This window comes from Pseudomonas paraversuta (assembly GCF_904063065.1).
GTDB lineage: Bacteria > Pseudomonadota > Gammaproteobacteria > Pseudomonadales > Pseudomonadaceae > Aquipseudomonas > Aquipseudomonas paraversuta.
This window is the reverse complement of the sequence record NZ_CAJFCL010000005.1, coordinates 170,109-377,937: the sequence shown is the minus strand read 5'-3', so window position 1 is coordinate 377,937 and position 207,829 is coordinate 170,109. Positions and strand designations below refer to the sequence as shown.

220 protein-coding genes, 3 tRNA genes and 1 pseudogene (1 of these 224 running past the window's edge) are annotated in these 207,829 nt (G+C 56.9%); 105 read left to right on the top strand and 119 right to left on the bottom strand.

Annotated elements, in window-relative coordinates; all coding sequences use genetic code 11:
- Positions 1–1,180 precede the first annotated feature (1,180 nt).
- The 6 genes from JQ845_RS13215 (at position 1,181) to JQ845_RS13190 (ending at position 7,634) form a co-directional block, all read left to right on the top strand.
- Complete coding sequence (locus JQ845_RS13215; protein ID WP_010656326.1) at positions 1,181–1,990, top strand: helix-turn-helix transcriptional regulator; 810 nt, start codon at positions 1,181–1,183, stop codon at positions 1,988–1,990.
- A 104-nt stretch (positions 1,991–2,094) separates the two neighbouring features.
- Positions 2,095–3,210 (top strand): ABC transporter ATP-binding protein, encoded by a 1,116-nt coding sequence (locus JQ845_RS13210; protein ID WP_003442368.1) that lies wholly within the window; start codon positions 2,095–2,097, stop codon positions 3,208–3,210.
- Positions 3,211–3,249: 39 nt separating this feature from the next.
- Positions 3,250–4,392, top strand: a complete 1,143-nt coding sequence (locus tag JQ845_RS13205) for an ABC transporter substrate-binding protein (protein ID WP_003442367.1) — start codon at positions 3,250–3,252, stop codon at positions 4,390–4,392.
- A 30-nt stretch (positions 4,393–4,422) separates the two neighbouring features.
- Complete coding sequence (locus JQ845_RS13200; RefSeq protein WP_003442359.1) at positions 4,423–5,340, top strand: ABC transporter permease; 918 nt, start codon at positions 4,423–4,425, stop codon at positions 5,338–5,340.
- A gap of 1 nt (position 5,341) precedes the next feature.
- A complete protein-coding gene (locus JQ845_RS13195) occupies positions 5,342–6,169 on the top strand; it encodes an ABC transporter permease (protein WP_003442357.1) in 828 nt (275 codons plus the stop codon).
- Complete coding sequence (locus JQ845_RS13190; protein ID WP_161718994.1) at positions 6,162–7,634, top strand: aldehyde dehydrogenase family protein; 1,473 nt, start codon at positions 6,162–6,164, stop codon at positions 7,632–7,634. The genes JQ845_RS13195 and JQ845_RS13190 overlap by 8 nt, the downstream gene beginning before the upstream one ends.
- A gap of 43 nt (positions 7,635–7,677) precedes the next feature.
- Here JQ845_RS13190 and JQ845_RS13185 read toward each other — a convergent pair whose 3' ends face one another.
- Positions 7,678–8,505 carry an aminoglycoside phosphotransferase family protein gene (locus JQ845_RS13185; protein ID WP_203009128.1) on the bottom strand — a complete coding sequence of 276 codons (828 nt, stop codon included), beginning with the start codon at positions 8,503–8,505 and terminating at the stop codon, positions 7,678–7,680.
- 15 nt (positions 8,506–8,520) lie between these two features.
- Positions 8,521–9,210 (bottom strand): HAD-IA family hydrolase, encoded by a 690-nt coding sequence (locus JQ845_RS13180; protein ID WP_003442351.1) that lies wholly within the window; start codon positions 9,208–9,210, stop codon positions 8,521–8,523.
- A gap of 170 nt (positions 9,211–9,380) precedes the next feature.
- Between JQ845_RS13180 and JQ845_RS13175 the strand changes: the two genes are divergently transcribed.
- A complete protein-coding gene (locus JQ845_RS13175; RefSeq protein ID WP_232286852.1) occupies positions 9,381–9,734 on the top strand; it encodes a hypothetical protein in 354 nt (117 codons plus the stop codon).
- A 153-nt stretch (positions 9,735–9,887) separates the two neighbouring features.
- On the opposite strand, the gene JQ845_RS13170 is transcribed toward JQ845_RS13175, so the two are convergent.
- From JQ845_RS13170 to JQ845_RS13155, 4 genes are all read right to left on the bottom strand, one after another.
- On the bottom strand, positions 9,888–10,673 hold the full coding sequence (locus JQ845_RS13170) for an enoyl-CoA hydratase (RefSeq protein ID WP_010656331.1): 786 nt from the start codon (positions 10,671–10,673) through the stop codon (positions 9,888–9,890).
- Positions 10,674–11,068: 395 nt separating this feature from the next.
- Entirely contained in the window at positions 11,069–11,998 is a 930-nt protein-coding gene (catA, locus tag JQ845_RS13165; RefSeq protein WP_003442346.1) for a catechol 1,2-dioxygenase, read from the bottom strand.
- 51 nt (positions 11,999–12,049) lie between these two features.
- Positions 12,050–12,340 (bottom strand): muconolactone Delta-isomerase, encoded by a 291-nt coding sequence (gene catC, locus JQ845_RS13160; protein ID WP_003442344.1) that lies wholly within the window; start codon positions 12,338–12,340, stop codon positions 12,050–12,052.
- Positions 12,341–12,350: 10 nt separating this feature from the next.
- Positions 12,351–13,499: a muconate cycloisomerase family protein gene (locus tag JQ845_RS13155; RefSeq protein WP_003442342.1), complete on the bottom strand. Its 1,149-nt coding sequence runs from the start codon at positions 13,497–13,499 to the stop codon at positions 12,351–12,353.
- A 122-nt stretch (positions 13,500–13,621) separates the two neighbouring features.
- Between JQ845_RS13155 and JQ845_RS13150 the strand changes: the two genes are divergently transcribed.
- A complete protein-coding gene (locus JQ845_RS13150) occupies positions 13,622–14,506 on the top strand; it encodes a LysR family transcriptional regulator (RefSeq protein ID WP_003442340.1) in 885 nt (294 codons plus the stop codon).
- Positions 14,507–14,695: 189 nt separating this feature from the next.
- The gene (locus JQ845_RS13145; RefSeq protein ID WP_203009127.1) at positions 14,696–14,932 is read left to right on the top strand and encodes a hypothetical protein; all 237 of its coding nucleotides are present in this window, start codon (positions 14,696–14,698) and stop codon (positions 14,930–14,932) included.
- Between the two features lie 85 nt (positions 14,933–15,017).
- Here the strand turns inward: JQ845_RS13145 and JQ845_RS13140 are convergent, their stop codons facing one another.
- Complete coding sequence (locus JQ845_RS13140; protein ID WP_003442337.1) at positions 15,018–15,590, bottom strand: chorismate mutase; 573 nt, start codon at positions 15,588–15,590, stop codon at positions 15,018–15,020.
- A gap of 280 nt (positions 15,591–15,870) precedes the next feature.
- On the opposite strand from JQ845_RS13140, the gene JQ845_RS13135 reads away from it, so the two are divergent.
- Both JQ845_RS13135 and JQ845_RS13130 read left to right on the top strand, forming a co-directional pair.
- The gene (locus JQ845_RS13135) at positions 15,871–16,416 is read left to right on the top strand and encodes a DUF4410 domain-containing protein (protein ID WP_203009126.1); all 546 of its coding nucleotides are present in this window, start codon (positions 15,871–15,873) and stop codon (positions 16,414–16,416) included.
- Between the two features lie 293 nt (positions 16,417–16,709).
- The gene (locus JQ845_RS13130; RefSeq protein ID WP_203009125.1) at positions 16,710–17,342 is read left to right on the top strand and encodes a hypothetical protein; all 633 of its coding nucleotides are present in this window, start codon (positions 16,710–16,712) and stop codon (positions 17,340–17,342) included.
- 249 nt (positions 17,343–17,591) lie between these two features.
- Here JQ845_RS13130 and rclC read toward each other — a convergent pair whose 3' ends face one another.
- Both rclC and JQ845_RS13120 read right to left on the bottom strand, forming a co-directional pair.
- A complete protein-coding gene (gene rclC, locus JQ845_RS13125; RefSeq protein ID WP_203009124.1) occupies positions 17,592–18,167 on the bottom strand; it encodes a reactive chlorine resistance membrane protein RclC in 576 nt (191 codons plus the stop codon).
- Between the two features lie 178 nt (positions 18,168–18,345).
- Positions 18,346–18,687 carry a carboxymuconolactone decarboxylase family protein gene (locus tag JQ845_RS13120; RefSeq protein ID WP_003442331.1) on the bottom strand — a complete coding sequence of 114 codons (342 nt, stop codon included), beginning with the start codon at positions 18,685–18,687 and terminating at the stop codon, positions 18,346–18,348.
- A 109-nt stretch (positions 18,688–18,796) separates the two neighbouring features.
- On the opposite strand from JQ845_RS13120, the gene JQ845_RS13115 reads away from it, so the two are divergent.
- On the top strand, positions 18,797–19,702 hold the full coding sequence (locus tag JQ845_RS13115; protein ID WP_010656336.1) for an AraC family transcriptional regulator: 906 nt from the start codon (positions 18,797–18,799) through the stop codon (positions 19,700–19,702).
- 174 nt (positions 19,703–19,876) lie between these two features.
- Here JQ845_RS13115 and JQ845_RS13110 read toward each other — a convergent pair whose 3' ends face one another.
- On the bottom strand, positions 19,877–20,464 hold the full coding sequence (locus JQ845_RS13110; RefSeq protein WP_177412979.1) for a TetR/AcrR family transcriptional regulator: 588 nt from the start codon (positions 20,462–20,464) through the stop codon (positions 19,877–19,879).
- A 149-nt stretch (positions 20,465–20,613) separates the two neighbouring features.
- On the opposite strand from JQ845_RS13110, the gene JQ845_RS13105 reads away from it, so the two are divergent.
- From JQ845_RS13105 to JQ845_RS13085, 5 genes are all read left to right on the top strand, one after another.
- The gene (locus JQ845_RS13105) at positions 20,614–21,714 is read left to right on the top strand and encodes an alkene reductase (RefSeq protein ID WP_203009123.1); all 1,101 of its coding nucleotides are present in this window, start codon (positions 20,614–20,616) and stop codon (positions 21,712–21,714) included.
- Positions 21,715–21,753: 39 nt separating this feature from the next.
- The gene (locus JQ845_RS13100) at positions 21,754–22,542 is read left to right on the top strand and encodes an SDR family NAD(P)-dependent oxidoreductase (RefSeq protein ID WP_010656339.1); all 789 of its coding nucleotides are present in this window, start codon (positions 21,754–21,756) and stop codon (positions 22,540–22,542) included.
- Between the two features lie 82 nt (positions 22,543–22,624).
- On the top strand, positions 22,625–23,494 hold the full coding sequence (locus JQ845_RS13095; RefSeq protein ID WP_203009122.1) for an alpha/beta fold hydrolase: 870 nt from the start codon (positions 22,625–22,627) through the stop codon (positions 23,492–23,494).
- Between the two features lie 46 nt (positions 23,495–23,540).
- Entirely contained in the window at positions 23,541–24,539 is a 999-nt protein-coding gene (locus JQ845_RS13090) for an NADP-dependent oxidoreductase (RefSeq protein ID WP_010656341.1), read from the top strand.
- A 274-nt stretch (positions 24,540–24,813) separates the two neighbouring features.
- A complete protein-coding gene (locus JQ845_RS13085) occupies positions 24,814–25,713 on the top strand; it encodes an alpha/beta fold hydrolase (RefSeq protein WP_203009121.1) in 900 nt (299 codons plus the stop codon).
- Between the two features lie 224 nt (positions 25,714–25,937).
- Here JQ845_RS13085 and JQ845_RS13080 read toward each other — a convergent pair whose 3' ends face one another.
- The gene (locus JQ845_RS13080; protein ID WP_203009120.1) at positions 25,938–26,312 is read right to left on the bottom strand and encodes a tautomerase family protein; all 375 of its coding nucleotides are present in this window, start codon (positions 26,310–26,312) and stop codon (positions 25,938–25,940) included.
- 6 nt (positions 26,313–26,318) lie between these two features.
- Complete coding sequence (locus JQ845_RS13075; RefSeq protein ID WP_003442314.1) at positions 26,319–26,654, bottom strand: carboxymuconolactone decarboxylase family protein; 336 nt, start codon at positions 26,652–26,654, stop codon at positions 26,319–26,321.
- Positions 26,655–26,762: 108 nt separating this feature from the next.
- On the opposite strand from JQ845_RS13075, the gene JQ845_RS13070 reads away from it, so the two are divergent.
- Positions 26,763–27,647 (top strand): LysR substrate-binding domain-containing protein, encoded by an 885-nt coding sequence (locus JQ845_RS13070; protein ID WP_203009119.1) that lies wholly within the window; start codon positions 26,763–26,765, stop codon positions 27,645–27,647.
- A 105-nt stretch (positions 27,648–27,752) separates the two neighbouring features.
- On the opposite strand, the gene JQ845_RS13065 is transcribed toward JQ845_RS13070, so the two are convergent.
- Together JQ845_RS13065 and JQ845_RS13060 are read right to left on the bottom strand one after the other, a co-directional pair.
- A complete protein-coding gene (locus JQ845_RS13065) occupies positions 27,753–29,384 on the bottom strand; it encodes a sensor domain-containing diguanylate cyclase (protein ID WP_203009118.1) in 1,632 nt (543 codons plus the stop codon).
- A gap of 358 nt (positions 29,385–29,742) precedes the next feature.
- Entirely contained in the window at positions 29,743–32,142 is a 2,400-nt protein-coding gene (locus JQ845_RS13060; protein ID WP_203009117.1) for a membrane-bound PQQ-dependent dehydrogenase, glucose/quinate/shikimate family, read from the bottom strand.
- Positions 32,143–33,012: 870 nt separating this feature from the next.
- Here JQ845_RS13060 and JQ845_RS13055 point away from each other — a divergent pair.
- Entirely contained in the window at positions 33,013–34,305 is a 1,293-nt protein-coding gene (locus JQ845_RS13055) for a carbohydrate porin (RefSeq protein WP_010656347.1), read from the top strand.
- A 330-nt stretch (positions 34,306–34,635) separates the two neighbouring features.
- Here JQ845_RS13055 and JQ845_RS13050 read toward each other — a convergent pair whose 3' ends face one another.
- A complete protein-coding gene (locus tag JQ845_RS13050) occupies positions 34,636–35,679 on the bottom strand; it encodes a GlxA family transcriptional regulator (protein WP_236010211.1) in 1,044 nt (347 codons plus the stop codon).
- A gap of 432 nt (positions 35,680–36,111) precedes the next feature.
- Here JQ845_RS13050 and JQ845_RS13045 point away from each other — a divergent pair, with 432 nt between their 5' ends.
- Genes JQ845_RS13045 through JQ845_RS13030 form a run of 4 tightly spaced genes read left to right on the top strand, consistent with a single transcriptional unit; the run spans position 36,112 to position 42,124 of the window.
- The gene (locus tag JQ845_RS13045) at positions 36,112–37,941 is read left to right on the top strand and encodes a DUF1302 domain-containing protein (protein ID WP_232286853.1); all 1,830 of its coding nucleotides are present in this window, start codon (positions 36,112–36,114) and stop codon (positions 37,939–37,941) included.
- Between the two features lie 28 nt (positions 37,942–37,969).
- Entirely contained in the window at positions 37,970–39,274 is a 1,305-nt protein-coding gene (locus JQ845_RS13040; protein ID WP_203009116.1) for an MFS transporter, read from the top strand.
- 55 nt (positions 39,275–39,329) lie between these two features.
- On the top strand, positions 39,330–40,427 hold the full coding sequence (locus JQ845_RS13035) for a M14 family metallopeptidase (RefSeq protein ID WP_010656350.1): 1,098 nt from the start codon (positions 39,330–39,332) through the stop codon (positions 40,425–40,427).
- Positions 40,428–40,474: 47 nt separating this feature from the next.
- Positions 40,475–42,124, top strand: coding sequence for a CapA family protein (locus tag JQ845_RS13030; RefSeq protein ID WP_203009115.1), 1,650 nt, complete (start codon positions 40,475–40,477; stop codon positions 42,122–42,124).
- Positions 42,125–42,343: 219 nt separating this feature from the next.
- Here JQ845_RS13030 and JQ845_RS13025 read toward each other — a convergent pair whose 3' ends face one another.
- The gene (locus tag JQ845_RS13025) at positions 42,344–43,741 is read right to left on the bottom strand and encodes a glutamate decarboxylase (RefSeq protein WP_203009114.1); all 1,398 of its coding nucleotides are present in this window, start codon (positions 43,739–43,741) and stop codon (positions 42,344–42,346) included.
- A 163-nt stretch (positions 43,742–43,904) separates the two neighbouring features.
- Between JQ845_RS13025 and glsA the strand changes: the two genes are divergently transcribed.
- From glsA to JQ845_RS13010, 3 genes are all read left to right on the top strand, one after another.
- Complete coding sequence (gene glsA / locus JQ845_RS13020) at positions 43,905–44,858, top strand: glutaminase A (protein WP_203009113.1); 954 nt, start codon at positions 43,905–43,907, stop codon at positions 44,856–44,858.
- A gap of 14 nt (positions 44,859–44,872) precedes the next feature.
- The gene (locus JQ845_RS13015; protein WP_127196320.1) at positions 44,873–46,450 is read left to right on the top strand and encodes an amino acid permease; all 1,578 of its coding nucleotides are present in this window, start codon (positions 44,873–44,875) and stop codon (positions 46,448–46,450) included.
- Between the two features lie 471 nt (positions 46,451–46,921).
- Positions 46,922–47,545, top strand: a complete 624-nt coding sequence (locus tag JQ845_RS13010) for a flagellar biosynthesis protein (protein WP_127196369.1) — start codon at positions 46,922–46,924, stop codon at positions 47,543–47,545.
- Between the two features lie 149 nt (positions 47,546–47,694).
- Here JQ845_RS13010 and JQ845_RS13005 read toward each other — a convergent pair whose 3' ends face one another.
- The 5 genes from JQ845_RS13005 to JQ845_RS12985 all read right to left on the bottom strand — a co-directional run bounded on the left by JQ845_RS13005 (position 47,695) and on the right by JQ845_RS12985 (position 55,185).
- The gene (locus JQ845_RS13005) at positions 47,695–48,918 is read right to left on the bottom strand and encodes a multidrug effflux MFS transporter (protein WP_236010210.1); all 1,224 of its coding nucleotides are present in this window, start codon (positions 48,916–48,918) and stop codon (positions 47,695–47,697) included.
- A gap of 17 nt (positions 48,919–48,935) precedes the next feature.
- On the bottom strand, positions 48,936–50,228 hold the full coding sequence (fabF, locus tag JQ845_RS13000) for a beta-ketoacyl-ACP synthase II (RefSeq protein WP_161718963.1): 1,293 nt from the start codon (positions 50,226–50,228) through the stop codon (positions 48,936–48,938).
- Between the two features lie 66 nt (positions 50,229–50,294).
- Positions 50,295–53,387 carry an efflux RND transporter permease subunit gene (locus JQ845_RS12995; protein ID WP_203009111.1) on the bottom strand — a complete coding sequence of 1,031 codons (3,093 nt, stop codon included), beginning with the start codon at positions 53,385–53,387 and terminating at the stop codon, positions 50,295–50,297.
- Positions 53,384–54,490, bottom strand: coding sequence for an efflux RND transporter periplasmic adaptor subunit (locus JQ845_RS12990; RefSeq protein ID WP_203009110.1), 1,107 nt, complete (start codon positions 54,488–54,490; stop codon positions 53,384–53,386). The genes JQ845_RS12995 and JQ845_RS12990 overlap by 4 nt, the downstream gene beginning before the upstream one ends.
- A gap of 80 nt (positions 54,491–54,570) precedes the next feature.
- A complete protein-coding gene (locus tag JQ845_RS12985; RefSeq protein WP_003442276.1) occupies positions 54,571–55,185 on the bottom strand; it encodes a TetR/AcrR family transcriptional regulator in 615 nt (204 codons plus the stop codon).
- Positions 55,186–55,275: 90 nt separating this feature from the next.
- On the opposite strand from JQ845_RS12985, the gene JQ845_RS12980 reads away from it, so the two are divergent.
- Positions 55,276–56,724, top strand: a complete 1,449-nt coding sequence (locus JQ845_RS12980; RefSeq protein WP_203009109.1) for an efflux transporter outer membrane subunit — start codon at positions 55,276–55,278, stop codon at positions 56,722–56,724.
- 170 nt (positions 56,725–56,894) lie between these two features.
- Here JQ845_RS12980 and JQ845_RS12975 read toward each other — a convergent pair whose 3' ends face one another.
- Positions 56,895–57,833: a LysR family transcriptional regulator gene (locus tag JQ845_RS12975; protein ID WP_010656357.1), complete on the bottom strand. Its 939-nt coding sequence runs from the start codon at positions 57,831–57,833 to the stop codon at positions 56,895–56,897.
- A 121-nt stretch (positions 57,834–57,954) separates the two neighbouring features.
- Between JQ845_RS12975 and JQ845_RS12970 the strand changes: the two genes are divergently transcribed.
- The 3 genes from JQ845_RS12970 (at position 57,955) to JQ845_RS12960 (ending at position 60,167) form a co-directional block, all read left to right on the top strand.
- The gene (locus JQ845_RS12970; RefSeq protein WP_010656358.1) at positions 57,955–58,881 is read left to right on the top strand and encodes an alpha/beta hydrolase; all 927 of its coding nucleotides are present in this window, start codon (positions 57,955–57,957) and stop codon (positions 58,879–58,881) included.
- A gap of 582 nt (positions 58,882–59,463) precedes the next feature.
- The gene (locus JQ845_RS12965; RefSeq protein WP_003442264.1) at positions 59,464–59,658 is read left to right on the top strand and encodes a hypothetical protein; all 195 of its coding nucleotides are present in this window, start codon (positions 59,464–59,466) and stop codon (positions 59,656–59,658) included.
- 344 nt (positions 59,659–60,002) lie between these two features.
- Positions 60,003–60,167, top strand: coding sequence for a hypothetical protein (locus JQ845_RS12960; protein WP_203009108.1), 165 nt, complete (start codon positions 60,003–60,005; stop codon positions 60,165–60,167).
- 114 nt (positions 60,168–60,281) lie between these two features.
- Here the strand turns inward: JQ845_RS12960 and JQ845_RS12955 are convergent, their stop codons facing one another.
- The gene (locus JQ845_RS12955; RefSeq protein ID WP_161718952.1) at positions 60,282–60,749 is read right to left on the bottom strand and encodes an anti-virulence regulator CigR family protein; all 468 of its coding nucleotides are present in this window, start codon (positions 60,747–60,749) and stop codon (positions 60,282–60,284) included.
- Positions 60,750–60,858: 109 nt separating this feature from the next.
- Between JQ845_RS12955 and JQ845_RS23075 the strand changes: the two are divergent.
- A pseudogene (locus JQ845_RS23075) lies at positions 60,859–61,346 on the top strand (site-specific integrase); the annotation flags it as partial.
- 78 nt (positions 61,347–61,424) lie between these two features.
- Here the strand turns inward: JQ845_RS23075 and JQ845_RS12950 are convergent.
- Together JQ845_RS12950 and JQ845_RS12945 are read right to left on the bottom strand one after the other, a co-directional pair.
- Positions 61,425–61,493: transfer RNA gene (locus tag JQ845_RS12950), tRNA-OTHER, on the bottom strand.
- Between the two features lie 217 nt (positions 61,494–61,710).
- Positions 61,711–61,923: a hypothetical protein gene (locus JQ845_RS12945; RefSeq protein ID WP_203009107.1), complete on the bottom strand. Its 213-nt coding sequence runs from the start codon at positions 61,921–61,923 to the stop codon at positions 61,711–61,713.
- A gap of 781 nt (positions 61,924–62,704) precedes the next feature.
- On the opposite strand from JQ845_RS12945, the gene JQ845_RS12940 reads away from it, so the two are divergent.
- Both JQ845_RS12940 and JQ845_RS12935 read left to right on the top strand, forming a co-directional pair.
- The gene (locus JQ845_RS12940; RefSeq protein WP_203009106.1) at positions 62,705–63,769 is read left to right on the top strand and encodes a hypothetical protein; all 1,065 of its coding nucleotides are present in this window, start codon (positions 62,705–62,707) and stop codon (positions 63,767–63,769) included.
- A 1-nt stretch (position 63,770) separates the two neighbouring features.
- The gene (locus tag JQ845_RS12935; protein WP_203009105.1) at positions 63,771–64,295 is read left to right on the top strand and encodes a hypothetical protein; all 525 of its coding nucleotides are present in this window, start codon (positions 63,771–63,773) and stop codon (positions 64,293–64,295) included.
- Positions 64,296–64,381: 86 nt separating this feature from the next.
- Here the strand turns inward: JQ845_RS12935 and JQ845_RS12930 are convergent, their stop codons facing one another.
- From JQ845_RS12930 to JQ845_RS12765, 35 genes are all read right to left on the bottom strand, one after another.
- Complete coding sequence (locus JQ845_RS12930) at positions 64,382–64,876, bottom strand: DUF2514 family protein (protein WP_203009104.1); 495 nt, start codon at positions 64,874–64,876, stop codon at positions 64,382–64,384.
- Entirely contained in the window at positions 64,873–65,406 is a 534-nt protein-coding gene (locus JQ845_RS12925) for a glycoside hydrolase family 19 protein (protein ID WP_203009103.1), read from the bottom strand. Before JQ845_RS12925 ends, JQ845_RS12930 begins: the two co-directional genes overlap by 4 nt.
- A gap of 92 nt (positions 65,407–65,498) precedes the next feature.
- Positions 65,499–66,320 carry a hypothetical protein gene (locus JQ845_RS12920; RefSeq protein WP_203009102.1) on the bottom strand — a complete coding sequence of 274 codons (822 nt, stop codon included), beginning with the start codon at positions 66,318–66,320 and terminating at the stop codon, positions 65,499–65,501.
- A 7-nt stretch (positions 66,321–66,327) separates the two neighbouring features.
- Complete coding sequence (locus JQ845_RS12915; RefSeq protein WP_203009101.1) at positions 66,328–68,286, bottom strand: sialate O-acetylesterase; 1,959 nt, start codon at positions 68,284–68,286, stop codon at positions 66,328–66,330.
- A 73-nt stretch (positions 68,287–68,359) separates the two neighbouring features.
- Positions 68,360–68,836, bottom strand: coding sequence for a hypothetical protein (locus JQ845_RS12910; RefSeq protein ID WP_203009100.1), 477 nt, complete (start codon positions 68,834–68,836; stop codon positions 68,360–68,362).
- The gene (locus JQ845_RS12905) at positions 68,836–71,904 is read right to left on the bottom strand and encodes a host specificity factor TipJ family phage tail protein (protein WP_203009099.1); all 3,069 of its coding nucleotides are present in this window, start codon (positions 71,902–71,904) and stop codon (positions 68,836–68,838) included. Before JQ845_RS12905 ends, JQ845_RS12910 begins: the two co-directional genes overlap by 1 nt.
- Positions 71,843–72,277, bottom strand: a complete 435-nt coding sequence (locus JQ845_RS23200; protein WP_328823172.1) for a hypothetical protein — start codon at positions 72,275–72,277, stop codon at positions 71,843–71,845. Before JQ845_RS23200 ends, JQ845_RS12905 begins: the two co-directional genes overlap by 62 nt.
- A gap of 2 nt (positions 72,278–72,279) precedes the next feature.
- Positions 72,280–72,759 (bottom strand): DUF1833 family protein, encoded by a 480-nt coding sequence (locus tag JQ845_RS12900; protein ID WP_203009098.1) that lies wholly within the window; start codon positions 72,757–72,759, stop codon positions 72,280–72,282.
- Between the two features lie 10 nt (positions 72,760–72,769).
- A complete protein-coding gene (locus tag JQ845_RS12895) occupies positions 72,770–76,291 on the bottom strand; it encodes a phage tail tape measure protein (RefSeq protein WP_203009097.1) in 3,522 nt (1,173 codons plus the stop codon).
- A gap of 62 nt (positions 76,292–76,353) precedes the next feature.
- A complete protein-coding gene (locus tag JQ845_RS12890; protein WP_203009096.1) occupies positions 76,354–76,752 on the bottom strand; it encodes a hypothetical protein in 399 nt (132 codons plus the stop codon).
- A 167-nt stretch (positions 76,753–76,919) separates the two neighbouring features.
- On the bottom strand, positions 76,920–77,177 hold the full coding sequence (locus JQ845_RS12885) for a phage tail assembly protein T (RefSeq protein ID WP_236010209.1): 258 nt from the start codon (positions 77,175–77,177) through the stop codon (positions 76,920–76,922).
- Between the two features lie 29 nt (positions 77,178–77,206).
- A complete protein-coding gene (locus JQ845_RS12880; protein WP_203009095.1) occupies positions 77,207–77,557 on the bottom strand; it encodes a phage tail assembly chaperone family protein, TAC in 351 nt (116 codons plus the stop codon).
- 9 nt (positions 77,558–77,566) lie between these two features.
- Positions 77,567–78,058 (bottom strand): phage tail tube protein, encoded by a 492-nt coding sequence (locus JQ845_RS12875; protein ID WP_203009094.1) that lies wholly within the window; start codon positions 78,056–78,058, stop codon positions 77,567–77,569.
- 57 nt (positions 78,059–78,115) lie between these two features.
- Positions 78,116–78,481, bottom strand: a complete 366-nt coding sequence (locus tag JQ845_RS12870; protein WP_203009093.1) for a DUF3168 domain-containing protein — start codon at positions 78,479–78,481, stop codon at positions 78,116–78,118.
- Positions 78,481–78,954: an HK97-gp10 family putative phage morphogenesis protein gene (locus tag JQ845_RS12865; RefSeq protein ID WP_203009092.1), complete on the bottom strand. Its 474-nt coding sequence runs from the start codon at positions 78,952–78,954 to the stop codon at positions 78,481–78,483. Before JQ845_RS12865 ends, JQ845_RS12870 begins: the two co-directional genes overlap by 1 nt.
- On the bottom strand, positions 78,947–79,282 hold the full coding sequence (locus JQ845_RS12860; RefSeq protein WP_203009091.1) for a phage head closure protein: 336 nt from the start codon (positions 79,280–79,282) through the stop codon (positions 78,947–78,949). The genes JQ845_RS12865 and JQ845_RS12860 overlap by 8 nt, the downstream gene beginning before the upstream one ends.
- Positions 79,279–79,611, bottom strand: coding sequence for a head-tail connector protein (locus tag JQ845_RS12855; protein ID WP_203009090.1), 333 nt, complete (start codon positions 79,609–79,611; stop codon positions 79,279–79,281). Before JQ845_RS12855 ends, JQ845_RS12860 begins: the two co-directional genes overlap by 4 nt.
- A complete protein-coding gene (locus tag JQ845_RS12850) occupies positions 79,608–79,862 on the bottom strand; it encodes a hypothetical protein (RefSeq protein ID WP_203009089.1) in 255 nt (84 codons plus the stop codon). The genes JQ845_RS12855 and JQ845_RS12850 overlap by 4 nt, the downstream gene beginning before the upstream one ends.
- Before the next feature lie 37 nt (positions 79,863–79,899).
- A complete protein-coding gene (locus JQ845_RS12845; RefSeq protein ID WP_203009088.1) occupies positions 79,900–81,069 on the bottom strand; it encodes a phage major capsid protein in 1,170 nt (389 codons plus the stop codon).
- 3 nt (positions 81,070–81,072) lie between these two features.
- Positions 81,073–81,735 carry an HK97 family phage prohead protease gene (locus tag JQ845_RS12840; RefSeq protein WP_203009087.1) on the bottom strand — a complete coding sequence of 221 codons (663 nt, stop codon included), beginning with the start codon at positions 81,733–81,735 and terminating at the stop codon, positions 81,073–81,075.
- Between the two features lie 17 nt (positions 81,736–81,752).
- The gene (locus JQ845_RS12835) at positions 81,753–83,024 is read right to left on the bottom strand and encodes a phage portal protein (RefSeq protein WP_203009086.1); all 1,272 of its coding nucleotides are present in this window, start codon (positions 83,022–83,024) and stop codon (positions 81,753–81,755) included.
- Positions 83,024–84,697 (bottom strand): terminase large subunit, encoded by a 1,674-nt coding sequence (locus tag JQ845_RS12830; protein ID WP_203009085.1) that lies wholly within the window; start codon positions 84,695–84,697, stop codon positions 83,024–83,026. Before JQ845_RS12830 ends, JQ845_RS12835 begins: the two co-directional genes overlap by 1 nt.
- Entirely contained in the window at positions 84,698–85,192 is a 495-nt protein-coding gene (locus JQ845_RS12825) for a terminase small subunit (RefSeq protein ID WP_203009132.1), read from the bottom strand.
- Positions 85,193–85,434: 242 nt separating this feature from the next.
- Positions 85,435–85,764: an HNH endonuclease gene (locus JQ845_RS12820; protein ID WP_203009084.1), complete on the bottom strand. Its 330-nt coding sequence runs from the start codon at positions 85,762–85,764 to the stop codon at positions 85,435–85,437.
- On the bottom strand, positions 85,761–85,958 hold the full coding sequence (locus tag JQ845_RS12815) for a hypothetical protein (protein WP_203009083.1): 198 nt from the start codon (positions 85,956–85,958) through the stop codon (positions 85,761–85,763). Before JQ845_RS12815 ends, JQ845_RS12820 begins: the two co-directional genes overlap by 4 nt.
- The gene (locus JQ845_RS12810) at positions 85,955–86,245 is read right to left on the bottom strand and encodes a hypothetical protein (RefSeq protein WP_203009082.1); all 291 of its coding nucleotides are present in this window, start codon (positions 86,243–86,245) and stop codon (positions 85,955–85,957) included. The genes JQ845_RS12815 and JQ845_RS12810 overlap by 4 nt, the downstream gene beginning before the upstream one ends.
- Positions 86,246–86,305: 60 nt before the next feature.
- Positions 86,306–86,635, bottom strand: a complete 330-nt coding sequence (locus JQ845_RS12805) for a phage holin, lambda family (RefSeq protein WP_203009081.1) — start codon at positions 86,633–86,635, stop codon at positions 86,306–86,308.
- 175 nt (positions 86,636–86,810) lie between these two features.
- A complete protein-coding gene (locus tag JQ845_RS12800) occupies positions 86,811–87,062 on the bottom strand; it encodes a hypothetical protein (protein WP_203009080.1) in 252 nt (83 codons plus the stop codon).
- A gap of 151 nt (positions 87,063–87,213) precedes the next feature.
- The gene (locus JQ845_RS12795; protein ID WP_203009079.1) at positions 87,214–87,777 is read right to left on the bottom strand and encodes a hypothetical protein; all 564 of its coding nucleotides are present in this window, start codon (positions 87,775–87,777) and stop codon (positions 87,214–87,216) included.
- Complete coding sequence (locus JQ845_RS12790; RefSeq protein ID WP_203009078.1) at positions 87,777–87,980, bottom strand: hypothetical protein; 204 nt, start codon at positions 87,978–87,980, stop codon at positions 87,777–87,779. Before JQ845_RS12790 ends, JQ845_RS12795 begins: the two co-directional genes overlap by 1 nt.
- 2 nt (positions 87,981–87,982) lie before the next feature.
- Positions 87,983–89,278, bottom strand: coding sequence for a tyrosine-type recombinase/integrase (locus JQ845_RS12785; protein ID WP_203009077.1), 1,296 nt, complete (start codon positions 89,276–89,278; stop codon positions 87,983–87,985).
- Positions 89,275–89,484 carry a hypothetical protein gene (locus JQ845_RS12780; RefSeq protein WP_203009076.1) on the bottom strand — a complete coding sequence of 70 codons (210 nt, stop codon included), beginning with the start codon at positions 89,482–89,484 and terminating at the stop codon, positions 89,275–89,277. The genes JQ845_RS12785 and JQ845_RS12780 overlap by 4 nt, the downstream gene beginning before the upstream one ends.
- Positions 89,477–90,172, bottom strand: a complete 696-nt coding sequence (locus tag JQ845_RS12775) for a replication protein P (RefSeq protein ID WP_203009075.1) — start codon at positions 90,170–90,172, stop codon at positions 89,477–89,479. The genes JQ845_RS12780 and JQ845_RS12775 overlap by 8 nt, the downstream gene beginning before the upstream one ends.
- Positions 90,169–90,942, bottom strand: coding sequence for a DnaT-like ssDNA-binding domain-containing protein (locus JQ845_RS12770; RefSeq protein WP_203009074.1), 774 nt, complete (start codon positions 90,940–90,942; stop codon positions 90,169–90,171). Before JQ845_RS12770 ends, JQ845_RS12775 begins: the two co-directional genes overlap by 4 nt.
- A 257-nt stretch (positions 90,943–91,199) precedes the next feature.
- Entirely contained in the window at positions 91,200–91,409 is a 210-nt protein-coding gene (locus tag JQ845_RS12765) for a hypothetical protein (RefSeq protein WP_203009073.1), read from the bottom strand.
- An 89-nt stretch (positions 91,410–91,498) separates the two neighbouring features.
- Between JQ845_RS12765 and JQ845_RS12760 the strand changes: the two genes are divergently transcribed.
- From JQ845_RS12760 to JQ845_RS12700, 13 genes are all read left to right on the top strand, one after another.
- Positions 91,499–92,176, top strand: coding sequence for a S24 family peptidase (locus JQ845_RS12760; RefSeq protein WP_203009072.1), 678 nt, complete (start codon positions 91,499–91,501; stop codon positions 92,174–92,176).
- 50 nt (positions 92,177–92,226) lie between these two features.
- The gene (locus tag JQ845_RS12755) at positions 92,227–92,538 is read left to right on the top strand and encodes a hypothetical protein (RefSeq protein ID WP_203009071.1); all 312 of its coding nucleotides are present in this window, start codon (positions 92,227–92,229) and stop codon (positions 92,536–92,538) included.
- Between the two features lie 171 nt (positions 92,539–92,709).
- Complete coding sequence (locus JQ845_RS12750) at positions 92,710–93,327, top strand: type VI secretion system-associated protein TagO (protein ID WP_203009070.1); 618 nt, start codon at positions 92,710–92,712, stop codon at positions 93,325–93,327.
- A gap of 325 nt (positions 93,328–93,652) precedes the next feature.
- Complete coding sequence (locus tag JQ845_RS12745) at positions 93,653–94,177, top strand: hypothetical protein (protein WP_203009069.1); 525 nt, start codon at positions 93,653–93,655, stop codon at positions 94,175–94,177.
- Positions 94,178–94,397: 220 nt separating this feature from the next.
- Entirely contained in the window at positions 94,398–94,781 is a 384-nt protein-coding gene (locus tag JQ845_RS12740) for a LuxR C-terminal-related transcriptional regulator (protein WP_203009068.1), read from the top strand.
- A 478-nt stretch (positions 94,782–95,259) separates the two neighbouring features.
- On the top strand, positions 95,260–95,607 hold the full coding sequence (locus JQ845_RS12735; protein WP_203009067.1) for a hypothetical protein: 348 nt from the start codon (positions 95,260–95,262) through the stop codon (positions 95,605–95,607).
- Positions 95,608–95,688: 81 nt separating this feature from the next.
- Entirely contained in the window at positions 95,689–95,937 is a 249-nt protein-coding gene (locus JQ845_RS12730; protein ID WP_203009066.1) for a hypothetical protein, read from the top strand.
- Positions 95,938–96,012: 75 nt separating this feature from the next.
- Positions 96,013–96,624, top strand: coding sequence for an Lcl C-terminal domain-containing protein (locus JQ845_RS12725; RefSeq protein WP_203009065.1), 612 nt, complete (start codon positions 96,013–96,015; stop codon positions 96,622–96,624).
- Positions 96,625–96,702: 78 nt separating this feature from the next.
- A complete protein-coding gene (locus JQ845_RS12720) occupies positions 96,703–97,320 on the top strand; it encodes an Lcl C-terminal domain-containing protein (RefSeq protein ID WP_203009064.1) in 618 nt (205 codons plus the stop codon).
- Between the two features lie 54 nt (positions 97,321–97,374).
- On the top strand, positions 97,375–97,731 hold the full coding sequence (locus tag JQ845_RS12715) for a four helix bundle protein (protein WP_153433731.1): 357 nt from the start codon (positions 97,375–97,377) through the stop codon (positions 97,729–97,731).
- Positions 97,732–97,943: 212 nt separating this feature from the next.
- On the top strand, positions 97,944–99,110 hold the full coding sequence (locus JQ845_RS12710) for an RNA-directed DNA polymerase (RefSeq protein WP_203009063.1): 1,167 nt from the start codon (positions 97,944–97,946) through the stop codon (positions 99,108–99,110).
- A gap of 349 nt (positions 99,111–99,459) precedes the next feature.
- The gene (locus tag JQ845_RS12705; RefSeq protein ID WP_203009062.1) at positions 99,460–99,672 is read left to right on the top strand and encodes a hypothetical protein; all 213 of its coding nucleotides are present in this window, start codon (positions 99,460–99,462) and stop codon (positions 99,670–99,672) included.
- A 15-nt stretch (positions 99,673–99,687) separates the two neighbouring features.
- Positions 99,688–99,993 (top strand): hypothetical protein, encoded by a 306-nt coding sequence (locus JQ845_RS12700; RefSeq protein ID WP_203009061.1) that lies wholly within the window; start codon positions 99,688–99,690, stop codon positions 99,991–99,993.
- Positions 99,994–100,178: 185 nt separating this feature from the next.
- Here JQ845_RS12700 and JQ845_RS12695 read toward each other — a convergent pair whose 3' ends face one another.
- Positions 100,179–100,421, bottom strand: coding sequence for a hypothetical protein (locus tag JQ845_RS12695; RefSeq protein ID WP_203009060.1), 243 nt, complete (start codon positions 100,419–100,421; stop codon positions 100,179–100,181).
- 129 nt (positions 100,422–100,550) lie between these two features.
- Here JQ845_RS12695 and JQ845_RS12690 point away from each other — a divergent pair, with 129 nt between their 5' ends.
- The 4 genes from JQ845_RS12690 (at position 100,551) to JQ845_RS12680 (ending at position 102,768) form a co-directional block, all read left to right on the top strand.
- Entirely contained in the window at positions 100,551–100,865 is a 315-nt protein-coding gene (locus JQ845_RS12690) for a hypothetical protein (protein WP_203009059.1), read from the top strand.
- Positions 100,862–101,101: a hypothetical protein gene (locus JQ845_RS12685; RefSeq protein WP_203009058.1), complete on the top strand. Its 240-nt coding sequence runs from the start codon at positions 100,862–100,864 to the stop codon at positions 101,099–101,101. The genes JQ845_RS12690 and JQ845_RS12685 overlap by 4 nt, the downstream gene beginning before the upstream one ends.
- A gap of 198 nt (positions 101,102–101,299) precedes the next feature.
- Complete coding sequence (locus JQ845_RS23295) at positions 101,300–101,716, top strand: hypothetical protein (protein ID WP_236010208.1); 417 nt, start codon at positions 101,300–101,302, stop codon at positions 101,714–101,716.
- The gene (locus JQ845_RS12680) at positions 101,617–102,768 is read left to right on the top strand and encodes a tyrosine-type recombinase/integrase (RefSeq protein WP_236010212.1); all 1,152 of its coding nucleotides are present in this window, start codon (positions 101,617–101,619) and stop codon (positions 102,766–102,768) included. The genes JQ845_RS23295 and JQ845_RS12680 overlap by 100 nt, the downstream gene beginning before the upstream one ends.
- Before the next feature lie 82 nt (positions 102,769–102,850).
- On the opposite strand, the gene JQ845_RS12675 is transcribed toward JQ845_RS12680, so the two are convergent.
- The 9 genes from JQ845_RS12675 to thrS all read right to left on the bottom strand — a co-directional run bounded on the left by JQ845_RS12675 (position 102,851) and on the right by thrS (position 110,292).
- Positions 102,851–102,927, bottom strand: a tRNA-Pro gene (locus tag JQ845_RS12675).
- A gap of 78 nt (positions 102,928–103,005) precedes the next feature.
- On the bottom strand, positions 103,006–103,362 hold the full coding sequence (locus tag JQ845_RS12670; protein WP_003442193.1) for a MerR family transcriptional regulator: 357 nt from the start codon (positions 103,360–103,362) through the stop codon (positions 103,006–103,008).
- Positions 103,343–103,645, bottom strand: a complete 303-nt coding sequence (gene ihfA / locus JQ845_RS12665; protein ID WP_002553164.1) for an integration host factor subunit alpha — start codon at positions 103,643–103,645, stop codon at positions 103,343–103,345. The genes JQ845_RS12670 and ihfA overlap by 20 nt, the downstream gene beginning before the upstream one ends.
- Positions 103,646–103,648: 3 nt before the next feature.
- Positions 103,649–106,027 carry a phenylalanine--tRNA ligase subunit beta gene (gene pheT / locus JQ845_RS12660; protein WP_003442190.1) on the bottom strand — a complete coding sequence of 793 codons (2,379 nt, stop codon included), beginning with the start codon at positions 106,025–106,027 and terminating at the stop codon, positions 103,649–103,651.
- A 26-nt stretch (positions 106,028–106,053) separates the two neighbouring features.
- On the bottom strand, positions 106,054–107,070 hold the full coding sequence (gene pheS, locus JQ845_RS12655) for a phenylalanine--tRNA ligase subunit alpha (protein WP_003442187.1): 1,017 nt from the start codon (positions 107,068–107,070) through the stop codon (positions 106,054–106,056).
- A gap of 109 nt (positions 107,071–107,179) precedes the next feature.
- The gene (gene rplT, locus JQ845_RS12650; RefSeq protein ID WP_003442184.1) at positions 107,180–107,536 is read right to left on the bottom strand and encodes a 50S ribosomal protein L20; all 357 of its coding nucleotides are present in this window, start codon (positions 107,534–107,536) and stop codon (positions 107,180–107,182) included.
- Between the two features lie 28 nt (positions 107,537–107,564).
- Positions 107,565–107,759: a 50S ribosomal protein L35 gene (rpmI, locus tag JQ845_RS12645; protein WP_003442181.1), complete on the bottom strand. Its 195-nt coding sequence runs from the start codon at positions 107,757–107,759 to the stop codon at positions 107,565–107,567.
- Positions 107,760–107,818: 59 nt separating this feature from the next.
- Entirely contained in the window at positions 107,819–108,370 is a 552-nt protein-coding gene (infC, locus tag JQ845_RS12640; protein WP_171970586.1) for a translation initiation factor IF-3, read from the bottom strand.
- The gene (thrS, locus tag JQ845_RS12635; protein WP_010656382.1) at positions 108,370–110,292 is read right to left on the bottom strand and encodes a threonine--tRNA ligase; all 1,923 of its coding nucleotides are present in this window, start codon (positions 110,290–110,292) and stop codon (positions 108,370–108,372) included. The genes infC and thrS overlap by 1 nt, the downstream gene beginning before the upstream one ends.
- A gap of 363 nt (positions 110,293–110,655) precedes the next feature.
- On the opposite strand from thrS, the gene JQ845_RS12630 reads away from it, so the two are divergent.
- Positions 110,656–110,958, top strand: coding sequence for a hypothetical protein (locus JQ845_RS12630; protein ID WP_003442172.1), 303 nt, complete (start codon positions 110,656–110,658; stop codon positions 110,956–110,958).
- 292 nt (positions 110,959–111,250) lie between these two features.
- Positions 111,251–111,463 carry a cold-shock protein gene (locus JQ845_RS12625; protein ID WP_003179963.1) on the top strand — a complete coding sequence of 71 codons (213 nt, stop codon included), beginning with the start codon at positions 111,251–111,253 and terminating at the stop codon, positions 111,461–111,463.
- Between the two features lie 70 nt (positions 111,464–111,533).
- Here JQ845_RS12625 and JQ845_RS12620 read toward each other — a convergent pair whose 3' ends face one another.
- Together JQ845_RS12620 and JQ845_RS12615 are read right to left on the bottom strand one after the other, a co-directional pair.
- Positions 111,534–111,842, bottom strand: coding sequence for an I78 family peptidase inhibitor (locus tag JQ845_RS12620; protein WP_003442169.1), 309 nt, complete (start codon positions 111,840–111,842; stop codon positions 111,534–111,536).
- Between the two features lie 160 nt (positions 111,843–112,002).
- Positions 112,003–112,308: a hypothetical protein gene (locus JQ845_RS12615; RefSeq protein ID WP_003442167.1), complete on the bottom strand. Its 306-nt coding sequence runs from the start codon at positions 112,306–112,308 to the stop codon at positions 112,003–112,005.
- A 162-nt stretch (positions 112,309–112,470) separates the two neighbouring features.
- On the opposite strand from JQ845_RS12615, the gene JQ845_RS12610 reads away from it, so the two are divergent.
- Positions 112,471–112,671 (top strand): hypothetical protein, encoded by a 201-nt coding sequence (locus tag JQ845_RS12610; RefSeq protein ID WP_003442163.1) that lies wholly within the window; start codon positions 112,471–112,473, stop codon positions 112,669–112,671.
- Positions 112,672–112,688: 17 nt separating this feature from the next.
- On the opposite strand, the gene JQ845_RS12605 is transcribed toward JQ845_RS12610, so the two are convergent.
- The 7 genes from JQ845_RS12605 to JQ845_RS12575 are packed head-to-tail and all read right to left on the bottom strand — an operon-like array spanning position 112,689 to position 119,646.
- Positions 112,689–113,717 carry a nucleoside hydrolase gene (locus tag JQ845_RS12605; RefSeq protein WP_010656383.1) on the bottom strand — a complete coding sequence of 343 codons (1,029 nt, stop codon included), beginning with the start codon at positions 113,715–113,717 and terminating at the stop codon, positions 112,689–112,691.
- Positions 113,718–113,739: 22 nt separating this feature from the next.
- The gene (rbsD, locus tag JQ845_RS12600) at positions 113,740–114,144 is read right to left on the bottom strand and encodes a D-ribose pyranase (protein WP_003442157.1); all 405 of its coding nucleotides are present in this window, start codon (positions 114,142–114,144) and stop codon (positions 113,740–113,742) included.
- Positions 114,141–115,061, bottom strand: coding sequence for a ribokinase (gene rbsK, locus JQ845_RS12595; protein WP_161718934.1), 921 nt, complete (start codon positions 115,059–115,061; stop codon positions 114,141–114,143). Before rbsK ends, rbsD begins: the two co-directional genes overlap by 4 nt.
- 10 nt (positions 115,062–115,071) lie before the next feature.
- On the bottom strand, positions 115,072–116,106 hold the full coding sequence (locus JQ845_RS12590) for a LacI family DNA-binding transcriptional regulator (protein ID WP_003442131.1): 1,035 nt from the start codon (positions 116,104–116,106) through the stop codon (positions 115,072–115,074).
- 3 nt (positions 116,107–116,109) lie between these two features.
- Positions 116,110–117,087, bottom strand: a complete 978-nt coding sequence (locus JQ845_RS12585) for an ABC transporter permease (protein ID WP_003442129.1) — start codon at positions 117,085–117,087, stop codon at positions 116,110–116,112.
- Positions 117,084–118,637, bottom strand: coding sequence for a sugar ABC transporter ATP-binding protein (locus JQ845_RS12580; RefSeq protein ID WP_003442127.1), 1,554 nt, complete (start codon positions 118,635–118,637; stop codon positions 117,084–117,086). Before JQ845_RS12580 ends, JQ845_RS12585 begins: the two co-directional genes overlap by 4 nt.
- Before the next feature lie 55 nt (positions 118,638–118,692).
- Positions 118,693–119,646 carry a sugar ABC transporter substrate-binding protein gene (locus JQ845_RS12575; RefSeq protein ID WP_003442126.1) on the bottom strand — a complete coding sequence of 318 codons (954 nt, stop codon included), beginning with the start codon at positions 119,644–119,646 and terminating at the stop codon, positions 118,693–118,695.
- 416 nt (positions 119,647–120,062) lie between these two features.
- Here JQ845_RS12575 and JQ845_RS12570 point away from each other — a divergent pair, with 416 nt between their 5' ends.
- From JQ845_RS12570 to lpxO, 5 genes are all read left to right on the top strand, one after another.
- Complete coding sequence (locus tag JQ845_RS12570; RefSeq protein WP_003442123.1) at positions 120,063–121,139, top strand: asparaginase; 1,077 nt, start codon at positions 120,063–120,065, stop codon at positions 121,137–121,139.
- 204 nt (positions 121,140–121,343) lie between these two features.
- Positions 121,344–121,595 carry a DUF1654 domain-containing protein gene (locus JQ845_RS12565; protein WP_003442121.1) on the top strand — a complete coding sequence of 84 codons (252 nt, stop codon included), beginning with the start codon at positions 121,344–121,346 and terminating at the stop codon, positions 121,593–121,595.
- A 4-nt stretch (positions 121,596–121,599) separates the two neighbouring features.
- Positions 121,600–122,289: an endonuclease gene (locus JQ845_RS12560; RefSeq protein ID WP_003442120.1), complete on the top strand. Its 690-nt coding sequence runs from the start codon at positions 121,600–121,602 to the stop codon at positions 122,287–122,289.
- A 130-nt stretch (positions 122,290–122,419) separates the two neighbouring features.
- Complete coding sequence (locus JQ845_RS12555) at positions 122,420–123,142, top strand: GntR family transcriptional regulator (RefSeq protein WP_127196302.1); 723 nt, start codon at positions 122,420–122,422, stop codon at positions 123,140–123,142.
- Between the two features lie 230 nt (positions 123,143–123,372).
- Positions 123,373–124,272, top strand: coding sequence for a lipid A hydroxylase LpxO (gene lpxO / locus JQ845_RS12550; RefSeq protein ID WP_003442116.1), 900 nt, complete (start codon positions 123,373–123,375; stop codon positions 124,270–124,272).
- A 112-nt stretch (positions 124,273–124,384) separates the two neighbouring features.
- Here lpxO and copD read toward each other — a convergent pair whose 3' ends face one another.
- Positions 124,385–125,236 (bottom strand): copper homeostasis membrane protein CopD, encoded by an 852-nt coding sequence (copD, locus tag JQ845_RS12545; RefSeq protein WP_203009131.1) that lies wholly within the window; start codon positions 125,234–125,236, stop codon positions 124,385–124,387.
- 4 nt (positions 125,237–125,240) lie between these two features.
- Positions 125,241–125,615 (bottom strand): copper homeostasis periplasmic binding protein CopC, encoded by a 375-nt coding sequence (copC, locus tag JQ845_RS12540; RefSeq protein ID WP_003442112.1) that lies wholly within the window; start codon positions 125,613–125,615, stop codon positions 125,241–125,243.
- A 135-nt stretch (positions 125,616–125,750) separates the two neighbouring features.
- On the opposite strand from copC, the gene JQ845_RS12535 reads away from it, so the two are divergent.
- Positions 125,751–126,296 carry a histidine phosphatase family protein gene (locus JQ845_RS12535; RefSeq protein WP_003442110.1) on the top strand — a complete coding sequence of 182 codons (546 nt, stop codon included), beginning with the start codon at positions 125,751–125,753 and terminating at the stop codon, positions 126,294–126,296.
- 1 nt (position 126,297) lies between these two features.
- Here the strand turns inward: JQ845_RS12535 and bkdR are convergent, their stop codons facing one another.
- On the bottom strand, positions 126,298–126,786 hold the full coding sequence (bkdR, locus tag JQ845_RS12530) for a Bkd operon transcriptional regulator BkdR (protein WP_003442107.1): 489 nt from the start codon (positions 126,784–126,786) through the stop codon (positions 126,298–126,300).
- 206 nt (positions 126,787–126,992) lie between these two features.
- Between bkdR and JQ845_RS12525 the strand changes: the two genes are divergently transcribed.
- The 4 genes from JQ845_RS12525 to lpdA are packed head-to-tail and all read left to right on the top strand — an operon-like array spanning position 126,993 to position 131,957.
- Positions 126,993–128,225, top strand: a complete 1,233-nt coding sequence (locus tag JQ845_RS12525) for a 3-methyl-2-oxobutanoate dehydrogenase (2-methylpropanoyl-transferring) subunit alpha (RefSeq protein WP_203009056.1) — start codon at positions 126,993–126,995, stop codon at positions 128,223–128,225.
- Between the two features lie 4 nt (positions 128,226–128,229).
- Positions 128,230–129,285 (top strand): alpha-ketoacid dehydrogenase subunit beta, encoded by a 1,056-nt coding sequence (locus JQ845_RS12520; RefSeq protein ID WP_003442104.1) that lies wholly within the window; start codon positions 128,230–128,232, stop codon positions 129,283–129,285.
- Positions 129,286–130,566: a dihydrolipoamide acetyltransferase family protein gene (locus tag JQ845_RS12515; RefSeq protein WP_203009055.1), complete on the top strand. Its 1,281-nt coding sequence runs from the start codon at positions 129,286–129,288 to the stop codon at positions 130,564–130,566. It abuts the gene before it with no gap.
- A gap of 2 nt (positions 130,567–130,568) precedes the next feature.
- Positions 130,569–131,957 (top strand): dihydrolipoyl dehydrogenase, encoded by a 1,389-nt coding sequence (gene lpdA / locus JQ845_RS12510; RefSeq protein ID WP_010656392.1) that lies wholly within the window; start codon positions 130,569–130,571, stop codon positions 131,955–131,957.
- A 98-nt stretch (positions 131,958–132,055) separates the two neighbouring features.
- Here lpdA and JQ845_RS12505 read toward each other — a convergent pair whose 3' ends face one another.
- Positions 132,056–133,696 carry an ABC1 kinase family protein gene (locus JQ845_RS12505; RefSeq protein WP_203009054.1) on the bottom strand — a complete coding sequence of 547 codons (1,641 nt, stop codon included), beginning with the start codon at positions 133,694–133,696 and terminating at the stop codon, positions 132,056–132,058.
- 173 nt (positions 133,697–133,869) lie between these two features.
- Between JQ845_RS12505 and JQ845_RS12500 the strand changes: the two genes are divergently transcribed.
- Positions 133,870–135,246, top strand: coding sequence for a nucleobase:cation symporter-2 family protein (locus tag JQ845_RS12500; protein WP_003442097.1), 1,377 nt, complete (start codon positions 133,870–133,872; stop codon positions 135,244–135,246).
- 106 nt (positions 135,247–135,352) lie between these two features.
- Positions 135,353–135,676, top strand: a complete 324-nt coding sequence (locus JQ845_RS12495) for a DUF6388 family protein (RefSeq protein ID WP_003442095.1) — start codon at positions 135,353–135,355, stop codon at positions 135,674–135,676.
- Between the two features lie 42 nt (positions 135,677–135,718).
- Here the strand turns inward: JQ845_RS12495 and JQ845_RS12490 are convergent, their stop codons facing one another.
- From JQ845_RS12490 to JQ845_RS12470, 5 genes are read right to left on the bottom strand one after another with little or no spacing between them, the layout of a single operon-like run.
- Positions 135,719–136,318 carry an ATP-binding cassette domain-containing protein gene (locus JQ845_RS12490; protein WP_003442093.1) on the bottom strand — a complete coding sequence of 200 codons (600 nt, stop codon included), beginning with the start codon at positions 136,316–136,318 and terminating at the stop codon, positions 135,719–135,721.
- Complete coding sequence (locus tag JQ845_RS12485) at positions 136,311–137,117, bottom strand: ATP-binding cassette domain-containing protein (protein WP_203009053.1); 807 nt, start codon at positions 137,115–137,117, stop codon at positions 136,311–136,313. The genes JQ845_RS12490 and JQ845_RS12485 overlap by 8 nt, the downstream gene beginning before the upstream one ends.
- Positions 137,117–137,923: an ABC transporter permease gene (locus tag JQ845_RS12480; protein WP_003442088.1), complete on the bottom strand. Its 807-nt coding sequence runs from the start codon at positions 137,921–137,923 to the stop codon at positions 137,117–137,119. Before JQ845_RS12480 ends, JQ845_RS12485 begins: the two co-directional genes overlap by 1 nt.
- Positions 137,920–138,891 (bottom strand): ABC transporter permease, encoded by a 972-nt coding sequence (locus JQ845_RS12475; protein ID WP_236010207.1) that lies wholly within the window; start codon positions 138,889–138,891, stop codon positions 137,920–137,922. Before JQ845_RS12475 ends, JQ845_RS12480 begins: the two co-directional genes overlap by 4 nt.
- A complete protein-coding gene (locus tag JQ845_RS12470) occupies positions 138,888–140,468 on the bottom strand; it encodes an ABC transporter substrate-binding protein (RefSeq protein WP_160628060.1) in 1,581 nt (526 codons plus the stop codon). Before JQ845_RS12470 ends, JQ845_RS12475 begins: the two co-directional genes overlap by 4 nt.
- Before the next feature lie 285 nt (positions 140,469–140,753).
- Here JQ845_RS12470 and JQ845_RS12465 point away from each other — a divergent pair, with 285 nt between their 5' ends.
- Positions 140,754–141,245, top strand: coding sequence for a hypothetical protein (locus JQ845_RS12465; RefSeq protein ID WP_127196298.1), 492 nt, complete (start codon positions 140,754–140,756; stop codon positions 141,243–141,245).
- 172 nt (positions 141,246–141,417) lie between these two features.
- Here JQ845_RS12465 and JQ845_RS12460 read toward each other — a convergent pair whose 3' ends face one another.
- On the bottom strand, positions 141,418–142,749 hold the full coding sequence (locus JQ845_RS12460) for an aminotransferase-like domain-containing protein (protein ID WP_203009051.1): 1,332 nt from the start codon (positions 142,747–142,749) through the stop codon (positions 141,418–141,420).
- A 98-nt stretch (positions 142,750–142,847) separates the two neighbouring features.
- On the opposite strand from JQ845_RS12460, the gene JQ845_RS12455 reads away from it, so the two are divergent.
- Positions 142,848–143,744, top strand: a complete 897-nt coding sequence (locus tag JQ845_RS12455; protein WP_203009050.1) for a DMT family transporter — start codon at positions 142,848–142,850, stop codon at positions 143,742–143,744.
- 11 nt (positions 143,745–143,755) lie between these two features.
- On the opposite strand, the gene JQ845_RS12450 is transcribed toward JQ845_RS12455, so the two are convergent.
- The 6 genes from JQ845_RS12450 to JQ845_RS12425 all read right to left on the bottom strand — a co-directional run bounded on the left by JQ845_RS12450 (position 143,756) and on the right by JQ845_RS12425 (position 149,702).
- On the bottom strand, positions 143,756–145,087 hold the full coding sequence (locus JQ845_RS12450) for an LLM class flavin-dependent oxidoreductase (RefSeq protein ID WP_010656401.1): 1,332 nt from the start codon (positions 145,085–145,087) through the stop codon (positions 143,756–143,758).
- 83 nt (positions 145,088–145,170) lie between these two features.
- Positions 145,171–145,935: an ABC transporter ATP-binding protein gene (locus tag JQ845_RS12445; protein WP_010656402.1), complete on the bottom strand. Its 765-nt coding sequence runs from the start codon at positions 145,933–145,935 to the stop codon at positions 145,171–145,173.
- 25 nt (positions 145,936–145,960) lie between these two features.
- Complete coding sequence (locus JQ845_RS12440) at positions 145,961–146,746, bottom strand: ABC transporter permease (RefSeq protein WP_003442072.1); 786 nt, start codon at positions 146,744–146,746, stop codon at positions 145,961–145,963.
- Positions 146,743–147,648: an ABC transporter permease gene (locus tag JQ845_RS12435; protein WP_203009049.1), complete on the bottom strand. Its 906-nt coding sequence runs from the start codon at positions 147,646–147,648 to the stop codon at positions 146,743–146,745. Before JQ845_RS12435 ends, JQ845_RS12440 begins: the two co-directional genes overlap by 4 nt.
- 32 nt (positions 147,649–147,680) lie before the next feature.
- Positions 147,681–148,754, bottom strand: a complete 1,074-nt coding sequence (locus JQ845_RS12430; protein WP_236010206.1) for an ABC transporter substrate-binding protein — start codon at positions 148,752–148,754, stop codon at positions 147,681–147,683.
- A 36-nt stretch (positions 148,755–148,790) separates the two neighbouring features.
- Positions 148,791–149,702 carry a TauD/TfdA dioxygenase family protein gene (locus JQ845_RS12425; protein ID WP_003442065.1) on the bottom strand — a complete coding sequence of 304 codons (912 nt, stop codon included), beginning with the start codon at positions 149,700–149,702 and terminating at the stop codon, positions 148,791–148,793.
- Positions 149,703–150,184: 482 nt separating this feature from the next.
- Here JQ845_RS12425 and JQ845_RS12420 point away from each other — a divergent pair, with 482 nt between their 5' ends.
- Together JQ845_RS12420 and JQ845_RS12415 are read left to right on the top strand one after the other, a co-directional pair.
- A complete protein-coding gene (locus JQ845_RS12420; RefSeq protein ID WP_003442063.1) occupies positions 150,185–151,240 on the top strand; it encodes a fatty acid desaturase in 1,056 nt (351 codons plus the stop codon).
- A 79-nt stretch (positions 151,241–151,319) separates the two neighbouring features.
- Positions 151,320–152,465 carry an EstA family serine hydrolase gene (locus tag JQ845_RS12415; protein WP_003442062.1) on the top strand — a complete coding sequence of 382 codons (1,146 nt, stop codon included), beginning with the start codon at positions 151,320–151,322 and terminating at the stop codon, positions 152,463–152,465.
- A gap of 893 nt (positions 152,466–153,358) precedes the next feature.
- Here the strand turns inward: JQ845_RS12415 and JQ845_RS12410 are convergent.
- Genes JQ845_RS12410 through JQ845_RS12390 form a run of 5 tightly spaced genes read right to left on the bottom strand, consistent with a single transcriptional unit; the run spans position 153,359 to position 160,761 of the window.
- Positions 153,359–154,378: a hypothetical protein gene (locus tag JQ845_RS12410; RefSeq protein WP_203009048.1), complete on the bottom strand. Its 1,020-nt coding sequence runs from the start codon at positions 154,376–154,378 to the stop codon at positions 153,359–153,361.
- Between the two features lie 6 nt (positions 154,379–154,384).
- A complete protein-coding gene (locus tag JQ845_RS12405; protein WP_203009047.1) occupies positions 154,385–155,284 on the bottom strand; it encodes a hypothetical protein in 900 nt (299 codons plus the stop codon).
- Positions 155,281–157,128 carry a hypothetical protein gene (locus tag JQ845_RS12400; RefSeq protein ID WP_203009046.1) on the bottom strand — a complete coding sequence of 616 codons (1,848 nt, stop codon included), beginning with the start codon at positions 157,126–157,128 and terminating at the stop codon, positions 155,281–155,283. Before JQ845_RS12400 ends, JQ845_RS12405 begins: the two co-directional genes overlap by 4 nt.
- Entirely contained in the window at positions 157,119–158,117 is a 999-nt protein-coding gene (locus JQ845_RS12395) for a PD-(D/E)XK motif protein (protein WP_203009045.1), read from the bottom strand. Before JQ845_RS12395 ends, JQ845_RS12400 begins: the two co-directional genes overlap by 10 nt.
- A gap of 10 nt (positions 158,118–158,127) precedes the next feature.
- Positions 158,128–160,761: a Z1 domain-containing protein gene (locus JQ845_RS12390; protein ID WP_203009044.1), complete on the bottom strand. Its 2,634-nt coding sequence runs from the start codon at positions 160,759–160,761 to the stop codon at positions 158,128–158,130.
- An 802-nt stretch (positions 160,762–161,563) separates the two neighbouring features.
- On the opposite strand from JQ845_RS12390, the gene dcm reads away from it, so the two are divergent.
- The 4 genes from dcm to JQ845_RS12370 all read left to right on the top strand — a co-directional run bounded on the left by dcm (position 161,564) and on the right by JQ845_RS12370 (position 165,719).
- Positions 161,564–162,967 carry a DNA (cytosine-5-)-methyltransferase gene (gene dcm / locus JQ845_RS12385; RefSeq protein WP_203009043.1) on the top strand — a complete coding sequence of 468 codons (1,404 nt, stop codon included), beginning with the start codon at positions 161,564–161,566 and terminating at the stop codon, positions 162,965–162,967.
- A 62-nt stretch (positions 162,968–163,029) separates the two neighbouring features.
- Entirely contained in the window at positions 163,030–163,533 is a 504-nt protein-coding gene (locus tag JQ845_RS12380) for a very short patch repair endonuclease (protein WP_203009042.1), read from the top strand.
- Entirely contained in the window at positions 163,494–164,762 is a 1,269-nt protein-coding gene (locus tag JQ845_RS12375) for a type II restriction endonuclease (RefSeq protein ID WP_203009041.1), read from the top strand. The genes JQ845_RS12380 and JQ845_RS12375 overlap by 40 nt, the downstream gene beginning before the upstream one ends.
- A gap of 21 nt (positions 164,763–164,783) precedes the next feature.
- The gene (locus JQ845_RS12370) at positions 164,784–165,719 is read left to right on the top strand and encodes a hypothetical protein (protein ID WP_203009040.1); all 936 of its coding nucleotides are present in this window, start codon (positions 164,784–164,786) and stop codon (positions 165,717–165,719) included.
- A 129-nt stretch (positions 165,720–165,848) separates the two neighbouring features.
- Here the strand turns inward: JQ845_RS12370 and JQ845_RS12365 are convergent, their stop codons facing one another.
- Positions 165,849–166,451, bottom strand: a complete 603-nt coding sequence (locus JQ845_RS12365) for a hypothetical protein (protein ID WP_203009039.1) — start codon at positions 166,449–166,451, stop codon at positions 165,849–165,851.
- 217 nt (positions 166,452–166,668) lie between these two features.
- Between JQ845_RS12365 and JQ845_RS12360 the strand changes: the two genes are divergently transcribed.
- The gene (locus JQ845_RS12360; protein ID WP_203009038.1) at positions 166,669–167,496 is read left to right on the top strand and encodes a tyrosine-type recombinase/integrase; all 828 of its coding nucleotides are present in this window, start codon (positions 166,669–166,671) and stop codon (positions 167,494–167,496) included.
- A gap of 110 nt (positions 167,497–167,606) precedes the next feature.
- Here JQ845_RS12360 and JQ845_RS12355 read toward each other — a convergent pair whose 3' ends face one another.
- The 3 genes from JQ845_RS12355 to JQ845_RS12345 all read right to left on the bottom strand — a co-directional run bounded on the left by JQ845_RS12355 (position 167,607) and on the right by JQ845_RS12345 (position 169,908).
- A complete protein-coding gene (locus JQ845_RS12355) occupies positions 167,607–168,179 on the bottom strand; it encodes a hypothetical protein (RefSeq protein ID WP_203009037.1) in 573 nt (190 codons plus the stop codon).
- A 10-nt stretch (positions 168,180–168,189) separates the two neighbouring features.
- Positions 168,190–169,491 (bottom strand): hypothetical protein, encoded by a 1,302-nt coding sequence (locus JQ845_RS12350; RefSeq protein ID WP_203009036.1) that lies wholly within the window; start codon positions 169,489–169,491, stop codon positions 168,190–168,192.
- A gap of 329 nt (positions 169,492–169,820) precedes the next feature.
- Positions 169,821–169,908, bottom strand: a tRNA-Ser gene (locus tag JQ845_RS12345).
- 123 nt (positions 169,909–170,031) lie between these two features.
- On the opposite strand from JQ845_RS12345, the gene JQ845_RS12340 reads away from it, so the two are divergent.
- The 8 genes from JQ845_RS12340 to JQ845_RS12305 all read left to right on the top strand — a co-directional run bounded on the left by JQ845_RS12340 (position 170,032) and on the right by JQ845_RS12305 (position 174,564).
- On the top strand, positions 170,032–170,703 hold the full coding sequence (locus JQ845_RS12340) for a Bax inhibitor-1/YccA family protein (RefSeq protein ID WP_003442061.1): 672 nt from the start codon (positions 170,032–170,034) through the stop codon (positions 170,701–170,703).
- 110 nt (positions 170,704–170,813) lie between these two features.
- Positions 170,814–171,206, top strand: a complete 393-nt coding sequence (tusD, locus tag JQ845_RS12335) for a sulfurtransferase complex subunit TusD (protein WP_003442060.1) — start codon at positions 170,814–170,816, stop codon at positions 171,204–171,206.
- Between the two features lies 1 nt (position 171,207).
- On the top strand, positions 171,208–171,570 hold the full coding sequence (tusC, locus tag JQ845_RS12330) for a sulfurtransferase complex subunit TusC (protein ID WP_010656406.1): 363 nt from the start codon (positions 171,208–171,210) through the stop codon (positions 171,568–171,570).
- On the top strand, positions 171,570–171,848 hold the full coding sequence (gene tusB, locus JQ845_RS12325) for a sulfurtransferase complex subunit TusB (protein WP_003442058.1): 279 nt from the start codon (positions 171,570–171,572) through the stop codon (positions 171,846–171,848). The genes tusC and tusB overlap by 1 nt, the downstream gene beginning before the upstream one ends.
- Complete coding sequence (locus JQ845_RS12320) at positions 171,845–172,180, top strand: TusE/DsrC/DsvC family sulfur relay protein (protein WP_160628072.1); 336 nt, start codon at positions 171,845–171,847, stop codon at positions 172,178–172,180. The genes tusB and JQ845_RS12320 overlap by 4 nt, the downstream gene beginning before the upstream one ends.
- Positions 172,177–173,178: a glycosyl transferase family protein gene (locus tag JQ845_RS12315; protein ID WP_203009035.1), complete on the top strand. Its 1,002-nt coding sequence runs from the start codon at positions 172,177–172,179 to the stop codon at positions 173,176–173,178. The genes JQ845_RS12320 and JQ845_RS12315 overlap by 4 nt, the downstream gene beginning before the upstream one ends.
- An 88-nt stretch (positions 173,179–173,266) precedes the next feature.
- The gene (locus JQ845_RS12310) at positions 173,267–174,265 is read left to right on the top strand and encodes a glutathione S-transferase family protein (protein WP_203009034.1); all 999 of its coding nucleotides are present in this window, start codon (positions 173,267–173,269) and stop codon (positions 174,263–174,265) included.
- A 71-nt stretch (positions 174,266–174,336) separates the two neighbouring features.
- The gene (locus JQ845_RS12305) at positions 174,337–174,564 is read left to right on the top strand and encodes a YheU family protein (protein WP_003442050.1); all 228 of its coding nucleotides are present in this window, start codon (positions 174,337–174,339) and stop codon (positions 174,562–174,564) included.
- Between the two features lie 18 nt (positions 174,565–174,582).
- Here JQ845_RS12305 and JQ845_RS12300 read toward each other — a convergent pair whose 3' ends face one another.
- Positions 174,583–174,915 carry a YnfA family protein gene (locus JQ845_RS12300; RefSeq protein WP_003442048.1) on the bottom strand — a complete coding sequence of 111 codons (333 nt, stop codon included), beginning with the start codon at positions 174,913–174,915 and terminating at the stop codon, positions 174,583–174,585.
- Between the two features lie 201 nt (positions 174,916–175,116).
- On the opposite strand from JQ845_RS12300, the gene JQ845_RS12295 reads away from it, so the two are divergent.
- Complete coding sequence (locus tag JQ845_RS12295; RefSeq protein WP_177412975.1) at positions 175,117–175,275, top strand: DUF3309 family protein; 159 nt, start codon at positions 175,117–175,119, stop codon at positions 175,273–175,275.
- A 71-nt stretch (positions 175,276–175,346) separates the two neighbouring features.
- On the opposite strand, the gene JQ845_RS12290 is transcribed toward JQ845_RS12295, so the two are convergent.
- The 4 genes from JQ845_RS12290 to JQ845_RS12275 form a co-directional block, all read right to left on the bottom strand.
- Positions 175,347–177,425, bottom strand: coding sequence for an LTA synthase family protein (locus JQ845_RS12290; RefSeq protein ID WP_203009033.1), 2,079 nt, complete (start codon positions 177,423–177,425; stop codon positions 175,347–175,349).
- A 565-nt stretch (positions 177,426–177,990) separates the two neighbouring features.
- Positions 177,991–178,182: a PLDc N-terminal domain-containing protein gene (locus JQ845_RS12285; RefSeq protein ID WP_003442042.1), complete on the bottom strand. Its 192-nt coding sequence runs from the start codon at positions 178,180–178,182 to the stop codon at positions 177,991–177,993.
- Positions 178,183–178,267: 85 nt separating this feature from the next.
- On the bottom strand, positions 178,268–178,798 hold the full coding sequence (locus tag JQ845_RS12280; RefSeq protein WP_010656408.1) for a hypothetical protein: 531 nt from the start codon (positions 178,796–178,798) through the stop codon (positions 178,268–178,270).
- Positions 178,799–178,868: 70 nt separating this feature from the next.
- Positions 178,869–179,402, bottom strand: a complete 534-nt coding sequence (locus JQ845_RS12275; protein WP_003442036.1) for an ankyrin repeat domain-containing protein — start codon at positions 179,400–179,402, stop codon at positions 178,869–178,871.
- Positions 179,403–179,715: 313 nt separating this feature from the next.
- On the opposite strand from JQ845_RS12275, the gene JQ845_RS12270 reads away from it, so the two are divergent.
- Positions 179,716–179,994 carry a DUF3509 domain-containing protein gene (locus JQ845_RS12270; protein ID WP_003442035.1) on the top strand — a complete coding sequence of 93 codons (279 nt, stop codon included), beginning with the start codon at positions 179,716–179,718 and terminating at the stop codon, positions 179,992–179,994.
- A gap of 110 nt (positions 179,995–180,104) precedes the next feature.
- Here JQ845_RS12270 and JQ845_RS12265 read toward each other — a convergent pair whose 3' ends face one another.
- The 3 genes from JQ845_RS12265 to aroC form a co-directional block, all read right to left on the bottom strand.
- Positions 180,105–180,650: a 1,2-dihydroxy-3-keto-5-methylthiopentene dioxygenase gene (locus tag JQ845_RS12265; RefSeq protein WP_003442034.1), complete on the bottom strand. Its 546-nt coding sequence runs from the start codon at positions 180,648–180,650 to the stop codon at positions 180,105–180,107.
- A gap of 91 nt (positions 180,651–180,741) precedes the next feature.
- Positions 180,742–181,896 (bottom strand): MFS transporter, encoded by a 1,155-nt coding sequence (locus JQ845_RS12260; protein WP_202210890.1) that lies wholly within the window; start codon positions 181,894–181,896, stop codon positions 180,742–180,744.
- A 34-nt stretch (positions 181,897–181,930) separates the two neighbouring features.
- Entirely contained in the window at positions 181,931–183,022 is a 1,092-nt protein-coding gene (gene aroC, locus JQ845_RS12255) for a chorismate synthase (protein ID WP_003442032.1), read from the bottom strand.
- 143 nt (positions 183,023–183,165) lie between these two features.
- Here aroC and JQ845_RS12250 point away from each other — a divergent pair, with 143 nt between their 5' ends.
- Together JQ845_RS12250 and JQ845_RS12245 are read left to right on the top strand one after the other, a co-directional pair.
- Complete coding sequence (locus JQ845_RS12250; protein WP_003442029.1) at positions 183,166–184,164, top strand: alpha/beta hydrolase; 999 nt, start codon at positions 183,166–183,168, stop codon at positions 184,162–184,164.
- A gap of 59 nt (positions 184,165–184,223) precedes the next feature.
- Positions 184,224–185,015, top strand: coding sequence for a hypothetical protein (locus tag JQ845_RS12245; protein WP_003442026.1), 792 nt, complete (start codon positions 184,224–184,226; stop codon positions 185,013–185,015).
- Positions 185,016–185,060: 45 nt separating this feature from the next.
- Here JQ845_RS12245 and prmB read toward each other — a convergent pair whose 3' ends face one another.
- A complete protein-coding gene (gene prmB, locus JQ845_RS12240) occupies positions 185,061–185,969 on the bottom strand; it encodes a 50S ribosomal protein L3 N(5)-glutamine methyltransferase (protein ID WP_003442023.1) in 909 nt (302 codons plus the stop codon).
- A 273-nt stretch (positions 185,970–186,242) separates the two neighbouring features.
- Between prmB and JQ845_RS12235 the strand changes: the two genes are divergently transcribed.
- From JQ845_RS12235 to JQ845_RS12210, 6 genes are all read left to right on the top strand, one after another.
- Positions 186,243–186,833, top strand: coding sequence for a cysteine hydrolase family protein (locus tag JQ845_RS12235; protein ID WP_003442020.1), 591 nt, complete (start codon positions 186,243–186,245; stop codon positions 186,831–186,833).
- Positions 186,834–186,976: 143 nt separating this feature from the next.
- On the top strand, positions 186,977–187,297 hold the full coding sequence (locus JQ845_RS12230) for a hypothetical protein (RefSeq protein ID WP_003442017.1): 321 nt from the start codon (positions 186,977–186,979) through the stop codon (positions 187,295–187,297).
- 63 nt (positions 187,298–187,360) lie between these two features.
- Positions 187,361–187,918, top strand: coding sequence for a Smr/MutS family protein (locus tag JQ845_RS12225; RefSeq protein WP_003442014.1), 558 nt, complete (start codon positions 187,361–187,363; stop codon positions 187,916–187,918).
- A 77-nt stretch (positions 187,919–187,995) separates the two neighbouring features.
- Positions 187,996–188,541 (top strand): GTP cyclohydrolase I FolE, encoded by a 546-nt coding sequence (gene folE / locus JQ845_RS12220; protein WP_003442011.1) that lies wholly within the window; start codon positions 187,996–187,998, stop codon positions 188,539–188,541.
- A 100-nt stretch (positions 188,542–188,641) separates the two neighbouring features.
- Positions 188,642–189,013 carry a glutathione S-transferase N-terminal domain-containing protein gene (locus JQ845_RS12215; protein ID WP_003442008.1) on the top strand — a complete coding sequence of 124 codons (372 nt, stop codon included), beginning with the start codon at positions 188,642–188,644 and terminating at the stop codon, positions 189,011–189,013.
- Positions 189,014–189,168: 155 nt separating this feature from the next.
- Positions 189,169–189,900, top strand: a complete 732-nt coding sequence (locus JQ845_RS12210; RefSeq protein WP_203009032.1) for a hypothetical protein — start codon at positions 189,169–189,171, stop codon at positions 189,898–189,900.
- A 120-nt stretch (positions 189,901–190,020) separates the two neighbouring features.
- Here the strand turns inward: JQ845_RS12210 and JQ845_RS12205 are convergent, their stop codons facing one another.
- The gene (locus tag JQ845_RS12205; protein ID WP_003442001.1) at positions 190,021–190,623 is read right to left on the bottom strand and encodes a glutathione S-transferase family protein; all 603 of its coding nucleotides are present in this window, start codon (positions 190,621–190,623) and stop codon (positions 190,021–190,023) included.
- 11 nt (positions 190,624–190,634) lie between these two features.
- Positions 190,635–191,801, bottom strand: coding sequence for an aminotransferase-like domain-containing protein (locus JQ845_RS12200; RefSeq protein WP_003441999.1), 1,167 nt, complete (start codon positions 191,799–191,801; stop codon positions 190,635–190,637).
- An 82-nt stretch (positions 191,802–191,883) separates the two neighbouring features.
- Between JQ845_RS12200 and JQ845_RS12195 the strand changes: the two genes are divergently transcribed.
- The 3 genes from JQ845_RS12195 to JQ845_RS12185 all read left to right on the top strand — a co-directional run bounded on the left by JQ845_RS12195 (position 191,884) and on the right by JQ845_RS12185 (position 194,627).
- Entirely contained in the window at positions 191,884–192,324 is a 441-nt protein-coding gene (locus JQ845_RS12195) for a MarR family winged helix-turn-helix transcriptional regulator (RefSeq protein ID WP_003441996.1), read from the top strand.
- A 258-nt stretch (positions 192,325–192,582) separates the two neighbouring features.
- The gene (locus JQ845_RS12190) at positions 192,583–193,932 is read left to right on the top strand and encodes an NCS2 family permease (RefSeq protein WP_003441995.1); all 1,350 of its coding nucleotides are present in this window, start codon (positions 192,583–192,585) and stop codon (positions 193,930–193,932) included.
- 68 nt (positions 193,933–194,000) lie between these two features.
- Positions 194,001–194,627, top strand: a complete 627-nt coding sequence (locus JQ845_RS12185; RefSeq protein WP_003441992.1) for a LysE family translocator — start codon at positions 194,001–194,003, stop codon at positions 194,625–194,627.
- A 127-nt stretch (positions 194,628–194,754) separates the two neighbouring features.
- On the opposite strand, the gene uraH is transcribed toward JQ845_RS12185, so the two are convergent.
- On the bottom strand, positions 194,755–195,108 hold the full coding sequence (uraH, locus tag JQ845_RS12180) for a hydroxyisourate hydrolase (protein ID WP_003441977.1): 354 nt from the start codon (positions 195,106–195,108) through the stop codon (positions 194,755–194,757).
- A gap of 372 nt (positions 195,109–195,480) precedes the next feature.
- On the opposite strand from uraH, the gene puuE reads away from it, so the two are divergent.
- From puuE to JQ845_RS12140, 8 genes are all read left to right on the top strand, one after another.
- Positions 195,481–196,410 carry an allantoinase PuuE gene (gene puuE, locus JQ845_RS12175; RefSeq protein WP_003441974.1) on the top strand — a complete coding sequence of 310 codons (930 nt, stop codon included), beginning with the start codon at positions 195,481–195,483 and terminating at the stop codon, positions 196,408–196,410.
- Positions 196,407–196,922: a 2-oxo-4-hydroxy-4-carboxy-5-ureidoimidazoline decarboxylase gene (gene uraD / locus JQ845_RS12170; RefSeq protein WP_003441971.1), complete on the top strand. Its 516-nt coding sequence runs from the start codon at positions 196,407–196,409 to the stop codon at positions 196,920–196,922. The genes puuE and uraD overlap by 4 nt, the downstream gene beginning before the upstream one ends.
- Before the next feature lie 61 nt (positions 196,923–196,983).
- Complete coding sequence (gene alc, locus JQ845_RS12165; RefSeq protein ID WP_003441968.1) at positions 196,984–197,979, top strand: allantoicase; 996 nt, start codon at positions 196,984–196,986, stop codon at positions 197,977–197,979.
- 115 nt (positions 197,980–198,094) lie between these two features.
- Complete coding sequence (locus JQ845_RS12160) at positions 198,095–198,598, top strand: ureidoglycolate lyase (protein WP_003441966.1); 504 nt, start codon at positions 198,095–198,097, stop codon at positions 198,596–198,598.
- A 49-nt stretch (positions 198,599–198,647) separates the two neighbouring features.
- Entirely contained in the window at positions 198,648–199,937 is a 1,290-nt protein-coding gene (locus JQ845_RS12155) for a urate hydroxylase PuuD (protein ID WP_010656415.1), read from the top strand.
- 84 nt (positions 199,938–200,021) lie between these two features.
- The gene (locus JQ845_RS12150) at positions 200,022–201,386 is read left to right on the top strand and encodes a nucleobase:cation symporter-2 family protein (RefSeq protein WP_003441961.1); all 1,365 of its coding nucleotides are present in this window, start codon (positions 200,022–200,024) and stop codon (positions 201,384–201,386) included.
- A gap of 122 nt (positions 201,387–201,508) precedes the next feature.
- Complete coding sequence (locus JQ845_RS12145) at positions 201,509–202,294, top strand: outer membrane protein OmpK (RefSeq protein ID WP_003441959.1); 786 nt, start codon at positions 201,509–201,511, stop codon at positions 202,292–202,294.
- Between the two features lie 358 nt (positions 202,295–202,652).
- The gene (locus JQ845_RS12140; protein ID WP_003441958.1) at positions 202,653–203,438 is read left to right on the top strand and encodes an outer membrane protein OmpK; all 786 of its coding nucleotides are present in this window, start codon (positions 202,653–202,655) and stop codon (positions 203,436–203,438) included.
- A 19-nt stretch (positions 203,439–203,457) separates the two neighbouring features.
- Here JQ845_RS12140 and JQ845_RS12135 read toward each other — a convergent pair whose 3' ends face one another.
- Positions 203,458–204,060 (bottom strand): TetR/AcrR family transcriptional regulator, encoded by a 603-nt coding sequence (locus tag JQ845_RS12135; protein ID WP_003441956.1) that lies wholly within the window; start codon positions 204,058–204,060, stop codon positions 203,458–203,460.
- 116 nt (positions 204,061–204,176) lie between these two features.
- On the opposite strand from JQ845_RS12135, the gene JQ845_RS12130 reads away from it, so the two are divergent.
- A complete protein-coding gene (locus JQ845_RS12130; protein WP_003441954.1) occupies positions 204,177–205,376 on the top strand; it encodes an MFS transporter in 1,200 nt (399 codons plus the stop codon).
- On the opposite strand, the gene JQ845_RS12125 is transcribed toward JQ845_RS12130, so the two are convergent.
- Positions 205,366–206,307 carry a DUF808 domain-containing protein gene (locus JQ845_RS12125; RefSeq protein ID WP_203009031.1) on the bottom strand — a complete coding sequence of 314 codons (942 nt, stop codon included), beginning with the start codon at positions 206,305–206,307 and terminating at the stop codon, positions 205,366–205,368. The two genes, JQ845_RS12130 and JQ845_RS12125, sit on opposite strands and share 11 nt — an antisense overlap.
- A gap of 133 nt (positions 206,308–206,440) precedes the next feature.
- Here JQ845_RS12125 and JQ845_RS12120 point away from each other — a divergent pair, with 133 nt between their 5' ends.
- Positions 206,441–207,046, top strand: coding sequence for a TetR/AcrR family transcriptional regulator (locus tag JQ845_RS12120; RefSeq protein WP_003441950.1), 606 nt, complete (start codon positions 206,441–206,443; stop codon positions 207,044–207,046).
- A 392-nt stretch (positions 207,047–207,438) separates the two neighbouring features.
- Here JQ845_RS12120 and JQ845_RS12115 read toward each other — a convergent pair whose 3' ends face one another.
- A protein-coding gene (locus tag JQ845_RS12115) for a GlcG/HbpS family heme-binding protein (protein ID WP_003441948.1) crosses the window boundary here: on the bottom strand, positions 207,439–207,829 show its 3' portion. Its footprint extends 50 nt past the window's final position; the window shows 391 of its 441 coding nt (coding positions 51–441); its start codon lies beyond the right edge, outside the window; the stop codon is at positions 207,439–207,441.

The window sequence follows — 207,829 nt, the reverse complement described above, 5'->3', positions numbered from 1 at the left end:
CCGCGACCTTGAGTGTGGTGTCGCTGGCAGCGGATGTGGCCTCGATAGCCTTGCTGGCCACCGGCAATGAAAACGCCGGGCGGATTCTGGGCTGGGTGGGCATGGCAACCGGGCTGGCCTCGGCGGCCCCGTCTATGGCCGGGGCTGCGGCCAAGGGAGTGAAGAGTGCAGGCAAGTTCGTAGGCAGCTGGCAGCACAAACTGCAACATGCAGGGGGGGCTACGAGAGGCCGCCGTGCATTACCCGGGGGAACCCAGCGAGTGACACCCATGCGCGACATGGATCTGTCCTATTTGCTGGAACAAACACCGATCCGGAATAGCTTTTTGCCGCACTTGTCCCGTAGTGATTTGCAAAGTTTAGGGCAAACCAATTCGGCTAACAGGCGCGCCGTTTATAGCAGGCCCCTGGAACTTCCGTCTGCAGCTCCCGTGAGCGTAATCTCTGACGGGAACCTCTATCTGGCTAACGGAGGGTTTCTAGATCACAACCCGGCCTACATCAGAGAAGTCAGACAAATCGTATCCGGCACTCATCCCCACTATTACCCCTGGCAGCTGGGGGAAGCCGGAATCAGCAACCCAAGTGCCTTGAGGATCGTCAGCAGAAGGGAATTAGACCGCTATACGGACCATATAGCCCGACATGGTCGACCAAGGCTGATGAGCCCACTGCAGGAATTGGCCGAAGCTGATTATCAATGGCTTCATTCTCGCACGGCGCAGCGGCCTGCCTCGCCTCCCCAGGAGGCCACGATAAGGCAGAGAACCCAGAGGTGCCGGATTCTGTAGTGCTGTACCTGAGTTAACTCCAGCAGAGTGACTCAGGTCTGTTTCGGCTCTATCTCGACTGCCATTGCGAAACTTTTATGGCGCCCCTGATGGGCTGCTAATTAAACCGCCGGGGCCAGGATCAAACCTGGTTCCGGCGTTTAGCCACTCACCTGAAGTCTTGTTCGAAGCAGCACTTCAATAACCCCTGCCAGTAACCGGTCGGCCTCCTCCTGGCGCTGATCATCCGACAGCGCCTGCGGGCTATTGTGTAGCGCTCAGTAACACCCCTGCCCTTTTACTGTGCGCCCATGCCTGGCCCATTCCTCCCGCCCCCCTGCCCGGCAAGGTCCGGCTCCCCGTGGCGTAATTCGTGCATTCAAATTCGACCCTTCTTGCCTGAATCCGCCATGCGCCCCAAGGAACTGAAACTCTGGACCACCGGTGTCGCCCATCTGCTGGCCTTGCCTGCCGGGCACGGGCGACTGGCGGGCTTGAGCCACTGGCTAAGGCAGGTCTGCCCGATCGATCACTTTGTTCTGTTCGTCTACGAAGGCAATCACCGGCCGCTGGCCCTGTTCGATACCTTCTCGGCGGACAAGCGTGCGGTGTATGTCGATGACTATCAGTGCGGGCCTTACTTGCTGGACCCTTTCTACCTGGCCTGCACCCGCGCGCAACCACCGGGGCTATGGCGCCTGCGCCAGTTTGCACCCGACCATTTCTATCTCGGCGAGTACTACCTGACCTACTACCAGCAAACCGGACTGGCCGAGGAAGTGGCCTTTTTCGTCGACCTGGGCGCAGGCGCCATGGCCGTGCTGTCACTGATGCGCAGCACCGCCAGTTGCGCCTTCAGTCGCGATGAAATGCAGTTGATCGAGTGCGCACAAGCGGTGGTCGAGCAGGTGATCAATGAAGCCTGGCGCTTGCGCCAGACCGAGCAGCCGCGCCCGGCCCAGGATCTGGACTTCAAGATCCGCGAGGTCTTCGATCACTTTGGCGCCCACATCCTCACCGTGCGCGAGCAGGAAATCGTGCAACTGCTGCTGCGCGGCCATTCCAGCGCCTCGGTGGCCGAGCAACTGGGCATCAGCCCCGGCACGGTGAAGATTCACCGCAAGAACATCTACGCCAAACTGGGCATAGGCAGCCAGTCGGAATTGCTCGGGCTGTTTATCCGCGACCTCACCGGCCAGGAGCTGGTTGTCGAGCCCTGACACCTGATAACGACTCTATCCCCCAAGGGATATATACAGCGCAAAACCCCGATTGCTAGTTTGGCCCCCGACGCGCTGATTCATCACTGCAAGGGAGCCGGACCGTGAACGACAACCCGCCAAGCGACATCGAATTCTGCAATGTGGTCAAACGCTACGGCGAGGTATCAGCCGTTAACGGGCTGAACTTCGCCGTGCGCCGTGGCTCATTTCATTCTTTCCTCGGCGGCTCCGGCTGCGGCAAAACCACCACCCTGCGCATGATCGCCGGCTTCGAACAACCCAGCAGCGGCGAAGTGTTGCTGGCGGGCAAAAACGTGGCCGGCGTGCCTGCATTCGAACGACCGGTGAATATGGTGTTTCAGCATTACGCACTGTTCCCGCATTTGACCGTGGCGCAAAACATCGCCTACGGCCTGCGCTACCGCAACCCGCGGCCGGACAAAAAAACCCAGCTGCGCATGGCCGACGAGGCCCTGGAGATGGTGCGCCTGAGCGGCTTCGGCCAGCGCAAGCCCAGCGAGCTGTCCGGCGGCCAGCAACAGCGCGTGGCCCTGGCCCGGGCGCTGGTCAACAAACCCACGGTATTGCTGCTGGATGAGCCGCTGGCAGCCCTGGATCGCAAGTTGCGCAAGGAGATGCAGTCCGAGTTGCTGCGCCTGCAACGGGAGGTCGGCATCACCTTCGTACTGGTCACCCATGACCAGGAAGAAGCCTTGTCGATGAGTGACAGCATCAGCGTGATGCACAACGGCTCGATCATTCAGACCGCCACCCCGGAGCAACTCTACGAAGCCCCGGCCAGCCGCTACGTGGCCGATTTCATTGGCGAGTCCAACCTGTTCAACGGCACGGTGCGCCAGCTGCAGGGCAACTCGGTGGTGCTGCGCACCGAGCAGGGGCTGGAGCTTGAAAGCCCGCTGACCCCCACCGGCAAAACCTTGAGCGCCGATGCCCCGGGATGCATCGCCGTGCGCCCGGAGCTGATCAGCATTGCCGGCGCCAACGCCGACATGCTTCGCGAAGTGAAGCTGCCAGGCCGCGTGGAAGACCGCATCTATCTGGGCAACTGCACCGAATATCGCGTGCGCACCCAGGCCTTCGGGGTGATTTGCGTGCGTGTCCCACGCCAGCAGGATCACCCGGCCAATGCCTTCGAACACGGCGCAGCCGTGAGTGTCGGCTGGGATCACGCCAACGGCCTGGCCATGGCGTTGTAAATCAACGATTCGTTTCAACAACCGAATGTGGAGCGCGTTATGGACCAGAAGACATTTATCAAAAACCTGCGCAGCTGGCAGAACGGCTCGATCAGCCGGCGCGACTTCCTGGGACGCACCGGCCTGGGGGTTGCCGCGGCCGTGGTCGCCAGCAACATGCCCGGCCTGCTGATGTCCAGCGCCCAGGCGGGCGAGCAAAAACTGTCGAGCGATCGCCTGGCACTGGCCACCTGGCCGAACTATCACAGCCAGGAAAATCTTGACGACTTCGGCAAAACCAGCGGCGCACGGGTGTCCATGAGCGTGTTCGGATCCAACGAAGAAATGCTCGCCAAGCTGCAAGCCGGCGGCAGTGGCTGGGACGTACTGGTGCCCACCAACTACACCATCAGCACCTACGTCGGCCTGGGCCTGATCGAACCTCTGGACCTGGCGCGCCTGCCCAATTTCGATGCCTCGGCCTTCCAGCAAAAGTTCATGGCCCAGGGCACGGTGGACGGCAAGGTTTACGCGGTGCCGAAAAACTGGGGCACCACCGGGATGCTCTACGACAGCGAAAAACTCAAGGACGGCCCCGCCAGCTGGAAAGCGTTCTGGGCCGCCGCCCAGGGTCCCGCCAGCGGCCGCACCATGGTCCACGACTACCAACTGACCGCCATTGGCAACGCCCTCAAAAGCTTCGGCTACAGCTTCAACTCTCTGGACCCGAAAGAGCTGGCAGATGCCGAGAAACTGCTGATCGAAGTCAAGCCGCACCTGTTTGCCATCAACTCCGATATCCAGCCATCGATGCGCAGCGGCGATGCCTGGCTGGCGATGTCCTGGACCGGTGACGCCTCGCAGCTGCATCGCGACCTGCCGCAGATGCAATACGAGCTGGGCAAGGAAGGAGGCGAACTGTGGAGCGACTTCTTCGCGATCCCCAAAAGCTCCGAGCACAAGGACGCTGCCTACGCCTTTATCAACTACCTGCTCGACCCTCAGCACAACAAGCTCGAAGTCTTGAGCCACGGCTACCCCAGTGGTGACAAGCGGGTCGACGCCCTGCTGCCGGTGGCCCTGCTTGAAGACCCGATCATGTACCCGGCCGCCGAAGCCCTGAGCCCGCTGGAGTTCGGTGCCGCCGCCACACTCACCAGTCCGGCACGGGCTGAACTGATGGCCCGTTTCAAGTCCGCCTGATGCTTTGCCATGGCCATTGAGGAGCCCCCCATGAACGCCGCCGCCCACCCGCAATCGGTACAGCCGGGCACAGCCCTGTCAGTCGGGGCACGCCAGCGGCGCAGCCTCGGCCGGCGGATGACGCTGCTCATGCTGTTGCCATCGACCCTGTGGTTCCTGCTGTTGCTGCTGATGCCGCTGCTGATCATTCTGGTCTACAGCTTCGGCGAACGCAGTGCCGTGGGCGGCTATGCCGCCGGCTTCACCCTGGACAACTACCTGAACCTCGGTTCGCGGGCCGCCGCGTTCAGCAACACCTTGATCCTGGCGCCACTGGGCACTCTGGTGTGCCTGGTGGCGGCCTACCCGCTGGCGTACTTTCTGGCGCTCAAGGTGAGCAAGAACCGTTCGCTGCTGCTGACCCTGGTGATAGTGCCGTTCTGGACCAGTTTCCTGATCCGCACCTATGCCTGGATCTTCCTCCTCAGCGGCAAAGGCATTCCGGCGCTGCTGGCCAGTTTCGGCCTGGAAGACGTACGCCTGATCAACACCCCGTGGGCAGTGCTGATCGGCATCGTTTACGGCTACTTGCCGCTCATGGTGTTTCCGATCTATGTCAGCCTGGAAAAACTCGACAAGCGCCTGCTGGAAGCCTCCGCCGACCTGGGTGCCAGTGCCTTTGAAAGCTTTCGGCGCATCACCCTGCCACTGAGCGCACCGGGGGTGATTACCGGGGTGATGCTGGTGTTTATCCTGCTGATGGGCGAGTTCCTGATCCCGGCCATTCTCGGCGGCGGCAAAGTGTTCTTTCTCGGCAACGCGCTGGTCGACCTGTTCCTGCAATCGCGCAACTGGCCATTTGGCAGTGCGCTGGCAATGACTCTGGTGGCGATGATGCTGGTGATCATCGGTGTGTATCTGAAACTGGTGGCGCGCTATGGCGGCCGTCCTGTCGACTCGGGGGTGTGACATGTGGCTGCGCAGCTATTCGACATCGTTGTATCTGTTTCTCTACGCGCCGATTGCCCTGATCGTACTGTTCAGCTTTAACGCCGGGCGCAGCGGCCTGGCATTCGAATGCTGCTCGGTGCAATGGTTCGGTCGCGCCTTCGGCAACCCGTTCATCATGGAGGCGCTGGCCCATAGCGCATTCATTGCCTTGACCAGCGCGGTAATAGCCACCCTGTTCGGTACCCTGGCGGTATTCGGCCTGCAACGGGCCGGGCCCAGGGTGCGGCTGATGTTCGATGCCCTGACCTATTGCGCGATCATCGTTCCCGGGATCGTCATCGGCATCTCGACCCTGATTGCCTTCATCAGCCTGTTCGACTTCATCAACCCGTTGCTGGCCAGCTGGATACCTGCCGCGCCGCGCCTGAACATGGGCTTTGCCACGGTCATTGCGGCGCACTCATTGTTCACCATGGCGCTGGTCATGGTGATTGTGCGCAGTCGCGTCGACTCCCTGGACAAAGCCTTGCTGGAGGCCTCGGCCGACCTGTATGCGCCGCCGATGCAGACGTTCTGGCGGGTCACGCTGCCGCAGATCAGCCCGGCGATCATGGCCGGGTTCCTGCTGGCATTCACCTTCAGCTTCGACGATTTCATCATCGCCTTCTTTGTCGCCGGCTCCGAAACCACCTTGCCGATTTACATCTTTTCCTCCATTCGCCGCGGCGTGACGCCGGAGATCAACGCTGTCTCGACCGTCATTATTTGCCTGTCACTGTTGCTGCTGTTCACTTCCCGTCATCTGCAAAGCCGCCGTACCAACAGCCAGGAGTCTCAGCATGCGTGATCAGCTTTATATCAACGGCGAATGGGTGGGTGCGGACCTGGGGGGCTTGCTCGACGTCATCGATCCGGCCACCGGCCAGGTTTTTCACCGGGTCGCGGCCGGCACTGAAGAAGACATTGATCATGCCGTGCGCGCAGCCCGCCGCGCGTTCGACAGTGACTGGGGCAAAACCAGCGGCGCCGAGCGCGGGCAATGGCTCGACGCCCTGGCCGATGAACTGCAGCACCACCAGCAGGGACTTGCCGAGCTGGAAGTGCGCGATAACGGCAAGCCGCTGCCCGAAGCCCAGTGGGATGTTGGCGATGCGATTGGCTGCTTTCGCTATTACGCGGGGCTGGCCCGGGAACTGGATCAGCAACAGGATCAACCGCTGCCATTGCCCGACCCGCGTTTTCGCTGCCGGATCCGCCATGAACCGATTGGCGTGGCCGGGCAAATCATCCCGTGGAACTACCCGTTGCTGATGGCGGCATGGAAGGTGGCCCCGGCGTTGGCCGCCGGCGCCACCCTGGTGCTCAAGCCCTCGGAACTGACTCCGCTCACGGCCCTTGAACTGGCCGCTGCCGCAGACCGTATCGGCCTGCCGGCCGGGGTCCTGAACATTGTGACCGGGCTTGGCACTGACGCCGGCAGCCCCCTCACCGAGCACCCGGCAGTGGACAAACTGGCCTTCACCGGCAGCGTGCCCACCGGCTCGAAAATCATGACGGCGGCGGCCCGTAGCATCAAAAACATCAGCCTCGAGCTCGGCGGTAAATCGGCCTTTATTGTGTTCGATGATGCCGATATCGATGCCGCCGTGGAATGGATTCTGTTCGGTATTTTCTGGAATCAGGGTCAGGTGTGCAGCGCCACCTCACGCCTGCTGGTGCAGGAAAGCATCGCTGCGCGGTTAATCGAGCGGCTGGTGGAGGAAACCCGAAAAATCACCATCGGCCCCGGTCTGCAACCCGGGGTGTTGCTCGGCCCCCTGGTGAGTCAGGGCCAATACGACAAGGTCCTGGGCTACATCGATCAGGGGCTCGCCAGCGGCGCTCGTCTGCTCACTGGCGGTCAGCGCCCCGGGCATCTGCAAGAGGGCTATTTCATCCAGCCGGCAATCTTCGACGAACCGGGGCATAACAGTATTCTGTGGCGTGAAGAAGTGTTCGGGCCGGTGTTATGTATCAAGCGCTTCAAGACCGAAGAGCAAGCCGTGCAAATGGCCAATGCCAGCCGCTTCGGCCTCGCCGCTGCCGTGATGAGTGCCGACCTGCACCGCACCAGCCGGGTGGCCAACCAGTTACGGGCGGGCATAGTCTGGGTCAACTGCTCGCAACCGACCTTTGTCGAAGCGCCGTGGGGCGGCATGAAACACAGCGGCATTGGCCGCGAACTCGGCCAGTGGGGGCTGAACAATTATCTGGAAACCAAGCAGGTGACCGAGTACATCGATGACCGGCCGTGGGGCTGGTATCTGAAATAACCGCCGTGGGCGCCCTGCCTGTTACAGGCAGGGTGCCCACGGCTCACTCGATCAGGCCCAATGCCGATCCCGCCAGTTTCGCCACTTGCATCACGCCACCCGGATCTTCATGGTCTTCAAGCATCCAGCTCGCGGACAGCCCTGCCCAGGCAAGGACCCAGCGCAACAATCTGCTGCGATCAATACCGCTGGCGGCTGCCACGATTTCCAGACGCCGGGCAAAGCGGCCTGGGGCCAGCGCACTGTGGTGATCGGGGTTGCAGAAAATGTTGGCGTAATCGAATCCGCGTTCTCCGTAGAGCCCCTTGGGGTCGATGGCCAGCCAGCCGGCCGCGCCGAAATCGAGCACGTTGCCATGGTGGACATCGCCGTGCAGCACCCCGACGTCCCGGGGACTGGCCAGCAGTTCGCGGGCACTGGCGGCGCAAAGCTGCAGAATGCCGCCGTGGGCCGCCGCTGCGCCCCATAGCGACTCGAAACGCTGTTGCAGCGGGACCAGAGCCGGAAGCGGCTTTAGCGACGGTTTATGCAAACGGCCGATAACCCTGCACAGAATGTGCGTGGCCTGATCATCGGCGCCTTCTGCGACCATCCCCGCAAGCGTGGCGCGGCCCTGGGCACGCTGCAACAGCAACGCCTCATGGTCATGGGCCAGCACCGGAGCCGCTCCCTCCCCCGCCCACCAGGCCATAAGCTGAGCACCGGCCTGCTCTTCGGGCTCTTGCGAGACTTTAAGCATGGCCGGCTGCCCGCCCTGGCTGACAGGCAACAAATAACCATTGCGCGAAGCAAAGGCCTCACCCTCGATGGTCAGTTGCCATTGCTCCAGCCAGGGCGTGAACAGGTCGTGATTCAATTCTGGATTATTCACCCGGGCTCCTGATTCTCAGCGCAATGGCGGCAAACCATAGGCGGCCAGATCAACATCCGCCAGCTTGCGCAAAATCTGGTCGGCGTGCTGGTATTTGCTGTCGGCCATGGCCTCGTCGGGCACCGCAATAGCGGCCATGTTGGCGGCCTTGGCGGCGGTCACGCCAAAGGGCGAATCCTCGAACACCAGGCAATCCTCGGGTGCCACGCCCAGACGCCGGGCAGCCGTCAGAAAGATGTCGGGCGCAGGTTTGGCGGCGCCGACTTCAGGGTCGTCAGCGGTAACAATGGTGTCGAACAAGTCAAACCATTCGCGGTGCAAGGTCGTCTTGTGCGCAAGGGAATGGCGCGACGAACTGGTGCCCACGGCAATCGGGATGTTATGCGCCTGCAAGTGCCGCACCAGCGCTTCGGCCCCCGGCATGCCCAAGGCCTTGGGGAAACGCTCGCTCAACAGCGGTTCGCGCACGAGCAGAAACTCGTCCACCGTGAGCGGCAACTCCAGGGCCTTGACCAGAATGGCCGCCAGGTCCCGGGCACCGCGACCGATGATTTGCTGCTTGATCTCCCAGCCATAGGTGCGCCCGTAGCGCGCGGCGATAATCTGTGTCACTTCGCTGTAGATACCCTCGGTATCCAGCAACAAACCGTCCATATCAAAAATTACGGCCTTGATCGGGCCCACAGCAGTACGCGGTGCGTTCATCACAACAGATCCATGCAAGGGACTAAAAGGATTCAGCACAATAACGGTCCGGCTTGCCTGAATGCCAGCGGCAACAGAAATAAGTCGCGGCTTCCATCGCTGGCAAGTCAGCTCCCACCAGGACTGGCTGCTCCAGCGAACCTAATTCCCCGGCTACAGTCAGATAGTGCATGCATCTACAGTCAACCGGGGCGCATTTCATGGACACCTTCAAGCACTTGCTCAACAACTGGGAAGCAAAAGCCAGACAGACCGGCGAACGGGTGGAATACACCCTGACCCTGGATAAACATGACCTGATCAAAATCAAGGCGCTGGCCCAGGCCTATGGCCTGGATGAAGCGACCATCACTGAGGGGCTACTGCACTCAGCAGTCATGGAAGCAGAGAAATCCATGCCCTATGTACAGGGCTCGGAAGTGATCCGGGTTGAAGACGGTGAAGAGGTCTATGCCGATGCCGGCAAGACGCCGGCATTCGTGGCAGCGGAACAGACATTATCCAAAAGCATGGGCAGTAGCTGATAACGGCAGCACTGCAAAGGGCAGTTGATTGCGACTGCCTGCCGGGCAACACGGCTCAAACCCTCATTTAGTCATGCCGGGCTGTACTGTTGTGCAGCAGACCGGAGTGCGAAACGGCCTGGTACGCATTTCTGTTGGTGTGGAAGGCGTCCCTCACTCGCCGATAAAGTTGGCTTTACGCTTTTCCAGAAAAGCGTGGGCGCCCTCTTTTTGATCCTTTGAATCAAACAACAGCTGGAACGCCTTGCGCTCCAGGATCAATGCGCTGTCCAGCGACATGTCAGCGCCCGCCAGCATCACTTCCTTGATCTGCGCCACCGCCAGTGGCGGCAATGCGGCGATTTCTGCGGCCAGTTCAAGGGCCCGGGGCACTGTTTGAGCGTCGCTCACCACCTCGCTGACCATGCCTATGGCAAGCGCTTGCGGCGCAGGCACCAGGCAGCCCGTGAGCGCGATGCGCATGGCCTGTACCTTGCCGACCGCACGGATCAGGCGCTGGGTACCACCGGCACCCGGCATCAGGCCCAGCTTGACCTCTGGCTGACCGAAGCGCGCCGACTCACCGGCCACGATGATGTCGCAATGCATCGCCAGCTCACAACCACCGCCCAGGGCAAAACCGTTGACGGCAGCGATGATCGGCTTCGGACAACGACTGATGGCCTCCCAAAGGTATTCGGTGTGCCTGAGGTAGATCTCGATGGCGCTGGCGTGGGCGAACTCGCGGATGTCGGCCCCGGCAACAAAGCACTGCTCACCACCGGTCAGGACGATGGCGCGCACCCGCACATCGCTGGCCAGCGCACGAAAATGCACGGCCAATTGCTCGCGCACGGCACTGTTGAGAGCGTTCTTCGCTTCAGGACGGGAGATCTGCACCACTGCCACGCCATCATTGCGGACTTCCAGGGTAACGACCGGTTCTTGTCGGGAGTTCATTATTGTTTTCCTCTCGATGCTGTTTCGTTATACGAAACTGGATACCAAAAAAGTCGCTCATCATAAGTAAGCTCTCAAACCGCTGTAAACCAACAGGTGGGCCGCCGGCCAGGCGAGTGTGTGTGCCCTGGCCAACAGGCATGGCCATGGGTGCATGTTTTCTGTGGCAGCCTTTGCGCAGTGCCGAAAATCGCCTGTGGGAGCCTGGCTTGCCAGCGTCGGGGTGGTGGCGCGATTGTCTTCGACGATGGGCCTGTACCTGGCAGCGGATTACAACACCAACACCCTGGAGGGTGTCGGTGCTAACGCGGGGGGTTCGCCTGGGCTGGTAAAGGGCAGAACCGGGTTCAGGGTTCTGCGAGATGCTGAACAGAGTCAGGGGACTTTTGAGGTGATCAGTCCTCTAGCGCGCGAACCCGCTCCTGACGCTGCTGCTCCTGGGGCTGAGCAGAGGACTGCAGGGTGAAATCGAATTCGATTTCGGCAAACTTGCCGCTCACTCCATGTTCGGCTGCGCGCTGCTGGTCATCGCTGAAGCTGATTTTGGCGATCAGTTCATCGCGTGTGGCGTAGGCAAAGTCGTCATGCAGGTACTGGTCGCCATCGAGGTTGATCTGGGTCGTGAGGTGACGATGATCCGCAGCAGAAATAAAGAAGTGGATATGCGCCGGGCGCTGCCCGTGACGGCCCAGTTGATCGAGCAGTTGCTGGGTCGGACCGTCCGGCGGGCAGCCATAGCCTGACGGCACGATGCTGCGAAAACGGTAGCGGCCTTCGGCATCGGTGACGATTCGCCGACGCAGGTTGAACTCCGACTGACTGGCATCGAAATAGGAATAGGTGCCGCCCGTGTTGGCATGCCACACATCGACCACCGCACCGGCAAGGGGCTCGCCAGCGGTGTTTTTCACCTGGCCCTGCATGAATAGCTGAACACCCGGGTCGACGCCGTCATCCAGTCGCGCCTCGAAGTTGGACAGTGGCGCGCCCGCTACATACAGCGGGCCTTCGATGGTGCGCGGGGTGCCGCCGGACTTGCCGGCCTGCTCGTCTTCGGCGTCCATCAACAGGTCCAGGTAATGCTCCAGCCCCAGGCCTGCCACCAACAGCCCGGCTTCCTGACGCGAGCCCAGGACGTTCAGGTAGTTCACGGCTTTCCAGAACTCTTCCGGGGTCACGGCGAGGTCTTCGATGATGTTCACTGAGTCACGCAGGATGCGGCTGATCAGGGCTTTGACCCGCGGGTCGCCCCCATCGTTGTGCAGACCGCTGGCCTCGTCGAGAAATTTACGGGCGCTGGCAGTATGGGAAATCTTGGCGTTCATGGTGGTTCCTCATCTTGTAATTATTGGCGTAACTGACCGGGTTCCCAGGACTCAGCGGTCGTCCTCACGGATGGACGAAGGATGGCGACACATTGCAGTGACTTCGATAGCCATGTACGGGTACAGCGGCAACTGCATCAGCAGGTCGTGCAACTCCTGGACGCTGTCGACATCGAACACGCTGTAGTTGGCATAGAGCCCGGCAATGCGCCACAGGTGACGCCACTTGCCCTGATCTTGCAGGCGCTGGGCCAGAGCCTTCTCGTCCGCCTTGAGCCGGGCAGCCACCTCGGGGTTGATGTCCAGCGGCAGGTTCACGGTCATTTTTACGTGGAACAACATAAGGCTCTCCTTAGACTTGAGAAACGGCGGTGGCGGTTTTGTCGCGACGGAAAAACGCCAGGCGCTCTTCATCGAGGGTCAGGCCCAGGCCCGGGGTTTGCGGAACGTGAAGCTCAAAGTCGCGATACAGCAGCGGCTCACTGAGAATATCTTCGGTCAGCAACAACGGCCCGAACAGTTCGGTGTCCCAGGCCAGCTTGTTGAGGGTAATAAAGGCATGGGCCGAGGCCAGGGTGCCGATGCCGCCTTCCAGCATGGTGCCACCGTACAGGCTGATCCCCGCCGCCTCGGCAATGCTTGCGGTGCGCAGGACGGCACGGGGGCCGCCGTTCTTGGCGATTTTCAGGGCGAAAATCGAAGCAGCACCTTCCCGCGCCAGGTTGAACGCATCTTCCACGCTTTCGATGGATTCGTCGGCCATGATCGGCGCCGGGCTCATGCTGTTAAGGCGCACCATACCCGAGCGGTTGTTGCGCGAGATGGGCTGCTCGATCAGGTCGATGCCATTGCTCCCCAGAATTGTGCAGGCGCGCAACGCCACAGATTCGTCCCAGGCCTGATTGACATCGACCCGCACACTGGCGCGATCGCCCAGGGCCTGTTTGATGGCAATCACGTGGGCCAGATCGCGGTTGACTTCACCGGCGCCGATTTTCAGTTTGAAGATGCGGTGGCGCCGCAGGTCGAGCATTTTTTCGGCTTCGGCAATATCTTTGCCGGTGTCGCCGCTGGCCAGGGTCCATGCCACCGGCAGTGAATTGCGCACCCGTCCGCCCAGCAGTTCGCTGACCGGCAGGCCCAGACGTTTGCCCTGGGCATCGAGCAGTGCCGTTTCAATACCTGATTTGGCAAAGGTGTTGCCGCGTATGCTGCGTTCCAGCCTCAGCATGGCAGCATTGATGTTGCTGCTGTCCTGACCCAGCAGCAACGGCGTGAAATGCCGGTCGATGTTGGTTTTGATGCTGTCCGGGCTTTCGTTGCCGTAGGCCAGGCCACCGATGGTGGTGGACTCGCCAATACCCTCGATGCCATCGGCGCAGCGCACACGAATCAGCACCAGAGTCTGGTTCTGCATGGTGTGCATCGCCAGTTTGTGCGGGCGTATGGTCGGCAAATCGACAATTACCGTCTCGATCGATTCAATGGCTGTTGCAAGCATGTCTATACCCGTCAGATTCTTGAAATTCCGGGACTGATTCTGGTACGGCTTTTTTCCCGATACCAATATAGAATTGGTCTGACTTGATACCTTTAAGGTATGGGACCTGCTCTGGAGTTTCTATGGAACTGCGTCATCTGCGGTATTTCCAGGTACTGGCTCAAACGCTCAACTTCACCCGCGCCGCCGAGCTGCTGCATATTGCCCAACCGCCCCTGAGCCGGCAGATCCAGCAGCTGGAAGAAGAGTTGGGGGTGTTATTGCTGGAGCGTGGCCGACCGCTGAAGCTGACCGCTGCCGGGCGTTTTTTTTACGAGCACAGCACGGCCCTGCTGGAACAGTTGAGCAAGGTCTGTGACAACACTCAACGCATCGGCTCCGGGGAAAAAACCTGGCTGGGTATCGGCTTTGCGCCATCGACCCTGTATGGCGTGCTACCGGAACTGATTCGGCGCCTGCGCGGCGGCAAGTCGGTGGAGCTCGAACTGGGGCTTTCGGAAATGACCACCCTGCAGCAGGTACAGGCACTCAAGGCCGGCCGGATAGACATCGGCTTCGGACGTATCCACATCGAGGATCCGGCCATCGTCCAGAGCATACTCACCGAAGACCGCCTGGTGGCTGCCCTCCCCGCCGGGCACAGACTGCTGGCAGGGCCCATCAGTCTGCGCCAGCTGGCAGCCGAGCCGTTTGTGCTGTACCCGGTCAATCCGCGGCCAAGCTACGCCGACCACGTGATTGCCCTCTTCGATTCCTACGGCGTGAACATCCATGTCGCGCAATGGACCAACGAACTGCAAACCGCCATCGGCCTGGTGGGCGCGGGAATCGGCGTAACCCTGGTACCGGCCTCGGTGCAATTGTTGCACCGCGACGATATTGGTTTTACCCCGCTGCTGGAGGCCAACGCGACTTCACCGATCATCCTCAGCCGGCGCGTGGGCGACGTATCCCCCGGGCTCAATCATTGTTTGCAGGTGATTGAGGAACTGCTGCCGCAGCCTTGATCCGGCTGCCGGTTGCCCCTGTCACTTGCGACTAATGCCAAAGCACGAATTGTGCCGAGGCCCGGTAACGGGTATTGAATCCACAGTGGCAAACGATCAGGGATTATCAGCGGACAAGGGCTTGTCCAGTGCCAGGCAGCGGTTCATTGCCTGGGGCCTGATCCCGGAACCAACACCCAAGGACGCGTCATGGACAAGACAAGGATTGTACGAACAGATCTGTTCGAAGCCAGAAGCAGTACCGGCCGTATATACGAGATAGAGGAACTGACCACCCAAACCATGACCACCGGCGCGGATGGCGCAAACGCCGGGTGTACGCAGAGCAGCAGGCATTACCAGGTCAGCAGTGGCGGCCACGCCCACAAACTCAGCCATACCGAGTTTCATATTCTGGCGTCAGGGGAAGAGGCTGTACGCATTTGAGTCGTGCTGGCCAACTTCGCGCAACCGGGCGCTACCCGACACCGCCCCTCCCCGGCTGTATCGCCAGCCCCCGGTCACCCTGGTGTCATTTACCAGCGGTGCACAGATCCCCGGTTGCCCGAATCAGTGCCAGTTCATGCAATTGATCCTTGGCCAGGCCTTTGCGCGCCTGAGCAACCCAGCGGCTGCAGTCCGGGGCATTGCGATACGCGGAGAAGGCACTGTAGTGCTGCAACAGCCGGGTTTGCAGTTGATCCAGCTGTGCCCGGATCTGCGTCGAGAGATCAGCCCGCGGGACGTCCGGAGCCTTGCCGGCAGCTTGCCATTCGGCCAGCAACCCATACTGCACCAGCTTGTTGCCTTCGATCTGGGCAGCCAGCAGCTCGGCCACAGCATCCGGGTCCAATTGCCTGGCCGTGGCCAGTACCCGGGCGTTACCAATGACTTGCGCTTCGCGCGCACCGTCCTGCACCGGCTTGCCACTGTCCCACTTACTCAGGGCAACCTGGTCTGCGATGTTCAATCGCTCATTCATGCTTGCCAGCAACAACGGCAACGACTCGGGAGGCGCTGAAGCCGTGCTGGCCTGGGCGCTACCGATAAACAGACTGAGGGCAGTAATGCCGAGCAGATGAAAAAAACCTGGGCGGTTAGACATGCAACTGATCCTTTTCGCTGAATAGTCAAAACTGCAGAACAATACCTCGCCACGCCAGAACATGCTGTGTTGTTGATTTAAACCCTGGGCCGTCAGCAGACACCATCGTCCAGGGTATGGTCAGATTGGGTGATGGCGGTATGATGGCGGTATGATGGCGGTATGATGGCCAGCGAATACTCTGTCTGATGAAAAAACAACCAACACCGCACTTTGGGCCGGGTGATCTGGCTCGGCGCAACCATTAGCTTTTTACTTTTTTTGTGAAGATGGAAGTTCAATGAACCTGACTAAACTCTCGCTTGCCCTGTCCTGCTGCGTAGCCATTTCCATGCTGGGCGGCTGCGCTGCCACTGTAAAAAGCAGCGGCACTGACACATTGGCAATCCGCGAAGCAGCCAAGCGCAACATCATCCTCGAGCTCCAGGGCAACACCAGGGTTGAGCAAAACAAGGACTGGCCGCGGTTGAAGGAAGAATGGAGCCAGGCCCTGCACGTTGAAGCGACCCAGGCCGGCTATGGCCTTGCCGAACCCCAGCCAATGAACCCTGTGGAAAAAGACGGTATCGGGCTCAGGATCAACGTGACCAACTTTCGCTACCTGACACCCGGTGCGCGTTATAGCGCCGGCGTCATGGTCGGTAATGCCTGGATCAACTCATCGGCAGACTTTACAGACTTGAAGTCAGGCCAGTTGATCGGGTCCCGGACCTACGACACTTCATCTTCAGCCTGGGAAGGCGTCATGTCGGCCATGACCGAAGAGCAGGTACAGGCTATCGCGCGGCAAATCATAAGTGACATCAAGCGTGCCAAGGCCGAGTGACCTGAACAGGCCCGGATCAACGCGCAGAGGTGGCGCAAAAGTCACACCCATGAAAAAGCCCGACTCGCGGAAGTTGGACCTGATCATTGAAAAACATGCTCTGGACCGAGTGATTTGAACACTCGGGCCCTGGCACCCAATGCCCTCGCACACGCTCATAAGTCATTGGATGTTTATAAAAAGCGAGGTCATTCAATTGATGATGTTGATGTGTCCATTAGATAAATCTACACCTCTATCACGCACCGATTAAAATAAATAAAAATTTAAAAAACCCTGCCTCAGGTGAACCCATGAAAAATAGTGTGATTGCATCTATCCTGTTCGGCTCCGCGCTTTCTTTAAAGGTTTTGGCGAGCGGACTGGAAGTCGAGCACAGACTAATTGAGCAGCGCTGGTACACGTTCGAAGACGTGATAGAAAAGAGAAAGACCTATAACAGGGTCGATATTTCGCGAGGGTACATCGAATACTATTTCGAGGGTGATAAATATACCCCCCAGTATCCCGAAGAGAAATTGTCGCCGCTACAAAAATTCTATTCCAATCATGGCAGCGTTGGAACATATGCGGCGGCTGATTATGAAACCGCGCTAGACAAGGCGTGCATAGATGTTGTCTCTGGTTCTTTAGGCACATTTATTGGCGACTATCAAACCTCCAAAAGACCTGACAGGCAGCAATATAAACGCATCGTAGTCGGCATAAGGTCTTTAACGTACAAAGGCCCCGAGTACAACTTCAAGAGCCTATCATCCTGGTCGCCTGTCGCGTTACCCAAGCACAACAGAAGCCTTCTTTGTGACATTTATGAAGTCAGTAGCAAAGAGAGTGATATGAAATACATTGTTTATGCTGCTTCCGTGACAAGCGCCATGTTTGACGAAATTCATGGGGCCCCACCGCCAGATAATAAGGACGAGTAATTATAAGTCTTCGCTCTCATGCTGCGGCCCCCATTGCTGCGGCATTGGCTGGGTCAACCTTGAGGCGGTGAACTGAATCATGGGTTTTGAGCAATTGGCTCAGCTACGTGACCGACTTCGGGCTGGGAAGGAGCAAGTGCTGTCTGGCACGAAGAGCGGCAATTGTCCGGAAGCGGCCCTCGTGACAGGCTGCTTACGGCCAGAGCAGCCGCTCAAGGGTGCCTGGGAAAACCGGGGCGATTCAGAAAATCAGGAGCGCCTCTCTTGCAACAACTGGCGAGCGGAATCAGCCATTACCGGTAGAGCGCCGGCCAGCATCAAGACGTCTTTGAGCACCAGACGTCCTGCACCAGACAGAAAGGGAAAGCCGTGTTCAGCATCACCGAGATCCGGCACCCAGGCTTCAGGTGTAGTGAGCAGGAAGGTCAAGGTCACCAGCGGCGTACCGAACGCCAGTGCCCCTCCAAGCAGACCGGCGCATCGCGAGATCGGGTTGGAAAGCACAAGCAGACCGATCAGAATTTCTACAAAACCCAGTCCGGTGGAAAAGACGTAGGTGTTATTTGCGGTCTGCCAAACGCGCTTGTCCGCATTCAGTTCACCCTCGTGCGTGAGGTGTGCCTTGTAATCCTCGGGATGTTCGTAAAAAAACGACATGAACGGGCTGTTGGCGACAAATGGGGTAATACTGTCGGCCTCGTAAGGCGCGAATTTGAGTGCCCCGATCCACAAGAAAACCATGGCGATCGCCAGTCTCATGAGGTGTGTGCCGAGGGTGTCGAGCTTGCTGATAAATTGCAGCCATGTAGTGAATGAAGCGGGCATCAGACTTATCCGAATATGTGGAATGTGGAGCCAGTCTGAGGCTTAGCCTCGAGACGCTTTTGTGCGTCATGCTCAAGTTATTGTTAGATCGTCTCAACAAGTTGCTGACGTCCGGAGGTATACAAGTAAGCCCCGGCACGTTGAAGTGTCCGGGGCCGGTGGAGTTATGGCGTGTGCACTATTTTTTCAAGGTGTCGTACGCTTCAAGCGCGCGCAGTGAAAAAATGTAAGCGGCGCCTGCGTTCAACGAGATCGCAGTGGCCAATGTCGCGGCCACTTCCTCGCGGCTCGCACCAGCCTTGATCGCCGCATCAGTGTGAGCGGCAATACAGCCGTCGCAGCGTGTAGTGACGGCGACTGCGATGGAGATCAGCTCGCGGGTCTTGGCGTCGAGCACATCGTTTTCGGCAGAGGCATCACCGAGGGCCATGTAGGCTTTGACCATCTTGGGATTACTTTTGCCCAGCGCGCCGAAAGCTTTCTGGATGGAGGGCAACAAGTCGGACCAGTTATTGAACATCGCATTAACTCCTGAGGAGGTTGGGTGTAGTGTTTAGCCTCGTTTAGTGTATGCACTGGTCCGATTTTGATTAGTTCGATACGCTCTGTTTTTTATGCGATGCGCTCAAATGAATTCAATCGACAAGCTCATCAGCCTTGCCAATGTTCGTGGCAGTCTGGATTTACGTTGCCAATTTCAGGGTGACTGGGCTCTGGAGCATGAGCAGGAAGCGCTGGGTAAAGCGCCATACCACGTTGTGCTGTCGGGTGAGTGTCGGGTGGAGCTTCCAGACGGTCAGCGTCTTTCTATGCGCGCCGGCGACGTTCTATTGCTGCCCAGTGGTGCTGCGCACGTGCTGCATAGTCCGGGGAAAGATGTTGCGCCAACACCGCCAAAGCGCATCAGCGCTGGCGTATTGCCGATCCATCGCATTGGCGGCATGAGTGCGGATCTGGACATGCTCTGCGGCTGCTTTCACTTCAATCGGACTTCGCTGCTGTTTGCTTCATTGCCTGAGTACCTGTTGATTCCCAGCGGCGTGTTCCCGGCAGATGGGCCATTACCGTCGCTGGTCGATATGCTACGAGGGGAAGCAGACGGTGATCAGATTGGAGCAAGATTTTTGCTCGATGCTCTTTCTCAAGGGTTATTCACCCTGATCCTTCGCGCCTATCTAGTAAGCCATGGCCAAGACATCGGTACACTTGCCTTGCTCAGCGATAAACGTCTGGGACCCGCTTGGCAGGCGATGTTGGCTAATCCTGCGCACGAGTGGACCATCCAGAACCTGGCCGAGATCGCGTGCATGTCCCGTGCATCTTTCATGCGCACGTTCGTTCGTGTGGCTGGTGTGTCGCCGTGGGTATTGCTTACGCAAGTCCGTATGGAATTGGCGTTCAGTCTGCTGAGTCATTCGCATCTGGGTTTGAAAGATATAGCGTTGCAGGTTGGTTACCAATCGCAGGCGGCATTCAGTAAAAAATTCAAGGAGGTTTATGGGGCGCCGCCAGGGAGAGTGCGCCGCGAAATTTAGAGCTTAAACATAGACTGGAAAGACCGAAGATGGCCGATAGCAGCCTGTTACGCAGGGCTGATTCCGGCCAAAAGCTGTCATTCGCGCCCCATGGTTTGGGACTCAAATTGACTTTCTGCTCCAAGCAAAAACATCGCACTTCTACTGAAGCTACTCTTTCAATGAGCGCCGTCTCTACACCGGCTCCACGTCATCGACCGGCAATGAAGCAATCATTTCTGCCCGGCACACCTCAAGTATTTCATCAGCAAGTGCGGAGTCATCCGGGCAGGCGCGCGACAAAATAATCGCGCCGACGGCACGTGAAAGCAGGTCGATCATTTTCTTTCTGCCCTCACCCGGCTCAGGATCCGTTCCTGTCGGGTATTTAGCTTCTAGCGTCTGCAGAATGTGTTCTATGCCTTCGGCAAACGTCGCTTTCACATCGTCCGCCTGACGCGCCGCGTCACCACACAGCGCAGCCATCGTGCAACCACTGCCGCGTCCGTCGCGATGCTCTCTAGTCACGTAGACGTTGATGAAGCCCGGAACATCCAGCGCTTGGGCGGCGGTCAGCGATTTGGCCAGACTGCACGCCGAGGCTTCGGCCATCAGGTCTGCTTTCGACCCGAAATGTTTGTAGAAACCACCATGGGTGAAACCAGCGGCCGCCATGAGATCAGCAACGCCGACGCCGTCAAAGCCCCGCTCACGGAACTGCTGTGAGGCGGTTTCAACGATGTGCTCTCGATTTGCCTGCGCCTGGGCCTTGGTTACTCTCACTTGCAATACCTCGTGTTTCCCGGGAAATCCTGAGTCCGATGATACATAGATGTTACCCATAATCAAAATTGTTGACAGTTTAGATTTCGATCATCATCCTAATTGCCTGCACCACTGATCTTCATCAACGGGCACGGAAGATTCATCAAATGACCAAGCGGACTCTGTTCACTCCTTACACCCTAGGCAGCCTCTCGCTATCGAACCGCGTCGTTCTCGCGCCGCTGACACGCAACCGCGCCGGTCAAGGCTTGGTCCCTAGCGAATTCGCGGCGACCTATTACAGCCAGCGCGCCAGCGCCGGCTTGCTGATCAGCGAAGCCACGCAGATTTCCCGGCAGGGCCAGGGTTATCAAGACACACCGGGAATCTACACTCCGGCACAGATCGACGGCTGGCACGCCGTGACTGATGCCGTGCATGCCAAGGGAGGAAAAATCTTTCTGCAATTGTGGCATGTCGGCCGCGTCTCGCACGTCGACCTGCAGGAAAACGGCGCTGCCCCCGTGTCCCCTTCCGCGCTGCGCGCCGCCACCAAAGTGTTCGTCAACAACCGCTTCGAAGACGTCTCCGAGCCTCGCGCACTGGACATCAGCGAACTCCCGGGAGTCGTCAGCGACTTCCGGCAGGCGGCGGCCAATGCGATCGCCGCTGGCTTCGATGGCGTGGAAATTCACGGTGCCAACGGCTACCTGCTCGATCAATTCCTCAAGGACAACGCCAATCTGCGCACCGATGCTTACGGCGGCTCGATTGAAAATCGTGCGCGTCTGTTGCTCGAAGTGACGGAGGCTGTGGTTAGTGAGATCGGTGCCGACCGCACCGGCGTACGCCTGTCACCAGTGTCGCCGGCCAATGGCGTATCCAGCAGCGATCCGCAGGCGCAATTCGATTACGTCGTAGAACAACTCGACGCCCTCGGCGTGGTTTACCTGCACGTGGTCGAAGGCGCGACCGGCGGCCCGCGTGACGTGGCGCCCTTCGATTTCGCCGCCCTGCGCCAGCGCTTCAAAAACACCTACATCGCCAACAACGGCTATGACCTCGATCTGGCCACCTCGCGGCTCGCTGAAGACCAGGCCGACCTGATCGCCTTCGGTCGCCCCTTCATTGGCAACCCGGATCTGGTGGAACGCCTGAAACGTGGCGCGCCGTTGTCCGCGTTCAATCCCGCCACCCTCTATGGCGGCGGTGCGGCAGGCTACATCGATTACCCGACACTGGCTGAATCGAGCGTCAGCGCAAGCTGAGCCCGTTCTGTTTCTCATATCCTGAAAGAGAGATACCCCATGAGCACTCGCCCAACTGTTTTGATCACTGGCGCCTCCACCGGGATTGGCGCCGTCTACGCCGAACGCTTTGCACAACGCGGCCACGATCTGGTGGTAGTTGCCCGTGATCAGGCGCGCCTGGATGCACTGGCCGCACGCTTGCGCAGCGAACACAACGTCACCGTCGATGTGATCCCGGCGGACCTGACTCAACCCGGCGATCTGAGCAACGTTGAAAACCGTCTGCGCGACGACGCCCGCATCGGGATCCTCGTCAATAACGCCGGCGCTGCACTGTCCGGGCATTTCGTCGAGCAAAGCACCGATAAAGTGGCGCAACTGGTCGCCCTCAACACTACGGCGCTGGTGCGGCTCGCCAGCGCCATCGCTCCACGCCTGGCCAAGGCCGGTGAAGGCGCGATCATCAACATCGGTTCGGTTGTAGGCCTCGCACCGGAATTCGGCATGACGGTCTACGGTGCGACCAAGGCCTTTGTGCTTTTCCTGTCCCAGGGTTTGAGCCTGGAACTGTCGCCTCAAGGCGTCTACGTGCAGGCCGTGCTGCCGGCCGCAACGCGCACGGAAATATGGGATCGTTCCGGCGTCGACATCAACACCCTGAGTGAAATCATGGAAGTGGGCGATCTGGTGGATGCCGCTCTCGTCGGCTTCGATCGTCGCGAACCCGTGACCATTCCGCCGCTGCACGAAGCGCAGCGTTGGGATGCCCTGCAGGGCGCACGTCTGGGCCTGATCGGGCAAATCCGTCAGTCCGCGGTTGCTCAGCGTTACCAGACTCCAGAGTGATCTTCAGGCAGTGAGCATTTGGGGCGGATTCGATGCAAGCGCAAGGCGCTGCATCGAACCCGTCCAGAAATCGGGAGGCGTAATGAATTCAACCCAGAAACATCCCCCTTCGGGTTCGCCAACGTCATTCATCAACGCTGCGAACCAATCGATCAGGGTCAACGGTATTCCATTCGCCTACCGCGATATCGGCCCCACTACCGGCGTGCCCCTTGTAATGTTCAATCATTGGGGCGCGGTGCTCGATAACTTCGATCCCGCAATCATCGATGGCCTGGCGCAAACCCGACGCGTCATCACCACCGACTATCGTGGCATCGGCGGCTCGGGTGGAACCGCGCCACTGACCGTCGGCGAGATGGCCGACGATGCCATTCAGTTGATCCGCGCCCTGGGGCTGGAAACCGTTGATGTGCTCGGATTCTCGCTCGGCGGCTTCGTCGCTCAGGACATCGCTCTGAAGGCGCCTGATCGGGTGCGGCGGTTGATTCTGACCGGCACCGGGCCGGCCGGCGGCAGCGGTATCGACAAGGTTGGCGCGGTGTCGTGGCCATTGATTGTCAAAGGCCTGCTGACCCTGCGCGATCCGAAATTCTACCTGTTCTTCACGTCTACGGCCCACGGCCGTCGATCTGCCGCGCAGTATTTGCAGCGCCTGCAAGCCCGCAAGAACAATCGCGACCAAGGCCCGACGCCCCGTGCTTTCCTGCGTCAATTGAAAGCGATCACCGCGTGGGGCAAACAACCGCCGCAAGACCTTGAACGCTTGCAGGCACCAGCACTGGTCGTTAACGGCGACACCGATATCATGGTGCCGAGCATCAATTCGTTTGAACTGGCCAAGCGTATCCCCAACGCAGAGCTGGTGATTTATCAGGATGCCGGTCACGGCGGGATTTTCCAGTACCACGTTGAATTTGTGGCCAGGGCGCAGGCGTTCCTCGATGCCTGACCACACACCGGCTACCCTCCCTACAACCGACAAGAGCCGTACCTCGATGAAAGCATTTCTTATTGATCGCTACGGCAAGCAACCCGGACGCCTCGGCGAAGCGTCAGCCCCTGAAGTGGGTGCCCACGACGTCTTGATCGAGGTCCATGCCAGCAGTGTCAACGTGCTGGACTCGAAGATCAGCACAGGCGAATTCAAGCTGATCCTGCCCTACTCGTTTCCGCTCATTCTGGGCAACGACCTGGCGGGGGTCGTGGTGACGGTCGGCTCGCAAGTGACACGCTTCAAACCAGGTGACGAAGTGTACGCTCGCCCGCCGCAAGCACGGATCGGCACGTTCGCCGAAAGGATTGCCGTGGACGAGAACGCGATCGCCCTGAAACCGGCCAATACCAGCATGGCGCAAGCCGCGTCCCTGCCTTTGGTGGCACTGACTGCCTGGCAAGTGCTGGTCGACACCGCCCGGCTGCAAAAGGGCCAGAAGGTGTTGATTCACGCAGGCTCCGGCGGCGTCGGCAGCATTGCCATCCAGCTTGCCAAACACCTGGGTGCCTTTGTCGCCACAACCACCAGCACCGCGAATGTCGAATGGGTCAAGATGCTGGGGGCTGACGTGGTCATCGACTACAAAAAGCAGAATTTCGAAAATGTCTTGCACGGCTACGACCTGGTGTTGAACAGCCTCGGCACCGATGTCCTGGACAAGTCACTCGCGGTCCTCAAACCCGGCGGCCAACTGATTTCCATCTCAGGGCCGCCCACTGCGCTGTTCGCACAGGAGCAAGGGTTATCCTGGCCATTGCAGCAGGTTATGCGCCTGCTGAGCTTCGGCATTCGGCGCAGGGCACGCAAGCAGGACATCAGGTACAGGTTCGTGTTCATGCGCGCCAACGGCGCCCAACTGCAACAAATCAGCGCGCTGGTTGAGGCGGGCATCATCAATCCGGTGATTGATCGAACGTTTTCCTTTGAATCAACGGCAGAGGCTCTGAAATACGTCGAACAGGGACGAGCCAAAGGCAAGGTCGTCGTTACGATCAAATGACTAGCCGCCTATCAATGACAACTGTGCCCGAGCAATTTCAGCAGTAGAAATCGGGTTGCATGAGAGGCTTGCAAGTATGGCTAGCTCGGTATATCGCTGACGCCAAGGATCGCCGGTAGGGAGAGTTTCCTGATGCCTTTGTGCGCCGTTATAGTGGCCATACTTTTTCGGTCAAAGGAATGGCTATGAACCCGCCAAGCAGCCTGCCCGCCGGTGTAATCGGCGACCGCGACACTGTAAATGTCACGTCGCATTGCGCGAAAAGGGGAACGCCATGCGTGCAGGCGTGATCCTTGCCGGGATTGGCACCACGCTGGCGCTGTTGTCTGCATCGCCAGCCCAGCCTGCACCCCTGCCGCCAGTCACTGTCAACCAGGGTGGTATCTCAGTGCTGGTACAAGGCTCGGGAACAGATATCATCTTAATTCCAGGATTTGCGTCGTCCTACGAAGTCTGGGCTGATTTGGCCTCCAGATTACGGCACAGCCACCGTCTCCATCTCGTTCAGGTAGCTGGCTTTGCCGGCTCGCCTGCCGTATCCAGTCCAGACGGGAGAGTCGTCGCGCCGACGGCCGAGGCGATCGCTGAATACATCCGCAGCCAGCGCATCGAGGCGCCGGTCATCATCGGTCATTCGTTGGGTGGTGAGGTGGCACTGATGGTGGGTGCGCGTCATCCCGATCAAGTGGCACGCCTGATGATTGTCGATGCGATGCCCTTCTATACGTTGCTCTTTGACCCCCGCGCGACCAGTGAAACGGCAACCCCGCAGGCTGCTGCGATGCGCGATGCAATGTTGGCGGCAACGCCTGAGCAGGCGCACTCCATGCAGCAGGCCGCCATCGCCCGTCTCGCTAAAACTGAAGCAGTCAGGCCAGGCCTGGTCGCAGCGGGGATGAACTCCGACCGAAAAACGATGGCCGATGCCATGTATGAACTGATGGTCACCGACCTCCGGCCTGAGCTTGAACGCATCAAGGTGCCTGTCGAGGTCGTCTATGCCTACGACCTGCTTTACGGCGTAGAGGCATCCCAGATTGATGCAATGTTCCATAACGCCTATGCCTCGACCCCAAACATCAGCTTCAGGCGCATTGACGGCAGTTTTCACTTCATCATGCTTGATCAGCCAGAACTGTTCGCCAGTGCTGTCATCAAGTTCCTGAACCGGTGAGCGACGGCGGGGTAGCTGGAGCGATGAATCACCGTTAAAGGGCACAGGATTCGTTGCCGTGCTTGCAGGTCACCGATCGTCCGCTCCTGGCCGATGGCAGTTTTCGTGACAGGCAGCAATCGGCGTGGGCGATCCCGGGCAATTTTCCGCCCTTTGCTGGAATCACGGAATCCCCGGGGAATTCAAAAATCTTCGTTCGCTCGCAGATCCCGTGATTGTTCCCGCTAGTTACCTCGCCCTCCTCCAAACGACCACTCATCGCCGGCCGTCGTGGTGATTATCACCATGACATCCTCTGCGTTCAGGCCCGTCGCCCGCCCCAACTTCTCGACCAGATCGCGGTAAAAACGCTGTTTGATCTCAACACTTCGAGGACGGCCTGCGGTAATCGCGATGAGCACAAAGTCATGGCTGCGCGGCCCGCCCTGGTAGTGGGGATCAAAGATCAGCTCGCCGACCTCATGTTGGTGAATGGCTTGGAAGCGATCCGTCCTCGGTACTTCGAAGCTCTCGACCAAGGCATCGTGCAAACCCGCAGACAACGCCTGTAAATACTCGGCCGATTTCCCGCGGTGCAGTGAAACTCGTGTAAACGGCATCAACGGTTACTCTTGATGTTCTGGAAGGCAAGCCTGACGCTCACTGAGCAACTTCAGCGCCGAGGCGGCTGTCGGCCAACCGGAATAAAACGCCAGGTGGGTGATGACTTCGGCCAGCTCTTCGACACTCAGGCCGTTGTCCAGTGCACGCTGCAAATGGAACGGCAATTGCTCAAGTCGGTACATCGCCACCAATGCGGCCACCGTCGCCAGACTGCGATCACGGGGCTTCAATTGTGGACGCGTCCACATGTCACCAAACAAGACATTGTCGGTCAGTTCGGCAAACTTCTGCGGGTAGTTACCCTGCTGTTCCCGCCCCGTGACAATAGATGCGCTCATGATGTTTTCCCCCTGATGTCTCAATTGATGGAGGAAAACTATCAAGTCGCAACACTTCCGAATATCAGATTTAATAGCACCCATCATCCCGAATTAGTGGACTATTAAATGCGCCGACCAACCTTCGACCTCGACGTATTGCGCACCTTCGTCACTGGCGTGGAATTCAACAGTTTTGCCAAAGCGGCGGATCGTCTCGGTCGATCGACGTCTGCCGTCAGCGCTCAATTGAAAAAACTCGAGGAGCAGGTCGGTACGCCGGTCCTGGCCAAGTCCGGTCGCGGTTTGGTCTTGACCCCCACGGGAGAAACGCTGCTCAGCCATGCCCGCCGCCTGCTGGAGCTGAACGACGGCATTTTCCAGACTCTGTATGAAAGCCAGACAGCCGGGACCATCCGACTCGGACTTCAAGAGGACTTCGGGGAGCACTTTCTGAGCGATATTCTGCGGCGTTTCGTCCAGGCTTACCCGAGGGTAAATCTCGAAGTCCGGATCGCCCGTAACGCCGAATTGCTTGCACGGGTCGAAAGCGCTGATCTTGACCTGGCCCTGACCTGGGACACCGGGCACCTGTCGCCTTACGCCACTCGCCTGGGTGAAGCACAGATGCACTGGATCGGAGCCCGCGATACGCCATTGCCGACGGACCTTCATCGCTCACCGTTGCCATTGATCCTGTTCGACTCGCCTTGCGTAATGCGCAGCGCCGCCACCCAGGCGCTGGATGCTGCGCAAATACCCTGGCGGATCGCCTTGACCAGTCCCAGCGTCGGCGGTATCTGGGCGGCCGTCGCCGCCGGATTGGGCCTGACGCTGCGGACCCGTATCGGGCTGCCGGGCCATCTAGCTGTAGTTTCTGGCTTACCCCCAGTGCCAAGCCTTTGCTATGTGCTTCACAGCGGTGGCGATGCCCCTGCACCGGCCACCCAACAATTGGCCGTATTGATCAAAACGAGCCTGCAAGAACAGGCGTTTCGTTTCTCGATGACGTAATGATCGAAGCTGCCCGAGGGTTCAATTCGAGCGATACGGATGGAAAATAACGAATCAGTGAGGTGATGGGCGGCCGCTTGGATATGTCCAGGATCAAGGGGCGACTCATTCGGCTCCAGATTGAGGACTCGACTCCACGCGATTACGCCCCCCTTGTTTGGCACGATACAAGCATTCGTCCGCTCTCTTGAGTACGACCTCTGAGGTAGTAGATACGTTTTCACAAGTCGCGACACCGATCGAAGCCGTGATATGTCCAACACCCGAAATGTCGCATGTAGCGATTGCCTGGCGAATTCGCTCGGCAATCATGCTCGCCGAATCGATACCGGTCTCCGGCAAAATCAACAAGAACTCCTCTCCACCCGCTCGGCAAGCGAAGTCACCATTGCGTGAATGACTGAGGAGTGTTTGCGCAACCTGCTTTATCGCAACATCACCTTTGTCATGGCCGAAGGTGTCATTTACCCTTTTGAAATGGTCTATATCCAGTGACAATATGGAGTATGTTCGGCCTGCCTGCTCCAGACCCAGCAACTCATCATTCATTGCTCGACGATTTGCCAGACCTGTCAGAGGGTCGGTAAGCGCCTGCTGGCTTAGACGCCCCATCTTTGCTTGTAACAGGTACACACCGGTCAGCATCGCCTGACGGATAGAAAAGGCCTCTAGATACCATGCCTTCACGTTTCGAAGTTGGTCAGAGGCTTGCGTTGCAGCCAATTGTCCTGCGATCCTGGAAAGCTGGTGCAATGGCCGACAGATCATCAGAGCACCGATCCAAATCAGTACAAATCCGATCAATGCAGCAGGTAGCATTCCAAAAACCATGTCGCGCATCAACGTGTGCAAGGGGGCAAGGCTAATCTCGCGAGGCTGCTGTACGACAACGGCCCAACCGGCTCCAGGCACCTGAGCATATCCAGCAAGCATCGGTATGCCCTTGTAATTAGGCACGGCCACGGACCCGCTTTCGCCACGTAAAGCTGCATCCACGGTCTTGCTCCATCCGAGGGTCTCACCAATACGCGACGCATCAGGATGATAAAGTAGTTGACGATCCTGATCGGCGATGAAGGCAAATGTACCTTCATGGTGAAAATGCCGGCTGATTAGCGTGTGAAGTACACTGTCCTGCTGCAGGTAAATCGAACCGCCTATGATTCCAATGTAACGGTTAGAGGAATCATGAATGGGTTCTGAGACGAATACGACCAGATTACCGGCTGCTGATTCATAAGCTGAGCTAATGTAGGGACGTTTCGCATCGATGGCTTTTCGAATCGTATCCGATCGCAAAGTTGAACCATTGATTTGCAGTGTGTCTGGGTACGCCTCCAGAACTTTGGCATTAGTATCGATAATTGCTATCGAGTTAAAATCTTCGTCCTGCTTTTGTAGGCGCACAGCTTCGGCCCGCAGTGCCTTGGTATTACCCCACTCCTTGCCCAACTCTTCGGCGCTGTAACGCAGATGGCTTTGTGCCGAATGAATGAACTCAGAGAGGCTTGAAGCTACTTTTGACGCGTAAGCACTGTTTGATTGCAGCGCATGGTCAATCAACGCATCCCGCTGCACTCTATATGCCGTGATCAGACTATTGCCCAACGTAGCCAGGACAGATAACAGTACGAGGGTGAAAATGAGCCAACGCAAGCCCAGAATCACTGCCGGCTGCCTCATGCTCACGTTCTCATCGGTGGACGAATCCTTGGGGTTGCCTGCTCTTGCCGTCATTGTCTACCGTGCCACCTCTATTAGTGTATGCCTGCTGCGAATAGCAGCTCTGCCAATATAATCTCTTATACATTTCGCGCCCTAAGCGCGCTTCAGACACTATGCATGAGCCCCGGCACTCTCTTGAGCTCAACCGCTACGAGTTGAATCGCTCCAGATTTTCTAAATACATCGGAGTGACTGCTTCTGGCCGAAAGCAGACTACCGGACCTATGGGATCAGGCGAAGTCCTCTGCTCGTAACAAGCACCACATTCAAGGCGTTATTCAGGCCGAAGCCGAACAACAACTGGCCTGGAACAAAAAAGCCCGCCTGCTGGGGAGCAGGCGGGCCATTTCAGTTAACGTCAATCAAGGCGTTATTTCTGGGTGATGCTGTCCGGCAATGCATAGGCAATGATGTAGTCACCGACATCAGGCGAGTGGCTCATGCCACCTGCGGAGATGACCACGTACTGCTTCCCGGTGGCGGGTGATTTGTAGATCAGCGGGGCTGCAACCGCGCCAACCGGCAGGCGGGCTTTCCATACTTCTTTACCGGTGGCCGAATCCAGCGCTCGCAGGTAGTAGTCCTGGGTGCCGGCGAAGAACACCAGGCCAGATGCCGTTGAGGTCGGGCCACCCAGTGTTGGCATGCCCAGCGGGATTGGCATGTGCGTTTTGATCCCCAGCGGGCCAGTGTCCTGGACGGTGCCCAATGGAACCTGCCAGACCAGTTTCTGGGTGTTGAGGTCAATGGCGCTCATGCTGCCGAAGGGTGGTGTGTTGCACGGTACGCCCAGTGGCGACTGCAGAATGTCGATTTTCACCCCGCCATAGATACCGGCGACTTGTGGGCGAATGGTTCCCATGAAGCCCGGGACTTCATCGGTCGACACGTTGAACTTCCTGGTGTCTTCCTTTTTGACCAGTTGCATCCGCAGCGGCATGCGCATGTCATTGACGAACATCATGCCGGTGTTTTCGTCGATGGAGATGCCACCCCAGTTCATGCCGCCCAGCAAGCCAGGCCATTCGATGTAGGGTTTTTCACTTGGCGGTGTAAACGGACCCAGGTAGACGGAGTCTTTGAACATGATCCGGCAATACAGTTGGTCGAAAGTCGTCACGCCCCACATCGACTTCTCGGTCAGCGGGTCGACACCAATGGTCGGCATCCCGACCGAGAACGGTTGGGTAGGCGACAGGTGCTCGCCTTCTGCTGCTGGAGAGGTAGGAACCGCACGTTCTTCAACTTCTGTAACCGGCTTGCCGGTACGGCGATCCAGTACAAAAATGTTGCCGGTCTTGCTGGTCTGGATCAAGACCGGAGTCTTCTCGCCCTGGGCGTTTTTGATGTCATAGAGCACAGGCTGCGAAGGCAGGTCATAGTCCCAGACGTCGTGGTGAACGATCTGATAAACCCATTTGGCTTTACCGGTTGATGCATCGACTGCAACAACGGCCGTGCCAAACTTCTCTTTAACCTGGTTGCGATCACCACCCCAGTAGTCGGGCGGGCCATTGCCCGTAGGCAGGTAGACCAGATTCAACTCTTTATCGTAGGTCGGAATTGTCCAGACGTTAGGCGTTTCCAGAGCGAACTGATGATCGTCTGCCGCTGTGTTCTTGCCCTCGGGTGCACCTACATCCCAGGCCCACACCAACGCGCCTGTCAGAACGTCGAATGCGCGCACGGCACCGGAGGGTTCGCCCGCCACAATGTCCCGTACCCAACCACCGACCACGGTGAGATGGCCCATGACAACCGGCAGCGAGGTGGGGTGATAGCGCTTGCTGTTTTCAGTCGGGCCCATGCCTTTCTTGAGATCGACATAACCGTTGTCGCCAAAGCTCGGGCACAGGGTGCCGGTATGCGCATCAAGCGCAAACAAACGGGCATCCACAGACGACACCAGAATACGCTGGCGGCACTGCTGCTCATTGCCATATGACGCCTTGACCTCAGCGCTCAGGCTGTCGTCTTTATCGATGTCGTAATAGCCCACGCCACGGCAGGTCACGTGCTCTTCGCTTTTGGCTTTGGGATCGAATTTCCAGAGCGGGGTCCCGGTATCACCGTCCAGGGCGGTTATCAGGTTTTCCGGGGTGCACGAGTACAGAACATTGCCGATCTGCAACGGTGTGTTTTCATCTACACCCGCGCCGGCACCTGTGGTGCGACGACCTGTTCTGTAGGTCCAGGCAACCTGCAGATCCTTGACGTTGTCCGGGGTGATTTGCGTGTAAGGAGCAAACCGTGTGCCCGAGGCATTACGCCCAAAGAACTCCCAGTTTTCAGGGGCGCTGGAGGGCTCTTCGGCCTTGGGTGCGTCAGTGGCGGCGACCGGGTTCGAGATCCCGCCGTGCGGGTAGAACGCAGCAATAAATGTCGCGACCAGTGCCAGGAATACGGCAAACCCGAACCGGTTAGCGGCGCGCCGGGTGCTCAGGGACGTGTCCGGCAACGCGGCGCCGACCCACAGACTGAGTGTCAGGATGATGGCCGGAATGACCAAGCGTGGCAGCAGTTCCCAATAGCTGAACTGACCCACTTCATAAAAGGCCCAGGCACAGGTCGCAAGGAATATGGCAACAGAGAGGGTAATAGCCAAACACTTGCGCAACACAAAGAGTGCCGCCAGTGCCAGATAAGCCAAGCCTGCGATCAAGTAGTAACTTGACCCGCCCAGCGCCACTAGTTTGATCCCGCCATAAATCAAAGCCAGTGCCACGGCAAATACAAACAGGGAAAACAGCCCCCTCGCGATAGTGCTCATTGAGCGTCTTGAAGTTTGAGATGGTTGGTCATTCGTCATTTCGTGAATGCTCTATGGGTGAATACAAAACTGCCCGCACGCTGTGCGAACAGCTGGGTCGAATGTTCAGTTCGACCCGTAAAAGGCTGGGCATGGCAGGTGTCGGAATCAGACTACCGCCCTGCCGACAGCAAGCGAGCACCGGCAATCAGTGCATCCGGTTGCTGCAGTCGCAATGAATACGCCGAAGGCTCTACGAAACGCGGGGAGGTGTTTGTCCGGGCACTGCTGGCCCGACGTTCCGAGAGTGGGCTGGAGACGCTGAGCTAGTTTATACGGGCGCTTCTTGGGATAAATCCGAAGGTTTGAGAAACATTGTTGGTGAAACAGTAATAATCCATGGCCACGAGGGGATTTCAGCCCCTTATGTTTTCTCTTTTTTTGACCTGTGACTGATCTCAAAAGCACTAAGCGTTGAACACTAACGATCGCCGTTTCTGCAAGCGAAAGTCCGGATATCGCCAGCGGATTATTACTGCCTGCCCAATAATGTTTCTTAGTTCCCTGGATTTATCTGAAAAAAACATCGGCATAAACTTAGCCTTACGGCTCACACAGGATGACATTCACCAGCCCTGCCACCTTCAGGGCCTGTTAGTTGTGTGAAGCGAAGACCCGAACGGCTTCGAGCATCAGCACCCCCGTCATAAACCCGCTCATGGACACCCCCTTGCACACCCAAGGAGGGACCGACTCGGCCCGGGATCAGGTGCTGACACCGCAGTTCTCAAGACGGTATCAGGCCAGAAAAGCCAGAGCAGGCCAGTTTCCAGCCCTGCCAGCGTGTCGTAGAGCGATACACCAACATTTTTTGCAACGGAGCACACCCCAATGTTTTTTTCTTTCCGCGCGCTGCTGACCACCAGCCTGTGCAGCGGTTTGTCGCTGTGTATCTTGAGTCCGTCTTCAGCACTGGCTGACACTTCCGACCTGATGAGTCGTTCGACACTCACCGGCGATTGGGGCGGTGAGCGCCAAAAACTGGCGGACAAGGGCATCACACTGACCGGTGACTACAGCTCTGAAACGATTTCCAACCTGCATGGCGGGATCAAGCGCGGTACGCGCTATGCACAACAAATACGCGTGGGCGCCAAGTTTGATCTGAGTAAACTGCTGGACACCCCGGACGCCGGATTTGTGCAAATTCTGGTTAACGACCGTCGCGGCCATAGCGCCACGGAAGACTTGCTCGGCAACCGCCTGTCTGCGCAAGAAAACTACGGTGGCGAATACACGCGACTGACCGAGTTCAGTTACCAGCGCAATCTGTTTTCTGCGGACGTGTCTGCCAAAATCGGTTACATGGTGATGGGCACCGATTTTGGTGGCATGCCGATCCTGACCAACTTTGTGAGCGCCGGCTTTTGTGCGCACCCATTGACCATGTCCAGCGGCAGCGGGTGGGGCAACTACCCGACGGCTCACTGGGGTGCAGAGTTGCGTTACGACGTCAACGACTCACTGACGCTGCAAACCGCGGTATTCCAGGTCAACCCGGAGCACAACAGCCTTCGCTCCGAAGCGTTTTCCATGCCCAGCCACGACTCCACCGGGGCCATTCTGCCGCTGGAAGCCATCTTCAATAACAACGCCTTTCTCAATGGCCAATACAAAGTCGGCTGGTACTACGACAGCTCTGACTCGCAAAAAATTGGCAGCACAGAAAAAAGCAGCAACCGCACCGGGGCTTACGTGTTGATGGACCAGGCAATCTGGAGGGATGAGCAAGACCCTGAAAGCGTGCTGCGCCTGTTCGGCCAGGCAGCCACCAGCAACGCAGCAACCTCCCCCATGCGTCGCTGGTACTCGGTCGGTCTGGTCAAGCAAAAGCCTTTTGCCAGCCGCCCCCATGACAGCATTGCCTTGGGTTATGGCCGGGCCGTACTCAACTCCCGTACGCGGGATGTTCAAGAAGCGACGGCGACCAGCTTCGGCGAATCCGAGATGATCGCCAACCTCGACAATGGCGAGCAGATGATTGAGCTTAACTATGGCGCCCAGGTCACTCCCTGGCTGCTGCTGCGTCCTGACCTGCAGTACTACATTGAGCCTGGCGCGTTCTCCGGCAAAAAAAGAGGCAACGCTTTGGCCGTGGGCTTACAGATCAAAGCAACGTTTTAAACAGAGGGATTGTGTGAGGTTCCAGCAAAAGCCTGCGGACCTTCACGATATCTCGACTTCAAGACTCAATGACCAAAGCACCCCTCATCCAAGATCGAAGCAGGTGATCGCCGCCAGCTCCATAAGTCATCTCAACGCCTGAAAAATAACTGGGTGATCGCACTCACCGGGGGAGAGCAAGGCAATTACAGCAGAGCAAGTCGAGGCAGAGGAATTGGGTTGATGCCCCCGCCTCGACAGCCAAATCTTTGAGATCAAGGCCAACAGAAAATCACTTTGCTTATGGTGCAATCCATATCGTGGAAGACCGCCCGATTCATTGGTGTATTCTCACTGTTCTGACCTGTGGTCAGGCTCAATACTCAGTCCCTTGATCAAGTCATCGACTCTCTCCTTCGGCCCGGACTCGTCAGCCCGCCACCAACGGCTGGAAATGCGCATGGTGTAGCGACGACGGTACTCTGAAGGCGTTACCCCGGTAGCGCGTCGAAACAGGCGCCGGAAAGCACTGGCATCCTGATAACCGCAGTACTCCATCACTTCCGTTAGATCAACCAGGGTTACTTCCAATAATTGCTTGGCCCGCTCCACCCGAAGTCGGTGCAGATAGTCGAGCGGAGTCATGCCCTCCACTTCTTTGAAATGACGTAGCAAGGTGCGCGGGCTGGCTGCCGCTTCCTGGGCTACACGTTCCAGGCTATAGGCCGTCTGAATGTTCTGCTGAAGCCAGTGCTTGGCCCGGAACACCACGCTGTCCCGGGTCTTTACCGAAATGCCAGGAAAGTTCAGGCTCGAATGCTCAAAACGCATCGGGTGATAGAGCAACCCATTGGTCGCTATTTGCGCCATTTCTTCACCGGCAAAATGACGAATCAACTCCACCATCAAATCGCACACAGCCGCCGGTGCGCCCGCCGTAAAGACCAACCCGTCGACCACCACCGGGCCCGCCATCGCCAACTGCACCTCAGGAAAGCTGGAGGCAAACCAATTGGCAATCATCCAGGTGACTGTCGCGCGCCGGCCGTCCAGCACACCGGCTCGGGCCAACATCACCGGGCCATTGAAACTGGCCGCGACGATGCGCCCTTGAGAGTGATAACGCGCGATGCAATTGAGCTCCTCGGCGCATTGATCGAGCACATGCTTCAGATCCGGCACGCTTTTCATCTGCACCCCCGGCACAAACAGCGCGGTCTGCGAGGGCCGCAACGATTTACGCCCACCGGCAGGCGACTGCATGCCTGACAACCAGTCCGCAAGCGGTAGCTCATTGCCCGCCGCATCAATCAATCGCCAGTGAAAAAAAGCCCCTCGTTTATCCGGATTGCGCATCTGCCACAGGTTATTAAAGGTGCGCAGAATATCGATCACACTGAACAGCGTTCCGGTCATGCCATGGGGGCTGTGCAATAAATCTATTCGGACGTTCATAGACCTGCCTGGCGTTATTGAATTTATTTTTGGCGATATTAGCCCTACTTCCAAATGCTGTCTGCCTGCAACTCGTACTGCCCGCCCTGCCCTGTGCCCCTTGTCGGAACACTCAATACAACAGCCTGTTAACCCCCTGTTATTCAGCGAGCTGCGCAAGCGGGCTGGCTCCTGCAATTCGCTGTGCCTGGGCGAACAGCATCAGGCTATTCATGCCTGTTTATAGCTGGCGATATCGACCCTATTGCTGTCGGTATTCGCCGTATTAAAGGGGATGACTTCAGCGCTAGACTGAAAAACGCCTGGCATTCACAAGAGAAACAAAAACAAAGGTATTAGTCAGTGACAACAACAATAAGAAAGAAGTGGGCCGTGACCCGGACTCCCGTACTTGCGGGGTTGGCCACGTCTGTGTTGAGCGTTGCCATGACTGCTCCGGCAATGGCTGGCGAGCTGGTATTCGGTGACCTCAAGTCAGGGTTGGGTAAAGGTATCGAGTGGCAGCAGGACGACACTCGCCTGAACCTCAAAGGTGCTCTGTCATTGGGTTCTGTGTGGCGCATGGACAAACCGAGCTACCGCTTGACCAGCTCCGAATACGGCATGAACCTGTTCAACGACGGCAACCTCAACTACAAGCGCGGCGATGCGGTTTCTACCTCTACCGAGGCCTACCTGCAGGCGGATCTGAGCCACCGTAATCTTGGCGTATTTGTAAGTGCCAAAGGCTGGTACGACTACACCCAAAAACACCAGAACGTCGACTACGGCAGCGTTCCAAACGGCTATCAATCCGGTGAACCGCTGAGCGATGACGGGTTTGACTCGCTGGCGCGTTTTTCCAATGCAGTCATCAACGACGCGTATGTTTACGGCACGTTCCAGCCTGGCGGGCACGACCTGCTGGTGCGACTCGGCGATCAGGCGATTCCCTGGGTCACGCCAACCACCATCGGCGGCGGTTTACAGGCAGTGAACGCTTTTGATTGGGCCGCGGCACGTCGAGCCACTTCAATTGCAGAAGCCCGTACCGTCGCGATGCCGACCCTTTACGCCAAGCTGGCGCTGACTGAAAACCTGTCGGTGGATGCATTCAACCAGTTTGAGTTCCGTCCCAGCGCTTATCCGGGTTGCGGGACCTTTCTATCGACCAGCGATTACGCTCAACCGGGGTGCGACCAGTTTCTTCTCAATGGCAGCATTTTGAGCTCCATGGCCGGGCGACCGATTTACACCACCGACGGCCAGGCCCTGAACAACCCTCTGGATTACGTGTCCCGTGGCCCGGACCATCGCCCCAGTAACAATCAGTTCGGCGCCAGCCTGCAATATTTATGGCAAGACGTCGGCATGTTCGGGCTGTATTTCGCTGACTACACCAGTCGTGAAGCAGTCACCCAGGCAGTACGTACTGGCCCCGGTGTTCTGACGCCGCCCGCCGCCAACCTCGGCCAGGCCAAACCAACGGGCATTGCCGCTTATTATCAACGCGCCTTCCCGACCAGCATCCGGATGTACGCCCTTAATTTCAAAACCCGACTGCCAGGCGGCACAGGTATCTACGCTGAATACAGCTATCGTCCCAACCAACCGATCGCCTGGAACGGTTCCGATTTCATTGCTGGCCTGTTAGGGGGCAGCGGGCCCATGGGCTACCTGTCCAAAACGCCCACAGGCTATGTGGCCAGCGGTTTCGACAGGTTTCGAGTGAGCCAGCTCAATCTCGGCGCCAACCATCCTTTGGGCACTGTATTGGGCGGCGAGATGAAGTTGTCAGCCGAGGCGGGATTCAAATATGTCCACGACCTGCCCGACACTGACGACATCCGTTACGGACGCCCCGGCTTCGGCAGCGCGCCCTACGGCAACAGCTCGAAATGCACAGGCCCGGCGGCAAAATGTGCAATCGATGGTTTCGTCACGCCTTTCTCGTGGGGAGCTCGTTCCAAAGGGGAGATTCGTTATAGAAACGTCTTGCCCGGACTTGACCTTACGCCTTCGTTAACCCTGGTGTATGACGTCAAAGGGCACGCCTATGACGGCGTGTTTTCCGAAGGGCGTTATGCACAGATTTTCGGACTGCAGGGGGAGTACAAAAGCGACTACAACTTTGAGCTCAACTACCTGAACACCGGGGGTGGCGATTACAACATGGTTGCAGACCGAAGCATGTTGGAAGCCAGTGTCGGCATGCGCTTCTGAAAAAGCTCCTCAATTAAAGGCCATACCCATGCATTCACTTCCCGATAAAAGACGTCCGTTCGTTGTTGCCTTGCTGATGACTGTGGTGATTATCAGCGTGCTGGATAAAACCATTTTTGCCTTCGCCGGCCCGCAGATTATTGACGAACTGAAACTGACGCCCGAGCAGTTCGGTTTTATCAGCAGCGCGTTCTTTTTTCTGTATTCGATCTCCGGGGTACTGGTGGGCTTTGTGGCCAACCGCATGCCAAGCCGCTGGATCCTTTCGGGCATGGCCTTGGTCTGGATGGCCGCGCAATTGCTCGCCGCCCTGTCCAGCAGCTTCGTCACCCTGCTCGTCAGCCGCGTCATGCTGGGCGCTGGTTGCGGCCCTGGCACAGCCGTCACCCAGCACGCCTGTTTCAAATGGTACGCCACCCGCGAGCGGGTGCTGCCTGCGGCGCTGATTCAAGTCGCAATCATGTTAGGCGCCATCGCAGGCGCCCTGGCCCTGCCGACCTTGATTGAGCAATACGGCTGGCGTACGGGGTATGTGCTGCTGGCAGGTGTTGGCCTGGTGTGGCTGCTGCTGTGGCAACTGTTTGGCCGCGAAGGCCAGCATGACGATACAAAAACCGCCAATGGCAGCCTGTTGCCCACACTGCCCTACAGCCGACTGCTGCTCAATCGCACGTTTGTCTGCATTACTCTGGTCGCTTTCTGTAGCTATCTGCCCAATGCCCTGCTTTACAGCTGGCTGCCCACCTACCTGCAAAGAGGGCTGGGGATGACGCCGATGCAGTCCGGGTATCTGGTGCTCGCCACCACCCTGGGGGTGATATTCATGAACTTGCTGGTGTCCAGCCTGGCCCAACAAGCGATGAAGCGTGGCGCCAGCATACGCAAGGCGATGGGTATTCCGCCCCTCGTGGCATGCCTGATCGCAGCCGTGGCTTACATCATCATGGGCTTTAGCTCGACATCCCTGACAGTCACGCTGGGGCTGTTTCTTCTGGGCAGTATCCTTCTCAACTTGCTGTCAGCCTTTGGTTTCAGCATCGTCGCCCACATCGCACCGGCCCGCCAGCGCGGAAGTATGCTGGCCATCCACATCGCCTTGTTGACTACGGCAGGCATGCTCGCACCTCTTCTGGTGGGTCAGGCCATCGGCTGGCAGGGAGGAGATTTAGTCACCGGTTTCGAACTGGCGATTGGCCTGTTCGGGATCGCACTTTTAGTGTTCACCGTACTTGGCCTGGTGCTCATCGACCCTGAGCGCACTCGTCGCGAACTTAACGCCATCCTTCCCGAGTCCGCCCCTTCAGCCGCCTGCCCGGCCCACATCGCGCAGTGACTACCCCCGCTCCCTGATCGCCAAATCTGGCACGAATGTTAATAGGACATCCATGATGGACGTATCCTGCTTTTCACAAAGCTACGCCGAAGCTCGGCAAAAATTCCTGCAGGCTTGCGCCAATGCCCATCTGGAAGTTGAATCCCGCGTCCACCCGTTACCCGGTCGCGATGGAGAAGAACTGGCACTTGATGTCGCACTTGTCGGTTCGCCCACAGCGGCCAACCTGCTGGTAGTGAGCAGCGGTGTGCACGGCGTTGAAGGCTTCTGCGGCTCGGCTGTTCAGGTGGATCATCTGCGCAATCATGATTGGAGCAGGCAGTGCCGCGCTCAGGATATGGCTGTGCTTTTTCTGCATGCAGTCAACCCTTACGGCTTCTCCTGGCTGCGTCGGGTCAACGAAGACAATGTCGATATCAATCGCAACTTCATGGACTTCGATCAGCCGTTGCCCGGTAACCCCGAATACACTTCGATCGCTCCGTTACTGGTGCCACGGCGTCAACCGCCCACTCTGCTCAGTACCCTCGGGCTCCTCGGGTATGCGTTACGCCACGGCACCAAAGCCTTGCAGTCGGCCATCACCCGAGGCCAGCACAGCGACCCTGACGGCTTGTTTTTTGCGGGCACCCAGCCCACCTGGAGCAACGTACAAGTTCGCCAGATCATTCGACGGTATGGCGGCCAATGTCGGCGCATAGGCTGGATCGATGTGCATACAGGGCTTGGTCCCAGCGGCGTGGGAGAGCGCATTTATAAAGGACGCGATACCCCGGACGCGATTGCACGGGCACGAAGCTGGTGGGGTGAACAGGTCACCCTCAGCACACAAGGTACGTCTTCATCAGCGGTTTTAAATGGCACCCTTGATTTAGCCGTCATGCAGGAATGCCCCGACGCGCAATACAACGGATTGACCCTGGAGTACGGCACCAAACCCGGACCATTGGTGCTCAAAGCGCTACGTGCCGATCAGTGGTTGCACAACCAGGCCGCTGTCCCGACAGAACGGTTAATGCAGATCAAACGCCAACTGCGCGATGCCTTCTATATTGATACCGACCCATGGAAACGCCGGGTACTGCAGCAGGCGCAAGACGTGCTTGAGCTCACCCGGCTCGGGCTGGCCGGCACCTCGAAAGAACGCAGTTAAAACCGACTTGCGCTGTAATCATCAAGCAAACCAAGAGGATATTCAGGATGAATGCTTATATGTTTGAAGCCTTGAAGGAGCTTATACAGTCGATCAAATGCTGCCTCGACGGGCACGAAGCCGAGACCATCGACATACTGCGGCGCGTCGCTGATGGCGACCTGGAAATGGTCGAGACCATCAGCCCCGAGGAAGAGGCTTACGCGCGGGCGTTGTTCGGCTGGATTGCACAACAGGGCCCGAAGCGGGTCTTGGAGAGGCTTGAGCCGGTGCTCGCCGATCCTTCTCCATTACTCAAGGCGCAGATCCTGCTCGAGGATTTGCTGGTTGATCCCGGATTTGGAGTACTTCCCCCTGCCCTCAAGGACCCGATACACCAGCGCACCCTGCTCAGGCTTGGTCTTTTGCTGATGAGTTACATCTGCTATGAGCAGTTTCATTACCCGCAACCCGAAACAGGCGTATATGACATCTCGGGCAATACTTTCCAGAAGACCAAGTGGCTCTACCGCTACTGGCTTAATCAACTTGAAGTTGCCGAAAAAGAGTCGGGGCTCGAAGGATTCTTCGCTAACCAGACCTTGAAGTTCCGTAACCTGAGTGACCCCTCAATTGAACAAGGGGGTGTGTTCCCGGTTATTCCCGCCCTCTCGGTTTCATGTGCGGGTGACTTGCTCGCGGTGGATGTGCTGACCCCCGAAAACACACCGCACCTGTTCGACGACATCACAGATTTTTACAGCAGCGCTGACATCGTTAGTGCCAACCTGGAGTCGACCGTTGATGAGAGCAAGCCTATAGGGCGCCATCAGCAAACTGGCAAGCCGGCGCAAATGAACACCTCTGAAGCGATGTTCAACAAATTCCGCCATGAAGCGAAGATCAACTTCTTCAGCACAGCGACCAACCACGCGATGGACTGGGGCAAGGAAGGCGTGGAGGCCACACTCAAAGTGCTTGAGAAGTCAGGGGCGTACTACTCCGGCACTGCCCGTAGTCAGGCCGAGCAGGATGATGTCGTCGTCGTGGAAAAAAACGGCATCAAAGTGGCTCTCCTGTCTTACACCTTTGACCTCAACGGTCACTCACGGGACGGGGAGCTTTACCTGGCCAACGAAGTGCGATTCAACGACGTTGACCCGCCTACGGATTACGCCCTGATCAAAAAACAGGTCGCTGCCGCCAAGGCCAAGGGCGCCGACTGGATCATCGCCTACTGCCATTGGGGGTGGGAGTTCGAAATGTACCCCCATGAGAAAATTGTTGATGCCGCGCACAAGGTTATCGAGTGCGGCGTGGACACCATCCTCGGCAACCACGCGCATGTCAGCCAGCCAGCGCAAGTGATTCCACGCCATGGCAAGCAGGATGCGTTGGTCATCTACGCTTTCGGCGACTTTGTGAGCTTCCATCCAGAGAGTCGCAACTCAAAACTGGCCTACGCCGTAAAGTTCGACATTGGCAAAGCCCTTGGGGTGACCCGGCTGTATAACCTGAAGGTATTGCCCATCTATATCGTTAACGAAAAAAGGGATACGACCGACTACAACTGTCGCATCGTCAAGTTCGAAAATGTCCTGAGCAACCCCGACCACTATGGCCTGACCGAGCTGGAAAAGAGTCAACTGCCTCATCTGCGCGACAAGGTGTGGAACGCTATTCTGTCGCCGCTTTCGGACCTTTATTCAGACCTCTAAATAGCGGCTCGAACAATATCCGTTGTCAGCCGTGCTGGCTGCGAACGGGGCCACATGGCCCTCAAAAACAGATAGCGCCAAAGATTTTTCAAATCTATAGAAAAGGCATATCAAAGAAAAACGTGGGCGCGGTTGAAAGGCCCGAGATACTTTTGACCCTATGAAATAACTACTGTGCTCGGGTTTTTGACGAGCACAGTATATTTCGATTATCGCTTTCTACCGTCCGGCATGATTTCCCGCTTCAGCTTCACGGCCTTTAAAGCCGTGGGGCTGATGCTCAGCGAAGAATTGAATATCCCGCACAAAGTCGGCCAGCAACAATTTGGCCATGTCGATCGACATCCCCTGCTTGACCAGAATCCGCTGCACCACCACCTCTTCTACATTGGCAGGCAAGCTGTACGCTGGCACCAGCCAACCGCGGACGCGCAGGCGGTCCGCCAGGTCATACAGGGAGTAATTGGTTTTCGCCCCCGGCTTCAAACGCCAGGTCAGCGCCGGGATCCCCAATTGCGGATCACCGTTGTAGAGCATCTCGAACGGCCCGATCTTGACCAGCTCTCGCGCCAAAAATTGCGCTGTTTCGTAGCACGCAGAATGAATACGCTCATACCCCTCACGCCCCAGGCGCAAGAAGTTGTAGTACTGGGCAATGATCTGCCCGGCCGGGCGCGAAAAGTTCAGGGCGAAAGTCGGCATGTCGCCGCCCAGATAGTTCACATGAAAAATCAGGCCTTCCGGCAGTTCCTTCGCATCGCGCCAAACCACCCAACCCGCGCCTATCGGTGCCAGGCCGAACTTGTGCCCGGAGGTGCTGATGGACTTGACCCGCGGTATACGAAAGTCCCAAAGAATGTCCGGTGCGCAAAACGGCGCCAGCATCGCGCCACTTGCACCATCGACGTGAAGGTCGACACTCAGGCCGCTGCTTTTTTCCAGATCGTCCAGGGCATCGGACAACGGTTTTACGGTTTCATACAGACCGGTAAATGTCTGGCCGAAGGTCGGTACCACCACGATGGTGTTTTCATCGACCCGCTCCAGCATGTCCTCAGGCCTCATGAACCAATGCCCTTCGGACATCGGTACTTCACGGATTTCTATATCCCAGTAACGGGCAAACTTGTGCCAACAAACCTGCACCGGACCGCACACCATATTCGGCGTAGTAGCAGCCTTGCCAGCCGCTTTGCGCACCGCACGCCAGCGCCACAACGCAGCCAGACCACTAAGCATGCAAGCTTCACTGGAACCTACAGTTGAAGTGCCGAGGGTGGTGGCCGCCGCCGGGGAATGCCATAGATCCGCCAGCATATGGATGCAACGGTTCTCCAGTTCCGCCGATTGCGGATATTCGTCCTTGTCGATCATGTTCTTGTCGATCGACAGGTCCATCAGCTTGTGAACTTCATCCTCTTCCCATGTTTGGCAAAAAGTGGCGAGATTCTGGCGGGCGTTGCCATCCAGGTACAGCTCATCGTGGACCAACTGGTATACATCTCGTGGCGACTGCTCCGCCTCCGGGAAGCCCTTGGTCACAGCGGCGTGAGCCAGTTCAGAAGAACCAAAAACGGGATCTGTGGCCGACTTGTGCTTGATGCGGTGCAACGCCATAAGAACTCTCCTTGAGTAATGCAGGGTCTGTTTTATTCACTTTGACTCAGCCTTCGCCAAGCCAGCATAGACAAGCATTTTGAGTCTGCTGTCCGATTCCCGACCACCGTGTATTTTCCGATCTATAGTTCCGTTTCTTTGAAGTACTCACGGAGCGAGCGCGATGAAGCAAAGACCCACGACCGCAGACAGCACGGTCAAACAGGCACTGGAGCAGGCACTGCAACGGTATTCAGGTAATCAGCACGGCAAGAATGCCAGCTACATTCCTTTCCTGGCCTCAGTGCCATCCCATCTGTTCGGCATCAGCATCATGTTCTGCGATGGCACCCATGCCGAGGTAGGCGACACGGATTACGCCTTCGCCATCGAGTCGATTTCCAAAGTATTCACCCTCTCCCATGTACTCGATGAGGTAGGTCCACAGGCCTTGCGCAGCAAGATCGGCTGCGACCCCACCGGTGAGCCATTCAACTCGGTGGTGGCCCTGGAACTGCACAAAGGCCGACCGCTCAACCCCTTTGTGAACGCAGGCGCAATGGCCACTGTCAGCCTGGTTGAGGCCGATTGCGCCCAAGCTCGCTGGGACCGGATACAGGCCACCTACAACGCTTTTGCCGGGCGCGAATTGACAGTAAACGACGAGGTTTACCAATCCGAAACCAGCAGCAATCAACACAATCGCGGCATTGCCTGGCTGCTGCAAAGTTACGGCTACATGTACGCCGACCCCATGCAAGTGTGTGATGTGTACACCCGCCAATGCTCGGTGGCGATTACCTGTCATGACCTGGTGACCATGGGCGCGTGCCTGGCCAACGGCGGCGTCAACCCGATTACTGACAAGCAAGTAGTGGCAGCCAAACACGTGGCGCCAATCCTCTCCGAAATGACCTTGAATGGTCTGTATGACACCACAGGCGACTGGTATTACAAGGTCGGCCTGCCGGGTAAAAGCGGGGTCGGTGGCGGCATTCTGGCTGTGGTTCCCGGCGTTTGCGCTATCGCCGCCTTTGCCCCGCCACTGGATGTGGCCGGTAACAGCGTTCGCGGTCAACTGGCCGCCGAATACCTTAGCCGCACGCTCAATCTGAGCCTGTTGCACGAATTCGCGTAAGGGAGCGGGTACTCATGGCTACCACCAGCAAAGCTAAAACCTACATGTCTTGGCTCACCATCTGCTTCATGATGGTTGCAGCCGTTGCCAGTATTCGTTCACTGCCCAGCATGGCCGTGTATGGCCTGGGTTCGGTTTTTCTCTATGTCATCCCGGCACTGCTGTTTTTTATCCCGGTTTCCCTGGTCGCCTCCGAACTGGGCACCGGCTGGAACGGCGGAATCTATGGCTGGGTCAGGCAAGCCTACGGCGACCGCCCGGGCTTTTTCATCATGTGGTTCATGTGGGTACAAGTGGTGGTCTGGTACCCGATTGTGCTTGGGTTTGGCGCAAGCACCATGGCGTATCTGATCAACCCGGAACTGGCCAAAAGCGGTGTCTTTACTGCCGCGGTCATCATCGTTTTGTACTGGCTATCGACATTTGTGGCACTTAACGGGCTGACGGCACTGTCGAAGCTGACATCATGGTTCATGCTGCTGGGCACCGCATTGCCCGCCGCGCTGCTGGTTTTGCTCGGCGTGGCCTGGCTGGTGCTGGGGCATGAATCAGCAACACCGCTGACCTGGGATGCCTTGATTCCGGCCATTTTCGATACCCACACCACAGTTAAATCAGGCTCGCGCAACCTGCACCCGGATTTTTGGCAGGAATTCACCGGCGCCGTCACTGGCCTGGTTCTGATTGTGAGTAACTTCCTGGCGTTTGCCGGTATCGAAATGAACGCCATTCACGCCCGGGAATTGCGCGACCCGCAAAAAGAAATGCCCCGAGCGATTCTGTTGGCCTTCTTCATGATCCTGCTAGTGTTTATCCCGCCTACGGTGGCGATTTCGCTGGTGGTACCTGCTGACTCAACCAGCCTTACCGCCGGGGTTATCCAGGCTTATGCTGCGTTCTTCCAGGGTTTCGACATGCCTTGGGCAACCCCGATCATGGCCATATTGCTGATTATCGGTGCATTGGGCGGGGTTCTGGCCTGGACAGCCGGACCGTCCACAGGCCTGCTGTTTGTCGGCAAGGCCGGGATGCTTCCACCTGTGATGCAGGAGGTGAACAAGAAAGGCGTGCAGAAAAACATTCTGTATTTGCAGGCCATCATCGTCACCTTGCTGTCGACGATTTACATCTTTCTCGACAACGTATCCGACGCGTTCTGGATGATCAGCGCGATGGCTGCACTGATGTACCTGATCATTTACGTATTCATGTTTATGGCGGCCATGAAGCTGCGTAAAACACAGCCCAACGTAAAACGCGGTTATGTGCTCAAGGGGCTGCATGGCTGGTGCTATCTGGGGTTGTTTTCGACCTGTGTGGCGCTGATTTTCGGCTTTATTCCACCGAACAGCTTCAGCAGCATGCCATTTTTTGAGTATGCGGGGATTTTGTTGCTGGGGTTGATCGTGGCAGGCGTGCCGCCGTTTATCTTCTATGCGTTGCGCAAGCCGTCATGGCAGATGGTACCCAAAGCCGAGTCTGATCAATATTCTGCAGCGCTGCAGGATCTTCAAGCCGCGGACGACAAGGCTGCGAACGCGAGCACCAGCACGCCGCCGCCAGCATCCGCTGCAGCTCCAGGCGCAAGTTAAGGCATGTAGCCGCTGCTGAGGAACGAGGGCTGCGAAGCCATCACTGCGGTTCAGCCGATACACCGCGTGATGCCTCTCGCAGTTTGCGAACCCCGGCAGCGGCCACAGGTTCGCAAAAGGTTTTCTGCAGGAATAAAAAAGCATCCCTGAGGACGATTTTTTATGGACCGCAGCGCTACTCCGGCAGACGCCCCAGGTCGGGGTGTTTATCGAGAAAGGTCCGGTCGCGGTAAACGACCGGGCTGACAGGCTTGCTGGTCATCGTTTCCTCCAGGCAAAAAATACCCGCTATATGCGGGTTAAGGGATAACCACCAAAAGGCCATGGTCAGAGCCGATTGCTTTCGTGCTGTTCACTCTCTCAAACGCATAAGTCAGCCAGGCGGTTGAGCTGCGTTTTGTCTTCTACACTCTTTTTCGGCCAGCTTTTGGACAAGCCTATGAAGGCCAAATATAAAAGGGAGTAACGATGATGGTTCGCAGAATTTTGGCCGTTGTGGCATTGGTACTGTTAGCCGGTTGCGCTATCAACAGGGCAGAAGTGGATGTTTTGCCGCCCGGCAAGACTCAGACACCTGCCCCCAGCAATGGCAAGAAGGTTTATATCCGCGCGGTTGATGATCGAGTTTTTCAGATCAAACCTACCAGCTTCGACATGCCTTCACTGAAGTACGACGAGATCGACGACAAGTCGATTACCGAGCGGGCGATTGCTCGTAAACGCAATAACTACAATATGGCCATCGGCGACGTGCTGCTGCCCAAGGGCCGTACCGTTTCAGAGCTGGTAGGTGATGCCGTAGCCAGCGCTTATCAGCAGGCAGGCTATGAGGTGGTTAGCGCTCCTGGTGCCCCTGATGTCCGTGAAGTCAAAGTACAAATCATTGAATTCTGGTCATGGTCCATGACGCAGGGGGTGCTCGACAAAGTACTGAGCAACAAGTCGTTTCTTCAGATAAAAACCCTTGGCATGCCTGAACAGACCTTGAAAACGCTGGTCAGTGAGAACGTTAAAGTGGCCACAGAAACCGACTGGAAGACAATCACCGAAGCAGGCCTTGAAGCCATTACTCAGGAAACCCTGAAGCAGCTCTAAGGGGCTCCTGAGCACTACAGGTCAGTGACCGTCTATTTCATGTACCAGCCCACGGTTGGTCATCGAAGTATTCGGTCACTCAATGTTTATGGTTACCAACCGCCTGCCCCCTGCCCGCTTTGCTTGGCAACACCAGTGGGATCGAATCTCTAAGGTCTAGCCGCCCGGCTTTCGATCTGTGTACCCAAAAAGAACACTATAAGCGCCACTGAGCAAACCGAGGTCTGGATAACGCCTAAGGTCAACACCGGCGCATACGCCAGCACCGACACCAACCAGGTAGTAACCGCCGCCGCCCCCATTGTCAAAAACCCGAGCAATGCCGACGCAAGCCCCGCCTCCTTGCCGAATGGCCCCATGGTGATGGCCGTCCCCAGCGGGTTGGCGTGGCCCATGCCGCAGAGGAAGATCACCATCGACAGCGAGTACCAGCCAAGTCCTGGGTGGCTCGGCCCGATCAGCAGCAGGCAGCCGGCTAGCACCGCAGTGCTCAGCCCGACAGTAGCAACGGTACGACTGCCGAACCGGCGGGCCAGGCGTGGCGCGGACATGCCGGCGGCGAAGACTACGAATACCGTGGCGGCGAAGTACAGCCCCGTCTGCAAGGAGGACAAGCCCATGCCGTTGATCAGGATCGCCGGGGCGGCGGCGAAAGAGGCGAACAGTCCGCTCATCAGCAAGCTCACTGCGGCACCCGGCAGAATGAAGCGGCTATGCGCGAGCAGCCGGCCGTAGGCGCTTACTACTTGTGGGATCGACTGTGTGGTTCGGCGTTCAGCCGGCAGCGTTTCGCCAAGGCCGCGCGCATAGAAAAACGCGATGACGACGGCAGCAATCCCTACCATCAGGAAAATCGCTCGCCAACCCAGCGCGGTGGTCAGCAGGCTGCCGAGCAGCGGTGAAAAACCGGGAGCTGCTGCGGTGGCGATCATGGTCAGTGACAGTGCTCGCGCCAGGGTTTCGCCTTCGAACAGGTCGCGTGCAATGGCGCGGGCCAGTACGGCGGCGGCGCAAACACCCAGGGCCTGGATGACGCGTCCGGCGATCAGCATGTCGAATGAGCCGGCACAGCCAGCAACCCACGTACCGACGACGAACATAGAGAGGCCGCCGAGCACCAGGCGCTTGCGGCCGTAGCGGTCGGCCAGCGGTCCGACCACCAATTGCGCGAGCGCGAAGGTGATGAAGAAGCTGGAAAGCGTCAGACCCAGCTCACGAGACGACACGCCGAGCTGCTGGCCGATGTCCGCAAAGGCGGGAAGGATGATGTTGGTGGACAGGCTGCTGATCGCAGACAGCCCCGCCAGCAGCGTCACGATCTTGCCGGTCAGCGGCGTGCCGCTGTGCCCGGCTGCTACATTGCCGAGGGTCACGGTTTCACGCGCCGCCCTCACGTTGTGGCCTCCCAGCGGCGGAACAACACGCTGGCGTTCACGCCGCCAAAGCCGAAGCCATTGGAGAGCGCGTAGGTGATTGGCATTTTTCGGGCATTGAGCCCGACCAGGTCGAGCCCCGTCGCGGCTTCGTCCGGGTTGTCGAGGTTCAGGGTCGGCGGCACGATCTGGTCGCGCAGCGCCAGCACCGTGAAGATCGCTTCGATGCCACCGGCAGCGCCAAGCAAGTGGCCGGTAGCGGATTTGGTCGAGGTGATAGCTACGCCTGCATCGGCGCCGAACAGCGTCTTGATAGCGGCCAACTCACCGTTGTCGCCAACCTGGGTGGAGGTGGCGTGGGCATTGATGTGCTGCACATCCTCCGGGCTCAGGCCCGCCTGCCTCAGCGCCTGTTGCATGGCGCGGCGAGCGCCATTGCCATCCTCCGGCCCGGCGGTGAGGTGATAGGCATCTGCGCTGGTGCCGTAACCCACCAACTCCGCCAGCGGTGTGGCGCCACGTGCAAGGGCGTGCTCCAGGGATTCGATCACCAGCAAACCGGCGCCTTCGGACATCACGAAACCGTCGCGGTCACGGTCAAACGGCCGCGACGCTTGCTGCGGGTTCTCGGCGAAGCCGGTGGATAAAGCGCGCGCTGCCGCGAAACAGCCGAGGGTCACACGGTCGATCGCCGCTTCGGTGCCGCCACAGATGGCGATGTCGGCCTCGCCACTTCTGATCAAGCGAGCCGCATCGCCAATCGCCTGGACACCTGCCGCACACGCGGTGACCGGCGCGCCAAGGGGACCTTTGAAGCCGTTGCGGATGGACACATGCCCGGCCGCCATATTGGCCAGGAACGACGGCGCAGTGAATGGCGACAGCCGGCGCGGCCCCCGTGAATCTGTGGTGCGCACCGCGTCGGCAACAGCGCCGAAGCCGCCCACACCCGAGGCGATGATGGTTGCAGTTCGAACCTGTTCGGCTTCACTGGTCGGGTGCCAGCCCGCCTGCTCCAGCGCCTCATGGGCGGCGATCAGGGCGAACTCGATGAAGCGGTCCATCTTCTTGCGCTCCTTCGGCGGGATGACCTGCTCGGGTTGGTAACCCGCCAGCGCGTCTTCCTCGAACGTGGGCACCTGCCCGCCTACTGTCACGCCCGTGCCTTCGGTGATGTGCGCCGGCAGTGTGCGAATGCCCGAGCGCCCGGCCAGCAGGCGTCGCCACACTTCATCCACACCACAGCCCAACGGCCCGACCATGCCGGTACCGGTGACGACGATGCGTGTGTGCTGTTGAACGTTGCTCATTGGAACCTCTCTGTATCGTTCGGCGCTGTCCCGAGTTGCAGGAGAGCGCGTTGGTCGCAAGCGGCGTCAGGCGTTCGCCACAACGCTCAAATCATGGGCTTGGTCGCTTGGGCGGATCTTGAACCAGATGGAATACATTGCCGGCAGGAACACCAGGGTCATGACGGTGCCGACGAAAGTGCCGCCGATGAGGGTGTAGGCCAGGGTGCCCCAGAACACCGAATGGGTAAGGGGGATGAAGGCGAGAATCGCCGCCAGTGCCGTCAGCAATACGGGGCGTGCGCGCTGTACGGTGGCTTCGACCACCGCGTTGTACGGGTCCAGGCCCTCCTGCTGGTTGTGATGGATCTGCCCGATCAGGATCAGCGTGTTGCGCATCAGTATCCCCGACAGCGCGATCAGCCCGACCAGGGCGTTGATGCCGAACGGTTGCTGGAACAACAGCAGCACCGGCACCACGCCAATCAAGCCCAGCGGCGAGGTGAGAAAGACCATGACCATCGCCGATATCGAGCGCACCTGCAGGATGAGGATCAACAGCGTCAGGGCGATCATGATCGGCAGCAGCGGCACAATCGCCTGGCTGGCCTTGCCCGATTCCTCGATGGAGCCGGCCATCTCGATTCGGTAGCCAGCCGGCAAGGTGTTGATGATCGGCTGCAGGTCTTTCCACACCGCTGCCGAGACGTCCGGCGGTTGCAGCCCTTCGGCAATGTCCCCACGCACAGTGATGGTCGGCGTGCGGTCACGACGGCGCAGGAGCGGATCTTCCATGCGCACCTCGACCTTGCCGATCTGCGACAGCGGAATGCGCTGGCCAGCGGCGCCAACCAGTGTGAAGCCCTCGATCTTCGCCGGATCAAGACGGATATCACCGGCCGCGCGGCCGACCACCTGTACCGAACGGATGTCTTCGCGCACCGAGGTGATCGGCACGCCGCTGAGCAGAAACTGCAGCTGTTGCGCGACGGCGCTGGAGCTCAGGCCAACGGCCTGCAGGCGATCCTGATCCAGCGAAAAATGCAGCGTGGGCACCCGCGGGCCCCAGTCGCTGTTCACGGTTCTCATCATCGAGCTGGCGTGCAATACGCCTTGCACGCGCGTGGCGATTTCGCGCAGTTTCATGGGGTCCGGTCCCATCACTCGATAGGCCACCGGGTAGGGTGAGTACGGGCCGAAGACCAGTTGCGTCACGCGCACCCTGGCTTCGGGCACGAGCCCTTCGCAGACCGCTTCACGGAGGCGCAGCTTGAGGGCTTCACGGGCGTCCTGGCTGTCGGTCAGCACCACGATCTTGGCGAACGACGGGTCAGGCAGTTCCGGCGCCATGGCCAGGAAGAATCGCGGCGGGCCCTGGCCGATGTACGAGGTGACGATCCTGGCTTCTTCCTGTTTGCGCAGCCATGACTCGACCTTGATGGTCGCAGCCTTGGTCTGCTCAATCGAGGTGCCGTACGGCATTTGCACTTCGACCAGCACTTCAGGGCGGTCGGACGTCGGGAAGAACTGCTTCTTCACCAGCCCCATGCCCAGCACCGAAACCACAAACAAGATGATGACCGCGCCAGCCACCAGCCATTTATGGGTGATGACCCGCGCCAGCAGCCAGCGGAAACGGTTGTAGTGGCGGGTGTTGTAGATGGCCGCGTGACCACCTTCGACCTGCTTGATGTCGGGCAGCAACTTCACGCCCAGATACGGCGTAAACACTACCGCCACCACCCAGGAGGCGATCAGGGCAATGCCGACGATCCAGAACATGTTGCTGGTGTACTCACCCGCCGTGGACTGGGCAAAGCCGTTGGGCATGAAGCCGATGGCGGTGACCAGCGTACCGGAGAGCATCGGCGCAGCGGTGTGACTCCAGGCGTAGGCCGACGCCTTGAAGCGGTCGTAGCCCTCCTCCATTTTCACCACCATCATTTCGATGGCGATGATGGCGTCGTCCACCAACAGGCCCAGGGCAAGAATCAGCGAGCCCAGGGTGATGCGGTCGAAATTCTTGCCCGAGGCGGCCATCACCACGAACACGATAGCCAGCGTCAGCGGCACGGCCGCGGCAACCACGACGCCGACGCGCCAGCCCATGCTGATAAAGCAGACCAGCATGACCACCAGCAGGGCGACGAAGAACTTGACCATGAATTCGTCGACGGACGACGTGATGTTGACGGCCTGATCGGTGACTTTGGCCAGCGTCATGCCGAGCGGCATCGCGTCGTTGATGTTCGCTGTTTCAGCGTCGAGCGCCTTGCCGAGGTCGAGCCCGTTCCAGCCCTCGCGCATGATCACACCAAGCAGCAACGCGGGCTCGCCACCGTTGCGCACCAGAAAGGTGGCCGGGTCCTCATAGCCGCGCTCCACGGTTGCCACGTCGGCAAGCTTCAGCGTGCGGCCCTGCACGGTAATCGGTGTTTCGCGGATTTTCGCCAGTTTGTCGAACGCGCCATCCAGGCGCATGACCACTTGCGGCCCGCTGGTTTCCACCGAACCGGCAGGCGTCAGTGCGTTCTGGCTGTTGAGTGCGGCGAAGATGTCCTGCGGCGTTACGCCCAGGGTTGCCAGCCGGTCGTGGGAGAAGGACACGAAGATGCGCTCGGCCTGTTCGCCGATGATATTCACCTTCTTCACCCCCGGTACGTGCAGAAGCCGCTGGCGCAGCGACTCGGCGTCACGCACCAGTTGGCGCTGCGGTTCGCCCTTGGCCTTCAGCGCATACAGCGCGAAGGTCACATCGGAGAATTCGTCGTTGATCATTGGTCCGATCACGCCGCTTGGTAGCGTCCTGGCTTCATCGCCAAGCTTCTTGCGGGCCTGATAGAACTCTTCCTGCACCTGCGACGGCGGCGTGCTATCGCGCAACGACACCATGGTGAACGCCAGGCCCGCGCGGGTGTAGGTTTCGCTGCGGTCGTACCACTTGAGCTCCTGCATGCGTTTTTCCAGCGGCTCGGCCACCTGGTCCTGCATCTCCTGGGCAGTGGCGCCCGGCCAGGCAGTGATGATGGTCATCTGCTTGACGGTGAAAGGCGGATCTTCGGCGCGGCCCAGCTTGAAGAACGCCAGCGTGCCTGCCACTGCGATCAGCAGGATCAGGAACAAGGTGATGGAGCCCTCGCGCACCGCCAGGGCGGAGAGATTGAAACGCCCCTCACTCATGGCTGACTCCCGGCAACCGGCGTCACCGCCGCCTGGGCAAGTCGCACTTGCTCACCGTCCTGCAGCAGGTGGGCACCGAGGGCGACCACTTGCTCACCGGCGTCGAGCTTGCCGGCGACACGCGCCGCATCATCACCGATACCGACTACCTGAACGGGGCGCCAGGCGACTCTCGAGGGCTCGCCGGCAATGACCCACACGCCCGTTCCGTTGCCGGGGTCGTAGAGCGCGGCGATGGGCACCTGCGCCACCTGACCCGCATTTTTACCCTCTGCGATGTTCAGGGTAATGGTGGCGCCGAGCGGTGCATTCGCCAGCGTACCGTCGAGCACATACCTGGCTTCGAAGGTGCGAGTGGTGGCATCGGCGGCCTCGGAGAGCAAGCGCAGTTTGGCCGCGACGGCAGCTGCGTCATTGCCATACAGGGAGGCTTGAGCCGTGGAGCCCGGCGCCGGGCGCAGGGTCTCGGGAAGATGCACTATGGCTTCGCGCTGCCCTGCCCGCGCCAATCGCACCACCGCCTGGCCGGCGCTGACCACCTGGCCGGGCTCGGCCAGGGTGTCCATCACCACGCCATCGGCGTCGGCCAATAACACCGCGTAGCCCGTGGCATTGCGTGCTACCTCGGCCTGAGCCTGGGCCGCGCTGAGCCGGGCTTTGGCAGAGTCTGCCGCGGCCTTGATTTGATCGTAGGCCGACGCCGACACCGCACCGGCAGCGACCAGCCCGCGATAACGCGACTCGTCGTCAGCCGTCTGCCTGGCCAGCGCACGGGCGGAAGCAACGGCCTCCTGCTGCGCACGCGCCTGCAATTGCAGGTCGATGGGGTCGAGGCGCATCAGTGGCTGGCCGCGCTTGACCGTCTCACCGGTGTCGACCAGCCGTTCGAGAATCTTGCCCGATACCCGGAAACCCAGGTCACTTTGGGTACGTGCAACCACGACGCCGGTGAACGCACGAGACATCTCGGACGACCGCTCGACCGTCGCCGCCCTGACCAGCGGCGGCTTGTTGCGCGGATCTCTGTTGACTGACGAATCGCCGCACGCCACCAGGACGATAGGCAGCAAGCAAAACACGAAGGTGGCGGGCTTGAGGCGCATGGGTTCCGTTACTCAAGAGCAATGTAGGAACCACATTCTTAGACTAGTGACCAATTCTGTCAATGGTCACAGCCGATTATCTAAGGCGCGAGACTGCGCAATATCAGTGCTGGCAGATGCACGGCGGCCTCCGGCGCGGTGTCGAGGTTGTACTGCAACTGAGCCGAATCAACGTAGGGACGCAGTATCAGAAAGATCGCGTTAACCGCTTCATCGAGCGGCGTTTTGCGCTCGAACTCCCCGGACTCGCGGCCCTGGAGAACGATCTGCCGGATAAGTTCACGGATCCGCACTTCGTGGATCTTGACCGACGGCCACTGGTCACGTGAGGCGACTGCGGCGATGTCGTAGAGCTTGCGATCGTGGAAGAACAGATCGCTGCCGGCCTCTGAAATCGAGCGAAACAGGCGCCGCAGCCGCTCGGACGCGGTCGGTGCCTCGGCGATGGCGGCTTCGACGATCTGCATGATCATGGCCAGGCGGTTACTGCAAATCACCCCGCCGATGGCCTGTTTGGAATCGAAGAACTTATAGATATACGCCTTGGAAAAACCAATGGCCCTGGCGAGGTCCGAAACGGTGGTCTTTTCGTAACCGTAATGGCCGAAGTGCTGCATCGCCGCGTTGATGATCTGGTCGCGAATCTCGTGATCCAGCGGCCCGCGTTGGGTCGAGGTGTTCATGTCTTTATTCATGTTCACAGCTTAACTCCGTGGTGGGCCGATTGACAGATAGTGACCAATCTATAATATGGTCACTATCTAAATCGGCCTTAGAGAAACCTCATGCCTGCGTTCCGTACCCTTGCTCTTGTGGTAAGCACCAGCCTGGCAGCAGGGTGCGCGGTTGGCCCGGACTACCATCGCCCGCAGGCTCCACTGGCCGAGCAATACATCGGCCGGCCAGCGATAGAGGCGCGAACCGCGACGACCACGGCAAACTTCGTGACCTGGTGGGAAGGCTTTGGCGATCCTCAATTAAGTGCCCTGGTCAGCCAGGCTCTTGTGCAGAACCTCGACATGGCCCAGGCCCAGGCACGAGTTGCTCAGGCACGCGCCGCGCTGGGTGCAGCCGATGCCGCGCTGCTACCGTCCGCCACTCTCAATGGCCAGGCGGCGCGTGCTTACCAATCGGTGGAAACGCCGCTGGGTCAGATACTTGACGCCACTGCGGGCTATAACCGCTACGGCAATAGCTACGAGGCCAACCTTGACGCGAGCTGGGAGCTGGATCTGTTCGGCGGTCTGCGCCGTGGCCGGGAAGCGACGCTGGCCGACTATCAGGCGTCCGAAGCCGGCGTCGTGGCGACGCGACTCGCAGTCGCTGCGCAAACGGCCGATATCTACACCACCCTTCGCGGCCTGCAGACTCGGCTGGCGATTGCACAGCGGCAGGTCGACACCCAGCAGGAGCTCCTTGAAAAAGTTCGCCTGCTGCATGGCCAGGGTCTTGCCGCTCAGTTCCAGGTACAGCAGACCGAAGGCCAGCTGTCGCAGGTCAAGGCCAGTGTCCCGGTACTGCAGACAGGCCTGGATGCGGCCATGAATGCGTTGGACGTGATGCTCGGCACCCCGCCCGGCACCCATCGCGCCGAGTTGTCTGGTGCAGGTGCCATTCCACGTGCGCCGCAACTGGCGTCCACTGGCTCGCCAGCAGATCTGCTGCGCCGCCGCCCCGACCTGATTGTCGCCGAACGCCGGCTGGTCGCGGCTAACGCACGTATCGGCATGGCGATCAGCGAGTACTACCCGACATTCTCCCTCAGCGCCCTGCTCGGCAGCGCCACCACTCAAGGTGGCAACCTGTTCAGCAGCGGCGCCGCGCAATCGGCCGGCGTCCTTGGGTTGCGCTGGCGACTGTTCGACTTTGCCCGTATCAACGCGCAGATCGATCAGGCCAAGGGCCAGCAAGCTGAAGCGCTTGCGGCTTATCGTCAGTCGGTTCTACGCGCCAGCGAAGACGTCGAAAACGCTTTTTCGGCGCTGGTCAATCGCGAGACTCAGACAGCCACCCTCACGGCCGGCGAAACCTCCCTGGGCAGTGCCCGACAGTCGTCCTTCGTGGCTTACCAGAACGGTGCCGCCAGCCTGATCGAGGTGCTCAATGCCGATGAAACCTTGCTGCGTGCGTCTGACGCCAAAGCTCAAGCCCAGACAGAATCGGCACGTGCTGCCATTGCCGCATTTCGAGCCCTGGGAGGGGGCTGGAGCCCGCAGCATCTGGCACTACGCTGAGTGATCAAGGAGGCTTGTATGCGTCTGTCCTCCTCCTTCAAGAACGGCAGCAAACGGCCAAAAGCGTCCCTTCAAATATTTGAGTTGTAAACTGTTGGAAATACAGACGCCATGATTAAGGTCGAGGTGATCTAGGGTGTCTGAGCGTCGGTTGAGCCAGACGGCTTCGCTTAGGGTGCAAACGTAGGAATTGCCGAATGACGCTCCCATGGCGGACAAGGCGACCAAGCCTCCACAAGCTTATCGATGAAGAGACGAATTTTGGGAGAGAGATGTCGCTTGCTAGGGTAAATCACCCGAATAGGCTCTGCGGCCTCTGCATACCCTGCGAGCAATTGAACGAGCTTGCCGCTCCTCAAATCGTCATTTACCACATAGGAAGGAAGAGTCGCGATGCCTAGGCCAGCGACAGCTGACTGGTGCAATGACTCAGCACTGTCCATCTGTAGCCTTCCACCATGAGTAACGGGCACGGAGCTACCATTCACGCGAAAATTCCAAGGAAGCAATCTCCCACCGCTCACGAAATGCAGGCACTGGTGCTTGGATAAATCCTCAGGAGTTTTAGGCTCGTCATGCTCAGCCAGATACTTGGGTGAAGCGCAGGTAATCATTTGTTGATAGGCCACTGTGCGCGTGAGCAACCGAGAGTCTTCCTTGGGTGGCCCGATGCGCATGGCCAAATCAAATCCCTCATCGATCAGATCGACCAGCCTGTCGGAAAATGTGATATCGACGCTCAAGGAGGGCCAATCCTTAAGACAGCACTCAATGTGCTGAAGGACATGAAGTCTACCTAATGCTACCGGCAGGCTCATCCGTAGTCGTCCACTGGGTGTCGAACGACGAAACGCAAGGGCATCCTCCACGTCGTCCAGATCCTGCAGAATGCCCACACAGCGCTCATAAAGAACCTGGCCGTCATCCGTCATGCTCAAGCTACGCGTAGTGCGATTCAGTAAACGTACCTGTAAACGAGCCTCGAGCCTGACTATCGACTTCCCCACCGCAGAGCGCGTAAGGCCAAGTTGCTTGGCCGCCGCAGTGAAGCTTCCAGCGTTTACCGAGCTTACAAACGCTGCGATATCGTTCAGGTTATGGAGTTCCATGGGGGCTCAGGGGTCTCAACGTTCGGGCGGCTTAGCACCTGTTATGGGGAACCCTATTCCCCAATACTAAGCATAGTATCTCAATTAGCTAATCCACTCCCAACGATCAATTGAGGTCATTATGAACACTAAAGTCCAAGCAGCCGTCCAAACCTGGGCCAACAGCCTTAGCGATCTGGTACCCGTTCTGAAGGGAATCGATACCATCACAAAAATGAGCGACATCCGCGACACTTACGCAAAAATGCTCGCGCAAAATCCAGCGCCAGCTGGCGTTAAATTCGAAGCAGTCGACATGGGTGGCGTACCCGGCACACTGGTTACCCCGGACGAGATCAAAACTGACGCAGTAGTGATGTACATCCACGGCGGCGCTTACATTGTAGGTCGTCCAGACGGCTACCACGGCATCGGCGGTAATTACGCGAAAATGCTCGGTGCTCGTGTGTACATGCCGGACTATCGCCTTGCTCCTGAGCACAAGTTCCCAGCCTCTATTGACGACACACTACGCGCCTTTGAGTGGCTGCTTGAGCAGAAAATCCCAGCTAACAAAATTGCGTTCTCTGGCGAGTCGGCTGGCGGTGCGATGGTTGTCAGCGTCATGGTTGCGGCAAAATCGAAAGGGCTTCCATTGCCTGCGGTTGGCTCCTCCATATCACCATGGGCAAACCTTGAACACACCGGTGCTTCCATGAGCAACCGTGAGGGTCTGGATCCTCTGAACTCCAAGCCTGTCCTGGACATCCTCGCTAGAGCATTCCTAGGCGACACATTGGCCAATCATCCTCTGGCCTCACCTGTGTTCGCGGACGTCACCGGTCTTCCACCAATCCTAGTGCAGATCGGCGAGAACGAGCTGATGTTGAGTGATGCAATGCGCCTTGCAACTCACCTGGCTGATAACCGCGTTCGCGTAAACCTGGAAGTATGGCCTGCGATGTTCCACGCCTGGCACTTCTACGCCACCATGCTGCCAGAAGGTCAGCAGGCCATGGAGAGTTCGGTGCGCTTCATTGAGGCAGGCTTGGCCGAGGCTAATCCTTAACGCGTAGATCAGCCGCGACAACTATCCCGGCTGTCGCAGTTAACACATTGACATTAAAGCAAAGGTGCTAACCCAGGATAGGTATGAGCCTGCGCTGACGACGAGGCCCAAAGTTAGAGTTTTTCCGGCGCTCATGTTGAGTCGCCCCTGCTTTAGTTGACGGTCGATGACCGCTATTGGCCGTTAGCAGTCGGTTGCGAACGTCCGCTTCTGGCCTATAGCAGCCCGTCACGATTAGGGAGATGCTCATCCATAACTGCCAATCTGATCCGCGGAACTGCTGACGGTTCAAGCAGCATCGACACATTCGCACAAGACCTGCCGACACAACCCACATGCACTCTCCTCCGCGCCCAACCTGAAGGCGACCATGTCAGCACTGCGAAAGCTCAATTTGAGCATGACGAACTACTGCCGCCTGTGGTGAGCGAGAGCCCACTGGAAATTACTTGTGAGGAATGGGTCTACAACGCAGCCGAGCAGCTTGTCCGTTGTAACTGTGATGTGATGTTTAAACGCCGAAGAGTTTCATCACTACAGCGCCTGGCTGCTTAAGGTCAGCAGGCAGCGCAAGGAGGCAGCATGAGTACATCCACAGTTACAACGCCCAGCGACGAGCAGCTCGACGATATTGAATCAAAGCTGGTCATGCAGGGCTATGGCCTGCCCTTCAACGAGGTGATTGGCCAGCCGCGAGAGCGCTCAGTTGCCAGCCTGCCAAAGCGCTTGGCAACGACCATGAAGGGCCGGCGAATTGCTGTCAGGGTTCGACCGTGACTTGCGCATTTATCTGTTCTCCCACCAACAGCACATTACTCACGTGGCGCTGTGGGACGCCCATCCTCGACAATCAGGCCAATTGCCAGAGTTGCGGCCAAAAGGTCTATCCCGGAGCTGATGCAACAGTGCATCAGCGCCGCGTATCGCGCTGGAACATAGCAACCGAGGAGGCGAAATGACCTCCCATCAATTCAAGCGCCGCCGTCTGATCTGGCGTGGCGCTACAACCTCCCTCCTCGGCTGGACTGGCTGGCTGCTTCTGATAGCCCTGGCAGATCTGATCGCACCGAAGTAATCCGCAACCTTTTTTGACGCTGCGAGCATCGCGACAAGGATTCCCCATGTTGGCAAAACAGCAACTCATCACCATCGACGACATCAGCGCCGAAAATGCTCCAGCCATTTATGTATCCAGCGGCCTTGACCACTTCCTCGAAGCAGTGACATCAACCACTGCTGAAAAACTTGATCGACGCCGACTTCGATACTGCCGCCAAGACGCTTGAACCTGTCACGACACCTTTTGAGATCACTGAAAAGGTGTCGAGGAAATTCCGCAATGAACGCCTTCTGGTGATTCAGAAAGACTCTGATGAGGAAATTATTGAGCCCCTCGCGCCTTAATCAAAGGCTCCGTTGAGCACCTCATAAATTATGCCGGAAGCAATTGCGACAAGTATTAAATCGGTTCCAGCCTGCTGCCATTCGTAGCCGTCGTAATGTGGCAGCCTGCCCAGCAACCGGCCATCCAGCTTCTTGGCAATGCCCGGAGGAAGAGGCTTCCCCCTAGCCAGGTTCTTCTGTATTCCAGGCGGCAGTGAATGGCCTGAACTCCAGTAGTCACGGTGGCCGCCGAGTACCCCCAAGATGTTGCCTCGGTCAATGTTTGGACCGTGCGCCCAATCCCCGCCGCCCGAATTTTTTCCTTTATTACCTTGGTTTCCATGTCCTTGGCCGCCTTGGGAGCTGCCTTTTCCATTGCCCTGGCCCTTTCCATTTCCATTTCCGGGATCGGCCAGCGCAGACACAGGGCCTGCAGCCAAAGCAAGACAGGTAATAGCCACTACGAACAAGCGAGACTTAAGCATGACCGTCTTCTCCGAAAGGGAATACCCCTTGAAATGTAGACGGTATTACCGAGTTTAGTTCCGTTTAACCCGCCCTACTTGCTGCATCCGGACACCGAGAGCGGCGCCTGAGCTACCGGCACAACTCCAGACCATGGCCATGTTCAAGGTCAACACGGGGTGCCGGGTGCAGGAGATTTGTAAGCATCAGTGGGCTTGGGAAATCGCGGTACCGGTGCGGGATACCACAGTGTTTTTGATTCCGGCCGGCTTCGGCGGACGAAGTGCAAGGTCTGCTGTAAAGAACCGGGACTAGCGCCTGGTGATTCTCAGACGGCGAAAGCGACGAAACAATGGCAGGAGAAGTATTTACGGCCGGCACACGATGGGTTCGCCCGGATCCGCATTCACGACCTGAAGCACACCTTTGGCAGAAGGCAGCGTGCAGCAGGCGTGACTGAGGAGGATCGCAAAGCATTGCTCGGCCATAAGAACGGCAGCATCACCAGTCACTACTCCGGCGCTGAGCTGGGGCATCTGATAGAAGCTGCAAATAAGGTGTCAGCCACTGACTCACGCGCACCGGCGCTGACGATTCTGAAGAGGAAGCAGGAGTAAAATTTGGAGAGGTCACACAAAAGTCACGCACATGAAAAAGCCCAACTCGCGAAAGTTGGGCTAAGTCATTGAATAATATGGTCGGGACGGAGTGATTCGAACACTCGACCCCTAGCACCCCATGCAAGCGGGAACCTCTACATCCCGCTAAACACAAGGCTTCGCGCTTGGCGCTCGCTGCAACGATGCCCAACAGTGCGCAACCGTAATTTACAAAGTCACTTGGAAAGTCACTTAGCCTTTTTGGCCTCCTCCTACCCCTTCCTCCCCGGCGTTCTGCCAAAGCTCACCTATCCCTGTTACGAAAAAAAGAAACATCGTCCGGATCAACGGCCTCCTCAGTGAGCAGCCCGATAGCTTCAGCCTACTCCCACTCGACCAGCCCCCAAAGCTTGGCTGCGTCAGAAAGCTCGAGCATTTCCGAAAGCTCGCCACTGCACACCTGGCGACGCTTATGAGCGAGCATCGCCAGATCCACAAGCTTGCGCCACTGGGCTTCAGGATCTGTGACCAGGTCAAAGCGTTGCTTGATCGCTGCTTGCCACTCAGCAAGCGGGTCGTCTATGTAACGTTTCATTTTCAAATGCTATATGCATGAACAGCACTTGTATCAGTTCGGCATGATTGGATAAAGCCCCGTTCAGCGGAGGGCGACTCTTGCGTCATGCCGGCCGAACACAATCCGCCTATAGCAGTAATGAACAATCAACTCAGCGCTGGTAATCTCGGCGCAACGTTCGTCCGACATTAAGGGATGGAGGCGAAAATAGAAGCCCTGGAGCCGCGAAACTCCGGGCTTTGCTTTTTGACTACTTGGCCACCAGTGCGAACACGGTCAATGAAAAAGCCGTGATCCAGAGAGAAGTCATCAACACTGACATCCAAATGAGTTGCTGATCCATTGCTCTTCCTTGTGCAAGGCTCTATTTCAATGGCCTGACGTTAGCTCATAATGACGCGGTCGCAATAAATACTCATCTCGCCATATCACCACTCCGCTTTACACACTCCTGCACCCCCTTCAAGGCTGCCCAGCTGCCACCTCATAAGATCGTTCGCAGGCGAACCCGGGACGACGACTTTCTTATTTCGCTTTTCCTACATGAATTGAGCTCGTGCTAATTTTTACGACCACAAATGTAGGTGCCGAAAATTAGCACCACTGAGTCAGTTACAGGTAGTCGCCGCTGCAACCAATTTGCGCTCACAGCACATCCGCTGACGACGCTCAGCCAGAAGCGCGGTGCTTTATTCCCTACGCGACTACCAGTAGATGGCAATTTGCCTTATCTTGGCCCGCATTTAGCAATTATGAGCTCGACACTCAATTCAGCGTATCTGCCAAAAAAGGACACTATATGGCCGGGGCAATTTCCAAGACATTGCACTACAAGCGAGCAGTGATTACCGGAGCAGGCAATCTGCAAGAAATACTAGAGAAAGTTTTCGCTACAGCGAGCCCGGCAAACAAGGTTGGCAAGCGAAAAGAAATTGTCAATGCTGATACGGACAGCTTCCGCGTAATCAACCATAAGCTTGATTACAACGGTATGCTTTTTTTCCAAATGATTATGTTTGAGCCAGGAGGCAGTCAGGCATTTATCGAAATGGACGACGACGCTGATTTTTATGCGCTTGACGCTTTCACGAATGAAGTGCTCAACAAGCCCGCAGAAAGCGAAGAGCAAGCGAAATTCAGAAGAGAATTTGTTGACTCGCTTTTGTATTTTGGGGTTTTTGAAAATCACGTCGCAATACTGCAGTCAAGCTCTCTCAGGGCGAGAGAGCTTGAAGCACACCTTGGATGGATCATCGCCAGCTTCGGCGGCGTACCCACTGGTACCGCTATTATTCTGAATGACCAGCCAAGCCAAGAGACTTTCGCAAAAATAGCTGCAAAACCCGTAAGAAACATCAAGCTGGGTACCCCGGTCAAAGCCGAAGCTGAGGATTCAGTACCTGATGATGAAGGGCGCGTAATCCTTACAGAAATATCTGAGGACGTTCTTAACCCCCGAAAAGTTCGATTTCAGCCTGCCGGGATGGGAGCAGATGTTATTAGAGCGGCTCTTGGAGCAGACTGGTTTAACAGGCTCGACCTCGAAGACGACCTTGATGAAGCAAATCTCAAGGTCAGCCTTGAAATAACCTACATGAGAAAGACAACAAAGGTCGGCCAAAATATACTAGATAACATTGCCACTTCGCTTCGACATGTTGACGAGGCTGACATTCGTATCGAGCTAGAGGGGGGCGGCACGATAAAAGGGGGTGATCTGAAACTTTCCGGGGCCATTTCCGTTCCAAAACTGACGAATGGCTTGCTCGACGAGGGCGTTTTGTATCATAAAATGCACGGCTGGCTCGCAGGCAAGCTAAGATCAGGCGATGCAGAATCTGTAATTCTTCCGGAGAACGATTGACATGAAGCAGCAGGGTTGGACTGGGTTTGGCTTTCTTGCGGTGCTGGTGGCAGCCGCAATGGGAGCGCTTGCGACTCATTTCTTCCTATTGTCGGCCGATCAAAGCTCTCCGCCAACTATCCAGTGGGGCCTGTTGACAGTGTTTCTCCTGCCTCTTGGTTTTGCTACTCAGCTGTGGTGGAATCTTAATAACCTGCGGGAAATCAAGGGTATTACAGAGTCTGAAAGACGCCGGGTCAAAGCCACCGTTGGAGCTAAAAGGCGGCAGATACAATTCGCCATATGCTTTTATGTCTGCTCCGCCTTTCTCATAGCAATCGGTCTTTTCTTGTCTCCAGGTAACTGGGCTATCTATAGAGTTGTCACTGGCTTCACAGGCATCAGCTTCGCGATTAGCATTTGCTCATTTTTTCTTATTCTAAATGAAATCAAAGAAGTATCTGACTTCAAAAGCGGAATTCATGAGCGGGCAATCAAGACGAAAAGTATAAACAAGAAGCTAGATAAACTTGCTCCAAAGAAATAAGCTCGCAAATCAAAGCACGGCCCAGCGCCGGGCTTTTTGCTCATGAATTCAACGACAAACATCCCGTACATACTCATGCAATCCCTTCAAGGCGGCATCGTTACGGCATCATAGGACCGCTCGCAGGCGAACCCGGCCCGACGACTTTCTGTAAGCGCTGCCGCCAGTTGGCCCGCATATCCATCAGCCTCTGATCGCAGCTCGGCGAGCAAATCGACAAGGTCGTTGATTGTCTTGCCTCGCTCGGCAAGGCGGGCATTGAGATAGGTCTTGTCGGCAAGTAGCCTTCGGGTTTGGTCGCGCAAGATGCCATGATCAGCAAGCTGCTGAGCAATAAGAGCATCATCTTTCTGTTTCTGATCCGCTGCATTGGCGCGTACCTGGTCGAGATTTCGTTGCTGTTGCTGTTCGGCCAGCCGGGCATCCTCACTCGCCTTTGTAGCTTCAGCGGCTTTGTCTGACTTGTAACTGGCGAACTCCGTGCGAGCCTCTGACAACTGATGGGTTTGGTAGGCCAGACCACCGAGCAGAGCAATCAATGTCCACACCCAAATTGGAACAAGCCTGAGCACGGCTATCACGCCAACACCTTCAGCGCCTGGGCGTACAGCGCCCGCCGATCCGCTGCGCCGTTCAGACCGCCGTTGATGCGCCGAGTAATAGTGTCGAACTTGCCCGCATCGGCCAGTGTGTTCAGACCTCTACTCGACCAGAACCACGCGGCGGACATACAGGCGTGCTGCGGCTTCTCCAACAACTCAGGGTGGTTGACCAGGTCAAGGCCCAGGGCTTCACCGCACTCGGCATAGTTGGCCCGGCCGGTGATCTGGATCAGGCCACGGCCGCGATACTTGGATCCGTCCCCCGCCACGGTGTTGCCCAGGTCTGCCCTGCCTTCGTATTTGATCTGGGCTTTGGTGGGGCCCCAGATCTCTTTCACATATTTGAGCTGGCCAGACTCATGGCCGATCTGCGCAATGAGCGCCGCCACGCGCTTCAGGCCAACGATCTGGTAGTGGTTCATGGCGGTGTTTAAAGCGGACACAAAAACGCCGGCTGATTGGCCGGCGTTCGGGAGGATCTGCAGCAGTTGCTGCTTGGTGATGGGCATAGGCTTATCCAAAAATGACCCGCACTAGGCGGGCCTCACGAATTTCAGGCACAAAAAAACCGCTCGAGGCGGTCAGGGCTTCGTCGAAAACTCTACGCGGCGATTCCGTAATCAGCCTTCATCGCAGCAATGAGGCTCGCGATCGCGCTGTCCGAGGACTTGGCACGCAGCGACTCACCGAAGATGAATGTGTCACCTATCAAGTTATCAGTCAGGCCAGCCGTGGTGGTTGGCATCCCGATTGTCACGTACCCGGTACCGCCAATGGTGTTGCCGCCCACGACACGCTGTACCGAACTCCAAGTAATGCCGTCGAGTGAGAGGCTGACCACTCCGGTATCGTTATTAAAATCGACCGCCACCACCCCCCAGCTAAGCGATGGTGGCATGTTCACGATTGCAAACGGAGATAGCGTGCCAATACCGACGGATAGCATTTTGCTCTTGTAAATTTCGGCCGAATTGGCTGAGCCAGAAGCTGTCAGCATTTGGTTGGCCAGCACATCATCCGCACCGAACCCGTTGAGTAGCTGCCGGCTGGTGGTGTAAATACTGCCAGTCGAGGTGCCAATATTGAATGCGACCACGATAGTGTAAGACGCCGTTGCGCTTCCGTCTGGCAGCTTGAGTCCCATGGCGCTGGACAATACTGATCCGCCTATTCCCAGATGACCTGCTCGATTGAGCAAAGCCATATTGGCCTTTCCCGCACCTGTAGTGATCAGTTTGGTTCCGGTGACTCGACAGCGACCTTGCAGCCCTTCGCCTGCGACAGGGGTCAGCTCATTGGCGCTCACGGCATGCTTGAGATAAGGCATTCGCATAGCCACCCGATCGGCCGCCGACATAGTGATACGTGGAGCGTTTGCACCTGCCTGAGCAGTCACGCCCGACAGTACGATGATTTGTCCCATTATTTTGTTACTCCACGCTGATAATTTGGTGGCATGCCCAGTTGTAGAAGGGGTTGCCGAACACATCCAATTCAGTATTGCTGTCACGCAAACAGCTGCGCGGCCCGGTAGTTGGCCCACCCAAGGCACCCGAGATCCCAATATCAGCAATACCTACGCGAGGGTTGGCACCGGATGGCACACCCGATAGCGTCAGGGTGACGGTGTTATTGCCATTGACCTGGGCACTCAAAACCGTCGCGCTGCTGGTGCTGTCAATCCACCGAAGGCCCAAGTTGCCCGGGTCGGTTACATTCGCCGTGTCACGCACCAGGGCGCCCACCGGGGTGTGGAAACTAAGTGTGACTACTACCCCGGTACGAACCGCCTTCGTGCAATACGTCGGCAGCCAAGTCTTTCTTGCAATGGCCGCTGCTGCCGGCGCTCGGTGCATGGCTCCGAGCTGAACAGACCCCTTTCCAGTCAAGTGCACACCATCGGTGTGGTAGTCGAGCCAGTACTTCGGACCGGCGCAAATGAATTTGGTCGGATTCTCCAGCGCGGCCTGCAGCTGCTCATGCGGCACATAGCTGGTCGTCACGTTCTTGGTAGTCCAGCTACTCATCTGGCACAGCACCAGAGGGATGTTGGGCTGGCCACTGATTGCGCCGATATCGGTGGTCAGGTCGGACTGAAGCAGAAGCAAGGCTGTCAGATACGCGCCCTGGCTCCCGTTTGTATTTGCTTCCCCTTGGATCCAGTCAACAAACGGAACCTCATAGCCGTAACCGCGAGCTGTCGCGTCGGCCTTGCACTGCGTCACTGTGGCGATCAGATTGTTGTAGGAAACGGTTCCCTTGGACAGGTTCTGAATGGTGGTCGCCCCTATGCCATGGCAGCTACCAATGACGCCCGCGTCGGCCGGCAGATCGCGATGGCGCGCCAGGCTCGCACAAAGTTGAGCGTGCGGCGCTTCCTGCAGGTTCGACACCAAAGGCTTCAATGGCAGGACGCTTTCGGGGGCTAACTCGACCGCTTGTAGGGCATCGCTTTGGCGCAATCCCACTGCAATGGTAAACACGCGGTTCGCGACAGGAGGTTGTGTGGTCAAAATTTCAGAATGAGTTCCAAGCCCCAATGACTGGCTGCTGCTGAGGATATGCAGCCAGTTGCGAACATACGGCGCGACCTCACCGTAAACCGGCTGGTCTTGTTGGACCTGCTGCACATTGGTGCCCACTCTCGACATATAGCGAACAACGCCATCAGAGGCGACAGGGTCCCAATTGTTGCCAGCGCCCGTAAGCTGGTAGTTCATGCCATTCGCGAGCAGCCAGATATCCGAAAGACCCGAATCGTTTACCTGGTACGGAACCACATTCGCATCGGAGGCCACGCCGAAAACAACGGTGGTACCGTCCCACCGGTGGCCCAGCAGGACAATGCCATTTACATCGGTTTGCACATAGCGCCACTCGCCGCTTAGAAAAAACAGGCCGGGCAGCTCATCAAAGATACCGGTGGCCACACCAATGTTTTTTACGCCGAGTATTGGATAGCCCCGCTCATCAGCTACGCCCCAGCCATACCTTGTATCGAGCATTCTCGAGGGTGCCAGCTCGAGCGCCAAGGATGATTGATTGATGCTTAGACGATTCGCAAAACCATTGGGGTAGTCACCGAGTGGCACTGGCGCGCCCTCGTCATTCAGGTACATGTCGATGTATTTGAGTGGATCGGGCGACAGGGCCAATTTGGATGGCACTGAGAATACTGTGCCACTGACTGTCTTTGTGAGAGCTTCTTCAATGCTGGTATAAGGCATTGCGCCGCCGAATTGAGTGGCCGCAATAGAGAGCGCCTTGGTAACCGTTGGCCGCGATTCCCCATTCCCCACGTCAACATCCTTGATCTCGGGTGAAATCGTGATCTCGTTCAAGATGTCGATCGTTCCCGTCAAGCGCGCCAGATCAGTTGGTCCGCTCATATTTACTCCAGGCGAAAAAAAGCCCACTCAGTGGTGGGCTATAGAATTGAAAAATGATCTGTAGATCGAACGGTTAAGTCGCACCCGGCCAGGACTTCGTGTACCAGCGCTCCAGCAGACTGCGGAGCTGCGCATTCATGACGCCGATATCCATGCCGGCGAGCAGGTCAGTAAGTTCGACCTCGCTGATGATTGGCAACTTGAACAATTCAAGCTCAGCGGTGAAACGCCACAAGTCGACGCCAACCAGAAAAGGGCCTTGGTAAATATCGGTGAACTGGGCCTTTGCCAGCTCAAGGCCCATTGGGCTCTTAACAGGGCAGAGGAACCAATCAACAGCATTTATACCGTGCTCGAACCAACCCATGAAGAGCTTGGCTTCCGGCCCCTCCATCAACCAAGTCACTGCCACCCGCGCCGGAGTACTCCGCCAGATGCGGCGGCGGCGAGATCGACCGGTAACCATTTTCGTACTGGTGATCGGACTGATCTGCGAAAAACCATAGCCCTCCCTCTGTGGGAGGGGCAGGCCTTCTGGATAAGTGAGCATCAGGCAGCCTCTGGCGCAGTTGCGTTGTCGTAGGTGTAGACCCGAGAATCGTACGGCATGCCCTTCATCGCCACCCCTCCATTCGAGGGATCGGCAGAGGTCACCAGCACCGGGTAGGCCCATTTGTCAGAAGGACCAAACAGGAGGTGAGGCGGCTCAAGGTCAACACTGTCAGTAGCCGGGTCAAAGTCGAGCTCATCGACCCTGACGCGGAACTCGTCAATCTGAGAGGCCTGATACGGCCCGGACAATGTGCCGTCCAGTCGCCTGATACCTACTTTGTGATTGCCGCCCGCAGACCAGTCCAATGGCTCTGATGATTCCAGCACAACACCTTCAGGAACCGTCTCGACGCCCAGCAGAATGGCACTCTGACAAAGCCCAGGCGTGTCGCTGGCTACAGCGCAGAAGCTCAGATAGCCAGAGTTACGGCCATCCAACTCTGTCGACCAACTGTACGTGTCTTGCCTGAACAGCTGATGACCGCGGCGGCGCATCCCCCACTGGTAGGCACGGTCCTTGTCCGATACGCCTGGCAGCTTGAGCTTCTCGACCTTTATCCCTTGGTCGCCTGGCCATCGGCACTCAACCGTCTCCCAGGACCAGCTCACGCTGGAGAAGTATTCGACGTCCACACCGTCATAATCGTTGATCGAGTTGAGCGGCCCGCTGATCACCAGTGATTTGGTCATGTTCTGCGGCGAATATGTTTGGGTCTTAGGCCCATACTCGCGCTCGAACACTGCACGCGGAACATCCCGCACCGGCTTGATCTTTCCGTTGGCGATGGTCAGTTCAGCCCAACCGCACGCCAGGGCGTTGTTGATCACCTCCTTGGCGGTCAACGTGTCATCGATGCTCTGATCGTAAAACTGCCCGGCTGCATGACACTCCTCATGCAAGAGGTCGAACTCTGGCAGGTTGATATCCGTGTCCGTGTACCCCAACGTCTTCAAGACGTTTAGCACGAACGGGACAATATCCCGGGTTGGTTGCGCAGGCTGCCACGCTCCGACGCTACGCATCGGCAGGATCCGCGTTGCTTCAAGACCGATATTGCTTTCCGATTGCGCAGACAACCGATCCCCGCCGCGAACCCGCAGCGATATTACGGTCATTCCCGGGTAGCTGGTTGGCCGGGTTTGCCGAAGTCCGCGAAGCGCCGTCCATGTGATGTCGTTGTTGGTCTCGTTTTCGCGCTCACCCTGCTGGATGAAACGCTTCTTGAGCTGCACTTCTGGTCGCATTGGATAGGGCAATGTAACGCGGTTGGTGAACCCAACAGCATCCATTGACCCACTGCTGTGCGTCTTATCGATGACGGTCCACGCCCCCGCGAGCTCCATATCGCGGTACTCAAGCGTGTGGAAGGAGCTGACCTGATAGATCTGCCCTTCTCGCCCGAGGCCGAATATTCCCTTGTTACCCTCTACCGTCCACTCAATCTCGGTGACTTTCTCACCCTCATCACATACCGCAAAAGGCCCGCGGTAACCTCCCTGAAGGTTGGATTGATCCAGGCTGATGACACCGCTAACGGTCTCTGTGACATTGAAGCCCGGCCACGCCGCATCTACTGCGCCTGACGAGGTCAGACGATCAAGCGTAATCGTGGATGCTCCAAAGGCCGTGATGCGATAGCGCAGGCCTCGAGGGCCGATAGACGCCAACCCAGTACCAATCGCCAAGCCATTTACCGGTGAGCCGCCCTCATAATCCAGCGTCATTTGCGCCGGCTGCTCGGGTGAACCACTGGTGGCCGCAGACCCCGTCGAACCGGTCGGGCTTGTTCCAAGGATCTCGGAAGCATCCGATGACACCAGCGGAAGCCCGGTGAACGTCGACGCCTCGGTGATCAACAGCACTCCGGACGAGGCACTGGCAATGAATGGCGCCGCTCCTTTGGCCGTATTGAAGGCAGAGACCAGGCCTGCAAGGTCAGACGCGGCTGTGCTCAGCGTGACCGAGTACGGCGTTGCCCCGCGACTGATGGTAAAAGTCAGAGGCGTAACATCGAAGTCATACCGCGCTGGAGCACTTGAGCCGAGAATTGTCGACGCAGTACCAGCAGAGGGTGGAACCTCAGGCGAATACGGCGAGTAGCTGTTGACGATGTAATTGCCGGCATTCGTCCCAGCGACCTCAATTTCCATCCCTACTGTCGGGTTGAGCATCTCCAGCGGGCCCTGAACGATATCCCGCCCGGCGCCACCATCAATGACCGTGTATTCGTATGGGGAAACGACCCGAATGATTAAACCCGCATCCCAGTTGTCCGGGAACGATCCAGCGCCGGCAGGAATCGAGATCGCATCTCCTGCGAATCGATAAGCCGATGCGGTGGCAGAGCGCGCCAGATCCGTGGTAACGGTCAGGTCTAGCCCTGCCGAACCGCTGGAGCTTGCCCCTACCTCCTTAACGTTGCACCAAAGCATTGAAGCAGGGTCGTTAGACAGATCCTCACCAGGCTGATAAATCGACCATGTCGCATCAGCGCCGAGCGAAACCAGAGGTGTGCCACCAACCTTGATAGTGTTCACCGGTATGTCATAGCTACCCCACCCGACATACAGGAGCATCTCCACCCATTGCTCTCTGGGGCCAGCGAAGTAGTGCCGCGGTTCTGCCAAGTAAGACGGGAAAGTCCTTTGCCGTCCGGCAATTTCACGAATGGTGTCTCCAAGCTTCACCTTGTTGCCCTTGGCGCTGGCATCGTCGAGCGGGTTACCTTGGGCGGTCGGGTTCGATGGCATACCCGGCATCTTCGGCGCCATCATTTTCATGACGGCTTTCGCGCCTGCGAACAGGGCGTAAGTAATGCTGAACGGGTCTGTGCCCTTCGGCTCGCGGTAGATGTCGACTTGGTCAGATGGCTTAAACTGGACCTTGTGCCAGAGCCGGGACTCAATGATTTCGTCGTTAAGGATGATGCTGATCGGTGGTGATTCTAGGCGCTGGTAGCTGGGCGATTGCTCGATGAGCCATTGCTCCAGCGTCATGCGGCGATCAGTCCGATACGTGGCCATCGGCGCCGAATCGGCCATCTTGTTCGGGAAAAATTGGATCACGGTAGAAGACCACCCTTGGAAAATCAGATTCAAACTCTCGGACGGTGCGGATTCTTGCTCCGCCCGGGTTCGTGTCCAGCACCTTCAGCCGACCATCAGCCTCGACCACTACGCCCACGTGTAGGCAGAGCCCTCCACGGAACACCGCTGCGATGGCTCCCACCTCTGGCAAGCACACCTCCATCCCTTGCCTGAGGTCGTGGTATGCGTGTGTGTTCTCACGAAATCGGTCTTTGCCTACGGCGCCCAAGCTGGGCAGCAGTGGTAAGCCCAGTAGTTGATGGCGCACCGCAATACACAGTCCCCAGCAATCGTAGGCAGCAGGACCCCGGCCGCCATCCCGGTAAGGGGCGGATAAGAATTTGTTGAGCATGGTTAGATGTACCGAAGACCTGGTGCGATCAAGTTCGTTAGCTTCCCACGCGGGTAGCCCGTGTTGAGCAGGTCGAAAAACCCGCAAGAAAACGTCGCTGTGTTGTCTGCGTACTCACGGTTGAGCACCGTCAAGTGGTAGATCGAGGTCGGAAAGCTCAGGTCGCTTTCGAGGTACTCCCGGTGAGTCATGTAAATCTTCTTTCCGGCTTCCCTGTACCCCTCGACGACCTTCTGGACATCGCCCATGGTGTTGTCCAGCTCGATGTTCAGACTTTGATAGCCGCTGTTATCGCTCTTCGGCAGCGCCTCATCCATGGCGGTACCGGGAAAGGTCAGCGTGCGGCCGTCCTCCGTCACGCACGTCCAATCATCGAATCCCTGCGAAAAGAGCATTGAATCGGGCTCACCTTCTGCCCGGGCTTCGATGGTCTTGATGATCATGTCGCCGCCAGAGGCGTAGCATTGTTCGATCGGGTTCATGGATCACCTTTTAACCAGCGCTACGCTTGAGCCCGTAAACAGACTCCACCGTATCTGAAGTTTCGTTACCTCCCGCCCGGATTTGCGCCGCAAACAGGCTCAAGTATTCCGTGCCGTCGGAGTTTCTCCCGCGTTCAACTTGACCAGCTTTGTTTGGGTTTTCGATGAGATTTACGGTCAGACCTTTTCCACCTGATGCCCCGCCTTGCGCCACCTGCTCCAGCGTTCGATCCAGCTTTGCACTGGTCTGAGCAGTAGTAACCCGCTCACCCTTTTGCAGCAACCAGGTGCCGGTTTCCGGTACCGCATCGATGCCGTCGTGCGCCATGCCGGCTACAGAGCCGATCATCCCCATAAAACTGCCTGCTGCCCCCAGTGCGGAAGCCGCAGCCGCCGGCGCCGCAAACGGGCCAACGATTGGAATGGCGGCCGTCGAGGTGAAGGCGTTCAGCGCCGCCATGGCCACTTGTGCGGTGCCCCATTGAATGAGCATTTTTAACGCAGAGCTGGCAAACGTCGCTGCCATATCAGTGAAAGAAAGTTTGCCGGTGGTCACGAAGTTGTACAGCGCGTCATTCATGCCAGAGAAGGCATCGGTAAACATGTCCTTGGTCTGGCCGGAAATATCCCGGCTTTGATCCAGGTAGTTGTTCCAGGCATCGCCTACTCCGTCCATCCAGTTGCTCTGGGCCGCATCAAGCTGGTTGTAATAGTCCTGCTGGATCACCATGCGCTCGGCAAGCGCCTCGCTGAGTAGCTCGGTTTCCTGTTCGTACAGCTCCTGGCTGATATCACCAGCATTGCGCTGTTTGAACAGGTCGGAGACCTGCTTGTCATGCTCCTGCTGGATTTCCAGATCTGCCTGGAGACGCTCTTTCAGCTTGTCGCCGGAGCCCGCGCCAGACAGTTCAATTTTGAAGCCTTGGCTGATCGTTTGATTGGTGTCTTTCAGCGTGGTGCCGAATGCAGCCAGCTTGGCGGCGTCTTCGTTGGCCTGCTTCAACTGTTTCAGACTGTCCAGTTCGGCAGCCAGACTTTCAAGGCGCTTTTGCTGCAGGGCGTTGATGCCAACCAGCTTGCCGCTAGTGATTTCAAACGCCAGCTTCGAGACTTCAGTGGCGTTTTTCTGCTTGTCGGTGGTGGTGTTGATCAGCTCGATTTGCCGCTGATAATCCTCTTCGGTGCTGTCGAACGCTTTCTGATTGGCTTTGACGGCCGAGGTGTTCTCTTTGGTTGCCTTGGTAGCTTCTTTATTGGCATCGGCCTGAGCCTTGATCGCGTGACTTGTCGACAGGATGGCAACCCTGTCTGTTTCAGATAAGTCCGCGTGGTCTTCAATGTGCCGAGTTGCCTCTTTGACGGCATCGCCGTTGTCCTGAAGCTTTTTTAGTTGCTCCTGCAAAGTTGCCAGGTACTTTTGACCACCAGCAGTCATCCCGGCCTTGGCCTGGGTATTGAGCTGGGTTTCGGTGGTATTTCGGGTGAGCGAATTGCTGAGCACATCGAGGCGCTCGGTTGTTTGATCAAGCACCTGCTGGGCATCGCTGACCTTGCCGGCCAGATCAGTCCAGTTTCTTGCCGCTTCGGGACGCACCCCAGGATTGCTCGCTAGCTCATCCAGAATCGGCGTCAGTGACTGACCATTGGCGCGCGCCTCCTTGAGGCGAGTCGACAATTCTTCAAATGCTTTCAGCTGCTTGCTGTGTTCCGGGGAACGGACATTGGACAAGCTGACCATTGACGATTTGATTGAAGTTTCAAGCTCATCATAAGCGTCCTGGACGGCCATCGTCGCGCCGAGCTGCTTGTCCTTCCACTCACTGATCTTAGCGCGCTGCTGATCTTCGTTAAGCCCGGCAAAGCTTTGGCGCAGTTGATCGACAGTGTTTTGAAGATCGCCCAAGTCCCCCATCAGTTTCTTGGATTTGCTGCTCCAGTCCACAAACGAAAGCGCTACGGCGCCCGCAATAAAGGCCAACCCCAAAGGCCCCCCCATCATCGTCAGCAGTCCAGCACCCGCCGCACGCAACCCCGCAAAGGTGCGAGCTGTAAAGCTTGCTGCGGCCGCTGCCCGGTCAGACGCCACAACTGCAGCGTTCACCACCGCCGTTGTCTCGCCATAAGCCAAGGTCGCGGCCGTGCGCATGGCATAGCCCGCCTGGATCTGGGCTGAAGTTGCCGATGTAGTCGCTGCAAGGGATCGCTCGGCGATTTCGACCTGTTTTATCGTCGCAACTTCAGCCAGTCGCAATTCAGCCAAACGCGCAATCGAGGCGCTGCGGCCCTTTTCAGAGATTTGCGCAAGCAGTCGTTGCTGCTCCAAATTGCGCTCAGCAACCAGCGACGCCTGTACCGCCTGAATATTTGCCAGTTCGGAGGTTTGGCGCACCCGATCGGAGGCGAGCTTGCCCTGCGCTGCCACAATCTCAAGATCAGCCCGGGCAACCATGGCCTTGGCATCGATCTGCTTTGCCTGGGCGGCCCACAGATCCTGCTTTGCTGTTCTTGCGCTGGCCGTGAGTGCTGTTTGATTCGCCTGGGCGGCGTACAACGCCGAAGCGCCTTGCTGTGCATACCCGCCCGCAACACGGGCAAGTGCGACAAGTAACCCCGTAGTAAGCGCCTGAGCCAATACATCCGAGTTGTTTTTAACTCCGGAAATTGCTCCCGGCAGACTGCCATCAATGGCCTTGGATACGCTGACAAATGCGTTCGCGATCTGATTGCTGGCTCCAGTGGCTTGATCAAGTTCACCTACAAAGTGGGTCAGTGAGTTACCAATCTTGGTGAAGCTGTTGCCGATAGTGGTCGCCGTTTTATCAAACAGTGCATCCACAGCACCCACCTGGCTTTGCAGGGCTTTAACCACTGCTTGGGCGGTCAGTTCCCCAGCCGCACCCATTGAGCGCAGTTCGCCAACGGTTTTGCCCATGCCCGCTGCAATGGCCTGAGCCAGTGCAGGTGCCTGCTCCATCACGGAGTTCAGTTCCTCGCCGCGCAACACACCCGAGGCAAAGGCCTGCCCCAACTGAATCAAGGCAGCGTTGGCACTTTCAGCAGACGCACCGGACACCGCCAGTGTTTTACTGATGGTGCCGACGACACCCGCCACACCCTCACCGGATAGCTTTAGCGCCTCCTGATTGGTGGCGATACGCTGGTAAAGCTCTGCAGTTGAGGCCAAAGGTTGAGCTGATGCCTGGGCAATGTTGAATACCGCCGATTGAGCAGCTACCAATTCTGCTGAGCTGCCGGTCACGAGCTTTAAGCGGTTAGTCAGAGTGCCGTAGGCCTCTGTCATGTCGTACACGCCCTTGACGCTCAGGGCTGCAGCCAACGGCCCCGCAATACTGGCGGCAACACTGGCCAACGACCTGAAGCTGTTTTGCAGTGTGAGCACTTCCCGTGATGATGCGCTGGCCACCGATGCAGTTCGGGACACCGAGCGTGAAGCGCGATCCATGCTCTGCTCAAAGCCGCCAATGCGTGCAATAAGATCGAGCGTCAACGTGCCGAGAGAGCGCGAGGCCATTTATCAATCTCCAGATGTGAAAAAACCCGCCGAGGCGGGTTTGTGCTGAAAGCAATAGTTTCTTAATTCTTTCCCGAAGCAGCATTTACAGTGCGATTGAAGTCAACCAGCGATTCCCAGGCACCTGGCTGGCATCCAAAAATATTGTCACACCATAGTTTTGCGATGATTTGATATTTACCGGAGCCGATTGCATCTTTGGATACTTGAGCTGCAAGCCTAGGGCTGTTTGCTATCGGATTGTATGTATCAAGATAATCTGCACCGTAGTTTTGAATTTTCGTTCCAGCATTATTCAATACCCATCGTCTTGCGGCAGACCACATAACCTGGCATTCGTCGTCCGATTGGCACTGCGGGGTAGTTCGTTGCGCTTCAGCTTTAAGAGCGTCTAACTGCTGATTATTTGCACATCCAACTAATAGAAAAGCACTTATTGCTAACGGATAAAGCAGGCGCATTATTTCTACCCTCTATTGAAAATGAAGGCAATCTAACATCATTGCTTGAAACAGGGTCTTCTACTCGCCAAAATTTCCACCCGACGCGACCAACCCCTCAACACAACACCTCCCCTAAGGAGGGGCCGATCCAATTTTTAGCCAAGCTTAAATATCATCGGGATCATTTACTTCCACGTCGCTATGGCCTCTTCCAGGCTGATCGTTGCCTGCGCCTGGCTGTAAACCATAAAATCGCTGAGGTCCATTTTCCCGCCGGCAACCCTGCTGGTCAGGTGGGTCAACAGCGCGAAGTGACGCTCCAGACGCCGGTTTTGATCGAGAGTGCCGTACTTTTCCCGGTAAGCGATCCAGTCCAGCACTTCGCGGTGGGTCAGCCGTTCCTTGGCTTCGGCAATAGTGTTGCCTCCGATGCGGTTCAGCACCAGTTCGTGCCAGAACTCATCGGAGGCGCTTAGTTTTTTGCCTGATCCTTCCCGGTGCCGTTGGCTTCATTGACCGCGGTGAGGATGGCAAAGCCCAGGGACGACTCGAGGCTGAAGGCGTCCTCGTAGCTAAGGGCTTCAGCACCCTTTTCACCCAGAAACACACTGGCCGCGATGTACTTGGCGTTGCGGCTTTGCTCGGCTTCACCCGGGGCAAACAGTCGTTCGATGACACCGAACGACTGGCGGCGGATATGCACGTTGAATTTATCAGTCACGTCCTTGCCGGTGGCCGGGTCTGCGTGGATCCAGGTCACTTCTTTTTTAACCAGCGCGCCGTCGACGATGCCGCCTTTGGCTTTGAGTTGCTTGAGGTTCATGGAAAGCCCTTAGATGGTTTTGCGGATCCAGGCGAGACCGCCGGAACGCTGAATGGAAACGGTCGAGGCGACCACTGCGTTTGCCGCGAAAGAAAACGGGAAGTCGGCCACATAACCCTCAAAGGCACACCAAGTGCGCGTTTTCGGGAACTCAAAGTCATCACCCGCCTCATTCAAGGTCGGCGGTGCCTCCCCATCGGCCCAACCAATGGCCCACTTGATATTGTCTTCAGCATCCGCTTCCGACAGCTGATGCATGCGAACGTGGCTTGCATTGGTGGGGTCGGCGTTGAGGCCAATGGATGCCTGGCCGGGCGTGCGCAAACCCTTCTTGTAGCGGCGCTCTTTCTGGCTGAGGCAGGTGTCTTCGATCTGGTCTGCCGGTGAGCCCGCCGGGTCGAAGGTGGTGATGCACTCCACCTCCATTACGGTCAACGGGCCGCTACCGGGCGTGGCCTGCACGAGGATGTAAGCCTGCGTGCCCTGTGTGAGAACAGACATGGGTGTCTCCTTTAAACGAAAAAGCCCGCACAAGGCGGGCCGGGGATCGGTGTTGGTTTAGCGCGGTACCAGCCAGTCCACATCGAAGCTGTAGCGGTAGGTATTGGTAGTCGGGTCGTGTGAGTCGCCGCCCCACCGCGCAATATTGGCCTTGAGTTCAATAGCGTTTCTGACGGCTTTGGCAACGTCACGGGCCTGGGTCACGGAGAGCCCATAAACATCGATTTGCAGACTGAAACCGTCGATGTCCGGGCGTTGCGCCAGATAATTTTCAGGGTTGCCGCCGACCGTCTGCCACACCACATAGGGCTTGGCGACACCTTCGGGCGCCTCCCCAAAGGGGTAGATCCGCACGGGCAAAACGCCCAGCAAGGCCGTTACCGCCGGGTCAGCGGCGCACACGGCGAATATCGGTGCATACATCAGCGTGCCCCCAGCAAAACGTTGATTTCAGTGTTAAGCACCGCGACAAAGCGATCGGTGACCGCCTGCAAGTTGCTGGAAAACGCCGGACGCATGAACGGCACCGCAGGGTTATGTTCGGTACCGAACTCGATATAACGCCAGTGCCGGGTGTCACCGCCCGGGTTGCCGGAGGCATCCTTGCTGTGCTGGTTGGAACCCGAGCCGCCGCGCACGCCGACCCGCATCACCACCCCACCTTCGCGCTTGGACTGCTTGCTCGACTCCTGGGTGATCAGGTTGCGGAACACCTTCTCTTTGGTGGCCGGGTCGTCGATGGCCTTGGCGTTGGCTTTCGCGGCGTCACGCACGATGTTCATCGCCGCTCTAGCCGCTTTGCGCAGCCCTTTCTTTTGCAGCCGTGGGCCAAGGGTGCGCATTTTGTCGACTACGCCGTTAAGCCCCTGAATATTGAAGTGCATACCGTCAGCCATCATTCACCCCCGTTGCGACAACAAGGGTCAGGTACTCCAGGCCCGAGTTTCTGTCCGGGAGTGGCTGACCAATGATTGTGAAGACTTGCCCGCGATGCAGGATGCGCATGGTCGGCAGCACGCCCGGGCGGTAACGGATGGTGATACGCCCGCTTGCCTGGGACTGACTGGCTTGCGCGGCAATCAGGTCGCGGGCACTGAGCGGGTCCACTGCTGCCCAGACTCGCGCATAGTCCAGCCAGATCGTTGTCATCTCGCCTGTGGCCGGATCTTGTTGTGCGGATTGGTGCTGGATGACGACCGGGTGTCGCAGATCCCCCGCTCTCATGGGTCAGGCTCCTTTCTGGCCGGGCCAGAGAAGTTGCGGGACGACCACAGCAACGACTCCACCCCGAGGGGCAGCTTGTCCGCCGTGGTGCCCACAACAACTGCTTCGCGGACGGAGTAGGAGTTGCCAAGCAGCAATAGCAGCGCTGATTTGAATGATGCGGGTATGTCGCTGGCTTGAAGAAATGCGGGGTTGTCGCAGAACCACAAGGCCCAGGCCAAAGCAGATTCGGCATACAGCTCGATCAGGTCGTCGTCTTCCTGGTGATCGACCCGCAAGTGCTTGCGCATCAGCTCAATCGGCAGCAGATCCGCGACGGTGATAGTCATTTTTTCGAGCCTTTCTTCTCAAGATCGACCGGAGTTGTGGGCTCTGGCTCTGGCTCTGGCTCTGGCTCTGGCTCTGGCTCTGGCTCTGGCTCTGGCTCTGGCTTAAGGATTGGAGCGGCATGGATCTCTTCTGCCAAGCCCATTCCGATCAATGCTTCTGCATATTCATCTTTAACCACTCGCACTTCGAACTGGTTGAAGCTGCCAGCGTGATAGTGCGAGAACTGACGTAGTGCGCGAATTTTGGTCATAGCGATACCGGGGCAGTTACTTGCCCCGCCTCGATAATCAGCCGCCTGCAGCTGGAGTGAAGTTGCCTTTAATGATCGCGGTTGGACGGTAGTGAGCCAGGGCCAAACGCTCTTCACACAGGATGGTCAGCATGTTTTTGACGAAGTTGTCGCGATCCTGGTTGCTCACCTCGACCGTGGCGTCCATGCGGTCCCATACCTGAGAAGCGAGGTCAAAACCGCCAACGGTGAAGGTGCCCAGCGCCTGGGCTTTGGTGGCCACCACCGGCAAGCCCCACATGACCTTCGCCGCAAATGCAGCTGGACCGCCAAAGATGTAGCGCCCATCAGCGTCTTTCAGCAGTGCAATAGCGTGCCAGTCGCGGGGGTTAAGGATGAGGCCCGAGGCTTCAAACTCGGACTCGCTGGTCTGGAAGATCGCGTGGGCAATCTGGTCGGCGCGGGTATCACCCTCGACATCCAGGCCTGCATCGTAGGGAGTCGCCACCTTGTTCAGGCCAATCAGGTTATCGCCCGTGCCGTCACCGTTGAGCAACTGACCCTCTTCTACCAGCGCCAAACCGAACAGCAGACGGTTGTTGACGTAGGACTCCAGCATCGGCGCGTCATCCATCACTTGGCGAGATGCCTGAATCCAGTGCGCGATGGTTTTGACGTTGGCGGTTTCTTTGGTGAAGGTCAGCTGAGATTCAGGCTTCAGAGCACCTTCGGCCACCGATGCGGCGCTGTTGACGAAGACGTTTTCACGAACGTACTCGATTGCATTGGACGTGGTGCGGCCCTGGGCCAACAAGTCACGAATAGTCAGGCGGCGCAGGCCGGGCATCAGAATGCCAGGGTTTTGCTGAGCCTGAATCAGCGTGCCGGCAGAGCCCGCGCCACTGCCCAAAGCCTTGTTGAATGTCTTCACGTCAATTTTCCCGGAGGTCGAGCCGTTCCAGGACTTCTTGAGGTCTTCAGCGGTGCGCTCGGCGAAGGACTTTTTGGTCTCAGGGTTGTCCAGGCTGCCAGCCGCCAGTTTCTGCTCCAGATCAAACAACCGGGTGCTGGATTTGGTCAGATCGGCCTGGACGGTCTGCAGGTCGGTTTGCAGTTTTTTGCTGATCTCGCCGGTGGCGGCGATCTCTTTTTTCTGCGCATCGAACAGTTGGGTCATGTTCGTTTGCGCGGTTTCGATTGCCTTTTGGATATCAGCCAATTCGGACATGAATTAGTTTCCTACAGATGGGAAGGACTTGATGCGATCAAGGATCGCGTTAATTTCGCCACCTTCGGAGTCGCTCCGAACTGCGGACTTGATGCGGGCGATAAACGCCAACGCTTCCGACTTGGAGAGCCCGGCGGAGTCTCTCAGCCAGTTCTCCGCATCACGGATGGTTTCAATGGTGTCCATGCTCTTGAGCGCCGATACGGTGGCCTGCTCATTCGCGGGGAAGGTGCAGATGCTGATTTCACTCAGCCGGGAGACGCTTTTGAACGAATAGCCGGTCGCAATGGGCGCGCAGTCACCTTTGGCCGCTGAGAACCCCACCGACATGCCGCCCACGGTGCCGTGGATCATTGCCGCCTTGAGGGCGTCCGACTGCGGGTTACCGGGGGTCAGCTCACCCCGGACATGCAGGCCAGTGCTGTCTTCCGACAAATCCAGCCACTTGCCCACCGGAATTTCATTGCGCCGGTGGTTGAAAAACATAGCCACCGCCCGGGATTGGGTTTTCAGTGCGGCAGCAAAGGCGCCCGGCTCAATAATGTCGCCGTCGCTGTCGACCACGCTGAAGACGCTGGCATAGCCTTCGAAAATGCCCTGGGCGCCGCCGCTGGAAAACTTGATTGCGGCCTGATCGAAGGCCAGTGTTTTGCAAATGCTCGGCATTTCAGTCTCCAGAAAAACTAAACCCCGCTGGGTGCGGGGTTCGTTTTGCCAAGTTGGGTAAGCGGCACGTTCTGAGACTGCCGGGTTGCGACATCGCCGCCAGGGAGTGGCGGCCGGTTACCGACACGTCTGCCCTCGTTCACCGTAAGCAGGCCCGTGTCGATTTGGGTTTTCATGTAATTGGCCCGGGCCGTCGAGTCACCGCTTAACAATCCGTCGCGGTTGTGTTCGGCGTGGATGCGGCCCAAGTCGGCAGGCTTGATCAGCCAGCGCAAAATACTGGTTTCCCAGATTTCGAGATATGGGTCCAAGGTGTACTGCAGGAAACCGAGGTTCTGCTGCTCGATGCCGGAGCCCCAACTGGTGGACTTTTCGACATCGCCCACCAGGTGCGGCGGCACGCCGAAGAACCGGGCCAGTTCGCTGACCTGAAACTTGCGCGCCGCCATGGTTTCGGCGTCCTGCGGGCTGACGCCGATGGCCTGGGTGGTAAACCCCGCCTCCAGCACCCACAGGCGCTTTTTAACCGGCCCGCCGGAGATCTCCTTGAAGTTCTCCTCAAGCTGATCGCGCTGGGCCTTGTTGAGCGTCTTGCCATCGCCGGTCATCAGGATCTGCGGCGACTTCGCACCGTTGGCATAGAAGTCGCGCTGCTGGTCTTCCATCGCCACCGCAACACCGACTGTTTTGGCGCCGAATGCAATCGGGGAAAGCCCCACCAGTCCGTTAAAGCCAAAGCCCTTGAGGTGGAAAATCTCCGACTGCTTGAAGTCGGCGTACTCACTGTCACGGCGGTAGCGGTAAACGATCCGTTTGCCTTCGAGTCGCACGTCCATATTGACTGACATCAGCGGCACCAGGCTGATGATGTCGCCTACGCTGTTGCGCTCGATCAGCGCGTAGGCGTTGCCGTAATAGCAAAGCTGCATGGTCATGGCGGCGCGGAAATCGAAGGCAGTCATAAACTGGTTGGGGCTGTAACGCAGCAGGCGGGACAGCGGGTTATCAAAGCCAACCTTGGAACGGTCCTCACCCTTGGTTTCAAACACATCCAGCGGCAGGCAGGCTGTTACGCTGGAGATGAGGCGCACGCAGGCGAACACGGTCGAGATTTGCAGCGAGCGTTCATCGTTGACGACTGAGTCGCCCACCACGCCGGTGGCGGATACAGGCCCAGTCTGCGAGCCCTTCTCGGGAGAGACCAGGCGCCCACCAACGAAGAAGCTCGCCATACGCGCCCAGAAAGGACTGCGGGTGCGCAGGTCAATGCTGTAGTCGGTGTCTGCCATTACATACTCATTGGTCGATTAAGGAAGTCATCGATGTTTGCCGAGGGCATAGGGTTCATTGACAGCAGCGTCACCGCGTTAAACGTAGCCATCAGCGGATCGATCTTGGCCGAGCCCGACGCCTGCTTGGTGATCAGGATCGAGTTGCCACGTGGCTCGACTTTGGCGTTGCCGCAGCACCAGGCCATCATCGGCTGGCCGCCGTGGATCAAGGTGCCTTCGGCCAGCTTGCGTTCGGCGGTTTTGATCGCACCGCCGAGCTTCCAGCCCTGTGAAATGCCGATGACCTTTTCTTCAGGTACACCGGCTTCGACCAGAGCATCGAGAATCGCGCCGATACCTGCCGGGTCGAGCCCCACCTTGTCCAGCAGGCCGGATTGCTCAACACGGGCGACCAGATTGGCTACCTGCTCGACGTCCTGGCCGATCTGCTCAACCAAAGTGAGATTTTTATCTTTAGCAAAGTCATGGAAGTTGGCCGCCACGGACTGGCGACGGACCAGCACCGAGGGGTGGGCCCAGGCGTGTGTCCACAACAACCACTCGCGAGTTGCTCGGTGCCGGCCGACAGCCGCAAAGCCCAGCAAGTCATCCAGTCCGCCGCCATCGATACCGATATCGATCACTTCGCACTGGCGCAGCAGGTCATCGAAGCTCAACCCCGGGCGCTTGCCCTGCACTTCCCAAAAGTCGGCACCGGCCCAGCGTTCGGACAGCAGCGCCAAACCGACTTCAATATTGGCGTGCTTAGCCAGAAAGCCGCGCAGCTCTTCTTCACCCGCTTCCTGCGCCATTTTGAAGCTGCGCAGCAGGAAGGCTTCGTCCACCGAGAACCCCATGTTCGGGTTAACCAGGTGGAAGTTTTCGACCAGACGGGCTTCGCCGCTTTTGATCATCGCCTGCGGAAACTCGTAAATCACCGGCAGGAACTGGTTGTCATCGATACGCCCGTCGCGCACAGCCCGGGAGTACTTGAGCTTTTCGCGGAACACACCGGCAGGCGGCTCGTTGGACTGCGTGGTCAGCCAGATCACAAAGCCTTCAGGCCGTGACGCCAGACCGCCCGTAGCTTCGCGGATGATGTCCGGAGCCTTGACGCTCTTGCCGAACAGCCAGGCTTCGTCGATCAGCACGCCCACGGCCTTTTTGCCGCCCACCGTGTCGCCATCGGCGGCCACCACCTTGAGCGTGGCGCCGGTCTCTCGGTGGGTGATGGTGCGCAAGTGCGGCTGGACGTGCATCAGGTGGCGCAACTCTTCGTCGTGCTTAACCATATCGGCCGCAGGTTTGAACGAGTTGTCGGCAATTTCCTTGGTCGGGGCCAAGATGATGAACTCGGCCGACATGCGCCAATTGCGGATCAGCGCGGTGAGCATGATCCCGGCAGCAATGGTCGACTTGGAATTCTTCTTCGGGATACACAACATGTATTCCGAGATCATCCGGCGCCCGGTGGTGTAGTCGTAGGCGCCAAAGATCGCCCCGGCGAAGTCGAACACCCACTCGGCGCAAGACTCGCCAATGGTCGGGCTCCCCGGGGCGTCCACGATCTTCAGTTCGCGCAACACCGCCAGACCGGCTTCGGCCTCCTGCGGAAACAATGGGCGCGGGATAATCGACTGCCCCAGGCGCAGTTTCTGCTCCCAATCCGGGCAGGCGGTCGTCCATTGCATTTACTTGACCGCCTTCAATGGGGGTGGGCTTGAGCCAAAGCGCCCTGCCCCGGCAACCTTCGCCGCATTTTCGCGCTCGGTCTTTTTGCCGGTCTCGCCTTTGCGCGGGTGCATAAAGGGCATCAGCGCCTTGGCAGCATCGACCCGCAGCTTTGCCTCGGCTTCATGGTCATTCATGGCAGCCAGCAGGAACGCTTTCGGGTCGGAGAATGACAAGGCCCTGTTCAAATCGAAGCCGGGGCCGTCATCGGGGTCAGTTGCTTGTGGCGCATCAACAGGCGGTTGTTGCGCTGCTGGAGCTTTAACAATTTTGTTAGCTTTTTTGTTAAAGGTGGTCCCGGCCATTGCAGCCATGACGTAAGGGTCTTTTGCCAACCGTGATCCGGCAGCCGATGCGCTGGATGCCGCGTAGCCTGCGGCTATGGCTGCGTCCTTGTTTGAGGCACCGCCCCGCAAAGCGTCGACGAATGCCCGCTTCTTGGGTGTTAAAGCCATTAACAAAAATTCCTGAAAAGGGGAAAAAATGTGCGCGTGCGGGGATGGGTGGTCTAGGAGCAAAAGGCCTCTGGAGTTTTACCCTCCCCCCTCCGGCAAATGAGAAATATTCTCACTAAATCAAACAAGAATCATTCTCAAACTTATAAATAAGAATTAGTTGCAACAACTCTATTGATCAATATTCTTATCTGCATATTTGTGACCGAAACGGACAATAAAAATTGACATTGCAAGGCCGTTCAACCTGCTGATTCCTCACGCTTTTTGACGATATCGTGGCAAGGTCTGCACAGCGACTGCCAGTTGGTACGATCCCAAAACAGCGTCATGTCCCCACGGTGCGGGATGACGTGGTCGACCACGCTGGCCGCTGTCACCCGATCATCACGCTGGCAGTAGACACATAGAGGGTGAGCGTTGAGGTGCACCAGCCGCGCCTGTTGCCATGCGTAACCGTAACCGCGCTGTGTCGAGGTGGCCTTGTCATTACGCCATGACCCAGGCACTGCGGTTGCGATGCGATTGGCTTGGGGTTGTAGTCGTGTGGTCAGTGTCTTGAGGCGGCTCATGCTGGATGGCGCGGCGCGCCGCTCATGTAAGTCGGTGGCGCTGACTCTGGGTCCGAGTCAATCCCCTCCTCGGCCAAGGCTGTGATCAACTGGGTCTGCTGGGTCGCTATCCGTTGGAGGATCGCTGTCTGCTTGATCTGTTCGGCCAGTACCTGGCTTAGCAGGTCAGCCAAGGAGTTCTGCTGCTCGCTCATTCCTCTACCCTTGCGTAAGTACGCGACTGCGCCTTAATGTCAGTGATATCCACCACCACAATCTCAGCCTCGGCATTCACTGGCTGGATGATCTCAGGCAGCACGGTGATGATTACCTTCCACGCACCACCTGCTTTGGCCTTCAGTTCAACCGAATGCACTCGGGCCAGCTCGCTACCATCACTCAGCATCACCTTCGTACCCTGGGCCATCTGGATGCTTCCCGGGCTCTGGCTCGGCGGTGGCAGGATCGTCACCACGCTTAAAGAGTTCTTTGGCTCGCTCATATGCAATCGCCTTCCACTTGTTGAGTTGTTCACGCCGGGCGGCGCATCCGTTGCAGGCCATCACTCGGACCGCTTTGGCAGCTTGAAGTCAGCGAATCGATCAGCCAGGTCGGCGATCTTCTTCACACCCAAGAAACCAATCCAGATGCCTGCCGGTGTAGCCAGACTGGACGGCAGACCGAAGTACTCCAGCACCGCGATCAGGCTGGTGGTGAGCAACATGCAGATGGTGGCTTCGAGCATCGCCTGCCGCCGAGTGCCGCCGCCATAGATGATCCGCAGCGCCGCCATTACAAAGGACAGCGTGGCGGCATAGATCGTCGGCGAGTGCTGACTCAGCCACGCGAGCGCTATCACCCAGGTGTCTGGCTTATCAGGCATATGAGGCATCCGATGTCCTCCCGAGCTGGGAGCAGAATAGGTTCGGACCCGACAGCACCCCCAGCTTGAGGCGATGGGTGTGGCGGGGCCGAAAACGAAAAAGCCCCGATCAGTGTCGGGGCTTTGTGAACTGTAGAAAGTAAAAGCCCAGCGTATTGGCTGGGCAATTTAAAAGCAGCAATCGTTATCGGTCGATACGCACCTTGTAATGCGCACCTTGGATTATGGCGGAGACAGGCGAAGGCCAAAAGACTTTACTCAAACCCAGCTGCAAGCCTTCACAGACCAACTGAGCCTGGTCGGGATTATCATCTTCAAGCGGAAAAGAAATTTCGAAAGGTAAATTACTGAGAGGTAACTCGGCGAACTCACTTTTCGCCATTCTTTCCATAGCGCTAATCATCTTGGTGATTAATCCTTGCGTTTCCGTATCCATCGGGCCTTCCTCCTATTCGAAGCTAAAGGATGCCTCAGCCGCCTTTAACACGCAAAAAAGCCCTACTTTAGGACAGGGCTTTAGCTTGTAAATTCTCATAACGCGCAAGATCGACATGATGGGGCTAATTTACGGCCAGTCGGCCAGTCAGTCAAGCAGCATCAAGAAAGATTTCTTCGCGGTCGAAGATCTCTGTGGCGTGTATCACTGCCGCCTCCTCAAGGGACTCAAGCCGATGATGAATACCGGAGCGCCATCGATTCCGTGTGCGCTCAGGTGATGCCTCTGGATCCCAGGTGTTCATGTCGTAGAACTCAGCAGGCAGCACGATCATATCCGTGGATCGCTTCCTGTCCTGCACCCCACGCAGCTTGGGAATTGCCCATGCAGTCACCGCTTTATAGATGAACAGTTGCGGGGCTGGAGATGTGATGCGCGGGACAAGGCGCCCTATCGCACCGACCTTATTGGCCTTGTGCGTCGAGTACTTAGCCACCAGCACATCCCACTGAGCCGGGGCCAGCTCACGGTGCAGCAGTGCATACAGGCAGCAGTCATAGTCGAACTTGTCCCGCACCGAGATACCCGCACCCTGCCCTCCTGAGCGCAACTCGGCATCGATGAGTTTCTGCCAGCTCTGCTTGGTTGAGTTGTCGATGTTGTCTGCTGCCAGCACGCGCACCAGGGTGCCCATCACGTCTTTATAAATACCCATCACATAGCCTCCAGTAGCTGCTTATGGAGGGCGCGAACATCATCCCCATCGGAACAATGCGCCGTGTCCCTAACCCGATACTTGTCGCCGGAGATCATCCTCACCTCAAGCACCGAGTAGCCGTTGCTTTTATGAATGGACATAGAGCTGACATCGTCAGGATTGACGGCGAGGCCGCTGTGCTTCTCCAGCAGAATCATCATTTTTAATCCTCACCTATGGTTGTTTTCTGAATAGCGCTGCACGCCTTGCTGTTCGCGGCTTCTAGCGCATTACCGGATTCTCCGAATCTAACGCCTGTCTGCCCGTGGATCAGGTTGAAACCCTTCTGATCTAGATGGGCGTGCCACTTCTCCAGAGCGTCACGCTTGCGGCTCATCACGTCCGACTGGATGTACACCTTCACGTTGTGACCCATCGCGTGGTTGATCAGCAGTTCACCGATAAGGTGGTCGATGCCAATGTCTGCCCAGCCTGTACGGGCTACTTTGCGTAGGTCATGGCTGGTCCACTCGCCCTTACCCAAGCGGGCGAACACGGCACTGGCCTGCCCCTCGCTCAAGGCCTTGCCATTGCGCACCGGGAACAGGTACTGGCCGTCATAGCCGCGGGCGGTTTGTGTTTCGCGGTACTGGATCAACAAAGCGCGCACCTGCTCAGTCAGCGGGAGGTGATGCTCCACGCCGGTCTTGGTGTGCTCGGCCGGAATGAACCACTCGCGCTCGGCCAGGCTGATATGAGACCAACGTGCTTGGCGGGTCTCCCCTATTCGCGTGCCGTGACACAGCATCATCAGGGCCAGCATGGCGTCAGCCGGATCGCTGGAGCTGACCAGTTCCAGTTCGCCCAGCAGATCCTGCAACTGCACACCACGCAGGCGCGACGGCTTGATCCCAACCTTGGCCTTGGAGAAGTCACTGAACTTGATGCCCGCCATTGGATTGGACGTGATCAGCCCCAGCTTCAACGCCTGACGGAATGCCAGGGCCAGTAACTGGAACGCCAGGCGCACGTAATCGATTGATAGGGTTTCTTGCAATGGCCACATGAACAGGTTGTCGAGAGACGCCTTGTTTACTTCCACCAGCGGCAAGTCACCCAGGCGCGGCAGCAGGTGGCACTTCATGGCCGAGGCGCCGGTGTTCTTGCGCTTGGCCGACAGGCTTCTGTCACGGGCCATACGGTCGGCGTACCAGTTGAGCAGCTCGCCCGTGGTAGCCCATTGCGAAATGGTCGAGCCAGCATCAGCCGACACACGCAGGCGCACAGACGGCAGCGCGGCCAGAACCTGCTTGGCACTCAAGTCCGGGAAGGCGCCGATACGGTGCCAGCGGCGTTTGTTCAGCAAGTACCAAGAGCCACGGGTGCGGTTCTTGGAAAAGCGAAAGTGCAGCGCCGGGTGGCCGGCATCCCGCAAGTCGCGCACATGCTCGAGCTTCGCATTGCGGCCAATCTCGGCGTCGGACAGTTTCACGGTCAGAGTTTTGATTTTGGTGTTCATTGCCCCTCCCCCACAGGTGATTGCAGATCCACCACTTCAAAGGTGCTGGGCCACATCAGCCCGCCGAAGCGCTTTGCTGCGCTTTCATGCTCAAACAAGGCCACAGCCCGGTCTGGCTTGTAGCTCAGGTCGAGCTTGTACGAGCAGCAGTGAACGGCCCAGCGGTAAGCGCTCAGCTCCACCGGAGCCAGGTGAGGGTTAGACATGTGCAGCACCTCCAGAACGCATGGCACGAAGTGCCGCCAAGGCCTTGTTGCCCACTTCTGGCGCACTACGCTCAATAGCGCGTGGTGGCAAAGCCAGCGGCATTTTCTGCAACGGCAGGCCCGCCAGAATGCGGCGTACCGTGATCGTGTAGTTGCGCTCAAACAGTTTGATGCTCAGGTCGTGGGACAGTCGGTTGAGATTTTCAAACCCGCACTCCTTGGCCGTGTGCCACACCGCGTCATGGGTCCACTTTGCCTGGCCGGCCATCGATGGGTGTGCGTTCCGACAAGCCTCCCGGTGGGCCGCAGTCAACCTTGGCAAGCCGAGCATTTCGGCTGTCGGCGTACACCAGCCGATGAACACACCCACGTTCGGCACAAAGTCCTTGGCGGCTTGGCGCGCCTGCATCAGGCCGAAGCGCAGTTGCTCTGTGCTACAGATGCCCGCCTCAAGGAAACCCAGCATCCACTGCTGCTTGGCCGCTTTGTAGGTCGCCATATCCGGCCATGCCTGCTTCCACGCCGGGAAGATCGAGCGCAGCTCGCGGAACAGGCCGTTGATAACCTTGGCCGTGGCTTGGGACAGCTCTGCGGCTGGCTGGATGTTTTCGTTTTCACCGGCAGCGATAAATTGGCCGGTCTGCACCTTGGCCCACAGGCCAGTGGCGATTACTGAAACTTGATTCATTGGGTAGCCTCCTGAGGCAGCCAGTCGGTATCTTCGTCGTCAAAGGATTCGTCAGTACGTGGCTTGCCCGGGAAGCGGCTGACGTTGGTTCCGGCGGTCTTAACCTGATCACGCTGCACCCACTTGACCAGCATGCTCACCCACTCGGCCTGGGTGTTGATCACACCCTTCGGCTCGTAGTGGCAGGTGAACAGGGCAATCACAGCTGGTGTGAACAGGGCGCCGGACAGTCCAACGTGAACGGCATAGGTTTTTAGGGTTTCTGGATCAGGCAACCAGTCCAGGGTCATGGCGACCATTTCGCGTGGGTCGAACGATTCGTGCGCGTTGAGTGGGTTTTCTCCCTTCCCTTCCCCTTCCCTTCCGGGGGGGAGGGCTCGTCTAGGCTCTTGCGATTCCTCGACGAGGGCTCGACGAGCACTCTCAGAATCTGAATCGAGAGTGAGCCGAAATGAAGGGTGTTTGATCGTAGGTCTGTCGATCTTTTGATGCTTCCAGCCGTTGACGTGCAGGTACTCTTTCCCCGACACCTCGTAGAGCGCGATCAGGTCATTGCTCGACAGTTCACCAAGCAGCTCGCCGACCTTCGCAGAAGTGATGTCGTCACCTGGAAACACCAGTGCCTTCAGGGTCTTGGCCGACATGGGATGGTTGCCCGCGTCGTCGCAGAAATTCCAAACACCGATAAACAACAGGCGCGCCAAAGGACTGCATTCCATGACCTGTTCACTGGTCCAAAATTCGGGTTTTATCGTGCGGATGCGGGCCATTACACGGCCTCCTGTGCGGTGGTCGTGACAAATACGGGTGAAAGGCGAGGTATCACGTAAGCGGTATTGCGTGATGAAAAAATGGTGCACATAATGGCCCCCGAAATAAGTTGTGAAGAAGCCGGTCTAGCCACCGGCTTTTTTTTGCCTGCGATTTCGCTACTGGATGGATTAACAGCTAATCCGAGGTGCTACCGATTCACTGGAAGCGAGGTGATAATTTGCGTCTCAAATAGATCCTTGCTGCGGGACATGAGTTACGCGGCGGTTTTCTTAGCTTCGTGCGACGGGTCATCAGTGCGACGTGCGGTAAGCTCTCCTTTCGACTCTTTCTCCAGTACGCACTGCATCGGATATGAGAAACCGCCTGCCGAGCGGCACTGCGAAACACGCCCCCCACTCACGCCAAGGACTTCTCCGATGGATCGGCCGGAGCCGAAAAACTTCAGGGCTTGGTCGTAGGTCATTAATCAACTCTCCTGTCTTAGCGTGAGTTTAGAAAAATTAACAACGCAAGGCAAGTTATCTAAACTGAACAGTGTTTAGAATTCTAAATATGAAATTTAAAGATCGAATGAAGACGCGCATGGATACCCTAGGTATCCGTGCCACGGACATAAGTGAGCGCCTGAAGGTCTCCAGGGCTACTGTTTCGTTCTGGATGAACGGGACGAATGGCGCAAAAGGGAAAAATTTGTTGGCATTGGCAGAGATGCTTGAGTGCCAGCCTAATTGGCTCGAGACCGGTAAAGGTCCAATGTCCAGAAGCGCTCAAGATCAGTCAAACAGATCTCCCAGTGAGAAGGATTACGCCCTCATCCCGCAATTCAGCGCAAAAGCTGACTGTGGCGCTGGGTACTTGAATGAGCATGTCGAGCTTACCGAAGGCCTTGCATTCAAACGGGACTGGCTCAAGCGCATTAATGCCAAGCCGGAAAACTTGTATATCATCTATGCTAGCGGCGACAGCATGGAGCCTTACATCTTTGAGGGTGACGTGGTGCTGTTCGATACGTCGCAGACCGAACCTAAAGACAAGCAGGTGTACGTCATAAGGCGGCCCGACGGCGGCAACAGCATCAAGCGTTTGACGCAGCAGCTGTCTGGCGCCTGGGTAATTAGAAGCGACAATCCTGACAAAAACTCCAATCCTGACGAGCTTGCTTCCGAAGAATCCATTCACGGCATGCCAATTCTAGGTCGTGTCATATGGCGTGGTGGCGGTGTTGGGTGAGCACCAGCCGTGACTGCAGCCCCAAAACTCTTTCCTGGAAATTGAACCCCATGCGAAAACTCATAGTTGCCGGCCTGATCGTCATCATCGCAATTGCTGTCTACACGCAAATCACCCTGTTTGTAGTTCCACCGATAGGTGCAGTACCGGAAGGTCGCACTGTGATAATGCTTCGGCTGAACAAGACTAATTTTGTCGATAGCCCAGACGCTATTTGTGAGCGCATCCAAGGCGGCGTGAGCCTTCTTTGTCGGGGAATGGCGATGGCTGGGGTCGTTAAGAACACAAAAATTATTGCTCGTCTTCCTTATTCCGAATGGCTTTACCTGATCTCAACGGACGGCAAGCGGTACGACTTCTAGATCGATTCAAAGCATTCAATACAACCTCTCACCCCGCGGCCAAACCGCATGCCTCCCACAGGCAGGATTTTTTGTGGCTGCGAGTTTGTTGGCCATCCGATACGCCCGCCCCCAATGGTGGCCGGGCGCCATTAGTGATAGAGTTCAGGCTAATTTTTTGAGGGCTCCATCTTGAAAATTGCTATGTATTCCATCGCTCTTTCGACTGCCTTTGCTCTATCCACTAATGCAAATGCCGAGATTGCTGAGAAAGAAGTGATTCAATGCGCCGCATTAGAGAACAGCGTTGAGAGACTATCTTGCTATGACGTTCTAGCAGATAGAAAGGGCTTGTCGAAGCAAACCACAATCACGCAATCAATTGGCAAAGGAAAGTGGAGCACGTCTACCACAACAGACCCTCTGACCGATCAGTCGATCTACGTAGCATTGCTCGACGCCGACAGTGGGTCAGGCAGGTACGGTGGGCGCGTTGGCATGGTAGTGCGCTGCTCGAAGAACACTACCGAATGGTATGTAAACTGGAATTCATTTCTCGGGACTGAGACGACAACTGTTACGCACCGGGTTGGCAAATCAAAGGCCCAGCGGAAATCATGGGTTGTCTCGACGGACCACAAATCTTCGTTCTATCCTGGATCTCCCGTACCGATCCTGAAAGAGATGATGAAAAGCGACTCGCTTGTGGCAAATGTTACGCCTTACAGCGAAAGCCCGCTGACCGCTTCGTTCAACACCTCCGGCGCCGAAGCTGCACTCGCCGACATTCGCAAAGGTTGCGGCTGGTAGCCTTACTTCTGTTCAGCACAGCCCGCCACTGAGCGGGCTTTTTTACGACTCCGAAATCTCTCATTCATCGAAATGTTAAGTTTTCTAAATTAACCTCTTGACGTTTTTTGTTAAGTTTTCTAAATTACATCCATCGCAGCAACACACCGCAGCGACCCGCTCTTTAACAACCAGAAGACGTACCCCGGCTGCGGCCAGGGGAACAGTACGCAACACAGCCTGCTTCCGTGATCGGGAATCGACACGCAAGGTTTGCTGAGAAACACCCGCAGATTTACTGATGCCGCTTCTATGAGGCGGCATTGGAAATCAACGGAGGTGAGAAATGGCCTACTACAAGACAAGCGATGCCGGAGTTCTGGCGGCTTGGAAGAAGTACAGAGAAGAGGCGGATCGCTTGCAGGTGTTAGGCAATGAGTTCGCCAAGCGCTACGAAGGTGCATCCCCTCTTTTCTCTACCAGCTTTCACAGCGGTCGTCGCTTCTTCGGTTTGAAGTTCAAGCCTGAGATGCCTCAGCCGCTATGGACCAAGCCCGACCCAAAAGCAGAAGGGTCGCAGTTTCCGCGATCAAGCCTGCCGCCTGGCTCAAAGGGTGACGAACGTAAAGCGCTGAAGATCGAGCTCACCAAGCTTCGCGAAGACTTCAACGAGCATAAGCCTAAGGGAGAAGCTGATATGCAGCCATTCCTTGACTCTATGGGACTTGGCGGCGGCGCACTCCTCTTCGCCAGCTACAAGCATATCGCCAAGGATGACTGCCTGTATGTCAGCACATCGGCCAAACCTTCGAGCGTGATGACGGAAATTCTCGGAAGCGAGTTTGAAGCTGCCGAGAACGCAGACAAATAACACAGCGCCTGCACCGTTGCCCACCCAAAACCTACCACGGAGCTCCCCATGGGATGGCTACCAATCACCTCCATCAGCATTGTCATTTTGCTTCTGGTTTGTGTGGCTGTTCCGGTGTGGGGTTTTGTACGGCGCGTGGAAGCGTGTGAGGAGTGATTGGACCTTCACGGGCACTTTCACTGCCGCACCCGGCGCAGCAGGAAAACTACCGAGTTAAAAAATGGAATCGACAATCGTAAATGGCGCATGGAAAGGCCACCTCGGCCGAGGCCTTGCGCCACGGGAACTGCAATTCGTTCTTTCAGTTGCCCAAGGACTTACGGCCAAAGAAATCGCCAAGGCATTCGACATTGCAAAATGCACTGTCGATAAGAGCCTCCAGAGGGCCATGGATAAGCTTTGCGTTCCTCGCCGAGCAGCGCTCGTTGCTGAGGCAGCCCGCCGACAAATCATCACCCCGCTCTGCTTGCTGCTCATCGCCGTGATGACAATGCAAGGTCTTGACGACAGCGGCATTGCTCGCCGTGATCGCCGGCCTTCAGAGCGCCGAGGCGGCGAACTGAGAATGACGCGCCGCGCTGACTCTTTTGATCTGGTCGGTTAACCCGAATCAACCAGCGCCACGACAGCCTGCCGCTAACTGCCCGAGCTCCTGGTACTCCCCAGCACCAGGACGCATCGGTCTGACCTTCGGCTTCCCGGCCTGAGCACAGACCGATGCGGACGCCAAACCAGCAGACGCTGGACACCTGCAGCTTCGCAGACGAGTCCGAGGGCGAATATCGCCAGACTTGACGCATTCCGGGAAGCGCCGGACGTCTTGCGCAAAATTCAACGGTGGTCACTGCCAATCCAGTGAACGTGCGAAAGGGAGGTCTCAATCATGAAAACCTAAACAGTGATGGGGGCGCCCATACAGCCTGGCTCTCACATACGGCGGCGTTTGTGGAGCTCACACGGCCCAGTTTCGACTGGGCTTTTTTTGCCTGCTGTTACCCGTCAGCACTCCATTACGCGCCCACCGGCAAGCCACGTAATGCATGAGTGCTGACGAATAACCGTAACCCTGTCGAGGATCAACCATGCACCCATCATTCGCCCAGCGCGTCACTGCCCTCGAAGGGTTGCGCGCACGTACACGCCAAGCTACAGCTGAGTTTTACCAAAAGCCAGGCGTCATGGCCCCGCCACTGGCGCCGATCTTCATAGTCAAACCTAGTGGCAACAACACCTTCGAAGTGATCGAGCGATCCACTGGCAAGATTATTGCCGAGCGTTTCGGCCACAACAATGCCACCGGCCACGCTCGTGTTCTTGAAGCCGAAGCCAAACAGTTCAACGTCAAGTTATTCGGGCGTTTTATGCGGAACTGGACATTGCGCATCAGCGCGATACTGGCCGCCTTCGTCTTCTTCGGCAGTCACCTGTGAGGCGCGTCACCACCTCCATGCTTCGACGACTTCGTCAAATCCAACACCACCTGCCGCCAAGCGGACTTGAAGGGGCAAGCCATGGCCAAAACTGCAACCGAACGGAAGCGCGAGCAGCGCGTACGGGACAAATTGAGTTCGCAGGAAAAAGAAGCGGCCCTGCTGTCACGAAAGATTGTCACGGCGCTCTATCACAACGATGACGCCGCGCTGAAGCGAACGATGGCCCGCACCGGAATTGGTGAAGAGCAGGATCTGATATCCCGATTCATTCGCGGAGCCGATCGCATGACCGACGAGCAACTGGCGGATCATGTTCGCATTGCGTGACATACCGCCGTGACACAAACCCACCCTACTCGCTGCATCCGATCACGGAGGGCGGCGCCATCCCGAGGTAAACCCATGAAACCCGAAATGATCACCCTCAAGCACGGCGACACCACGATCAAGATGCCCGCCGCATCGCTGGCAAAACTGGCCGTGGCAAGCGTCTTCGCTCAGGTGCTGCCACCCGCCGCCAATGTGCAGCCGGCGTGCCCACATTCAGTCCCCGAGCTTGGAGCGGTCTGGCCGGGTCAAGGCGGCTTCAACGGCGGCCTGATAGCAGCGCGGGGCGATGTTCCCGAGCACTACCTGATCATTGCCTCGATAGACGTTGGTGACCATGAATGGGGCGGCCGTGGAATCGAAGTCAAAGGCCTCAGCAAGACTGACGGCTACACCAACACCCAGGTGCTGTGCGGCAACGAAGACGAAAGAAAGTACCCCGCTGCTGATGCTTGTGCCGAGTATCAAGCAGATGGACACCATGACTTCTACCTGCCCGCCTGCGCCGAGCTGTACCACTGCTGGGTGAACGTGCCGGACCTGTTCGCCAAGGACACCTGGTACTGGTCGAGCACGCAGCGCTCCGCCAACGGCGCATTCACCATGAACTTCGTTGCTGGCAATCAGGTCAGCTACGGCAAGAGCTTCGAGCTCCGTGTCCGCCCCGTCCGCAGATTGTTTATTTAATCCTTCAATAATTCGTTCTTGATCCGGCACCGGGGCGCATAAGCGCCTTTTTTGTTGCCTTCGAAAAGAGGAAAGACCATGTCCGCAACAGCTCAAGCATTGCCTGTAGTCACCATCCCGGCAATCGGCCAGGCCTTCGGTGGCGGCTTTGTCACGGGGGTAACCGTCGAGAACGGGCGTCGTTATCTGAATATCACCGCCAGTGCCGATCACGAACTGAAAGGCACCTGGGGTGCTCGCGGCGTGCTCATTGAGGGTGCCGGCAGCTTTACCGATAGCCGCAGCAACACCGAATCAATGGCCGCTGCTGGCAGCGAGCTGGCTCAGAAGGTGCTGGCCCTTGAGATTGACGGCTTCACTGACTGGGCAATTCCAGCCCGCGACGTGCAGGAGCTGCAGTACCGTCACCTCAAGCCAACGACCGAGGAAAACTATTGCTGGGGTCGTGATGGTGACAACCCCAACAGCCTGCCTATCGGCCAGCTGTACACCGCTGAATCTCCGGCTCAGACGGCGTTCCCGGCATTCCAGGACGATGGCGAAGAAGCCTTCAGCGGCTCCTGGTACTGGTCGAGCACGCAGCGCTCCGCCAACAACGCATTCAGCATGTACTTCGGTGATGGCTTTCAGTACTACGACGGCATGGACTACGAGCTCCGTGTCCGCCCCGTCCGCAGAGAGCTGATCATTGATTAATTCGTTTATTTAATCCGGCCGCTTGCGGCCGGTTGCTGTTAGGAATCGCTGCCCATGGCAATGCACACGGACTTGAAGATTTACAAGGTGTCGATGGACTTGCTCAGCCTCGCAACCAGCCTCACCCGCAACATCCCGCGAGACTTAAAGCTATCCCTCAGCAAGCGCGTTATCGACGAGTGCATCGATGTGTTGATGCTGATTGCCCGAGCCAACGCGTCCAAGGACAAGCACCCTCACCTGACCTTGCTGGTCGAGAAGGTCCAGGTGATTGAGTTCCTGATGCGATTGTTCAAAGAGAACCGCTTTATCAGCATTCCTCAGCACGCCAAGGCCATCGAGGTGACCACTTCGATTGGCAAGCAAGCGAACGCTTGGAAACGCTACACCCCAACCGCGCCCGCCACCTGAGAGTTACGGCTTTCAGGTCTGAGCGATTATGAATCTGGTCGTGCCGCTGACCTTCGGGTCACCGCCATGCGCATCAGAGACACCGCCGGTCTAAAGCGTCCGGGCTGGTCTCGCGCAGTTTCCTCGCTGATCGGCACTGCCTTCGGCTTGGCGACGTAGATAGCACGATAGGTCGCAGCGCTCCGCCAACAACGCATTCAACATGAACTTCGATGATGGCAATCAGAACAACAACGACAAGAACAACGAGCTCCGTGTCCGCCCCGTCCGCAGATTCGACTGTTGGTCCCTACCAGTTTCAGGATCTGGTGCAGGCCTATTACGATTGTCGGCGCTCGAAGCGAAACAGCGACAGCGCTCTGGCGTTCGAAATGGATCTGGAACAGAACCTGGTCCAGCTACACGACGACCTGATGTCTGGCACTTACCAGCCAGGCCGCTCGATATGCTTTGTGGTCACCCGACCGAAAGCCCGCGAAGTATGGGCAGCGGCCTTTCGGGATCGGGTCGTCCACCACTTGCTCTACAACCACGTAGCCCCACGCTTCTATGCCAGCTTCATAGCCGACAGCTGCGCCTGCATCCCGGGCCGAGGCACCCTATACGCCGCAATGCGCCTTGAATCGAAGATCAGGAGCGCCAGTGAGAACTGGTCGAAGCCAGTCTTTTATCTCAAGTGCGACTTGGCCAACTTCTTCGTAGCCATCGACAAGCAGGTGCTGCGCCTGCAACTGGCCGCAAAGATCACTGAACCTTGGTGGCTTGCTCTCGCGGAGCAGATCCTGATGCACGACCCGCGTAGAGACTTTGAAACCAGAAGCCCCCGCCATCTGTTTGGCCGGGTGCCGCAACACAAGCGACTCACTGCCCAACCTGCTCACCTTGGGCTACCCATTGGCAACCTGTCGTCGCAGTTCTTCGCCAACGTCTACCTGGACGCGCTTGATCAGTTCGCCAAACACCGCTTGAGGGCCAAGCATTACATCCGTTACGTCGATGACTTTGTGTTCTTGCATGAGTCACCGCAGCAGCTCAATGCCTGGCACGCAGAGGTCGAAGTATTCCTGCAGACGCTGGGTGCCAGACTGAACCCGACCAAAACCATCCTGCAGCCGGTTGATCGCGGTGTCGACTTCGTTGGGCATGTGATCAAGCCGTGGCGGCGCACCACCCGCAAGCGGGCTCTGAGCCAGGCACTCAAGCGAACGGCCGCAGCGCCCGCCGATGATCTACGCGAGACAGCCAACAGTTACTTCGGGTTGCTCAGTCAAGCCAGTCACAGCGAGAAAGACCGGGCCGCACTGGCCCGGGTCGTGCTCAAGCGCGGTCACGCCGTCAACGGCAAGATGACCAAGGCATACCTAAAATGCGGGGCTTAAGGCCTCATACCATCAATCATTTCTCTTGCGTCAGCTCTGATGTCTTCGATGGCCTCGTTTTTGTCATCCCAAGACTTATCGTCGTACGGCCGAGATGGAAGCCCTACAACTTCAAGTCTGGCAGTGTACTTATTCCCATAAGACTTTAGGCGAATCGTAAATTTAACCCCCTTGTAAGCATCTCCAAAGCTTGAAACAGGTAGCGCATCTGACCGAAGCATTGACTCCTCCTTGTTCCGACCTCATGCCGGGCCGTATAGAAATACCCCACTTAAGCAAATCACACCAGATCAGGCTTACCCCTACATGTACGCTCGCGAGAGCAGGGGCATCAATATCAGGAGGGCTCATGAACAAACAATCAATTTCACTTGCTCGAGTCGCCATGGTCAACGGCCTGCAATGGCAGCTCTACCCTGTCGACTTCAAGACTGAAGAAGGCACCTTCAGCGTTTACCTCTACGCCATCAACCGCGAACACGCTGCAGCGATCCTGCTGGAGCTGAAAGAAACCGCCGTCTTGCGCGATGGCGACCTTGTGGGCATCACCCGCAACGATTAATCCCGAGGCAACCCAATGAACTCAATCGCACAGCGGGCGCTTGATCGTGCCCGCGAAATACCTGCTGCCGAAGTAATCGCCCCTGCTCAAGCAGCAATAACGCTGCCTGAGATAGTGATCACCGGCCCAGTCAATCGCGTCATGCAGCTTGAGGGTCAGCGCTTCGCCGTGGATGTTGTGAAGTCGCTCGGTTCTTCAATCAGCAACCCGCTGGTGATTGCCAGCACCATCAGGAATCTGACAGCAACGGCTACAGCCTCGCCATCGAGCTATGCCAGTGGCATCAAGCAGGTAACTGACCTGCTAAGGGAGGAGCTATGACCGCCCTCCGCCGAACCGTAAAGATCCGCGGCGCACCCATGCAGGCGCTGGACCTGCAAACGATCTGTGACAAGTGCGACAAATCACGCGCCCACGGAAACCACACTAAGTGCAGCAAGTTGCGCCAGGCTGAAGCGGCTGAGCGGCGCTTACAAAAATAGCTCTAGTCAGAAAAGGATATCAACTCATTCTAACTGGCTATCAATGTGTCTCGTGGCTGCTGCCAATGCTGCTGCTAGCGCGCTTTGATAATCAGGCCAGTCACTTTCCAATTCTGCTGCCGTAATGCCGAATCCCGAAATCTCACTTGCCTCAACAATATGCACAGCGGCAGGAGAGCGGTCATTCGGCTTAAGCCAATAGAACCTTAAGTAAACGACGTAGCCTCGATAAGTGTGAGTTAGCGATGCCTGTTTTTCGTATTGCATAGAACCGCATGCTCCTTGCTGCAAATCTATTGATCTTTTGTTTTAGCTCACTTTTTAGAATACATACAGAAATTACCAAAGGCCTACCCAACCACCAAAGTCAGCCGCTATAGCGGCAAGGACGAAGTCATGCCTGAAAAAACTGTTTTGATCCAGCCAGTTGCTGTCGTACGGGATGAAGACGGCTGGTGGGATCATCCCGATCTGCCCGACTTCGATGAGGACTACGCGGCCTTCAAAGCTTGGATCACTGAGCAGCGCCTAGTGCTGCAGCAGTGGCACATGGAGGCTGATATCGACAGCCATCACCCCTATGACGACGGTGAGTGTCACTGCCTCGGCTGGGACCCGGTTGCGCCTGGGCCGGAGTGGTTTCTCCTCGGGATTTTCGATACCGAAGGTGGACCATGTGTGAGCTGGGCACGGCGAGAGGTTACGTCATGACTGACAAAGCAAAGCCGACCGATGCCGAAATCAAAGGACAGATAGTCTATTGGGGCTCGCAACAGATGACCTATGTTATTCGCAACGGCCTGAGTATGGCCGGGCATAAGGGGCTGAAGACGGAATGGGTGCGCCGCCAACTTGAGCGGATGGAGCGCTCCGGCGAAGTCAAGCGGGTGCCCTCGGTCTACGCCCGGCAGATCTGCTGGGCTTTGGCCGAGCCAGTGATGCCATGACCCACCACCCCAAAGGCGGCATGTGCTGCGCTTGCCAGCATGCCCGTCGAGATTGCAGCGCCCTTCCCTTCAAGGCCATGCCGCCGATTCAGCGCGATGCCAGCACGGTCATCGTGCGGTGCACCGACTTCAAGCGGTAGGCCTAAGCCTCAACCTAAACCAACTTCTGCCGCTAAGCGCGGCGGCATGGAGACAGCTATGTCAAATCGAAGCGCGGCCCAGGTCGCGCCCACCCCTCCAAGGTTCCTCCGCGCTATGGATGCTCCAGGCTATCTCGGCATGTGTCGGGATGAGTTCAACAAGACGGTCCGACCAAACGTTCGGGAATTCCCGATCGGGAAACAGGGTATCGGCTTTGATCGACTGGAACTCGACGCATGGGCGGATGCCTACGTCGAGAGCAAGTCGATTGAAAAGGCGGCCAATCAGGACAACAATCGTCCTCGCAGCGAGCGCCAGGGCAAAAAGCAAGGAGAAACGCCGTGGCCCAAAAAGCAATCACCGGCCTCCAGCAAATGCCGAACGGCATCTGGAAGATCGACAAGAAGTACAGAGGAGAACGAATTCAAGAGAGTACTGGCACTTGTAACCGCGCCGAAGCAGAGCAGTACCTAATCCATAAGCTGGAGCAGATGCGCCAGCAGAAGGTCTACGGTGTTCGGCGAGTGAGGACTTGGCGGGAGGTAGCAACCCGCTTCCTGCTCGAGGTGAAAGACCAGGCCTCAATCCACATCTCGGCTACTTATATGAAGCAGCTCGACCCATTTATTGGGGACATGCCGCTCACCCATATAGATGACGACGCGCTCGCCCCTTACATCCAGTCGAAGCTGAATCCGGCGGAGGGGAAACCTGTCACGAACCGAACGGTGAACATTGCGCTGCAGCGAGTGATCAGGGTTCTGAACCTGTGCGCACGCAAGTGGCGTGACGAGGAACGCCGGCCACTGCTCGACGTTGTACCGATGATCTCTCTACTGGACGAGAAAACGAATTGCCGAAAGCCCTACCCGCTTTCATGGGAAGAGCAGTCGATTCTTTTCTCGGAGCTCCCGGCGCACCTGCAGACCATGGCGATGTTCAAGGTCAACACCGGGTGCAGAGAGCAGGAAGTCTGCAAGCTTCAGTGGAATTGGGAGATTGCGGTACCGGAATTGGGAACGAGCGTGTTCCTGATACCGTCTGGATTTGGAGGGAGGAGTGCCAAGTCTGGCGTGAAAAACCGAGACGAGCGTCTGGTCGTGATGAATGACGTTGCCAAGTCAGTGATCGAGAAGCAGCGCGGCAAGCATCCGCTCTACGTGTTCCCGTTTGGCAAGCCAGATGGCGAAGGGGATGAAACGACTGTTCACCGCATGAATGACTCGGCCTGGAAGAAGGCGCGGCTCAGAGCGGCCAAGAAGTGGCAGGAGAAGTTCTTGCGGCCGGCACATGACGGCTTTACCAGGATCCGAATTCACGACTTGAAGCACACCTTTGGGAGAAGGCTACGTGCGGCTGGTGTGACAGAGGAAGATCGTAAAGCGCTGCTCGGCCACAAGAACGGAAGCATCACCAGCCACTACTCGGCGGCAGAACTGGATCAGCTTATTGCGGCGGCAAACAAGGTATCAGCAACCGACTCACGCGCACCAGCGCTGACGATTCTGAAAAGGAGGGAAGCATGAACGAAAACGCCAAGGTCACTCGGAAAGTCACTATGGCAGAAACAACAAAGCCGCTCGAAAGCGGCTAAGTCATTGAATAATATGGTCGGGACGGAGTGATTCGAACACTCGACCCCTAGCACCCCATGCTAGTGCGCTACCGGACTGCGCTACGCCCCGACTAGGCGTTACAACTTGATGGAACGTCGAGGAATATACCTTAAGCTTTTGAAATACGAAAGTATTTTAAAGCCAGATTTATTTACGAAGAACCTGCAATACGTCCTCCAGTTCGGAGATCGTCTGGCGGATCAATTGTTTGTATTGGGTGGTGTCGTCTTTGGCCTCATCCCCGGAAAGTCGCAGCCGCGCGCCTCCGATGGTGAACCCTTGATCATAAAGCAGTGCACGAATTTGCCGGATCATCAGCACATCCTGTCGCTGATAATACCGGCGGTTTCCGCGACGTTTGACAGGGTTGAGTTGAGGAAACTCTTGCTCCCAGTAGCGCAGCACGTGCGGCTTGACCGCACATAGCTCGCTGACTTCGCCTATGGCGAAGTAGCGTTTGCCCGGAATCGGCGGGAGCTCGTCGTTATGACTTGGTTCCAGCATAAGCCTCTACTCGGGCCTTCAACTTCTGCCCTGGACGAAAGGTGACCACACGGCGAGCCGTGATCGGGATTTCTTCTCCCGTTTTCGGATTGCGGCCAGGCCGCTGTCGCTTGTCACGCAGATCAAAGTTGCCAAAACCTGACAATTTGACCTGTTCATTGTCTTCAAGAGCGTGCCTGATTTCTTCGAAAAACAGCTCGACCAATTCTTTGGCTTCGCGTTTATTCAGGCCCAGCTCTTCATAAAGACGTTCCGCCATTTCAGCTTTCGTCAGAGCCCCCATACGTCACTTCCTTAACGTGGCGTTCAACCTTTTTTCGAGCGAGGTGAGGATGTTTTGTGTCGTGGTGTTCACCTCATCGTCATTAAGAGTGCGCGATGGATGCTGCCAGGTCAAGCCAACTGCAAGGCTTTTTCTATGAGGATCAATGCCTTTACCCTGGTAGACGTCAAATAACCTGAGGTCTGTGAGCCATTCACCTGCATTTTCACGTATTACTTCCAGTACTGCACTGGCAGCAACATCACGATCAGCCAGCAGCGCCAAGTCACGACGCACTTCAGGAAACCGCGACAACTCCTGGAATTTAGGCATTTTGCCCAACGCTACTTCAGCCAGCACCAGCTCAAAAACGAATACTGGACGATCAAGACCCAGATTTTTTGACAGCTCAGGGTGGATGGCACCGATATAGCCAACTTCGCGACCATCACGTTCGATACGTGCAGTCTGCCCCGGGTGCAATGCCGGGTGCTTGCCCGCTACGAAGGTGAACGAGTCCAGAGCGCCCGCGAAACCCAACACGGCTTCTACATCCGCTTTGACATCGAAGAAGTCAACTACGTCGCGCCCTTGCGCCCAACCCTCAGGAAGACGGCTGCCACAAACCACACCCGACAGCATCGGCTCTTGCTTGAGACCTTCCAGCTGACCGACAAAGCGCAGGCCGCTTTCAAACAAGCGAACGCGATCTTGCTGACGATTCAGGTTGTGCTGCAACGATTTGACCAGGCCCGGCCACAAAGAGGCACGCATAGCAGCCATGTCGTTCGAAATAGGGTTGGCCAACAACAGAGGCTCAACACCCGGGCTGAACAGCTCGAACTGTTTCGGATCAATAAAGCTATAAGTGATCGCTTCCTGATAACCACGAGCTACCAGCAAACGACGCAATTCAGGCAAATCGCTACGTGCTTCAGCCTTGGCCTGCGGAGCCAGGCGGGCTTGCGGATAACGCACTGGCAGACGGTTGTAACCGTAAAGACGAGCCAGTTCTTCGATCAGATCAACTTCAAGGCTGATATCGAAGCGATGGCTAGGCACTTCTACACGCCACTGCCCTGCACCATCAGCCGAAATTGTCAGCCCCAAACCACTGAGCAGACGCTCGACTTCAGCGGAGTCCATTTCCATGCCCAGCATCTGGCTGATACGCGCAGCACGCAAGGTAATCGGCGCGATTGACGGCAGATACTGCTCGTTAACGGTCTCAATGATCGGACCGGCTTCACCGCCAGTGATTTCCAGCAGCAGGCCAGTAGCTCGCTCCATGGCTTCACGGGCCAGTTTCCAGTCCACACCACGCTCATAGCGATGCGAAGCGTCAGTGTGCAGACCATAAGAGCGGGCCTTGCCAGCCACAGCAATCTGGTCGAAGAAAGCACTTTCGAGAAACACATCCCGGGTCGAAGCAGATACGCCACTGTGCTCGCCGCCCATCACACCGGCAATGGCCAGCGCACGGGTATGGTCAGCAATCACCAGCGTATCGCTACGCAAAGTGACTTCCTGCCCATCAAGCAATACCAGTTTCTCACCCTCTTCAGCCATGCGCACACGAATGCCACCGTTGATCTCGGCGAGATCAAAAGCGTGCAACGGCTGGCCCAGTTCAAGCATCACGTAGTTGGTGATGTCGACTGCGGCATCGATGCTACGCACATCAGCGCGACGCAGACGCTCAACCATCCATAGCGGAGCAGGCTTCGACAGGTCGACATTGCGAATCACACGCCCCAGGTAACGAGGGCACGCTGCAGGTGCAAGCACTTCTACAGAGCGCACTTCGTCATGCACTGGCGCAACAGTCGCCACTACCGGACGTGTAACCGGGGCCGCATACAACGCACCTACTTCACGGGCCAGACCAGCCAGGGACAAGCAGTCACCCCGGTTAGGGGTCAGGTCAACCTCAATGCTGGCATCTTCGAGATCCAGATAAACGCGAATATCTTCGCCTACCGGTGCATCTGCCGGCAGTTCCATCAAGCCATCATTGCCTTCACCCACTTGCAACTCTGCTTGCGAGCAGAGCATGCCGTTGGACTCAACGCCACGCAGCTTGGCTTTTTTGATTTTGAAGTCGCCTGGCAGTTCGGCGCCGATCATGGCGAACGGGATCTTCAGACCCGGGCGCACGTTTGGCGCACCGCATACGACCTGAAAAGTCTCCGAGCCATTGCTGACTTGGCAAACACGCAGCTTGTCAGCATCCGGGTGCTGCTCTGTGCTGAGCACCTCACCGACCACAACGCCACTGAATACACCGGCGGCCGGCGTAACGCTATCGACCTCAAGACCGGCCATCGACAGACGAGCAACCAGCTCATCGCGACCTACCTGCGGGTTAACCCAACCACGCAGCCATTGTTCACTGAATTTCATCCTGCTCTCCTAAGAATTCGTTACGACTAGCGAAATTGCGCGAGGAACCGCAAGTCGTTGTCGAAGAACAGACGCAAGTCGTTCACGCCGTAACGCAGCATGGCCAGACGCTCTACACCCATGCCGAAGGCAAAGCCAGAGAACTCTTCCGGGTCAATCCCGGACATACGCAGCACGTTCGGATGAACCATGCCGCAGCCCATAACTTCCAGCCAGCCAGTTTGTTTGCAGACCCGGCAACCTTTGCCACTGCACATCACGCATTCCATATCCACTTCCGCGGATGGCTCAGTGAACGGGAAGTACGACGGACGGAAACGGACGGCCAGTTCTTTTTCGAAGAACACTCGCAGAAACTCTTCAATAGTTCCTTTAAGGTCGGCGAAATTGATATCGCGATCTACCAGCAGGCCTTCTACCTGATGGAACATCGGCGAGTGGGTGATATCGGAGTCGCTGCGGTACACACGGCCTGGGCAGACGATGCGGATCGGCGGCTGCTGCGATTCCATGGTGCGGACCTGTACCGGTGAGGTATGGGTGCGCAACAGCATGTTCGCATTGAAATAGAAGGTGTCATGCATCGAACGCGCCGGGTGATGGCCCGGGATGTTGAGCGCCTCGAAGTTGTGATAGTCGTCTTCAACCTCTGGGCCTTCGGCAATGCCATAGCCAATGTGGGTGAAGAACTGCTCGATACGCTCCAGAGTCCGGGTAACCGGATGCAGACCGCCGGAGGTCTGACCACGGCCAGGCAGGGTCACATCAATGGATTCGGCAGACAGTTTGGCGACCAGTTCGGCCTCTTCAAACAGTGCCTTGCGCGCATTGAGAACCTCTGTGACACGCTCCTTGGCAACGTTGATCAGGGCGCCGACCTGCGGCCGCTCTTCAGCCGGCAAATTCCCCAGGGTCTTCATCACCTGAGTCAATTCACCTTTTTTACCAAGGTATAGAACCCGGATTTGCTCCAGGGCATTGATATCTTCAGCGCTTTGCACAGCCTCTAGTGCTTGAGAGACCAGCGCATCCAGGTTTTCCATGTACAGACTCCAGATACAAAATAGGGGAAGAGCTTGAAGGCTCTTCCCCTATTTAAGACGTTTAGCACCTGGGCTCACATAGGTGAGCCCAGGTAACTGTCGGGGGTACTTAAGCCAAGGTGGCTTTAGCTTTCTCGACAATCGCAGCAAACGCCGCTTTTTCGTTCACTGCCAGATCAGACAGAACCTTACGGTCGATCTCGATGGAAGCTTTTTTCAGGCCGGCGATGAAACGGCTGTAGGACAGACCGTTGATACGTGCACCAGCGTTGATACGAGCGATCCACAGAGCGCGGAACTGACGTTTTTTCTGACGACGGTCACGGTAGGCGTATTGGCCTGCCTTGATTACCGCTTGCTTGGCAACACGGAATACGCGTGAGCGTGCGCCGTAGTAGCCTTTAGCCAGTTTCAGAATTTTTTTGTGACGTTTACGGGCGACAACGCCACGCTTTACACGAGCCATGAGTTACTTCCTCTATTCTTGACCGAAATTAGCAAAGGCGCAGCATGCGCTTCACTTTTGCCACGTCAGACGGATGCAGCAAGCTGCTACCGCGCAATTGACGCTTACGCTTAGTCGACATTTTGGTCAGGATGTGGCTCTTGAAAGCGTGCTTGTGCTTGATGCCGTTAGCAGTTTTCAGAAACCGCTTAGCAGCACCACTCTTAGTTTTCATCTTTGGCATGTTCGGTACTCCGCATTCAGTTGATAAACATAATCAAAAGGCCTGCCGTGCCCTAGTGATTACTTCTTCTTTTTCGGGGCGATGACCATAATCAGCTGGCGTCCTTCCATCTTAGGATGCTGTTCGACGGTCCCGTATTCAAGCAGGTCACCTTCAACCCGCTTCAACAGTTCCATACCCAGCTCCTGGTGGGCCATCTCACGACCACGGAATCTCAACGATACCTTGGCCCTGTCCCCATCACTCAGGAAACGTACCAGGTTGCGCAGTTTTACCTGGTAATCCCCTTCCTCCGTCCCTGGACGAAACTTGATTTCTTTAACCTGGATCTGTTTCTGGTTTTTCTTTGCAGCGGCAACCTGTTTCTTCTTTTCGAAGATAGATTTGCCGTAGTCCATCAGCTTACAAACTGGGGGTACTGCATCAGCGGAAATTTCCACCAAATCCAGTTTGGCCTCTTCAGCTTTAAGAAGCGCGTCTTCAATTGACACAATCCCAAGCTGCTCGCCTTCAGCCCCAATTAACCGAACCTCGCGTGCCGAGATATTCTCGTTGATCGGGGCCTTCGGTGCAGCTCGTTTATCTTGTCTCATTTCACGCTTAATAATAATTACTCCGAATCATGGCGACCACGCCGGGAAACCGCTTGTGCGAGGAATTCAGCGAATTGCGCGACGGGCATCGAGCCCAGGTCAGCACCTTCACGTGTACGCACAGCGACAGTCTGCATCTCGACTTCCCTATCTCCAATAACCAAGAGGTAAGGAACCTTGAGCAAAGTATGCTCACGGATTTTAAAGCCGATCTTTTCATTTCTCAAGTCAGACTTGGCACGAAATCCGCTCTGATTGAGAGTTTTTTCAACTTCGAGGGCAAAATCTGCCTGTTTATCAGTGATATTCAGGATCACTGCCTGGGTTGGCGCAAGCCACGCAGGGAAGGCACCTTCGTAATGCTCGATCAAAATACCGACAAAGCGCTCGAACGATCCAAGGATCGCGCGGTGCAGCATAACGGGATGCTTACGACTGTTGTCTTCGGACACATATTCTGCGCCAAGACGGATCGGCAGGTTGAAATCGAGCTGTAAGGTACCACATTGCCAGACACGACCCAGACAATCTTTCAGAGAAAATTCGATCTTGGGACCGTAGAAAGCACCTTCACCCGGCTGCAAATCGTACGCCAGGCCAGCACTGTCAAGGGCTGAAGCCAAGGCGCTTTCAGCGCGATCCCACAACTCATCAGAACCAACGCGCTTTTCAGGACGGGTCGAAAGCTTGAGTTCAATGTCCTTGAAACCGAAATCTGCATACACATCGAGTGTCAGCTTGATGAACGCTGCCGACTCAGCCTGCATCTGCTCTTCAGTACAGAAAATGTGTGCGTCGTCCTGAGTAAACGCACGAACACGCATGATGCCATGCAGTGCGCCCGATGGCTCATTACGGTGGCATGCGCCAAATTCGGCCAGACGCAGCGGCAATTCACGGTAGCTTTTCAGCCCCTGATTGAATACCTGCACGTGACAAGGACAGTTCATCGGCTTGATCGCGTAATCGCGGTTTTCCGACTCGGTGGTGAACATGTTTTCAGCGTAGTTAGCCCAGTGACCGGACTTTTCCCACAAGCTGCGATCAACTACCTGAGGAGTTTTAATCTCCAGATAGCCGTTTTCGCGCTGAATCTTGCGCATGTACTGCTCAAGTACCTGGTAAAGCGTCCAGCCATTCGGGTGCCAGAACACCATCCCCGGCGCTTCTTCCTGGGTGTGGAACAACCCCAGGCGCTTGCCGATTTTACGGTGATCACGCTTTTCAGCTTCTTCAATACGCAGGACATAGGCTGCGAGCTGCTTCTTGTCAGCCCATGCAGTGCCATAGATACGCTGCAATTGCTCGTTTTTGGCATCGCCGCGCCAGTAGGCACCGGACAGCTTGGTGAGCTTGAACGACTTCAAGAAGCGCGTATTCGGAACGTGAGGTCCGCGGCACATGTCGACGTATTCTTCATGGAAGTACAGACCCATGGCCTGCTCGTTCGGCATGTCTTCAATCAGGCGCAGCTTGTAGTCTTCACCACGCTGGGCAAAAAGCTCGATCACTTCAGCACGCGGCGTCACTTTCTTGATGACGTCGTAGTCTTTTTCGATCAATTGCTGCATACGCGCTTCAATAGCGGCCATGTCATCCGGAGTAAACGGACGCTCATAGGCGATATCGTAATAAAAACCTTCGTCGATAACAGGTCCGATTACCATTTTGGCTGTCGGATACAGCTGCTTGACTGCATGCCCCACCAAGTGAGCGCAAGAGTGACGAATGATCTCCAGCCCCTCTTCATCCTTGGGAGTGATGATTTGCAAGGTGGCGTCATTTTCGATCACATCACAGGCATCAACCAGCTTGCCGTCGACTTTGCCGGCTACGGTGGCCTTGGCCAGGCCTGCGCCAATCGAAGCAGCTACTTCGGCTACAGATACTGGATGATCAAATGTACGTTGACTGCCGTCGGGAAGAGTAATAGTTGGCATGGCGCCTCCTCTCCTAGTGGTGACCCCTACCAAAGGTCACGTGGGTTGGGATGAGCCAGTACGCGATTCGGAGGTATGCCTGCCTCACAGTGGCAGGAGCCTTGCGGCCAACCGTAAACCGAACCAGAGTGACTGGAGTTCAAATAAAATAGGTTAATGGCTCTGCTTCGCGGCTCGGGAGCACACAACAACAGAAAAACGCCAAGGGCGGCATGCTAGCACAGAAGAATGAACGCCGCCCTCTCCACCGCTGTTCACTGAAAGCAATAAGGCGGTTTTTGCAAAATGGTGAACTTGAGCTGCACTATCCCCTCAGATACTCAGTGAAACAAATACAGCTTTAACGCCTATAAGGAGAATCACATGCGCTTGACTCACCTGCTTGCCCTCGTTGCACCACTGGCATTCCTCTTACCCCTCAGTGCCCAGGCCGATAATTGGCCCGCCGGTGCAAAAGAGGCATACATGAAGGATTGCACTGCAGCGGCCAGCCAAAGTGTCGATCAGAAAACCGCCCAGCAACATTGCGCATGCGGTGCAGAAAAAATTTCCGAGAAGTTTTCGACTGCCGAGATCAAAGAGTTGATGAGCAAGACAAAAATGCCGAGCGTAGAGCTGCGGACCAAGGCTCTGGATGCTATTCAGGCCTGCCGGGCAACAAAATAGAGCCTGTTCAGGGGCTGATTTAAGCCTTGAGCAGAGCAAAAGCGACCATAAAACGTCTTTTTGCTAAAAAAAATGCATCCTTTACTGCTTTTTTTCGAAGCTGCTTTAGCCATGAAACCCCCATAAAACGGGGACTTAAGGCATTTCAAGCGCCAGACAAATGCTAACAATGATGCAAACTGCCACTCAGGGGGGCTCCCAAACCGCACATTTCGACTATGATAGCTCGGTGTGCCCAGTTGGCCTGAGCAGCACAGTACTACTGAAAATATAAGTTTCTTGGAGATACACCATGTCTAATCGCCAAACCGGCACCGTAAAATGGTTCAACGATGAAAAAGGCTTCGGCTTCATCACTCCTCAAGGTGGCGGTGACGACCTGTTCGTACACTTCAAAGCTATCGAAAGCGACGGTTTCAAAAGCCTGAAAGAAGGCCAGACTGTTTCCTTCGTGGCTGAGAAAGGCCAAAAGGGTATGCAAGCTGCGCAGGTTCGTCCGGAGTAAATCTCCTTCGAACAAAAAAACCCCGTCCATGTGACGGGGTTTTTTATGCCTGCTCCAACGCTAAACGTGCTTAACCGCAGTTGACGCGGGTAATGATCGCGTTGTCATCTGCATTAAGATTCAAGCGGTCAGAGCGGTACTCAAGCGTCATGATGTCGTGTGGCAACAAGATCCGTGCATTCTGCGCGCCGGCCTTGACACGAGCCTGCTCCAGCAGCCCTGGCGACGCCTTCTGGCCGATCACAAATGCAGCTGCCTTAGCATCGCAACGACCACTGTTCGCCTCGGCGACAGGCTCTTTTGCTGTGCCCGGCGTGCTACAGCCAGACAGCGCTACAACCGCCAACAACGAACCCAATGTCACTAGCTTCCAAGACATGAAGCCTCCTTAAGATAAATAGTCGAAACCTTTGCGACAGTAATTCCGCAGATAGGTTGCACAGAGTCTCACGGTAAAAAACATTAACCGCAGGGCACAAGATATTGCCCGAGCGAAAAACAAGTGCACAGACCTAATAGTGACGGAATGTGTACACCCGCTAGTAAACATCAATGTAATCAAAAGGGGGGCGCGGCCAGTTGTCCTTCAGGGCGTTGTGGATCTGCATCACCCAGACCTCATCGCTTGCAGCTATCTTCCCGACATACCCCGATCCCGCGGCCCAGGTTTCAAGCCTGAAAAGTAGCTCGTCGATGTCTGTGCCACCTACGACACTTGACGAAATATAGGCAATGCCTGCCTTAGTCACGCGTAACTGAGTATGTACATCGTCACTGGCCGAGGCCAACAACCTGCGGACCGCATCAACCGTCAGCGCCTCAGGGTCGTTCAAATCAATTTGCATGTGCAGGTTCCGCCCTCAAAATCCCGAGTGTGGCACGCACACCGATCACATGCGAAAGTTGAAGCGCCAAAAGCTGCGGATCATGCTTAACTTTGAGCCCCAGATAGCATCAGCATGGCTTTTTGCTAAAATCGCGTTTCCCACCCCCCTCTTGAGATACCCATGACAACAGTCACCATCGATGCAGACATCAAAGCCAAATGGCCTCAAGGACAGTGCTCCTATAGCCCTGGAAGCCCGGAAGAGCTGGCCATCATCGGTATCGACCTGTTAGTCAAAGAGCTCGGCACCGAGTCGGCCAAAGCCTTTGTCAGCCAAATTTTCGAAAAGTACAAAGACCCCGACTTTACGAAAGTGACATAAGCCGACACAGGCTCAAGTCAGTTCAGCCGCCCCAGGCGCGCAGTCAGCAAATCAAAAAAGCCTTGGGCGTCGCCGTTCTCAACCCAAAAAGCGTTTTTTGGCTGTTTTAACGTGTCATACCAGTCTGCAATTGTTTGACCGAAGGTTGGGCCTTCGCGGGTATCGACGACCAAATTAACCTCTCGCCCGGAAAACAGCTCGGGCTTGAGCAGATAGGCAATCACACTGGCATCGTGTACCGGACCTCCTGGCAGTCCGTAATGCGCCATATCGTTCTTCACGTACTCATTCAAAATATCGCCAACCAATTTGCCGGCCGTATTGCCCAGCGAAGCAATTTGTTTCAGGCGTTGGTCGCTGGTCAGGATCTTGTGCGTCACATCAAGCGGGACATAAACCAGCTTGACGCCACTTTTCAGCACCACGTCTGCCGCATGGGGATCGGCGTAGATATTGAACTCGGCTACAGGAGTGATATTGCCGCCGTTGAAATGAGCACCGCCCATGACCACGACCTCCTTGATGCCCTTGGTGATATCAGGCGCCTGAATCAAGGCCAGCGCCAGGTTGGTTTGTGGCCCGAGCATGGCAATAGTGACACTGCCAGGCCTGGCTGCGCGTAACGTATCGATCAGGTAGTTGACTGCATTGGCCTGCTCAAGCCCTTTCGCAGGCTCGTGCACCGGAACACCCGTAACACCTTCCTGACCATGAATGTTCTCGGCGTAGATAGGCGTGCGCACCAGGGGTTTTGGAGCCCCGGCATAGACGGGAACCTCTTCACGACCAGCCCACTCCCGGGCAAGACGTGCATTGCGCGAAGTTTTGTCCAGGCGAACGTTACCCGCCACAGTGGTAATCCCCAGCACATTGAGCTGCTCGGGCGAGGCCAGCGCCAACAGCAATGCAACGACGTCATCAGCTCCGGGGTCGGTGTCGATGATCAGATCAATTTTGTCGGCAGCTTGAACACTAGAAATACTGAGAACGGACAAAAACAAGACACTCCTGATCAGATGATGAAAAATTTGCATAAAACGCGACATGACTAACTCCTTGTATGATTTTTTAAAAAGTAACCCCTGCGATCAAAGCGATGTTGCTGTAAGGACGACACTCTCCCGTACGAACAATCACTTTTGCTTGCTGGCATAACTCCTTGAACTCACTGTGAGCGAGCAAATTCCTGCCCCCCAAATCGCCCCGACTGTTGTGCAGATCGATGCCTGACAATGCCGGGCAAGGCGCTAGCAGCAGCTCGTGCGCCAGCACATGACTTTGCACCTGCATCTCACTGAGCACCGTGCTCAGCGTACTGCAAAAATCCGGCACCCCCTGCGTCAGCGCCAGATCAATCAGATCAACGCCCTTGGGCACTGGCAAACCGGCGTCAGCAATAATGACGATGTCACCATGCCCCAGCGAGGCAATAGCCCGGGAGAGCGCGATGTTGAGCAAAGGTGTTTTCTTCATGACGAGGCAAAGTCCTTTATATCCTGCAACCCGGGAATAGAGGGCTGCGCACCTGCACGGGTCACTGACAAGGCGGCCGCGGTCTGGGCAAAGCGGATCGCATCGTCCTCCCCTTTGCCTGCGGCCAGCGCGGCCGAAAAGGCACCTACAAAGGTGTCACCGGCGGCAGTTGCATCAACAGCTTCTACCTTGGGGGCTGCAAAGTGCACGACCCGCTGCGCACTGACCAGCAATGCACCTTGCGACCCCAGCGTCACAATGATGTTGCTCGCCCCTAGTGCCATCAGGCTGCGCGCAGCCAATTCTGCGGACTCAAGGGAGTCGACTGGCACCCCGCTGAGTGCCCGGGCCTCACTTTCATTCGGGATCAAGTAATCAACCAGTGCATACCATTGCACCGGTAACGGCCCGCTGGCGGGAGCTGGATTGAGGACGACAATTTTATCCAGTTCACGCCCGCGCTTGAGGACATGACCGACCGTATCCATCGGCACCTCAAGCTGGCAAATAATGACCTTCGCCCCTTGCAGCATGCCGTCAACCGTCATGATGTCTTGAGCGTCGAGACAGCCATTGGCACCCGGCACCACCACTATGGTGTTCTGACTGTCGGTATCCACCACGATCAGCGCGACACCACTCGCACCCTGCGCCACAGTACGCACCGCCTGACAGTCGATGCCCTCGGCCTCCAGCCCCTCACGCAGTTGCACGCCGTACGCATCGGTGCCTACGCACCCGACCATTGCCACGCTTGCACCCAGACGCGCTGCCGCCACCGCCTGGTTCGCGCCCTTGCCGCCATGGACGGTGCCAAAGGCCTGCCCGAAAACTGTTTCACCCGGACGCGGCAGGCGCTCTGCACGGGTGACCAGGTCCATATTGAGGCTGCCAACCACCACTACATTTGCTTGCATGTATCGACACTCATCCATTGGATTTGCAGGAGGGTTGCACCGGCGCCCCGACATAGGCTGCTGTCGACTCTCGCAACACGATACTTGGCGTCACAATTCGCTGCTCCACCGCCCGCCCGGGCGATGCAATACGACGCAACAATAACTGCGCTGCCATTTCACCCAGTTGCAAAATCGACTGGCCGACGGTCGTCAGCGCCGGGTAGACGTAGCGACTCATCTGCACATCATCAAAGCCTATGACTGACAGCTGGTCCGGTACTCGAATATTGCGCTCGGCAGCAGCCCGCAAAACGCCGATACCCATCATGTCGTTGCAGGCGAAAATAGCCGAAGGCCGGTCGTTTTCCAGCAGCCTGACAGCCGCCTGATAACCCCCGACACTGCTGAAATCACTCTCGATCATCCAGGCCCCGGGCGCTGAAATTCCGGCTTCTGCCAACGCCCGCAGATAACCGGCAGTACGTAGCTGCGCCACACGGGTGATTGCAGGGCCACCAATACAGGCAATGGCCCTGTGCCCCAGATCGAGTAAATGACGGGTGGCCAGATAGGCCCCCAGCTCGTGATCGATCCGCACCAGATCGGCATCGATACCTTCGAGATTGCGATCGACAATGACCATGGGCGTTCGTACACCGACCAGGCCGCTCGCCAGCCCGAGGTCTCCACCGGCCGAGGCCACAACCAGCCCATCCACGCGCTTCTCAAGCAATACCCGCAGATAATTGCGCTGCTTGTCAGGATCATCGTCGCAGTTGCACAAAATGACGCAGTAATTGTTGCGCTCGCAATAGTCTTCGATACCTCGCGCCAACTCGGCGAAGTACGGGTTCAGGCTGTTGGCCACCAGCAACCCGATAGTCGCAGTGGTCTTGGCCTTCAAGGAGCGCGCGACAGCACTGGGCACATAATCAAGACGCGCAATGGCCTCCTCCACCTTCAAACGCACCGGCTCACTCACCGGGCGCGTTTTGTTCAGGACATGTGAAACCGTGGTGTAAGAAATGCCGGCCATAGCAGCGACATCTTTAATGGTTGCCATTATTCAGTTCCGTCGCCGTGCACGTTGACTGCGGTAAGTATCCAGGACCACTGCCATCACTATGACAGCACCGGTAATAATACGCTTTGTCGGCTCGGTTGCGCCGATTTGAGCCAGCCCCGCGGCCAATACCGAAATGATCAGCACCCCAAAAAAAGTGCTGATGACGGAGCCGCGCCCGCCCATCAAACTCGTTCCCCCAATCACCACCGCAGCAATAACCTGCAACTCAAGCCCCGACCCCGCATTGGGGTCTGCGGCTTCCAGGCGCGATATCTGAAACAACGCAGCTACGCCTGCAAGCAATCCCATCAAGCTGAAGACCAGGATCTTGTACGGTTTAGGATTGATACCGGACAGGCGAACGGCTTCCTCGTTAGTGCCGATCCCGATCAGATAACGGCCAAACACCGTACGCGTCAGCACCGCCTGAGCCACGACAATGATCAGCAACGCAATGATGAAAGAAGGCGAAATGCCAAATGCAATCGGGTTCGACAACCAGGCGAAAGCATCGCCTATGTAGGCCGTACGTGAGCCCGTCATTTGATAGGCCGCGCCCCGGGCCATTTCCAGAACGCCCAATGAAACAATAAAGGAAGGAATTCGCCAGGCGACACTGATCGACCCCGTGATCGTACCTGCCAGCGCAGCACAAGCCATGCCCAGCAAAGCCGCAGGCAAAATGCCCCAGCCCCACCCCAGAATTGCCACACTGACCGCTGACGCCGCCAATGCCAGTACCGACCCTACCGACAGGTCGATTCCACCAATGATCAATACAAACGTCATCCCGACAGACAGCACCATCAAGTCCGGAATCTGATTGGCCAGCGTGCTCAACGTGTCGTAGGAAAAGAAGTGATCGCTAAGACTTGAGAACAGCACAATCATGGCCAGCAAGGCGCCAGCCAGCCCCAGATAAGTGCCGGTTCCGTAATAGTTGCGTGCACTTTTTTGCACGGCGGCGGTGGACTTCATGAGGCTTCCTTTGGCGTTGCTTCTGCGAGCAACGCATCTCGTGTTTGATAACCTGCAAAAGCGGCTGCCAGCAGCTGCTCCTGACTCCAGTTGTTACGCTCGAACGTTTCTATCAGGCGCCCTGCTGACAGCACACCGATACGATCACAGATCAACATCAGTTCACGCAGGTCACTCGATACCACCACCAGCGCCCTGCCCTGACGGGTCAGTTCACCAAGCAGACGGTAGATATCAAACTTGGCACCGATATCGATGCCACGGGTGGGCTCATCAAACAGCAAAACCGTACAGTCGCGTTCCAGCCAGCGGCCGATGACCACCTTCTGCTGGTTACCGCCGGAAAGTTGCGACACCACCTGCCCGGGTCCTGAACTGCGGATGCCCATCGCGTCGATCTGGCGTTGCGCCAGCGCAGCCTCCTGCACACCGCTCACCAGCCCCAGACTGGAAACCCGGTGCATATTGCCCAAGCCTATGTTGGCACTGATCGACTGGGTCAATAGCAGGCCCTCACCTTTGCGGTCTTCGGTAATCAGGGCGATCCCTTGTTTGACGGCCTGCGCCGGCGAACGGATCTTGACCACCTGCAGCGGGGACCCGACTGCAACGGTGCCGCTATCTGCCAGATCAGCACCGTAGATCAACCGCAAGAGCTCGGTCCGCCCGGCTCCGATCAAACCTGAAATGCCAAATATTTCGCCCTTTCTGACTTCAAATGAGACATCCCGCACCTTGTCTGACCGACCCAGCGCCGAGACCCTGAGCGCCGTCTCACCCAACTGGCGCGTCCCGAGCTCCAATGCATCGCCCAGTTCGCGCCCTACCATCAGATGGACCAATTGCTCGCTGCTGTAGTTGGCTATCGGCTCAACACACACCAGGCTGCCATCACGCAGCACAGCAATGCGCTGCGCCACCCGCGCCAGCTCTTCCAGCCGATGGGAGATGTAAATAATTGCCACGCCGCGAGCCTGAAGCCGCTCGATCTGAACAAACAGCATCTCGACTTCACGGGCCGTCAGCATGGCCGTCGGCTCATCCAGGATCAGCACATGGCAATCGCCAATCAAATTACGGGCGATTTCCACCATTTGCTGGTGACCAATGCCAAGATCGCCGACCAATGTGTCAGGGTCTATGGACTCCAGGCCTACCTGGGCCATTGCTTCAATGGCGGACTTGCGCAATTGCCTGCGATTGATCCAGCCCAGGTGGCCGGGCAGATTATCCAGAAACAGGTTCTCGGCCACGGTCAGGGTGGGGAGCAGATTGAGCTCCTGCATGACCATACGCACCCCCTGTCGCTCAGCCTCTGAACGACTGCCTGGCGTGTAGGCATGGCCATTGAATTGCATCTGCCCCTGGGTCGGTAACTCCAGACCGGCGATGACTTTTGACAGCGTGCTTTTTCCGGCGCCATTTTCGCCCGTCAAGGCCAGCACTTCACCGCGATACAACGCCAGATCGATGCCCGTCAAAACGGGTTGTGTATAGGTTTTGCCGATCCCGCTGACTGACAGGACCACGCTGGCATTGGGAGCAGACATAAAACTTCTCCGGGCACCTGCCCGACCGGGCAGGTGTCTGTGACAGCGAATGGGACTATTTTTTGGTTATCAGCTCGACCGGAGTATCAATCACGCCATCCTTGAGGTTCTCCACCGGCTCGTTCTTGAGCAGCTTGAGCGCGGTCTGGATGCCATACACGGCCTGTTCGGCAGCCGCCTGATCAGCCGTGGCAAGTACACGGCCGTCCTCCAGCATCGGCTTGATCGCATCAATGTTGTCATAGCCCACGACTTGCACCTTGCCTGCTTTACCCGCCGCACGGATTGCCGACACTGCCCCTACGGCCATGTTGTCATTGCCCGCCAGCAGCGCCTTCAGGTTCGGATATTCACTGAGCATGGCCGCAGCTTTTTTGTTGCCACCGTCGATTTCCCAGTCGCCCGATTGCGTCGACACAATTTTCATCCCTGCGGCGTCCATTGCATCCTTGAAGCCTGCGGTACGCATTTGCGCATTGGTGGTGGTCGATACACCTTCAATGATGCCCACCTCATCGCCCGGCTTCAGCTGCTTCGCCAGATAGTCCCCGACTTCACGCGCGCCCTTTCTGTTGTTCGGGCCCACGAACGGTACTTCGATACCTTTGCTTTTCAGCACTTCGGGGTCGAGCTGGTTATCGATATTGACCACTACGATTCCGCGATCCCGGGCTTTCTTGATCGCCGAAACCAGTGCTTTGGAGTCTGCAGGAGCAATTACCAGCGCATCGACTTTGGCAATGATCATCTGATTGATTATGTCAATTTGACCGGCTGTGTCGGTTTCATTCTTGATTCCGTTGGAGACCAGATCGAAATCCGCAGAATGAGCCTTTTGATAGGCCTTGCCACCGTCCTGCATCGTGACAAAGAACTCGTTGGCCAACGACTTCATCACCAAACCCACCTTGGGTTTTTGAGCAGTATCGGCGTGAGCAACAGAGAGGGTCAGGGAGGCTGCGGCCAACATGGCGACAGCGAGAAGGCGTCCAGCAAAGGGCAGCTTCATGGCAGTAACTCCGATCTTATGATTATTGTGAGCAACGTCCGGCCCGGATAAAGCCTGAAAAAATACAGGGTCAGAGCCCAGAGAATACGGCTCTAAAAGCACCGCGCAAACGTTTGCTTGAACCTCACTATGTAAAGCGGTTGGTTTTTTGTCAACGTGAAAAACAGACTGTAACGAGCCGACAAACGGTCGAGTCTCCGAACAAATAACCGCCCGCTGTTCGGAAAACCGTCCAGAACTGCCCAATGTAAAAAACAAACAATAATTTATTCATATAAATCAAATAGTTAGATGCATCAAAAATACACTTTGCAGTGGCACAGTTAGTGCTTTGTTAGGCAGCGCGTGCGCAAGAGAAGGCACGTGCGGTGCTCGATGTCGGTACATCAGCAAGCCCACCAATAAGAGAGAAAATAATGAAACCTGCTGTGTTAAAAACCATTGTTCCGGCCGCCCTGGCCTTTCTTTTGGCCATGCCTGCCGTTCAGGCACAAGAGACCACCAAACCTAACGTTGTCATCCTGGCAACCGGCGGCACCATTGCCGGCGCAGGTGCCAGCGCAGCCAACAGCGCGACCTACACCGCCGCCAAAGTGGGTATCGACCAACTGATTGCCGGTGTTCCCGAACTGAGCCAATTGGCAAACGTACGCGGCGAGCAAGTCATGCAAATCGCGTCCGAAAGCATCACCAACGACAATTTGCTGCAATTGGGCCGCCGCGTCGCCGAACTGGCTGACAGCGAGGATGTCGATGGCATCGTCATCACTCACGGCACCGATACCCTCGAAGAAACGGCCTACTTCCTCAACCTGGTCGAAAAAACCGACAAGCCGATCATCGTCGTCGGCTCCATGCGCCCGGGCACTGCCATGTCCGCAGACGGCATGCTCAACCTGTACAACGCCGTGGCGGTAGCCGGCAGCAAAGAAGCACGGGGCAAAGGTGTACTGGTCACCATGAACGACGAGATCCAGTCGGGCCGTGATGTCACCAAATCAATGAACATCAAGACCGAAGCATTCAAGAGCCCTTGGGGCCCGCTCGGCATGGTGGTTGAAGGTAAATCTTACTGGTTCCGCTTGCCGGCCAAGCGTCACACCATGGATTCCGAGTTCGACATCAAAAACATCAAGTCCCTGCCAAACGTAGGCATCGCCTACTCCTATGGCAACGTCGACGACACTGCCTACAAAGCCTTTGCACAGGCCGGCGCCAAAGCCATCATCCACGTTGGCACAGGCAACGGTTCCGTGTCCTCGCGTGTAGTGCCTACCCTGCAGGCCCTGCGCAAAGACGGCATCCAAATCATCCGTTCTTCCCACGTTAATAACGGCGGATTCGTACTGCGTAACGCAGAACAACCTGACGACAAATACGACTGGGTTGTCGCCCACGACCTGAACCCGCAAAAAGCCCGCATCCTGGCCATGGTCGCCCTGACCAAAACCCAAGACAGCAAAGAACTGCAGCGGATGTTCTGGGAGTATTGATCTGATCCACGCCGGACACTGCCCAGTGCCCGGCGTTGAAACCACTCAACCTCCCCGGTGAGTGGTCCAATTAATTGATTTTTCTCCCCTTCTCGCACTAAACCAAAAAAACGCAGTCCGATCCGCAGCCAAATGAATTCAAACAGTTGCCAAATCCCATACAGTTAAATACTGTATGCCCATACAGCAACCAAGGATCGCATCATGGCTAAAAAACCGGTCAAAGCGCCACCCCTTCCAAGCCCCTACGAAATTTTCGGAACCCGCATACAAAAAATCATCAGCTCGCCTAAAGCTCAAAAAGACAAAATGGCGGTGCTTGAACGACTGGAGGGCGACAATCCCGAATTCTGGGAGCGCCTGTTAGAAGAGATCTCCGAAAACGACAATGTCACAATCGCCCATCGCGATGATGGCGGGGTCAATGTTTTCTGGACCGTACCAGAGGAAGATTGAGTCAATGAGGGTTCGTATACTGGCATTAGCCAGCCTCTTTACCGCTATAAGTGCCCATGCTGCGGCTCCGCAGACCTTCAGCGAAGCCAAGAAAGTCGCCTGGAAACTCTATGCACCACAGTCCACCGAGTTCTATTGTGGCTGTAAATACACCGGCAACCGGGTTGATCTCAAAGCCTGCGGGTATGTACCCAGGAAGAACGCCAATCGTGCAGCCCGTATCGAGTGGGAACACATAGTTCCCGCCTGGCAAATTGGCCACCAGCGCCAATGCTGGCAAAGCGGCGGTCGAAAAAATTGCACCCGCCACGACCCGGTCTACAAAGTGGCAGAGGCCGACCTGCACAACCTGGTGCCCAGCATCGGCGAGGTCAACGGAGACCGAAGCAACTTCAGTTTTGGCTGGCTCCCCGCGCAGGCGGGCCAATACGGTTCATGCCTGACCCAGGTCGACTTCAAAGCCAAGAAGGTCATGCCCCGGCCGTCGATTCGCGGCATGATTGCACGCACCTACTTCTACATGAGCAAACGCTACGACCTGCGCCTGTCCAAGCAAGATCGGCAACTGTATGAAGCGTGGAACAAGACCTACCCGGTCCAGGCCTGGGAGCGTCAACGGAATCAGGCCGTAGCCTGCGTCATGGGCCGTGGTAACGAGTTCGTCGGCCCGGTCAACCTCAAAGCCTGCGGCTGACAGCATTGCCTGCGCCACGCCTTGAACCCTGAACACCGGCAGGGTTCAAGGCAGCTTGCACTCCCGTAACCGCCCCCTTTCACCCGCTCATTTGTTGCTGAACCGGCATTGCTCAACTATTACTCAGGGAATGATAAAGCACCCACGATTTGACCAGAGACAACAGGTAGTCAACGAGCTCGTCCAGCGTATCGAAAGCGGTCTATTGGCAGACGGCCATCCCCTCCCCGGCGAAGAGCAACTAGCCCTGGAACTGCGGGTTAGCACCGGCACGCTACGCGAAGCGCTGGCCGAGCTGGAAAGGCGCAGATACATCGCCATGCAGGCCGAAGGCAGCGCCATCGTCACCTACGACGGCATTACCCTCGACCAGAATAACGGCTGGACTCAGGCCCTGGCCAACACAGGCGCCAGGATCTGCACTGAGCTTCTGCAACTCCAGACCCTGGAGCGCCCGGAGCTGGCACCTCAATTTGGCTTGAGCCGATTCGTCATTCTGGTTCGCCGCCGCCGTGACAATGACACCGCCATTTCCCTGGAGCGCTCGCTCATGCCCGCCACCGGCGGCCTCGAAGGCCTGCCACGAACCGGACTGATAGATGACTCGCTGACTATCACTTTGGCCGCCTACGGCTTTGTAGCCGAGAGCGGTGATCAATGGATCAGCGCGGCCCCCCTCGGTGCAGAAGACGCGTTGCTCCTGGGACGAACCGCAGGAACCGTTTTCCTCAAGGCCCTGCGCACAACTTTCGACCGGCACGGGCGCTTTATGGAACAGGTAGAAAGCTGGCTGGATCCTCAGCACTTCCGGATGTACCAATCTCTGGGCGCCAAAGGCATTGATCACACCTGATGATGCCGTGACCCGGTGTACTGCCTGCAAAAAACCCATCCGCAATCCGACCAAAGACTGCAAGTGAATCTCTACAAAAACTTCATGAAACGCTGGAAAAAGCCCAAAGTGCTGTTTTAACCTTACACTTTGGCTCCCCTCCAGAGACACCAGCGCCCGATACCTCCTGCAAGAGGTCGGGCTACTTGCGTGCATGCAGGGGAGCGCTCTCCTGACTTGTGACGATACTTTTGAAACTCATCATTATTGCTGTTTACGTTTTGTCCATTGCGCATGTGCACCTGCGGGGCAAAGTTCGCCATAAACTGGGGCGCCAGCTGAGCGATCACTCGACCTTCCTGGCGCCCATCAACTGCTTCCTGTATTTGTTCTCCAAAGTTCCCAGCCAGCCTTATTTGAAACCGGCAGATTTCCCGCAGTTACAACCCTTGCAGGATCACTGGATGGAGATCCGCGACGAAGCGCGCAACTTGATGCAGGCAGGCGAAATCAAACGATCTGAGCAACCGAATGATGTCGGTTTCAACTCGTTCTTCAAGAGTGGCTGGAAGCGCTTTTATCTCAAGTGGTATGGCGACAATCATCCGTCGGCAGTTGAAATGTGCCCACGCACCATTGAGCTGCTCAACGGTATCGGCATCATCAAGGCGGCCATGTTTGCCGAGTTGCCACCCGGTTCAAAGCTGGTACGTCATCGCGACCCTTATGCGGGCTCGTTGCGCTTTCACCTGGGCCTGGACACCCCGAATGATCCGGGCTGCTATATCAACGTCGACGGGCAGAACTACTCCTGGCGCGACGGCGAAGCCGTGATGTTTGACGAAACCTTCATCCATTACGCCGAAAACACCACCGCTGAGAATCGCATCATCCTGTTCTGCGATGTGGAGCGCCCCATGCAATATCGCTGGGCAGCAGCCTTCAATCAGTGGTTCAGCCGCACGGTCATGGCGTCGGCCAGCGCCCCCAACGATACCGGCGATAAAACCGGTGCCCTGAACCGCGCGTTTACCAGGCTGTACAAAATCCGCCTGCGCGGCAAGGAACTGAAAAAACGCAATCGCACGCGCTACTACCTGGAAAAATGGGCGATTTTCGGCGGCTTGATGGCGCTGTTTCTGGTCATCTAGCCCCCCTGCCTCGCGATGCGCCTGAGGCTATCGCGAGGCAGGCTCGCTCCTACCGAGCAGATGCCACCACAAGGTGCCCAGCAACCCCGCCACTCACACTATGAGCAGGTACTCACCTGACGATCAGCGGTGGCAAGGTCCCCAGTAGTGAAACAGCAGCCACGGCCATCAAGCCAAATAACCACTCAAGCGCCACACTGTTGCGCAAGACAGCAAAGTGGCCAGCGCGGCTCATCAGCAGATTGAACAACGCCAGCAACAGCATCACGCCAACCAGGGTCACTTTAATCAGCAGGATCAGTGCGAAACCTTCGAACAGCGGCGTAGGCCAAAGTGCACCTGTCAGAACCCGGGTATTGATAAGACCGGTCACAATGATCCCGGCCACCAGCACAAACCCCAGATTGCTGAAGCGCCGCAGCACCCGGTCCACACTTTGCCCGGCAGGACGAGTGAGCAGCAGCAACAACCCCGACAAGCCGCCAACCCAGGCCCCGACACACATCAGGTGAATGAACTGGTTGAGCATCAGCAGTTGACCGCGCCAGCCATCCAGCATCGCGCCATGCCCCACTGGCGCCAGGGTGGCCAGCAACAGCACGCTGAAGATCCACGCGGCCTTAAAACCGGAATTTGCATAAAGCGCAACGAGCAACAACACATTGAACAGCAGGTGCCCGGCCCAGACCTGACCAAAAAAAGTGCTGCCCAACACCAGCCAGAGAGTGTCGGGGTCCAGGGTCTCAGGCCAGCTGCCGGCCATCGAATGGGTGGTCAGCAGTAACCAGGCCAGGCCGCTGACCAACGCCAGCCAGGCCAGAGCGCAGCAAAATCTGTGCAACAGACCATCAATCGCAGGTGACGGCTTGATCGCCAGCAGCAAGGGCCTGAATGCGCTGACGCCAAAGATCAGCAGCACAGCGCAGAAATGCACAAATCGGCATACAACCATGTCGCTGACCATCAACTCAGTTGCCCACCGTGAAGCCGTACTGACCAGCGCTGTTATGGGTGTCAACCGAAACGGCCTTCCAGTCCACGCTGTACTTGCCTGCTGGCAACGCTTGAGCCGGGGTCACAATCAGCACCTTCTTGTTACCGGGCTCTGTCTTGATGCTGCTTACAGCAACCGGCGCGCCGTCGTGGCTGAGGGTCACCTTGGTGAACTTTTCTTCAACCCCTTCGCTGAAGGTCAGGCGCACTTCATTGGCAGTGGCGACCGTGCTGTCGGCCGCAGGTGTCGACTGTTGCAGATGGGCATGGGCAGAGGCCGAGCCGGCACCGGCCAGCAGTGTCAGCAACGCAGCGGTATTAAGGATTTTTTTCAAGAGGACAGCAGACATGGCGAAGTACCTTGAGATAGAAATGCGCAGTGATAATACTCGCCTAATCTCAATTGAGGGGCACCCGCACCCTGCAAATGCGAGCAACACAGGTGCCGCCTGTTACTGCAACGCATTACCCGCAAGGACTTCATCATGCCCATCCGCCTGAGTTTTATCTGTCATGCCCGCACTGAAGCCCAGCGTCTGGGCCGCTTTGCTCTGGATGAACCGGCTGACCCCAAGGGATTGCTGCAAGCGCAGGAAATGGCTGCGGCCTTGAAGAAGCCTGTGCGAATTCTTTGCGCCCCCGAAACCCGAACCTTGCAAACTGCCCAGGCGCTGGGTGACGACATCGAGATCGTGCCGGCGCTGGAGGATTACGACTTCGGCGAGTGGCGAGGCTTGCGCCTGGTCGACCTGCAGCAAAGTATTCCCCAGGTACTCGCCGACTGGACCAACAACCCCGGGTCGGCGCCCCATGCTGGCGAGTCGGTAGAAGCCCTGTGCCTGCGGGTCGGCGCCTGGCTCGATGAGTTTCGCGAGGAAGGCCATTTTGCGGTCGTGACCCACCCCTTCGTCATCCGCGCCGCCATTCTGCATGCGCTGGCCGCAAGCAGCGCATCCTTCAACCTGATTGATGTAGAACCACTGTCCAGGGTCGAGTTGCGTTTTAACGAACGCTGGCGGCTGCGGGTCTGAATCACTCCTCCAGCGTCAGCCCACCCGGCGGCAACGGCAGCGCCGTTTTGTAGCGCACCTGTTTCAGGGCGAAGCTGGACCGGATGTTCGCAACCCCGGGCACTTTGGTCAAAAAGTCCATCATGAAGCGTTCCAGCGCCTGAATGCTCGGCACCAGCACCCGGATCAGATAATCCGGGTCGCCGGCCATCAAATAGCACTCCATGACTTCGTGACGATCCGAGATCGCGGCCTCAAATTTTTGCAAGGCTTCTTCAACCTGTTTCTCAAGGCTGACATGGATGAACACATTCACGTGCAGGCCCAGCATGTCGGCGTCCAGCAAGGTGACTTGCTCACGAATCAGCCCGCGTTCTTCCATGGCCTTTACCCGATTGAAACAGGGTGTGGGAGACAAGTTGACCGAACGTGCAAGGTCCGCATTGGTGATGCGCGCATTCTGCTGAAGGCTGTTGAGAATCCCGATATCCGTTCGATCTAGCTTGCGCATGAGACAAAAGCACCTGTTTTTTGTGTTTATAAAGAATTCTTATCCTTAATCGCTGCAAAGCACAACGAACTACAGAGAAATATTCTTCACTGTCAGGAATATGATTGTTGTAGGACAAAATCCGGCTTGATCACCCGCCGGATTTTCGACGCAAAAACTAGCTCCCGCGCCTAATAAACACGACAAGATCGAGCGTAGAGAAAGCCATGACTGAATATGCACCGCTGCGCCTGCACGTTCCCGAACCCTCCGGCCGTCCAGGCTGCAAGACCGATTTCAGCTACCTTCGCCTGACCGATGCCGGTCTGGTGCGCAAACCCCCTGTCGATGTAGAGCCTGCCGATACCGCCGATCTGGCCAAAGGCCTGATTCGCGTGCTCGACGATCAGGGCCAGGCACTCGGCCCCTGGGCAGAAGGCGTCTCGACCGAGATCCTGCGGGCGGGCATGCGCGCCATGCTCAAAACGCGGATTTTCGACACCCGGATGGTGGTTGCCCAGCGTCAGAAAAAAATGTCGTTCTATATGCAAAGCCTTGGCGAAGAAGCCATTGGCAGCGCCCAGGCCCTGGCCTTGAACATCGACGACATGTGCTTCCCGACCTACCGCCAGCAGAGCATTTTGATGGCCCGCGACGTGCCTCTGGTGGATCTGATCTGCCAGTTGCTGTCCAACGAACGCGATCCACTTAAAGGCCGTCAGTTGCCGATCATGTATTCGGTCCGGGACTACGGCTTTTTCAGTATTTCCGGCAACCTCGCGACCCAATTCATGCAAGCGGTCGGCTGGGGCATGGCATCGGCGATCAAGGGCGACACCAAAATCGCCTCCGCCTGGATCGGTGATGGCGCCACCGCCGAATCGGACTTTCACACCGCCCTGACCTTTGCCCACGTCTACCGCGCGCCGGTGATCCTTAACGTGGTGAATAACCAGTGGGCCATTTCGACCTTCCAGGCGATTGCCGGTGGTGAAGCCACCACCTTCGCCGGACGTGGCGTGGGCTGCGGCATTGCCTCGCTGCGCGTCGACGGTAACGACTTCATCGCGGTGTACGCCGCCTCGGTCTGGGCCGCGGAGCGCGCACGACGCAATCTGGGGCCGACACTGATTGAGTGGGTCACGTATCGCGCCGGCCCGCACTCCACTTCTGACGACCCTTCCAAGTACCGTCCTGCCGATGACTGGAGCCACTTCCCGCTGGGCGATCCGATCATTCGCCTCAAACAGCACCTGATTGCCACTGGCAACTGGTCCGAGGAAGAGCACGCAGCCGTCAGCGCCGAACTCGAAGTCGAAATCATCGGTGCACAGAAAGAAGCCGAGCGATTTGGCACCCTGGCCGGCGGCCAGATGCCAAGCGCGGCGACGATCTTTGAGGACGTGTACAAGGACATGCCCGAGCACTTGCGTCGGCAACGTCAGGAATTGGGGTTATAACCAGATGAACGACAACAATAAAATTCTGATGGAGAACGCCGTGAGCACCAGCACCATGACGATGATCCAGGCCCTGCGCTCGGCCATGGATGTGATGCTTGAGCGCGACGACAATGTGGTGATATTTGGCCAGGACGTGGGCTACTTCGGCGGCGTATTTCGTTGCACCGAAGGCCTGCAGGCCAAATACGGCAGCTCGCGGGTGTTCGACGCCCCGATCTCGGAAAGCGGCATCGTCGGCGCCGCCGTCGGTATGGGCGCCTATGGCCTGCGTCCGGTTGCCGAAATCCAGTTTGCCGACTACTTCTACCCGGCATCCGACCAGATCGTTTCCGAAGCGGCCCGCTTGCGCTACCGCTCGGCCGGTGAGTTTATCGCCCCCATGACCCTGCGCATGCCCTGCGGCGGCGGCATCTATGGCGGCCAGACCCACAGCCAGAGCCCGGAAGCCATGTTCACCCAGGTATGCGGCCTGCGCACCGTCATGCCGTCCAACCCCTACGACGCCAAAGGCCTGCTGATTGCCGCCATCGAAAACGATGACCCGGTGATTTTCCTGGAACCAAAACGCCTGTACAACGGCCCCTTTGACGGCCACCACGAACGCCCGGTTACCCCGTGGTCCAAGCACCCGGCCAGTGCCGTACCCGATGGCTATTACACTGTGCCGCTGGATTGCGCCGCGATCGTGCGCCCCGGCACTGAAGTCACCATCCTGACCTACGGCACCACCGTCTATGTGGCCCAGGTCGCTGCCGAAGAAACCGGCATCGACGCTGAAGTCATCGATCTGCGCAGCCTGTGGCCGCTGGATCTGGACGCCATTGTCACCTCCGTGAAAAAAACCCGCCGTTGCGTCGTCGTGCACGAAGCCACCCGCACCTGCGGTTTTGGCGCCGAGCTGATTGCGCTGGTTCAAGAGCACTGCTTCCACTATCTGGAAGCACCTATTGAACGCGTCACAGGCTGGGATACGCCTTATCCGCATGCTCAGGAATGGGCTTACTTCCCGGGCCCTGCACGGGTCGGTGCGGCTTTGCAACGGGTTATGGAGGTCTGAATGGGTACGCACGTTATCAAGATGCCGGACATTGGCGAAGGCATTGCGCAAGTTGAACTGGTGGAATGGTTTGTCAAAGTCGGTGACATGGTCAGCGAAGACCAGGTGGTCGCCGATGTGATGACCGACAAGGCCACCGTGGACATTCCCTCCCCGGTAGCGGGCAGAGTCCTGGCCCTGGGCGGCCAGCCCGGCGAGGTAATGGCCGTAGGCAGCGAGCTGATTCGTATCGAAGTCGAAGGCGCGGGTAACCTGCGCGAAAGTGCTCAGCCGGCCGCTGCTGCAGAGCCGCTGGCCGCCGCCCCGAAAGCGGCGCCACAGGCCCGGGTCGAAGTGGCGCTGGTCACGGCCCCGGCAATCAAGCCTGCTGCGGCCCAACGGCCTGCACCTGTAGCCCGCGAAGCCAATGAACGTCCGCTGGCCTCCCCGGCCGTGCGAAAACGCGCCTGGGATGCCGGCATCGAATTGCGCTTTGTCATCGGCAGCGGCCCGGCAGGACGTGTGCTGCACGACGACCTTGAGGCTTATCTGGCGCAAGACAACACCTGCGTCGCGGCACCGGCCAGCGGTTATGCCAAACGCAACGATGAACAACAGATCCCGGTGATCGGCCTGCGCCGCAAAATCGCCCAGCGCATGCAGGAGGCCAAGCGCCGCGCCGCACACTTCAGTTATGTCGAAGAAGTCGACGTCACTGCCCTTGAAGAACTGCGCGCGCAGCTCAATCAAAAATGGGGCGAAAGCCGGGGCAAGCTGACCCTGTTGCCGTTTCTGGTACGGGCGATGGTGGTGGCCTTGCGCGACTTTCCGCAAATCAACGTTCGGTATGACGATGAAGCGCAAATCATCACCCGCTTTGGCGCCGCCCACATCGGAGTTGCCGCGCAAAGCGATGGCGGCTTGATGGTGCCGGTGGTCCGACACGCCGAAACCCTGACCCTGTGGGGCGCGGCCGATGAAATCACGCGCCTGGCCAACGCCGTGCGCGCCGGCAAGGCGACCCGTGAAGAACTCAGCGGCTCCACCATTACCCTGACCAGCCTTGGCGCACTGGGCGGAATCGTCAGTACCCCGGTGGTCAACCTGCCCGAAGTCGCGATTGTCGGGGTCAATCGCATCGTCGAACGGCCAGTGGTAGTCAAAGGCCAGATCGTGATCCGCAAAATGATGAACCTCTCCAGCTCCTTCGACCATCGGGTAGTGGACGGCATGGACGCAGCGCAATTTATCCAGGCCATGCGTGGCTTGCTCGAACAACCAGCCACCCTGTTTCTGGAGTGAACATGCAGCCAACCCAACACACCACGCTGCTGATTATCGGTGGCGGCCCTGGCGGCTACGTGGCTGCCATCCGTGCCGGCCAGCTGGGAATTGCAACAGTCCTGATCGAAGGTCAGGCGCTGGGCGGTACCTGCCTGAACGTCGGTTGCATCCCGTCCAAGGCGCTGATCCATGTGGCCGAGCAATTTCACACCACCCAAGGCTACAGCAATAACAGTTCGCCACTGGGGATCAAGACCCAGGCCCCGACCCTCGACATTGGCCAGAGCGTTCAGTGGAAAAACGGCATCGTTGATCGCCTGACCAGCGGCGTCGGTGCGTTGCTGAAAAAGAACGGCGTCAAGGTCATCCACGGCTGGGCCAAAATCCTCGATGGCAAGGCGGTTGAAGTCGACGGCCAGCGGATCGAGTGCGAACACCTGTTGCTGGCCACCGGCTCGAAAAGTGTCGACCTGCCGATTCTGCCCATTGGTGGCGCGATAATTTCCTCCACCGAAGCCCTGAGCCCCACCAGCATACCAAGGCGTCTGACCGTGGTCGGCGCGGGTTATATCGGACTGGAACTGGGCATCGCCTATCGCAAGCTGGGCGCGGAAGTCACGGTGGTCGAGGCCCGCGACCGGATCCTGCCGACCTACGATAAAGATCTGACGCTGCCCGTTGCCGAGTCCCTCAAGGCATTGGGCATCACTCTGTATCTGGAACATAGCGTCGAAGGCTTCCAGGCCAGCAGCAAAACCCTGTCGATGCGCAATGCCCTGGGCGAAAGCCAGACTCTGGAAACCGACCAGGTCCTGGTCGCAGTGGGACGTCGCCCGCACACCCGGGGCTTCAACCTTGAGACCCTGGCGTTGGCCATGAACGGCCCGGCGATACGGGTCGACAATCGCTGTCAGACCAGCATGCGCAATGTATGGGCGATTGGCGACCTGACCGGTGAGCCGATGCTGGCTCACCGGGCCATGGCCCAGGGCGAGATGGTCGCCGAGATCATTGCCGGCAAACAGCGCGAGTTCTGCCCGACAGCCATTGCCGCGGTGTGCTTTACCGATCCGGAAATTGTCGTGGTCGGTAAATCCCCCGCCGAAGCCGAAGCGGCGGGCCTGGACTACATAAGCGCCAGCTTCCCGTTCAGCGCCAATGGTCGCGCCATGACCCTGGAATCAAAAAGCGGATTCGTGCGGGTTGTTGCGCGGCGTGACAACCACCTGATTCTCGGTTGGCAAGCAGTGGGCGCCGGTGTTTCGGAGCTGTCCACGGCCTTCGGCCAGTCGCTGGAAATGGGGGCTTGCCTGGAAGACATCGCCGGCACCATCCACGCTCACCCGACCCTGGGCGAAGCCGTGCAAGAAGCCGCGCTGCGTGCGCTGGGGCATGCACTACATCTCTAACCCGTAGGAGCGAGCTTGCTCGCGAGCTTTTCCAACGCTGCAAGCATAAGCTCGCGAGCAAGCTCGCTCCTACAGACAAGTCGCTGCTGCAGTGCGGGTCAGCTTCTGAACAAGCTCCACAAGAACGCCAGCAAGCCGCCTAAGGTCGCAATCCCCGCCAGCCAGCCAATCGCCGACAAACCCTGCCACACTGGCCCCGCTGCCGCTATTTGCGGACCAAATGCGATCAGCAGCGCGCTGATCAGCAACGCCAGCGACAATCGGGTCGAGGCCAGTCGCAATGAGCGCTCCAACCGTTCCAGCCCCGGCATGTCCACCTTGAGATCCAGCACCCCGTGCTTGAGACGGTGCACCATCAGGCGCGTGAGCTTGGGCAGGTCGCTCAGCACCCCGCGCCCCAGCTCCAGACCGTCGATGCCCAACCCCTTGGCCACTTTCCAGCTGAATTGCTCACGCAGCATTTTCTCGACTGCCGGCTTCGCCGTGGCGATCAAATCCAGATCAGGATCAAGTTGCGTCAATACCCCGTCAGCCGTGATCAGCGCCTTGAACAACACCAGTAAATCCGGCGGCAGCAACAAACGATATTCACGGATCAAACCGAGAAAATCGGTGATCAACGCGCTGATTTTCAATTGCCCCCCTGTGTGGCGCGCCATATATTCGCGGGCGGCCTGTTCGATCTGGGACAGGTCTTGCACGCGCTCCCCGCTCCAGTCAATCAGCACAGCCACAAGGAGCTCGGTACTGCCCTCGGTCAACGCGCGCATGAAATTCATGACCTCAAGGCGCCGTCGCTCATCCAGTCGACCCACCATGCCAAAGTCGATGAAGCCTACGCGGTTATCACTCATTGCCCGCAGGTTGCCCGGGTGCGGGTCGCCATGGAACAACCCGTCCTCCAGCAGCATTTTAATAAAGGCTCGTGCCCCGCGGCTGGCCAGCAAGCCGGGATCAAGCCCTTGTTCGATCAGTGCATCCCGCGCCAAGGGGGTAAAGCTGGGCAAGAATTCCTGCACCAATAACCGTTGGCTACTGAAAGCCCAATAGATACGCGGGATGACGATATGCGGCGTCTGCGCAAAGTTCTGCGCGATGCTGTCGCCGTTCTGCCCCTCCTGAGTGAAGTCCAGCTCCTCCAGCATCGCCCGGGCCAGCTGCCTGACCATCTGGCGCGGCTGATACACCGCCAGCGCGGCATTCTGCTCAACCAGCTGGGCCAGGCTTTCGAGCAACTGCAAGTCGGCGGTCATGGTATGCCGCAAGCCGGGCCGTTGCACCTTGACCACCACCGCCTCGCCACTCAGTAAACGTGCAAGGTACACCTGGGCCATGGAGGCCGCGGCAAGGGGCTGAGTGTCGAACTCGGCAAATACCTGATCGAGACCGCAGCCCAAATCCTCCAGCACCTGTGCCTCCAGCTCGGCCCATGGCAGGGTTGAGGCCTGACTGTGCAAGGCCTGCAGTTCATTGACCCACTCCGGCCCCAGGATGTCGCGGCGGCTGGCCAGGATCTGCCCGCACTTGATAAACGTTGGCCCCAGCGCTTCCAGGGCCATGCGCACCCGCTGCGGCGTACTGGCCGGCAGCGATTCACCGGGCTCGGCATTGACGTCCACCAGCAAACGGCCCAGGCCCAGACGCAGCAGTACGTCCTGGGCACCGAAGCGCACCAGGGTGGCGACAATCTGATGAAGCCTGCGGTGGTGTTTCAAAGCCGTCCACGAGGAATCAAGCATGGTTACGCGTCCTGTTTAAAGTAGTGCCGGGGCCCGGTCAGACCAAGATTCGGACCTTCAGAGTCGCTGAACATTCGATTAATTAAAGTTCGCCTACGCTTGCAGGCAAGCAAACGCTGTGCGTGATGGCCCAAGACCAGTAGAATCGCGCTCTTTTTTCCAGGGCACTCGCCATGACCTCTCCCAAAACACCGCATGAAGCCGAGTCCCAGACCAGCGATCTGGTCTTTGGTCTCGAAGCCCGTCCCAAGCCATGGATCGCTTTCCTGGCAGCGCTGCAACATCTGCTGGCGATCATTGTTCCTATCGTCACCCCCGGCCTGCTGATTTGCCAGGCGCTGGGCGTCTCGACCCGCGACACCAACATGATTGTGTCCATGTCCCTGGTGATCTCCGGGATTGCCACCTTTGTTCAATGCAAGCGCTTCGGGCCTTTCGGCGCCGGGCTGTTGATCGTGCAAGGCACCAGCTTCAACTTTGTCGGCCCGCTGATCGCGGGCGGCGCGTTGATGGTGAAACAAGGCACCCCGGTTGAAGGGGTGATGGCTGCCATTTTTGGCGTGGTGATTGCCGGTTCGTTTGTCGAAATGGGCATTTCCCGGGTACTGCCGTTTGTAAAACGCATGATCACCCCGCTGGTGACCGGCATCGTCGTACTGATGATTGGCCTGACCCTGATTAAAGTCGGTCTGATCAGCATGGGTGGCGGCTTCACCGCAATGGGCAACGGCACCTTCGCCAATGGCGAAAACCTGATGCTGTCAGGCGTGGTGCTGGCGATTATCGTGATCCTCAACCGCATCCCGCTGGTCTGGATGCGCAGCTGCGCCATCGTCATCGCGCTGGCCGTGGGCTACGCCCTGGCGGGCTACCTCGGACGTCTGGACTTCACCGGCATGCACCAGGCCGAAGTATTCCAGGTACCGGTACCGCTGCACTTTGGCCTGGGCTTCTCATGGGCCTTGTTCATTCCGATGCTGGTGATTTATCTGGTGACCTCGCTGGAAGCCATTGGTGATGTGACCGCCACCAGCAAGGTCTCGCGCGAACCCGTTGAAGGCCCGGTGTGGATGCAGCGCATCAAGGGCGGCGTGCTGGTCAATGGCGCCAACTCGCTGCTGGCAGGTATTTTCAACACCTTCCCGAGCTCGATCTTTGCCCAGAACAACGGGGTGATTCAGCTGACCGGCATCGCCAGTCGCCATATTGGCGTGTGGATTGCCGGCATGCTGGTGCTGCTGGGGCTGTTCCCCAGCGTTGCCGGTGCCATTCAGGCAGTGCCTGAGCCGGTACTCGGTGGTGCGGCCATGGTGATGTTCGGGGCTGTTGCAGCCTCCGGGATCAATATTCTGGCCAGCACTACACTGGACCGTCGTGCCCTGTTGATCATTGCGGTGTCGCTGGCGCTGGGTCTTGGTGTGTCACAAGTCCCTGAGTTCCTGGCCCACATGCCCGCCGCCCTGCGCAATGTGCTGGAGTCCGGTGTGGCCACAGGGGGTATTTGCGCCTTGTTACTGAACTGGTTCCTGCCGGAAGCAGAAAAGAAATAACCCGCAATACGACCATCAACGGCAGGATTGCCTTGAGCCATCCTGCCTGGCCTTGAACCGGGCCTGTACCCTGTACCGACCGTCCCTTTGTAACCAGGAGTCTGGCGTGACTGAACCCGGAATCAACCATCAGCAAGCCCTTGATCGCTTTCTCGGCGAGCACCCCGAACTGGCAGCCGAGCTTGAGAAGTTAAACCCCTTGGCCGCCCGTGCGGTGGGCCAATCGATGAAGGAATATCGCCAGGAACGTTTAAACGAAGCCTTCGAGGCCGAGGCTGAACGCCTGGGATTTTTTGCCTGGGAACTGACGCTGCAATTGACCAGTGCCAGCACCGAGGAGTTTGAGGCCCAACGTCTTGAGGTACACCGCGAGGTGGCACAAATGGCAGGTATGGACTGGGACGAATATTGCGAGCTGCATGGCCTGTAGGAGCGAGCTTGCCTCGCGATGCCAGCACACAGCTTGCGCGGATCAGCCGTCCCGCTGTGGCATCCAGATACTGGAACAGACTTTCTCCAGCAGCGCCTTGTTATGGCTGAACACAATCAGCCCCAGTTCACGGCGCTTGACCTCCTCCAGCAACACTCGCCATACCTGGGCCTGAATGTGAGGGTCAAGTTGCGCCGTCACCTCATCGGCAATCAGATAGCGCGTGCGCGGGTCCAGCGCCCTTAGCAAGGCGATGCGCGCCAGTTCGCCGCCCGATAATTCATCCGGCCGGCGCGTCAGCCAGGCAGGATTCACTGCCATGCGTTCAAGCCATGGGGCATCCGGGGACCAAGCATCACGCAGGCTCTCACCCGTGGTGCGATAAGGATTGAAGGTCAGTTCGGGGTGTTGTGGCACTAGCTGGACCGGGCAGTAGCCCTTCTTCGACAGCGGTTTACCGCCCACTGTGACACTGCCCGAAGTTGCCGTTTGCCACTGCGCCAGCACCCGGCCCAGGGTGGTTTTCCCAAAACCGCTGGGGGCGGAGATGCCTTGACACTCCCCCAGCCCCACCTGAAAAGACACCGAATCCCAGAGTCGATGACCGTCTTGCACAATGCTGAGTTCGCGCACTTCAAGCATAAGAATCAGCCCCGACTTCCGGTACCCGCCGCGCCAGAAACTGTTGCTCGGGCAAGGCCGCCCAAAGCGACTGCAGCCACGGACTGCCTGCGCTTTCACGCAACTCTTTCGCGCTCAGGGTTTCGTGCAGTTCACCTTGATGCAACACCGCGATCTTGTCGGCAAAACGCGCCGCCAACGCCAGGTCATGGGTGACCCACAGAATGCCCCGCCCCTGCTGGCAAAAACCCTTGAGATGGGTCAGCAGCTGACAAGCATGCTCGTCATCCAGCCACGAGGTGATCTCGTCCGCCAGAATGTAGCGCGAGTGGGTCAGTGCCGCGCAGCTGGCCAGAACCCGCTTGGCCATGCCCCCGGACAACTTGCGCGGATATTCGTCCACCAGCCCGGGTTGCAGGTTGTATTGCTGCAGTTGCCGCGCCACAGCCCCCGGCTCCAGGGTGACCCCGCTCAACTGCGCCGCCCTGTTCAACTGCGGGCCGACTTTAATCAGCGGGTTCAGGGCACTCACGCCCTGGGGCACATAGCACAGGCTTTTGCCGCGCTGGTCGACCTTGCCCGCAGCGCTCAGCACCTGCCCATCGAGCACGATATCGCCATGACAGCGCATGTTGTCCGGCAGCAAACCCAGGGCGCTCTGTAGCAACAGGCTTTTGCCCTCCCCGCTGGAGCCCACAAGTGCCACCAGCTCACCGGGGTTAATCTCCAGGGAGATATTGCTCAGCAGCGGATGCCAGGTTTTATGGCCCAGCCAGTGATAGTGGGCGATATCAATCGCAAACCGGTCGAATTTCAGCATCAGGTAATCCTTATCCAGAGCTGTTGCAGCGCTCGTGCAAATTGGTCGAATACCAGTACCAGACCCACCAGAATCAAACCCGGGAAGAACGCCATCCACCAGGCACCCGTACTCAAGTACCGTAGCGCATCCGCCAGCAACAAGCCCAGTGACGGATCATGGGGCGCCAGACCAAAGCCCAGAAAGCTCAGCGCCGCCGAATGCAACACTGCGTGGGGGAACATCAGCAAGGTGCCGATGATCCACTGCGGCAGCAGCAACGGCAGCAAGTGATGGCGCCAGCGATAGAAGCTGCTGTTGCCCAGGCGATGGGAGAGCATGACAAAATCGGTCTCGCGTATGCGCAGGATTTCGGCTCGCAGGATCAGGGCCAGTCGCGGCCAGTGGGTCAGGGCCACGGCCAGGATCACTCCCTGTTTGCCGCCGCCCAGGGTGAAGCAAATCAACACCAGCAACAGCAGATGCGGCAACGCCAGCATGCTGTCGATCAGCCCGCGAATCAGGTAGTCCAGGGTTTTGTTCAGTGCACACAGGCTGGCGGCAAACATGGCCAGAAAACCGCTGCTAAAGGCTGCGGTCAAACCGATTTGCAGGCTGGTGGTCATCCCCTGGAAGCACCGCAGCCACAGGTCCCGTCCCAGGCTGTCGGTGCCAAACCAGTACTCGGACGAAGGTGGCAGGCGCCGCGCCAGCAAATCCATCGGAACATCAACGCTGACTATCGACAGGCCATACGCGATCAAAAGCAGCAGCATCAGCAGCGAGAGGCAAAGCCTGAACAAGGCACGATTGGGGTCGTAAGTCATGACTGGCGCGCCGCCCCGCGGTTGAGGCGCAGTAACAGCGCGTTGGCAATGCTGTTGCCGGTAAACACCAGCACCGCACAAAACATCACAATCCCCATCAGTAACGGGATATCACCACGCAAGCCGGCATCGATAGTGGCCTGGCCGAGGCCCGGATAAGCGAAGACTTTTTCCGCCAGCAGCGAACCGCCAATCAACTCCCCCACCGAAGCAAATTGCAGGCACAACGCGGGGGTTACCGCGTGACGCAAAATATGAAAGTTGATCAGCGGCCAGCCTTTATCGCCCTGGGCCTGGGCATAGCGAATGAACTCACTGTTCATCACCTCTGCCACCCGTGAGCGGGTGTGCAGCGCAATATTGCCGACCCCCAGAACCCCGAGGGCCAGCATGGGCAAAATCAGGTGCCTGAGCTTGTCGCCCCAGCTGGCTGTTTCGGCGCTGCTGCCGGGGGTCCAGGCACAGCAGATCGGCGCCCAGTTGAGGGTGACGGCAAACAATGACAGCAACAACAGGCCAATCCAGAAGGTCGGCAGGGACGCCAGTACATAGGACAGGGTCGAGATCAACCGGTCCGGCCAGCGATTCAAGTAACGTCCGGCCGTAAGGCCCATGGCCAGACCGACAATCCCGGAAAACAGCCACGCCGACAATAGCAGCGCGAATGAGGTGGCAAAGCGCTCACCAATCACTTGCGACACCGGCGCGTTGTAGAGCATCGAGTAGCCGAAGTCGCCTTGCAGGATCTGGCTGAACCAGTGCAAAAAGCGCTCCCACAAGGGCAGATCCAGCCCCCAGCGCGCAGCAATCAGCGGGTATTGCTCGGGCGGCACGTGCAACAGGTCGTTGCCGATATAAGCCCGGATCGGGTCAACCGGAGAAAAGCTGAGCAAGGTAAACGTGCCTGCTGCCGTCACCAGCAGCAGGCACATCAAGCGCACAACATAAAGCGAGAATCCACGAATCACTTGCAGGTCCACTTCCAGCCATCAAGGCTATTGAGCAGCGACCAGGAACCGTGGATTTCCGGAGCGCCTTTGCCCAGGTCGATACACTCATCAGCCAAATACGTGTGCTGTACGTTCAGCAACCACGCCCAGGCTGCATCGCCCTTGACCCCGGCGCCGGTCTTGCCGTCCCACTCCACTTGCTGCCAGAACGGTACCGCCTGCTGCCAGGTCGGAGCATCCAGCGCCTGCTGCAAATGCTGATCGACTACAGGATTCTTGTAATAACCGGGGTTGTAGTACTCAACCCCGGCCGCCTTGCTGCTGTAGTGATGATAAAGCTCCATCGGGTCGAGGCTGCCCCAGCCAAACAGGGTCGGGTTGGCGTGCATGTTGCGTTCAACGGTTTCCCAACTGCCTGACTTCAAGTCCACCTCGATCCCGACCGGCTTGAGCATGGAGCGCACGGCCTGGGCCAGGTCACGTCGGGTCGCATCGCCACTGGCGTACCACAGGGTGAGTTTGGCCGGCACACCCTCTTTGGCACGAATGCCACTGGCGGTTTCAACCCAGCCGGCTTCATCCAGGATCTGTTTGGCCCTGGCGATATCGCCATCCTTGAAGGCCGCCTGCGGGTTATCCCAGGGCAAACCCTGGACCCCGGTGTAGGCAGGTATCGCATGCCCTTCGAGAATCTGGTCCGCCAGCAATTGGCGATTGATTGCGTAGTTGATGGCCTTGCGGATCGCCACATCGGCGGTCACATCGTTACCAACGGGGTAGCCATGGGCATCCTTTTCGCCTGCCCTGGTGGTGGGCAGCACAATGCCGCGATTCTCGACACTGGGGCGTACCCACAGCTTCATGCCCGGTGTCGGCGTCACCGCCAGCGACGGAGCGATTCGTACGATACCCAGCTGCTTGCTCTGGGCCGCGGCAAACGAGCTGTCCTCATCGAGGAATACAAACACCAGCTTGTCGAAATCGTTTTTCTGCCCCGCGTAATACGGATTGGCTTCAACAATCAACTGCTGCCCCGGCTGGTAGCTGACCAACCGGTAAGGCCCGGCACCAACAGGCTTTTGCGCATAGGTTTTAGCGTCGTACTTGTCGGCCGAGACAATGCCCAGTGATCCCAGCACATTGACGAAGGTACTTTGCGGCGCCTTCAACTCAATGCGCACGGTGAGCGGATCTACCGCTTCGGCCTTGAGGAAGTTGCCCATATCGACCTTGCCGCCACTGGCCGCCGCATTGTTGTAGGTGTAGGCCACATCCTTGGCAGTCAGGGCCGAGCCATCGGAGAATTTCAAGTCGGGCTTGAGCTTCAAAGTCCAGGTTTTGCCATCGTCACTGGTCTGATAATCAGTGAGCAGGAAACTGCTCCAGGACAAGTCCTCGTTTTGCTTGAGCAACGGGCTGTGCAACAGCAGATAACTGCCGTGACTCCAGCCCAGCATGGGGTCAAAGCCTTCAGTGGGTTCATCGCCAATGGCCAGTTGCAGAGTTCGTGCCTGCGCTGAGTAAACCGGCGCAGCGAGCACACTCAACAAGGCAGCGGCCACCAGGGTATTGCGCATCCATGCAGGCTTTGACATCTATCCTCCTGAAATAAATAGCTTCGTCGGCAAATCCCGGAAAAACCATGCGCCAATTCTCGCGCCCAACAGTAATAGCACCCCAGTATCAAATATCCAGCAGTCATATGATTTTTTAGGGAAATCTTCATACCGGCGCATTATCTTGTAACAACATAAGAATCCCCAGCGACCGGGATCTCAACTTCCAGGCAACCTCTGAGAGGTTCAAGGACGCGGCTGTGCTATACCAAATGGGTACGATTGTTCAGACATGGCATGCAGATTCCACATACAGAGGTTCACATGTTCAAAGGATTAGCCGGTCACCTCAAAGACAAAAACATCCACTCGATCAACGCCCTGCCATCGAACAATATCGAACTGTTCGACTGCTACACCGGGCTGATCCTGGGCCACCTGTATCGCAATTTCCCGCTGCCCCTCACCCTCACCGCCGAGCGCTTTATCGATTACAAAACCCTGGGCGCCAGCAACCGCGACACTCTGGAAAAAGAAGAGGCCCTGTTCCTGGCCACCGTCAAATGGCTGGCCGACGTCGGCTACATCCACTTTGACGGACTGTCAGGGGTTTCATTTTTCGAAGTAGTGCTGACCAATAGCGGACTGCTGATTTTGCGCGCGTTCCCTGAAGGCAAAGACAACGCCCCTACCATTGGCGAGAAGTTGTCGCACTGCACCAGGGACGAAAATAATGGCGAACTACGAGCCCTGGTGTCAGAAGCACTGGGCCTGGGAAGCCGGATGATCAGCCCGATGACGCGCTCGGGGATTTGAGCCAGTCGCATTGATCCGCATGCCACTGCAACGTTTCAACACTGGCCTTCGCTGAAGCCGATGTTGGCGTAGCCAGTGGCATGCCTGGGTAGTGGTTGCAAGGTAGCCATTGGTATACCCCCTCTTGATGCCTGTACCTGCCATACAGAAAGTGCAAGCCCGTCCCCAGCCACTAAGTACAGGCTTCAACCACCCACTTCACTTTCGCCAGTGCCCCGCGCAATGCCCCCATGTCCACCGATCCCAGGGCCAGTCTGATGGCGTGGGGTACGTGGGTCGAAACAGCAAATGGCTGGGCGGTGGAGACCGATATCTGTTCGCGCAGCAATGCCGTGACGACCTGCTCTGCCCTGGCATCCTCGGCCAGGGGCAGCCATACAAAGTAGGAAAAGGGATGGCGCACACGGTGCAGCCCGGCCAATTGTTCGTCAGCAATGATCTGGCGGGCCTGTGCGTCCTGGCGCTTTTGCACTTCAAGTCGGCTCACCGTGCCGTCGTCGAGCCAGGCACTGGCGATCGAGGTCATTATCCCCGGGGTATTCCAGGCTGTGACCCGGATCATGCGCTCCAGTGCGGCAATGGTTTGAGGCGGCGCCGCGACGAAACCGACGCGTAAACCCGCAGCAACATTTTTCGACAGTCCGGATACATACACCGTCCTTTCCGGTGCCAGTTCAGCCAGGGGTGGCGGCGGATTTTCCACAAGAAAAGCGTAGGCCGCGTCTTCGATGATATGCAGATCATACTTGCGCGCGATTGCCACAAGCTGCTGACGCTGCTCGAGGCTCATCACCCAACCCAGCGGATTGTGCAGGGTCGGCATGCTGTAGATCGCTCGCACCGAGCGACTGCGACAGAGCTGTTCCAGGGCATCAAGGTCCGGGCCACTTTCTGTAACCGGAATCGGCAACACCTCAAGATGCAGCGCCAGGGCCAAAGCCTTGAAGCCCGGATAGGTCAACCCATCGACCGCAATGACATCGCCGGGCTGGAGCAGCGACATCAAGGCCACAGTCAAGCCGTGCTGGGCACCATTGACGATCAAGACCTGCTCGGCAGGTATGTTCAGGCCGCGAGTCTGCAAATGCCGGGCAAACGAAGCCCGCTCGTGCAGGCGTCCGCCATGGGGCTGATAGCGCAGCAGCGACTCCAGGTCGCCAGACAACGCGAGCTGGCGCAAGGCGCTGCGCAACAGTTCGGCCTGGCCGGGCACAGAGGGGTAGTTGTAATTGAGGTCCAGCATCCCCGCTGTCACGTCGGGCTGGTCGATGCCGTGGCCGGGGGGCAACGACGTCTCTCTGACGAAAGTCCCGCGCCCCGCCTCTCCACTGACCAGGCCCATGGCCTCAAGCTCGGCGTAAACCCGACTGGCCGTGACCAGCGCCAGCCCTTCTGATGCGGCCAATTGCCGGTGGGTGGGCAAGCGGGTACCGGGTGGTAAGCGTGCACTGCGGATATCAGCGGCAAAGGCGTCGACCAGCGACTTGTAGCGAGAGCGCGGCATCGGGACTTGTATCCATGACAATATTTTGATTGTCATCAATATTCGACCCTAGGATGCACTTTATGCAATCCCGCGATCAGCCTTGAGTGTGAAACTCGATGGAACGAACCTCCAACCTGCAAAATCCGGCAACCTCGCAAAACCTGAGCGGCTGGCTCAACGGGTTTATCGGCGTGGTTATTTTCAGCGGCTCGTTACCGGCAACCAAGGTGGCGGTGCTGGAATTTGATCCGGTTTTTCTGACCCTGGCCCGCGCCACCATCGCCGGGGTCATTGCCCTGTGCATGCTGCTGCTGTTGAAGGCAAAGCGCCCTCAGCGAAGCCAGCTTTTGTCCTTGCTGATCGTGGCCATCGGGGTTGTGGTGGGCTTTCCACTGCTGACCGCCCTGGCGCTGCAGCATGTCACTTCTGCTCACTCGATTGTGTTTCTCGGCCTGTTGCCCCTGGCGACTGCAGCCTTCGGCGTGTTGCGCGGCGGCGAACGTCCACGGCCGGCGTTCTGGCTGTTTTCAATCCTGGGCAGCGCGCTGGTGGTGACGTTTGCCCTGTCACAGGGTCTGACCGCCTCTGCCACAGGCGACATTCTCATGTTCCTGGCCGTGATCATTTGCGGCCTGGGCTATGCAGAAGGTGCAAAGCTGTCCAGAACCCTGGGCGGCTGGCAGGTGATTTGCTGGGCCCTGGTGCTGTCGCTGCCGGTGATGGCAAGCCTGGCGGTTTACTGTGCACCCTCTTCGTTCGCCAACATCAACCCGCCAGCCTGGCTGGGCCTGGCTTACGTCTCGCTGTTCAGCATGCTGATCGGCTTCGTATTCTGGTACCGCGGACTGTCCCAGGGAGGCATTGCGGCCGTGGGCCAGCTTCAGCTGTTGCAGCCTTTTTTTGGCTTGGCCCTGGCCGCTACCCTACTGCATGAGACCGTCAGCATCGGCATGTTCGCCGTGACCGGCGCGGTGATCCTGTGTGTGATTGCGGCGAAAAAATTCGCTAGATAAGGCCCCATTGTTCAGGCAGTTTTCAGCGTAAAGCGCGAAGCCGGGCGGTTCAGGCCGTAGTGATCGCGCAAGGTACTGCCCGCGTATTCGGAGCGGAACAGGCCGCGCTGGCGCAGGATCGGCAGCACTTCATCAAGGAACACCTCAAACCCGTCCGGGAACGCCGGAGGCATCACGTTGAAACCGTCGGCGGCGCCACTGCGAAACCACTGTTCTATCAGGTCAGCAATCTGCACCGGCGTGCCTACCGGGACCCAGTGCCCTCGCGCACCGGCCAGGCGATTGATCAACTGGCGCAGTGTCAGGTGCTCGCGATCAACAATGTCGATGATCAGCTTGAAGCGACTGGACTGACTTTCACGGCTGTCGAAGTTGATCAGGTGCCGCGGAAACGGCGCGTCCAGGTCATGCCCGGACAGGTCGACCCCCAGCATGCGGCGCAACTGACCCAGAGAGATATGCGGCAGTACCAGCTCATTGAGCTCATCGAATTTGCGCTGGGCTTCAGCTTCGCTGCTGGCTATGTACGGGCTGATGCCCGGCAGGATTTTCAGCTGCCGCGGGTCGCGCCCCACCGCCCTGGCCCGGGCACGGATGTCGTTGGCGAACTCGGTCGCACTGTGCAGCGTCTGGTGCGCGGTGAAAATCGCTTCGGCATGGCGAGAAGCAAAGTCGCGGCCGTCCTCGGAAGAGCCCGCCTGCACCTGCACCGGCCGGCCCTGTGGCGAGCGCGGCGAGTTGAAGGGACCCTTGACCTTGTAATGGGCGCCCACATGGTTGATCGCATGCACCTTGCTGGTATCGGCAAACACCCCGGCCGTCTTGTCCAGCACCAGCGCGTCGTCTTCCCAGCTGTCCCACAAGTCGGCCGTCACCTGCACGAACTCTTCGGCCTGGGCGTAGCGATCATGGGCCGATGGATGCTGGTCAAGACCGAAATTGGCGGCAGCGTCGGCCATGGAAGTGGTCACGATGTTCCAGCCGGCGCGGCCGTTGCTGATGTGGTCCAGGGCGCTGAACGCTCGGGCCAGATTGTAGGGTTCACTGTAGGTGGTACTGGCCGTGGCAATCAGGCCGATACGCCGGGTAACTGCGGCAATGGCCGCCAGCCAGGTGATGGGCTCGAACCGGATACGCAGGCCCTCCCGCCCGCTTTCGGAAAGTGAAGGTGAATCGGCAAAGAAAATCGCATCGAGCTTTTCCCGTTCAGCGCGTAACGCCAGCTGCTGGTAATAGCCGATATCCATCGAGTGTTCCGGCACCGATTGCGGGTGGCGCCAGGCGGCTTCGTGATGGCCGTTGGGGTAGATAAACAGATTGAGGCTGAGCTGGCGTTCGGACATTTTCCGCTCCCTGAAGAAAATAAACCTGACAAACATGGGCCTGCGCGCGGCGTCAGGCAGCAACCCGCGGCGCAGTAAAGAGATCAGTGCAGTTCAGCGAAATCACTCAGTACATCGTCGCGCAGGGCAATGAAACGGCTGTCGCTGCGGTTGCGCGGGCGTGGCAGGTCGACGTCTAGAATACGGCGGATGCGGCCCGGGTTCGGTTGCATCACCACAACCCGATCCCCCAGGAAAACCGCCTCATCCACATCGTGGGTTACCAGGATCATGGTGATTTTTTCCTTGGCCCAAATGTTTTGCAGCTCGCCCTGCAGACGCGCGCGGGTCAAGGCATCCAGGGCTCCCAGTGGTTCATCAAGCAACAACACGCTGGGGCGATTGACCAGCCCGCGGGCAATCGCCACCCGTTGCGCCATGCCTCCGGAGATCTGATGCGGGTAAGCGTCGATAAAATCCTGCAGGCCCACCAGTTCGATGTGCTCACGCACGGTGTCGCGTTTTTCAGCACTGCTCAGCGCCGAGTTCTTCAGACCTACCGCGACGTTCTGCTCCACGTTGAGCCAGGGGAACAGGCGGTGATCCTGAAACACGATGCCGCGCTCCAGCCCCGTGCCGGCAATGGGCTTGCCATTGATCAGGATCCGCCCGTCATATTCCTCATCGAGCCCCAGAATCAGGCGCAACAACGTGGACTTGCCGCAGCCGCTGGCGCCGACAATGCTGATGAATTCGCCGGGGGCGATGTCGAGCTGAATGTTGTCCAGCACTTGCAGCTGGGTCGTGCTGCCCGGACGGGAGGCAAAACGCTTGCTGATGTTTTCCAAGGTCAGGCCGTTGTTGAGCATGCTGCAGTCCTTCTGAAAGTGTTAATCAACGGGGGGCGATGCCATACAGACGCTGCATGCGCCGCTCACATACCCGTGCCAGTGCATTGAGGCTCCAGCCCACCAGGCCAATCACCACCATGGCGAACAACACCAGGTCCATCATGAAATGCTCGCTGCCATCAATCAGCGTATTGCCGATCCCCTCCCCCGAAACCAGCAGGTATTCGGCACCGATGGTGGCCAGCCAGGAGTACACCAGCGCCAGGTACAGCCCGGTAAAGATCGACGGCAATGCGGCCGGCAACATGACCCCGATGATGGTTTGCCAGCGGCTAAAGCCGTATACCCGCGCCACCTCCAGCAAATTAGGCGGCACGCTGCGCAAGCCATCGCAGGTATTGACCACCACCGGCACCAGCGCTGCCAGTGACAGAAAGGCCACTTTCGCCACATCACCCAGGCCGAACCACACCGAGATCAGCGGGATCCAGGCGAACAGCGAAATCTGTTTGAAGGTGTTGAAACTGGGCCCGACCAAACGCTCGAAATGCCGTGACAGCCCCAGCAGGCATCCCAGCACCAGACCCAGGCTGGTGCCGATAAAAAAGCCACTGAGATTACGCGTCAGGCTGGCGCATATGGCGCGCCAGAATTTGTCCGAGGTGATTTGCTCCCAGGCCGTGACTGCGACTTTCTCCGGTGACACCAACAGCCCCGACTGGCTCCAGCCCTGATGGGATGCCAGCCACCAGATTGCGATGGCGGCAATCGGTAACACCCAGCCACGATAGCGACGACTGCCCGGACTCACTGCAATCACGGCGCTCATGACAGTGCCCCCGCTGTCCCGGGGCGACCGCGATTGAGGCGGCGCTCCACATAATCAAACCCGCGATCGATCAACAGGCCGACTGCCCCCACGACCACCACGGCCGCCATTACCAGATCCAGTTGAAACAACTGACGACCATACACGATCAGGTAACCCAAGCCCTCACTGGAGGCAACCAGCTCCACTACCACCAGCGACAACCAGGCCTTGGTGAAGCCCAGACGCAACCCGGTGAACAGCGTCGGGACCGCCGCCGGCAAGACAATCCCGACCACGCTTTGCCAGCGACTGAAACCATAGGCCCGGCCAACTTCCAGCAGCCCCTTGGGCGCCTGATGAAACGCTTGCAAGGTGCACAGGGTGATCGGCACTGTCGCCGCCTTGGCAATCAGCACGTACTTAAGGGGTTCGCCGATACCGAACACCAACAAGGCAAACGGCAGCCAGGCCAACACCGGGATCTGAACCAGCGCATTGAAGGTAGGCAGCAGGTAATCCTCGACGGTGCGCGAGAGACCCATGGCCGCCCCCAATACCACACCGATCGAGGCGCCCAATGCGAACCCCAGGACTACTCGTTGCATGCTGGCCAGGGCATTGATCCACAGATCACCGGAAGTGATCAGGTCCGACAGGGTTTGATACACGTAGGCCGGGGGCGGCAGCACCTGCTCCGATAGCCAGCCGCGCTCGACGCCCAAATACCACAGGCCCAGCAAGACCAGCGGCAACAGCCAGGGCTCGGTGTAACGACGCAGGTTGGCGAACCCCTGAGAAGTACGCGGTATCTCGACCTTGCGCACGGGCCGAATCGGCGCCGGCGGCAAGCGCTTGACGTTGTCCCTGGGTAACGCCGGAGCCGCGTACGGCTCCGGTCTGGCGGTCTGTGCCCTGGCCATGTGCTAGCTCCCTTGCTTGCTGGTCGCGACCGCTACCGCATCAGCGGCGGGCTGCTTGCCATCCGGGCCGTAGGGGGTCCAGTAGTGTTCAAGGCCCCTGCTTTGAGAGCCGCCTGCAAATAACCGGGGGCGAACCAGCCCTCGACAGTCACCGGACGACGGATCAATTTTTCTGCCTTGGCTTGATCAGCCACGGCCTGATAGCGGCCTATCAGGAAGTTGTCCACCAGAGGCGAGACTTTGTCCCGCAGGCTGCTTCCGGCAAAGTCGGCGCGCAATGACTCCACCGGGTCATTGCTCTTGGCCCACTCGGCGAAGACCTGCTCGGCATGCCCCTCGTCCGAACTCCATTTCGCCGCATCCACCAGGGTGTCGACGACTTTCTGCACGTTCTGCGGGTGTTCCTTTTCATAATCGCTACGCACCACCAGCGCCGTCTGGCGGGTGTAGCGCACATCCTGCGAAGGGTTGTCATAGATGATGTCGATCAGACCTTTATCCCGCAGCTTGAACAACTCGCGTCCGCCAAAGGCCGCGTCCACGCCATTGGAAACCAGGGCCGCCTGGGTGCTGCCAGTGTCGAGGTTGATCACCTTGATGTCGCGCTCGGTCAGGCCACGCTCGGCCAGCAGGTTGATCGACACCAGGTGCCCGTTGGTACCGCGAAACACCGCTACTTTTTTGCCTTTGAGGTCATCGATGCTTTTGATGTCAGAGCCCTTGGGCACCGCCAGGTAAATGTTCGAGCGCACCCCCAGTGCCGCCAGCAATCTGGTGTCCAGCCCGTTGGAGCGGCCTACGACTGCAGGCAGGTCGCCCTGGTAGGCGAAATCCAGCTGCTGGTTGGACAAGGCTTCATTGACTGCCGGCCCTGCCCCTTTAAAGAAGAACCACTGCACCTCGGTGCCGCTGCCGGCGAAGGCTTTTTCCAGAAGTTGCTGATTGCGCACAATGCCCAGGGACGAACCACTGAACGTAACCGGGTCACCACCACCGGCGGCGGCGACGCCAATGCGCAACACATCGGCCTCGGCCAATGGCGCAACCAGCAGCACCGCCAGCGCGGCCGCAATACGCCCTTTGCGAAACACTTTAAATGTAGCCATGTGGAGGTCTTCCTTGGATCGATGAGGATTGGTCTGTCAGGCGGCGAGGTGTTTTTTGTCGGCTTCGGTTTGCGGCGAGCGGGTTTCGGGGGTGGGTTTGAGTGCCTGGCTCAAGCGTCCGTCGACGCCAAACGGCACATCACCGTCAATGGTGGTACGGCGCACAATGCGCTGCGCATCGCCGTAATCGTTGATCGCAATATGCTGGGTGGCGCGGTTGTCCCAGATCACCACATCACCTTCCTGCCAGCGCCAGCGGACGGTGTTGTCGACATGGGTAATACGGTCGTGAAACAGACGGATCAGCTGTTTTGAATCATTGCTGCTGACCCCTTGAATCTGCTTGACGAAGTGCCCCAACAACAAACTTCTCTCGCCCGACTCCGGGTGAACGCGAACCAGAGGATGTTCAGTCTCGTAAACTTCGGCGGTGAACTGTTCGCGATAACGCTTGAGCCCCGACTCATCGGTATTACGCGGTGCGGCGTAGTCATAAAGATTGGTGTGCAAGGCGCGCAAACCATCGGCCAGCAGTTTTAAAGGTTCCGGCAGATCGGCATAGGCCGTTGCCGTATTGGCCCATACGGTGTCGCCGCCATAAGGCGGGATGACCACACCGCGCAGGATGGAAATCTTCGGGTAATTGGCCACGAACGTCACATCGGTGTGCCAGGAGTTGGCCCGGGTTTCCTTGGCATCCAGGTGCAGGATGGCAGTGCTTTGCTCGGCCGAACGCACGGTCGGGTGCGGTACTTGATTACCAAAACGTCGGGAAAATGCTTCGTGCCCGGCATCATCGAGATGCTGATCGCGAAAGAACAACACTTTGTATTTCAACAGTGCTTCATTAATAAACTCGAACGCTTGTTCACTGATATCACCGCCCAGTTTTATGCCGTCCAGTTGTGCACCAATTCGACCTGCGACGGGTTTTATTTGAATAGTCATCAAACCACTCCTGCCTTATGAACCGTTGTTGGCCAGATCATAAAGGCATAAAAGCAGCACTGACTAATCACAATTTAATATAAAGATATGCGAATCATCCGCTAGAACCAGGACGCTATAAAGCTTGATAAATTGTTATATAAGTCTGGTTGTAAGCTCATAACTTTTTCACTGGACCCTGGATAAACAGGTGGAGCCGGGGGTTGGAAAATTCACCGTCGCCACCACAGCGGCTCCCGGATTTACCTGAGTACCGCCGATTTTTAACCAAACAGGAGACGGCCACAGGGAAATAACGAGTGCCAGCTTTGACCCACATCATTCACCAAGCCACAGAGACAAGTTGATTGTCGGACAATACAACATTCTATATATCCACTCGTCAGATTAGACACTTAAAAAAACCGAAAACTTTGCTCTGTAAAATATATGTGCTTCTCTAGAGACGCTAACCCGACCCATCGTCTTCAAAGGATGAAGTGATGAATGCCTTATATAAAACCTCGACCAGTCCGTTATCAAAAACAGAGCAAGATTCAATCAATGAGGTCACTCAGAAAATCACCCAACACAGTAACGAACTGCGTAAAAAATACCCCCTGCTCGGGTATCAAAATGTTATAGGCGCTAGCGTGATGACACTGTCTATCGCTGGCATGATCCTCTCTGGCACGCTGTACATCAAAGGCATAATACCCGCATGGCTGTGTATTGTGATCAATGCTTTATTAACCTCCTTCATACATGAACTTGAACACGACTTGATTCATCGCTTGTATTTCAGAAAGCAGCCCATTGCACACAACTTGATGATGTTGCTGTGCTGGATAACCCGCCCGGGAATGCCGAGCCCCTGGTTAAGGCGAGAGCTGCACTTTCACCACCATAAAGAGTCGGGCACAGACACCGATGTTGAAGCATGGATTACCACCAGCGGCAGCAAGTGGGGCGCCAAGCGGCTCCTGAAACTCATCGATGGATTTGTCTTTGGCATTGTAAATGCCCTGTTTGCGCCGACCTGGCGGGAAAAGGTCAGATTGACCGTCAAGGTGCTGCGCTTGAATGCCCCCATGGGACTGTTGTACTGGGGCTGCTGGTATGTGTTCCTGGGGTATCACTTCTATACATGGACAAGCTCATTAATGGGTTTTGCCTATCAGCCATCACCCACCACATCGATACTGATGAGCGTGATCAACAGCGCCGTGGTTATCATCGTCGCGCCAAATATAATACGTCAGTTCTGTCTATTCTTTGTCAGTTCAAATATCCATTATTACGGCGATGTGATGCCGCGCAATCCCTTGCAGCAAACTCAAGTCATGAATCATTGGTGGCTATGGCCATTCCAGTTGTTCTGCTTCAACTTCGGCAGCACTCACTGCATTCATCACTTCGTGGTTAAAGACCCCTTCTATATCCGTCAAATGACAGCACCCTTCGCCCACAAGGTATTAGCGCAAGCCGGTGTTCGCTTCAATGACTTCGGCACTTACAAACGCTCAAACCGTTACAACCTGACTCAACCGGACGCTTGAACCTGTGCACGGCCCTTTTAGAACAAGGGTATTTACGATTTAAACGATGGCACAACTTTAAACACATGGAGTGTTAAGCATGGAAGCTGAAGGGATATGTGCGAATCAATTTGAAAGCGTCAAGCATGCTTTTGAAAATATCTTTAATGATCCGCAGGAACGAGGGGGAGGACTCTGCGTAAAAATTGGCAATGAAACGGTCGTGGATTTATGGGCAGGCTCATCAGATCGTGAAGGTAATAAACCTTGGCTTAAAGATACGTTGATCAATACATTTTGCACGGTCAAACCATTCGCTGCAGTGGCGGCATTGATGCTGGTCGAGAAAGGGAAACTGGAATTAGATATCCCGGTGGCTCATTACTGGCCTGAATTCGCCCAGGGCGGTAAAGATAAAATCACCTTGCGCCATGTGATGAGTCATACCTCCGGGATTCCAGCGTTAAGGCTCCCCAACCGCAACCCGACGATGTATGACTGGGAGCATATGGTGAATGTTCTGGCTGCCGAGCCTATATGGTGGCAACCAGGTACCGAGCTGGGATATGGAACCACAACCTATGGCTGGATCATCGGCGAGCTGATCCGGCGAACTGACGGCCGCAACCCCTGCACCTTTATCCATGAAGAAATCACCCAGCCCCATGGCCTGGAGGTTCATCTGGGCGTGGAGCAACAAGATTATTACCGCATTGGCCATTATGACGCGGCCAAGGGACGCATAGGTGACCCTTACTCGAAGAACTTGCGAACAGTAGTTACCACTCATTCGGAAGACATTTCGACCCTTGCCTTTACCAATCCGGGAATATCTCCCAAGCGTTCATCTGATCCAAAATGGTGGGCCTTCAAGCAGCCCGGTGCGTGCTCACATAGTACGGCAGCTGGTTTGGCCGGTTTTTACAGCGCATTACTGGCCGGGCAATTCATCGGCACAGACATGCTGAACGAATTCACCAAAGAGCAAAGCAACGGCATGGATCGCATCTGGAAGCGGCCAATGCGCTATGGCCTGGGTTGCATGATGGAACAAACGGCCGATCCGGATGCATCACACTGCATGGGGCCCAACACCTTTGGCCATATAGGGCTTGGCGGTCCAATTGCCTTCGCAGATGCTGATCGCGAGATCAGTTTCAGCTTTGTGACAACGACTTCAGGTGGGCACATGATGATTGATCCACGCGCACAGAACCTTGCAGCCCTTGCCTACGCGGCAATCTAAACACCCGAGGATTAACCTGGTACACAGAGAGGCCAGCCCCGCAGGCAACTGCACAAAACCGCGATAAGCGAAGCCGACTCGATAGCAAGTCACCCCGCTGCACCCGGTGTAGTGTGTTGTATTACACATCACTACACCGGGACCCCATGCCTACTATGTCTGCGCGCATGCATGGCCAAATTACACACGCCCTCACCCATCTCGCCGAAGCCACTGGCCGCAGTAAATCCTTTATGGCCATCAACGCCCTGCTCGGTTGCTTACACACATATAAAGAAAAGGTCCTTCCAGGCAGCAAGAAAATGCGGCAAAAAAGAGAGTCTGCGCAGAGGTTTCCCAAACCCCAGAAACGACAAAGCCCGCCAAAAGGCGGGCTCTGCGGTGTAGCAATATGGCGGAGGCGATGGGATTCGAACTCATGGACCTGTTACAGTCGACGGTTTTCAAGACCTCTATTTATACATACACAGCATGCGGTCTGTAGGAATTTTTTAGTGGCATTACTTTGAGAGTGGCGATTGGCTGTAGGCCACTTCCTGCGCGGGGTGATTTTTTGGTTCTGGTACCAAAAATCTATGGGTACCAAAAGGTGAAATAAAAAGTGCTCTACCTGCAAAATCGTTCATTACAAGCATTTTCCTACGGCAGTTGGAGGAACAAATCGACAGTGTTTTCCATCGAGTCCGCCCCACCACTTGCAAGCCCATCTATGTGGTGTTTATCAAGATAAGACGCCCTGTCGTCTACGCTTTCTGTTGCTTCGAAACTGGAGAGTCACCATTAACATTCGTTGCGAACTGGTAGCGTTACTGTGTCCGGGACTTGAGACTTCCAGGTCAAAGCCGGGGCACAGACAGAGCTTGGCAAGGACAGGGCCTCTCAAGCTCTCGGACCTAATAGATGGCTGTACCCAGCACCCGTATTTCTGACTCAAGCAGTCCGATTCCCTCCATTCTCTCGAGAAGATACCTGAGCGCATTTCGCTCACTGAGTGTCAGCTGAAATTCTAATGCCAGAATTGACTGCAACGCAGCATTGGATTTTGGAGAAAGGAGATTCCAACGTCTTGCTTCGTCTAATAATCTTGTGGCGGCTGTAGTCAATGCGTGACTCGCCACTCCATTGAGGGTAGAGGCTTCTCGGCTGTTCACCTCCATGGTTGAGCTGCCATGAAGTTCAGCCGCTGGTGTTTCGAAGATCAGATCAAGAACTGCCACTAGGCTTTCGGCGGGAAGTTCGTCCAGGGATCTAACCTCATTTCTCGCGCGAATCTGAAGCATTGCCCGACGGGTCAAACTTTCCATCGCCCCTTTACCATGATGCAAAGATGCCCGGACCCACGCCTCGGCAATTGCGATTGCCAATACAGGATTGCCTCCCAAGCTAGGCCGTTCCGTTATTTGTACAAACGCATCCTCGGTGAGTTTCTCAAGCAACCCCCAACGGTCTAAGCTTTCCTGACCTCTATCAAACAGCTTTCCACGCATCCAGAGTCTTTGAAGTGTATTGCGTACCCCACCGAGATATCTTTCAGGCGAGTCACCGAAGCGCCAATTTGCGATATCGGGAAACATAACTATTGCTACAAACGCCCATACGTCATCTCTAAGTGCTTCTCCACTCGCCAGCACGCTCTGATCCGCTAACCACGCCGCGGCCTGCGCATCAAAGCATGAGAGCTCGGCCCTTGTGCCTTTTCCTCCAAAGCCATTATTTTTTGCAATGGCTAAAATACCCTCACGGAGCTCTTCAAGCTTTCTAGCGGCGATAGGGGATCCACCTGTTGGCGTGAACCTGACTGCTTCAGGAAGCTCATTAGCGTTAAAACCCCGCCATTGGTCCGGGCCGGTACTTAAATACGATTCCAGTATCCGTTCCGCGGCAAGCGGCGGAAGCCTAGGCAACAAAGTCATCACTCATTAGTCTCCAAGATCTGCCAACGCCACAAATGACGCACGGAATATACCCGGCCTATTGTCAAATACGGACCTGATGAAATCTGGGTCTTTACCAGGCCACGCTTTCCTCAACCACGAGGACGCTTGGGCTGCTAGAGAACCCGGTTCAGCGGAGAAGAATAAATCGTTGACGTCCGGGTCTGTAATCAGTCTCTCGCACACCTGCCCCATCACATCTGCCATCAGCATTTGAATCATCATCGGATCCTGCGCCTCAATCCTTTCGATAAATTCAATGTGCGTCGAATTCAGATAGAGCCGCATGGCACCATGAAAATCGCGAGACCAGTCACGAGGAGACCAATGCAGGTACCAAGGTGCGGACGCAGAAACGGCGTCTCCAAGCAGGGCCTGGATATCTCCAACCTCTATTGGGAAACGGGGTTCCTCACCCTCCAGCCTCACACGAACTCGATCAGACCAGAGTTGATCCCCTATCCGCGAAGGAGCAAGAGGCGCAGGGACAGATATCGAAGTTGCTAAAGTTATCCGGGTGCTCAGGTCGAGCACGGTCGAAAGTGCTTCGCCTGGAACCTCAATATCAAAGTCGACCATCCATGACTCTGCCTCCAACACTCGGCTTTCGCGACCCAACACAAGACGTGGCAGTCGCCCTTGGCCTGTACCGAATCTGACCGAAGCAAAAAATTTCAGATCGTTTTTATCAAGTTGCAGGTCCGCGGCAGCGATTGATGGATCTATGAATATCTGACGCCGCAAGCGTATGGAAGAAGCAGGATCCCAATCCTGTAAATAGTCACCCGCTGGAGCCCACTCGGATTCGTTGAGAGAAATCGACCACGAGGTTGCTGTCACTGCGGATTCTGAAAGGGTCAAAAAAGGAAACGCTATACGACTCACTGATGGCTCTCCGTCAAGACTTCTACATCAGCGATAACCGCGCAATCGAACGGTATCCGAACCCGAATCTCGTACATTCCCTCTGCACCATCAATTGCCAATTCCCCTCCCTCGGCACACTGACTACCGTCCCAGGACCGCACCGACACAATTGTCGCTGCAGGCAATACGGCATCCGATTCGATCGGCCGGCCTCCATCAACGGCGACTGCCGCACTCGTAGAGAGCTTCCTTCCATTGCGACCGGCATTCTGGCGTACTTCGGTGATGAAAACGGCTACAGCTCCTGCTTCCGTTGACTCAAGGCGAAGGAAGCTTGGCGCACTGGCTCGTGCACGAGCAGGAGTCGCTCGCCCCCCGGATGCCTTCCCGCGCTTTCTCTCGGCACCATCACCACTGACTCCTTCCAGTACAGCCCCCATTCGGCCTGCAAGCTTGGCAAGAGGCGGACCCGATTGACGGCCTGGCTTTCCTCCCGGCGAGCTCAACCCCATATCCGCTGCGCAAGAACGAAGCTCTCGCAGGGCAACGTTTACAAGTGTCTTATGGGTACCTTTAGGGAGGTTATCGGGGATCCAGTCATCATGTGCAGGAGGCTCTGACTCGGCGAAGGCCGACTCAACATCCTCATCATCGCTAGTGATGAAAACTCCAGCCCATTCAAGGCGCTCATCAGGCAAAGCGGTGCCGGGTAGATATTTGACTACAAGCCCAACAGGACGCATGAGTGCAATATGCTGGGATACTGACGGAAGTACTGTGCCCTCACCTACGAGCGAACGTCTAGCAGTGCGCAAGCCTTTCTCAAGCGCAAGCGTCCCCACCCTGATTTGAGATTTGGTAGCCAATAACGGTCGGATGTCGTTCCCTTCTCCCGATCGCGCTGCCCGCATTGCTTTCGCAAATAGATCCAGCGGGGGGAAATCTTCAGGCGCTGGAATTGTGACCGGCACTCCATCCAGCTCTAGGCGTACGTTAAATCGATGAGAAGCGGGTGTATCCCGCATCATCCTGGGCCAGAAGTTCCACAAAACAGCTTCAACAACTTTGTTGCCTAAGGTCTGAAGATCTTCACCATCCGTCATGAAATCAAGGATCATGATCGATGTACCAGATTGATCAGCTCCTCTGTCGGGTAACCCCAAATTGGAGGCTAGAACTTGGGCATCTAAGCCGGTCAATGGATCGACAATTCCGTCATCGGGATCCGGAATGCCCCACCAATGCCGGCCAGTGAAACTCTGCAACATGGTGTTGCCCGGAATGTCAAAAGATGGGCCTACATGGCAAGCAATAATGCGACGCCCTTCTGGTCCAGTCCCATACGGGAGTGTATCCACTATGATGGTGCTGCAACGGCTAGCGCGGTAAAGCGCTATTTTTCCGAAGCCATAAGTACCGCCACCTTGCACGGTATTCCTGGCTGCACCGATATTACGTAAAAAATTGATGAACTGAGTATCTTTTACTCCCAAAGGGATTCGATCTGATCGCGTTGGACCGCCAAGCCCAATGGTGCCAAAGTCGCAAATTTCCATGACAACAAGTTCTTTCTGCGAAAGACTTTCTCGAAGCACAGTTCGCGATTGCCCGGCAGCCGGAAGCGATGTAATCACTTTTGAATCGAGTGCAAACTTCTGCTCCTCTGTGAGCCTTCGAATCTTTATATCGATTCTGGGCCCGACCCCAAGTTTCGCAGCGTCAGCGATATTCTGCAGAGATTCGCGGATCACCGTCTGAAGTGGGTCAAGGGTAGGTGCTCCAAGGAGCCGGCGAACATTATCTCCGATATTCCCGGTCGAACCGTAAGGCTCGGAGAAAAGTTGAAAAGGTATTACAGACATCCAGCAAGCTCCATCTCAATCTTCTTATTAGAGCTCTCGGGCGCCAGGAACTGCAAAGCGAATGAAAGATCAATCGAATAGTTAACGGCGGATAGACCCGAGTGTACTGCGCCCGCCAAAAGCATCGATGATGTCAGTCGGGGAAATCCGTCTCTCACTTCGTAAAGGAATTCGGATTGAATGCGGAAGGATTGGCAGTTCCAGCGTGGCTTGTCGAAGTCCTCGCACCCGATTTCAGCGAGTAATTTTTGAAGCCGGTCCGGCTCGTCAGCCTTTCTTAACGCGCTATTGGCCAAGCTGGATATATTAAGATTTCCACCAGACACAGACTCCAAAACTAAACGCAGAAGATGCAGGCTACCGTGGTCCGGTATTTCCAATTGCTCAAGACCGTTTATGACGATAGCCGGGTTTCCGGCACGAACTGTCGACTTGATTTCAAGTGAAGTACCACCCCTGCGGAAATCGTGCCGGTCACCTGATGGGCCGCTCCAGGCACGCCACCCTGATGCAGAAATGTCCAGAAGACGGTTCAGAAACAACAACTCCCCCACAAGGCCGACAACGACTGTGGGCGCCACCTCGCTACCACTCGATGGCATCAGAAGAGAGCGGAAATCCGCAATAGTTGATTCAACGGCAGTAACGCAATCAGTGCCCGCAGAAACTCTCACGAGTATTTCGTCAACAACCTCACCGAACACAGCCTCAAGGTTCCTTGAGAGACAAAGCAGGTCGATGAACCTGAACGAACGCCCTTCATGTGTAAAGCACGATACTGATAACGCAAGAGCATCTGCCGTGCCTGAGAGCGAAATTGTTTCGCGCTCGCCCAGAGGAAGAAGAACTCGAGGCTCATCATTGGGGCCCAGCGCAAGGCGTATTTTGCCCGCAGAAGTAAGGACATCAGCGGGAATTGTATAAATCTGAAAATCACTATCCATATGCCCCCCTCTGCGCAGTACGCTCCACATGGTTTCAGCCGTCATTTAAATACCCTCACCTGACACCTGCAGCTTCGACTTGGGAAGTCTCTTCCATCGAGATGTTCTCGATATCCTCTGCAGAAAGAGAATTCAATTCGACAGATACGTAGCTGCCACTTTCAGTAACCAAGCCTGGAAAAACTATTCCGTACGCCAGCACATCGTGATCAGCATTCAAAGCTTTGCGCAGAGTTGAACCTGTATTCGCAGGCGATGAATCCTTGTCGATAACGTAGAGCAGCAAGAGAGGCACCGCGCCGAGCGCGTCACTTCGGAGCTGCTTCAGTTGATCCCAGCCTCCGTCGCCCGGGGGGATGTCCAAACAGTCAAAAAGAATATCCTGCTTTGACATTAAGGCTTTGATGTCAGCATCACCGGTGGCGTCAAGCCTGGAACGTTTGACTATGCCAACTTTTCCTGCACTGCCAAGCGCCTCAATCGACTCGTCCCCTGCCTTGGGCTCAACGATGACCAGGTTCCAGCTTGACAACCTTGGGTCTGGGCCAGCAATGAAGGGCAACAGCATCTGGCGGTTCAGATCAGCATGTGTCGCATGCGGCTCATACGTCTCCAGAAAACGCTGAATCGACGATTTCGGCACTTCACGCCATACTTTTCTGTTAACCGCCGCAGCGTCCTCATCTCGAAGCTGAAGCGCGTCTGCGCGGCTGATAAGCTCAGCAGCTGCGCCCCAATTATTGCGAAGTTGAGCAATATTCTGATGTTCGAAGCGGAAGGTTTGCCGATGAGTTCCCCAGTAGCTTACAGCGCACCGGCGAGCGGCCCGCATCTTGTTGGCTGCAGTGATGGCCATACCAGGAATAGAACGAATGCGTACAGCTATCTGCATCGGCGTCAACTCGCAGAGTCTGTACTGCTTAATGTCATCGCGGATCTCTTGCTCGATAGAAGCCAGTTCGCGAAACCTGAGTTTCAGAGGCTCTGGCATCCAAATCCGTGGGAGATCTTCGTAACCAGGCCTGAAACCGAACCAGCGCCCCATTTGTAAAAGCGTGTCGTATTGGTCCGCAGTACGGAGAAAAAAGCTAACGGTCAAGCCCTCAAGAGTAAGGCCCCGGGCAAGGATTGATCCGCCCACAACAATGTACGTTTTTGGGCCTTTGGTGTAATCAATCCTGTCCTCGCTACCACCGTTCTCTATTGGAAACTCCAGAGCTCTGAGCACAGCAGGCATATAGTCGAAAATTTGCTCGATTCCGACAGGATTGGCATTGGTTATATCGGCAGGAAGCCGGCCTTGCTCCTCGACCCAGAGTGCTTCGACTAATTGTCCGATCGGGCTGCCTCTGTCAACGAGGCCCTTGCGGTGTACATCCACCCACCCCTCAACCAAGGCTGATACCCGCTCGTGAGATATTACATAGGCAGAAGTGTGAATAAGCATCGTCATATGCTTTTTCGAGTGCCCTCTGGAATGCCGAGCTGCGCAACAGGCTAGAAAGTACAGAATGGCTTTTTTGAGACTATCGGTCATCGAGGGCTGAAAACTGTCTCTCTCGCGCATGCTACGCGGTTGAAGCAACGCCACTTCATTTGCGGGTACCTCCCGGATCATATCGAGACCCTCTTCCTCGGGAAGCACATTCGCAGGATCTACCGGCGGCTTGCCAAAAAGTCTCTCAGTACCAAAGTATGGTGCAGGAAGAGGCAGTGCGGTGATGAAGTCGCGGGGGTAAAGATCGTCTAGCTGTTGGCCCTCTTGCTTATATGGATCTATGAGAACATTCGCGAACGGAGTTGCGGTATAACCCACATACGTAACAGCAGGAAGCAGGGACAAGATTTCCCGAATTCGCTCGTTGATGACTGTCGTATCCATTTCATTCCGGGCCGCGTTAACGCTGGCCTGGTCACACTCGTCATCAATCACCAGAACCCGAAGTTTCTTGAGTACGGCGGGCATTGTCCGCTCTATTGCAAGTTTCAGCTCACCAAGTGGTGATACGTTCTTTTTGATTACCGCCAATTGCGCCTTGTCGGTATGGGACAGAAAACCACCCTGTGGCGGAGCTCGAAAATCCCCATCAAGCTTGTTCGGCGTCAGAACCTGCCAGTTGAGAAGATTGCGGGAAACCAGATCATCGAAAAACCTCAACTGCGTCTGATATCTGAGCGTGTTGGTCAGCCCCGCGAGCACAATCACTGTGTTGTAGCCAGCATCAAGAGCTTTCGCTATCGTAGCTGTCATGTTCGCGGTTTTTCCAGACTGCACGTAACCCAGAACTAGGCCACGACAAGAGAACTGATGCTGCTTGGGACTCTCCAGCAGAGAGACAACTTCATTGGATGCTTCATTTATGAGTTCAACGTCATCCTTGTGCCAACCCACGCCATTGAGGAGATAGCCGCGTACTGCCGGCCAGTGGAGATCTGAAGGCTTTGACCCGAAGTACCATTGCGGACGTTTTCGAATTACGGAGTATCGATGAAGGATCTCGACTTGCTCGAACTGAAGGGCTACCAACCTCTTCGCCTCCTCAATTTCGGCTTGAAGACTCTTCGCCAGACCTGGACTTAAGGTGTCCAGCTCCTCGCGTACGGACTCCACAGCTGCGTCCAAGCTTGAAAATCTAGACATCGCTTGAGAAATTCGCTCATACAATTTGTCAACTTGCGGTCCCGGCATGATGGCTCCATGATATTACGTTCGACATTATCGGAATGTACAATGCGCTTGCGGGCGGCGCAATCAGACTCTCAAGGAGCTGACAGCACCCAAGAGACTCTCTGTTGCATCAGATTAGGGCTTGGGTATCTAAAGCAGATTGACTCGCAGCAGGCTGATCGTAGACAGCCTTTGCCCCGGCAATCCGACTATCTCACACCGTTAGGTATCTTGGCCGACCTGAATGTTCGCTCTTCGACTGCTGGTTCGATACAAGAAATCGCGACACCTTGCCGGAGGGTGAGTTACCGCACCAGTGTTCTCCCGCCGGCTGGATACACTCGGTGGGCTTCACTTCGGCTCAACAGAGCGTGAACCATTATTTGATGTGTCGCTATAACTGGGTAAGGGCCCACCAAATCCAGCGAGCATAAGGCCACTCCTGCACAGCCAGATGAAGGCTGTTTTAGAAAGCCAGGTGATACCTAGCTTTCTCGTATCGGCACGCAGGGTGTTACAGCAGCCCTCCCACTCGAGGAGGCTCTGATCAATCCCGCACATAGTCTCGCGAACACACTGGACCCGGCCACGGTCATCGAACAGCTGAAGCAACCGTTTGAAAATGCGCTCCAAAAAAGTGAACGCCTTCTCTTGCGCACTGGTTGGATATACAGCACGCTATCACACCCTACATCTTGGTCATGTATTGCCCGCTGCAGTGACTGATTTGGTCATGAAGGGAAGATATTATTTTACATCACAAGCTACAGGGCTAGAATGGTGACATTACGTCACAGATTTTACCCAGAGGAAAACAGGACTCATGAACCATTTTGATAGCGCAGCTCCTGAGTCTGCCCAACTGGGACTTCCGATCACTCAAACGTACCTCGCAGAAGATCTCGAGCTGATAAACAAGCTACTCGAGATCTACGACCAGGGGCAGCTTGCCTCGAAGCTTAATGAGGTAGGCTCCCTTCACTGCCGGGAGACGGTAAACCGCTGGGTTAAAGGCAAGGCAACCCCTCGTCTTACCTACGCAGAGCACATGCATCTGAAGTCCCTGCTTCCACCCAAGCCTACAAAAAAGACCTCTTTCACCTTTATCGACCTGTTTGCAGGAATCGGTGGTATCCGGAAGGGGTTTGAAGCCATCGGAGGTGAGTGCGTATTCACATCCGAGTGGAACCCCTTCGCCGTCCGCACCTACAAGGCAAACCACTACTGCGACCCGGAGCGTCACCGCTTCAATCAGGACATCCGCACAGTTACATTGTCCGACAAGCTCGAAGTTAGCGAAGAACAGGCCTACCAGAATATCGATCGTGAAATTCCTGATCATGACGTCCTGTTAGCCGGCTTCCCGTGCCAACCGTTCTCCTTGGCAGGTGTTTCCAAGAAAAACTCTTTGGGCCGCAAGCATGGATTCGAGTGCGAAACTCAGGGCACCCTGTTTTTTGACGTCGCCAGGATCATCAAAGCCAAGCGCCCGGCAGCCTTCCTGCTGGAGAACGTCAAGAACCTGAAAAGCCACGACAAGGGCAATACTTTCCGCATCATTTGCGAAGCACTGGATGAGCTCGGTTATGAAGTCGCAGACGTCAACGCGCCAAAGGGTTCAGATCCAAAGGTGATCGACGCCAAGAACTTCGTGCCGCAGCATCGGGAACGTATCGTACTGGTAGGCTTCCGCCGCGACCTGGGTATCCATGACGGCTTCACATTGCGTGATATCGACAAGCTGATACCCAAACAGCGGCCAACCTTTGGCGACATTCTGGAGCCGAAGGAGGAAGTGGACAGCAAGTACATCCTCACGCCGAAGCTTTGGGATTACCTTTACAGATATGCCGAGAAACACCGTCAGAAAGGCAACGGCTTCGGGTTTGGTTTGACAGGGCCTAACGATGTCGCCCGCACCCTTTCGGCCAGATACCACAAAGACGGTTCAGAGATTTTGGTTGACCGCGGCTTCTCAGAGAAGCTTGATTTCAATAGCGAGCTCAATCAGCTGAATCGCCCCCGCAGACTTACGCCTCACGAATGCTCCCGCTTGATGGGCTTTGATAAGCCGGGCGAAAGCAAATTCGTGATTCCGGTTTCGGACACGCAAGCGTATCGTCAGTTCGGTAACTCAGTTGCAGTTCCTGTATTCGAAGCAGTAGCGCGACTGATGAAGGACCGGATTTTGGCGGCGAAAGCCATAACCGCAACCCCTAAACAGTAAGCGCCCCCCGACGTTCTCCACGCCAGCGTCGGGGCCATCAGAGCCCCGATGCGGAGGACGCCGTGATTGATGTTGTCGATGTAAAAACCCGCTCCCGGATGATGTCTAACATACGGAGCAAAAACACCTCACCCGAACTCTTGATCCGCAAAGCCCTGCATGCAAGAGGCTTTCGTTTTCGTGTGCACGCTAAAAATCTCCCGGGAACGCCAGATCTGGTGCTGCCAAAGTATAAAGCTGCAGTCTTCATTCACGGCTGCTTTTGGCACGGCCACCGTTGCCGCTATTTCAAAGTACCCCAAACCTGCCAGGATTTCTGGTTGGAAAAGATCGGCAAGAACCAGGTTCGAGATGAACAGCAGATTGCTGCTTTAAGGACTCTCAACTGGCGGGTGCTAACCATTTGGGAATGCGCTGTACGGTCCATGAAAAAACAAAGAACGCCATTGTTGATTGACCAAATTGTTTACTGGCTGCTAAAAGGTTCAGAGTTAGCCCAGATAGACGAAACCCATTTGGATTCAGCATGTTCTCAGACCGTATCAGTGACTACTTCGAAGGTGTAGGGGCAAAATATTTGAGCGCCGTAGACGCTGATTCTGAACGATCTAATCAGCATGAGATTGGCGGACTCCCTGCAGCCGGATTTAAACAGTATTTGGGTACTCCGTCTAAAGATCAGGAGTACCGGTTCAAAACAAAGCAAATTTACATTACTGACGAATCAGTTGCGCCAGAGACCGTAGAGGCTGAAGTTACGTGGTATGACTGTCGTCGAAAGCAGCCTCAACGCAGTCCTGAATACAGGCTCTATTACAATACAAATGCCGTCACTGAATTGCTTGCCGAAGGCGACTTTCTTCTAGTCGCTAAATTGCGCGACGATTCGCTGCTGATGGTTTTCACACCAGCCGGAAGTACCATAGAACGACAGCTCCGTGTTCTCTTTGCACTGGACAATGTCGACGAGCGATTTAAAGCAGGCAGCGTTGAGACTCTACGCTTGTTTCTCCCGCTGAGGCTGATGCTCGAAGACCTCGGTATCGAGACGGGTCATTCAGAGACAGGTGACGGTGCGTGGCTTGAACGCCTTATAGAACTGTTTGGAGGCGAAAAATTCCCGACGACGACCTTATTCTCTAAATTTGCCCGTGAATCCATTGAGCAAAAAGTAGACCCACGTGCAGATCCGGATCAGGCCATCCTTAACTGGATGGATCACGAGGAAAAACTGTTCAGGATTTACGAGCGCCACCTGGTTCAGGACAGGCTCCGCCAGGGCTTTGGACATGATGGTGCTGATGTTGACGGTTTTATCAGCTTTTCGCTGAGCGTACAAAATCGCAGAAAGTCTCGTGTGGGCCATGCTTTTGAAATCTATCTCAAGGAGATATTCACAATACATGGTTTGCGTTTTGAACAAGGTGGCGGCAAGGGACTCACTACAGAAAACAATTCCAAACCGGATTTCATATTCCCAGATTTTGAATCATACCGAAATCCAGAATCCCCTGTAAAACACTTACTTATGCTAGGTGCTAAAACCACTTGTAAAGACCGGTGGAGGCAAGTCCTCAGCGAAGCAAACAAAATACCTACAAAGCATCTTGTAACTTTAGAGGCTGCTATCAGTGAACACCAAACCACAGAAATGCAATTTCAAAATTTACAGTTAGTAGTCCCGTCGGCCATTCACTCAACCTATACAGAAACGCAATCAGAATGGTTGTTCACCCTGCACAACTTTATAGAATACGCAAAAAAAACACAAAGCAACGACCATAAACCCCTTTAACAGAAAGAACTTAAATCCCCAATGAACCCCAAAGCAGATTATATAAAAATCATAACAACATCGATTAACTGCCACTCTGCACACGGGCTAATTGATCAAGAAACAATATATAATTTATTTCCATCCCGAACGCCAGCAACGACTAAAAAAAAGATAAAAGAAGCAATGGCTCAAAATCACAATCTCATCGGCAGAGTTGCGGGAATCTATCCAGACACCAATACAATCATACATATCACAGAAACCAAACTTGGAATACCTATTAAAGGGTCTGACTTGATGAAGGCCAACTTAATAGCGAAGGAGATTATTGACAATCTAACCTCCTCTTTCCTCAAAGACTTCAGTGAAAAGTGCTTAGGTAGTGACTACAACTACAAAACAGGTAAAATTAAAACTTCATTTACAACACTCAACAACAAACTACTTAAGCCATACCAAGAATACCTCACTAAAATCGACAATGCCCTCGTATCTATTGCAGGAACACTTAATCAATCATTAATAGTTCATGCCCTCAGAAACTCTGGACTTTCCGACACTTCAAAACCCTCTAACCCTAGAAGTTTTTGCGAAACCGGTACGGGATCGAAAGGTGATATTCAGATCTATCATACAGGCCCCGGTAAAAGCGGGAGTGTAATTCTTTATATCGAAGCAAAAAGTTATGCAGCTCGGGAGCGTTTACTTAGGGGGCTTACGGATATGAAAACTCCAAAAGTAGGAGTAGGTTTTTTTAATGACGCATCCGAATTTAGCGCCAAACGAGTTGAACAGTTCGCGACCACTGCACAAACGCAGGCAGTCTACATGCCAAGACAGACGTACAACAACTTGACTCAAGAGGCAATTGCAGTCCATTACCCTAGTACCGGGCGAATATGCAGAATATTGGAAATCGAATTCATCAGCGATATGGAAGCATTTAAACAAAAAGGAATAATACCCCAGCGCTAACCCACAAGCTATCAATCTAACAGGTCGCGGCAGAGCAGCTACCGTGACCACTCAACATAATATAATCATGCGACAAATTAAATAACCCCCTACTAAAGAAACAACGCTCTAGCAATACAACCTTTAAGCTCAATCATAAAAAATACTAGGCAAATGCTTTTGCTGTCTACCTAACAGCGCCTCGCCCCTTATCATCTTTATGAAAGCCCACAAGAATCTCAGAGCAAAAAAACCAAAAAATAATAAAAACACCAATTTCACGACACCTAGATCTGGCAAAAAGGTTAACTGCCCCACAAACAAATACGGAGCAACTGCTAGAGAACCGAAAACGACATACAAAACACTATAACTGACCTTAACAAAAAGCCTATACCCACTATTTTTATATCTAGATTTAAATACTATCTTTTGAACAACCTCATCAAACTCGACATAAACCCTAGCCAAAATATAATCCTTTATACATTTATCAGGCGCAACCAGCGACACAAGATAAATCAGATCAGACACTTTTATTGAAGACGTTCCAGCTATCGCATAGTAACCTCTTTCTACTGCAAGATGATGCAGCTTTTTATTCTCGACTATATCAACCAAAAATTCTTTCGCAAAACGATACTCCTCCTTTAATTTTGACTTACTATTCAGCGGCAATTGATAGACGGCGACAGCCACTGTGACTAACGCAACAACCATAGAAACAATACTAGATAAAAATGACAACTCCAAAAAACCTCCTTATACAAAAACAAATACTCAATTGCAAAAGATGACCCTAGCACTCTAACACCATAAATTACCCTCGATTTTAGGGTTAATCAATAAGACGATGCGATGACGGTAAGGGTACCCCACTCGACCGCTAGGGCTCGTCAGGCCAGAACTCGCCTTGCATACAGAGCTCAATCTCACCCTGAAGTAGTAGGGCTAAGAGCAAGTCAACCTGATGATTAAAATCACTGCCAATATGGCCGGTGATTCCTCACCCAAACTGTTAACAGTTATGCCAGTTTTGAAGTCGATTAGCGCGATAAGATCTTGCTCATCGACGACTGCAGCGCCAGGCAGAGCTTCGCGCACAAAACAAACAAGGGGCAGTCCAGTTCGGGCCAACCGCGAGATCGCCACTCTGTCTCATGTATTCAACATGGCCAGAGAGTGGGGCATCACCACAAAAGATAATCCATGCCAGGGCGTGCGCAAGAACCGCGAAAAGCCGCGCGACTACTACGCCAACGATGTGGTGTGGGCCGCTGTGTACAGCAAAGCGCCCCAGGAGCTCAAAGACGCTATGGATCTGGCGTATCTGACAGGCCAGCGCCCTGCTGACGTGCTGATGATGCGTAAAGACGATGTAGAGGGTGGGTATTTGCTGGTCCAGCAGAACAAGACCGGAAAGCGCCTCAGAATTCGCGTGAACTCTGACGGGGAAGCTAACAGCCTTGGCAAGTTGCTCCACCAGATTGCCGAGCGCAACTCCAAACTAGTTACAAGCTACTTGATTGTAAGTAAAACAGGCCGGCGTATGACCGCGACTATGTTGCGTAAGCGTTGGGATGAGGCACGGAAATCGGCGCGATTAAAAGCCACAAACGATGGCGATGTAGCACTTGCCAAGCGTATTGCTGAATTCCAGTTTAGAGATATCAGACCAAAGGCAGCTTCGGAAATTGAGGACATTGCTGAAGCTAGCATATTGCTGGGGCATACGAAGGGAGATATAACTGAAAGGGTTTATCGAAGAATTGGTGCGATTGCACAGCCATCTAAGTAATACACACCAAACCGAACCCGCTCACAGCCAGAGCTGCACTCACAAAAGGTATAACCCTCAATGTCATTTAAATCTTTTCCCGAGAAGATTTACGACCCATAGGGAAAAAGTCACTTCACAACTGCATCAACACGATAAAAGTTATCACGAGGAAATATCGAAACATTGAAACCATTTTTCGTTGGGTATTTTACCCAAATATTATCGACAGTCTTATATACAAGGCAGCCAGTCTGTTTGTTTTTGCCTTCATTACTGTAAACCGTCACCACCAAACATTTACTTTTCGCACCTATCTCCTCCCCGCTTTTCATCGCAGAATTAAATGCAAAATTTGAAAACCATACAAAAAAAACCATAAGTAAAAGCCCTTTGAATTGAGAGCATTTACCCAATATATCCTCTGCATATTTATCTGCTTTTTTTCGAACAAACAAAGAAGCGCACAGTGACAGAACCAAATAAAAACCAACCAACAAAAAAACCGGGAGAAGATACTCAGTGAATATCGCAACCAATTGTCGACCGCCCTCAAAGAATATTTGATCAATGGTCAGATCAATCAAAGAAGGCTCAACATTTATCCGCCGAAAATAACTATTATAATACCCTTTACCTGTAGCGTAGGTGATGGCAGTAAACAAAAATGTCCCACCTAAAAATTCTAACAATCCATTCCTCATCAGCTACCTCCTACTCCAGGTTCAATTTAAACTGTACTGCCTGAGCGCTAACGCTCTCAGGAGCGCTAGGAGGACTAACGCGCCCCCCGCCAGCTTTGCTCTTTACAGCAGGTTTTTTCGGAGGTAGCGCACCAACCGCGTTGCCTGGAGCCATTCGAAGATTGCTTGCAACTTTAGCAACACCTTTGTTTTTCATTATCGTCTGAAAATCTTGCAACATCTCATCGCTCTCTAAGGCTCCAACAACAACAGCACTTCGCTCCTTAGACATATCATCTTGCTGAAAAGACGAGATCAGATTCGCCGCTCTCACTTTTAAGTTTTGCGTGTCAGCTTCACAACCTGACAGTCCAATCGACATCAAAAGCATTAGCATAGCAGCATATCGCTCTGAACTAACACCAGCCAGACATCTTATTTTATGATGCAAATATCCAGGCGACATCACCTCAGCCTGAGACATCAACCTCTCTTCAAAGTCAGAATCATAACAATCACTACTCAGCAAATCGGAGAGTGCAACATCTGGATTCAACCCTGTAAAAATGGCATCTGCAACCAACTGAGCACAAACAATTGAGTCAAGTACCACACACATACTTCGGGTGCCTATTGGCCCCTGCCGATTAATTCTGTTAGAGAAATACACCATACCATCTCTAACAAAAATAGGATAAGCCAGCGTATACACCTTATCCCAATGCTCATCAAGACTGGATACTGTATTTCTAGCAAGAAGCGGCTTTCGTAAAGATAAGCTTACTAGGTCTCTTGGAATGGGATCTCCCCACGAGACATTCCTCCTAAGCTTATATTCAAGAAGCTCTATCTTGGGTTCCTTCCTATCTCGGTAAATACGATTTACTAAAACAGTTTCATCAACATACACATCAGACACACAGTACCCAATAGCTATGTGAGTCGAATTAATAGTTACAATCAAATCGCCGATTTTGAAATCGTTTATAAATTTGCTAACTTGAGATTCACGATTTGCCGCAGACATTTTATTTTCTGGATCTTCATGCCCATCTTCATCCCAATGCTCACCACTTATTGAATCTTCATCACGACGCCAAGCAACAACATGTTCGGCAGCTAGCGTCACCATCAGCTTCGCTTCAGCATACAAAAAGTCACTAATAGCCTCAGGCGCAGGAATTTCCTTACTAGCGCTAAGTCCTATTAATTTATCGATGTGGCTAATAGCAACTACGTCATGTTTAAGAAAATTTTGAAAATGTTTCCCCCCAGACGCCCTTACCAACCAAATCCTTTGTTCTTCTTGGTAACTTACGACGTCTGGAAGCACAATCTAATTTCCTGTGATTAAAGTTTTCTTTTTTTGGTGGCAAAGCGACATCATAAGGTACAGCCTAGTGATACCCCCTAGCAAATTGATTTGGATACCCCCCTCTAAGGGTGGCTCTACTACCCTCAGGCGCGCACGCCTGACGAAGACGAACAGCTACCAAGGAAAAAGTACATGCGAGCAATCTGAAGCAAAAAAGGGCGGGGTTATGGAACACATGCTAAAAAGTTTTGGAACTCCTCACCCAAAACCGCCCTTCAGCAGTCGCCTTCCCCAACCCCCAGAAACGACAAAGCCCGCCAAAAGGCGGGCTCTGCGGTGTAGCAATATGGCGGAGGCGATGGGATTCGAACTCATGGACCTGTTACAGTCGACGGTTTTCAAGACCGTTGCCTTAAACCACTCGGCCACACCTCCTAACGTTGTTGCGGGCGCCATAATACCTGAATGAAACACGTTGTCAAACTCTCTTGATCCCTTGTTTCAGAGCCTCTGCTATGATCTTTGCAACTTAACATTTCCGGACACAGGAGTATCGCCATGCGCGAACAGGATTACCCAGTTAATAGCAACGTGCAGGCCGAACAGCTAGAGGTTAGCCGTGTCCTGCGCAACACTTACGGTTTACTGGCCCTGACACTGGCTTTCAGCGGTGTAATGGCCTACGTATCTCAGCAGATGCGTGTCGGTTACCCAAACATTTTCGTGGTCCTGATCGGCTTTTACGGCCTGTTTTTCTTGACCAACAAGCTGCGTGACTCGGCATGGGGCCTCGTGTCTGCTTTTGCCCTGACCGGCTTTATGGGCTTCCTGCTGGGCCCGATTCTCAACCGCTACCTGGGCATGCAGGGCGGCGCTGAGGTCGTTAGCTCCGCATTCGCCATGACGGCTCTGGTTTTCGGCGGTCTGTCGGCCTATGTGCTGATTACTCGCAAGGACATGAGCTTCCTGGGTGGTTTCATCACTGCAGGCTTCTTTGTTCTGCTGGGCGCAACGCTGGCGAGCTTCTTCTTCCAGATCAGCGGCCTGCAACTGGCTATCAGCGCCGGTTTCGTGCTGTTTTCTTCGGTCTGCATTCTGTTCCAGACCAGCGCCATCATTCAGGGCGGCGAGCGTAACTACATCATGGCGACCATTAGCCTGTATGTATCGATCTACAACCTGTTCATCAGCCTGCTGCAAATCTTCGGCATCATGAGCCGCGACGACTGATTGACGACCGCTGTACAAAAGCCCGCTTCGGCGGGCTTTTTATTGCCTGTAGCAAGCATCTTTAGGCGTCTGGCTTTATCATTGCGTCAGATTTGCCGACAGAGCCCACCATGAAATTTGCCATTGCCCTTTATTCAGCAGCCCATGCGCCCTCCTCTCGCCGAGCCCTGCGCTTTGCCGAGGCGGCATTGGCGGGCGGCCACGAGATTGTCCGGTTGTTTTTCTATCAGGACGGCGTCCACAGCGCTTCGAGCAATATCGTGACACCTCAAGATGAACAAGACCTCGCGCAGCAATGGTCAACCTTCGTCAGCAACAATCAACTCGATGGCGTGGTGTGTATTGCAGCAGCCTTGCGCCGCGGTGTGCTGAATAACGACGAAGCTGCGCGATATCAACGCCCGGCGGTCAATTTGCAAGCGCCGTGGGAATTGTCTGGTCTGGGACAGTTGCATGATGCAATTCAATCGGCCGATCGACTGATCTGCTTCGGAGGGCCTTGAGATGCCTAAGTCGCTTTTGATTATTAGCCGTCAGTCTCCCTGGTCCGGCATCAACGCGAAAGAAGCACTGGATATCGTGCTGGCAGGCGGTGCGTTCGATTTGCCGATCGGTCTGCTGTTTATGGATGACGGTGTATTTCAGCTTGTACCCGAGCAGAAAGCCGCCGCCGTCCAGCAAAAAAACCTGACGGCCAATCTGCAAGCTTTGTCCCTGTTCGGCGTTGAGGACCTGTTCGCTTGCGGCCACAGTTTGTCCGTACGCGGCATCTCGCCTGCCGGGCTTGCAGTTGATGACGTCGAGCCGCTGTCGGCAGAAGACATACGCACACTTATTGACCGTTATGACCAAGTGATAACTCTCTGATGTCGACCTTACACGTTCTGAGTCACTCGCCCTTTTCAGACACGCGCCTGGATAGCTGCTTACGCATTCTGGGGCGCGGTGATGCCTTGCTACTCTGTGGCGATGCGGTCTATGCCCTGCAGCAGCAGAGCAGCACACTTGAAGACAAGACTGTCTTTGCCCTCGAAGAAGATCTGCAGGCACGCAATATCGAGTGCCCGCAGTGGGCGGTAGCGATTGACTACCCGGCCTTCGTCGATCTGTCTATTCAGTATGACAAGGTCAACAGCTGGCTATGAATGTGCTCACCCTCGATGGTAAAAACATCCCGCTGGATAAAGACGGTTATCTGCTCGACCTCAACGATTGGTCGGCAGACGTCGCTCAGGCACTGGCCGCACAGGCGGGTATTGAGCTCAGCCCCGAGCACTGGGAAATTCTTCAACTGCTGCGCGACTTTTATCAGGAGTTCCAGCTGTCTCCCGCTACCCGGCCGCTGATCAAATACACTGCACTCAAGCTGGGGACAGATAAAGGCAACAGCCTGCATCTCAATCGCCTGTTCAATGGCACTCCTGCCAAACTCGCCGCCAAGCTGGCGGGCCTGCCAAAGCCGACCAATTGTCTATGAACATCCCTGCACCGCTGACCCTGGAAACACCCGCCGAGCACCCTTTTGCACAATTTGTCCGGATTCTGGGTAAAGGCAAGCGCGGCGCCCGCAACCTGACCCGCGAAGAAGCCCGCGAAGCGATGGGCATGCTGCTGGATGAGAAGGCCGAGGACACGCAACTGGGCGCCTTCCTGATGTTGCTGCGGCACAAGGAAGAAAGCCCTGAAGAACTGGCCGGTTTCACCGAAGCGGTGCGCGAGCGCCTGACAGCCCCCGGGATCCACGTCGATCTTGACTGGCCAACGTATGCGGGCAAGAAACGCCATTTACCCTGGTATTTGCTGGCAGCCAAATGCCTGTCGCAAAACGGCATACGCATCTTTATGCATGGCGGCGGCGCCCATACGGCAGGCCGTCTATACAGCGAACAGCTGCTGGATGAACTGGCCATACCACTGTGTCGCAACTGGCAAAGCGTTGAAGTCGCCCTGGACCAGGGCAATCTGGCATTTATGCCGCTGCAGGACTGGGCGCCACAGTTGCAACGCATGATCGATCTGCGCAATACCCTGGGCTTGCGCTCGCCAATTCACTCGCTGGCACGCATTCTCAACCCCCTGGGTGCACGTTGCGGCCTGCAGAGCATTTTCCATCCGGGCTATCAAAGTGTGCATCGCGACGCCAGCGGCTTGCTGGGAGACACCAGCATCGTGGTCAAGGGCGATGGCGGCGAAATCGAAGTCAACCCTGACAGCCTGAGCCACCTGTACGGCACCACCCAAGGTGTGAGCTGGGACGAAGAATGGCCGGCGTTGTCTACGCAGCGCCACGTCAAACCGGCAACCCTGGAGCCACAACACCTCAAGGCGTTATGGCGTGGAGAGGTCGAGGACAGCTATCCGCAGCTGGCGTTGCTATCGACCATGGCCCTGGCCTTGCGCGGGCTGGGTACGCCCCGCGAGCAAGCCTTCGAACTGGCTCAGCGCTACTGGGACAACCGCAACAAATCGATTTAATCGATACTTGGCGCCCATGTTTTGCGCTTTTTGTTCGAACTCAGCCCTTTAGACTGAACTCCAATGCAAAATAGCCAAGGAGCCTCACATGGGCCTGTTGATCGAAGGGCACTGGCATGACCAGTGGTACGAAAGCAGCAAGGACGGGGCGTTTCAGCGCGAGCAGGCCCAGCGCCGCAACTGGGTGACCCGGGACGGCTCGCCTGGCCCGACGGGCAACGGTGGCTTTGCGGCCCAGGCGGGCCGCTACCACCTGTACGTCTCTCTGGCCTGCCCCTGGGCCCACCGCACCCTGATCACCCGCCAACTCAAAGGCCTGGAGTCGCTGATAGACGTGTCAGTGGTCAGCTGGTTGATGCTGGAAAACGGCTGGACCTTTGACAAGGCATTTGGCTCCAGTGGTGACGCTCTCGACCACCTGGATTTTTTGTATCAGCGCTACATTCTGGACACACCCGATTACACCGGCCGCGTCACCGTCCCCTTGCTCTGGGACAAACAGCAACAATGTATCGTCAGCAACGAATCGGCCGACATCATTCGCATGTTTAACACTGCATTTGACGACCTGACGGGCAACCCTCTGGACTTATATCCGCCGTCGCTGGCCACCCAGGTCGATAACTGGAATGAAAGGATTTACCCGGCCATAAACAACGGCGTATACCGGGCCGGATTTGCCACTTCCCAATCGGCTTACGAACAGGCATTCGATGAGATTTTCCGCGAGCTCGAACACCTGGAAACCCATCTGACAGACCATCGCTATCTGGCCGGTGAGTATTTAACTGAGGCAGACGTACGCCTGTTTACCTCACTGATTCGATTTGATGCGGTGTATTACAGCCACTTCAAGTGCAATGAACGACGTATTGCCGATTATCCGAATTTGTCCAACTGGCTGCGTGAGCTATACCAGTGGCCTGGCATTGCGCAAACCGTGGATTTCACCCACATCAAGGGACACTATTACGCCAGTCACCGCACAATCAATCCCACAGGTATTATCCCGAAAGGCCCGGCGCTGGACTTCACCCGCCCCCATGACCGCAACCGCCTTACAGGCAAGGGCATCCAGCAACGCTAATACCTGCAAATGTGCTGGCCGCACAGGCTTGCGGCCAGTAGCATCGCGCGCACTGTTTACGAGACTGCCCCATGCTTATTCCATACGACCAGCTTGAACCTGACACCCTCACCCGTCTGATTGAAGACTTCGTCAGCCGTGAAGGAACCGACAATGGTGATGACACGCCGCAGGAAACACGTGTGCTGCGAGTCCGCCATGCCCTGAGCAAAGGCCAGGCCGTTATCTTCTTTGACCTTGAGAGCCAGCAGTGTCAGCTGATGCCCAAGCATGCCGTGCCAAAAGAGTTCTTTGATTAAGCACAACTGCCCCCCTGATCAAGGACTGGAGAAGCGCGGCCCCAACAAAATAATGGTCGCGCCTATTACACACAGCCCTAGCCCCAGCCAGTCTGAACCCAGCGGCCGAATGCGCTCCACCACTGCCAGCCAGGCAATGGACGTCACGATGTAGATCCCGCCATAGGCCGCATAGGCCCGCCCGGCATAGACCGCCTCGACCTTGGTCAAGAGCAGGGCAAACACCACCAGGCTCAGAACTGCCGGCACCACCCACCAGGCACTCTTGCCCTGGCGCAACCACATCCAGAACCCATAGCAGCCAGCAATCTCAAACAAGGCCGCGAAAAAAAACCAAACGTAGTTAAGCATGCGAGAACTCTCCAAATGCGCAGCGCGCAACCCTACGCGTCAGCCCGTGGCCGATCAAGGCTGGAGGGGTTTGGGTGGGGATTAATAAAAGTTGAATTTTCCGCCGGCATCACCAGTCGGACTTTATAAGCACTGCCTATCCTCGTTCGTCAAACAGTGCCCTGAAGAACCTGCAAATTGGCAGAAAACATCAATAAGGAAATGATCATGACCACAATTCTACTCATCATCCTGATTCTGCTGTTAGTAGGCGGATTGCCTGTATTCCCGCACTCGAAAAGCTGGGGCTACGGGCCGTCAGGCATCATCGGCGTGGTTCTGGTTGTACTGTTGATTTTGCTGTTACTCGGCAAGATCTAGAACACACCCAGAGCACAACCCGCGCGCAATAAAAAAGAGGCCCTGAGGCCTCTTTTTTATTGCGCGGTTACTTACTTCGGATCTTCTACACCCGCAGTGTTATCCATCAAGCTTTTGGTGGCTGTTTGCAGGAAGGATTCGAGTTTCTTTTTAAGCTCGGCCTCATCCGGCGAATCGGTAACCACCTTGGCTTCAGGATTGGCGCCCAGCTTGTACTGCCAAACCTTGGCCGGCATATCCTTGGGCTGAACCAGCAAGTGGTCGCCGCTGATGACTGCCACTGTCTGGTCACTGCCGGACGGCTTGATCACGCCTGTACCCTTGTCGCCTTCAGGCAGGGTGAGCAGGTCACGGCCCCAGCATTGCTGACGGAACTCGCCACCCAGACGCCCCATGATGGTCGGCACGATATCAACCTGTGTCCCCACGGTGTCATTGCGCGCGCCAAATTTTTCCTGGATGCCAGGCCCGATCAACAGCAATGGAACGTTAAAGCGTCCCAGGTCCATCTCGGAAATTTGCTGCTCGTTACCGAAGCCGTGGTCACCCACCACCACAAACAGGGTTTCCTTGAAATACGGTTCTTTACGCGCTTTTTCGAAGAACTGACCCAATGCCCAGTCCGAGTAACGCATGGCCGTCAAATGCTCATTGAGCGATCCACGGTCAGTGACCGGTTCAACCGGCAACGGGGTCGGCAGTGCATACGGCGTGTGGTTGGACAGGGTCTGCAGCAAGGCATAGAACGGTTCTTTGCCTTCGCGCTTCTTCAGCTCTTCCAGACCACGGTTGAACATGTCCTGATCGGACACGCCCCACGTAGGATCGGAGAACACCGGATCAACGTAATCGTTACGACCAACGAAAGTGGTCATCCCCTGATTGCTGAAGAAACCCGACTGGTTGTCCCAGGCAAAATCACCGTTGTAGACATAGACGTCGTCAAACTTGCGTGCACTGAGCAGTTCCGGCAGACCGGACAGCTTGTGGCTGCCTTCCGGGGTTTGCATCAGGTATTCAAAACCCGGCAGGTTCGGGAAACAGGCCATGGTTGCGAACATACCCTGGTGGGTATGGGTACCGTTGGAGAAGAAGCGCTCAAACAACAGGCCTTCTTTCGACAGGTTGTCAAAATACGGCGTGACATTGCCCGGACGACCCAGCGCACCCACCGAGTGACCGGCGAAGCTTTCCATCAGGATCACGACAACGTTCTTGATCGGCAGGGTTTTTTCCGCAGGTGGCGTGGTATCGCGGCGTACAGGCGCAGTGTCCGGATCGACCAGCTTGTCGTTCTCGGTCAGCAGCATATCGCGCACTGTCTGTTGGGCTACCGGATCTTCCAGGGTGGCCTTCCAGATATTGCTGCGCTCGTCGGAAAAGCGGCTTTTGGCAGCGGCAATCAGCGACAGGGAGCCGTTAAGACCCAGCTGGTTAGCGAAGTTGGAGTCTGTTGTGTAGGCATCGCCCCAACGTAGAGGAGGACCCTGGCGCAAGGTGCCGCGAGCAGCAACCACACACACCAGCAGTACCACCACAAACACCGCGACACGGCCATACCACGGCGCCACGGCGCGGGCGGTACCGGCAACGGCTGCGGTGGTCCGCGAACGGGTCATGCGATCGGCGCCACGAAATGCGAAGTACAGAATCAGCGTACCAACGGCCCAGGCCAACAAGTAGCGCACCACCGGGAAACCGTACCAGAGCATGCTCATGACGGTTTTAGGGTCTTCCTTGACGTACTGGAAAACCAGACCGTTAAGGCGCTGGTGGAACTCGCGGTAGAAGTCCATCTCCATCAGGCCCAAAAACAGCGCCAGGCTGCAAGCAGCTGTCAGCCACAAGCGCATCACTGCGCGCATGGTCATGGCTTTGACACTGAGAATCGCCAACAGTAGAGGAATGCTGAGATACACCACAATTCGCAGGTCAAATCGCAGACCGTTGGCGAATGCTTCGAGGAAGGTCGAAGCCGGGGTATCGAGGATCATTTCCCGGTTATAAACCAGCAGAGCAACCCGTAGCAGGGTGAACATCAGCATCATGATCAAGGCACACAGCAGCGTAAACGCCAGATGCGATTTGACCGTCGGTTGCAACACACGCGTAGCAGCGTGCTGTTGTTTTGGGGCGTCCGGGTTTGCCATGTCGTTTAAGAACCCATTTGTTCAAGTTGAAAAAGTAGTCAAGCCGAAATTTTGCTGGCGGATTGTCTTGAATAGATCGTGAAAATTCCGTGTAGAGCACATTTTGAAACATAAGAAAGGGCCTTTCGGCCCCTCTCGCTCAAGGTTCTGCTGGCATTGCAGTGTGCTAGCGATGCAACCCACAACCAAACATCAACAGATCCCGGAAGATACCCGATCATTACCCGGCATGTTCACTGCCTGTAAAACATAGGCGGCAAAACGAAAGCTCATACATGGACTTCAGGCATGCCTGAAAGAAGTTTTCGCAGAACATCAGGTCACCCGGACCGAGAAGATCGGTGAAGCCCGGAATGATCGCATCGGATTTTGCTTTGGTTTTGGGCAACAGACGGTCACCCGCCCATGATCGACAGACAAACCCGGCGGCGCTATTGCTGCACACCCGTTCAACTGCCCAACAAAGACGCGCATTCTACTTCGGGGAGGGTGTCAGGTCGAACCCTGACGCAGACAAACTCAGCGGACCGCCACGACAAACCCGTCGCAGCCCGCTGATCATGGCTCAAACTCGGACATTGCCCCGTGGCCCGGCGATGGCCCAAATGATCAGGCCCAGCACCGGCAGGAAGATAATCAGCAATACCCAGATGATTTTCGCCCCGGTTCCTGCACCGCTTTTGATCACATTGATGATGGCCCAAATATCCAGAGCCAGAATAATCAGGCCAATCAGACCGTTGAACGTGGACCCCATGATGACGCTCCTGAGTGAGTAACTGTTCACATAGGATAGTCAGCTGTGGCCAGGGTTCCGGTTTTTATTGCATGGACCGGGCCTGTCAGACGTGAACCGCTACTTTCAAGGCTTCCAGCGAAGGTGCAGCACTGATCCCGGCTTCGGCGCACAGCTCCAGAACGCGAGGCACGTCATTGCCGAAAACCAGCACCACCTGAATCTCGTCATCCAGCGGCTGGCTCAGGTTCATCAGCACGTATCCGCCCTTCTCCGGATTCATGCTCCCCATCTGGATCTGAATGCGGTTGAGGGCCGTCAGCGCCTCTGTTTTAGCCAGTTGCTTGGGTTTGATGTTGAATGCGACACCCGGACCAAACGACGCCACGATCTGTGCAAACAGCTCCATATAGGTATCGGCCTGAAACAGGACGGTGTCTGGCAGGCTCCCGATCACGACCCACTCACCCAGGGCAATCGGGAAGCTGTCGTCGTAGTTGATATCCGGGTTGGCTGCCAGAAATGCCACCGGGTCTGCGTAAGCCTGGGCGGCTTCTGTGGCGATGGTGGCGATATCGTCGTCGTCCATGCACCCGGAGCTGATTTTGCTGATGAGTTCAACGAGAGTGGTTTTCATGGGCGAGGCCTGTCACGAGGAAAATTGAGGGCGCGCAGGATATATCAAATGCGCCCCCCGGGGTCCGAAATCAACCCGCCAGTTTCTCGAGCTGAGCCACGGCATCTGTGGCGCCCATGGTTTTGGCGGCATCCAGTGCAGTAATGCCATTGGCATCCTTGGCCTGCGGATCAGCCCCTTTGCTGATCAGGTAGTCGATGATAGCGACGCGATTGAACATCGCAGCCATCATCAGCGCAGTACGGCCATCGAACGAAGCGCCTTCAACCTGAGCGCCCCCCTCCACCAACGCTTTGACCATCTCCAGGTCGCCTTTGAATGCTGCGCCTGCAATCGGGCTCTGACCGTTATCGTTGCGGATCTCGGGATCGGCTTTATGCTCGAGCAGAACCTTCACCGCTTCAACGTGCCCGTGATAGCTGGCGAGCATCAACAGGGTATCGCCCTTGTGATTGCGCAGATTGGGCGGCAAGCCCTTGCTCAGCAAGGCCGCCAGCATCGCCGCATCACCTTCGCGCGCCTTGTTGAACACCTGCTCGGCAAACTCCGCAGCCTCTTCCGGGGTCATCTGCCGATTTTGATCTGCTGGCTTGTCGTCTGACATATGAAGCTCCACGTTCGTTACAAAGAAATCCAGTTTCCTGAGACCGGCCCTGCGTGTCATCCCTTTTTTGCTCAAGTGCGCCATAGCGACAATCAATCGACTGGAATAATTCCATCCAACGGGAAAATAACCCAGACAAAATGGGCAAAATGCAGGATGCACGATGGCCAGTCATGCAGATTGCACGACGGCCAGCTCAGCCTGAAATTACAAGCCATTGATTTATAAGGATATTTTAAAAAATAAATAGTGGCACAATCACTGCAATACCTACTCCATGCAAGCCAGTCATGAGCCAATGGAGCTGAATCACATGAGCCTGATCCAAGAAAAATTCGCATCGTTGTTCTCTAACCACAGCGTTACTGTCAAACCCCGCCCGGATGGCGGCGTGTTGTTGACCCTGTGCGACAGCGATGGCAAACAGACACAACGCTCAATTTCCTATGCGCAATTGCACACCGCAGAACAACTGACCTGGGTGATCAGCGCGATTCGCCGCGACCTGGCCGGCACAGCCAGTGAACTGCCGACGATTTCGATGCTGCAAAGCCAGCACCGTTTTGCCCTGCCGACCTACCACTCCCGGTAATAACGCGGCATAAACCCGAAATACTAAAAAGCCAGCAGCCGCTATCAACGCGGCTGCTGGCTTTTGTCCATCTGGGTCGACTTTGCCCAAGCTCCTTGGGCAGCGCGCCCTTAGTCTTCGAAACCCGGGAAGCGGCCGGCAATGTCCTGGCCGGTGTAACTCATCACCAGGGCTTCAGGATTGCTGAACAGGCGGATGGCAACAAAATGCGGATGCTCGCCCATGTCAAACCAGTGCGCAGTGCCCGCAGGGACTGAGATCAGGTCATTTTTCTCGCACAGTACCGCGTAAACATAATCCCCCATATGCAAGCTGAACAGCCCGCGCCCTGCCACCAGGAAACGCACTTCATCTTCCCCGTAGTGATGCTCGTCCAGAAACCTGGCGCGCAACTCGGCTTTTTGCGGGTGATCTCGATCGAGGCTGATCACATCAACCGCGATATAACCGCCCTCGGTCATCAAGTGGTCAATCTGCTCACGGTTGGCATCGATTACTTCTTCCTGGCTGGCACCCGGCCGGATCGGCGCGCACGCCTGCCAGCGATCAAAGTGCACACCCTGCTCGGCCAGAGTCGCAGCGATGTCTTCAAGGTGGGTCAGCACCTTGTTCGGCATTTCAGGGCTTGATACGTGATAAACGGACAGACTGCTCATTGGACGTGGTTCCTCGGCGTAGGCATGCCCTTACGGCTATTACAGGCCGCTCAGGCATCCTTTCAAATCAGGCTGCAAATTTACGGCGAAGTCAGGGTTGTGCCCTGTCCTCTTGCAGTCGAGTGGCAATGATAACGGCTGCCGCCAACGCTGCGACGCTTGCCATACTAAAGGTGATAGTCGGGCCCAGCGTGTTCCAGCTGTACCCGGCGTACAACGCACCGACCGCGCCGCCAATGCCGGCCAGGGTGGCATACAGCGCCTGCCCTTGCCCCTGCTGGCCCGGACCGAAGCTGCGCTGCACGAACGTCATGGCAGAGGCATGAAAACTGCCGAAGGTGGCGGCGTGCAGCAATTGCGCCAGCAGCAACAGCCACAGGTACTCGGCAACAGACCCCAACAGCAGCCAGCGCAATGCAGCCAACAGAAAGCTGAACATTAATACCCGGCGCACCGAAAATCTTTGCAGGATGCGGCGCATGGCCAAAAACATCAGCACTTCTGCCACCACCCCCAACGCCCACAGCAAGCCGATCACACCCCGGCTATAGCCGAGGGCTTCAAGGTGCAGGGTGAGAAAGGTGTAGTACGGTCCGTGGCTCATCTGCATCAACGCGACACAGACGTAAAACGCGATCACCCCGGGGCTGCACAGCTGCTGCAAAAAGCCCCCTTCCAGCGGCTCTCGCCCCTGATATGAGGGCTGGGCGTTTGGCACCCACAGACTGAACAGGACAATCCCGGCCATGACCAGGATCAGCGCAGCCGGATAGATGTCCAGGCTCAACCATTCAAACAAACGCCCCAGAAGAACGACGGCGAGGATAAAACCAATGGATCCCCACAACCGGATCTGGCTGTAGCGCTCCGGCTGCTCGCGCAAATGGGCGAAGGTGATGACTTCAAACTGTGGCAGCACGGCGTGCCAGAAGAACGCGTGCAATGCCATGACCAGCGCCAGCCAGGCGTAACTCTTGCCGAAGAAGATCAAGCTGAAGCTGAGCAGCGTACAGAGCGCCCCCAGTCGCACGATCAACAGGCGCTTGCCGGTGTAATCCCCCAGCCAGCCCCACAGATTGGGGGCTATGCAGCGCATCAGCATCGGAATGGCCACCAGCTCGCCTATTCGCGCGCTGGAGAACCCGAGATGATGAAAGTACAGCGCCAGAAAAGGCGCTGTTGCACCGAGCAAAGCGAAGTAAAAAAGATAGAACCCCGACAATCGCCAGTAAGGAAGTGGCGCCACCGTCGTCAGACCATGGCGCTCAACAGTCCTTGCATTACAACTGGCCCAGCACAGGCGTGCTGACGCTCACATCGGCATTCTGCCCGCGATGGCGCAGCAGGTGGTCCATCAATACGATTGCCATCATCGCCTCGGCAATCGGCGTGGCACGGATGCCCACGCACGGGTCATGGCGGCCCTTGGTGATAACGTCCACCGGGTTACCGTCAACATCAATCGAGCGACCCGGGGTGGTGATGCTGGATGTCGGCTTGAGCGCCAGATGCGCAACAATCGGCTGACCGCTGGAAATACCGCCCAGAATGCCGCCCGCGTTGTTGCTGAGGAAACCCTGGGGCGTCATCTCGTCGCGATGCTCGGTGCCGCGCTGGGCAACACTGGCAAAACCCGCACCGATTTCAATGCCCTTGACTGCGTTGATGCTCATCAGCGCATGGGCCAGTTCTGCATCCAGACGGTCGAAAATCGGTTCGCCCAGGCCCGGAATGACCCCTTCGGCCACGACGGTAATTTTCGCCCCGACGGAATCCTGATCGCGACGCAGCTGGTCCATGTAGGCCTCGAGCTCGGGCACTTTGTCCGGGTCGGGGCTGAAGAATGCGTTTTCTTCGACCGAATCCCAGGTTTTGAACGGGATTTCAATCGGGCCCAGCTGGCTCATGTAGCCACGGATCACAATGCCCTGGGTCGCCAGGTACTTTTTGGCAATCGCACCCGCCGCCACGCGCATGGCGGTTTCACGGGCCGAGCTGCGGCCGCCGCCGCGGTAATCACGTTCACCGTATTTGTGGTGATAGGTGTAGTCCGCGTGGGACGGGCGGAACAGATCCTTGATCGCCGAGTAGTCCTTGGACTTCTGGTCGGTATTGCGGATCAGCAGGCCGATGGCGCAACCGGTAGTGCGGCCTTCAAAAACACCGGAGAGAATTTCGACTTCGTCGGCCTCCTGGCGCTGGGTGGTATGACGGCTGGTGCCAGGCTTGCGTCGATCCAGATCGTGCTGCAAGTCTTCAATGGACAGCTCGAGCCCGGGCGGGCAGCCATCAACAATGGCGACCAACGCCGGGCCATGGCTTTCGCCAGCGGTGGTGACAGTGAACAGCTTGCCGAAGGTATTGCCGGACATGCAGGGCGCTCCGCGAAAATCAGCCGATTGAATTCAGCCTCGATAACTATGCGCGCCAGTATACGCAGGCTGCCCTTGTAGTTCATCCTCGAACCTTACTCATCCGGGTTTGTCCAACCGGCACATTAGACAATGATGGCGTGATGATGCTGCGAATACTTTTTTTAGCCCTGACCCTGTTTGGCACCCAGGCCCTGGCGGCCCCCCCTTCTAATGTGTTGCTGCGGCCCATCGAGCTGGACACCGGCTCCGGCACGCTTTATGGCTCGCTGGTGCTGCCAAAGAGCGATAAACCCGTGCCCGTGGTACTGATCATTGCCGGCTCCGGCCCCACCGACCGCGATGGCAACAACACCATTGGCGGACGCAACGACAGCCTGAAAAAGCTGGCATGGCGCCTTGCCCAGAGCAATATCGCCAGCGTGCGTTTCGACAAGCGCGGGATTGCCCAAAGCCAGCCCGCCGGGCCTGACGAAAGTAAACTGAGCCTGGACCAATACGTTACCGATGCCGTGGCCTGGGGCGAGAAGCTCAAAAGTGACCCGCGCTTCGGCAAGGTGTTTGTCCTGGGCCATAGCGAAGGTGCGCTGATCGCCAGCCTGGCCGCGCCGCGCATAGGCGCCGCCGGGGTAATTTCGATTGCCGGCACGGGACGCCCGGTCGGCCAGTTGTTGCGCGAGCAGCTACAGCGCAATCACCTGCCACCGGCCATGCTCAAGCGCAGCTTCGAGCTGATCAGCACCCTCGAAGCCGGGCGCACCGATGACAATGTGCCCGCCGACCTTGAAGTGATTTTCCGTCCAAGTGTGCAGCCGTACATGATCAGCCTGCTGCGCTATAACCCGGCTACCGCTTTTGCCGCACTGAAGATGCCGGCCCTGATCATCCAGGGCACCCACGACATCCAGGTCGAGGTCAAGGATGCACGCCTGCTCAAGGCGGCCAAGCCGGATGCCGTGCTGACCCTGATCAACGGCATGAACCACGTGATGCGCATAGTGCCGATGGACATGAAACGCCAGATCCAGTCCTACAACGACCCCAATCAGCGGGTGGCGGGAGAACTTGGTGATCGAACTGTGCGCTTCATCACTAAAGTGAATGCCGCCCAGCCCTCCAGTCCTGGCACTAACGGCCGATAAGCCAGTGTCGACCGCCCAAATCAGGTCGACATACCGGGCTTGCACAGGACTCTGCCGTTATGAGCGACACCCCATCACAACCCGCCGGCCCTGAAGAGCCGGCAACGCCCGAGACGCCTGTGCGGCCTTGGGCAGATGTGCACCCCGAGCATTTCAAAATGCTGCGCCTGGCCCCCCTGCAGACTGACCGCAGCACCGGCGCGCGGCCTTTGCGCTTTGTGCAGTTCGGCTATGCCGAGCGCAACAACAAAGACCTCAGCCTGTTGCGGCTGGAGATCCTGCTGCCCGGGCAAAAGGTACGCAAAGAACAGAACCAGCTTGAGGTGTGGGTCGACCATGCCACCCAGCGGGTGAGCATCAGCCCCGAGCGCGGTTTGCTGGTTGAGCCCATGAATCGCGGCATCGGTCGTTTCCTGATGGCCCAGGGGATTGAGTGGGTACAGAAGAAATGGGCGCGTTACCATTTTGACAGCATCGACTTGCCCAGCCGCGATGCCCTCAACGAAGACACCCGCCTGCGCCGCGACCACTGCCTGCGCACCCAGGGCTTTGATGTGATCTATGAGGACGCACTGCAGCGTAAGGCGCGGATCGAGAAAGTGCAGGCCGGCGAGCTGTACAACACCTGGAACAGCGAAAAAATCCAGTTCGTGGAGATTCTCGAGGCCGCACAAATGCTTCAGCAAGCAGAACAAAATCTGCAGGCACAAGAACTGAAACTGCGGGAAAAAGAAGAACGGATCAGCAAATACCAGCGCGAAGATACCGGTTTGCGCTTCACCATCACCTGCCTGGTTGCCTTTGCAGTGTTCCAGGCAGCGCTACTGATCTGGATTGCGACTCACCGCTAAAAAACGGCAGGAGCCTGGCTTGCCAGGCGCCTGCCGATCCAGGGCTTAAACCCGCGAAGCAAACAGCGCTTGATGCTCACGGCATTGCTCGGCCGTAAGCATGAATACGCCATGCCCGCCGCGCTCAAACTCGAGCCAGGCAAAGTCGACTTCCGGATACAACGACTCGACGTGAACCTGGCTATTGCCCACCTCAACGATCAACAAACCCTTGTCGGTCAGATGATCGCCTGCCTCCGCCAGCATCCGGCGAACCAGATTCAGCCCGTCATCGCCGCACGCCAGGCCCAGCTCGGGTTCGTGCTGATACTCCGCCGGCATGTCAGCAAAATCTTCAGCGTCGACATAGGGCGGGTTTGACACGATCAAATCGAAGCGCTGCCCCGGCAGACCATCAAAGCCATCGCCCTGAACCGTGTATACCCGCTCATCAACGCCATGGCGTTCAATGTTCTGGTTGGCCACTTCGAGTGCTTCGTAGGACAGGTCGGCCAGCACCACTTCGGCATTCTGGAACTCATACGCACAGGCGATGCCGATGCAGCCCGAGCCGGTGCACAGATCGAGGATCCGCGCCGGTTCTGCACCCAGCCACGGCTCGAAACGCTTTTCGATCAGCTCACCAATCGGCGAGCGCGGAATCAACACGCGCTCATCAACGATAAACGACATGCCGCAGAACCATGCCTCGCCCAGCAGGTAAGCCGTCGGCACGCGCTCTTCAATCCGGCGCTTGAGCAGATGCTGCAGATTAACCAGCTCATCGTCCTCGAGGCGGCAGTCGAGATAGCTGTCAGCGATTTCCCAGGGCAGGTTCAATGCCCCCAACACTAACTGTCGGGCTTCGTCCCAAGCGTTGTCGGTACCATGACCAAAGAACAGCTCTTCCCCATGAAAGTGGCTGACGGCCCAGCGAATATGGTCGCGCAGAGTGCGCAGGCGGGAAGTGATCACGGTCTTACTCCTCAAAATCGACCGATGATTCTAACAGCCAAATCCCGACAGGGTTAAGGTTGTGCCCTACGGTCAGGCAAAATGCCAAGCCGGGCGCACATAACAGCTGCGCAAAAACCCAAAATCACTCCATTTCGTACACTTGGGCACTCCGGCGCTCACCTCTGGCTGCGCTGTAGGCCAAGAACCACGTGGCTTACACGACTAGCCATTCACATAAGCGCCCGGCCAGTGGAGAATGTCGCAAAAGCCCCACTCAAAGGAGCCCCTCGAATGCCCGCTTTAAAGACGATGTTTCAACTCACTGGACGTGGTTATGCCGCTGCCAGCCTGAGCAACGCCAGCCTGCTGATCATCGATGCGCAAAATGAATACCTGAGCGGGCCTCTGGCCTTGTCCGGAATGGAAGCCGCCACCGCCAATATCGCCCTTCTGCTCGACGCGGCCCGCAAGGCCAAGCGCCCCGTGGTTCATATCCGCCATCTGGGCACGGTGGGCGGCATGTTCGACCCTCAAGGCGAGCGCGGCGCGTTCATCAAGGGCCTGGAGCCTCAAGGTGATGAGTTGATCATCGAAAAACGCATGCCCAACGCCTTCAATGACACCGGCCTGCAAAAAGCCCTGGAAAACCTGGGCTCCCTGGATGTGATTGTCTGCGGCTTCATGAGCCACTCCAGCGTCAGCACCACGGTTCGCGCCGCCAAAGACTATGGCTTGCGCTGCACCCTGGTCGAAGATGCCTGCGCCACACGCGACCTGCCTACTCCGGATGGCATTATCAGCGCCGCGCAGGTACAGAAAACCGAGATGGCAATCATGAATGACAACTTCGCCACCCTGACCCTGACCAAAAACCTGATTTGATCCCGTCCGCTCCTGATAGGCGGGCTGCTCAAGCCGCCTATCGAGACATTCCATTGCCAGCACGCTCCCCTTTTCAGCGCATCTCAGGAACAACCTGTCCATGTTCCTGTCGAAGGGCCGATACCCTTTAAGGAAAGATCGGAATGAAGATCGCCGATGGTTTTGACGCGCGACGTTTGCGTCCCAAGGCACACAGCAACTGGCGTTCGCGTCTGGTGCTGCTTTTTGCCGCCCTGCTGACGCTGTGCGGCGTGCTATTGCTACTGGCCGGCGCCAGTAGCCTGATTGGCCATCCAGAGGCGTTGGGCGAGCTCAACGCCAGCCCTGCCGGGGCGATCGTAGTGCTGGTATTCGGAATACTGATCAGCTGGCTGGGTGTCTGGCTTTGGCGCCGCCGCCGTCGCCGGATGCGCCAGCCGTTTGGGCTGAGCATGGCTGCGCACCTGATGAAAAAGCGCGACTGAGGCATATCCGCCGCCCGATTGTCGTCGACTTGGGTAAACTAGCCGCCCTTCGCGGAGGCTGACATGCAAGACGACGACTTTTCCCTGTTCAAAAACGAGACTCGCGGTGTAAAGCCGATCAAGCATGATCGTGCCGATACCGGCAAACCCAAATCCGACCGAGCACAACTGGCCAAACTGCGCCAGAACGCGACCGTGCGCACCAATGCCACGATCATCGACGGCCTGTCGGACCAGTTTGTGATTGATGTCGGCCCCGAAGACCAATTGAACTGGTCACGGGACGGCGTGCAAGAAAGCCAGATGCGCAAGCTCAAACTCGGCCAGATCAGCTTCGAAGGCAGTCTTGACCTGCACGGCATGACCGTCGAAAAGGCCCGCGAAACCCTGTGGGAGTTTCTGGGCGAAGCCTCCCGCCTTGAAGTGCGCTGTGTCCGCGTCACCCACGGCAAAGCCGTGCGCCTGGACGGCAAGCGACCAATGATCAAAAGTCACGTCAACACATGGTTGCGCCAACACTCGCAAGTGCTGGGGTTCTGCTCCTGCCAGGCCAGGCATGGGGGCGCCGGGGCGGTTTACGTCATGCTCAAGCGCACCATGATGGATGGTCGCGACGAGTAACACCCTATCACCACACTTGCAGCGCCGTGCCAGCCCCCGTACCCTTACTCTTTGCGAAAAATCCCACAGGTAGATTAATGTCCCTGGAACAAAACTACACCGCGATCCTCGGTCAACTCGGCGAAGACGTTTCCCGTGAAGGCCTGCTGGATACGCCAAAGCGTGCCGCCAAAGCCATGCAGTACCTTTGCCGCGGCTATGAGCAAACCCTGGAAGAAGTCACCAACGGTGCCTTGTTCAGCTCTGACAACAGCGAAATGGTACTGGTCAAGGACATCGAGCTTTACTCGTTGTGCGAACACCACTTGTTGCCGTTTATCGGCAAAGCTCACGTCGCTTACATTCCGAGCGGCAAAGTGCTGGGCCTGTCGAAAGTGGCACGGATAGTCGACATGTACGCCCGTCGCCTGCAGATTCAGGAAAACCTGAGCCGGCAGATTGCCGATGCGGTGATGCAGGTTACCGGTGCGCTGGGCGTGGCCGTAGTGATTGAAGCCAAGCACATGTGCATGATGATGCGCGGTGTCGAGAAACAGAACTCGTCGATGATCACCTCGGTGATGCTGGGTGAGTTCCGCGAAAACGCGGCCACCCGCAGCGAGTTTCTCAGCTTGATCAAGTAATATCCCCAGTCAGAAAGACCGGCGTTGATCGCCGGTTTTTTTTCGCCTGCCGATTTCAGGTAAGCTGCGCCCCTTCTTTCTCGCCCATGAGGCTTTTACTGTGTTTATCAAAGCGCTTCGCGTAGGCCTGGGTCAGCTGATCATCGCTGGCGATTTCATAACCCGTCCCGGCAAAAAGCAACGCCCGGCAGCGGCTCAGGCCCAGGTTGACGAGGCCGCCAAAAGCCTGACCCTGTACCAGTTCCATGCCTGCCCGTTCTGTGTAAAAACCCGCCGCACCCTGCGCCGCCTGAACGTACCAGTGGCACTGCGCGACGCCAAGAACAACGAACAGGACCGCCAGACGCTGCTGGAGCAAGGGGGCAAGATCAAAGTCCCGTGCCTGCGGATCGAAGAAGACGGCAAGACCACCTGGATGTACGATTCCAAAGTCATCATCGATTACCTGAACCAGCGTTTTGCCAACGTTTAACCTCCTGTGACCCGACTCGCTGACGGGAAACCAAGGCTGCGAGCTCAAGTTTTGCGGGCTCTGCCCGATCGCAGCCCTGGAATATCTTCAGCGACTGCGGGTTACTTCTGGTTCAGTCAGCGTCATCACCGTCCAACCTTGTGCAGATAATCCCCATGCGAAAATTACTTGCCCTGAGCCTGATCCTGCTGGGCGGCTGCAGTCATGAGCCGCAAACGTCCGACATCAACGGACTATGGATCAACCAGGCGGCCATCGATTCAGCCGCCCAGGGCAGGCCCTTGCTGCAGACCATTGATGCCCACGGCATGAACCTGGAATGGAACATCGACACCCGTAACGGCAAAGTACAATTTCGCAATGCATTCGAGCTGAACGAAGGCCAATTGCTGCCCAAGGCTCCCGGTACCTGGGCCATTTACCACGACGGGCATTTCATCAACGAACTGCAACTGAATGGCAAACAACTGATCCAGCAACCCACAAAAACTTACGCAGCCCAGGTTTTCTCACGTCCGGCCCGGTCCGTCGCCGGCGCCAGGACGGACACGAATTTCCGGCAGGCATTGAACGCAGCCTATATGGGTGGTCAGTGGAGGATCGTTGAAGGCCCGGGTACCGGTAACACCGTTGCGTTCAAAGATGATGGCGGTGTGACAGGGCTGGGACAAAATGACCGGTATGAGTTGTGCCTGGGAGGCGATTGCGCCAATCAAGGTGCCGGCAATGACACCCTCTACCTGGGCAAGGGTGATATCGGGGAAGGATGGATTTTCGTCCGTCATGGCAAGCAGCTGGAGATTTTCAAGGCGATCAACCTGTCACTGCCCGACGAAATCCCCCAGCTCACTCCGGGTCCACGCCAATGGCTGCTGGAAAAACAGTGACGCAAAAAAGGAGCCCTTGGGCTCCTTACTGCTCATTCAAGGCCTGACACCCTACCTGTGGCGAGCGGAGGACTGCACAGCAGCCAATTTACAGGGCCGGTTTTCAACCTGTCCTGTATCTCAATCAAGCATCCCCACATGCCTCGGATGGCTGGCCACCCGTTGTAGCCAGGCTTGAATGCCCGGATAGCCGCTCAGGTCAAATCCGCCCTGATCTGCCACGTGGGTGTAGGCATACAGCGTCACGTCCGCAATCGAATAGTGATCGCCCACCAGATACGGAGTGCGGGCCAGCTGCTGTTCCATCACGTCCAGCGCCTTGTAACCGCGCTTTTGCAGTTTGCGGTATTCCTCAAGACGTTCCTCGGGCAACCCCAGGTACAACTGGATAAACCGCGCCACTGCAATGTAAGGCTCATGGCTGTATTGCTCGAAAAACTGCCACTGCAACACTTGCGTACGCAGCCGGGGCTCACCGGGCAAGAACTCGCTGCCGTCGGCCAGGTAGTTGAGAATCGCGTTGGACTCCCAAAGGCAGGTGCCGTCTTCCAGCTCCAGCACCGGCACTTTGCCGTTGGGGTTTTTCGCCAGAAATTCCGGGGTTTCAGTTTCGCCCTTGAGAATGTCCACCGCGAACCACTGATACTCAAGACCCAGCAAATGCAACATCAGCTTGATCTTGTAGCAGTTGCCCGAGTTGTAATCGCCATAGACCTTGAACATCGCAACTTCCTTCAGGCCGCCTGGGCGGCCTGTGCTTGACGAATCACGTTAGCCAGACGCTTGAGACCTTCGTGCAGGCGCTCAGGGTCGATGTGGCTGAAGTTCAGACGCAGGCTGCCGACATTCTGATCCGGATTGGCAAAGAACGGTTCGCCCGGCATGAAGGCGACATTTTGCTCCAGCGCCGGCTTGAGCAAGGTACGGGTGTCAAACGGCTGCTTGAGGGTCAGCCAGAAGAACAGCCCGCCCTGCGGCACATGCCAGTCAGCCAGGTCCGAGAAATGCTCTTGCAGCGCCAGCTGAAAGCCATCGCGACGCACGCGATAGAAGTCCCGCAGCTCAGCCAGGTGGTTGCTCATTTTCTCGGTGCCGATCCACTGCAAGGCCTGCCACTGACCGACACGGTTGGTGTGCAAGTCCGCCGACTGCTTGAGGCGCAACAGATGCGGGAACAGGTCCGGGCTGGAAATCAGGAAGCCCACCCGCAGCCCCGGCAACAGGGTTTTGGACACGGTGCCGGTGTAGATCCAGCTGGCTTTTTTCAGGCGGCTGACAATCGGCGTGGCGCTGCCGCCATCGAAATTCAGTTCGCGGTACGGCTCGTCTTCGATCAGGGTCACACCGAACTCGTCCAGCAATGCCGCTACCGCGTCACGCTTGGTTTCGCTGTAACGCACGGCAGACGGGTTCTGGAAGGTCGGGATCAGGTAGATGAACGCCGGGCGATGTTGCTCCAGCTGCACCCGCAGCGCCGCCAGATCAGGGCCATCGGCTTGCAACGGGAAGCTCAGGCACTCGGCGCCGAACAATTGAAAAATTTGCAGCGCCGCCAGGTAGGTCGGCGCTTCGAGCATGATTTCGGTGCCCTTGTCGATGTACAGCTTGGCCGCCAGGTCGAGGGCCTGTTGCGAACCGCTGAGAACCATCACCTGGCTCGCATCACAATCAACCCCCAGGGCGCGGGCTTCTGCGGCCAGTACTTCACGCAGGGCCGGCTCGCCTTCGCTCATGCCATATTGGCCCATCGAGGCCGGCATGTCGGTCCAGTCGACCTTGGGCAGCATGGCCTCGGCCGGTAGTCCGCCGGCGAAAGACATGACTTCCGGACGTTGGGCCGCAGCCAGAATTTCGCGAATCAAAGAGCTTTTCAGGCGGGAAACACGTTCGGAGAAGGCCATACAGATCACCGGTAGCGGAAGTAATTGGAAATAAGTCAAACTGATTGACCGAAATTACGCCGCGCAGCCTAGATACGTCAATATGCCTGACCTTAAAAATCCAACCACTCAGCGCGCCGCCATGGAAGCCTTCTTCTTTGGCTATCAAGCATTTACCGCCAAAGCCGATGAAATGCTGGCCCGCCGCGGGCTGAGTCGGGTGCATCAGCGCATCGTTTTTTTTATCGCCCACTACCCCGGGGTGAGCGTCAAGGAACTGCTGGTATTGCTGGGGGTCAGCAAGCAGGCATTGAATACGCCATTACGCCAGTTGATCGAGATGAACCTGGTACGCAGCGTTGCCCCCGAGACCGACAAGCGCAAGCGGCTACTGGAACTCACGGCTGACGGCGTCAGTTTCGAAAAAGCCCTGCGCCGCGAGCAAGTCAAATTGCTGCAACGGGTATTTGCCCAGGCGGGTGAAGACGCGGTCAATGGCTGGCTGGCGATCAATCAGGCTTTAGGCCAAAGCCGCCAGGCCTGACAGCTGCCTATCTGCCTATCTGCCTATCTGTAGGAGCGAGCTTGCTCGCGAGCTTTTCAATGCAATAACGCAGAGCTCGCAAGCAAGCTCGCTCCAACAGAGCTTATATTTCGATCACAATCCGAAAAACATTATTTGCTTTTTTTGTATACAAAAGCATAATCCTCGTCACACACAGATTTCTGACTCAAAGGTCAGGAAAAGCATCGCCCGCCTCAAACAGCGCCCTTACAAAAATAAAAGCCTGAGGACATCACCGTGGACAGCCAAAAGTCAGAAGCACCCGCCCTGGATCTTTCACCGCCCGCCTCCCGAGGCTGGCTGGAGCGCCTGTTCAAACTGTCGCTGCATGGCACTACGGTCAAAACCGAGCTGATTGCCGGGTTGACCACCTTTATCACCATGGCCTACATCATCTTCGTCAACCCCAACATCATGGCCGATGCCGGGATTGACCATGGCGCAGCCTTTGTCGCGACCTGCATCGCCGCTGCGCTGGGCAGCATGCTGATGGGTCTTTATGCCAACTGGCCGGTAGGCCTGGCGCCAGGCATGGGCCTCAACGCGTTCTTTACCTACACCGTGGTCGGCACCATGGGCTATAGCTGGGAAACCGCCCTTGGCGCAGTGTTTATCTCCGGCGTGCTGTTTTTGATTCTGACCCTGTCACGGGTCCGCGAATGGTTGCTCAACAGCATCCCCGCCAGCCTGCGCTACGCCATGGGCGCCGGCGTCGGCCTGTTTCTGGGAATCATCGGCCTGAAAACCTCGGGCATAATCGTCGACAGCCCGGCCACCCTGATCAAGCTCGGCTCACTGCGCGACCCCGCTCCGCTGCTGGCCGCCGTGTGCTTTCTGATGATCGCGATTCTCAGCTATCACAGGGTGTTCGGCGCAATCCTGATCAGCATCATCGCCGTCACTCTGGCGGGCTGGGGCCTGGATCTGGTGCACTACAACGGCATCATGTCCGCCCCGCCCAGCCTGGCACCGACCTGGATGGCGATGGACCTCAAGGGCGTGTTCAACGTCAGCATGATCAGCGTGGTCCTGGCCTTCCTGTTTGTGCACATGTTCGACACCGCCGGCACCTTGATGGGGGTGGCCCAGCGCGCCGGACTGGTGAAAGCGGATGGCAAGATCGAAAACCTGTCCCGCGCCCTCAAGGCTGACAGTGCGTCCAGCGTATTTGGGGCAGTGGTCGGTGTACCGCCCGTCACCAGCTACGTCGAAAGTGCCGCAGGCGTTGCGGCCGGCGGACGTACCGGGCTCACCGCCGTGACCGTGGGCGTACTGTTTGTCGCCGCGATGTTCTTTGCCCCGCTGGCTGGCATGATTCCCGCCTATGCCACTGCCGGAGCGCTGATCTACGTGGCCATGCTGATGATGGGCGGCATGGAGCACATCAACTGGAGCGAACCTACCGATTGCATCCCGGCGATTGTGACCATGATCATGATGCCCCTGACCTTCTCGGTGGCTGACGGTATAGCCCTTGGCTTTATCAGCTACGTTGCACTCAAGGCCGGCACGGGCAGGTACCGCGAGATATCCGTGAGCCTGTGGGTGCTCTGCGCCATTTTCATTGCCAAGTTTATTTACCTGTAAACAGGGCAATATCGACCTGCCCCGCCCGGTGCGGGGCGTTTGCTTTTTTAGAAGAGGGAGAGCACGTAATGAGTCTGGAAACCTGGCTGCTGTTCAGCAGCGCGGCACTGGTGGTGATCCTTATCCCGGGGCCGTTGTCGTTACTGATGATCAGCAACAGTTTGAACTACGGCCTGCGCCGCTCGTACCCCGCCTTTCTGGGTGGCGTGATTGCCTCGATTTGCCTGCTCAGCGCTTCGGCACTGGGGCTGGGGGCCCTGCTGCTGGCCTCGGAGCAGTTGTTCAGCGCGCTCAAGATCGTCGGTGCGCTGTACCTGTTCTACCTCGCCTGGCAAAGCTGGAAGCAATCGCGGCAACCGGCCACCGCCGTCAACGTACCGGCCGCCGCACCAAAACCGCGCTTCAGTGCCCTGTTTGGACGCGCGTTCGTACTGGGCGCCAGCAATCCGAAAGACATTCTGTTCTTTGCCGCATTTCTGCCGCAGTTTCTTGATCCCGATCAGCCTTTCCTGGCGCAGTTACTGGTGATGATTGCCACCTGGACCGTGCTGGACCTGCTCTGCAAGCTGGCCTACGGCCTGGGCGCACACGGCGCGGCGGGCTACCTGCGCAGCGGCAAGGGCCAGAGCTGGTTCAACCGTATCAGTGCCGGCCTGTTCGGCGTGGCGGGCACCGCGTCTTTGCTGAGCCGCTAAAGCCGGCAATAACACCTGTAGGAGCGAGCTTTTTAACAGCCCGCTCCTACAGGCTTGGCGCACATTGCGGGCAAAAAAAAGCCCGCAGTGCGAGCGGGCAAATAACCACATGCGCAGATCGAAAAACCTAGCTGCCGCGATACGTCGAATAGCTGTACGGCGAAATCAGTAGCGGCACATGGTAGTGATCCTGCTCGGCACTGATGCCGAATCTGAGCACCACCACATCCAGAAATGCCGGCTCCGGCAACTGCACACCCCGTGCGCGGTAGTAGTCACCGGCACTGAACTGCAACTGATAAACCCCTGAACGGTAAGTGTCACCCTCCAGCAACGGTGCGTCGCAACGGCCATCGCTGTTGGTCTGCGCCGTGGCGACCAGTTGCAACTGCGAACCTTCCACCCGATACAGCTCGACCTTGATCGAACTGCCCGGACAACCGTGTGCGGCATCCAAAACGTGCGTAGTCAAACGTCCCATTGCGTGTGCGACCTCCCCGAACCGGTAAATAAAACTGGCGCTGCACCCTTTTGACCCGTCAAAAGATCCGGCGCAGCCAGGATTAAGACATTTATTAAAAAAATTGTACACAATTAAAAACGCAAATTAACCCAGGCCACAGCGCATAAGGCCTGGACCCCGTATTCCTTGAACACCGCTGCAGCCAAAGACTTTATATTCATAAGCTGACCAATCAGGCAAGTTTTTTGCAAGTACCTTTCCCGCACAAAGCATGGTAAAAATGCGCAAAAGCAGGGTTACAAACGCATTACAAAGTTGTATACAATCAGACCATCACAGTGACGCCAGGTCTGGCCAATCGACTGTTAACTAAACAATAAGGAAGATTGAGTGAGCGCTGACTACCCACGCGACCTGATTGGTTACGGTCCCAACCCTCCGCATCCGCATTGGCCGGACAACGCCCGCATCGCCCTGTCTTTCGTACTCAACTACGAAGAAGGCGGCGAGCGCAACATCCTCCACGGCGACAAAGAATCAGAAGCCTTCCTCTCGGAAATGGTTTCGGCGCAGCCGCTGCAGGGCGAGCGCAACATGAGCATGGAGTCCCTGTACGAATACGGCAGCCGTGCCGGCGTATGGCGCGTGCTCAAGCTGTTTCGCGAATTCGATATCCCGCTCACGGTGTTCGCCGTGGCCATGGCGGCCCAACGTCACCCTGACGTAATCCGGGCCATGGTTGCCGCCGGTCATGAGATTTGCAGCCACGGTTATCGCTGGATCGACTACCAGTACATGGATGAAGCCCTCGAGCGCGAACACATGCTCGAAGCCATCCGCATCCTCACCGAAATCAGTGGCGAGCGTCCGCTGGGCTGGTACACCGGCCGCACCGGCCCCAATACCCGGCGGCTGGTGATGGAAGAAGGCGGCTTTCTGTATGACTCTGACACCTACGACGATGACCTGCCCTACTGGGAACCCAACAACCCCACCGGCAAGCCGCATCTGGTGATCCCTTACACCCTGGACACCAATGACATGCGCTTCACCCAGGTGCAGGGTTTCAACACCGGCGAGCAATTTTTCCAGTACCTCAAGGATGCTTTCGATGTGCTGTACGCCGAAGGCGCAGAGTCGCCGAAAATGCTATCGATCGGCCTGCATTGCCGCCTCATTGGCCGCCCTGCGCGTCTCGCCGCCCTCAAGCGCTTCCTTGAATACGCCAGGGGCCACGAACAGGTCTGGTTCACCCGCCGCGTGGACATCGCCCGGCACTGGCACGCCACCCACCCTTTTGTTGCAGAGACCGGCCAATGAGCACCTTCAAAACTCTCAAGCCTTCAACCCTGAGTCGTGAAGCGTTCGTGGCAGCCTTTGCCGATATTTACGAACACTCGCCCTGGGTCGCCGAAAAGGCTTACGACCTGGGTCTGGACAGCAGCGTCGACCAGATCGAAACCCTGCACCAGCGCATGAGTGACATTTTGTTGAGCGCCGATCACGCCAGTCAGCTGGCACTGATCAATGCTCACCCGGACCTGGCGGGCAAAGCTGCCGTACAGGGCCAACTGACCGAAGCCAGCACCCATGAACAGGCTGGCGCCGGTATTCACCAATGCACGGAAGAAGAGTTTCAGCGCTTCACCGAGCTGAACGAGGCCTATAAAGCCAAGTTCAAGTTTCCCTTCATCATGGCGGTAAAAGGCAGCGACCGGCACCAGATCCTCGCCGCGTTCGAGACCCGCATCCACAACCCGGCAGACGTCGAGTTCAAATGTGCGTTGGCGCAAATCAACAAAATAGCCCTGTTCCGATTACTCCAGCTCTAAGCCGAGCCGGCACCTGCCGGTCACGCATCTCCAGCCACTTATTTAAAGGCAGACCAGAAGAATGAAAGCTTACGCCGTACCTTTCGAGAAGTTCGTCAACCTGGCCGATGCCCGTCTGGGCACCAAGATTATCTCGGTGACCGATGACTGGTTCGCTGACGCCAACCGCATGTTCCAGCCGACCCCGGCCGTATGGAAGGAGGGCGTTTTCGATGACAACGGCAAGTGGATGGACGGCTGGGAGTCCCGCCGCAAGCGCTTCGAAGGCTATGACAGCGCGGTGATCCGCCTGGGCGTACCCGGCTCGATCAAAGGCGTGGACATCGACACTTCATTCTTCACCGGCAACTTCCCGCCGTCTGCCTCCCTTGAAGCCTGCTTTCTGGCCCAGGGCGAGCCCAACGAAAACACCCAGTGGGTTGAAGTGCTGTCCGCGGTCGAACTGCAAGGCAACAGCCACCACTACCACGAAATCAGCAATGACCAGGCCTTCAGCCACTTGCGTTTCAACATCTACCCGGACGGCGGCGTAGCCCGTCTTCGCGTGTACGGCGTGCCGTTCCGTGACTGGTCGGCAGTGGGCGACAACGAACAGGTCGACCTTGCCGCAGCCCTGAACGGTGGCCGTGCCCTGGCCTGCTCCGACGAACACTTCGGCCGCATGAGCAACATCCTCAACCCGGGCCGCGGCATCAATATGGGCGACGGCTGGGAAACCGCACGCCGCCGTACCCCGGGTAACGACTGGGTGATCGTGGCGCTGGGGCATGCCGGCGAGATCGAAAAAATCATCGTCGACACCCTGCACTTCAAGGGCAACTACCCGGACACCTGCTCGATTCAGGGTGCGTTCGTCAAAGGCGGCACTGACAGCCAGATCGAAACCCAATCGCTGTTCTGGCGTGAACTGCTGCCTGCACAGAAGATGGAAATGCACGCCGAGCACAGCTTCAGCGAGCAGATCAAAGCCCTGGGCCCGATCACTCACATTCGCCTCAACCTGTTCCCGGACGGTGGTGTAAGCCGCCTGCGTATCCTGGGCAAGGTCGCTAAATAAGGAATAACCCCGTCGCCGGTCAACCGGCTCCCACAGGCATATGCCAATGCGGGAGCCGGCTTGCCAGCGACAACAACAGATCCAACACCACAGAATCCGGAAAAGAAGACAGACCATGCGCACATTGCAGATTGAACCGCTGACCAAAGAAGCCTTCGCCCCCTTCGGTGACGTTATTGAAACCGACGGCAGCGACCACTTCATGATCAACAACGGTTCGACCATGCGCTTTCATCGTCTGGCCGAAGTCGAAACCGCGCAGCCGGAAGACAAGGCCATCATCAGCATTTTCCGCGCCGATGCGCAGGACATGCCGCTGACCGTGTGCATGCTGGAGCGCCATCCGTTGGGCAGTCAGGCTTTCATCCCGCTGCTCGGCAACCCCTTTCTGATCGTGGTCGCGCCACTTGGCGATGAACCTGTATCAGGCTTGGTCCGCGCCTTTGTCAGTAATGGCAGGCAGGGCATTAATTACCATCGCGGCGTTTGGCACCATCCGGTGCTGACGATCGAAAAGCGGGATGACTTCCTGGTGGTTGATCGCAGTGGCACAGGCAATAACTGCGATGAGCATTTCTTCAAAGAGGATGAGCGATTGATCCTCGCCCCCCACCAATAAGAGAAGGTCTGATCACTCACGCAAGAGTGACAGGCAAGAGGTAAAGACTGTGGAAGCACATCTGATGGAATGGCTGAATCTGAGCGTACGCTGGATTCATATGATTACCGGTGTGGCCTGGATCGGCGCGTCGTTTTATTTTGTCTGGCTGGAAAACAACCTCAACCGCAACAACCCAAAAGAGGGGCTGGCCGGCGACTTGTGGGCCATCCACGGCGGCGGCATTTACCACCTCGAAAAATACAAGCTGGCCCCCCCTACCATGCCGGACAACCTGCACTGGTTTAAATGGGAGGCCTATTTCACCTGGATGTCGGGCATCGCCCTGCTGTGCCTGGTGTTCTACTTCAACCCGGCACTTTACCTGATCGCTCCCGGCAGCAGCCTGAGCGGCCCGCAAGCGGTGGCCATCGGCATTGGTTCATTAGTTGCCGGCTGGTTCATTTACGACTTTCTGTGCGATTCGGCCCTGGGCAAACGCCCGGCGCTGCTCGGCCTGATCCTGTTCGTACTGCTGGTAGCTGCCGCATTCGGCCTGAGCAAGGTGTTCAGCGGCCGAGGCGCCTATCTGCATGTGGGCGCCATTATCGGCACCATCATGGTCGGTAACGTGTTTCGCATCATCATGCCGGCCCAGCGGGCTCTGGTGGCCGCGATCAAGGAAGGCCGTACGCCCGATCCGGCCCTGCCGGCCAAAGGCCTGCTGCGTTCGCGTCACAACAACTACTTCACCTTGCCGGTGCTGTTCATCATGATCAGCAACCACTTCCCCAGCACCTACGGCAGTGCCTACAACTGGTTGATCCTGGCCGGGATTGCGGTGCTGGCAGTATTGGTACGCCATTACTTCAACACCCGCCATAACAGCCACAAATTTGCCTGGACCTTGCCGGTCGCGGCCCTGGGCATGATCTGCCTGGCATACGTCACCGGCCCCAAGCCTGCACCAACCGCCCCCGAAGTGGCCAAGGTGATCAAGTATCAGCCCATCCCTGAAACCGCAGTCAGTGGCGCCAAACCCGCTACCGCGCCGGCGCCTGTCACTGCACCTGCTGCAGCGCCAGCACCGGTGGCCAGCGTCGATTTCGACAAGGTGCACGCTGTGATTCAGGAGCGCTGCGCGGTCTGTCATTCGGCCACACCCACCAGCCCGCTGTTCAGCGCGGCCCCCGGGGGCGTGATGCTCGACACCGCACAACAAATCCAGTTGATGGCACCGCGGATTCAGGCCCAGGCCGTCGCCAGCCAGATCATGCCGCTGGGCAACATCACCCAGATGACCCAACAGGAACGTGACCTTCTGGGCGCCTGGATCAACACCGGAGCCCGCACCAACTGACGCACACCTTCTGTGACCGCAGCCATGGCGCGGTCACAGAAACACACCACAAGCTCACAACAATAAAAATGAACGAGGTGTTGCATGTCCGAATTAACCGAACCACGCATACCCGCCATAACCGCTCCGCCTCCCCTGGCGCGGTTGCCGTTGTTGCAATTGATTCTGGTCGGCTTGCAGCATGTGCTGCTGATGTATGGCGGCGCCGTTGCCGTACCGCTGATTATCGGCCAGGCCGCGGGCCTTAGCCGCGAAGAGATCGCTTTCCTGATCAACGCCGACCTGCTGGTGGCCGGGATCGCAACCATCGTCCAGTCGATGGGCATCGGCCCCATGGGCATTCGCATGCCCGTGATGATGGGCGCCAGTTTCGCTGCAGTCGGCAGCATGGTGGCCATGGCCGGAATGCCGGGTATCGGCATGACCGGGATTTTCGGCGCAACCATTGCTGCCGGTTTTTTCGGGATGATCATCGCGCCCTTCATGTCCAGGGTGGTGCGCTTCTTCCCGCCGCTGGTGACCGGCACCGTGATCACCTCCATTGGCCTGTCACTGTTCCCCGTGGCAGTGAACTGGGCCGGTGGCGGCAGTGCCGCGGCACAGTTCGGCTCACCGATGTACCTGGCCATCGCCGCACTGGTGCTGGCCACCATCCTGCTGATCAACCGTTTCATGCGTGGCTTCTGGGTCAACATTTCGGTGCTGATCGGGATGGCCCTGGGTTATATATTGTCCGGCGCACTGGGCATGGTCGACCTCAACGGCATCGGTCTGGCGCCGTGGTTCCAGGTGGTCACCCCGCTGCACTTCGGCATGCCTGAATTCCATCTGGCACCGATCCTGTCCATGTGTCTGGTGGTGGTGATCATTTTTGTCGAGTCCACCGGGATGTTTCTGGCCCTGGGCAAAATTACCGGCCAGGAGGTAACCCCGCGCATGCTGCGCCGCGGCTTGCTGTGCGATGCCGGGGCTTCGTTCCTGGCCGGCTTCTTCAACACTTTTACCCACTCCTCCTTCGCCCAGAATATCGGTCTGGTGCAAATGACCGGCGTGCGTTGCCGCTCGGTAACCATCATGGCCGGGGTATTCCTGATTACCCTCAGCCTGCTGCCCAAGGCAGCCTATCTGGTGGCCTCGATTCCGCCAGCCGTACTGGGCGGCGCAGCCATCGCCATGTTCGGCATGGTGGCAGCCACGGGGATCAAGATCCTTCAGGAAGCGGACATTGCCGACCGACGCAATCAATTGCTGGTGGCGGTAAGTATCGGCATGGGCCTGATTCCGGTGGTACGGCCGGAGTTCTTCGCCCACCTGCCACTGTGGATGGGCCCCATCACCCACAGCGGCATTGCCATGGCCGCCGTCAGCGCGGTCAGCCTGAACCTGTTGTTCAATGTGCTGGGCGGCGCCGGTCGCGCCGCCATGAGCGGGCACGTGCATCAGCACTGATGCCCCATCTGCCTGTCTGTAGGAGCGAGCTTTTAACGCAGCAACGAAAAGCTCGCGAGCAAGCTCGCTCCTACAGTGCATCGGCGCATCGGTATTAAAAATAATAAAAAAGGGAATTACCCATGAACTGCAAACACTGGGGCATCACGCTCGCGGGTGGGTTTCTGGCTGCCGGTCAGGCCATGGCCGGTGATCTGTTTGTATGGCAAACCAACAGCCTGACGTATCTGTACGGCAAGAATTTCGCGATCAACCCTTCGATCCAGCAAACCCTCACCTTTGAACATGCCGATAAATGGAAATACGGCGACAACTTCCTGTTTGTCGACCGGATTTTCTACAACGGCAAAGCCGACCCCAACAAAGGTCCGCACACTTATTACGGCGAGTTCAGCCCGCGGCTGTCGTTCGGCAAGATATTCGAGCGGAAACTGGAGTTCGGTCCAGTCAAGGATGTATTGCTGGCCATGACTTACGAGTACGGCGAAGGCGACAGCGAGGCCTACCTGATCGGCCCGGGCTTTGACCTGGCGGTACCCGGGTTCAATTATTTCACCCTCAACTTCTATCGCCGTCACACCGAAGGGCCGCGTCCCGGCACCGGAACCTGGCAGATCACTCCGTCGTTTTCCTACACCCTGCCCTTGGGCCGCTCCAACCTGCTGATCGATGGCTACATGGACTGGGTGGTGGACAACGACCGCAACTCACGGGGCACTTACCACGCCAACCTGCACTTCAATCCGCAGATCAAGTACGACCTGGGCAAAGCCCTCAATCTGGGTGAAAAACAATTGTATGTCGGCATCGAATACAGTTACTGGAAGGACAAGTACGGCATCGATAGCAGCAGCCGTCTGGACACCAATCAGAACACTGCCAGCGCCCTGGTGAAAGTGCACTTCTAGATCAAGCCTCTGCGATGCCCTGTGATTGCCCGACATGCGCAATGACAGGGCACTTGAGTACCGGCCCCGGAGCCCGTATCCTGCGCGCCCGCTCACGGGTGAGCGTTGTTCAAAGCTGACTTCAAAGCCAACTTAATACAGTTAAACCAAGGGCTTACGGCCGCCTTAGCGCTCTATCCACTCAACTGTCAGACGACAGCCGAGGGATTTACGTTGGCCGCCAAACCGCCGTGGCCCGGCACTTGCTACAGGTATTAAAGTTGACCGAAAGGGCAAGTTTTAAACAGAGGAATCAAGGCGCCGGAACAGAGCGTTACGTTCTTATCAATGCAGAATTTTTAATTTTTGGAGCAACCGAATGAAGCGCATTCTGACCAGCCTGATGCTTGCGGGGAGCATGCTTGGCGGGGCACCGGCAGTTGCCGGCGACCTGCTGCAATGGCAAACCAACAGCCTGACTTACTTGTACGGCAAGGACTTCCAGGTCAACCCGAAAATTCAACAGACCCTGACCTTCGAGCACGCTGACAGCTGGAAGTACGGTGACAACTTTCTCTTCGTCGACCGTATTTTTTACAACGGTAAAAAAGATGGCAACGTAGGCCCGAACACTTACTACGGCGAGTTCACCCCGCGTTTGTCGATGGGCAAGATCTTCGACCAGAAGTTTGAGTTCGGTCCGATCAAAGACGTGCTGCTGGCCATGACTTACGAGTTCGGCGAAGGCGACACCGATGCCTACCTGATCGGTCCGGGTTTCGACCTGAACGTACCGGGCTTCGACTACTTCCAGCTGAACTTCTACCAGCGCTTCCCTGAAGGCAACCGTGCCGGCCGTGGCGTGTGGCAGATCACCCCGGTGTGGTCCTACACCCTGCCCCTGGGCAATTCCGATGTGCTGATCGACGGCTACATGGACTGGGTGGTCGACAACGACCAGAACTCGCGCGGCACCTACCACGCCAACCTGCACTTCAACCCGCAGATCAAATATGACCTGGGCAAGGCATTGAGCTGGGGCGCCAAGCAGCTGTACGTCGGTATTGAATACGACTACTGGAAAAACAAATACGGCATCGAAGACAGCGGCGCGTTCAAAACCAATCAGGACACTGCGAGCCTGCTGGTCAAGTACCACTTCTGATACCCGGGCCCCGGGCGCTTCACTGCGCCTGGGGCGCCAGCAGCAACCCGCGCAGCATCAGGTCCAGGCTGTCCAGAGACGCCGCCAGACGCTGTGGCGGGTTGTCGGCCCCGGCAATCCAGAACGACAGGTCCATCAAACCACCCTGAATCAACCGTGCCAGGGCTTCGGGATCGGTGGCCTGAATCACCCGGGTGTCCATCAAGCCTTGCAGCATCGCCGCCATTGAAGCGCTGCAGTCCGACTGGCTGCTCTGCAGGTACTGCGACCCCAGCACCGACGGCGCATCGCGCAGCATGATCCGCTGCACCTCCACCTGTAGTGCCATTTCCAGAAACATCCGACAACGCCCTTTAAAACCGTCCCACGGGCTCGCCGCCCGGGCAAAGGCCTCTGCCAGCTGTACATCCAGCTCGGCATCGACTTGCTGCACCACGGCCTGCAACAACCCCTTCTTGTCGCCAAAATGGTGATACAGCGCACCCCGGGTCAGCCCCACCGAAGCAGTGAGTTCATCCATCGACGTCTGCGCATAACCGATCGAGCCAAACGCCTGACGCGCTGCATCGAGCAGCTTGCCACGGGTTTGTTCAATCATTTGTGACCGCACTTTGGGCGCCATGCCTGTCCCCCTAATTTCAGATACGTCGCGTATGTTAATTGACATACGCAGCGTATGCGTATATTTCTGCATACGCCGCGTATGTGACGCGGTCAGATGACTGCTCCGGAGCTTGTATGGCCAACCCTTATCGCGAGATTTTCAGCGCCCCCGGCACCAAGGCTTTCAGCGGTGCGGGCCTGCTCGCCCGCATGCCGATTTCCATGGTCGGGATCGGCATCATTACCATGCTGGCGCAACTGCGCGACTCCTACTGGCTGGCTGGTGCCGTGGCAGCAACCTTTGCCTTGTCCATGGCATTGCTGGCACCGCAGATCTCGCGCTGGGTCGATCAATACGGCCAGGGCCGCGTGCTGCCCGGCATTAGCGCCATCGGCGTGGGGGCGTTGCTGGCATTGCTGCTGTGCAGTCATTTCGCGGCGCCGGACTGGACTCTCTTCGTCTTCGCCGCGCTGGCCGGCTGCATTCCCAGCATGTCGGCGATGGTCCGCGCACGCTGGACCGAGTTGTTTCGCGGCTCGCCCAAACTGCATACCGCGTTCTCGTTCGAATCGGTACTCGATGAGGTGAGTTTTATTATTGGCCCGCCGATTTCCGTGGGGCTGAGCGTGGCGCTGTTTCCCCAGGCCGGCCCTCTGGCGGCCGCCATTTTCCTCGCGATCGGGGTCACTGCATTTGTACTGCAACGCAAAACCGAGCCACCCGTGCACCCGCGCAGCGCCGACAACAACGGCACCGTCCTGAGTCAGGGTGCAGTGATGATATTGCTCCTGGCATTGCTGGGGCTGGGGACGATTGTCGGCACCGTGGATGTGGTCAGTGTTGCCTTCGCCCAACAGCAAGGCCAACCCGCCGCCGCGAGTATTGTGCTGTCGGTGTACGCATTGGGATCGTGCATCGTCGGACTGGTGTTCGGCACGCTCAAGCTGAACATGCCGTTGCCCAAACTGTTCCTGCTGGGTGCGCTGGCCACCGCATTGACCATGGTGCCGCTGATGTGGGCCGACAGCATCGCCACCCTGGCCGGCGCCATGTTTGTCGCCGGGCTGTTCTTCGCCCCGACCCTGATTACCGCCATGGGCCTGGTGGAAAACATAGTGCCGCCGGCCAAGCTCACCGAAGGCCTGACCTGGATGATCACCGGCCTGGGCATGGGGGTTGCCCTGGGCGCCGTGCTTGGCGGCTGGGTCATTGATGCTTACGGTGCCCAGGCCGGGTTTGGCGTATCGCTGGCGGCGGGGAGCGTGATGCTGCTGGTTGCCGTACTGGGTTATCGCTTGTTGCAACGCAGCACCACGGTTCGTCCTAGCCTTTGATGGCGCGCCAGACCTTGCTCACGCCCGCCACCACGGCCAGCACCACCGCGCCGGCAACAATGCCGGCCACGGTATTGAGCAGGGTCGGGACTATGGCCGAGACCACACCCAGCCACTGGGCGCTGCTTGCAGCCACGCCTTCGATCCAGTGATGGGCCGCAGGTACGCCATGGGTGAGGATGCCGCCACCGACCATAAACATGGCCGCGGTGCCGATCACCGACAGGCTTTTCATCATGTACGGCGCGGTACTCAACAAACCTCGGCCGAAACTGCGCTGGAAACCTGACCACACACCATCACCGGTTTTCTGGCTCAGGTACAGGCCGGCGTCATCCAGTTTGACGATGCCGCCCACCAGGCCATAAACCCCCACCGTCATCACAATGGCGATACCGCTGAGCACGACGACCTGCTGCAGCAACGGCGATTCGGACACGATCCCCAGGGTGATGGCGATAATTTCGGCCGACAGAATGAAGTCGGTGCGTATGGCCCCCTTGACCTTGTCTTTCTCGAAAGCCACCAGATCGACTTCTGCATCGGCCACCGCCTGTTGCAACGCCTGGTGCTTGCCCTGATCTTCGGCCTTGCTGTGCATAAACGGATGGGCGAGTTTTTCAAAACCCTCAAAACACAGGTAAGCACCGCCCAGCATCAACAGCGGCGTCACGGCCCACGGCGCAAACGCACTGATGGCCAGCGCCGCGGGCACCAGAATCAGCTTGTTGCGAAACGAGCCTTTGGCTACCGCCCACACCACCGGCAACTCCCGGTCAGCCCTTACGCCAGAGACCTGCTGCGCGTTGAGTGCAAGGTCATCCCCCAGCACCCCGGCGGTCTTTTTGGCGGCCACTTTGGTCATCAGCGCGACGTCATCAAGGACTGCGGCGATATCGTCGAGCAACACCAGTAAACTACTGCCTGCCATGGGCAAACTTCCCTTCCAGATTGAATGGTGCCAAGCATAGCGCGTGCCAGCCCTCAGGCTGCAATCTTGAGCAGCCCGCAAGCCCGGTGCTACCATGCCCGACCGCCCAACCAGGCAAGGAAATATCGGGTTTATGAGCAGTATCCGCGAGCGTAATAAAGAACTGATTTTGCGTGCCGCCAGCGAAGAGTTCGCTGACAAGGGTTTCGCCGCCAGCAAAACCAGCGACATCGCCGCCAAGGCAGGCTTGCCCAAGCCCAATGTCTACTACTACTTCAAATCCAAGGAGAACCTCTACCGCGAGGTCCTCGAAAGCATTATCGACCCTATTCTGCGCGCATCGACCCCGTTCAATGCCGACGGCGAACCCAATGCCGTACTGAGCAATTACATCCGTTCCAAAATCATGATTTCCCGCGACCTGCCCTTTGCGTCAAAAGTGTTCGCCAGCGAAATCATGCATGGCGCCCCGCACCTGAGCGAGCAGCAGGTGCAATTGTTGAACGTCCAGGCCAAACACAACATTGACTGCATCCAGACCTGGATCGACCGTGGCCAGATTGCGCCGATCGACCCCCATCACCTGATGTTCAGTATCTGGGCAGCGACCCAGACCTATGCCGACTTCGACTGGCAGATCTCGGCCATCACCGGCAAAGCCAAACTGCAAGACAGCGACTACGAAGCCGCGGCCCAGACCATCATCCGCCTGGTGCTCAAGGGATGTGCACCGGACTGACCACCCCCTGCCCCTGCCCCTGCCCCTGTAGGAGCGAGCTTGCCTCGCGAGCTTTTAAAACAGACGCGAGGCACAGGACTGCCCACCCCTGCCCCCTGTAGGAGCGAGCTTGCCTCGCGAGCCTTTAAAACAGACGCGAGGCACCGGACTGCCCACCCCCTGCCCCCTGTAGGAGCGAGCTTGCTCGCGAGCCTTTAAAACAGACGCAAAGCACCGGACTGCCCACCCCCTGCCCCTGTAGGAGCGAGCTTGCCTCGCGAGCCTTTAAAACAGACGCGAGGCACCTGACTGACCACCCCCTGCCCTCTGTAAGAACGAGCTTGCCTCGCGAGCCTTTAAAACAGATCGCGAGGCAAGCTCGCTCCTACAACAAGCGGCGAGCCAATAACGGACTACACCGCCACCCCCGCATCCGCCCGCAAGCCCTGGGCTTCTATCGCACTGATGGCGCATTGCTCGTCAATATCCGAGGTATCGCCGCTGATACCCATGGCGCCTATCACCTGCCCCTGAGCATCGCGAATCAGTACCCCGCCCGGCGCAGGCACCACGTCACTCTGGCCCATGCCGTTCAGCGCGGCGAAAAACGCCGGGCGCTGCTGTGCATCCAGCGCCAGCAAACGCGAGCCCTTACCCAGTGCAATCGCGCCCCAAGCCTTGCCAATGGCAATGCTGGGCCGTAGCAGGCTGGCGCCATCTTCGCGCTGCAGCGCCAGCAAATGCCCGCCGCTGTCCAGCACCGCCACGGTCAATGGGGCGGCGCTTATCCGGCGCCCTGTGTTC

Excerpts from the sequence above, each read along its gene's own strand:
- JQ845_RS13215 (WP_010656326.1), top strand. The coding sequence starts at position 1,181 with ATGCGCCCCAAGGAACTGAAACTCTGGACCACCGGTGTCGCCCATCTG.
- JQ845_RS13205 (WP_003442367.1), top strand. The coding sequence starts at position 3,250 with ATGGACCAGAAGACATTTATCAAAAACCTGCGCAGCTGGCAGAACGGC.
- JQ845_RS13200 (WP_003442359.1), top strand. The coding sequence starts at position 4,423 with ATGAACGCCGCCGCCCACCCGCAATCGGTACAGCCGGGCACAGCCCTG.
- JQ845_RS13195 (WP_003442357.1), top strand. The coding sequence starts at position 5,342 with ATGTGGCTGCGCAGCTATTCGACATCGTTGTATCTGTTTCTCTACGCG.
- JQ845_RS13190 (WP_161718994.1), top strand. The coding sequence starts at position 6,162 with ATGCGTGATCAGCTTTATATCAACGGCGAATGGGTGGGTGCGGACCTG.
- JQ845_RS13180 (WP_003442351.1), bottom strand. The coding sequence starts at position 9,210 with ATGAACGCACCGCGTACTGCTGTGGGCCCGATCAAGGCCGTAATTTTT.
- JQ845_RS13175 (WP_232286852.1), top strand. The coding sequence starts at position 9,381 with ATGCATCTACAGTCAACCGGGGCGCATTTCATGGACACCTTCAAGCAC.
- JQ845_RS13170 (WP_010656331.1), bottom strand. The coding sequence starts at position 10,673 with ATGAACTCCCGACAAGAACCGGTCGTTACCCTGGAAGTCCGCAATGAT.
- catA (WP_003442346.1), bottom strand. The coding sequence starts at position 11,998 with ATGAACGCCAAGATTTCCCATACTGCCAGCGCCCGTAAATTTCTCGAC.
- catC (WP_003442344.1), bottom strand. The coding sequence starts at position 12,340 with ATGTTGTTCCACGTAAAAATGACCGTGAACCTGCCGCTGGACATCAAC.
- JQ845_RS13155 (WP_003442342.1), bottom strand. The coding sequence starts at position 13,499 with ATGCTTGCAACAGCCATTGAATCGATCGAGACGGTAATTGTCGATTTG.
- JQ845_RS13150 (WP_003442340.1), top strand. The coding sequence starts at position 13,622 with ATGGAACTGCGTCATCTGCGGTATTTCCAGGTACTGGCTCAAACGCTC.
- JQ845_RS13145 (WP_203009127.1), top strand. The coding sequence starts at position 14,696 with ATGGACAAGACAAGGATTGTACGAACAGATCTGTTCGAAGCCAGAAGC.
- JQ845_RS13140 (WP_003442337.1), bottom strand. The coding sequence starts at position 15,590 with ATGTCTAACCGCCCAGGTTTTTTTCATCTGCTCGGCATTACTGCCCTC.
- JQ845_RS13135 (WP_203009126.1), top strand. The coding sequence starts at position 15,871 with ATGAACCTGACTAAACTCTCGCTTGCCCTGTCCTGCTGCGTAGCCATT.
- JQ845_RS13130 (WP_203009125.1), top strand. The coding sequence starts at position 16,710 with ATGAAAAATAGTGTGATTGCATCTATCCTGTTCGGCTCCGCGCTTTCT.
- rclC (WP_203009124.1), bottom strand. The coding sequence starts at position 18,167 with ATGCCCGCTTCATTCACTACATGGCTGCAATTTATCAGCAAGCTCGAC.
- JQ845_RS13120 (WP_003442331.1), bottom strand. The coding sequence starts at position 18,687 with ATGTTCAATAACTGGTCCGACTTGTTGCCCTCCATCCAGAAAGCTTTC.
- JQ845_RS13115 (WP_010656336.1), top strand. The coding sequence starts at position 18,797 with ATGAATTCAATCGACAAGCTCATCAGCCTTGCCAATGTTCGTGGCAGT.
- JQ845_RS13105 (WP_203009123.1), top strand. The coding sequence starts at position 20,614 with ATGACCAAGCGGACTCTGTTCACTCCTTACACCCTAGGCAGCCTCTCG.
- JQ845_RS13100 (WP_010656339.1), top strand. The coding sequence starts at position 21,754 with ATGAGCACTCGCCCAACTGTTTTGATCACTGGCGCCTCCACCGGGATT.
- JQ845_RS13095 (WP_203009122.1), top strand. The coding sequence starts at position 22,625 with ATGAATTCAACCCAGAAACATCCCCCTTCGGGTTCGCCAACGTCATTC.
- JQ845_RS13090 (WP_010656341.1), top strand. The coding sequence starts at position 23,541 with ATGAAAGCATTTCTTATTGATCGCTACGGCAAGCAACCCGGACGCCTC.
- JQ845_RS13085 (WP_203009121.1), top strand. The coding sequence starts at position 24,814 with ATGCGTGCAGGCGTGATCCTTGCCGGGATTGGCACCACGCTGGCGCTG.
- JQ845_RS13080 (WP_203009120.1), bottom strand. The coding sequence starts at position 26,312 with ATGCCGTTTACACGAGTTTCACTGCACCGCGGGAAATCGGCCGAGTAT.
- JQ845_RS13075 (WP_003442314.1), bottom strand. The coding sequence starts at position 26,654 with ATGAGCGCATCTATTGTCACGGGGCGGGAACAGCAGGGTAACTACCCG.
- JQ845_RS13070 (WP_203009119.1), top strand. The coding sequence starts at position 26,763 with ATGCGCCGACCAACCTTCGACCTCGACGTATTGCGCACCTTCGTCACT.
- JQ845_RS13065 (WP_203009118.1), bottom strand. The coding sequence starts at position 29,384 with ATGACGGCAAGAGCAGGCAACCCCAAGGATTCGTCCACCGATGAGAAC.
- JQ845_RS13060 (WP_203009117.1), bottom strand. The coding sequence starts at position 32,142 with ATGAGCACTATCGCGAGGGGGCTGTTTTCCCTGTTTGTATTTGCCGTG.
- JQ845_RS13055 (WP_010656347.1), top strand. The coding sequence starts at position 33,013 with ATGTTTTTTTCTTTCCGCGCGCTGCTGACCACCAGCCTGTGCAGCGGT.
- JQ845_RS13040 (WP_203009116.1), top strand. The coding sequence starts at position 37,970 with ATGCATTCACTTCCCGATAAAAGACGTCCGTTCGTTGTTGCCTTGCTG.
- JQ845_RS13035 (WP_010656350.1), top strand. The coding sequence starts at position 39,330 with ATGGACGTATCCTGCTTTTCACAAAGCTACGCCGAAGCTCGGCAAAAA.
- JQ845_RS13030 (WP_203009115.1), top strand. The coding sequence starts at position 40,475 with ATGAATGCTTATATGTTTGAAGCCTTGAAGGAGCTTATACAGTCGATC.
- JQ845_RS13025 (WP_203009114.1), bottom strand. The coding sequence starts at position 43,741 with ATGGCGTTGCACCGCATCAAGCACAAGTCGGCCACAGATCCCGTTTTT.
- glsA (WP_203009113.1), top strand. The coding sequence starts at position 43,905 with ATGAAGCAAAGACCCACGACCGCAGACAGCACGGTCAAACAGGCACTG.
- JQ845_RS13015 (WP_127196320.1), top strand. The coding sequence starts at position 44,873 with ATGGCTACCACCAGCAAAGCTAAAACCTACATGTCTTGGCTCACCATC.
- JQ845_RS13010 (WP_127196369.1), top strand. The coding sequence starts at position 46,922 with ATGGTTCGCAGAATTTTGGCCGTTGTGGCATTGGTACTGTTAGCCGGT.
- fabF (WP_161718963.1), bottom strand. The coding sequence starts at position 50,228 with ATGAGCAACGTTCAACAGCACACACGCATCGTCGTCACCGGTACCGGC.
- JQ845_RS12995 (WP_203009111.1), bottom strand. The coding sequence starts at position 53,387 with ATGAGTGAGGGGCGTTTCAATCTCTCCGCCCTGGCGGTGCGCGAGGGC.
- JQ845_RS12990 (WP_203009110.1), bottom strand. The coding sequence starts at position 54,490 with ATGCGCCTCAAGCCCGCCACCTTCGTGTTTTGCTTGCTGCCTATCGTC.
- JQ845_RS12985 (WP_003442276.1), bottom strand. The coding sequence starts at position 55,185 with ATGAATAAAGACATGAACACCTCGACCCAACGCGGGCCGCTGGATCAC.
- JQ845_RS12980 (WP_203009109.1), top strand. The coding sequence starts at position 55,276 with ATGCCTGCGTTCCGTACCCTTGCTCTTGTGGTAAGCACCAGCCTGGCA.
- JQ845_RS12975 (WP_010656357.1), bottom strand. The coding sequence starts at position 57,833 with ATGGAACTCCATAACCTGAACGATATCGCAGCGTTTGTAAGCTCGGTA.
- JQ845_RS12970 (WP_010656358.1), top strand. The coding sequence starts at position 57,955 with ATGAACACTAAAGTCCAAGCAGCCGTCCAAACCTGGGCCAACAGCCTT.
- JQ845_RS12965 (WP_003442264.1), top strand. The coding sequence starts at position 59,464 with ATGAGTACATCCACAGTTACAACGCCCAGCGACGAGCAGCTCGACGAT.
- JQ845_RS12960 (WP_203009108.1), top strand. The coding sequence starts at position 60,003 with ATGTTGGCAAAACAGCAACTCATCACCATCGACGACATCAGCGCCGAA.
- JQ845_RS12955 (WP_161718952.1), bottom strand. The coding sequence starts at position 60,749 with ATGCTTAAGTCTCGCTTGTTCGTAGTGGCTATTACCTGTCTTGCTTTG.
- JQ845_RS12945 (WP_203009107.1), bottom strand. The coding sequence starts at position 61,923 with ATGAAACGTTACATAGACGACCCGCTTGCTGAGTGGCAAGCAGCGATC.
- JQ845_RS12940 (WP_203009106.1), top strand. The coding sequence starts at position 62,705 with ATGGCCGGGGCAATTTCCAAGACATTGCACTACAAGCGAGCAGTGATT.
- JQ845_RS12935 (WP_203009105.1), top strand. The coding sequence starts at position 63,771 with ATGAAGCAGCAGGGTTGGACTGGGTTTGGCTTTCTTGCGGTGCTGGTG.
- JQ845_RS12925 (WP_203009103.1), bottom strand. The coding sequence starts at position 65,406 with ATGCCCATCACCAAGCAGCAACTGCTGCAGATCCTCCCGAACGCCGGC.
- JQ845_RS12920 (WP_203009102.1), bottom strand. The coding sequence starts at position 66,320 with ATGGGACAAATCATCGTACTGTCGGGCGTGACTGCTCAGGCAGGTGCA.
- JQ845_RS12915 (WP_203009101.1), bottom strand. The coding sequence starts at position 68,286 with ATGAGCGGACCAACTGATCTGGCGCGCTTGACGGGAACGATCGACATC.
- JQ845_RS12910 (WP_203009100.1), bottom strand. The coding sequence starts at position 68,836 with ATGCTCACTTATCCAGAAGGCCTGCCCCTCCCACAGAGGGAGGGCTAT.
- JQ845_RS23200 (WP_328823172.1), bottom strand. The coding sequence starts at position 72,277 with ATGCTCAACAAATTCTTATCCGCCCCTTACCGGGATGGCGGCCGGGGT.
- JQ845_RS12900 (WP_203009098.1), bottom strand. The coding sequence starts at position 72,759 with ATGAACCCGATCGAACAATGCTACGCCTCTGGCGGCGACATGATCATC.
- JQ845_RS12895 (WP_203009097.1), bottom strand. The coding sequence starts at position 76,291 with ATGGCCTCGCGCTCTCTCGGCACGTTGACGCTCGATCTTATTGCACGC.
- JQ845_RS12890 (WP_203009096.1), bottom strand. The coding sequence starts at position 76,752 with ATGCGCCTGCTTTATCCGTTAGCAATAAGTGCTTTTCTATTAGTTGGA.
- JQ845_RS12880 (WP_203009095.1), bottom strand. The coding sequence starts at position 77,557 with ATGAACCTCAAGCAACTCAAAGCCAAAGGCGGCATCGTCGACGGCGCG.
- JQ845_RS12875 (WP_203009094.1), bottom strand. The coding sequence starts at position 78,058 with ATGTCTGTTCTCACACAGGGCACGCAGGCTTACATCCTCGTGCAGGCC.
- JQ845_RS12870 (WP_203009093.1), bottom strand. The coding sequence starts at position 78,481 with ATGTATGCACCGATATTCGCCGTGTGCGCCGCTGACCCGGCGGTAACG.
- JQ845_RS12865 (WP_203009092.1), bottom strand. The coding sequence starts at position 78,954 with ATGGCTGACGGTATGCACTTCAATATTCAGGGGCTTAACGGCGTAGTC.
- JQ845_RS12860 (WP_203009091.1), bottom strand. The coding sequence starts at position 79,282 with ATGAGAGCGGGGGATCTGCGACACCCGGTCGTCATCCAGCACCAATCC.
- JQ845_RS12855 (WP_203009090.1), bottom strand. The coding sequence starts at position 79,611 with ATGACTATCACCGTCGCGGATCTGCTGCCGATTGAGCTGATGCGCAAG.
- JQ845_RS12850 (WP_203009089.1), bottom strand. The coding sequence starts at position 79,862 with ATGACCAAAATTCGCGCACTACGTCAGTTCTCGCACTATCACGCTGGC.
- JQ845_RS12845 (WP_203009088.1), bottom strand. The coding sequence starts at position 81,069 with ATGTCCGAATTGGCTGATATCCAAAAGGCAATCGAAACCGCGCAAACG.
- JQ845_RS12840 (WP_203009087.1), bottom strand. The coding sequence starts at position 81,735 with ATGCCGAGCATTTGCAAAACACTGGCCTTCGATCAGGCCGCAATCAAG.
- JQ845_RS12835 (WP_203009086.1), bottom strand. The coding sequence starts at position 83,024 with ATGGCAGACACCGACTACAGCATTGACCTGCGCACCCGCAGTCCTTTC.
- JQ845_RS12830 (WP_203009085.1), bottom strand. The coding sequence starts at position 84,697 with ATGCAATGGACGACCGCCTGCCCGGATTGGGAGCAGAAACTGCGCCTG.
- JQ845_RS12825 (WP_203009132.1), bottom strand. The coding sequence starts at position 85,192 with ATGGCTTTAACACCCAAGAAGCGGGCATTCGTCGACGCTTTGCGGGGC.
- JQ845_RS12820 (WP_203009084.1), bottom strand. The coding sequence starts at position 85,764 with ATGAGCCGCCTCAAGACACTGACCACACGACTACAACCCCAAGCCAAT.
- JQ845_RS12815 (WP_203009083.1), bottom strand. The coding sequence starts at position 85,958 with ATGAGCGAGCAGCAGAACTCCTTGGCTGACCTGCTAAGCCAGGTACTG.
- JQ845_RS12810 (WP_203009082.1), bottom strand. The coding sequence starts at position 86,245 with ATGAGCGAGCCAAAGAACTCTTTAAGCGTGGTGACGATCCTGCCACCG.
- JQ845_RS12805 (WP_203009081.1), bottom strand. The coding sequence starts at position 86,635 with ATGCCTCATATGCCTGATAAGCCAGACACCTGGGTGATAGCGCTCGCG.
- JQ845_RS12800 (WP_203009080.1), bottom strand. The coding sequence starts at position 87,062 with ATGGATACGGAAACGCAAGGATTAATCACCAAGATGATTAGCGCTATG.
- JQ845_RS12795 (WP_203009079.1), bottom strand. The coding sequence starts at position 87,777 with ATGGGTATTTATAAAGACGTGATGGGCACCCTGGTGCGCGTGCTGGCA.
- JQ845_RS12790 (WP_203009078.1), bottom strand. The coding sequence starts at position 87,980 with ATGATGATTCTGCTGGAGAAGCACAGCGGCCTCGCCGTCAATCCTGAC.
- JQ845_RS12785 (WP_203009077.1), bottom strand. The coding sequence starts at position 89,278 with ATGAACACCAAAATCAAAACTCTGACCGTGAAACTGTCCGACGCCGAG.
- JQ845_RS12780 (WP_203009076.1), bottom strand. The coding sequence starts at position 89,484 with ATGTCTAACCCTCACCTGGCTCCGGTGGAGCTGAGCGCTTACCGCTGG.
- JQ845_RS12775 (WP_203009075.1), bottom strand. The coding sequence starts at position 90,172 with ATGAATCAAGTTTCAGTAATCGCCACTGGCCTGTGGGCCAAGGTGCAG.
- JQ845_RS12770 (WP_203009074.1), bottom strand. The coding sequence starts at position 90,942 with ATGGCCCGCATCCGCACGATAAAACCCGAATTTTGGACCAGTGAACAG.
- JQ845_RS12765 (WP_203009073.1), bottom strand. The coding sequence starts at position 91,409 with ATGACCTACGACCAAGCCCTGAAGTTTTTCGGCTCCGGCCGATCCATC.
- JQ845_RS12760 (WP_203009072.1), top strand. The coding sequence starts at position 91,499 with ATGAAATTTAAAGATCGAATGAAGACGCGCATGGATACCCTAGGTATC.
- JQ845_RS12755 (WP_203009071.1), top strand. The coding sequence starts at position 92,227 with ATGCGAAAACTCATAGTTGCCGGCCTGATCGTCATCATCGCAATTGCT.
- JQ845_RS12745 (WP_203009069.1), top strand. The coding sequence starts at position 93,653 with ATGGCCTACTACAAGACAAGCGATGCCGGAGTTCTGGCGGCTTGGAAG.
- JQ845_RS12740 (WP_203009068.1), top strand. The coding sequence starts at position 94,398 with ATGGAATCGACAATCGTAAATGGCGCATGGAAAGGCCACCTCGGCCGA.
- JQ845_RS12735 (WP_203009067.1), top strand. The coding sequence starts at position 95,260 with ATGCACCCATCATTCGCCCAGCGCGTCACTGCCCTCGAAGGGTTGCGC.
- JQ845_RS12730 (WP_203009066.1), top strand. The coding sequence starts at position 95,689 with ATGGCCAAAACTGCAACCGAACGGAAGCGCGAGCAGCGCGTACGGGAC.
- JQ845_RS12725 (WP_203009065.1), top strand. The coding sequence starts at position 96,013 with ATGAAACCCGAAATGATCACCCTCAAGCACGGCGACACCACGATCAAG.
- JQ845_RS12720 (WP_203009064.1), top strand. The coding sequence starts at position 96,703 with ATGTCCGCAACAGCTCAAGCATTGCCTGTAGTCACCATCCCGGCAATC.
- JQ845_RS12715 (WP_153433731.1), top strand. The coding sequence starts at position 97,375 with ATGGCAATGCACACGGACTTGAAGATTTACAAGGTGTCGATGGACTTG.
- JQ845_RS12710 (WP_203009063.1), top strand. The coding sequence starts at position 97,944 with ATGATGGCAATCAGAACAACAACGACAAGAACAACGAGCTCCGTGTCC.
- JQ845_RS12705 (WP_203009062.1), top strand. The coding sequence starts at position 99,460 with ATGAACAAACAATCAATTTCACTTGCTCGAGTCGCCATGGTCAACGGC.
- JQ845_RS12700 (WP_203009061.1), top strand. The coding sequence starts at position 99,688 with ATGAACTCAATCGCACAGCGGGCGCTTGATCGTGCCCGCGAAATACCT.
- JQ845_RS12695 (WP_203009060.1), bottom strand. The coding sequence starts at position 100,421 with ATGCAATACGAAAAACAGGCATCGCTAACTCACACTTATCGAGGCTAC.
- JQ845_RS12690 (WP_203009059.1), top strand. The coding sequence starts at position 100,551 with ATGCCTGAAAAAACTGTTTTGATCCAGCCAGTTGCTGTCGTACGGGAT.
- JQ845_RS12685 (WP_203009058.1), top strand. The coding sequence starts at position 100,862 with ATGACTGACAAAGCAAAGCCGACCGATGCCGAAATCAAAGGACAGATA.
- JQ845_RS23295 (WP_236010208.1), top strand. The coding sequence starts at position 101,300 with ATGTCAAATCGAAGCGCGGCCCAGGTCGCGCCCACCCCTCCAAGGTTC.
- JQ845_RS12680 (WP_236010212.1), top strand. The coding sequence starts at position 101,617 with ATGCCGAACGGCATCTGGAAGATCGACAAGAAGTACAGAGGAGAACGA.
- JQ845_RS12670 (WP_003442193.1), bottom strand. The coding sequence starts at position 103,362 with ATGCTGGAACCAAGTCATAACGACGAGCTCCCGCCGATTCCGGGCAAA.
- ihfA (WP_002553164.1), bottom strand. The coding sequence starts at position 103,645 with ATGGGGGCTCTGACGAAAGCTGAAATGGCGGAACGTCTTTATGAAGAG.
- pheT (WP_003442190.1), bottom strand. The coding sequence starts at position 106,027 with ATGAAATTCAGTGAACAATGGCTGCGTGGTTGGGTTAACCCGCAGGTA.
- pheS (WP_003442187.1), bottom strand. The coding sequence starts at position 107,070 with ATGGAAAACCTGGATGCGCTGGTCTCTCAAGCACTAGAGGCTGTGCAA.
- rplT (WP_003442184.1), bottom strand. The coding sequence starts at position 107,536 with ATGGCTCGTGTAAAGCGTGGCGTTGTCGCCCGTAAACGTCACAAAAAA.
- rpmI (WP_003442181.1), bottom strand. The coding sequence starts at position 107,759 with ATGCCAAAGATGAAAACTAAGAGTGGTGCTGCTAAGCGGTTTCTGAAA.
- thrS (WP_010656382.1), bottom strand. The coding sequence starts at position 110,292 with ATGCCAACTATTACTCTTCCCGACGGCAGTCAACGTACATTTGATCAT.
- JQ845_RS12630 (WP_003442172.1), top strand. The coding sequence starts at position 110,656 with ATGCGCTTGACTCACCTGCTTGCCCTCGTTGCACCACTGGCATTCCTC.
- JQ845_RS12625 (WP_003179963.1), top strand. The coding sequence starts at position 111,251 with ATGTCTAATCGCCAAACCGGCACCGTAAAATGGTTCAACGATGAAAAA.
- JQ845_RS12620 (WP_003442169.1), bottom strand. The coding sequence starts at position 111,842 with ATGTCTTGGAAGCTAGTGACATTGGGTTCGTTGTTGGCGGTTGTAGCG.
- JQ845_RS12615 (WP_003442167.1), bottom strand. The coding sequence starts at position 112,308 with ATGCAAATTGATTTGAACGACCCTGAGGCGCTGACGGTTGATGCGGTC.
- JQ845_RS12610 (WP_003442163.1), top strand. The coding sequence starts at position 112,471 with ATGACAACAGTCACCATCGATGCAGACATCAAAGCCAAATGGCCTCAA.
- JQ845_RS12605 (WP_010656383.1), bottom strand. The coding sequence starts at position 113,717 with ATGTCGCGTTTTATGCAAATTTTTCATCATCTGATCAGGAGTGTCTTG.
- rbsD (WP_003442157.1), bottom strand. The coding sequence starts at position 114,144 with ATGAAGAAAACACCTTTGCTCAACATCGCGCTCTCCCGGGCTATTGCC.
- rbsK (WP_161718934.1), bottom strand. The coding sequence starts at position 115,061 with ATGCAAGCAAATGTAGTGGTGGTTGGCAGCCTCAATATGGACCTGGTC.
- JQ845_RS12590 (WP_003442131.1), bottom strand. The coding sequence starts at position 116,106 with ATGGCAACCATTAAAGATGTCGCTGCTATGGCCGGCATTTCTTACACC.
- JQ845_RS12585 (WP_003442129.1), bottom strand. The coding sequence starts at position 117,087 with ATGAAGTCCACCGCCGCCGTGCAAAAAAGTGCACGCAACTATTACGGA.
- JQ845_RS12580 (WP_003442127.1), bottom strand. The coding sequence starts at position 118,637 with ATGTCTGCTCCCAATGCCAGCGTGGTCCTGTCAGTCAGCGGGATCGGC.
- JQ845_RS12575 (WP_003442126.1), bottom strand. The coding sequence starts at position 119,646 with ATGAAGCTGCCCTTTGCTGGACGCCTTCTCGCTGTCGCCATGTTGGCC.
- JQ845_RS12570 (WP_003442123.1), top strand. The coding sequence starts at position 120,063 with ATGAAACCTGCTGTGTTAAAAACCATTGTTCCGGCCGCCCTGGCCTTT.
- JQ845_RS12565 (WP_003442121.1), top strand. The coding sequence starts at position 121,344 with ATGGCTAAAAAACCGGTCAAAGCGCCACCCCTTCCAAGCCCCTACGAA.
- JQ845_RS12560 (WP_003442120.1), top strand. The coding sequence starts at position 121,600 with ATGAGGGTTCGTATACTGGCATTAGCCAGCCTCTTTACCGCTATAAGT.
- JQ845_RS12555 (WP_127196302.1), top strand. The coding sequence starts at position 122,420 with ATGATAAAGCACCCACGATTTGACCAGAGACAACAGGTAGTCAACGAG.
- copD (WP_203009131.1), bottom strand. The coding sequence starts at position 125,236 with ATGGTCAGCGACATGGTTGTATGCCGATTTGTGCATTTCTGCGCTGTG.
- copC (WP_003442112.1), bottom strand. The coding sequence starts at position 125,615 with ATGTCTGCTGTCCTCTTGAAAAAAATCCTTAATACCGCTGCGTTGCTG.
- JQ845_RS12535 (WP_003442110.1), top strand. The coding sequence starts at position 125,751 with ATGCCCATCCGCCTGAGTTTTATCTGTCATGCCCGCACTGAAGCCCAG.
- bkdR (WP_003442107.1), bottom strand. The coding sequence starts at position 126,786 with ATGCGCAAGCTAGATCGAACGGATATCGGGATTCTCAACAGCCTTCAG.
- JQ845_RS12525 (WP_203009056.1), top strand. The coding sequence starts at position 126,993 with ATGACTGAATATGCACCGCTGCGCCTGCACGTTCCCGAACCCTCCGGC.
- JQ845_RS12520 (WP_003442104.1), top strand. The coding sequence starts at position 128,230 with ATGAACGACAACAATAAAATTCTGATGGAGAACGCCGTGAGCACCAGC.
- JQ845_RS12515 (WP_203009055.1), top strand. The coding sequence starts at position 129,286 with ATGGGTACGCACGTTATCAAGATGCCGGACATTGGCGAAGGCATTGCG.
- lpdA (WP_010656392.1), top strand. The coding sequence starts at position 130,569 with ATGCAGCCAACCCAACACACCACGCTGCTGATTATCGGTGGCGGCCCT.
- JQ845_RS12505 (WP_203009054.1), bottom strand. The coding sequence starts at position 133,696 with ATGCTTGATTCCTCGTGGACGGCTTTGAAACACCACCGCAGGCTTCAT.
- JQ845_RS12500 (WP_003442097.1), top strand. The coding sequence starts at position 133,870 with ATGACCTCTCCCAAAACACCGCATGAAGCCGAGTCCCAGACCAGCGAT.
- JQ845_RS12490 (WP_003442093.1), bottom strand. The coding sequence starts at position 136,318 with ATGCTTGAAGTGCGCGAACTCAGCATTGTGCAAGACGGTCATCGACTC.
- JQ845_RS12485 (WP_203009053.1), bottom strand. The coding sequence starts at position 137,117 with ATGCTGAAATTCGACCGGTTTGCGATTGATATCGCCCACTATCACTGG.
- JQ845_RS12480 (WP_003442088.1), bottom strand. The coding sequence starts at position 137,923 with ATGACTTACGACCCCAATCGTGCCTTGTTCAGGCTTTGCCTCTCGCTG.
- JQ845_RS12470 (WP_160628060.1), bottom strand. The coding sequence starts at position 140,468 with ATGTCAAAGCCTGCATGGATGCGCAATACCCTGGTGGCCGCTGCCTTG.
- JQ845_RS12465 (WP_127196298.1), top strand. The coding sequence starts at position 140,754 with ATGTTCAAAGGATTAGCCGGTCACCTCAAAGACAAAAACATCCACTCG.
- JQ845_RS12460 (WP_203009051.1), bottom strand. The coding sequence starts at position 142,749 with ATGCCGCGCTCTCGCTACAAGTCGCTGGTCGACGCCTTTGCCGCTGAT.
- JQ845_RS12455 (WP_203009050.1), top strand. The coding sequence starts at position 142,848 with ATGGAACGAACCTCCAACCTGCAAAATCCGGCAACCTCGCAAAACCTG.
- JQ845_RS12450 (WP_010656401.1), bottom strand. The coding sequence starts at position 145,087 with ATGTCCGAACGCCAGCTCAGCCTCAATCTGTTTATCTACCCCAACGGC.
- JQ845_RS12445 (WP_010656402.1), bottom strand. The coding sequence starts at position 145,935 with ATGCTCAACAACGGCCTGACCTTGGAAAACATCAGCAAGCGTTTTGCC.
- JQ845_RS12440 (WP_003442072.1), bottom strand. The coding sequence starts at position 146,746 with ATGAGCGCCGTGATTGCAGTGAGTCCGGGCAGTCGTCGCTATCGTGGC.
- JQ845_RS12435 (WP_203009049.1), bottom strand. The coding sequence starts at position 147,648 with ATGGCCAGGGCACAGACCGCCAGACCGGAGCCGTACGCGGCTCCGGCG.
- JQ845_RS12430 (WP_236010206.1), bottom strand. The coding sequence starts at position 148,754 with ATGGCTACATTTAAAGTGTTTCGCAAAGGGCGTATTGCGGCCGCGCTG.
- JQ845_RS12425 (WP_003442065.1), bottom strand. The coding sequence starts at position 149,702 with ATGACTATTCAAATAAAACCCGTCGCAGGTCGAATTGGTGCACAACTG.
- JQ845_RS12420 (WP_003442063.1), top strand. The coding sequence starts at position 150,185 with ATGAATGCCTTATATAAAACCTCGACCAGTCCGTTATCAAAAACAGAG.
- JQ845_RS12415 (WP_003442062.1), top strand. The coding sequence starts at position 151,320 with ATGGAAGCTGAAGGGATATGTGCGAATCAATTTGAAAGCGTCAAGCAT.
- JQ845_RS12410 (WP_203009048.1), bottom strand. The coding sequence starts at position 154,378 with ATGACTTTGTTGCCTAGGCTTCCGCCGCTTGCCGCGGAACGGATACTG.
- JQ845_RS12400 (WP_203009046.1), bottom strand. The coding sequence starts at position 157,128 with ATGTCTGTAATACCTTTTCAACTTTTCTCCGAGCCTTACGGTTCGACC.
- JQ845_RS12395 (WP_203009045.1), bottom strand. The coding sequence starts at position 158,117 with ATGACGGCTGAAACCATGTGGAGCGTACTGCGCAGAGGGGGGCATATG.
- JQ845_RS12390 (WP_203009044.1), bottom strand. The coding sequence starts at position 160,761 with ATGCCGGGACCGCAAGTTGACAAATTGTATGAGCGAATTTCTCAAGCG.
- dcm (WP_203009043.1), top strand. The coding sequence starts at position 161,564 with ATGAACCATTTTGATAGCGCAGCTCCTGAGTCTGCCCAACTGGGACTT.
- JQ845_RS12375 (WP_203009041.1), top strand. The coding sequence starts at position 163,494 with ATGTTCTCAGACCGTATCAGTGACTACTTCGAAGGTGTAGGGGCAAAA.
- JQ845_RS12370 (WP_203009040.1), top strand. The coding sequence starts at position 164,784 with ATGAACCCCAAAGCAGATTATATAAAAATCATAACAACATCGATTAAC.
- JQ845_RS12360 (WP_203009038.1), top strand. The coding sequence starts at position 166,669 with ATGATTAAAATCACTGCCAATATGGCCGGTGATTCCTCACCCAAACTG.
- JQ845_RS12355 (WP_203009037.1), bottom strand. The coding sequence starts at position 168,179 with ATGAGGAATGGATTGTTAGAATTTTTAGGTGGGACATTTTTGTTTACT.
- JQ845_RS12340 (WP_003442061.1), top strand. The coding sequence starts at position 170,032 with ATGCGCGAACAGGATTACCCAGTTAATAGCAACGTGCAGGCCGAACAG.
- tusD (WP_003442060.1), top strand. The coding sequence starts at position 170,814 with ATGAAATTTGCCATTGCCCTTTATTCAGCAGCCCATGCGCCCTCCTCT.
- tusC (WP_010656406.1), top strand. The coding sequence starts at position 171,208 with ATGCCTAAGTCGCTTTTGATTATTAGCCGTCAGTCTCCCTGGTCCGGC.
- tusB (WP_003442058.1), top strand. The coding sequence starts at position 171,570 with ATGTCGACCTTACACGTTCTGAGTCACTCGCCCTTTTCAGACACGCGC.
- JQ845_RS12320 (WP_160628072.1), top strand. The coding sequence starts at position 171,845 with ATGAATGTGCTCACCCTCGATGGTAAAAACATCCCGCTGGATAAAGAC.
- JQ845_RS12315 (WP_203009035.1), top strand. The coding sequence starts at position 172,177 with ATGAACATCCCTGCACCGCTGACCCTGGAAACACCCGCCGAGCACCCT.
- JQ845_RS12310 (WP_203009034.1), top strand. The coding sequence starts at position 173,267 with ATGGGCCTGTTGATCGAAGGGCACTGGCATGACCAGTGGTACGAAAGC.
- JQ845_RS12305 (WP_003442050.1), top strand. The coding sequence starts at position 174,337 with ATGCTTATTCCATACGACCAGCTTGAACCTGACACCCTCACCCGTCTG.
- JQ845_RS12300 (WP_003442048.1), bottom strand. The coding sequence starts at position 174,915 with ATGCTTAACTACGTTTGGTTTTTTTTCGCGGCCTTGTTTGAGATTGCT.
- JQ845_RS12295 (WP_177412975.1), top strand. The coding sequence starts at position 175,117 with ATGATCATGACCACAATTCTACTCATCATCCTGATTCTGCTGTTAGTA.
- JQ845_RS12290 (WP_203009033.1), bottom strand. The coding sequence starts at position 177,425 with ATGGCAAACCCGGACGCCCCAAAACAACAGCACGCTGCTACGCGTGTG.
- JQ845_RS12285 (WP_003442042.1), bottom strand. The coding sequence starts at position 178,182 with ATGGGGTCCACGTTCAACGGTCTGATTGGCCTGATTATTCTGGCTCTG.
- JQ845_RS12280 (WP_010656408.1), bottom strand. The coding sequence starts at position 178,798 with ATGAAAACCACTCTCGTTGAACTCATCAGCAAAATCAGCTCCGGGTGC.
- JQ845_RS12275 (WP_003442036.1), bottom strand. The coding sequence starts at position 179,402 with ATGTCAGACGACAAGCCAGCAGATCAAAATCGGCAGATGACCCCGGAA.
- JQ845_RS12270 (WP_003442035.1), top strand. The coding sequence starts at position 179,716 with ATGAGCCTGATCCAAGAAAAATTCGCATCGTTGTTCTCTAACCACAGC.
- JQ845_RS12265 (WP_003442034.1), bottom strand. The coding sequence starts at position 180,650 with ATGAGCAGTCTGTCCGTTTATCACGTATCAAGCCCTGAAATGCCGAAC.
- aroC (WP_003442032.1), bottom strand. The coding sequence starts at position 183,022 with ATGTCCGGCAATACCTTCGGCAAGCTGTTCACTGTCACCACCGCTGGC.
- JQ845_RS12250 (WP_003442029.1), top strand. The coding sequence starts at position 183,166 with ATGATGCTGCGAATACTTTTTTTAGCCCTGACCCTGTTTGGCACCCAG.
- JQ845_RS12245 (WP_003442026.1), top strand. The coding sequence starts at position 184,224 with ATGAGCGACACCCCATCACAACCCGCCGGCCCTGAAGAGCCGGCAACG.
- JQ845_RS12235 (WP_003442020.1), top strand. The coding sequence starts at position 186,243 with ATGCCCGCTTTAAAGACGATGTTTCAACTCACTGGACGTGGTTATGCC.
- JQ845_RS12230 (WP_003442017.1), top strand. The coding sequence starts at position 186,977 with ATGAAGATCGCCGATGGTTTTGACGCGCGACGTTTGCGTCCCAAGGCA.
- JQ845_RS12225 (WP_003442014.1), top strand. The coding sequence starts at position 187,361 with ATGCAAGACGACGACTTTTCCCTGTTCAAAAACGAGACTCGCGGTGTA.
- folE (WP_003442011.1), top strand. The coding sequence starts at position 187,996 with ATGTCCCTGGAACAAAACTACACCGCGATCCTCGGTCAACTCGGCGAA.
- JQ845_RS12210 (WP_203009032.1), top strand. The coding sequence starts at position 189,169 with ATGCGAAAATTACTTGCCCTGAGCCTGATCCTGCTGGGCGGCTGCAGT.
- JQ845_RS12205 (WP_003442001.1), bottom strand. The coding sequence starts at position 190,623 with ATGTTCAAGGTCTATGGCGATTACAACTCGGGCAACTGCTACAAGATC.
- JQ845_RS12200 (WP_003441999.1), bottom strand. The coding sequence starts at position 191,801 with ATGGCCTTCTCCGAACGTGTTTCCCGCCTGAAAAGCTCTTTGATTCGC.
- JQ845_RS12195 (WP_003441996.1), top strand. The coding sequence starts at position 191,884 with ATGCCTGACCTTAAAAATCCAACCACTCAGCGCGCCGCCATGGAAGCC.
- JQ845_RS12185 (WP_003441992.1), top strand. The coding sequence starts at position 194,001 with ATGAGTCTGGAAACCTGGCTGCTGTTCAGCAGCGCGGCACTGGTGGTG.
- uraH (WP_003441977.1), bottom strand. The coding sequence starts at position 195,108 with ATGGGACGTTTGACTACGCACGTTTTGGATGCCGCACACGGTTGTCCG.
- uraD (WP_003441971.1), top strand. The coding sequence starts at position 196,407 with ATGAGCACCTTCAAAACTCTCAAGCCTTCAACCCTGAGTCGTGAAGCG.
- alc (WP_003441968.1), top strand. The coding sequence starts at position 196,984 with ATGAAAGCTTACGCCGTACCTTTCGAGAAGTTCGTCAACCTGGCCGAT.
- JQ845_RS12160 (WP_003441966.1), top strand. The coding sequence starts at position 198,095 with ATGCGCACATTGCAGATTGAACCGCTGACCAAAGAAGCCTTCGCCCCC.
- JQ845_RS12150 (WP_003441961.1), top strand. The coding sequence starts at position 200,022 with ATGTCCGAATTAACCGAACCACGCATACCCGCCATAACCGCTCCGCCT.
- JQ845_RS12145 (WP_003441959.1), top strand. The coding sequence starts at position 201,509 with ATGAACTGCAAACACTGGGGCATCACGCTCGCGGGTGGGTTTCTGGCT.
- JQ845_RS12140 (WP_003441958.1), top strand. The coding sequence starts at position 202,653 with ATGAAGCGCATTCTGACCAGCCTGATGCTTGCGGGGAGCATGCTTGGC.
- JQ845_RS12135 (WP_003441956.1), bottom strand. The coding sequence starts at position 204,060 with ATGGCGCCCAAAGTGCGGTCACAAATGATTGAACAAACCCGTGGCAAG.
- JQ845_RS12130 (WP_003441954.1), top strand. The coding sequence starts at position 204,177 with ATGGCCAACCCTTATCGCGAGATTTTCAGCGCCCCCGGCACCAAGGCT.
- JQ845_RS12125 (WP_203009031.1), bottom strand. The coding sequence starts at position 206,307 with ATGGCAGGCAGTAGTTTACTGGTGTTGCTCGACGATATCGCCGCAGTC.
- JQ845_RS12120 (WP_003441950.1), top strand. The coding sequence starts at position 206,441 with ATGAGCAGTATCCGCGAGCGTAATAAAGAACTGATTTTGCGTGCCGCC.